This window comes from Bradyrhizobium sp. CCBAU 11386, from assembly GCF_028128955.1.
Classification (GTDB): Bacteria; Pseudomonadota; Alphaproteobacteria; order Rhizobiales; family Xanthobacteraceae; genus Bradyrhizobium.
In genome coordinates this window covers 222,754-435,477 of the sequence record NZ_LBKA01000261.1, presented here as the reverse complement: position 1 = coordinate 435,477, position 212,724 = coordinate 222,754, and the positions used below count along the sequence as shown (strand labels likewise).

The 212,724-nt window shown below is 62.9% G+C and carries 187 protein-coding genes and 8 pseudogenes (1 of these 195 only partly in view); 117 read left to right on the top strand and 78 right to left on the bottom strand.

Features of this window, described 5'->3' with window-relative positions:
* Positions 1-146: 146 nt before the first annotated feature.
* From XI09_RS45625 to XI09_RS45600, 6 genes are all read right to left on the bottom strand, one after another.
* Positions 147-653 (bottom strand): peptidoglycan-binding domain-containing protein, encoded by a 507-nt coding sequence (locus tag XI09_RS45625; protein ID WP_271572798.1) that lies wholly within the window; start codon positions 651-653, stop codon positions 147-149.
* Between the two features lie 264 nt (positions 654-917).
* Entirely contained in the window at positions 918-1,262 is a 345-nt protein-coding gene (locus XI09_RS45620) for a hypothetical protein (protein ID WP_271572797.1), read from the bottom strand.
* A 340-nt stretch (positions 1,263-1,602) separates the two neighbouring features.
* Entirely contained in the window at positions 1,603-2,316 is a 714-nt protein-coding gene (locus tag XI09_RS45615) for an ABC transporter ATP-binding protein (protein ID WP_271572796.1), read from the bottom strand.
* A complete protein-coding gene (locus XI09_RS45610; RefSeq protein WP_271572795.1) occupies positions 2,313-4,082 on the bottom strand; it encodes a branched-chain amino acid ABC transporter ATP-binding protein/permease in 1,770 nt (589 codons plus the stop codon). Before XI09_RS45610 ends, XI09_RS45615 begins: the two co-directional genes overlap by 4 nt.
* Positions 4,079-5,122, bottom strand: coding sequence for a branched-chain amino acid ABC transporter permease (locus tag XI09_RS45605; protein ID WP_271572794.1), 1,044 nt, complete (start codon positions 5,120-5,122; stop codon positions 4,079-4,081). Before XI09_RS45605 ends, XI09_RS45610 begins: the two co-directional genes overlap by 4 nt.
* Positions 5,123-5,164: 42 nt before the next feature.
* On the bottom strand, positions 5,165-6,313 hold the full coding sequence (locus XI09_RS45600; RefSeq protein ID WP_271572793.1) for an ABC transporter substrate-binding protein: 1,149 nt from the start codon (positions 6,311-6,313) through the stop codon (positions 5,165-5,167).
* Between the two features lie 631 nt (positions 6,314-6,944).
* Between XI09_RS45600 and XI09_RS45595 the strand changes: the two genes are divergently transcribed.
* Genes XI09_RS45595 through XI09_RS45565 form a run of 7 tightly spaced genes read left to right on the top strand, consistent with a single transcriptional unit; the run spans position 6,945 to position 14,334 of the window.
* Positions 6,945-7,736, top strand: coding sequence for an aspartate/glutamate racemase family protein (locus tag XI09_RS45595; RefSeq protein WP_271572792.1), 792 nt, complete (start codon positions 6,945-6,947; stop codon positions 7,734-7,736).
* Positions 7,737-7,757: 21 nt separating this feature from the next.
* A complete protein-coding gene (locus XI09_RS45590; protein WP_038965977.1) occupies positions 7,758-8,186 on the top strand; it encodes an organic hydroperoxide resistance protein in 429 nt (142 codons plus the stop codon).
* A gap of 25 nt (positions 8,187-8,211) precedes the next feature.
* Positions 8,212-9,390 (top strand): thiolase family protein, encoded by a 1,179-nt coding sequence (locus XI09_RS45585; protein ID WP_271572791.1) that lies wholly within the window; start codon positions 8,212-8,214, stop codon positions 9,388-9,390.
* The gene (locus XI09_RS45580; RefSeq protein ID WP_271572790.1) at positions 9,387-10,628 is read left to right on the top strand and encodes an SDR family NAD(P)-dependent oxidoreductase; all 1,242 of its coding nucleotides are present in this window, start codon (positions 9,387-9,389) and stop codon (positions 10,626-10,628) included. The genes XI09_RS45585 and XI09_RS45580 overlap by 4 nt, the downstream gene beginning before the upstream one ends.
* A 34-nt stretch (positions 10,629-10,662) precedes the next feature.
* Entirely contained in the window at positions 10,663-11,445 is a 783-nt protein-coding gene (locus XI09_RS45575; RefSeq protein ID WP_271572789.1) for a cyclase family protein, read from the top strand.
* 57 nt (positions 11,446-11,502) lie between these two features.
* Positions 11,503-12,660: an ABC transporter substrate-binding protein gene (locus tag XI09_RS45570; RefSeq protein ID WP_271572788.1), complete on the top strand. Its 1,158-nt coding sequence runs from the start codon at positions 11,503-11,505 to the stop codon at positions 12,658-12,660.
* 15 nt (positions 12,661-12,675) lie between these two features.
* Positions 12,676-14,334, top strand: a complete 1,659-nt coding sequence (locus XI09_RS45565; RefSeq protein WP_271572787.1) for an ATP-dependent acyl-CoA ligase — start codon at positions 12,676-12,678, stop codon at positions 14,332-14,334.
* A 13-nt stretch (positions 14,335-14,347) separates the two neighbouring features.
* Here the strand turns inward: XI09_RS45565 and XI09_RS45560 are convergent, their stop codons facing one another.
* Positions 14,348-14,854: a MarR family winged helix-turn-helix transcriptional regulator gene (locus XI09_RS45560; protein ID WP_271572786.1), complete on the bottom strand. Its 507-nt coding sequence runs from the start codon at positions 14,852-14,854 to the stop codon at positions 14,348-14,350.
* Positions 14,855-15,147: 293 nt separating this feature from the next.
* Between XI09_RS45560 and XI09_RS45555 the strand changes: the two genes are divergently transcribed.
* The 21 genes and pseudogenes from XI09_RS45555 (at position 15,148) to XI09_RS45450 (ending at position 33,935) form a co-directional block, all read left to right on the top strand.
* Positions 15,148-17,466: a bifunctional salicylyl-CoA 5-hydroxylase/oxidoreductase gene (locus tag XI09_RS45555; protein WP_271572785.1), complete on the top strand. Its 2,319-nt coding sequence runs from the start codon at positions 15,148-15,150 to the stop codon at positions 17,464-17,466.
* Positions 17,467-17,482: 16 nt separating this feature from the next.
* Positions 17,483-18,658 carry an acyl-CoA dehydrogenase family protein gene (locus XI09_RS45550; RefSeq protein ID WP_271572784.1) on the top strand — a complete coding sequence of 392 codons (1,176 nt, stop codon included), beginning with the start codon at positions 17,483-17,485 and terminating at the stop codon, positions 18,656-18,658.
* 18 nt (positions 18,659-18,676) lie between these two features.
* Positions 18,677-19,117 (top strand): RidA family protein, encoded by a 441-nt coding sequence (locus XI09_RS45545; RefSeq protein ID WP_271572783.1) that lies wholly within the window; start codon positions 18,677-18,679, stop codon positions 19,115-19,117.
* A 32-nt stretch (positions 19,118-19,149) separates the two neighbouring features.
* Positions 19,150-19,495: pseudogene (locus XI09_RS45540) on the top strand (DUF2950 family protein); the annotation flags it as partial.
* Between the two features lie 216 nt (positions 19,496-19,711).
* Positions 19,712-19,924, top strand: coding sequence for a hypothetical protein (locus XI09_RS45530; protein ID WP_271572782.1), 213 nt, complete (start codon positions 19,712-19,714; stop codon positions 19,922-19,924).
* 403 nt (positions 19,925-20,327) lie between these two features.
* Positions 20,328-20,573, top strand: coding sequence for a Flp family type IVb pilin (locus tag XI09_RS45525; RefSeq protein ID WP_333939218.1), 246 nt, complete (start codon positions 20,328-20,330; stop codon positions 20,571-20,573).
* A 55-nt stretch (positions 20,574-20,628) separates the two neighbouring features.
* Positions 20,629-20,844 (top strand): Flp family type IVb pilin, encoded by a 216-nt coding sequence (locus XI09_RS45520; protein WP_333939217.1) that lies wholly within the window; start codon positions 20,629-20,631, stop codon positions 20,842-20,844.
* A 62-nt stretch (positions 20,845-20,906) separates the two neighbouring features.
* Positions 20,907-21,413 carry an A24 family peptidase gene (locus XI09_RS45515; RefSeq protein WP_271572781.1) on the top strand — a complete coding sequence of 169 codons (507 nt, stop codon included), beginning with the start codon at positions 20,907-20,909 and terminating at the stop codon, positions 21,411-21,413.
* Between the two features lie 31 nt (positions 21,414-21,444).
* Positions 21,445-22,368, top strand: coding sequence for a Flp pilus assembly protein CpaB (gene cpaB, locus XI09_RS45510; RefSeq protein ID WP_271572780.1), 924 nt, complete (start codon positions 21,445-21,447; stop codon positions 22,366-22,368).
* On the top strand, positions 22,368-23,561 hold the full coding sequence (locus tag XI09_RS45505; RefSeq protein WP_271572779.1) for an AAA family ATPase: 1,194 nt from the start codon (positions 22,368-22,370) through the stop codon (positions 23,559-23,561). Before cpaB ends, XI09_RS45505 begins: the two co-directional genes overlap by 1 nt.
* Entirely contained in the window at positions 23,558-24,994 is a 1,437-nt protein-coding gene (locus tag XI09_RS45500) for a CpaF family protein (RefSeq protein ID WP_271572778.1), read from the top strand. Before XI09_RS45505 ends, XI09_RS45500 begins: the two co-directional genes overlap by 4 nt.
* Positions 24,991-25,923, top strand: a complete 933-nt coding sequence (locus XI09_RS45495) for a type II secretion system F family protein (protein WP_271572777.1) — start codon at positions 24,991-24,993, stop codon at positions 25,921-25,923. The genes XI09_RS45500 and XI09_RS45495 overlap by 4 nt, the downstream gene beginning before the upstream one ends.
* A complete protein-coding gene (locus XI09_RS45490) occupies positions 25,920-26,828 on the top strand; it encodes a type II secretion system F family protein (RefSeq protein ID WP_271572776.1) in 909 nt (302 codons plus the stop codon). The genes XI09_RS45495 and XI09_RS45490 overlap by 4 nt, the downstream gene beginning before the upstream one ends.
* A gap of 4 nt (positions 26,829-26,832) precedes the next feature.
* Complete coding sequence (locus XI09_RS45485; RefSeq protein ID WP_271572775.1) at positions 26,833-27,477, top strand: methyltransferase family protein; 645 nt, start codon at positions 26,833-26,835, stop codon at positions 27,475-27,477.
* A gap of 79 nt (positions 27,478-27,556) precedes the next feature.
* Positions 27,557-28,879: a TadE/TadG family type IV pilus assembly protein gene (locus XI09_RS45480; RefSeq protein WP_271572774.1), complete on the top strand. Its 1,323-nt coding sequence runs from the start codon at positions 27,557-27,559 to the stop codon at positions 28,877-28,879.
* A 9-nt stretch (positions 28,880-28,888) separates the two neighbouring features.
* Positions 28,889-29,320 carry a TadE/TadG family type IV pilus assembly protein gene (locus XI09_RS45475; RefSeq protein ID WP_271572773.1) on the top strand — a complete coding sequence of 144 codons (432 nt, stop codon included), beginning with the start codon at positions 28,889-28,891 and terminating at the stop codon, positions 29,318-29,320.
* Complete coding sequence (locus tag XI09_RS45470) at positions 29,301-29,738, top strand: TadE/TadG family type IV pilus assembly protein (protein WP_271572772.1); 438 nt, start codon at positions 29,301-29,303, stop codon at positions 29,736-29,738. The genes XI09_RS45475 and XI09_RS45470 overlap by 20 nt, the downstream gene beginning before the upstream one ends.
* A gap of 66 nt (positions 29,739-29,804) precedes the next feature.
* Positions 29,805-30,833 carry a phosphatase PAP2 family protein gene (locus XI09_RS45465; RefSeq protein ID WP_271572771.1) on the top strand — a complete coding sequence of 343 codons (1,029 nt, stop codon included), beginning with the start codon at positions 29,805-29,807 and terminating at the stop codon, positions 30,831-30,833.
* 472 nt (positions 30,834-31,305) lie between these two features.
* Positions 31,306-32,871, top strand: coding sequence for a type II and III secretion system protein family protein (locus tag XI09_RS45460; protein ID WP_442869671.1), 1,566 nt, complete (start codon positions 31,306-31,308; stop codon positions 32,869-32,871).
* Positions 32,872-32,880: 9 nt separating this feature from the next.
* A complete protein-coding gene (locus XI09_RS45455; protein ID WP_271572770.1) occupies positions 32,881-33,267 on the top strand; it encodes a hypothetical protein in 387 nt (128 codons plus the stop codon).
* A gap of 218 nt (positions 33,268-33,485) precedes the next feature.
* Positions 33,486-33,935: a tetratricopeptide repeat protein gene (locus XI09_RS45450; RefSeq protein WP_244550087.1), complete on the top strand. Its 450-nt coding sequence runs from the start codon at positions 33,486-33,488 to the stop codon at positions 33,933-33,935.
* A gap of 116 nt (positions 33,936-34,051) precedes the next feature.
* Here XI09_RS45450 and XI09_RS45445 read toward each other — a convergent pair whose 3' ends face one another.
* Positions 34,052-34,549: a hypothetical protein gene (locus tag XI09_RS45445; protein ID WP_271572769.1), complete on the bottom strand. Its 498-nt coding sequence runs from the start codon at positions 34,547-34,549 to the stop codon at positions 34,052-34,054.
* A 1,199-nt stretch (positions 34,550-35,748) separates the two neighbouring features.
* Complete coding sequence (locus tag XI09_RS45440) at positions 35,749-35,892, bottom strand: DUF5989 family protein (RefSeq protein WP_271572819.1); 144 nt, start codon at positions 35,890-35,892, stop codon at positions 35,749-35,751.
* Between the two features lie 520 nt (positions 35,893-36,412).
* On the opposite strand from XI09_RS45440, the gene XI09_RS45435 reads away from it, so the two are divergent.
* A complete protein-coding gene (locus XI09_RS45435; RefSeq protein WP_271572768.1) occupies positions 36,413-37,627 on the top strand; it encodes a hypothetical protein in 1,215 nt (404 codons plus the stop codon).
* Between the two features lie 51 nt (positions 37,628-37,678).
* On the opposite strand, the gene XI09_RS45430 is transcribed toward XI09_RS45435, so the two are convergent.
* The 4 genes from XI09_RS45430 to XI09_RS45415 form a co-directional block, all read right to left on the bottom strand.
* Entirely contained in the window at positions 37,679-37,885 is a 207-nt protein-coding gene (locus XI09_RS45430; RefSeq protein WP_271572767.1) for a hypothetical protein, read from the bottom strand.
* 268 nt (positions 37,886-38,153) lie between these two features.
* Positions 38,154-39,383, bottom strand: a complete 1,230-nt coding sequence (locus tag XI09_RS45425; protein WP_442869668.1) for a pyridoxal phosphate-dependent aminotransferase — start codon at positions 39,381-39,383, stop codon at positions 38,154-38,156.
* A 12-nt stretch (positions 39,384-39,395) separates the two neighbouring features.
* Positions 39,396-40,952: an L-piperidine-6-carboxylate dehydrogenase gene (amaB, locus tag XI09_RS45420; RefSeq protein ID WP_271572765.1), complete on the bottom strand. Its 1,557-nt coding sequence runs from the start codon at positions 40,950-40,952 to the stop codon at positions 39,396-39,398.
* A 259-nt stretch (positions 40,953-41,211) separates the two neighbouring features.
* Positions 41,212-42,144, bottom strand: a complete 933-nt coding sequence (locus XI09_RS45415; protein ID WP_442869667.1) for a LysR family transcriptional regulator — start codon at positions 42,142-42,144, stop codon at positions 41,212-41,214.
* A 170-nt stretch (positions 42,145-42,314) separates the two neighbouring features.
* On the opposite strand from XI09_RS45415, the gene XI09_RS45410 reads away from it, so the two are divergent.
* From XI09_RS45410 to XI09_RS45375, 9 genes and pseudogenes are all read left to right on the top strand, one after another.
* Positions 42,315-43,598 carry an NAD(P)/FAD-dependent oxidoreductase gene (locus tag XI09_RS45410; protein WP_271572764.1) on the top strand — a complete coding sequence of 428 codons (1,284 nt, stop codon included), beginning with the start codon at positions 42,315-42,317 and terminating at the stop codon, positions 43,596-43,598.
* A gap of 139 nt (positions 43,599-43,737) precedes the next feature.
* Positions 43,738-44,499 (top strand): ABC transporter ATP-binding protein, encoded by a 762-nt coding sequence (locus tag XI09_RS45405; protein ID WP_271572763.1) that lies wholly within the window; start codon positions 43,738-43,740, stop codon positions 44,497-44,499.
* Positions 44,492-45,193: an ABC transporter ATP-binding protein gene (locus XI09_RS45400; protein WP_271572762.1), complete on the top strand. Its 702-nt coding sequence runs from the start codon at positions 44,492-44,494 to the stop codon at positions 45,191-45,193. The genes XI09_RS45405 and XI09_RS45400 overlap by 8 nt, the downstream gene beginning before the upstream one ends.
* 8 nt (positions 45,194-45,201) lie before the next feature.
* Positions 45,202-46,077 (top strand): annotated as a pseudogene (locus XI09_RS45870) (branched-chain amino acid ABC transporter permease); the annotation flags it as partial.
* Between the two features lie 60 nt (positions 46,078-46,137).
* On the top strand, positions 46,138-47,115 hold the full coding sequence (locus tag XI09_RS45865) for a branched-chain amino acid ABC transporter permease (protein ID WP_333939220.1): 978 nt from the start codon (positions 46,138-46,140) through the stop codon (positions 47,113-47,115).
* Positions 47,116-47,213: 98 nt separating this feature from the next.
* Positions 47,214-48,443, top strand: a complete 1,230-nt coding sequence (locus tag XI09_RS45390) for an ABC transporter substrate-binding protein (protein WP_271572760.1) — start codon at positions 47,214-47,216, stop codon at positions 48,441-48,443.
* 63 nt (positions 48,444-48,506) lie between these two features.
* Positions 48,507-49,169, top strand: coding sequence for a helix-turn-helix domain-containing protein (locus tag XI09_RS45385; RefSeq protein ID WP_271572759.1), 663 nt, complete (start codon positions 48,507-48,509; stop codon positions 49,167-49,169).
* 19 nt (positions 49,170-49,188) lie between these two features.
* Positions 49,189-50,172: an ornithine cyclodeaminase family protein gene (locus tag XI09_RS45380; RefSeq protein ID WP_333939215.1), complete on the top strand. Its 984-nt coding sequence runs from the start codon at positions 49,189-49,191 to the stop codon at positions 50,170-50,172.
* The gene (locus tag XI09_RS45375; protein ID WP_271572758.1) at positions 50,172-53,492 is read left to right on the top strand and encodes a molybdopterin-dependent oxidoreductase; all 3,321 of its coding nucleotides are present in this window, start codon (positions 50,172-50,174) and stop codon (positions 53,490-53,492) included. The genes XI09_RS45380 and XI09_RS45375 overlap by 1 nt, the downstream gene beginning before the upstream one ends.
* 309 nt (positions 53,493-53,801) lie before the next feature.
* Here the strand turns inward: XI09_RS45375 and XI09_RS45370 are convergent, their stop codons facing one another.
* The 7 genes and pseudogenes from XI09_RS45370 to XI09_RS45340 form a co-directional block, all read right to left on the bottom strand.
* Positions 53,802-54,923 (bottom strand): M24 family metallopeptidase, encoded by a 1,122-nt coding sequence (locus XI09_RS45370; RefSeq protein WP_271572757.1) that lies wholly within the window; start codon positions 54,921-54,923, stop codon positions 53,802-53,804.
* A gap of 21 nt (positions 54,924-54,944) precedes the next feature.
* A complete protein-coding gene (locus XI09_RS45365) occupies positions 54,945-56,159 on the bottom strand; it encodes a M20 family metallopeptidase (RefSeq protein WP_271572756.1) in 1,215 nt (404 codons plus the stop codon).
* Positions 56,160-56,176: 17 nt separating this feature from the next.
* Positions 56,177-57,750: pseudogene (locus XI09_RS45360) on the bottom strand (ATP-binding cassette domain-containing protein).
* Entirely contained in the window at positions 57,747-58,577 is an 831-nt protein-coding gene (locus XI09_RS45355; RefSeq protein WP_271572755.1) for an ABC transporter permease, read from the bottom strand. Before XI09_RS45355 ends, XI09_RS45360 begins: the two are co-directional and overlap by 4 nt.
* The gene (locus tag XI09_RS45350; RefSeq protein ID WP_271572754.1) at positions 58,570-59,517 is read right to left on the bottom strand and encodes an ABC transporter permease; all 948 of its coding nucleotides are present in this window, start codon (positions 59,515-59,517) and stop codon (positions 58,570-58,572) included. Before XI09_RS45350 ends, XI09_RS45355 begins: the two co-directional genes overlap by 8 nt.
* Before the next feature lie 14 nt (positions 59,518-59,531).
* Positions 59,532-61,079: pseudogene (locus XI09_RS45345) on the bottom strand (ABC transporter substrate-binding protein).
* 18 nt (positions 61,080-61,097) lie between these two features.
* A pseudogene (locus XI09_RS45340) lies at positions 61,098-62,413 on the bottom strand (M20 family metallopeptidase).
* A 77-nt stretch (positions 62,414-62,490) separates the two neighbouring features.
* On the opposite strand from XI09_RS45340, the gene XI09_RS45335 reads away from it, so the two are divergent.
* A complete protein-coding gene (locus tag XI09_RS45335; RefSeq protein ID WP_271572753.1) occupies positions 62,491-63,252 on the top strand; it encodes a GntR family transcriptional regulator in 762 nt (253 codons plus the stop codon).
* 36 nt (positions 63,253-63,288) lie between these two features.
* On the opposite strand, the gene XI09_RS45330 is transcribed toward XI09_RS45335, so the two are convergent.
* Positions 63,289-64,059 (bottom strand): IclR family transcriptional regulator, encoded by a 771-nt coding sequence (locus tag XI09_RS45330; RefSeq protein WP_271572752.1) that lies wholly within the window; start codon positions 64,057-64,059, stop codon positions 63,289-63,291.
* Between the two features lie 198 nt (positions 64,060-64,257).
* Between XI09_RS45330 and XI09_RS45325 the strand changes: the two genes are divergently transcribed.
* From XI09_RS45325 to XI09_RS45300, 6 genes are all read left to right on the top strand, one after another.
* A complete protein-coding gene (locus XI09_RS45325; protein WP_271572751.1) occupies positions 64,258-65,088 on the top strand; it encodes a transporter substrate-binding domain-containing protein in 831 nt (276 codons plus the stop codon).
* Between the two features lie 17 nt (positions 65,089-65,105).
* Positions 65,106-65,822, top strand: a complete 717-nt coding sequence (locus XI09_RS45320) for an amino acid ABC transporter permease (protein WP_271572750.1) — start codon at positions 65,106-65,108, stop codon at positions 65,820-65,822.
* Positions 65,819-66,637 carry an amino acid ABC transporter permease gene (locus XI09_RS45315; RefSeq protein WP_271572749.1) on the top strand — a complete coding sequence of 273 codons (819 nt, stop codon included), beginning with the start codon at positions 65,819-65,821 and terminating at the stop codon, positions 66,635-66,637. The genes XI09_RS45320 and XI09_RS45315 overlap by 4 nt, the downstream gene beginning before the upstream one ends.
* Complete coding sequence (locus tag XI09_RS45310; protein ID WP_271572748.1) at positions 66,634-67,380, top strand: amino acid ABC transporter ATP-binding protein; 747 nt, start codon at positions 66,634-66,636, stop codon at positions 67,378-67,380. Before XI09_RS45315 ends, XI09_RS45310 begins: the two co-directional genes overlap by 4 nt.
* Positions 67,381-67,500: 120 nt before the next feature.
* Positions 67,501-68,817: an NAD(P)/FAD-dependent oxidoreductase gene (locus tag XI09_RS45305; protein ID WP_271572747.1), complete on the top strand. Its 1,317-nt coding sequence runs from the start codon at positions 67,501-67,503 to the stop codon at positions 68,815-68,817.
* A gap of 137 nt (positions 68,818-68,954) precedes the next feature.
* Positions 68,955-70,271 carry an NAD(P)/FAD-dependent oxidoreductase gene (locus XI09_RS45300; RefSeq protein ID WP_271572746.1) on the top strand — a complete coding sequence of 439 codons (1,317 nt, stop codon included), beginning with the start codon at positions 68,955-68,957 and terminating at the stop codon, positions 70,269-70,271.
* Positions 70,272-71,492: 1,221 nt separating this feature from the next.
* Here the strand turns inward: XI09_RS45300 and XI09_RS45295 are convergent.
* A complete protein-coding gene (locus tag XI09_RS45295; protein WP_271572745.1) occupies positions 71,493-72,428 on the bottom strand; it encodes a hypothetical protein in 936 nt (311 codons plus the stop codon).
* Positions 72,429-73,050: 622 nt separating this feature from the next.
* Here XI09_RS45295 and XI09_RS45290 point away from each other — a divergent pair.
* Positions 73,051-73,953 (top strand): hypothetical protein, encoded by a 903-nt coding sequence (locus XI09_RS45290; protein WP_271572744.1) that lies wholly within the window; start codon positions 73,051-73,053, stop codon positions 73,951-73,953.
* A gap of 145 nt (positions 73,954-74,098) precedes the next feature.
* Here XI09_RS45290 and XI09_RS45285 read toward each other — a convergent pair whose 3' ends face one another.
* Together XI09_RS45285 and XI09_RS45280 are read right to left on the bottom strand one after the other, a co-directional pair.
* On the bottom strand, positions 74,099-75,097 hold the full coding sequence (locus tag XI09_RS45285; protein ID WP_271572743.1) for a hypothetical protein: 999 nt from the start codon (positions 75,095-75,097) through the stop codon (positions 74,099-74,101).
* A gap of 210 nt (positions 75,098-75,307) precedes the next feature.
* Entirely contained in the window at positions 75,308-76,186 is an 879-nt protein-coding gene (locus XI09_RS45280; RefSeq protein ID WP_271572742.1) for a hypothetical protein, read from the bottom strand.
* A 131-nt stretch (positions 76,187-76,317) separates the two neighbouring features.
* On the opposite strand from XI09_RS45280, the gene XI09_RS45275 reads away from it, so the two are divergent.
* Positions 76,318-77,013, top strand: coding sequence for a hypothetical protein (locus tag XI09_RS45275; protein ID WP_271572741.1), 696 nt, complete (start codon positions 76,318-76,320; stop codon positions 77,011-77,013).
* 89 nt (positions 77,014-77,102) lie between these two features.
* On the opposite strand, the gene XI09_RS45270 is transcribed toward XI09_RS45275, so the two are convergent.
* The 9 genes from XI09_RS45270 to XI09_RS45230 form a co-directional block, all read right to left on the bottom strand.
* A complete protein-coding gene (locus tag XI09_RS45270) occupies positions 77,103-78,689 on the bottom strand; it encodes a class I SAM-dependent methyltransferase (protein ID WP_271572740.1) in 1,587 nt (528 codons plus the stop codon).
* Positions 78,690-78,694: 5 nt separating this feature from the next.
* Positions 78,695-81,334 (bottom strand): type VI secretion system ATPase TssH, encoded by a 2,640-nt coding sequence (tssH, locus tag XI09_RS45265; RefSeq protein ID WP_271572739.1) that lies wholly within the window; start codon positions 81,332-81,334, stop codon positions 78,695-78,697.
* Between the two features lie 97 nt (positions 81,335-81,431).
* Positions 81,432-82,496, bottom strand: a complete 1,065-nt coding sequence (gene tssG / locus XI09_RS45260; protein ID WP_271572738.1) for a type VI secretion system baseplate subunit TssG — start codon at positions 82,494-82,496, stop codon at positions 81,432-81,434.
* A complete protein-coding gene (tssF, locus tag XI09_RS45255) occupies positions 82,460-84,427 on the bottom strand; it encodes a type VI secretion system baseplate subunit TssF (RefSeq protein WP_271572737.1) in 1,968 nt (655 codons plus the stop codon). The genes tssG and tssF overlap by 37 nt, the downstream gene beginning before the upstream one ends.
* Position 84,428: 1 nt before the next feature.
* The gene (tssE, locus tag XI09_RS45250) at positions 84,429-84,977 is read right to left on the bottom strand and encodes a type VI secretion system baseplate subunit TssE (protein ID WP_135172897.1); all 549 of its coding nucleotides are present in this window, start codon (positions 84,975-84,977) and stop codon (positions 84,429-84,431) included.
* 188 nt (positions 84,978-85,165) lie between these two features.
* Positions 85,166-85,651, bottom strand: coding sequence for an Hcp family type VI secretion system effector (locus XI09_RS45245; protein WP_271572736.1), 486 nt, complete (start codon positions 85,649-85,651; stop codon positions 85,166-85,168).
* A 50-nt stretch (positions 85,652-85,701) separates the two neighbouring features.
* Entirely contained in the window at positions 85,702-87,204 is a 1,503-nt protein-coding gene (gene tssC, locus XI09_RS45240) for a type VI secretion system contractile sheath large subunit (protein WP_271572735.1), read from the bottom strand.
* A 16-nt stretch (positions 87,205-87,220) separates the two neighbouring features.
* On the bottom strand, positions 87,221-87,748 hold the full coding sequence (tssB, locus tag XI09_RS45235; protein WP_271572816.1) for a type VI secretion system contractile sheath small subunit: 528 nt from the start codon (positions 87,746-87,748) through the stop codon (positions 87,221-87,223).
* A gap of 123 nt (positions 87,749-87,871) precedes the next feature.
* Positions 87,872-89,185: a type VI secretion system protein TssA gene (locus XI09_RS45230; protein WP_271572734.1), complete on the bottom strand. Its 1,314-nt coding sequence runs from the start codon at positions 89,183-89,185 to the stop codon at positions 87,872-87,874.
* A gap of 332 nt (positions 89,186-89,517) precedes the next feature.
* On the opposite strand from XI09_RS45230, the gene XI09_RS45225 reads away from it, so the two are divergent.
* Genes XI09_RS45225 through XI09_RS45185 form a run of 9 tightly spaced genes read left to right on the top strand, consistent with a single transcriptional unit; the run spans position 89,518 to position 103,122 of the window.
* Positions 89,518-91,386 (top strand): type VI secretion system Vgr family protein, encoded by a 1,869-nt coding sequence (locus XI09_RS45225; protein WP_271572733.1) that lies wholly within the window; start codon positions 89,518-89,520, stop codon positions 91,384-91,386.
* A 5-nt stretch (positions 91,387-91,391) separates the two neighbouring features.
* Positions 91,392-91,955 (top strand): DUF6931 family protein, encoded by a 564-nt coding sequence (locus XI09_RS45220; RefSeq protein ID WP_271572732.1) that lies wholly within the window; start codon positions 91,392-91,394, stop codon positions 91,953-91,955.
* 12 nt (positions 91,956-91,967) lie between these two features.
* Positions 91,968-93,347, top strand: coding sequence for a type VI secretion system-associated FHA domain protein TagH (tagH, locus tag XI09_RS45215; protein WP_271572731.1), 1,380 nt, complete (start codon positions 91,968-91,970; stop codon positions 93,345-93,347).
* Positions 93,348-93,395: 48 nt separating this feature from the next.
* Positions 93,396-94,733 carry a type VI secretion system baseplate subunit TssK gene (gene tssK / locus XI09_RS45210; RefSeq protein WP_271572730.1) on the top strand — a complete coding sequence of 446 codons (1,338 nt, stop codon included), beginning with the start codon at positions 93,396-93,398 and terminating at the stop codon, positions 94,731-94,733.
* Positions 94,730-96,256, top strand: a complete 1,527-nt coding sequence (gene tssL / locus XI09_RS45205) for a type VI secretion system protein TssL, long form (protein WP_333939213.1) — start codon at positions 94,730-94,732, stop codon at positions 96,254-96,256. Before tssK ends, tssL begins: the two co-directional genes overlap by 4 nt.
* 43 nt (positions 96,257-96,299) lie before the next feature.
* Entirely contained in the window at positions 96,300-99,836 is a 3,537-nt protein-coding gene (gene tssM, locus XI09_RS45200; RefSeq protein ID WP_271572728.1) for a type VI secretion system membrane subunit TssM, read from the top strand.
* Complete coding sequence (gene tagF, locus XI09_RS45195; RefSeq protein WP_271572727.1) at positions 99,833-100,534, top strand: type VI secretion system-associated protein TagF; 702 nt, start codon at positions 99,833-99,835, stop codon at positions 100,532-100,534. The genes tssM and tagF overlap by 4 nt, the downstream gene beginning before the upstream one ends.
* Before the next feature lie 6 nt (positions 100,535-100,540).
* The gene (locus XI09_RS45190) at positions 100,541-101,317 is read left to right on the top strand and encodes a PP2C family protein-serine/threonine phosphatase (RefSeq protein WP_271572726.1); all 777 of its coding nucleotides are present in this window, start codon (positions 100,541-100,543) and stop codon (positions 101,315-101,317) included.
* On the top strand, positions 101,314-103,122 hold the full coding sequence (locus XI09_RS45185) for a serine/threonine-protein kinase (protein ID WP_271572725.1): 1,809 nt from the start codon (positions 101,314-101,316) through the stop codon (positions 103,120-103,122). Before XI09_RS45190 ends, XI09_RS45185 begins: the two co-directional genes overlap by 4 nt.
* Positions 103,123-103,131: 9 nt before the next feature.
* Here the strand turns inward: XI09_RS45185 and XI09_RS45180 are convergent, their stop codons facing one another.
* Positions 103,132-104,115 carry a DUF4424 domain-containing protein gene (locus XI09_RS45180; protein WP_271572815.1) on the bottom strand — a complete coding sequence of 328 codons (984 nt, stop codon included), beginning with the start codon at positions 104,113-104,115 and terminating at the stop codon, positions 103,132-103,134.
* A gap of 98 nt (positions 104,116-104,213) precedes the next feature.
* The gene (locus tag XI09_RS45175; RefSeq protein ID WP_271572724.1) at positions 104,214-104,495 is read right to left on the bottom strand and encodes a hypothetical protein; all 282 of its coding nucleotides are present in this window, start codon (positions 104,493-104,495) and stop codon (positions 104,214-104,216) included.
* 159 nt (positions 104,496-104,654) lie between these two features.
* On the opposite strand from XI09_RS45175, the gene XI09_RS45170 reads away from it, so the two are divergent.
* The 3 genes from XI09_RS45170 (at position 104,655) to XI09_RS45160 (ending at position 108,882) form a co-directional block, all read left to right on the top strand.
* A complete protein-coding gene (locus tag XI09_RS45170; protein ID WP_271572723.1) occupies positions 104,655-106,376 on the top strand; it encodes a hypothetical protein in 1,722 nt (573 codons plus the stop codon).
* Between the two features lie 39 nt (positions 106,377-106,415).
* On the top strand, positions 106,416-108,215 hold the full coding sequence (locus XI09_RS45165; RefSeq protein ID WP_271572722.1) for a caspase family protein: 1,800 nt from the start codon (positions 106,416-106,418) through the stop codon (positions 108,213-108,215).
* A 109-nt stretch (positions 108,216-108,324) separates the two neighbouring features.
* On the top strand, positions 108,325-108,882 hold the full coding sequence (locus XI09_RS45160) for a DUF4384 domain-containing protein (RefSeq protein ID WP_271572721.1): 558 nt from the start codon (positions 108,325-108,327) through the stop codon (positions 108,880-108,882).
* A gap of 27 nt (positions 108,883-108,909) precedes the next feature.
* Here the strand turns inward: XI09_RS45160 and XI09_RS45155 are convergent, their stop codons facing one another.
* Positions 108,910-109,899 carry a hypothetical protein gene (locus tag XI09_RS45155; protein WP_271572720.1) on the bottom strand — a complete coding sequence of 330 codons (990 nt, stop codon included), beginning with the start codon at positions 109,897-109,899 and terminating at the stop codon, positions 108,910-108,912.
* 139 nt (positions 109,900-110,038) lie between these two features.
* Positions 110,039-111,826, bottom strand: a complete 1,788-nt coding sequence (locus tag XI09_RS45150; RefSeq protein WP_442869670.1) for a caspase family protein — start codon at positions 111,824-111,826, stop codon at positions 110,039-110,041.
* 1,051 nt (positions 111,827-112,877) lie between these two features.
* Between XI09_RS45150 and XI09_RS45145 the strand changes: the two genes are divergently transcribed.
* Complete coding sequence (locus tag XI09_RS45145; RefSeq protein WP_271572718.1) at positions 112,878-113,438, top strand: hypothetical protein; 561 nt, start codon at positions 112,878-112,880, stop codon at positions 113,436-113,438.
* A 904-nt stretch (positions 113,439-114,342) separates the two neighbouring features.
* Positions 114,343-115,302, top strand: coding sequence for a hypothetical protein (locus XI09_RS45140; RefSeq protein ID WP_271572717.1), 960 nt, complete (start codon positions 114,343-114,345; stop codon positions 115,300-115,302).
* 509 nt (positions 115,303-115,811) lie between these two features.
* On the opposite strand, the gene XI09_RS45135 is transcribed toward XI09_RS45140, so the two are convergent.
* From XI09_RS45135 to XI09_RS45125, 3 genes are all read right to left on the bottom strand, one after another.
* Positions 115,812-116,672, bottom strand: a complete 861-nt coding sequence (locus XI09_RS45135; RefSeq protein ID WP_271572716.1) for a carbohydrate ABC transporter permease — start codon at positions 116,670-116,672, stop codon at positions 115,812-115,814.
* A gap of 102 nt (positions 116,673-116,774) precedes the next feature.
* Complete coding sequence (locus XI09_RS45130; protein WP_271572715.1) at positions 116,775-117,893, bottom strand: carbohydrate ABC transporter permease; 1,119 nt, start codon at positions 117,891-117,893, stop codon at positions 116,775-116,777.
* A gap of 98 nt (positions 117,894-117,991) precedes the next feature.
* Complete coding sequence (locus tag XI09_RS45125) at positions 117,992-119,617, bottom strand: extracellular solute-binding protein (RefSeq protein ID WP_271572714.1); 1,626 nt, start codon at positions 119,615-119,617, stop codon at positions 117,992-117,994.
* A gap of 6 nt (positions 119,618-119,623) precedes the next feature.
* On the opposite strand from XI09_RS45125, the gene XI09_RS45120 reads away from it, so the two are divergent.
* A complete protein-coding gene (locus tag XI09_RS45120) occupies positions 119,624-119,809 on the top strand; it encodes a hypothetical protein (RefSeq protein ID WP_271572713.1) in 186 nt (61 codons plus the stop codon).
* Positions 119,810-119,995: 186 nt separating this feature from the next.
* Here XI09_RS45120 and XI09_RS45115 read toward each other — a convergent pair whose 3' ends face one another.
* Positions 119,996-120,448, bottom strand: a complete 453-nt coding sequence (locus tag XI09_RS45115) for an RbsD/FucU family protein (protein ID WP_271572712.1) — start codon at positions 120,446-120,448, stop codon at positions 119,996-119,998.
* A 66-nt stretch (positions 120,449-120,514) separates the two neighbouring features.
* On the opposite strand from XI09_RS45115, the pseudogene XI09_RS45110 reads away from it, so the two are divergent.
* Positions 120,515-121,128 (top strand): annotated as a pseudogene (locus tag XI09_RS45110) (Gfo/Idh/MocA family protein); the annotation flags it as partial.
* A gap of 33 nt (positions 121,129-121,161) precedes the next feature.
* Here the strand turns inward: XI09_RS45110 and edd are convergent.
* From edd to XI09_RS45090, 4 genes are all read right to left on the bottom strand, one after another.
* On the bottom strand, positions 121,162-122,991 hold the full coding sequence (gene edd / locus XI09_RS45105) for a phosphogluconate dehydratase (protein WP_271572711.1): 1,830 nt from the start codon (positions 122,989-122,991) through the stop codon (positions 121,162-121,164).
* A gap of 49 nt (positions 122,992-123,040) precedes the next feature.
* Positions 123,041-124,519, bottom strand: a complete 1,479-nt coding sequence (gene zwf, locus XI09_RS45100) for a glucose-6-phosphate dehydrogenase (protein WP_271572814.1) — start codon at positions 124,517-124,519, stop codon at positions 123,041-123,043.
* Between the two features lie 50 nt (positions 124,520-124,569).
* A complete protein-coding gene (locus XI09_RS45095; RefSeq protein WP_271572710.1) occupies positions 124,570-125,529 on the bottom strand; it encodes a carbohydrate kinase family protein in 960 nt (319 codons plus the stop codon).
* A gap of 118 nt (positions 125,530-125,647) precedes the next feature.
* The gene (locus tag XI09_RS45090) at positions 125,648-126,883 is read right to left on the bottom strand and encodes an ROK family transcriptional regulator (protein WP_271572709.1); all 1,236 of its coding nucleotides are present in this window, start codon (positions 126,881-126,883) and stop codon (positions 125,648-125,650) included.
* A 222-nt stretch (positions 126,884-127,105) separates the two neighbouring features.
* Between XI09_RS45090 and XI09_RS45085 the strand changes: the two genes are divergently transcribed.
* The 15 genes from XI09_RS45085 to dhaK all read left to right on the top strand — a co-directional run bounded on the left by XI09_RS45085 (position 127,106) and on the right by dhaK (position 141,389).
* Positions 127,106-128,125, top strand: a complete 1,020-nt coding sequence (locus tag XI09_RS45085) for a sugar ABC transporter substrate-binding protein (protein ID WP_271572708.1) — start codon at positions 127,106-127,108, stop codon at positions 128,123-128,125.
* A gap of 118 nt (positions 128,126-128,243) precedes the next feature.
* Positions 128,244-129,326 carry an ABC transporter permease gene (locus tag XI09_RS45080; RefSeq protein ID WP_271572707.1) on the top strand — a complete coding sequence of 361 codons (1,083 nt, stop codon included), beginning with the start codon at positions 128,244-128,246 and terminating at the stop codon, positions 129,324-129,326.
* On the top strand, positions 129,302-130,120 hold the full coding sequence (locus XI09_RS45075; RefSeq protein WP_442869666.1) for an ATP-binding cassette domain-containing protein: 819 nt from the start codon (positions 129,302-129,304) through the stop codon (positions 130,118-130,120). The genes XI09_RS45080 and XI09_RS45075 overlap by 25 nt, the downstream gene beginning before the upstream one ends.
* A 1,152-nt stretch (positions 130,121-131,272) precedes the next feature.
* Complete coding sequence (locus tag XI09_RS45070; protein WP_271572705.1) at positions 131,273-132,631, top strand: ABC transporter substrate-binding protein; 1,359 nt, start codon at positions 131,273-131,275, stop codon at positions 132,629-132,631.
* Positions 132,632-132,751: 120 nt separating this feature from the next.
* Complete coding sequence (locus XI09_RS45065; protein WP_271555587.1) at positions 132,752-133,675, top strand: carbohydrate ABC transporter permease; 924 nt, start codon at positions 132,752-132,754, stop codon at positions 133,673-133,675.
* Positions 133,672-134,649 carry a carbohydrate ABC transporter permease gene (locus XI09_RS45060; protein ID WP_271572704.1) on the top strand — a complete coding sequence of 326 codons (978 nt, stop codon included), beginning with the start codon at positions 133,672-133,674 and terminating at the stop codon, positions 134,647-134,649. Before XI09_RS45065 ends, XI09_RS45060 begins: the two co-directional genes overlap by 4 nt.
* Positions 134,646-134,846, top strand: a complete 201-nt coding sequence (locus tag XI09_RS45055; protein WP_271572703.1) for a hypothetical protein — start codon at positions 134,646-134,648, stop codon at positions 134,844-134,846. The genes XI09_RS45060 and XI09_RS45055 overlap by 4 nt, the downstream gene beginning before the upstream one ends.
* A 10-nt stretch (positions 134,847-134,856) precedes the next feature.
* Positions 134,857-135,954 carry an ABC transporter ATP-binding protein gene (locus XI09_RS45050; protein ID WP_271572702.1) on the top strand — a complete coding sequence of 366 codons (1,098 nt, stop codon included), beginning with the start codon at positions 134,857-134,859 and terminating at the stop codon, positions 135,952-135,954.
* The gene (locus tag XI09_RS45045) at positions 135,947-136,975 is read left to right on the top strand and encodes an ABC transporter ATP-binding protein (protein WP_271572701.1); all 1,029 of its coding nucleotides are present in this window, start codon (positions 135,947-135,949) and stop codon (positions 136,973-136,975) included. Before XI09_RS45050 ends, XI09_RS45045 begins: the two co-directional genes overlap by 8 nt.
* A gap of 12 nt (positions 136,976-136,987) precedes the next feature.
* The gene (gene dhaL / locus XI09_RS45040; protein ID WP_271555513.1) at positions 136,988-137,611 is read left to right on the top strand and encodes a dihydroxyacetone kinase subunit DhaL; all 624 of its coding nucleotides are present in this window, start codon (positions 136,988-136,990) and stop codon (positions 137,609-137,611) included.
* Entirely contained in the window at positions 137,608-138,000 is a 393-nt protein-coding gene (gene dhaM, locus XI09_RS45035; RefSeq protein WP_271572700.1) for a dihydroxyacetone kinase phosphoryl donor subunit DhaM, read from the top strand. Before dhaL ends, dhaM begins: the two co-directional genes overlap by 4 nt.
* 31 nt (positions 138,001-138,031) lie before the next feature.
* The gene (locus tag XI09_RS45030; RefSeq protein WP_442869665.1) at positions 138,032-138,331 is read left to right on the top strand and encodes an HPr family phosphocarrier protein; all 300 of its coding nucleotides are present in this window, start codon (positions 138,032-138,034) and stop codon (positions 138,329-138,331) included.
* A 4-nt stretch (positions 138,332-138,335) separates the two neighbouring features.
* Positions 138,336-139,955: a phosphoenolpyruvate--protein phosphotransferase gene (gene ptsP, locus XI09_RS45025; protein ID WP_271572698.1), complete on the top strand. Its 1,620-nt coding sequence runs from the start codon at positions 138,336-138,338 to the stop codon at positions 139,953-139,955.
* Positions 139,942-140,370, top strand: coding sequence for a hypothetical protein (locus XI09_RS45020; protein ID WP_442869664.1), 429 nt, complete (start codon positions 139,942-139,944; stop codon positions 140,368-140,370). Before ptsP ends, XI09_RS45020 begins: the two co-directional genes overlap by 14 nt.
* A gap of 35 nt (positions 140,371-140,405) precedes the next feature.
* The gene (gene dhaK / locus XI09_RS45015; protein ID WP_271572696.1) at positions 140,406-141,389 is read left to right on the top strand and encodes a dihydroxyacetone kinase subunit DhaK; all 984 of its coding nucleotides are present in this window, start codon (positions 140,406-140,408) and stop codon (positions 141,387-141,389) included.
* A gap of 741 nt (positions 141,390-142,130) precedes the next feature.
* Here the strand turns inward: dhaK and XI09_RS45010 are convergent.
* Together XI09_RS45010 and XI09_RS45005 are read right to left on the bottom strand one after the other, a co-directional pair.
* On the bottom strand, positions 142,131-142,412 hold the full coding sequence (locus XI09_RS45010; RefSeq protein ID WP_271572695.1) for a helix-turn-helix domain-containing protein: 282 nt from the start codon (positions 142,410-142,412) through the stop codon (positions 142,131-142,133).
* Positions 142,409-142,699 (bottom strand): annotated as a pseudogene (locus tag XI09_RS45005) (type II toxin-antitoxin system RelE/ParE family toxin); the annotation flags it as partial. The pseudogene XI09_RS45005 and the gene XI09_RS45010, both read right to left, overlap by 4 nt.
* Positions 142,700-142,917: 218 nt before the next feature.
* Here XI09_RS45005 and XI09_RS45000 point away from each other — a divergent pair.
* Both XI09_RS45000 and dusA read left to right on the top strand, forming a co-directional pair.
* On the top strand, positions 142,918-145,359 hold the full coding sequence (locus XI09_RS45000) for a TOTE conflict system archaeo-eukaryotic primase domain-containing protein (protein WP_271572694.1): 2,442 nt from the start codon (positions 142,918-142,920) through the stop codon (positions 145,357-145,359).
* A gap of 299 nt (positions 145,360-145,658) precedes the next feature.
* The gene (dusA, locus tag XI09_RS44995; RefSeq protein ID WP_271572693.1) at positions 145,659-146,648 is read left to right on the top strand and encodes a tRNA dihydrouridine(20/20a) synthase DusA; all 990 of its coding nucleotides are present in this window, start codon (positions 145,659-145,661) and stop codon (positions 146,646-146,648) included.
* A gap of 57 nt (positions 146,649-146,705) precedes the next feature.
* On the opposite strand, the gene XI09_RS44990 is transcribed toward dusA, so the two are convergent.
* From XI09_RS44990 to XI09_RS44965, 6 genes are all read right to left on the bottom strand, one after another.
* Positions 146,706-147,374: an outer membrane protein gene (locus XI09_RS44990; RefSeq protein WP_271572692.1), complete on the bottom strand. Its 669-nt coding sequence runs from the start codon at positions 147,372-147,374 to the stop codon at positions 146,706-146,708.
* A 221-nt stretch (positions 147,375-147,595) separates the two neighbouring features.
* The gene (locus XI09_RS44985; RefSeq protein WP_092183437.1) at positions 147,596-148,150 is read right to left on the bottom strand and encodes a TIGR02281 family clan AA aspartic protease; all 555 of its coding nucleotides are present in this window, start codon (positions 148,148-148,150) and stop codon (positions 147,596-147,598) included.
* A 28-nt stretch (positions 148,151-148,178) separates the two neighbouring features.
* Positions 148,179-148,382, bottom strand: a complete 204-nt coding sequence (locus XI09_RS44980; RefSeq protein WP_271572691.1) for a DUF1289 domain-containing protein — start codon at positions 148,380-148,382, stop codon at positions 148,179-148,181.
* A gap of 44 nt (positions 148,383-148,426) precedes the next feature.
* Positions 148,427-150,022 carry a sensor histidine kinase gene (locus XI09_RS44975; RefSeq protein ID WP_271572690.1) on the bottom strand — a complete coding sequence of 532 codons (1,596 nt, stop codon included), beginning with the start codon at positions 150,020-150,022 and terminating at the stop codon, positions 148,427-148,429.
* A 137-nt stretch (positions 150,023-150,159) separates the two neighbouring features.
* Positions 150,160-151,437 (bottom strand): sodium:proton antiporter NhaD, encoded by a 1,278-nt coding sequence (nhaD, locus tag XI09_RS44970; protein ID WP_271572689.1) that lies wholly within the window; start codon positions 151,435-151,437, stop codon positions 150,160-150,162.
* Positions 151,438-151,450: 13 nt separating this feature from the next.
* Positions 151,451-152,323 carry an NAD(P)-dependent oxidoreductase gene (locus tag XI09_RS44965; protein ID WP_025576427.1) on the bottom strand — a complete coding sequence of 291 codons (873 nt, stop codon included), beginning with the start codon at positions 152,321-152,323 and terminating at the stop codon, positions 151,451-151,453.
* A 200-nt stretch (positions 152,324-152,523) separates the two neighbouring features.
* Here XI09_RS44965 and XI09_RS44960 point away from each other — a divergent pair, with 200 nt between their 5' ends.
* The 7 genes from XI09_RS44960 (at position 152,524) to XI09_RS44930 (ending at position 159,817) form a co-directional block, all read left to right on the top strand.
* Positions 152,524-152,961 (top strand): VOC family protein, encoded by a 438-nt coding sequence (locus tag XI09_RS44960; protein WP_271572688.1) that lies wholly within the window; start codon positions 152,524-152,526, stop codon positions 152,959-152,961.
* A gap of 55 nt (positions 152,962-153,016) precedes the next feature.
* On the top strand, positions 153,017-154,153 hold the full coding sequence (locus XI09_RS44955) for an Mrp/NBP35 family ATP-binding protein (RefSeq protein ID WP_271572687.1): 1,137 nt from the start codon (positions 153,017-153,019) through the stop codon (positions 154,151-154,153).
* A gap of 203 nt (positions 154,154-154,356) precedes the next feature.
* Positions 154,357-155,448, top strand: coding sequence for a TRAP transporter substrate-binding protein (locus XI09_RS44950; protein ID WP_271572686.1), 1,092 nt, complete (start codon positions 154,357-154,359; stop codon positions 155,446-155,448).
* A gap of 484 nt (positions 155,449-155,932) precedes the next feature.
* Complete coding sequence (locus XI09_RS44945; RefSeq protein WP_271572685.1) at positions 155,933-156,262, top strand: YunG family protein; 330 nt, start codon at positions 155,933-155,935, stop codon at positions 156,260-156,262.
* Between the two features lie 278 nt (positions 156,263-156,540).
* Positions 156,541-157,215, top strand: a complete 675-nt coding sequence (locus tag XI09_RS44940) for a response regulator transcription factor (RefSeq protein ID WP_027544547.1) — start codon at positions 156,541-156,543, stop codon at positions 157,213-157,215.
* 1 nt (position 157,216) lies between these two features.
* On the top strand, positions 157,217-158,578 hold the full coding sequence (locus XI09_RS44935) for a sensor histidine kinase (protein WP_271572684.1): 1,362 nt from the start codon (positions 157,217-157,219) through the stop codon (positions 158,576-158,578).
* A 150-nt stretch (positions 158,579-158,728) separates the two neighbouring features.
* Positions 158,729-159,817 carry a TRAP transporter substrate-binding protein gene (locus tag XI09_RS44930; protein WP_271572683.1) on the top strand — a complete coding sequence of 363 codons (1,089 nt, stop codon included), beginning with the start codon at positions 158,729-158,731 and terminating at the stop codon, positions 159,815-159,817.
* Positions 159,818-159,904: 87 nt separating this feature from the next.
* Here the strand turns inward: XI09_RS44930 and XI09_RS44925 are convergent, their stop codons facing one another.
* The 5 genes from XI09_RS44925 to XI09_RS44905 form a co-directional block, all read right to left on the bottom strand.
* Positions 159,905-161,560: a TRAP transporter large permease gene (locus XI09_RS44925; RefSeq protein ID WP_271572682.1), complete on the bottom strand. Its 1,656-nt coding sequence runs from the start codon at positions 161,558-161,560 to the stop codon at positions 159,905-159,907.
* 27 nt (positions 161,561-161,587) lie between these two features.
* Positions 161,588-162,169 (bottom strand): TRAP transporter small permease subunit, encoded by a 582-nt coding sequence (locus XI09_RS44920; protein ID WP_271572681.1) that lies wholly within the window; start codon positions 162,167-162,169, stop codon positions 161,588-161,590.
* 171 nt (positions 162,170-162,340) lie between these two features.
* Complete coding sequence (gene moaA / locus XI09_RS44915; protein ID WP_271572680.1) at positions 162,341-163,375, bottom strand: GTP 3',8-cyclase MoaA; 1,035 nt, start codon at positions 163,373-163,375, stop codon at positions 162,341-162,343.
* Positions 163,376-163,484: 109 nt separating this feature from the next.
* Positions 163,485-163,970 carry a hypothetical protein gene (locus XI09_RS44910; RefSeq protein ID WP_271572679.1) on the bottom strand — a complete coding sequence of 162 codons (486 nt, stop codon included), beginning with the start codon at positions 163,968-163,970 and terminating at the stop codon, positions 163,485-163,487.
* A 138-nt stretch (positions 163,971-164,108) separates the two neighbouring features.
* Positions 164,109-164,801, bottom strand: a complete 693-nt coding sequence (locus tag XI09_RS44905; protein ID WP_271572813.1) for an HAD family hydrolase — start codon at positions 164,799-164,801, stop codon at positions 164,109-164,111.
* A gap of 155 nt (positions 164,802-164,956) precedes the next feature.
* Here XI09_RS44905 and rpiA point away from each other — a divergent pair, with 155 nt between their 5' ends.
* The 4 genes from rpiA (at position 164,957) to XI09_RS44885 (ending at position 168,290) form a co-directional block, all read left to right on the top strand.
* Positions 164,957-165,682: a ribose-5-phosphate isomerase RpiA gene (rpiA, locus tag XI09_RS44900; protein ID WP_271572812.1), complete on the top strand. Its 726-nt coding sequence runs from the start codon at positions 164,957-164,959 to the stop codon at positions 165,680-165,682.
* Between the two features lie 2 nt (positions 165,683-165,684).
* Positions 165,685-166,203, top strand: coding sequence for a DUF2059 domain-containing protein (locus XI09_RS44895; RefSeq protein ID WP_271572678.1), 519 nt, complete (start codon positions 165,685-165,687; stop codon positions 166,201-166,203).
* 33 nt (positions 166,204-166,236) lie between these two features.
* Positions 166,237-167,625: a glutathione-disulfide reductase gene (gor, locus tag XI09_RS44890; RefSeq protein ID WP_271572677.1), complete on the top strand. Its 1,389-nt coding sequence runs from the start codon at positions 166,237-166,239 to the stop codon at positions 167,623-167,625.
* A gap of 215 nt (positions 167,626-167,840) precedes the next feature.
* Positions 167,841-168,290 carry a hypothetical protein gene (locus XI09_RS44885; RefSeq protein ID WP_271572676.1) on the top strand — a complete coding sequence of 150 codons (450 nt, stop codon included), beginning with the start codon at positions 167,841-167,843 and terminating at the stop codon, positions 168,288-168,290.
* Positions 168,291-168,423: 133 nt separating this feature from the next.
* Here XI09_RS44885 and XI09_RS44880 read toward each other — a convergent pair whose 3' ends face one another.
* Positions 168,424-169,563, bottom strand: a complete 1,140-nt coding sequence (locus XI09_RS44880; RefSeq protein WP_271572675.1) for a hypothetical protein — start codon at positions 169,561-169,563, stop codon at positions 168,424-168,426.
* Between the two features lie 402 nt (positions 169,564-169,965).
* On the opposite strand from XI09_RS44880, the gene XI09_RS44875 reads away from it, so the two are divergent.
* A complete protein-coding gene (locus tag XI09_RS44875; RefSeq protein WP_038966238.1) occupies positions 169,966-170,169 on the top strand; it encodes a hypothetical protein in 204 nt (67 codons plus the stop codon).
* Here the strand turns inward: XI09_RS44875 and XI09_RS44870 are convergent.
* From XI09_RS44870 to XI09_RS44855, 4 genes and pseudogenes are all read right to left on the bottom strand, one after another.
* Positions 170,154-170,339 (bottom strand): hypothetical protein, encoded by a 186-nt coding sequence (locus XI09_RS44870; RefSeq protein ID WP_271572674.1) that lies wholly within the window; start codon positions 170,337-170,339, stop codon positions 170,154-170,156. The genes XI09_RS44875 and XI09_RS44870 overlap by 16 nt on opposite strands.
* An 87-nt stretch (positions 170,340-170,426) precedes the next feature.
* Positions 170,427-171,656 (bottom strand): carboxylate-amine ligase, encoded by a 1,230-nt coding sequence (locus XI09_RS44865; protein WP_271572673.1) that lies wholly within the window; start codon positions 171,654-171,656, stop codon positions 170,427-170,429.
* A 20-nt stretch (positions 171,657-171,676) separates the two neighbouring features.
* Positions 171,677-172,502, bottom strand: a pseudogene (locus tag XI09_RS44860) (class II glutamine amidotransferase).
* A 133-nt stretch (positions 172,503-172,635) separates the two neighbouring features.
* Positions 172,636-174,396, bottom strand: a complete 1,761-nt coding sequence (locus tag XI09_RS44855) for an MOSC and FAD-binding oxidoreductase domain-containing protein (RefSeq protein WP_271572672.1) — start codon at positions 174,394-174,396, stop codon at positions 172,636-172,638.
* 187 nt (positions 174,397-174,583) lie between these two features.
* On the opposite strand from XI09_RS44855, the gene XI09_RS44850 reads away from it, so the two are divergent.
* The 5 genes from XI09_RS44850 to XI09_RS44830 all read left to right on the top strand — a co-directional run bounded on the left by XI09_RS44850 (position 174,584) and on the right by XI09_RS44830 (position 177,620).
* Positions 174,584-174,964, top strand: coding sequence for a nuclear transport factor 2 family protein (locus XI09_RS44850; RefSeq protein ID WP_271572671.1), 381 nt, complete (start codon positions 174,584-174,586; stop codon positions 174,962-174,964).
* Positions 174,965-175,542: 578 nt separating this feature from the next.
* Complete coding sequence (locus XI09_RS44845) at positions 175,543-176,004, top strand: tellurite resistance TerB family protein (RefSeq protein ID WP_271572670.1); 462 nt, start codon at positions 175,543-175,545, stop codon at positions 176,002-176,004.
* A 2-nt stretch (positions 176,005-176,006) separates the two neighbouring features.
* Positions 176,007-176,369 (top strand): hypothetical protein, encoded by a 363-nt coding sequence (locus XI09_RS44840; RefSeq protein WP_271572669.1) that lies wholly within the window; start codon positions 176,007-176,009, stop codon positions 176,367-176,369.
* On the top strand, positions 176,366-177,004 hold the full coding sequence (locus XI09_RS44835) for a TerC family protein (protein ID WP_271572668.1): 639 nt from the start codon (positions 176,366-176,368) through the stop codon (positions 177,002-177,004). The genes XI09_RS44840 and XI09_RS44835 overlap by 4 nt, the downstream gene beginning before the upstream one ends.
* 34 nt (positions 177,005-177,038) lie before the next feature.
* Positions 177,039-177,620 (top strand): TIGR00645 family protein, encoded by a 582-nt coding sequence (locus XI09_RS44830; RefSeq protein WP_271572667.1) that lies wholly within the window; start codon positions 177,039-177,041, stop codon positions 177,618-177,620.
* Positions 177,621-177,651: 31 nt separating this feature from the next.
* On the opposite strand, the gene XI09_RS44825 is transcribed toward XI09_RS44830, so the two are convergent.
* Together XI09_RS44825 and XI09_RS44820 are read right to left on the bottom strand one after the other, a co-directional pair.
* Complete coding sequence (locus XI09_RS44825) at positions 177,652-178,620, bottom strand: AraC family transcriptional regulator (RefSeq protein WP_271572666.1); 969 nt, start codon at positions 178,618-178,620, stop codon at positions 177,652-177,654.
* Between the two features lie 173 nt (positions 178,621-178,793).
* Complete coding sequence (locus XI09_RS44820; RefSeq protein ID WP_271572665.1) at positions 178,794-179,732, bottom strand: LysR family transcriptional regulator; 939 nt, start codon at positions 179,730-179,732, stop codon at positions 178,794-178,796.
* Positions 179,733-179,894: 162 nt separating this feature from the next.
* Here XI09_RS44820 and XI09_RS44815 point away from each other — a divergent pair, with 162 nt between their 5' ends.
* Both XI09_RS44815 and XI09_RS44810 read left to right on the top strand, forming a co-directional pair.
* Complete coding sequence (locus tag XI09_RS44815) at positions 179,895-180,473, top strand: hypothetical protein (RefSeq protein ID WP_271572664.1); 579 nt, start codon at positions 179,895-179,897, stop codon at positions 180,471-180,473.
* Positions 180,474-180,635: 162 nt separating this feature from the next.
* The gene (locus XI09_RS44810) at positions 180,636-181,013 is read left to right on the top strand and encodes a hypothetical protein (protein WP_271572663.1); all 378 of its coding nucleotides are present in this window, start codon (positions 180,636-180,638) and stop codon (positions 181,011-181,013) included.
* Positions 181,014-181,019: 6 nt separating this feature from the next.
* On the opposite strand, the gene XI09_RS44805 is transcribed toward XI09_RS44810, so the two are convergent.
* Positions 181,020-181,394: a winged helix-turn-helix domain-containing protein gene (locus XI09_RS44805; protein ID WP_271572662.1), complete on the bottom strand. Its 375-nt coding sequence runs from the start codon at positions 181,392-181,394 to the stop codon at positions 181,020-181,022.
* Positions 181,395-181,470: 76 nt separating this feature from the next.
* On the bottom strand, positions 181,471-182,553 hold the full coding sequence (locus XI09_RS44800; protein ID WP_271572661.1) for a substrate-binding domain-containing protein: 1,083 nt from the start codon (positions 182,551-182,553) through the stop codon (positions 181,471-181,473).
* Between the two features lie 114 nt (positions 182,554-182,667).
* Here XI09_RS44800 and XI09_RS44795 point away from each other — a divergent pair, with 114 nt between their 5' ends.
* Both XI09_RS44795 and XI09_RS44790 read left to right on the top strand, forming a co-directional pair.
* Positions 182,668-184,152, top strand: coding sequence for an aldehyde dehydrogenase family protein (locus tag XI09_RS44795; RefSeq protein WP_271572811.1), 1,485 nt, complete (start codon positions 182,668-182,670; stop codon positions 184,150-184,152).
* A 187-nt stretch (positions 184,153-184,339) separates the two neighbouring features.
* On the top strand, positions 184,340-184,603 hold the full coding sequence (locus XI09_RS44790) for a hypothetical protein (RefSeq protein WP_271572660.1): 264 nt from the start codon (positions 184,340-184,342) through the stop codon (positions 184,601-184,603).
* Positions 184,604-184,811: 208 nt separating this feature from the next.
* On the opposite strand, the gene XI09_RS44785 is transcribed toward XI09_RS44790, so the two are convergent.
* Entirely contained in the window at positions 184,812-185,708 is an 897-nt protein-coding gene (locus XI09_RS44785; protein WP_271572659.1) for an alpha/beta hydrolase family protein, read from the bottom strand.
* 181 nt (positions 185,709-185,889) lie between these two features.
* Between XI09_RS44785 and XI09_RS44780 the strand changes: the two genes are divergently transcribed.
* The 3 genes from XI09_RS44780 to XI09_RS44770 all read left to right on the top strand — a co-directional run bounded on the left by XI09_RS44780 (position 185,890) and on the right by XI09_RS44770 (position 189,608).
* Positions 185,890-187,278: a class II 3-deoxy-7-phosphoheptulonate synthase gene (locus XI09_RS44780; RefSeq protein ID WP_271572658.1), complete on the top strand. Its 1,389-nt coding sequence runs from the start codon at positions 185,890-185,892 to the stop codon at positions 187,276-187,278.
* A 4-nt stretch (positions 187,279-187,282) separates the two neighbouring features.
* A complete protein-coding gene (locus XI09_RS44775; RefSeq protein ID WP_271572657.1) occupies positions 187,283-187,636 on the top strand; it encodes a diacylglycerol kinase in 354 nt (117 codons plus the stop codon).
* Positions 187,637-187,850: 214 nt separating this feature from the next.
* Positions 187,851-189,608 carry an NAD+ synthase gene (locus XI09_RS44770; protein ID WP_271572656.1) on the top strand — a complete coding sequence of 586 codons (1,758 nt, stop codon included), beginning with the start codon at positions 187,851-187,853 and terminating at the stop codon, positions 189,606-189,608.
* A gap of 26 nt (positions 189,609-189,634) precedes the next feature.
* On the opposite strand, the gene XI09_RS44765 is transcribed toward XI09_RS44770, so the two are convergent.
* The 5 genes from XI09_RS44765 to XI09_RS44745 form a co-directional block, all read right to left on the bottom strand.
* Entirely contained in the window at positions 189,635-190,027 is a 393-nt protein-coding gene (locus XI09_RS44765) for a cytochrome C oxidase subunit IV family protein (RefSeq protein ID WP_271572655.1), read from the bottom strand.
* Positions 190,028-190,036: 9 nt separating this feature from the next.
* A complete protein-coding gene (locus XI09_RS44760) occupies positions 190,037-190,759 on the bottom strand; it encodes a heme-copper oxidase subunit III family protein (protein ID WP_271572654.1) in 723 nt (240 codons plus the stop codon).
* Positions 190,760-190,773: 14 nt separating this feature from the next.
* A complete protein-coding gene (locus tag XI09_RS44755) occupies positions 190,774-191,478 on the bottom strand; it encodes a cytochrome c oxidase subunit 3 (protein WP_271572653.1) in 705 nt (234 codons plus the stop codon).
* Positions 191,475-193,253 carry a cbb3-type cytochrome c oxidase subunit I gene (locus XI09_RS44750; protein WP_271572652.1) on the bottom strand — a complete coding sequence of 593 codons (1,779 nt, stop codon included), beginning with the start codon at positions 193,251-193,253 and terminating at the stop codon, positions 191,475-191,477. The genes XI09_RS44755 and XI09_RS44750 overlap by 4 nt, the downstream gene beginning before the upstream one ends.
* Positions 193,254-193,331: 78 nt before the next feature.
* Positions 193,332-194,165, bottom strand: coding sequence for a cytochrome c oxidase subunit II (locus XI09_RS44745; RefSeq protein WP_271572651.1), 834 nt, complete (start codon positions 194,163-194,165; stop codon positions 193,332-193,334).
* 555 nt (positions 194,166-194,720) lie between these two features.
* Between XI09_RS44745 and XI09_RS44740 the strand changes: the two genes are divergently transcribed.
* Positions 194,721-195,629, top strand: a complete 909-nt coding sequence (locus XI09_RS44740) for a DUF2189 domain-containing protein (protein ID WP_271572650.1) — start codon at positions 194,721-194,723, stop codon at positions 195,627-195,629.
* A gap of 48 nt (positions 195,630-195,677) precedes the next feature.
* On the opposite strand, the gene XI09_RS44735 is transcribed toward XI09_RS44740, so the two are convergent.
* Together XI09_RS44735 and XI09_RS44730 are read right to left on the bottom strand one after the other, a co-directional pair.
* The gene (locus XI09_RS44735) at positions 195,678-196,871 is read right to left on the bottom strand and encodes a DUF2865 domain-containing protein (protein ID WP_271572649.1); all 1,194 of its coding nucleotides are present in this window, start codon (positions 196,869-196,871) and stop codon (positions 195,678-195,680) included.
* 131 nt (positions 196,872-197,002) lie between these two features.
* Positions 197,003-197,308: a hypothetical protein gene (locus XI09_RS44730; protein WP_271572648.1), complete on the bottom strand. Its 306-nt coding sequence runs from the start codon at positions 197,306-197,308 to the stop codon at positions 197,003-197,005.
* 290 nt (positions 197,309-197,598) lie between these two features.
* On the opposite strand from XI09_RS44730, the gene cysS reads away from it, so the two are divergent.
* From cysS to XI09_RS44710, 4 genes are all read left to right on the top strand, one after another.
* The gene (gene cysS, locus XI09_RS44725) at positions 197,599-198,981 is read left to right on the top strand and encodes a cysteine--tRNA ligase (protein WP_271572647.1); all 1,383 of its coding nucleotides are present in this window, start codon (positions 197,599-197,601) and stop codon (positions 198,979-198,981) included.
* A gap of 115 nt (positions 198,982-199,096) precedes the next feature.
* Entirely contained in the window at positions 199,097-199,588 is a 492-nt protein-coding gene (locus XI09_RS44720) for a GNAT family N-acetyltransferase (protein WP_271572646.1), read from the top strand.
* On the top strand, positions 199,585-201,183 hold the full coding sequence (cimA, locus tag XI09_RS44715) for a citramalate synthase (RefSeq protein WP_271572645.1): 1,599 nt from the start codon (positions 199,585-199,587) through the stop codon (positions 201,181-201,183). The genes XI09_RS44720 and cimA overlap by 4 nt, the downstream gene beginning before the upstream one ends.
* Before the next feature lie 116 nt (positions 201,184-201,299).
* Positions 201,300-201,677, top strand: a complete 378-nt coding sequence (locus tag XI09_RS44710; protein WP_271572644.1) for a VOC family protein — start codon at positions 201,300-201,302, stop codon at positions 201,675-201,677.
* 4 nt (positions 201,678-201,681) lie between these two features.
* On the opposite strand, the gene XI09_RS44705 is transcribed toward XI09_RS44710, so the two are convergent.
* Positions 201,682-202,287, bottom strand: a complete 606-nt coding sequence (locus XI09_RS44705) for a TIGR00730 family Rossman fold protein (RefSeq protein ID WP_177234062.1) — start codon at positions 202,285-202,287, stop codon at positions 201,682-201,684.
* 200 nt (positions 202,288-202,487) lie between these two features.
* On the opposite strand from XI09_RS44705, the gene XI09_RS44700 reads away from it, so the two are divergent.
* The 4 genes from XI09_RS44700 (at position 202,488) to XI09_RS44685 (ending at position 207,135) form a co-directional block, all read left to right on the top strand.
* Positions 202,488-204,443: an ABCB family ABC transporter ATP-binding protein/permease gene (locus XI09_RS44700; protein ID WP_271572643.1), complete on the top strand. Its 1,956-nt coding sequence runs from the start codon at positions 202,488-202,490 to the stop codon at positions 204,441-204,443.
* A gap of 77 nt (positions 204,444-204,520) precedes the next feature.
* Entirely contained in the window at positions 204,521-205,225 is a 705-nt protein-coding gene (locus tag XI09_RS44695; protein ID WP_257784524.1) for a phosphatidylserine decarboxylase, read from the top strand.
* A gap of 87 nt (positions 205,226-205,312) precedes the next feature.
* Entirely contained in the window at positions 205,313-206,194 is an 882-nt protein-coding gene (locus XI09_RS44690; protein WP_271572642.1) for a CDP-alcohol phosphatidyltransferase family protein, read from the top strand.
* A gap of 221 nt (positions 206,195-206,415) precedes the next feature.
* A complete protein-coding gene (locus XI09_RS44685) occupies positions 206,416-207,135 on the top strand; it encodes an RraA family protein (protein ID WP_271572641.1) in 720 nt (239 codons plus the stop codon).
* A 233-nt stretch (positions 207,136-207,368) separates the two neighbouring features.
* Here XI09_RS44685 and XI09_RS44680 read toward each other — a convergent pair whose 3' ends face one another.
* Both XI09_RS44680 and XI09_RS44675 read right to left on the bottom strand, forming a co-directional pair.
* The gene (locus tag XI09_RS44680) at positions 207,369-207,557 is read right to left on the bottom strand and encodes a hypothetical protein (RefSeq protein WP_271572640.1); all 189 of its coding nucleotides are present in this window, start codon (positions 207,555-207,557) and stop codon (positions 207,369-207,371) included.
* Between the two features lie 401 nt (positions 207,558-207,958).
* Positions 207,959-208,252, bottom strand: coding sequence for a hypothetical protein (locus XI09_RS44675; protein ID WP_271572639.1), 294 nt, complete (start codon positions 208,250-208,252; stop codon positions 207,959-207,961).
* 101 nt (positions 208,253-208,353) lie between these two features.
* On the opposite strand from XI09_RS44675, the gene XI09_RS44670 reads away from it, so the two are divergent.
* The 4 genes from XI09_RS44670 to XI09_RS44655 form a co-directional block, all read left to right on the top strand.
* Entirely contained in the window at positions 208,354-209,178 is an 825-nt protein-coding gene (locus tag XI09_RS44670) for an SDR family NAD(P)-dependent oxidoreductase (RefSeq protein WP_271572638.1), read from the top strand.
* A gap of 213 nt (positions 209,179-209,391) precedes the next feature.
* On the top strand, positions 209,392-210,165 hold the full coding sequence (locus XI09_RS44665) for a motility protein A (protein ID WP_018645542.1): 774 nt from the start codon (positions 209,392-209,394) through the stop codon (positions 210,163-210,165).
* Between the two features lie 24 nt (positions 210,166-210,189).
* The gene (locus tag XI09_RS44660) at positions 210,190-211,020 is read left to right on the top strand and encodes an OmpA/MotB family protein (RefSeq protein WP_092183321.1); all 831 of its coding nucleotides are present in this window, start codon (positions 210,190-210,192) and stop codon (positions 211,018-211,020) included.
* 203 nt (positions 211,021-211,223) lie between these two features.
* Positions 211,224-212,724, top strand: partial view of a potassium transporter Kup gene (locus XI09_RS44655; protein WP_271572637.1) — the 5' portion only. The gene runs 398 nt beyond the window's last position; only the first 1,501 of its 1,899 coding nucleotides appear in the window; the start codon lies at positions 211,224-211,226; its stop codon lies beyond the right edge, outside the window.

The window sequence follows — 212,724 nt, the reverse complement described above, 5'->3', positions numbered from 1 at the left end:
AAGTGGAGTGCGTGAAATCAACATTCCTTGGATCAGCGTAGATGAATGGTCCAAAAGCAAGTCAGAGTTCGGCATAGCCAAACCTTACGCATCGTCCTCAAATTCAGATTGGTCGGCGGAGCTAACGTACCGCGCCGCCTTCTGGGTCACCTGCGTCCGAACAGTCCCCCCACCACGCCGCCAATCAGTCCACCGGGACCGCCTCCACTGTGCTGATGGTGAGCACCCGTGCGACGACGGGCCGAACGATCGTCATCGGATTTGTCGCTGCCGCTGAAGCCGGCATGCGCCGCCGAGGAGGACTCGGCCAGTAACGCCTGATGCTGCAGCGGGTCTAGGAAGCCAGTCCTGGGATAGCCGCGTGCCGCCTGCCAGCGCGTGATGACGGCGCGGGTCGACCCGTCGAACCGTCCGTTGACCTTGATGTCGAAACCGAGACCGGTCAGCCGGCGCTGTACGTCGCGACGCTTTCCCTTGTTGAGGCCGATCTGATCTTCGGTTTGCTGAGTTGCCTCACCGGTAACGATCGCCGGATCGACGGATGCGATCAGCTCGCGGTCGGTCGTGCTCGGACCGGCTGCGGCAGCATTTGCACCGACGAGAATTCCCAAGAAAAGTCCCAAGACTGATAATGCGAGGATGAAGACACGCAATGGCATATCCTTCGCTGATCTTGAGTCTCGCAATGATTTCGCGTTGAACACCTGTATCGGTTCAAATGCACCGCTGTGACATTCGAATTTCGGGTGGTGTCTAAATCAAAGGTCAACTCCGGGTTCCGTCGCTGGCAACTGTTACAGGGGGCACTTGTTCCTTCGCGGGCGTCGATTGTTGCACGGCGTTGCGCTGGGACTGCCCGACAAGAAGGACAGGGACGCGATCGTCGGATGGACGGGCCGTTCAGGTCTTGACGTAGGTCAGGGTTTCGTACCCGGCTCGGTCGCGGCCTTCGAAGCAAGGGCAGACTCGCGGACGAACGTTGCAATGCTCGTCCCCCAGACGAGCGCCATGCCGAGCAGCACCCATTTGAAATCCGAATGGATCATGAAGTTGACGGCGGCCATCAACCCAATCGAAAGCCCGCCAGCAACCCCGGCACCGACCGCAGCCACGGGGTGATGGCCGCGGAAGGACGTCGCGACCAAGGTGAGCGCGAGCGCTCCCGTAGCCGCCACGTAGCCACCCATGACGCGAAAGACGTGGGTCAGCCATGACGTCAGTCTGGGCCCGACCGACTGCAATTCGGCCGGGGTGAGGCTCATGTACCGGATGTCCTCCGGCAGCAATGGAGGGGGAGGAACAGGAAGTAGATGCCGACACCGACCAACAGAATGCCGGAGACCGCCAGGAGCATCGAGGATAGACGCCAGCGGTCCCGCGTGTCGCGCATCGTTGCCCCCGGATCAGCACGGCGCCCGCCCAGCCAACGACCAGGGCGAGCGCGGCGATGATGGCATCATGCCACTGTTTTGCCCGACGGATCAAGCCGATTTCGTAAAATCCGTAATTGACGACGATTAAGCCATTGATATCGCTGTCACCGGCTACTGTGCATGGGGTTGTTTTTCGACTTTTTTGTTTTGCGGCCTGCAAGGGCCGGTCCTAGTGCCCGCCGAGATAGGCCGTGATCAGCCGGGGATCATGGATGAGATCCTTGGCGGGGCCTGACTGCACCACCTCGCCGGTCTCGAGCACGTAGCCGTAGTCGGCCGTCTCCAGTGCGGCACGGGCGTTCTGCTCGACCAGCAGGATCGACACGCCGAGGTCGCGCAGCGACGCGATGGTGCGGAAGATCTCGCGCACGATCAGCGGCGCGAGGCCGAGGCTGGGTTCGTCCAGCATCAGAAGCTTCGGCTTGGCCATCAGCGCGCGGCCGAGCGCGAGCATCTGGCGCTCGCCGCCGGAGAGTGTGCCGGCGGCTTGGCGCTGCCGCTCCTTCAGCCGGGGGAAGCGATCATAGACCTCGTCCAGCGTCTTCTGGACGCCCGAGCGGTCGCGCAGGCTGTAGGAGCCGAGGAGCAGGTTGTCGGCGACCGACATGTCGGAGAACAGCTCGCGCTTTTCCGGGACGAGGCACAGCCGGCGCTCGACGCGGTCCTCGACGGACATCTTGCCGATCTCGTTGCCCTGAAACACCAGGCGGCCGCGCGATGCGAGGAGCCCGATGGCGGCCATCAGCAGCGTGGTCTTGCCGGCGCCGTTGGGGCCGATGACGGTGACGATCTGCCCTTCCTCGACCGACAGCGAGACGTTGCGGACTGCTTCGACATTGTCGTAGCAGACGGTCACGCCGGTCATCGAAAACATCTCGCTCACGCGACGCCTCCAAGATAGGCCTCTTGAACCCGCTCGTCGCTGCGGATCGCCGCTGGAGCGCCTTCGCAGAGCTTTGAGCCGAAATCGAGCACGACGATGCGGTCGACCAGCGACATCACGAATTCCATGTCGTGCTCGACGATCAGGATGGTCAGGTGGTCCGACCGCAGCGAGCGGAGCAGCTCCGCAAGCCGGAGCTTCTCCTGGCGGCGAAGGCCGGCCGCCGGCTCGTCCAGCACCAGTAGCGCCGGGTCCGCGGCGAGCGCACGGGCGATCTCCAGGATGCGCTGATTGCCGAGCGGCAGATTGCCTGCGAGCTCGAACGGTTTCTCGCCGAGCCCGACGCGCTCGAGCTGCATCATGGCCTCGTGCCGCGCGCTGGCCTCCTCGCGCTGGTTGAGGCGGAAGGCGCTGGCGAACAGGCCGGTGCTCGTGCGGGCATAGGTGCCGAGCATGACGTTTTCGAGCAGGCTCATGCGCGGCCGCAGCTTCACATGCTGGAAGGTCCGCGCGATCCCGGCCTTGGCGATGCGGGATTGCGCGTCGCGCGTGATGGGGCGTCCCGCAAAGACGATCTCGCCCTTATTGACCCGGAGCGCGCCGGTCAGGCAGTTGAACATCGTGCTCTTACCGGCGCCGTTCGGACCGATGACGGCAAGGATCTCGCCGGACCGCACCTCGAAGCTGACATTGTTGACGGCGACGAGGCCGCCGAACCGCCGCTCGGCCCCATCGACCTTCAGAAGCAGTTCGCCGGGAGTGGGCTGCGCGCGGCGGGGCAGGGGCGGTGCCGGGAGTGGCCGTTCGCGCTGGACCTTCGGCAGAAAGCGCGCAACGAACGGCACGATGCCCTGCCGCGCCCATTGCAGGAACAGGATGAACAATGCGGAGAAGGCGACGATCTCGAGCTGCCCGGAGGCGCCCTTGGCGATCAGCGGCAGATAATCCTGCACGCTGTTCTTGAGCAGGGTGACGACGGCGGCGCCCACGACGCCGCCGAGAAGGCTGCCGGCACCGCCGACCATCGACATCATCAGATATTCGATGCCCATGCCGGCATCGAACGGGCCAGGGCTGATGAAGCGGCTCATATGGGCGTAGAGCCAGCCGGAGAGCGAGGCCAGGAAGGCCGCGATCACGAAGGTCACGAGCTTGATCTGGAAGGCGTTGATGCCGAGGCTCTCGACCAGCGTGTTGCCGCCGCGGAGCGCGCGCATGGCGCGGCCGAGCCGGGAGTCCAGCAAATTATATCCGAGCAGCAGGACGGCAGCGACGATGCCCCAGATCAGGAAATAGATCTGCGCGCTCGAGACCAGCGCGATCGATCCGATGCTGATCGGCGGGATCGACGAGATGCCGTTGAAGCGGCCAAGCCCGTCGACATTGCCGAACAGGAAGCCGATCGCGAGGCCCCATGCGACGGTCGAGAGCGAGAGGAAATGGCCCTGAAGCCGCAAAGTGACGACGCCGAGGATGGACGCGACGGAGCAGGTCAGCGCCACGCCGAACAGGAGGCCGAGCCACGGGGAGTACCCGTTCAGCGCGGAGACCCAGGCCGTTGCATAGGCCGCGACGCCGACGAACGCGGCCTGTCCGAACGACACGATGCCGCCGACGCCGGTGAGCAGGGCAAGGCCAATGGCGACCAGCGAATAGATGCCGATGTAGTTCATCAGCGTGATGCTGAACGGACTGAGCACGAAGGGGGCTACCGCCAGACACGCCAGCGCCGCCATTGCCGCAAGCTGAATTTGGAAGCGCGTCATTCCTCGATCTCCTCCTCGGAATGCAGCGAGGCGAGCGATCGCCAGATCAGGATCGGGATCAGAAGCGAGAACACGATGACGTCCTTCAGCGCGCTGCTCTCGAAGGATGCGAAGCTCTCGAGGATGCCGACGCCGACGGCCCCGATCGCCGCGCCGGGATAGCTGGTCATGCCGCCGACGATGGCGCCGACGAAGGCCTTGAGGCCGATCAGGAAGCCGGAATCGTAGAACACGGTGTTGACCGGCGCGATCAGGATGCCCGATACGCCGGCCATCAGCGAGCCCAGCAGGTAGGCGATCGTGCCGGCGCGGGCGGGCCGTATTCCCATCAGGCGGGAGCCGGTCCGGTTCACGGCGGTGGCGCGCAGCGATTTTCCGACCAGCGTGAAGTCGAAGAAGAGAAAGAGCAGACCGCTGAAGACGAGCGCCGCGATCACGATCAGCATGGTCTGGCCCGAGACCAGCACGCCGGCTAACTCGGTCGACAACGACGTCAGCGGTTCGGTTCTGACGCCTTCAGGCCCGAAGAACAGCAGCCCCAGGCCGACCAGCGCGAAATGCAGCGCGACCGAGACCGTCAGGAGCAACAGCACCGTTCCGTCCGCGATGGGGCGGAAGACGATCCGATCCAGCAGCGGGGCGATCGGCGTGATCAGCATCAAGGCAAGCACGAGCCTGACGGCGAGCGGAGGATCGGCGCGCATCGTCAGCCAGGCGAGGCCAACCACGGCCACCGGAAGCGCGAGGTAGAAGAAGAGCGCGCGCGGCAGGAGGCGGGTCTCGCCGGCGCGTACCAGCGAGATGATCTCGATCATGGTCGCAAGGCAGGCCAGGATGACCACCAGCGCCCCCGTGCCCGGAAAGCGCTTCGCATCGAGGGCCGCCAGCGTCAGCGCGGTGAACGCGGCGATGTCGCCAAAGGGAATGAAGATGACCCGGGTCACCGTGAAGATGAGGACGGTCCCGATCGCCACCAGCGCATAGACTGCGCCGGTGGCGATCCCGTCGATCGCAAGAATGGCTGCGATGTCACTCGTCATTGAGACGTCGTTCCCCCGTTCTGACTGTCTGCCGCCTTCTGACTACGGCGCGTACTTCCAGGCGCCTCCGGTCAGGCGCACCACGACGAGCGAGCGCTCGTCGACGCCGGTCACCGCACCGGGCCTGAAGTTGTAGACGGCATGCACGCCCGCCAGCTCCTTGGTGCTGAGGACCGCGTCCCGCAGCGCCGCGCGGAATTCCGCCGTTCCGGGCTTGGCGGTCTTGAGCGCGCGCTCTGCGGCGTTAGCGAAGATCAGCCAGGCGTCGAAGGAGTAGGCGGAGAAGCCGTCCGTGGTCGGGATGTTATGGGTCTTCTGGTAGACGCTGCGGAAATCCAGCGCGATCTTCTTGGCAAAGTGCTCCTCGGGAAGCTGCTCGGCGACGATCACGGGACCTGCGGAGACCTGAATGCCGTCGGCCGCCTTGCCGCCGACGTTGACGAAGTCCGGATTGACCAGCGCGACGGTACCGTAGGTGTTTCCCTTGAAGCCGCGTTCGGCGAGGCTGAGCAGAGGCAGCGCGCCTTGGGTGCCCGAGCCGCCGTCCAGTACGGCGTCCGGCCGCGCCGCCATCACCTTGAGGATCTGCGCGGTCACCGAGGTGTCGGTGCGAGCGTAGCGCTCGTTGCTCTGGAGTTTGATGCCATCGGTCGTCTCGGCCGCCTTGGCGCCGTTGTAGACGAGGTCGCCCCAGGCATCGGAGAAGCCGATATAGCCGATGTTCTTCATGCCATCGCGCTTCATGCGATCGGCGATGATCTTGACGAGCAGCGAAGCCGGCTGCGGCACCGAGACCACCCACTGCTCCGGCGTATCAGGCAACTTGGCGATCGGCGAGACCGCGATCATCGGCACCTTCAGCTCGCTCGCCACCGCCGCCATGGCGATGGTCGAGGGGGCCGTCGCGGTACCGATCAGGAGGTCCACCTTCTCTTCCTCCACCAGTTTGCGCGCATTACGGGTCGCGGCCGACGGGTCGGAGCCGTCGTCGAGCTGGATCAGGCGAATGGTCTCGCCGCTGATGGTCTTCTTGTATTCATAGGCGGCGTTGATGCCGCGCCCATAGGGGATTCCGATCGACGAGCCGTTGCCGCTGAGCGAGGTGACGAAGCCGATCGTGATGTCGGCCTGCGCAGCCGGGGCTGCCAAGACGCCGGCGACAAGTGCAAGTAGGCTCAGAATCTTGCGCATTTGCGTTCTCCTCCGTTGATGCTGGATAGGAATGCTTTGATGCCGCCGCGCGGGGAGCCCGAACGACGAACGAACCGATTGAAAGCATTGCTGCAGCGCCAAATCCCGGGCGCGGCCGAAGAGAGTTTGCTCGGGCGGGCGTCAGCAGCCATGGCCCCGGTTGCCGTTCGAACAACGAGCCCATCGGCGAATGCGGGCGGTCCTTTTCTGAAGCAATGAAAGATCGTTGGCCCTGCCGCGGTGCGCGACCGGCGGTGCTGCTGCTGCCGGCTGTTCGAGCACGGCGACTGTCCACACGATCGAGTCTCTCAAAATCGGTGCCCTGCAACATCATTGTCATGGCCACCGGTCCATGACCGGCGAGGAATTACTTAAAGCCTAAAGTATTATCGGTGGGGCCGTCAACACGTGTCACGGTGCTGTCAGAAAAAAATGTCGTTGCATACAATTTCGCCAGAGCGCGGCGCTTCTTTGCCGTTCGACCGGACGAAAAGGCCCTGCCTGCCTTGCCGTGACGGTGCCCGTCGTCGGCGCCGCGGCGCGCATTTGACGCGTGAATTAGTTTATGATTGAAATATATTCATCGGCAGCCGACGACCGATCCTCCGATCACCGCTTGAGGAGAAGGACGATGCGCATCTTCTGGCAGAGCTTCGTTGATGCGAGCGTGAACGCGCCCTACATGGCGCGGCTGTCGGAGTACCTCAACAACATCGCTGCATCCGGAACGACGGTTCATGTCGAGGGCATTTCGCCGCCGGACCGGGAGTTCGGACGGCTTGCGGAATTGCGCTGCGCCGTCCAGGCGATCGACAACGGCATCGCGGCCGAGGAGGGCGGGTTCGACGCCTTCGTCATGGGGCATTTCCAGGATCCCGGACTCTACGAGCTGCGCTCGGCGCTCGACATTCCCGTGATCGGGACCGGCGAGGCGACGTTGCTGGCGGCCTCGCAGCTCGGCCGGCGATTAGGCCTTGTGACGCTCGATCCCGTCTTCGAGGTCTGGCACTACGAGCAGGCCGAGCGTTACGGTCTCGGCGATCGCGTGGTCCACGTGACCGGCCTTGGCTGCAAGCCGGCGGATTTCGCCGATGCGTTCGCTGGAGATCAGGCCGCGCAAGCCCGCATGATCGAGGATTTTGTTGCCTCCGCGCGCCCGCTGCTCGAGCGCGGCGCCGACGTCGTGATCCCCGCCGGTGTGCTGCCGGGCCTCCTGATCGGCAGGGAGCATGGCCTGAAGATCGGCCACGCGCCCGTGGTCAACTGCGCGGCGGTGGCCCTGAAGAGTGCCGAGATGTGGGTGCAGCTCCGGAAGCTCAATGGCACCGAGCCCAGCCGCGGGCCGAGCTTCAAGCGGGCCAGCGCCCAGGCGCGCGACGATTTCCGCGCGCTGCTCGCCCGCAACAGCGGCCAGTCGCGGTGAACTAGCCTTGGAGAACAAGCCATGATGACTCCCGAAAAGATCCTGTACGAGACCGAGGTGACGGCGACCGGAGGTCGGGATGGCAAGGCGGCCAGCACTGACGATCGGCTGTCGGTCTTGCTGTCCGTGCCGAAATCGCTGGGCGGCCCCGGCGGCGAGGGCACCAATCCCGAGCAGCTCTTTGCGGCCGGCTACGCCGCGTGCTTTCTCGGTGCGGTCAAACTCGTCGCGCGCACCCGGAAGGTTGCGCCATCCGCCGAGCCCTCGGTGACCGCGAAGGTTGCGATGGGGCCGGTCCCCGTCGGATATGCGCTCGCCGTTGAACTGAAAGTCAACTTGCCGGGTGTCGAGAAATCTGTGGCCGAAGAGGTCGTCGCCGGCGCGCACGAGCGTTGCCCCTATTCGAACGCAACCCGCGGCAATATTGCCGTGAAACTGACGGTGGTCTGAGGCGGATGAACGAGGCGGGCGGTCGGTGACCAATTCCTTACGCACACCGTACGACGGCGTCGTGATTGCGGCTCCCGTCACGATTCCCTATGTGCGCTACTCCATCGAAAGCGCACAGTGGTGGATCGGCCGTGCGCTCAGCGCGCTCGTCGCGCAGGTCGGCATCAAGGCCTCCGACATCGACGGTCTGTGCGTCTCCAGCTTCACCATGGGGACTGACAGCGGGATCGGATTGACGCAGCACTTCGGGCTCTGCGTGCGATGGCTGGATACGATCCCGCTCGGTGGCGCCAGCGCCATCGCCGCCTTGCGAAAGGCGGCGCGCGCGGTTCAGGCTCGTGACGCCGACATCGTCGCGTGCGTGGCGGGTGACACCAACCACGTCGATTCCTTCCGGCTGACGCTGGAGAACTTCTCGCGCTTCAACCAGGATGCCGTCTATCCCTATGGCGCGGGCGGCGCCAATGCGAGCTTCGCGCTGATCGCGCGCAACTATATGCGCACCTTCGGCGTCACGCGGGAGGATGTCGGCAGGATCGCGGTCGCCCAGCGCGCCAATGCGCTGCGCAATCCGCACGCATTGATGAAGGCACCGTTGACGCTCGAACAGTATCTCGCGGCCCGGCCGATCTCCGATCCGATCCACCTGTTCGACTGCGTGATGCCCTGCGCCGGCGCGGAAGCGTTCCTCGTCATGCGCGAAGATACTGCGGCGTCGCTCGAGCTGCCTGCGGCGCGGCTGCTGTCGACAATCGAGCGGCACAACGCCTTCGCCGACGATCCGATGCAGGTACGCGGCGGCTGGGCGATGGACATCGGCGAGCTCTATGAGATGGCCGGCGTGAAGCCTGACGATCTCGATATCGTGCAGACCTACGACGATTATCCGGTCATCACGATGATGCAGTTCGAGGATCTCGGCTTCTGCAAGAAGGGGGAGGGTGCCGAGTTCGTGCGCCAGCACGATCTCACCATCGATGGCGACTTTCCGCATAACACGTCGGGCGGACAACTCTCGGCCGGGCAGGCCGGCGCGGCCGGCGCCTATCTCGGTCTCGTCGAAGGGCTGCGGCAGGTCCTGGGGACTGCAGGCCCCACCCAGGTCAGGAATGCGAACCTCGCCCTGGCCTCGGGGTTCGGTATGATCAATTACGACCGCGGTCTCGCCTCGGGCGCCGCGATCTTTGCAGGGCCGTCGCGATGACAGAGCCGATCAAGCCGCCCCGGCGCAAGAACCCGCTGCTGCGGACGCGGCTGCCAGCCTCGCCGCCGCGACCGCGCAGCAGAACGTCGCATGGGTTCACGCGGGCAGCCGCCGAAGGCCGCTTCATGCTGCAGCGGTGTGATGCCTGCGGTGCCTTCGCCTATCCCGCGCGGGAGGCTTGTCCGACTTGCCTGTCGGCCAGCCTCGCGTTCGCCGATGCGCCACGACGAGGCGTCCTTCTCGCGGATACGACGGCACGCGTGCCGAGCGACGTCTATTTCCGCGAACGGGCGCCCTGGCGCATCGGCCTCGTCAAGATGGACTGCGGCCCGACGATCGTCGCACATCTCCATGCCGACGCCGCGGAAGGCGCGCCCGTCCGCATGTCGTTTCAACTCGACAAGAGCGGTCAGGCGGTGGCCTTTGCCCATCCCGAGGGGGAGACTCCCAACATGGCAGACGACAAGCAGTGGCGGGAAATGACGGCCGATCCGAAATTCCGGCGCGTGCTCGTGACCAACGGCCGCAGCGTGATCGGCCAGGAAGCCGTCGCTGCATTGAAGGCGGCAGGCGCCAAGACGGTCTTCGTCGGTGTTGCCGAACCATGGCGGCCTTTCGCTGGCGAGAAGCTGCTGCGCGGTCAGGACGGGATCGAAATCGTTACGCTTGATGCAGCCGACGAAAAATCCGCGGCTGATCTCGCCGCCGACATCGGCGGCAAGGTCGATATCCTCGTCAACACGACGGAATATGTGCGGCCGGGCGGCCTGCTCGACCGCAGGGGCACGAGCATCGCGCGCGACGAGATCGACCAGGCCTATCTCGGCTTCATCAACCTCGCGCAGGCCTTTGGCCCTGCCATGCGGATGCGGGGGGCCGATGGCATCAATAACAGCGCCGCGTGGGTCAACATTCTCTCGGTCTATGCGCTGGCGAACTGGCCTGCCTTTGGTGCCTACTCGGCCTCGCAAGCGGCGTGTCTGTCGCTCTCGCACTGCCTTCGTGCCGAGCTCAGACCCGGTGGCGTCAAGGTGATGAATCTGTTCACCGGGCCTGTCGACACCGAATGGTTCCAGACCGTGCCGCCGCCGAAGGTCGCGCCGCGCGCCGTCGCGCAGGCGATCGTATCGGGGCTGAGAGGCGGGCTCGAGGAGATGTATGTCGGAGATGTCGCCGAAGAGATCCGGCAACGTCTCGCGGCCAATCCGAAAGCGCTCGAACGCGAGCTCGACAGGTGACATCGAGATTTCAACCAAGCCGGAGGACGTGACGATGCAAAGCAACAATCTCCTGGAGCTGGCGGGTGCGATTTCTTCCGGCGCGGTGCGCGTCGTCGATCTGACCTTCACGCTCAGTCCGGACTTTCCGGTCATCGTGCTACCGCCGGAGTTCGGCCAGGCGGCGCCGGTCCGCATCCAGGAAATCTCGCGATACGACGGTCGCGGTCCGGCCTGGTACTGGAACAATGTCACGTTCGGCGAACACACCGGCACGCATTTCGATGCGCCGATTCACTGGTTCACCGGCAAGAACCTGCCGAACAATGCCGTCGACACGATGCCGGCCAAGGACATGATCGCGCCGGCCTGCGTCATCGACTGCTCCGCGCAGGCGGCGCAGGATCCCGATTTCCTGCTGACCATCCCGCTTGTCGAAGCCTGGGAAGCCAAGCACGGCCGGATCCCCGAGCGGAACTGGGTGTTGCTCAGGACCGACTGGTCGAAGAAGGGCTGGCGCGACTACTCCAATCTCAGGGATGACGGCGCGCACACGCCGGGCCCGAACCCTGATGTCATGAAGTGGCTGGTGGAGGAGCGCGGCGTTATCGGGTTTGGCACCGAGACCATCGGCACGGACGCGGGGCAGGCCGGGCATTTCGAGCCGCCTTATCCCGCGCATCACTTCCTCCACGGCGCGGGCCGCTACGGTCTGCAATGCCTGTGCAACCTGGATCGGCTTCCGGCCACCGGGGCCGTCATCGTGGCTTCGCCACTGAAGATCCAGAACGGCTCCGGCAGTCCGCTTCGCGTCATCGCGCTGGTTTCGTCGAACTGAACCGAATCCATGGCGCTTGCCAATCGGAACAAGACATTCTTACGAAGGACAGGTGCCATGAACTTGATCAAGAGCCTGCTGGCCTCCACTGCGTTGCTTCTTGCCGTACCGCACATTGCGCAAGCCGATATCCTCGTCGGCTTCGTCACCGGTCTCAGCGGGCCGGTATCCTCGATCGGCATTCCGAACGCGAAGGGGATCGCGGCGGGAGAGGCCTATGTCGGCGAGATCGGCGGGGAGAAAGTCCGCGTCATCCAACTCGACGACGCGTCCGATGCCACCGCCTCGGCGCGCAACGCGCGCAAGCTTGTCGAGCAGGAGAAGGTCGATATCCTGATCGGAACGTCGGGCGCGCCGCAAACCCTGGCGATGGCGACCGCCGCGATCGAGATGAAAGTGCCGATGATCGCAGTCTCCCCGATCGCATCCGTTCCGGACGGCGAGGGCGGACCCTGGGTCGTGCAGACGCCGCAGCCAATGCCGCTTCTGGTCCGGGGCATCGTCGACCACATGAAGGCGCACGGATTGAAGACGGTTGCCTTCATCGGGTTCTCGGATGCGCTCGGCGACCTCTTGTATGATTCGCTGTCACAGAGCGCCAAGGCGGCGGACATCAAGGTCATCGCCAACGAGCGCTACGCCAGGTCCGATTCGTCGGTGACCGCACAGGTGCTGCGCGCGCTTGCGGCGCGTCCCGATGCCATCATGCTGGGTGGCACCGGAACGCCGGGCGCGCTGCCCGCCATTGCCTTGTCCGAGCGCGGGTACAACGGACCGCTCTACGGTAACAATGGAATGATCAGCGCCGACTTCCTGCGCCTCGCCGGCAAGACCGCCAATGGCATCATCTGCCCGACCGGGCCGGTGATCGCGGCTGAACAGCTTCCGGCGGGCAATCCGATTCAGAAGGTCGCCTTGGCCTACCGGGCGGCCTATGAGAAGGCGAACGGCGAGATGCCGACCGACTCGTTCTCCTCCTACTCCTTCGATGGCTGGGTGGTCCTTGTCGATGCCGCCAAGCGTGCGATGGCGACCGGTGCCAAGCCCGGCTCGCCGGAATTCCGCAGCGCGCTGCGCCAGGCGTTGTTCGCCACCAAGGAGGTCGTGGGGACGCAAGCGGTCTACACCTATACGTCAGCGGATCGGCATGGCGTCGACGATCGCTCGCGCATCCTGGTCCAGATCGAGGACGGCAAATACAAGCTGTTGCCCTGAGGCGGAAGCACGATCGTGACGGAAAACGAGGCGCCGGCGAACGCCGGCGCAGCGGCTGGACAGGAGAACGCGACGCCGGCCTGGGCGCGCGCGGTGACGTCGTTTCGACCGTCGGAGCGGATCCTTTCCACCATCCTCACGCGGCAGGCAGAACGCTATGGCGATCGCGTCCTGCTGGTCGCGGGTGAGACGCGCTGGACCTTTGCGCAGACCGCGGCGATCGCCGCCGCGTCGGCCCAGGCGCTCGTCGATGCGGGGATCAAGCCGGGCGATCGGGTTGCGCTGATGTGCTCGAACCGTCCGGAGTTTCTGCAGGTCTATCTCGGCTGTGCGTGGCTCGGGGCCATCGCAGTCCCGATCAATACAGCGCTCCGCGGCTTCCAGCTCTCCCACATCTTCCGCAACTCGCGTCCCGCGCTCCTTGTCGTCGAGGCTCAGTTCGTGGTCGCGATCGAGAGTGTCGAGGTGGGTGTCGAGCTGCCGCCTCGGACCTGGATCGTCGGAGCTGCCGGCGGGGCGGTCGATGCCGGGCTTTCCGCGTTACCATTGCCGGCGCTCGGAGCCGCGGCCCCGGCGAGTGCCGTGCGTCCCGGCGACACCGTTGCGATCCTCTACACATCGGGCACCACGGGGCCTGCAAAGGGTGTGTGTTGTCCGCAGGCGCAACTGTTCTGGTGGGGCATCTATTCGGCGCGGGCGCTCGGCATCCGCGAGGGCGATGTGCTGTTCACGACACTGCCGCTGTTCCACACCAACGCGCTGAATGCGTTCTATCAGGCGCTCCTGAACGGATGCACCTACGTGCTGGAGCCGAAATTCTCCGCCACCGGCTTCTGGGCCGCCGCGCGACGGCACAATGCGACGGTCGGCTATCTGCTCGGCGCGATGGCGTCGATGCTGCTGGCGCAGCCGAAGAATGCGAACGATTCGACGCATCGTCTTCGCGTCGCGCTTGGCGGCGGCGTGCCGCCGCAAATCCACGGTCCGTTCCTGGAGCGGTTTGGCGTGCCGCTGGTCGACGGCTACGGATCGACCGAGACCAATTTCGTGTTTGCAGGCACGATCCCATCCGATCGGCCGGGGACGATGGGCTATCTCGCCGACGGGATCGAGGCGCGGATCGTCGACGAGAATGATTCGGCGCTTCCTGACGGACAGGCCGGGGAGCTCGTGCTTCGCGCAAAAGAGCCCTTTGCTTTCGCCACCGGCTATTTCGGCATGCCGGAGAAGACGGTCGAGGCGTGGCGAAATCTGTGGTTCCACTCGGGCGATCGGGTCGTCCGGGATGCTGACGGTCAACATCGCTTCATCGACCGCATGAAGGATTCGATCCGCAGGCGTGGCGAGAACGTATCCTCCTGGGAGGTCGAGCAGACCATCCAGTCCCATCCCGCGGTCGCCGCTTGCGCGATCTACCCGCTGCCGTCGGAGTTGGGAGAGGACGAGGTTGCGGCTGCGATCCTGCTGGAACCTGGCCAATCGCTGGCGCCTGTCGACATCGTCAGGCATTGCGAAGGGCAGATCGCCTATTTCGCCATCCCGCGTTATGTGCGCTTTCTGAGCCAGATGCCGTTGACTGAGAACGGCAAGATCAAGAAGGGCGTGCTGCGCGAGGCGGGCGTCACCACGGACACATGGGATCGCGAGGCGGCCGGAGTGAGGTTGCGACGCTAACCGTCGCGTCCGCTCAGGGTTTTTGCAGCGCGTCCTTGACGGCGCCCTTGAGGTCGTCGAGCTCGCCGATCAATCCGTCGAACCGGTCCGCCGGGAAATCGGCCAGCAGCTCGGCGAGCCACGCGCCGTGGCTCTTGGCCATTCGCCTGAAGGTCTTGCGGCCTTCGACCGTCATGCAGACGATCTGCACGCGGCGGTCGAGCTTCGACGCCGTGCGGGTGATGTATCCATCCGCGACCAGGCGGTCCACGATCGGCGTGAGGTTCCCGGCCGAGACCATCAGGCGCTTGGGCAGCTCTCCCAGCACAAGCCCGCTCGGTTCGCGGTCGAGCTGGGCGAGAACATCGAAGCGGGGCATCGTGAAATCGAACTCTTCGCGAAAGCGGCGCCGCAGCTCGCCCTCGATCAGGGTCGTGCAGGCGAGTAGCCGGAGCCAAACTCGCGTTTGAGCCCTGTACTCGGCTTCCTGATCCGCCCCATTCCTCGCTGAAACAGGCGTCGACTCCTTCGCGAGTGCCAATCGAATCTCCCGGGCTTCGTGGCCTGATGAAAGCTGGCGCAGCTCTCGTGGACACCAGCAAGATAGTTCGTGCCAAAAGTAAATTCAAGGCTGAGCCCGGGTGCCTGGGAATCGGCTCTGCCGTGGGTCCACTTTGCATTGTATCTCAAGATTGCCGCTGTGGCGCCGGGCGCGTCGCCCAGGCTCCATGCAGAACCCACCTTGACAAGGCCCGTGCCGACAAAATACTTTATGCTTAAAATAATTCGAGCGAGAGCTCAGGCCCACGGCGCGGTGCGCGAAAGCGAGGGATCATGCGCATAGTCTGTATCGGCGGCGGCCCGGCGGGTCTCTATCTGGGCCTGCTGATGAAGCGCCGGCATCCGGAGCACGTCATCACGGTCGTCGAGCGCAACAAGCCCTACGATACGTTCGGCTGGGGGGTCGTGTTCTCCGATGCCATGATGTCCGCGATGCGCCTTGCCGACCCCGAGAGCGCGACCGAGATCGAGGACGCCTTCAATCACTGGGACGATATCGAGCTCGTCTTCAAGGGCACGCGCCAGCGCACGACCGGCCATGGCTTCATCGGTATCGGGCGCAAACATCTGCTCAACATTCTTCAGAGGCGCTGCGAGGCGCTGGGTGTCGAGCTCGTCTTCGAGCGCGACGTCGAGTCCGATCTCGAATTTCCCGACGCCGACCTGATCGTCGCCTGCGACGGCGTCAATTCCAGAATCCGCGCCCGCTATGCCGAGCAATTCCAGCCCGACATGGTGATCCGGCCGAACCGCTACATCTGGCTCGGCACCAAGAAGGCGTTCGACGCCTTCACGTTCGATTTTCAGAGGACCGAGCACGGCTGGTTCCAGGCGCACATCTACAAGTTTGACGCGGAGACTTCGACCTTCATCGTCGAGACCACGGAAGAAGCCTACAACGCCCACGGGCTTGGCGAGCTCGATCAGCAGGCCTCGATCGATTTCTGCGAAAAGATCTTCGCCGAGACGCTCGATGGCGCGAAGCTCCTGACCAACGCCCGTCATCTGCGCGGTTCGGCCTGGCTCAATTTCAGCCGCCTGATCTGCGGCAAATGGAGCGTGTTCAACGGCAAGTCTCATGTCGTGCTGATGGGAGATGCCGCGCACACCGCGCATTTCGCGATCGGGTCGGGTACCAAGCTCGCGCTCGACGACGCCATCGAGCTCGCCAACCAGTTCGATCGCCATGGTCACGATCGCGCCGGCATCGAAACCGTGCTGGAGGCGTATGAGGAGGTGCGCCGCGTCGACGTCGCGCGCATCCAGAACGCGGCGCGCAACGCCATGGAATGGTTCGAGGTGGTCGGCCGGCGCTATGCCGATACGCTCGAGCCGCCGCAATTCTTCTATTCGATGCTGACGCGCTCCCAGCGCATCAGCCACGAAAACCTTCGTCTGCGCGACCGCACCTGGCTGGAAGGGTTTGAGCGCTGGTTCGCCGCGCGCTCGGGCATCGCCGTGAAGGACGGCGAGCGGGGGCCGCCGCCGATGCTGACACCGCACCGCGTGCGCGGCCTTTCGCTCGCGAACCGCATCATGGTGTCGCCGATGGCGATGTATTCGGCTGAGGACGGGCTCATCAACGACTTCCACATCGCCCATCTCGGCGCGCGTGCCATGGGTGGCGCTGCGCTGATCTTTGCCGAGATGACCTGCGTTTCGCCGGATGCGCGGATCACGCCGGGTTGCCTCGGGCTCTGGAACGATGCGCAAGCCGAGCAATGGCGCCGCCTGGTCGAGCTCGTCCACGGCGTCGGGCATGCCAAGGTCGGGATTCAGCTCGGCCATGCCGGGCGCAAGGGCGCGACCAGAGTGCCCTGGGAAGGGATCGATCAACCCCTTGAATCCGGTGAATGGCCTCTGATCTCCGCGTCGGCCTTGCCGTATCTGCCCCACAGCCAGTTGCCGCGGGCGATGGACCGCAGCGACATGGACCGCGTGCGCGACGATTTCGTCGCGGCGACACATCGTGCGGCGGCGGCCGGCGTCGAGTGGCTCGAACTCCATTGCGCGCACGGCTATCTGCTGTCGAGCTTCCTATCGCCGCTGACCAACCGGCGCACGGACGAATACGGCGGCAGCCACGAGAACCGCGCGCGCTTTCCGCTGGAGGTGTTCAAGGCGATGCGCGCGGTGTGGCCGTCCGATCGGCCGATGTCGGTGCGTCTGTCCTGCCATGACTGGACCGAAGGCGGCAACATTCCAGCCGATGCGGCGATCTTCGCCGCGATGTTCAAGGAGACGGGGGCGGACGTGATCGATTGTTCGTCGGGGCAGGTCTGGAAGGAGGAACGGCCGGTCTATGGACGCCTGTTCCAGACGCCGTTCGCCGACCTGATCCGCAACGAGGTCGGCATCGAGACCATTGCGGTCGGCGCGATCTCCGAGGCCGATCACGCCAACTCGATCCTCGCGGCCGGCCGCGCCGACCTCTGCGCCATTGCGCGGCCGCATCTGGCCGACCCGGCCTGGACGCTGCACGAAGCCGCCCGCATCGGCATCACGTCGGTCAGTTGGCCGAAGCAGTATCTGTCCGCCAAGGGGCAATACGAAAGCAATCTGGCGCGCGCCGCGGCAGCTAGCGCGCAGTGAGCGGAGGAGGGATCAGATGAGCGTCGTGGCAAAGGTCATCAAGCGTGACTGGGTGGACTGGCCGTTCTTCGAACCGCGCCATCACACGATCGGCGAGCGGCTCGACCGCTTCGTGCAGTCGGGGGCGCTCGACACAATCGATCACAGTGTCGACGGCGCCTGCCGCAAGCTGGTGCGCGCGATGGGCGAGGTGGGCCTGCTCGATTGCGCGGTCGCGGCGCCCGACGGCGATGCGACGACGATCGAGTCCCGCTCGATCTGCCTGTCGCGCGAGTCGCTCGCCTATGCCGACGGCCTCGCCGATTTCGCCTTCGCCATGCAGGGGCTCGGCTCCGGCGCGATCGCGCTCGGCGGTTCGGCCGAGCTGCGCAAGGCCGTGCTGCCGAAGGTTCGCTCCGGCGAATGGCTTGCGGCCTTCGCGCTGTCCGAGAAGGAGGCGGGATCGGACGTCGCGGCGATGTCCTGCACGGCGCGCGCCGACGGCAACGACTACGTCATCGACGGCGAGAAGACCTGGATCTCCAACGGCGGCATTGCCGACGTCTACACGCTGTTCGCGCGAACCGGCGAGGCGCCGGGCGCCCGCGGCATCTCGGCCTTCGTCGTCTTTCCCGATGATCCCGGCTTCGGCATCGCCGAGCGCATCGACGTCATCGCGCCGCATCCGCTGGCGACGTTGCGCTTTGCCAATTGCCGGATCCCGGCGAGCCGTCGCCTCGGCGCGCCGGGCGGCGGGTTCAAGCTGGCGATGCAGACGCTGGACATTTTTCGCGCATCGGTCGCGGCCGCCGGCCTCGGCTTCGCCCGGCGGGCGCTCGACGAGGCGCTGTCGCACGCGCGCAGCCGGCGCATGTTCGGCGCGACGCTGGGAGATCTCCAATTGACCCAGGCTGCGCTCGGCGACATGGCGACCGACACCGATGCCGCCGCGCTCCTGACCTATCGCGCAGCCTGGCGCCGCGATGTCCAGAAGCTTCCGACGACGCGCGAAGCTGCCATGGCGAAGCTGACGGCGACCGAGACCGCACAGCGCGTCATCGATCGCGCGGTCCAGATGTTCGGCGGACGCGGCGTGCGCAAGGGTGAGGTGGTCGAAAGCCTCTACCGCGAAATCCGGGCGTTGCGCATCTACGAGGGCGCGACCGAGGTCCAGAAACTGATTGTGGCGCGTGATTTACTGAAATCGCGCTGAGACGATAGAGAGAAGCCGATGAGTGTGACGAGACAGCCGGGCGCAGCGGCGCCCGACACGGCGAATGGTTTGCAGGTCCTCCAGCCCGGTGGCTGGCCGCAGCCAAAGGGATATGCGAACGGCATGATGGCCGACGGGCGCCTCGTCGTGACCGGCGGCGTCGTTGGCTGGGACGTTTCAGGCCGGTTTGGCGAAGGATTTGTTGCGCAGGTCCGCCAGGCGCTCGAAAACATCGTCGCGATCCTGGCCGAAGGCGGCGCGAGGCCGGATCATCTGGTTCGTCTGACCTGGTATGTCGTGGACATGGACGAATACGTCTCCAATCTCAAGGCGCTCGGCAAAGCCTATCGCGAGGTGATCGGCACCCACTATCCGAGCATGGCGCTCGTTCAGGTCGTGCGTCTTGTCGAACCGGCAGCGCGCGTCGAGATTGAAGCGACGGCTGTCGTTCCGCGCTGAAGGAGTGCTCGTTCGACGTGGGCCCGGCGATGCGCCGGCAGCTTGACGCGATCCAGACTGCGCTCGCCTATGTCGATGCGCAGAATGAATATGCCGACAAGGATCGTGGTGAGGGCGTGGGCGTCTACGCGCAACGCTTCGTCAGCAGCCCGGGCAAGAAGGATCGCCTGTTCTGGCGCGACGAAAGCGACCCGAGCCCACTCGGTGCACTGGCGGCGAACGCCTCAGCCGAAGGCTATAAGGCCCGAAGCATAGGGCCGAGCCCGTATCATGGATACAATTTCCGTATCCTGAAGGGGGCAGGGGTCGGATGCGCCCGGCGGTGCTCTCAACTACGTCGTCAAGGGCAAGATGATCGGTGGTTTCGCCCTGATCGCGTCGTGCTGCAAGGTCCCAAGGCGGGCTTGGAATTCGCCGCCAATCTCAGCACAATCGCGATTTCGATGAGGTGAGGCGGTTCTGAAATGGTGTTTCGCCACTCCTGCGCAAAACCGGATCACATTTCGCGAAATGGCGCGATCGGACTTGCGAGCGTCTCTGGGACCAGTCAGGATAAGCGAGCTACGGTAAGCAATTCCAAACCGGAAGACGCTGATGCGAACACTCTTTCCATTCTGTGTCGCCCTGGCCTGTTTCTCGGCAGCGATGACCCTGAGCTCGTCCAGCGCGAACGCGGTGTTCTGGCGCGGCCTGACCGCACCAACGAACATTGACTACCACGGCTACACCATCATCAAGGAGCCTCCGCCAAGCCCCTGCCAGTGGATACGGGTCAACGGTTATTACGTCCGCCAATGCGTGCGCTAGCTGCTGTCCGTGCTTCATGTGAAGTGCCGGCGATTGGTCATCTCGATGTTGTCCGCTATCCAAGGTCGAGAATGGCCGGATTCGGCCGATCGATAGAATAGAGCGCACCGACAGTGGCGGCTGAATAGCGCCCTCAGTCCGCGATCGCATCCAACCCCTCGACGCTTTTCTCTGCGGTCGACAACGCTGTGCATCGTCAGGCCCACGATGGCTGAGCGCTCGGGAAGCGCCAGCGTGTTGTCGCGCGTCGACCGAACGCCGGCCGCTCAGCGAAATGGTTAATCGAGCGAGGAGTACCCCCTTTTTTCCGCATCACCACTCCATGGAGCACGAGAAACCTTCAGGCCGGACACTATAACTGGACTTGGTTGGTGGCAGGAGTTTTTCGCCAACGAACGTTGCGATGTCTTTCACCTTAATAGAAGGGGTTTCTCCTATGCTGCGTTATTACATCAAGACCACGGAAGCGTTGAAGCGTCTGCGCAAGGACCAGGACGGCGTCGTGTCGTTCGAATACCTCATCGTCGCGGCTTGCATTATCGCCGTCGTGTCCATTGCCTTCGGTAAGGGTGGCGCTCTTCAGACGGCGCTGACCACCGCCATCGGCGCGATCAGCACGGCTCTCACGACCGCCGTCGCAGCCGGTTAATCCCCTGAGGGGGCACCGGGTTGTGCCTCCACTCTGAAAGAAGGGATTTTCACCCATGTTGTTGGAGCATTGCATCAAGACCGCGGAAGCGCTGAAGCGTCTGCGGGCGGACCGCGACGGTGTGGTGTCGTTCGAATACCTCATCGTTGCGGCCTGCATCATCGCCGTGGTTTCCATTGTCTTCGGCAGTGGTGGAGCTCTTCAGACGGCGCTGACCACCGCCATCGGTGCGATCAGCACGGCTATCACCACGGCGGTCGCGGCTGGCTAATTCCCAAGGGGGGCACTCGATCGTGCCCCCCTTCAACGTTTTGATTTGTAGGCGTGCATTCCATGAACTGGATCGTTCCCACAGTCGCGTTTCTGGAAATCCTGTTGTTGCTCTATGTCGCAACGATCGACGTGGCGACACGATTGATCAGCAATGAGATCTGCGTGGCGCTGGCGGTTCTCGGGATCGCCGGTCAGCTGGCCAGCCCGATGCAAGTTGCGGAATCACTGATCGTCGCTGCGATCCTGTTTCTGCTGCTGTTTGCCATCTACGCGCGGGGCTGGATGGGTGGCGGCGATGTCAAGTTGCTGGTGGCCCTGGCAATTGGACTTCCGTTGCCGAGCGTCATCCAGTTGTTGAGCGTTACCGCGCTGGCCGGCGGTGTTCTCGCCCTGATGCATCTGATGATGCGTCTCCTGCCATATCCCGCCCTGGCGCCCGCCGGATCGTCGCTCGTGCGCCGCATCTATGCGGTTGAGCGTTGGCGCCATTTGCGACATGCGCCGCTTCCTTACGGTGTTGCCATCGCGAGCGGCGGTATCTGGGTCATTTTCAGCAAAGGATTCTGAGATGTCATCCGCTCTGCGAGTTTCGATCATCATGGTGTTCCTGCTCGCAACCGCCGCGTTCGGGCTGATTGCGTACGACATGAACCAGCCAAAACAGATTCCGGTGGCTGTTGTGGAGCAGGCGCCCCCGGCGGTGCCTCCGACTGTCGGCTATTTTGTAGCGGCACGTCCGCTATCGAAAGGCACGTTGGCCCGCGAGGAAGATTTCGTGGTGCGCTCGGTGTCGCCGGATCGCGTGCCGGCAGGAGCGATCCTTGAGTCCGCCGACACCAAGATCGGACTTCCCGGCTCTCTGGTTCGCAAGTTCGTCGACACCGGCAGTCCGGTCACTTTGCAGGACATATTGCGTCCCCGGGATCGAGGTTTCCTCGCCAGCGTTCTGGCGCCGGATAGCCGTGCTATCAGCATCAAGGTCGACGAGGAATCCGGCGTCGCGGGCCTGATCAGGCCGGGCGACTATGTCGATGTCCAGTTGACCCAGCTGTTCGACAAGGCCGAACCCGCGCGTCGCGCCCTGAGCGAGACCGTCCTGCGCAATGTACGGGTCATCGCGATTGACCAGGAGATTGCGCAAGGCGGGCGAGCCACCGGCGCGGTGGCCGGCAAGCTTGCGCAAACCGTATCGCTGGAGCTCACGGCAGAGCAGGTCAAGAAGATCGCAGTTGCAAAGCAGCTCGGAACGCTCTCGCTGGCCGTGCGTGCAGCAGTCGAGCAGTGGGATAGGGCGGACACTGGCGCGATGTCCAGTTGCGATGTGTCGCCGGAGCTTGCCCGCCAGGATGCGATTGCCGGCCAGACCACGTCGGTGGCGATCCATTCCGGCGGTGAGGTCAAGAAATACGCGGTCAGGAAGCAGGACGTCGACATCGACATGGCCGGCTGTGGGTCGCCGGCAGTCGCCCGGCCGACTGCAACGACGATCGGGTACGCGGGTCAGTTGCCGGAGAAACGTTGATGAACATTGCCATTGCCAGTCCGCCTGAAGCTGCATCTGTCGTCACGCGCGACCGGATCGTCTGCTTTGTAAATGACGAAGATAGTGCCGTCGCTTTGCGCAAGGGCCTCGAAGGAAGCAACTTGTCGATCAGGCGCGGCACGATCCGCCATGCCATACGGATGCTCGAGACCGACACCAACCTATCCGCGTTGGTGACCGACATCAGCGGCGTCGATGACCCGTTCACCGAGCTGGAGAGGCTGGCCGGCGTCTGTCCGCCCGATGTCCGGGTGGCTCTGATCGGCGAGAGCAGGGAGATCACCTTCTACCGCGAGCTCATGGAGACCGGCTTGACGGAGTATCTCCCGAGGCCGCTCACACGGGACATGGTGCTGGATCAACTGCGCCCGAAGCTGCTCGGCGACGTGGCGCCTGCTCAAGCCGATCGTGGCGGACATGTGATCTCGATCTGCGGGGCGCAGGGCGGCGCCGGAGCAACCAGCATCGCCATCAACCTCGCGCTGCAACTGGCCGAGACCACCAAGGCCAAGGTCGCGCTGCTCGACCTGCATCTGCAAGGCGGCGAGACGGCGGTGATGCTGGGTGTTCAGCCTGGCCCTGGGCTGCGCATCGCTCTGGAAAACCCGATGCGGGCGGACACGTTGTTCCTCGAACGCGCGGCAATCGAGGTCAACGAGCGGGTTTGTCTGATCTCCGCCGATGAGGAGCTGGATGCGCAGCTGGACATCACCGAGGCGGGAGTAAGGCACGTGCTGGGTCTGCTCCGCCAACGCTTCAACTACATCGTTGTCGATATGCCGGTCCCGTTCCCGCCATCGATCCATCCGGTGATCACTCAGTCGCGTCACGTGCTGGTGCTGCTGGAAGCCGAGGTAACCGGACTGCGCAATGCCCATGCGCTGCGCACCGCCGTCACCAACATCGCCGGCAAGGATCGGGTCTTTACCCTGCTCAACCGCGCCGATCGTGCCGGGGGGCTTCCGAGGGCGACGATTGTCAAGGCTCTGGGGGCAGAGCCCGACATGGTGGTTCCCGATCTCGGGAAGGGGATGACCCAGGCGGTCAATCTTGGAATTCCGGCGCTGAAGCACGTGTCGGGACTGCGACGCCACCTCGCCCCGATTGTCCGCGAGATCACCGGCGTCGGCGCCGAGCGAAAGGGACGTCTGCGGAGGCTGCTCGGGCTATGAAGAAATTTGGTCGGCGTGTAGACGACACGACAGCTCGTTTGCCTTCACTCATGCCAGGCCCGAGCGCACCTGCGCCGAGCCCGCCCGCGTCTCCGCCGCCCTTGCCGGCATCTGCGCCGAGCCTGGCAACGACAAGCGCACCTGCGTCGACGCCAAGGCGGGACGAAGCTTCTGCACACCCTCTCATGTCGGCCTCGCTACGCGAACGGGTCATCGCGGAAATCGAGCCGTCGGCGGCCGCAACGGTTTCGCGCGATGTGCTTCGGCGGCAGATCGAGGAAATCATCCACGGAATCGCCAACGAGGAACGCCTCGAACTGTCGGGTCGCGAGCAGCTTCTGCTGGCGGACGAAATCGCGGATGATATGACCGGCTATGGGCCGCTCCGTCCGCTTCTGCTGGATCAATCGATCAACGATATCATGATCAACGGACCCAGTAACGTCTATGTCGAGCGCAGCGGCAAGCTGGAGCGGGTCGCGGTGCGATTTCGCGACAATGATCACATCACATCGGTGGCGCAGAAAATTGCCGCGCAGGTCGGCCGGCGCGTCGACGAATCCAGTCCGATGGTGGACTGCCGCTTGCCGGACGGCAGCCGGGTCAACATCATCCTTCCGCCGCTGGCGATCCACAGCCCCTGCATTTCGATCCGGAAGTTTCCGAGCCGCCGTCTGAATATCGCCGGAATGGTCGAAAACGGATCCATGACCGCGTCGATCGGGCAAGTGCTGGAGATTGCCGCTCGGTCCCGGCTCAACGTTCTGGTCTCGGGCGGTACCGGTTCGGGCAAGACGACGCTGTTGAACGCGATGAGCCAGTTCATCGATCACAGCGAGCGCGTCGTGACAATCGAGGATGCGGCAGAGTTGCAGCTTCAACAGCCGCACGTGATCAGCCTGGAGACGCGCCCGCCCAGCCTCGAAGGCACGGGGCAGGTGACCCAACGCGATCTGCTATGGAACGCGCTGCGGATGCGTCCTGACCGGATCGTCGTCGGCGAGGTGCGCGGCGCCGAAGCGTTCGACATGCTGCAAGCGATGAACACCGGTCATGATGGCTCGATCTCCACGGTGCATGCCAACAGCGCCAGAGACGCCCTGACCCGCATCGAAAACATGGTGCAGATGGGGCAGGTCAACCTGCCGTCCCGGGCGATCCGGTCTCAGATCGTCGCGGCGCTGGACATCATCGTCCAGGTCGAGCGCATGCGGGATGGCCAGCGTCGCATCATCCAAATCAGCGAGGTGATCGGCCTCGAAGGCGACGTGATCACGACCAATGACATCGCCGCCTTCGAATACAAGGACGAGGATGTGCACGGGAGGATATCGGGCATCTACAAGTCCACCCACGCAGTCCCGAAATTCCAGAGCCGTCTGGTCTATTACGGGCTTGATCGAGCCTGGGCTGAGGCGATGAGGCAGATATGATATCGCCGTTCGTGATCGTCACCGTTCTGGCGCTCCTGATGGGCGCGGCATGCGCGTCGCTGTGGCTTGACGCCCGGCAAAGGCGCTTCGATCGCCAGCTCGCGATCGCTCTGCCGGCCGCGCATTCGGCCAGCCTGCCCTCTATTCGTCGGTCGCAGGCGGGATCAAAGAGGCAGTTTCTCCAGCGCTTCGTCAATTACAACCCTGAGATAACTTACGATTGGCACCCGGCCTATGTCGTGGTTGCCGGTGTCGCCGCCGCAGCGGCAGTCTTCTATGGCAACACGCTGCTGGATTTTCCTATCCTCTACGTGTCGATCGCAGCTGCAATTGCGGCCATCATGGTCGTACGCGGTCTGTTCGGATGGCAGCGACGAAGCTTTGCCAATCAACTGTTCCGGCAATTGCCTGACACGGTCCAGCTGGTGACAAGCACGGTCAGATCCGGGCTGCCTGTCACCGAGGCATTTCGCACCGTGGCTCGGGAGATGCCGCAACCAACGGCCGGGCAGTTTGCAATCGTATGCAGCGAGGTGAGTCTGGGGAGGCCTCCGGAGGAAGCCGTGGAAGCCATCTATCGGCGAACGCAAGTCGCAGAGTATGGGATGTTCGCAGTCACACTTGCTGTCCAGATGAGATCGGGCGGTGGTCTGGCCGAAACCTTGCAGACCCTGGGCGAGACCGTGAATCAGCGCGTTGCGCTGGCGGCTCGCGCGAAAGCGCTGGCTGCCGAGGTGATCTTTTCCTCACGCGCACTTGCGGGCGCCCCCTTGGTCATCGGCGGGATACTGTACTGGATCAATCCGGAATCCGTTGATCTGCTGTTCTACGATCCCACCGGAAACAAGATGCTGGCTTACGCGGTGGTCTCAGTGATTGTCGGGCACTTCGTGATCCGCTGGATGATCAGAAGGGAGACAACGCTATGACCTCTAGTCTCAGTGTGGTCGCCCTCGCCATAGCAGCCGCAACTGCGGCCGCCCTGTTGATCATCCGTGAAGTACACATTCGTGCGTTGGAAACCCGGGTGTCGAATGCGGTGATCGGCCTTCCTGCCCAGTCGGCACATTTCCACGACGTGTCCGGTTGGCTTTCATCGCTCGGCAAGCGGTATCGACGCTTCTACGCCGAGGAAAATCTGGATCAGCTGCGCGCGATCCTTCAGTCGGCGGGTTTCAATCACCATCGCGCCTTGCCGATCTGGATCGGTGTCAAAACAGTCAGCATGTTGCTGCTGCCGGTCGTTGCCGGTTGCGCTGCACAGCTTCTTGGGAGGTCGCTGAATGACGTGCTGACGCTCACCCTCGTCGCAGCGGTGGTCGGAATTATGGGGCCGCGGCTTATTCTGTCGGTGCTGCGACGGCGATTCGACGCTGCCGTTCGGCTCGGCACGCCGGACATGATCGATCTGCTGATCGTGTGCAGCGAAGCGGGCATGGGCCTCGAGAGCGGGCTCGGGCGTGTGGCAGAAGAATTGAGCCAGACCAATCCAGCCATGTCCCGGGTCTTGCTCGGCCTTCTTGACGATCTCCGGATCTTGCCCAATCGCAGCGACGCATTCGAGAAACTGGGAGCGACGTCAGATGGCCTGCGTCGCTTCGGCACCATGGTCAGCCAAAGCCTCCAGTACGGAACGCCGTTGAGCAAGGCCCTGCGTACCATCGCCGAAGACCTCCGGCGCGAGCGCATTACCAAGCTGGAAGAAAGAGCACACAAGCTGGGCGCCAAGCTGACGGTCCCGATGGTGTTGTTCATGCTCCCGGCCATGTTCGTCATCATGGGTGGAAGTCCGTTGCTGCACCTTATCCGTACGTTCTCCAACCTCGGTAAGTAAGCCGATGAGCACCGTTACCGTCTCGAAGAGCGCGTCTTACGACTGGATGCAGCTGTTTGGCGGCATGTGGTTCATGTTGCTGGCAGTGTGCATCGCCGTCAAAATCGCAGGTTCGCTTGACGATCCCTGGCCGTCGCTACTGTCGCGTTGTTGCCTTTTCAGCTTCTATACGCTGCTGGCGCTGTTGATCATGACCAGGTCGCCGGCACGGGCGCAAGCGGATGGCTTGTTGCCCAGAATAGCTGCATTCGCCGGCACCTATCTGCCATGGACTATCGGCTTTTTCGGCAAGACCGACGAAGCGCTGCCCAACCTGGCGTCCACGGCCTGCGTGCTGGTCGGCATGATCATGATGCTTGTCACCATTCGACATCTCGGCGGGGCATTCAGCCTGGTGCCGCAGGCGCGCTCAGTGGTGCAGACCGGCCCGTACCGATGGATCAAGCACCCGCTCTATCTTGCGGAAGAGGTCGCGGTGCTGGGTGTCGTGCTGCAATACCTGACGCCGGTCACGGTGGTCGTGTTCGTGCTGCATATCGCCATCCAAGTCTGCCGCATTGTCTACGAGGAAGACCTGCTTCGGCGCAACTGCCCTGAGTACTCCAGTTACGAAGCATCGCGCTGGCGATTGATTCCTTATGTTTGGTGAGCATCGAACTGTCGAGGTGGTTACCATGGTACGGTCGTTACTGGCGAGGGCGACAAGGTTCGTGCCCGTTCGGGAGTTCTTGCGCGACAGGCGCGGCGTAACCGCCTTCATGTTCACGGCGTCCGCTGTCGGGTTCATGGGTATGGCCGGCTTCGGAATGGAGATCAGCACCTGGTACCTTGAGCGGCGGCACGGACAAAACACTGCCGATGCCGCGGCCGTTGCCGGCGTCTTGCAGCTTGTCCAGAGCGGCACCGACTTTTCCGGCGCGCAAACGGCAGGGCGCAATGTCGCGACAGATAACGGATATACATCAGGATCGAGTAACGCGACTGTCACGATCCAGCCGGGCACCTGGAGCGGCGGGAGCTTCGGCGCCGACGCGAGCGGAACCTGTTCGTCATCGTGCAATGCCGTCCAGGCAACCATCGTTCGGGCAGTCCCGCGGAGCTTCACCGCCCTTCTCATGGGAAAGGGCCCGACGAACGTCACCGAGGTGGCGGTTGCCGCGCTGACAACGCCTTCAATGGCATGTTCCTTGGCCTTGGGCGGGGGACTTAGCTTCAGCGGCAGCGCCGCAGTCACCACAACGACTTGCACCTTGTCCTCGAACATGACGGGCCCGCAGTCGATTACATTCAACGGCGCCGGCGCCAACAAGACACAGGCGAACGCGATTTTGGTTGGCTCGGGCGGTTGCACCCAATCCGGCAGCGGTAGCCCATGCACTCAGCCCGGCAATATGATGTATCAGCCGCCCACAACCGACCCGTATAAGGCGTTGCAAACGGATCCTTCCGCGATTCCCTCCGCAGTCAACGCCACGAACTGCAAGAGCTCGGCGACGGCGACCTCTCCGTATGTCATCTCGACTGGTGTGTTCTGCGTAGGAGCAGACCTGAAGGTCAGTACTGGCAACACGGTGAACCTAACCTCCGGAACCTACTTCTTTTACAATTCATCCATCAGCACGTCGGGCGGGTCGCTGACCTGCACTGGATGCACCATCATTTTTACCGGAAGTGCAGCCAACAAGCTCGGCCAGCTGAGCATCAATGGCGGCACCATTAACATGACTGCTGCGAAGACCGCGGCCTACGCGGACACGAATTATAACGGCATACTTTTCTATATGGACGCCCAATATTCGGAACACAGCAACGCCTGCGGCAGTGCGCCGGTCTCAATCCAGGGCAGCTCGACGGTGACGTTGAACGGGGGAATGTACTTCCCCAATGCCAGCGTCTGTATGACCGGCAACACGTTCTCCGGTACGGAGAGCTGTCTCTCGCTCGTCGGCTGGTCGATCACCTACACCGGCAATACCACGGAAAATCTGACGGGGTGCAGCACGACCGGGACCCAGACCGCCAAGAACAATACTGTAGCCCTGGTGCAGTAGGGACAAGCCATGATCTACCGCAGGTTTCTCCGGGATCGGCGTGGCACCGCTGCTATCGAGTTCATATTGATTGCCATGGTGTTGTTTACGCTGCTGCTTGCCGTGGCCGGCTTTGGCAACGTCGCGCAACGGCAAATCGCCATACAAACGGCAGTCAGAGCTGGTGGAGAATACGCCCGGTTCTTTCCGACCGATACGAGCGGAATTCAAACTGCCGTCACCAATGCTCTGCCCTCGGGGTGGAGCTTGAGCGGAACACCTGCTGTAACCTGCTCCTGCAACGGCGCGGCGACAAGCTGCAGCGCGATTGCGACGGGCACCAAATGCGATTTCCCATTCCTGGTCAATATCTCGGCCAGTATGTCTGCCATCAGCGTCGTCACTCCGCTCTGGTCGCAATCATTCAACAACAGTGCAAGCTATGAAGTCCGCATCCAGTAGAGGCCTTGACAGGTCGGGCGCCGTCGCCTTCGAGCTCGTGCTCGTCTTCATGACGTTCTTTACGATCTTCCTCGCAGTCTGCGATCTGGCACGGTTCTGGGTCACGACGAATTCAGTCCGCACGCTGGCGAGTGAGCTGGTGCGACAAACCCTGATCTACTGCGCCGACCAAGACCAAACAACCACGTGCGCACTGCCGTCGACCGGCACGCATAGTATCGCCACCGCGGAGGCGACCGTGCCGTTCCTGTTTACGAGCGGTTTTGCCGCGACGCCGTCGGCTTCGCGATCCCCGATCAATACCACCACCGGGGCGATGGGGATCACTGCGAGCGCGAGCTACAATTTCAGCTTCATGCTGCCCGTGTGGCGAGGAATGATAACCCAGGTCTCTCAGAGTACCCAACTTGGCTACTGAGCGAGATCAACGCGCCGAGCGCGTCCACCTCAGATCCGTTTTGGAACACTCCCGGGCATCAAGCCGATGAACATTCGACCAGCTCTTGGCGATGGCGATCGCGGTCACGACGATGCCGGATCCGACGCCATGACAAATGCCGCGAGAGCGGTATCGCTGACAGTCGAGCCGGCTCAGGATCTGGGCCGCGTCGCGGTCTTGCAATGGCCCCTGGCCTGGGCAGTGGTTTGCGTTCTGATTGCTGTCGATGTCGTGTGGGCCTCGCAGATTGGACTCACCATCGGTGGCGCCGAAATCAAGGTCGGCCTGATCGGCGCCTTGCTCGCGATGTCCGTGGCCTATCGTCACCGCAATCGCGGTCGAGCGAACATGCTGGAGGCGCTTGCGTGGTTCTTCTCGTTCGTCGCCGCGGCGGCAGTGCTGTCTTACGTCGCTGCGAGTTGCGCATTGCCGCTCCAGGACGCGACGATGGAGTGGCTGGATCGCGCGATCGGCTTCGACTGGTCGGCCTGGCGCGATGCGCTGCTCGACCGGCCAACCGCATACCGTCTGCTGGTCGTGACCTACAACAGCCTGTTCTCGCAGTTCCTGCTTGTGGTCATCTACTTCTGCAAACGGGACATGGTCGCGCGCATTGAAGAGCTGATGCTGCTGATGGTCGCCACCCTGGTGCCGACCGTGCTGATCTCGGCGATCTGGCCGACGCTCGGCCCGTTTGCCGCGCTGGCCCCTAACGACAGCGGCTTTTTGCAGGACTTGCTGGAACTGCGGGCGGGTGGACCCTTGCATTTCAATCTGTTGGCGCTGAAGGGCATCATCCAGATGCCGTCCTACCACACGGCGCTGGCGGTGCTTTACACCTACGCCTTTCGCGGAACCGGGTTGATCGGATGGGTGGTCGCAGCGGTGAACATGGTCATGCTGCTCGCGATCCCGCCGGTTGGCGGCCATTATCTGGTCGATGTGCTCGCCGGCGGGGCGCTGGCATTCGGAGCGATCGTCGTCCTGCGCGCAGCCCGGCATGGCGTGAGCCGAATTCTGCTCGGCCCTTGGCGCGAGACGTCCATTATCAAGGTGCTGCGTCCAACTCACTGAGAATCAGGAGGCCCGGCATTGAACGCTCAGAGCTCCTCGACGGTTCCATTCCGATAGGGTTCCCATGTAAGCGGGAGCAGGTCCCGGACGTCGCGCCGGATTTGCCGAAAACCGATATGACGCTCGCCAGACGGAAGCCGGCCGTGATTCTACTGCCGGATAGTTCCGAGCATCGGGAGAAAGTGGTGCTCGCTGGCAACATTCGCAGGTTTTCTATGGCCTTGCAGCGCTGCGGCAAACGTCTTGTCTTGCGATGAGGCCGCAGGAGGGGTGTGATGTTAGAAATGCGAAATAACGATTTGTAATGGGATGACTTGTAAGCTCTCTGACGTGGTGCGCGGAGGGGAACTCCTAGGGGACGTCGAGTGCGTAGATTTGCGGGGGATTGCCGCGGGTCGCAGCAGGGGGAACTCGAATGGGTAGCGCTAGCATTTTGGGTAAAGGGGTAGCGAGGCTTCTCGCCGTCGGCGCGATGGGCCTTGGCGTGGCGCTCCCCTTCTTCGGGTCCAGTGACCGTGCGACGGCCGCAGACCGTCGGGGTTCCTCCGGCGGCGTCTTCGTCAGCGAAATGAACGACGTCCAGCGGGTCAGGGTGGTCGTCAACAAGTCGCGCACCTTCAAGGTCGATACCGCTTTTTCGACCATTGTCGCGGGCTCGCCTGACATCGTCGATGTGAAGTCGCTGAGCGACCACATGATCTATGTCCAGGGCAAGCAGACCGGCACCACCAACGTCATCCTGTTCGACAGCTCGATGAAGCAGATCGGGGTCCTCGATGTCGAGGTCGTGATCGATACCGGCAATTTGCAGCAGAACATCCGGACCGGCACCGGCATGCAGGGTGTTCGCGTCACCGCCTCCGAGGGCCAGGTGGTGCTCAGCGGAACCGCAGCCGACGCGGTTGCGGCCGAGCGGGCCATGGCAATCGCCACCAGCACCGTTGCGAAAGGCGGGACTGTCGTCAACGCGATGAGCGTCGCTGCGCCGCAGCAGGTGATGCTGGAGGTGCGTTTTCTTGAGGTCAACCGGGACGCCGGGCGTGACCTCGGCGTCAATCTCTATGCGGCGAATGCCAACGGCACCAACGTCGGTATTAGCGGGCTGGGCGGTGTGACGGCCGCCGGTCGAACACCGATCGGAGGGGTCAATGGCGCTGTCGGTTCTCCCCCGACGGGTAGCCTTCCGGTCCTCGGAACGATAGGGACGCTAGTCGGCACCGCAGGCGGCGTCGCTCCGGCCCCGTTCGGAAGCTTGTTGACCAGCCTCATCCGAACCAGCAATGGCGGCTCGGTGGACTTGTTGATTTCGGCGCTGGAAACCAAGGGATTGGCTCGCCGGCTGGCGGAACCAAACCTGACCACGCTTTCCGGCGATGCCGCACGCTTCCTGGCTGGCGGTGAATTTCCAGTTCCAATTCCGAACACGACGACGAACGGTTTTCCGACCGTCACCATCGATTACAAGAAGTTCGGTGTCGAGCTGGCCTTCGTCCCGACAGTTCTCTCCCGCGGCGTGATCAACCTTCGGGTCGAGCCGTCGGTCAGCGAGCTTGATTTCACCAATGCGGTGGTGATCCAGGGCACGTCCGTTCCTGCGCTGACTCGCCGCGACGCGCGCACCACGGTCGAATTGCGCGACGGCCAGAGCTTTGCCATCGCCGGCCTGCTCCAGACCCGTAACCGCCAGGACGTCTCGCAATTGCCATGGATCGGCTCGGTGCCGGTGCTTGGGACCTTGTTCAGCAGCAAGTCGTACCAGCAGCAGGAAACGGATCTGGTCATCATCGTGACGCCGCACCTGGTCGCGCCGGCGGTGCCCGGTCAGCAACTGGCGTCTCCGCTCGACTCCCGCCTTCCGGCCAATGACGTCGATTTCTTCCTCAATGGCCAGATGGAAGTCCGCAAGCGCTACGACGACTACGTCAATTCCGGCGGCGACGTGAAGGGCCCGTACGGCCACATCATCGCTCCTGAACTCAGGACGCCCGTTCCGCCACCGGCCGCCGCCAACCAGCCGGTCGTGAAGACCCTCAACTAGGAGCGAGAGATGACCATAAGGTATCTGGTTCTGTTCGCGCCTTTCCTGCTTGGGGGATGTTACGGTCTCGCCGGTCATGATGAGATGGATCGCTACGTGCAGCGGTCCGACACCATCACGATGAGCGCCGGCAATGCCAAAGAGGTCAACGCCGTCACCCACACGATCAATCCCTGGCCGCGATACGTCGGTGACCGCAGGATCGCGTACGACGCTCGGCGCGTTGGCGCCGCCGTGACCCGCTACGGTGCCACGAAGCGGCCAGTGGATCAGCTTCCCGACATCGGCGACGCGACGAAAGCAATGGGCCAGCCGCCTCCCACCACCACCCAGCAGATTATTACCACCGACCAGACCATCAACCAGACGATTAACGGAAATGCAGTGGGCAAGTAACAGTGTCTCAGCCTCGAAGCTGGAGCGCGCTGACTTGTGACTATCCGATAGCAGGTCTTGCAACCTGTTGTTGGCAGGCGATTGAGTGATGATACTTCAAGGAGCCCGCTGAGCGGGCAGGGGCAAGGGTTATGCGACGCATCTTCTTAGTGCTGACCTGTTGCTGGTTGGGGACGACCCTTGCGGCGTGTGACTACACAACGAGGGAGGCCGCAATCGTGGCCCCCGTGGATCCGCCGGGCGGGGACCCCGTGCAGGAGCCGACCGACGTCAAATATTACCCGTCGGACGAGCCGGTGCGGCTGGGACTGGAGCATTTCAACCGCGGCAGCTACGGGCTATCCCAGCGCTACTTCAAGGACGCTGTCGAGAAATCACCGAAGGACCTGACGGCCTGGATTGGGCTTGCGGCAAGCTATGACCGCCTGCGTCGTTTTGACCTGGCTGATCAGGCCTATGCCCAGGCGATTCGGCTGGGGGGCGAGACCGTCCAAATCCTGAATGATCAGGGTTATTCGTACATGCTGCGCGGCAATCTGAGTGCGGCGCGACGGAAGTTTGAGAAGGCTTATTCGCTCGATCCAGGTAATCCGGTTATCGCTAATAACCTTGAGCTTCTCAATGGTAGCCGTCGGTTCATCGAAAGGCCGCCGAATAATCAGCCATAGGTGGAATAACTACGAGCAAAGAGCTGACGCTTGTCGGATATGCACGCTGACGTGCGTTGGAAGGCATGCCTTGCGCCGGGTATGAGGCAGTTGCTTGTGGCATGAGCCGCCTCTCATTAATTGGGCCCGATCACAACATCGGCGTGACGGCTGCCGATGCGGGTAATGACGATGACGCCGTTGCGGATGGTAAATCTCGCGCCGAGTAGTTTGCGGACCTTCTCCGTGATCGGAGAAGGGAACGGGATTGTTTCTCCCGTGACGGGATCGCCGACCTTGATCGACTCAGTCGCGGAGCCCGCAACTGGGGCGGGCTTGATATAGTCGCGGATCAGCTGAATCTCTTCGCGCGATAGGACGAGAACAGCCTGGTCGGGGCGATTCTCGGCCGGCGGCTTGGGCGCTTCGGTGCCTGGCTTGTCACGTGCCTCATTGGCGCTTGCGATCTGATCGAGCCTGGCTAAGCGTAGCTTGAGCGCGATGATTTCGCGTTGCAGTGTGGCGATCTCCGCTTTGAGCGCCGTGGCCTGCATCAAGACAATGGTCGCGCAAATGCAACTCACGATGACGAGAACGCTCAGTAACGCGAGCAGCCAGCGCTCGATGTTTCCCATCGACCCTCCGGTTGCCTCGGGGAGTTGATCGCGCTGGAGGTGCCCGCGCCAGATGCGGCGTCCACGCTGTATCCAATTCGCAATTGCTGTCACACGTCCGGACTCCTCCTGCCCGGAACCGAAGTGTGCGGACGACAAGGCAGGGGCCCCCTGGGGCGGGTGAATTATGGGCGCGCTGTTGCCTTGATCGGTGCGTGGCTGCGGCTCTCGGTCCTCGGCGACGTGATCGTCCCCCGGGGGATGAGCGGCGGCGCGCGGATGAGTGCGGGACGGATCATCCTCCATCTGGTGATTAAGCCGGCCCGTATCCGTTCTCGATGGAACCATCTATCAACTTCAGCGGTTGTTCCGCCCGGAGCATCAGATGAGGCGGTTGTTTTGCACGCTGCGCGTTTGCGGGCCGACGCCGCCGGATTTGCAAATCATTCCAGCAGGGACGTGGACGTAAACCGTGCCGATAAGCGAGCCCTATGTCAATTGAGGAAAAGGGCAGCAGCATCGATCGGGATATCCGCAGATGGTCTCAGTCGCGCCGGCCCTGGGCGCGGGGCCGCGCACGACGGTTCATCCTGACGGTTCATCCTGACGGTTCATCCTGACGGTTCATCCTACAGACGCCAGACGTCACCTCATAGAAGGCAGCGGCAAATGCGACGCCCAGCGAGTCGATCGAGGCCTCGTAATAACTGTGATTGTCAAAAGCCAACCCGGACGAGGCCTCATCTTGAGGTTTGATCCGAGATTGGAAGAATCGGTCTCTGGTTCCGTTTCGCATTCGCGAACCCGTGAGGAGACTTCATTCGCCCCGCGAAGACGAAACAAATGACATCGGATTGAAACCACTTTCCAGTAACCTCGAAGTCAGGGAAACACATTGCCGCACTACTGTTTGCGTTCTTTCTAACTCGGAGAGCCAGCAATGGGGTCTCACCAAAATCTAGTCGCGCCAGTCATCATTCTGTGCTGCTCGGCTTTGAGCATCGCCACTCTTGTGATGGTCGGAGCGTGGTGAATCCTTGGCCACACATTCATGCGTGAAGAATTCACATCTCTTGCTTTTTTGGCGGTTACTCTCGTGGGCGTCGCTCTGCTCGGCTCCGGTCTGCTCGCACTGGTAATCGTGGGGTAGAGCGCGGCCCTCGACCAGCGCCGCGGCACTGTCGTGATAGAACGCCGAAATGCCGAGGATGCGCGTCGGTTCAGAACAGCGTGTAGATGAACGGTGCGACCACGGAGCCCTTCGTCAGTACGGTAAGGCCGCCGAATACCACCATCATGATCGGCATCAGCCAGAAGTTCTTCCGCACCCGCATGAAGCGCCAGAGTTCGACCAGAAAATCCATCATCAGAACTGGTCTATCATCGTTTCCGGCGCTGGCCCCGGCGTGCGCGCAATCCAATAGCTGTCGGCGTCGGGCTCGCTTCAACCGCAAGAGGTCTCTGCTGCGCAGCAGCAAGCCGAATTTCGTCCAGAGACGGTTTAGCGGATGCAACAAGGCCTGCTCCAGGCGATGACGAGAAGCAGCCCTGCGGCGGACAGAGTCCATGGCCACAGCCGCCCGTGATGCCAGCCGTTCAGGAGGCTTAAGAAAGCGAGCGCACCAGCCGTCACCAAGCCGAAACTCCGATTCAAACCGGATTCGGTGCCTCGTCGCGGACGAAACTTTCGTGGATTGCTTGCGGCATCGTAGCTGGTCAAGCCTCCATGGATAATCCAAGCTGCCCTATCAGCTGTCTGGGACCGGGGCGCTGCCCGTTTGCTCGCTCCCTTTGAACATCAGGAATCTATTGATCGAAAGCAATCACAGTTCCAAAGTTGATGCATCTATTGAGTCACTTGGAGTTCATTTGGGAGATTTTACGATGAAGTCATGGTTTCGCCTCCTCGGACAGGGGGCGTTGCTCTTCATCACCTGGGGCGCGATTTTCGAGATCGGGCTGCGGCTGCAACAGTATTTTGGGCCCCTGTTCGATTTGGAGATGGCGAGTGTCAATCTGAACTGGGAATCCAACGTCCTGAACCATAAGCCGGCTCCGGAAAGCCAGAACCTCTGCATTTACGGCGACCTGACTGGCTTCAGCTACCAGAGGCGCTATGACGAGAACGGTGTCAGGGTAATCGACGACAAGGCTCTACTTGAGGGGTGTCGGAAGCCGCTTTCGGTCTTGTTTCTCGGCGATTCCTTCATGGAAGGTTATGACGACGAGAACACGCTCCCGTATCACGTTGCAAAATACATCAAGAAGGAACGCGGGGTTTGTCTGAAGACGCACAATGCTGGATATACGTCCTATTCTCCCGCGATCTTCGTGCCCCAGGCGAAGAAGCTGCTGCCTATTGTGCATCCCGATTACATCGTTGTGGACGTGGACGAGACTGATCTCTACGACGACTTCGCACGATATCGTAAGTTGATTGTCCGCAACGAGCGCGGACAGAATGTTGGCGTCAAGGCTTCACCCATCGGACACGAATGCAGCGTCGGTCTGATGGAGGCGCGCGAGTATCCACTGTATCTGATGCGGTTCGCGGCGAAAATTTGGCTCTCCTTCGTACATATGCCGGCGGTGATCAAGAAGAACCGACCGGATGACCTCGCTCTCTTTGGCTATTCGCAGGACCACGGCGCCGATCTCGAGCGGAGATATGCAGAACCGCTCTCGACTTTCCAGCAGAACCTGCATGAGCTGGCTGACATCCTGAAGGATTACACCGGGGACGGGAGCCGGGTGCTCTTCATCTTTCATCCTCATCTTGAGCACTTGAAGCCCGACGCTGAAGGGCACGTCTGGAACGATCTCGTCAGCTCTGCTGTCGAGAAGATGTGCATCGACAATGGCTTTCTTTTCTTCAATGCCACCGAGCCGTTGAAGCGGCGGTTCGGATCGCGGCCCGAGGAGTTCTATTGGCCGGGCGATATGCATTTTAGCTTTGAGGGGTTGGAAGAATATTCCAATGCAGTCGCAGCTTTCATGGCCTCGGATATGTTCAAGCGAAGGACGAGTGCGCTTGATAATGGCGACCAATCTCAGACCGGAACAGGGCTCGGCGTACGCTCTGCGGACCAACTGGAATGAAAAGTCCCGGCTCGAAATTCTCAGAGCGATCCGTAGCGAGCGCATGGGATCTCAGGCCTGCAAGTGCGAGCCGGCCTTCACGTGATGTTGACGCGTTGGACCATTCGCGCTGACGACGAATGTAGCATCCCGTTGTTTCATCACGCTTGATCGGCATGGCCCTTTCTTGCCTGCCACCAATTTCATTTCAATTGAACATGAGGCGCGTTCAGGCGAATGATATTCGCGCTCCGCTTGGATGATCAGCAGGAGGTGCATCTTCGCAGGTTATCCGAAATGGCTGAGGCGTAACATATTGAAATATAAAGACTATCTATTTTTCTGTCGCGCCCATGATGGATTGGACTGAGAGTTCAAGAATTTCAATTGGTTAGAGTGTGGCGTGTGCACGATGTGTGCACCGAGAGGTCAAAGATAATCTAGCGACAACCAACGTGCGCTCGCGCGCCATTTCGAAGCAGCGCCACCGCGTGCCTGAGAATCCCGCAGGTATCTATCTTCGAATGCTTCTCATTGATCCGTTGTCCTAGAGTAGTTGTGCGGATGCCGTCGCGATGCGCCGACAGGCCTCTTCGAGTTCTGCAGTCGATGTTGCGTAGGAGATGCGGAAATACGGTGCGAGGCCAAATGCCGAACCGGGAACTACTGCGACGCCGACGGCCCGCAGCAGATATTCCGCGAAGGCCATATCGGTCGCGATGATACCGCCGTCGGGAGCCTTCTTGCCGATCAAGCCTGCGCAACTGGCGAAGGTGTAGAACGCGCCCTCGGGCACGCGGCAGGTGATGCCTTCGATCCCGTTCAACGCGGAGACGACGAGATCGCGGCGCGCCTGGAACGACCTGCAGTGATCTCGCACGATGTCCTGCGGCCCGTTGAGGGCTTCAACGGCCGCGGCCTGGCTGATAGACGATGGACAGGACGTCGACTGGCTCTGCACGACGGCCATGGCGCGAATCAGCGCGCGTGGCCCGCCGGCGTAGCCAATGCGCCAGCCGGTCATCGCATAAGCCTTTGAAACACCGTTGACCGTCAGAATGCGGTTACGAAGTCGCGGTTCGATCGCAGCCGGCGTGACAAAGCGGAAATCGTCGTAGACGATATGCTCATAGATGTCGTCAACGATCGGCCAGACATGCTGATGTCTCAGCAGCACGTCGAGAATTGGCCGATAGTCGGCCTCGGCATAAGCGGCTCCGGTGGGATTCGATGGCGAATTCAACATCACCCAGCGCGTGCGCGGCGTGATCGCCGCTTCGAGATCGCCTGCGGTGAGCCGGAAGCCGTTGGCTTCCGAACATGGCACTAGAACCGGCTTGCCGCCTGCAATGAGGACGATGTCGGCGTAGCTCACCCAAAATGGCGTTGGGATGATGACCTCGTCGCCCGGATCGAGACTGGCCATCATTGCATTATAGAGGATCTGCTTCGCGCCGCTTGAAACGGTGATCTCGTCTTGGGCGAACTCAACGCCATTGTCGCGCCGGAACTTGGCGCGGATGGCGGATTTGAGCTCGGGCGTTCCGTCCAGCGCGGTGTATTTGGTCGAGCCTGCGAGCATGGCACGCGCAGCCGCGTCCTTGATGTGAGCGGGCGTGTCGAAGTCGGGCTCCCCGGTGCCGAGGATGATGATATCCTTACCCTCGCGCTTCAGATCGGTGGCGAGGCCGGTGATCTTCAGGATTTCCGACACCCCGATCAACGAAAGGCGGGACGCCGGCCGGAAATGCGATGATGTCTGCCGCGGCGCGTTCACGGCGACTTCCATTCAATCGACATCGAACTTGACGCCCTGGGCGAGCGGCAGCGTGCGGCCATAATTGACCGTGTTGGTGGCGCGGCGCATGTAGGCCTTCCAGGCATCCGAGCCGGATTCACGTCCGCCGCCGGTTTCCTTCTCGCCGCCGAATGCGCCGCCGATCTCGGCGCCCGAAGGGCCGATGTTCACGTTGGCGATGCCGCAATCGGAGCCGCGCGCCGACAAGAAGGCTTCGGCTTCGCGCAGGTCGTTGGTGAAAATCGACGATGACAGGCCCTGCGGGACGGCATTGTGCAATTCAATCACGGCATCGAAGTCGCGGTACTTGATGACATACAGGATCGGCGCAAAGGTCTCGCGCTCGACTGAGCCGGTCTGTCCGCCGATCTCGACCAGCGCAGGGCGGACGTAGAAAGCCGCGTCGGCGCCGGCTACGGCGACGCGCTCGCCGCCGACGATGGCAGCACCCGAGGCCTTGGCTTCGTCGAGTGCACGCTGCATCGCTTCATAGGCGAGGCCGTCGATGAGAGGGCCGACCAGATTGCCGGTCAGGGGATTGCCGACCGATACGGACTGATAGACCTTCTTCAGACGCGGCACGAAGCTTTCATAGACGCTCTCGTGAACGAACAGGCGTCGCAGCGTGGTGCAGCGCTGGCCTGCCGTGCCCATGGCCGCAAAGGCAACGCCGCGCAGCGTCAGGTCGAGATCGGCCGTCGGCGTTACGATCGCCGCGTTGTTGCCGCCGAGCTCCAGAATGGCGCGGGCGAAGCGTTGCGCGAGCTTCGGAGCGACGGCGCGTCCCATGGCGGTCGAACCGGTTGCCGAGACCACGGGGACCCTGGTGTTGTTGACGAGGGCCTCACCGATCTCGCGCCCTCCCACCAGCACGGCGGACAGTCCGTCGGGGGCCGATCCGCCTTCGGCTTTGAAGCGCCTCAGGGCGCGTCCGAACAGCGCGTCGGTCGCTAAGGCGGTGAGGGGCGTTTTTTCCGACGGTTTCCAGACGATGCTGTTGCCGCAGACCAGCGCCAGCGCGGCATTCCACGACCAGACCGCGACCGGGAAATTGAACGCCGAGATGATGCCGGTGACACCGAGCGGATGCCAGGTCTCCGCCATACGGTGCTCGTGGCGCTCGGTGGCGATCGTCAAGCCGTAGAGCTGTCGGGAAAGCCCCACGGCGTAATCGCAGATGTCGATCATCTCCTGGACTTCGCCAAGGCCTTCGGACTCGATCTTGCCAGCCTCGATAGAAACCAGCCTTCCGAGCGCACGCTTGTTGCTGCGCAGCTCTTCGCCAAGCAGCCGGACCAGTTCGCCGCGCTTGGGAGCAGGGACCAGACGCCATTGGAGAAAGGCCGCGTGAGCCTTTTCGATGGCAGCGGTCGCACCGTTGGCATCGACCTGCCTGACCTGCGCCACGGTTTCGCCGCTGATCGGGGTTTTCGCGACCAGCGTGCCACCGGTGTAGCTGGCGGGCTCGACTCCGAGCTCAACCAGAAGCGCGTCGACCTCGGCCTTGAGCGAGGGGTTTTTGGCATGAGCGGATTGTTTGTCTGACATGAGGGACTCTTTCCGAGGGCTCGCGTTGATTTCAGAGGAGGCGGCTGTCAGCGATTGTCTTGAGAGAAGTCATGATCGTTCTCCGGCAGCGCGGGCCTTGAAGGCGATCGCCCACCTCATAGAGAGGACAATGGCCCGGCATTTTCAAACGATAGAAGTTCAATAAGTCATTCCGGTGCTGAATGACCAGGGGGCGAAATCCAAAATCGCTCGGAGGTGAGTGCAAGCCAGTAGGCCTGACCCTGTCAGGCGGGGACCTTCAGCGGTCTGGCGCCGTTTCCAGAAGAAGCCATTCCCGGAATGCAACAAGTGGTGGATGAGACGCCCGGTCGGTCGGCCACACCAGATAGTAGGCCTCGGCGCTTTTCATCGGCAGGTCGAGGGCGCGCACCAGCTTGCCGGTGCTCAGCTCCTCCTCGATGAGAAATTCGGGAAGCAGCGCTACGCCCAGCCCGGAAATTGCCGCCTGCGATGCGGTGGCAAACTGGTCCAGCAGCATGCCATGGACGGCATGGGCATCCACGCCGTGCAGCGTCAGCCATTGTTCCCACGCGTCCGGCCGCGTCGTCAGGTGCAGCAGTGGGGCCTTCCGAAGGTCGCTTGCGCGCTCGAAACCATATTGACTTCGCAGCTCGGCGCTGCAGGCGGGGATGACGGTCTCCGACCGCAGTAACGCCAATTCACCCCCTTGCCATTCCGGGCGCCCGAAATGGATCGCGGCGTCGACGGGCTCCAGCCTGAAGTCGAAGCTCGACAACCGCGTGACCAGATTGATGGTGATGCCGGGGTTGCCCGCGAGGAATTTGGGCAGCCGCGGCGCCAGCCATCGTGTGCCAAAGGTTGGAAGGATTGCGAGAGTCAGAGTGCCGCCGAACGGATTAGCGCGCAGATTGAGCGAGGCCGTGCTGATCTTGCGCAGCGCATCGCGTATCTCGCGGGCATAGGCGTCGCCACCCACAGTCAGGCGGATGGTCTGCCGCTCCCGATGAAACAGCTCGACCTCGAGCTGTTCCTCCAGAGCCTTGACCTGGCGGCTCACCGCGCTCTGTGTCAGCGACAGCTCCTTGGCCGCGGCTGTGATGCTCCCGGTCCGCGCCGCCGCTTCAAAGGCGGCCAGCAGGGGCAGTGAAGGTAAGAAGCGGCGGGGGCCTTGCACATCATTCTCCGGCCGAATGAGGTCTTGACCAAACATGACTTGGCTCGGCGCAACTGGCAACGCTAGATTACCGTCCGGACCCGCAGTCCAGCTATTCGGCTCCCCTGCAACGGTCGGCATCTCACTTGCCGAATTGGAATGAATCAGTCAACGCGCCTCGGACAACTCGACCCTGTAGGCGGAAACAGACGAGGACGTCGGAGCCGATGCTAGACAACGCCAGATCCCACGGTCTTTGGGAGTTGACCGCGCCTCCGGCCCCGGAAACGAGCGGACTGAACGGATCGATCAGGGTCGACACGGCCATCGTCGGCGGCGGATATACCGGTCTGTCGGCTGCGCTCCATCTTGCCGAGGCAGGCGCCAATGTTGCGCTGCTCGAGGCGGTGGAGATCGGCTTTGGCGGGGCCGGCCGAAACGTCGGCCTGGTCAATGCCGGCATGTGGGTGATGCCGGACGTCCTTGGCGATGTGCTCGGTGGCGATTACGGCGAGCGTCTGCTCGAATTGCTGGGCGACGCCCCGAAATTGGTGTTCGATCTGATCGAGCGTCACCGCATCGAATGCGAGCTGGAGCGTGCCGGCACGCTCCATTGCGCCGTCGGACCCAAAGGGTTGAAGGAACTGGAGCAGCGCGTGGCGCAATGGAGCCGTCGCGGTGCGCCGGTCGAGTTGCTGAACGCGAGGGAGACCGAAGCGAAGGTCGGATCGTCCGCCTACACCGGATCGTTGCTGGATCGGCGCGCAGGCACGATCCAGCCCCTGGCCTATGCGCGGGGCCTTGCCCGCAGCGCCGTGAATGCCGGCGCGAAGATGTTCACCCACAGCGCGGTCACCTCGGCCGAGCAGATTGATGGGAAATGGAAGCTGCACACTGCGGGCGGCCACGTCATCGCCGATCGCGTCATCGTGGCGACCGATGCCTATGCGACGGGGCCCTGGTCCGAAGTTACAACGGAGCAGATCCATCTGCCTTATTTCAACTTTGCCACCGAGCCGCTGTCCGACGATGTTCGCGCATCCATTCTTCCCGAACGGCAAGGCGCCTGGGACACCAATGAGGTGCTGAGTTCGTTTCGCTTCGATCGCGCCGGCCGCCTCGTGTTCGGAAGTTGCGGCGCGCTCCGAGGGACGGGTGCTGCGGTTCATCGATCCTGGGCCCAACGGGCGCTCAAGAAGCTTTTCCCGCAAATCGGTGGCGTCAGGTTCGAAGCGGAGTGGTACGGCCTGATCGGAATGACCGAGGATCACCTGCCGCGCTTCCACAAGCTCGCCGAAAACGTGTTCGGTTTCAGCGGCTACAACGGGCGCGGCATTGCGCCCGGTACGACGTTCGGGCGTTTGCTCGCCCTCTACGCGCTCGGACAACTCGACGAGAAGGACCTGCCGCTTCCGGCATCGACGCCGATCAAGCCCAATTTCCGGAGCGCGAGGACGGCGCTGTACGAGGTCGGGGCGCAGTTCGTCCATCTGATCGAGGCGCGGCTGTAGACCCGAAATTCAGAAATGCGGCAAAATGATCCTATAGGAAATAAGTTGACGATAGGAAACTTTTGATCAAGGATGGACCCGCGGTCTGGTCCAAACCCGTCTCTCCAAGCTGCGATCCAGACGTCAGCAGGACAAAGGCATGACGGACGGCGCCGTTTACGCTCTGGAGACTCGCGGCCTGAGCCGCGAGTTCGGCGGCTTCTTCGCCGTCAACGGTGTCAACTTCCGCCTTGCCCGCAACAGCATGCACGCCGTGATCGGCCCCAACGGGGCCGGCAAGACCACCCTGTTCAACCTTCTGACGAAATTCCTTCCGCCTTCGGCCGGCACGATCCTGCACGATGGCCAGGACGTCACCCGCCTCAGCATGCCCGCGATGGCCAGGCGCAGCGTGGTGCGTTCCTTCCAGATCTCGGCAGTCTTCGCCGGACTGACCGTCCGCGAGAATATCGAGCTCGCGTTGCTGCGCGAGCATAGTCTCGCCTGGAATCTGCTCGGCCGGATTTCGCATCATCGTCGCGTGCTGGAGCGCGCCGACGCGTTGCTTGAGCGCTTCGGCCTGTCCGACTACGCCGGGACGATGGCGGGCAGTCTCTCCTATGGCCGCAAGCGCTTGCTCGAACTGGCGACGACGCTCGCTCTGGAGCCCAGCGTGCTGCTGCTCGATGAGCCAATGGCGGGGCTCGGTCATGAAGATATCGGGCGGGTGACGCAATTGATCCGCGAGGCCGGCAAGGGTCGTACGGTCTTGCTGGTCGAGCACAACATGAATGTGGTCGCCGAGCTTGCCGACACCATCACCGTGATGGTGCGCGGCGAAGTGCTGGCGCAAGGAAGCTATGCCGAAGTGTCCTCGCGCGCCGACGTGATGGCTGCCTATACGGGGCAGGCGCATGCGTGAGAGCCTCGCGGTCTGCAATCTCCAGGCCTGGTATGGCGAGTCCAAAGTCCTGCACGGGATGGATTTCAGCGTCCGCGCCGGCGAAGTGGTGACGTTGCTCGGCCGCAATGGTGCCGGGAAGACCACGACATTGAAGACGATCATGGGGCTGCTGGACAAGCGCTCGGGCTCGATCGCGCTCGACGGTGACGAACTCATCGGTGCCGCGCCTTACGACGTCGCGCGCAAGGGCATCGCCTTCTGTCCGGAGGAGCGTGGCATCTTCGCGAGCCTGAGCGTGCGCGAAAACCTGCTGCTGCCGCCGAAAATCGCCGCCGGCGGCATGACAGTCGCGCAGATCCTCACGCTGTTTCCCAATCTGAAGGAGCGTCTCGACAGCCAGGGCACCAAGCTGTCCGGCGGCGAGCAGCAGATGCTGGCGCTCGGGCGCATTCTGCACACCGGCGCGCGCATCCTGCTGCTCGACGAGCCGACCGAGGGGCTCGCTCCCGTGATCATCCGCCAGATCGGCCGGACGATCACCGAACTGAAGGCGCTCGGCTTCACCATCCTGCTGGTCGAACAGAATGTCGGCTTTGCCGCCGGCCTTGCCGACCGCCACTACATCGTGGAGCTCGGCCGCGTCGTCGAGGAAATTCCGGGCGCGGCGTTCGAAGGCAGATCGGGCGCGCTCAAGAGCTATCTCGGACTTTAAAGGGCATCATGACCACGATCCTCGGCGTCCCTTCCGCAGTCCTCTATGGCCAGCTCCTGCTCGGGCTGATCAACGGCGCCTTCTACGCCATGCTGAGCCTCGGGCTGGCGGTGATCTTCGGCATGATGAATATCGTGAACTTCGCGCATGGCGCGCAGTACATGATGGGCGCCATGGGCGCGTGGCTGCTGCTCAATTATCTCGGCGTCGGCTATTGGTGGGCGCTGATCCTGGCGCCGCTCATCGTCGGCGCGATCAGCATCGTGATCGAGGTGTTGCTGCTGCGGCGCCTTTACAAGCTCGATCATCTCTACGGCATGCTGCTCACCTTCGGTCTCGCGCTGATGGTGCAGGGCGCGTTCAGCAACTGGTTCGGATCCTCCGGCCAGCCTTATTCGATTCCACAAGCGCTGACGGGAGGCCGCAATCTCGGCTTCATGTTCCTGCCGAACTACCGGGCCTGGGTGATCGTAGCCTCTGTCGTGATCTGCCTCGGCACCTGGTACGTCATCGAGCGCACCAAGCTTGGCGCCTATCTGCGTGCCGCGACCGAAAACCCGATGCTGGTACAGGCGTTCGGAATCCGCGTCCCGCGCATGATCACGCTGACCTACGGCGCCGGTGTCGGGCTCGCCGCGCTGGCGGGCGTGCTGGCCGCGCCGGTTTACCAGGTTAGTCCGCTGATGGGCGCTGATCTCTTGATCGTCGTCTTTGCTGTGGTGGTGATCGGCGGCATGGGCTCGATCATGGGCGCGATCGTGACCGGCTTTCTCGTCGGCATCATCGAGGGCCTGATGAAGGCCTTCTATCCCGAAGCCTCGACGACGGTTGTCTTTGTCGTGATGGCGGTGGTGCTGCTGATCCGTCCAGCGGGGTTGTTCGGCTCGAAGCTCGAGGCGGCGCAGGGCCAACCGCAGTCCGGCCTGTCGGCGACCGCGCCGTCGATGCGTACGCAGACGCTGATCTTCCTGGCACTCGCCTGCTGCCTCGCGGCCGCGCCACTCGTCGTCTATCCCGGCTTCATGATGAAGGCGATGATTTTCGCGCTGTTCGCCTGCGCCTTCAACCTGGTGGCCGGATACGGGCGGCTCGTCTCCTTCGGCCACTCGATGTTCCTGGGCTCGGCCGGCTACGTCTGCGGCCATGCCGCCAAGATCTGGGGGCTATCTCCCGAGCTTGCGATCCTGGCCGGGACTGCAACGGCGGCCATGCTCGGCCTCGTCACCGGCTGGCTCGCTATTCGTCGCAGCGGCATCTACTTCGCGATGGTGACGCTTGCGTTCGCGCAGATGGTCTATTTCGTGGCGCTCCAGGCGCGTTTTACCGGCGGCGAAGACGGGTTGCAGGCCGTTCCACGTGGCACGCTGTTCGGCCTCATCGACCTTTCGCAGCCGGCAAATCTCTATGGCTTCGTGCTGGTGATATTCCTCGGCGGCTTTTTCCTGATCATGCGGCTGGTGGGGTCGCCGTTCGGGCGCGTGTTGAAGGCGATCAGCGATCATGACGTGCGTGCCCAGTCGCTCGGCTTTGAAACCAATCGTTACAAGCTCGTCGCCTTTGTGCTCTCGGCGGCCCTGGCGGGGCTTGCAGGTTCGACCAAGGCGATCGTCAGCCAACTCGCCAGCCTCACCGACGTGCACTGGTCGATGTCGGGCGAAGTGCTGCTGATGACGTTTCTCGGTGGCGTCGGCACGCTCTACGGCCCGCTCGTCGGCGCCTTCATCGTCGTCGCGATGCAGAACTATCTGGCGGCATTCGGGCAATGGGTCACCGTCATTCACGGCCTGATCTTCGTGCTCTGCGTGCTTGCCTTCCGGCGCGGCATCGTCGGCGAATTGATTGAGCTCTGGCATCGCCTGCGCCGGACACCGGCAGCGGCGCCCGCCGCGCTCCGCGAGGTGGCGGTCGCGCCACAGGAGTGAGCTGAGACATTTTGAACAAAGCTTCGCCATCCGGCGGAGCAGGACAGGACCGGGCCAAACCCGCTCGGAAGAGCGGATCTGATAACAGGGAATAGATCATGCAACAGACGTCTTCCAAACTCCTGCGCGGGATCGCGGCCGCGCTTTGCCTCGGTTCGGTCGCCGTCGGCGGTCAGGCCACGGCCCAGGTCAGCGACGATGTGGTCAAGATCGGCGTGCTGACCGACATGTCCGGCCAGTATTCCGATCTGAACGGGCCGGGCTCACTGCTGGCGGCGCAGATGGCGGCAGCGGACTTCGGCGGCAAGGTTCTCGGCAAGCCCATCGAGATCGTCGGCGCCGATCATCAGCAGAAGGCCGACATCGGCGTCGGCATCGCCCGGCGCTGGATCGAGAACGAGAAAGTCGATGCGATCTCGGACGTCACCAACAGTGCGATTGCGCTCGCGGTTCAGCAGTTGACGCGCGACACCAACCGTGTCGCGCTGTTCTCGTCGCCGGGCACCACGGATCTGACCGGCAAGCAGTGCTCGCCGACCGGCTTTCAGTGGGTCTACGACAACTATTCCAACGCGGTCGGACCGATGAAGGCCCTGATCGACAAGGGCAACGACACCTTCTTCATCATTACCGCCGACTTCGCGTTCGGGCATTCGCTCGAGAAGATCGCGAGTGAGGCGATCAAGGCGAATGGCGGCAAGGTTCTGGGCGCCGTCCGCCATCCCTTCGGCGCGAACGATCTCTCGGCGTTCCTGCTGCCGGCGCAGGCGTCGAAAGCCAAGGTCATTGTTCTCGCCACCGCCGGCAAGGACATGACGACGGCGATCAAGCAGGCCAATGAGTTCGGTATCATCGCGGGCGGCCAGGCCATCTCCGCGCCGGTCGTGTTCATCACCGACGTCCACGCGATCGGCTTGTCGACCGCTCAGGGAATCTCGTTCATCGAGGGCTTCTATTGGGACCAGAACGACGAGACACGCGCTTTCGCCAAGCGCTTCTTCGAGGTGCGTAAGGCCATGCCGACCGCGCCGCAGGCCGGCGTCTATTCCTCGATCCGGCACTATCTCAAGGCGATCCAGGCCGCCGGCACCGATGAAGCCAAGGCCGTGGCTGCCAAGATGCGCGAGCTGCCTGTGGACGACTTCTTCGCCAAGGGCGGCAAGGTGCGCGAGGACGGCCGCATGGTCCACGACATGCTGCTGGTCCAGGTCAAGAAACCTTCCGAATCGAAGCAGCCATGGGACTATTATAATGTCGTGGCGACGGTCCCTGGGGAGCAGGCCTTTCAATCTCTTGCCCAGAGTGAATGCCCGCTCGTAAAGAAGTGAGGCAAGGCCCGGCGGTTTCGCGCCGCCGGGCTTCACATACGCAATAAAAGGGAGAGAGCCGCAATGAAGAAGACTGCGACGCGACCGTCGCTGAGGGAGACCGCGGCCGCCGAGATCGTGCCAGCGCGTTTCTCGGCCGACGTCGCGCCGGCCGAGACAAGCGACGATCTCGGTCAGCGGCTGAAGCGCGTACGGATCGACAAGGGTTGGACCTTGAAAGAGGTGAGCGAGCGCACGGGGGTCGCGCGCTCGACCCTATCGAAGATCGAGAACGGCCAGATGTCGCCGACGTATGACGTGCTCCAGAAGATCACGCGTGGGGTCGATCTTGACATCGTCGAGCTGTTCGACCAGCGCCGCCAGAGCGCGCCCTTTGGCCGCCGCAGCGTTACCCGAAACGGCGAGGGCAAGCCGCACCCGACCGATACTTACGACTACGAAGTGCTGGCGACCGACCTTTCGCAAAAACACATCCTGCCGTTCAAGGCGCGGATCAGGGCGCGCAGCCTGGACGATTTCCCCGGCTGGGTGCGTCACGAGGGCGAGGAGTTCTTGTGCGTTCTGTCCGGTACAGTCCGGGTGTTCACGGAATTCTATGCTCCCGTCACGCTCGAGGTAGGCGACAGCACCTATTTCGACAGCAAGATGGGCCATGCCATCGTGTCGTTGAGCAAGGAGGATGCCGAAGTCATCTGGATTTGCACCGGCATCAGCGCACTTTCATGATTGGGACGGGATGATATCGATGCTGCGCAGTTACTCCGCTGCCGACGTCCATGCCGCGCTTGCCTTTCCCAAGCTGATCGAAGCATTGCGCGAGGCCTTCAGGCGCGACGGCGAGCCGATGCCGTTGCGGCAGGCCTACGAGGTCGGCGTCGACGGCGCGCCCGCCAGTCTCCTGACGATGCCGGCCTGGGTTCGCGGCGAGTCGCTCGGCGTCAAGCTCGTCACGGTGTTTCCGCAGAATGCCGAGCGCGGTCTCGGAGCGGTGTCGTCGCTCTATTTCCTGCTTGATGGCCAGACCGGCCAGCCGCGCGCCATGATCGACGGCGAGGCCCTGACCAACCGGCGCACTGCGGCCGCCTCGGCGCTGGCATCCGACTATCTGTCGCGCGCCGACAGCCGCACACTGCTTGTCGTCGGAACCGGCCATCTCGCACCTCACCTTGTCGCAGCCCACTGCGCCATACGTCCGATCGAGAAGGTGCTGGTCTGGGGACGCAATCCTCAGCGCGCGCTAGCCCTAGCCGATACGCTTGTCCGGCAGGGCGTCAACGCAGCCAGTGCGGCCGACCTTGCCGAGGCCTTGCCGCAGGCTGACATCATCACCTGCGCCACGACGTCGACCGAGCCTTTGGTCAAAGGGGCACTGCTGCGGCCGGGAACCCACGTCGACCTCGTCGGTGCGTTCAGGCCGCAGATGCGCGAAAGCGACGATGACGCCGTTTTGCGCAGCCGCGTCTTCGTCGACACCTATGCCGGAGCACTCGCCGAGGCGGGAGACCTGCTGCAACCCATCGCCGCCGGAAGCTGGAGCGCCGACAGGATCTGCGGCGATCTCCATGAACTGACAAATGGCACGAAACCGGGTCGCCTTGACCGCAACGAGATCACCCTGTTCAAATCGGTCGGCGCGGCGATCGAGGATCTCACGGCCGCGAGTCTGCTGGCCAATCCGAGTTCCCTCGTGCGGTCTCCCGAGCGAGGGCGCGCGACAACGAAGGCCTGATGATGTCCAAGCAGGAAAAGCCTGGCTTCTGCACGTTGTGCCGCTCTCGCTGCGGCACGCTCAACGTGGTCGAGAATGACAGGCTGGTCGCTGTGCAGCCGAATCCGGCCCATCCGACCGGCAAGGCGTTGTGCCCAAAGGGCAGGGCCGCTCCGGAGATCGCGCACTCGGCCCGGCGCCTGAAGACGCCATTGCGACGCACCGCGCCGAAGGGCGCCACCGATCCGGGCTTCGTGCCGATATCTTGGGACGAGGCACTGAGCGAGATCGCCGAACGGCTCGGGCGCTACCGGGAAGAGACCGGGCCGGAATCGGTCGCGTTCGCGGTGACCTCCGGCTCTTCGTCCTCGACATCAGACAGCCTGGACTGGATCCAGCGCTTCGTCCGCGGCTTCGGCAGTCCGAACAACTGTTTCTCCACCGAGATCTGCAACTGGCACAAGGACCACGCCCACGCCTTCACCTTTGGCTGTGGCCTGCCGACAGCAGACTATCGGAACTCTGAACTGATCCTGCTCTGGGGCCACAACCCCGCCAATGTCTGGCTTGCGCAAGCGGAGGCGATCAGCGCCGCGCGGGCGAAGGGCGCCAGGCTCGCCGTGATCGACCCGCGCCGGACCGGTTCGGCGCGCGACGCCGATTTGTGGCTGCGCATCCGCCCCGGCACCGACGCGGCGCTGGCGCTCGGCCTCGCGCGCTGGCTCATCGTCAACCGCGCCTATGACGCCGACTTCGTGCGGCACTGGACCAACGCTGCCTTCCTGGTTCGCAACAGCGATGGCTGTTTTCTGCGCGCCGGCGAGATCGGACTGCCAAGTGATGGCTTCCTGGTCTGGGATGAGGCGGCGGGCCGCGCGGTGCTCGCCGAGGACGGGCTCGCTGTGGCTCCGCTCGAAGGAAGCTTCGAAATCATCGGTCCCGAAGGCCCCGTCGCCTGCCGTACCAGTTTCGATCACTATGTCGCGGCGGCCGAGCCTTACGATCCTGCGACGGTCGAGCGCATCACCGGCATTCCGGCGGCGCAGGTCGAGCAACTCGCGGCTATGATCTCGGCTGCGGCATCGGTTTGCTATCACGGCTGGACCGGGCTCGGACAGCATACAAATGCCTCACAGACCGAACGCGCCGTCGCAACGCTCTATGCACTGACCGGCTGCTTCGATGCGCCGGGCGGCAATGTCCGGATGCCCAGCCTTCCGGTGCCCTCGTTGCATTCCATCGCGATGATCCCGCCGGAGACGAGAGCGCGCACGCTCGGCCTCTCGGAGCGCCCGCTCGGTCCGCCAACCGACGGCTGGATCACCTCCAGCGATTTCTACGACGCGGCCCTGACCGGCAGGCCTTACCGTGTGCGCGCGCTGTTCGCGTTCGGCTCCAATCTTCTCGTGTCGCATCCAGCGCCAGAGCGAGGACGGGAGGCGCTGAAGGCGCTCGACTTCCAGGTCCATTGCGATCTGTTCCTGAACCCGACCGCCGAGATGGCCGACATCGTGCTGCCGGTCTCGAGCCCCTGGGAACACGAGGCGCTGCGCCTGGGCTTCGAGATTTCGCCCGAGGCGCAGGAACTGGTGCAACTGCGCCCGCAGATGATTCCGCGGCAGGGTGAGGCCCGTTCGGATATGTGGATCGTGTTCCAACTCGCCAAACGGCTCGGCATGGGCGAGCTGTTCTTCGACGGCGATGTCGAGAAGGGCTTTGAGCATCTGCTCGCGCCGCTCGGACTCGACCTCGAAGCGCTACGGGCCAGGCCGGAGGGCATTCGCGTGCCGCTCAAGCATCTCCATCGCAAATATGAGACGACCGGCTTCGCCACGCAGACCGGCAAGGCCGAGCTCTATTCGGAACTGCTGCATCGCCATGGCTATCCCGCGGTACCGCTCTTCATCGAACCAGCCGAGCGTCGTGACGAGGCGTTTCCGCTGACGCTGTTCTCCGCCAATAGCGGCTATTTCTGCCATAGCCAGCATCGGGGCATCAATGCGCTGCGTCGCAAGCGCGTGGAGCCGACGGCCGAGATTCATCCTGAACTCGCCCGCCGCAGGCGTATCCAGGAAGGTGACTGGATGCGCGTGAGCAGCCGCATCGGCACGATCCGGATGCGGGCCACCTTTAATGATGCGCTCGCGCAGGATGTGGTGGCGAGCGATTATGGCTGGTGGCAGCCGGCGCCGGATCTTGGCCTTCCGGGCTATCGCCCGGACGAGACACAGCCTGTCGGCGCGAGCTTCAACGCCATCATCGCCGAAGATGGCCGCGATCCCCTGAGCGGCGCGCTGGCGCTGCGCTCTTTTGCCTGCGATGTCGCACCTGAGGTGAGTACGTCCTGGCAGGGCTGGCGGTCATTCGCCGTCGCGGAGCGTCGCGAGGAATGTTCCGATGTGATCGGGCTGACATTGCGGCCCGTTGACGATGGCTCACTTCCCGCTTTCCGGCCGGGCCAGTATGTCAGCGTCCGGATGGGCGAGGTGATCCGATCTTATTCGCTCACCGGAGCCGCGGTCGCGTCACCCGAGGCCTACGACATCGGCGTCAGACACATCGAGGGCGGGCGGGTCTCGACGGCGATCAGGCATGCGCTCGCGCCCGGTGATGTTGTCGAATTACAGTCACCGAAAGGCGGCTTCGTCCTGCCGCTGCGCAACGAATTTCCGGTCGTTCTGATCGCCGGCGGCATCGGCATCACACCATTCCTGTCCTATCTCGAAACGCTGGAGGGAACTACTGACGAACCGCGTGTGACGCTGCACTATGGCTGCCGGGATAGTCAGAGCCGTCCGTTCCAGCATCGGCTTGAAGCGCTGCGGCAGAGGCTTCCGAACCTGACCCTGGTCACATATTTGAGCCAGCCACGAAGCGGCGACCGCTTTGACAGGCAGGGCCGGTTCACCGTGTCGGATATCGATCCGGAATTGTTGCACAAGCGTGCGCGCTTCTACATGTGCGCATCCGATGCGATGATGGAAGAGGTGAGCGCGGGTCTCCAGGCGCGTGGCGTGCCTGCATTCGAGATCTTCAGGGAACGTTTCCGTTCGCCCGCGCAATCCGCGCTCGACGGCCTCGTGCCGCGCCGGATTCATTTCGCCCGCTCTGGCCGAACACTGACATGGTCGCCGCAGGTGCCGCTGATTAGCATCCTTGCGACGGCAGAAGGCGCCGGGCTTGCACTTCCGAGTGGTTGCCGTGTCGGACAATGCGAAAGCTGTGCCGTGCCAATAAAGACCGGCGAGGTTCGTCATTTCGTCGATTGCGCGGATCTGGATGGGGGGCATTGCCTGACATGCCAGGCCGTCCCACTTTCCGATCTTATCATCGACGCATAGCGGGGGTAGCGGAAGCTGGGTCCACTAGACTAGCGATCAGTCGCCTCTTGCGCGCGTAACAATACGCGATGTCGTCCGCTCTTCGGCAAAGCGGACGTTGATGCGGGGCGTTAGATTTGGCTGCCTCCCGCTGGCTGGACCTAGCTCAAACTTCCCTATGATGGATTGGAGCGAGAGTTCAAGTGTTTCAATCGGTTGAAGGGCGGCGTGCGCACGACGTGTGCACCGGGAGATCAAGAAAAATCTCGTCACAGCCAAGGTGAGCAGGCCTTCTGAGGTGGGTAGGTGCCGCCCCAGGTCGTGCGTTGCTCAGACCTGAAACACCTGCCGCGGCGAGCGCGTCAGACACTCATGCCCGGTCGCGGTGACGAGCACTGTCTCGCTGATCGCGAGGCCGTCGGCGGAGACGTACATGTGGAACACCATGCCTTCCTCCAGCGTCCAATGGGCCGTGGGCAGGAAGATGTGCGAGAAGTCGCTGGTGCGCGGGGTATGGAGCGGATAGCAGCCAAGCGAATAGCCGGTGATGTTCGGGTAGTCGGGCCGTAGTCCGTCGGCGACCATGGCCTTTCGCGCCACAGCGTCAACGTCGGCGGCGTTGGCTCCAGGCTTGATCGCTTCGAACTGCCGGTCCTGGATATCGATAAGCCGCCGGGCGAGATGCGAACGGTGCGGCTCGATTTCGTCGATCACCGCCGAGCGCATCAGCCGGGCGCTATAGCCGTCAATATAGGGCAACAGCTCCATATGCAGGACGTCGCCCTTGACCAGCGGCTGGTTGGTCAGTCCGCCATGCAGAAAGGCGTTGCCGACACCTGCGGTAATGATCCCCGCGCGTGCGGCGTCCGCGCCTTCCTGCATGAACACTTGATAGACGGCCGCGGCCGCGTCGCGGGCCGACCTGCCGGCGCCGGCAGCCTTGAGCGCGGCTGCGATACCGAGATCACCGATTTCGCTGGCGCGCCTGAGTACGGCGATCTCTCTTGCGCTTTTCCTGGTGCGTAGCGTGGCCATGACGCCGGAGAAGCCCACGAACCTTGCGCTCGGCAGTCGGGCTGTGAGCTGTTTGAAGCGGCGGAGCGGCATGCAATAGGAGTCTTCGTCAAGGCCGATCCGTCCTTGAGCGCAGCCCAGGCGGGCGATCGTGTCGGCGAGCACCTGGATCGGGTCTTCCCAGTCGGCGAAGGCGACGGAGCGTGAAAGCCAAGAGTTCTCGGTGAACGGGCCGAGGTCGACAGCGCGCAGGATCATGATCGGTTCGCCGTCGCGCGGCAGGAGGCATGCCCGGTACATGTTCTCAGATATCGAGAAGCCGGTGAGGTAGGCCTGAAACTCGGTCTGGTCGATGATCAGGACATCGAGTTCGCACGCCGCCATCTGTTGGCGCACGCGCTTAACGCGCGCCTCATATTCGTCGATCGGAAACAACATTGGAATTCACCTTCGGCATTCTCAGGCACAGATATCCAGAATGGCCAGCATGTAGATGCGGATCATGTCGATGAAGTCGACGATATCGACCCGCTCGTCGGGCATTGTGTTGTAGCGGCCGCCGGGGCCACAGACGATGCCTTCCATTCCGCCGAAATAGTGCAGATGGCCGGCATCGGTCCCGTAGAAGCAGCTCGGGGCGACGGCGCCCGTCGGCTGCTCTTCTCCGCGTACCGCGCGATACGCGCGATTGATGGCCTCGACGATCGGGCTGGTGCGCGCCACCTCGAACGGCGGCATGGTCGGCACGCCGGAGCGGTCCTCCGACATGACCTCGGCCTTGAGGCCGGGAAACCGTGCTTCGAGCGCGTCGAGCTCGCGACGCATGTCGGCCAGCGCGCCGGCCTCGGTCTGGCCCGGTGCGTAGCGGCCCGAGCCCTTGATCCGCACGAAATCCGCGACCTGGGGAGTGCGCCATTCGTGCAGCTCGCGGCCGAGCGCGCCGTGGACGACGCCGACATGGACGCGATTGATCCGCTCATGCTCCGGCGAGAGGGCGCCCGAGAATTTCATCGCATTGAGGCGCGGAATGAGATCGCACGCCGCCGTGATCGCATCGATCGCCTCTTCGCGCTTGGACAGATGACGGGTATTGCCTGTCAACTCGATAATGAACATGAAGGCCGCGGCATGCATCGTCATGGCCTTCAGATCGGTCGGCTCGGAGTTGATGAAATAGTCGGCGCGAAGTCCCTGCTCGACCAGTGAGTAGGTGCCGACGCCGCCTTGCAGCTCGCCCACCACGTAGGAGAGGATGACGTCACCCCTGAGTTTGACGCCGGCGTCGATCAGCGTCTTGACCGCGCAGAAGTAGGCGGCATCGCCGGCCTTCATGTTGGAAACGCCGATGCCGTAGATGAAGTCGTCGTCGACCTTGCCTGCCCAGGGATCGACGGTCCAGCCCTCGGTCACCGGGTTGGTGTCGAGATGGCCGTTGAACATCAGGCTCTTGCCGCCGCCCGCACCCTTCCAGCGCCCGACGGCGTTGACCCGGCCCTCCTTGCCGAAGGGCGTGAGCTCGGTCTCGATGCCGATCTCTCGCATACGGCCTGCCATGAAGGCTGCGAGCTGCTTCTCGCCGTCCGATTTGGAGTAGCTCTTGTGCTGCACCATGCGTGACAGGAGATCGAGGGCGGCGGGCACATCGATCCGGGCGAGAAGTGTGTCGTGATCCATAGGGGAAGTCCTTGTCGTCAGCCGACCGGTACGGGGGAGGCGGCCATCAGTTCGCGGGTATAGGGATGAACGTGGTCTGCGTCGAAATCCTCGACCGGCAATAGGTCGACCATCTCGCCTCGGCGCATCACGGCGATGCGGTGGGCGATTTGACGGATGAGGTTGAGATCGTGGGTGATGAAGAGAAAGGCGGTTCCAGTCTCCTCACGCAGCGTCAGCAGCAATTCGATGATCTGGGCCTGCACAGAGACGTCCAGCGGCGCGGTGATCTCGTCGCAGATCACGAGTTTCGGCCGCGCAGCGAAGGCACGCGCGATGGCGATGCGCTGCTTCTCGCCGCCTGAAAGCTGATGCGGCCAGCGGTTGGCGTAGGATTGGGGCAGGCGCACCTGGTCGAGCAGACGGGGAATATCTGCAAGATGGCCGCCGTAGAGCTTGAGAGGACGTGACAGGATCTCGTCGATCCTGTGACGCGGATTGAGCGACGAATCCGGATGCTGGAAAATGATCTGCACGTCGCGGCGGTAAGCGGCGTTCATGTCGCGCATGCCGTGGATCTCGTGCTCGTCGAAGGAGATTGTGCCTGAGAAGCGCGCAAGCCCGGTAAGGGCGCGCGCCATCGAAGACTTGCCAGAGCCGGACTCGCCGACGAGACCGAGGATCTCGCCGCCACGAACCTCAAGCCCGATTTTTTTCGTGGCCGGGGCGGCGCGTCGCGGAACAGCCCGCCGCTGCCATATTGGACTTCGATCTCGGAGGCCGCCAGAAGGACCTGGTCGCGTGGCTTGTCATGGACAAGACGACGTTCCGGTCTAGGCACGGCGTCCACAAGTGCGCGCGTGTTGGCGTGGCGCGGCGCGCGGAAGATCTCAGCCGCCGGCGCCTGCTCGACCAGGCGGCCGCGCTCCAGAACCGCGACCCGGTCGGCGACGCGCGTCACAAGTGCAAGATCGTGGGAAATATAGAGCGCGGCAACGCCCGTCTCCCGGCGTAGTCGCGCGAACAGCTCGAGGATGCGCGCGCCAGTGACGACGTCGAGTGCGGTGGTCGGCTCGTCGAAGAGAATGACGTCGGGTCGGCAGCCAAAGGCGGTGGCAATGACGACGCGCTGTTTTTCTCCGCCGGAGATTTCATGTGGATAGCGCCGCATGATTGCAGTAGGATTGTTGAGGTCGACGTGACCGAGCAGATCGATGGCAAGCGTGTCAGCGTCGCCCGGTTTGAGACCGCGATGCCGTATCAACGCTTCCGTGATTTGCGTTCCGATGGTGAGCGTCGGATTGAGCGATGTCGAAGGATCCTGAAACACCATCCCGAGCCGGCGTCCCCGGATTTCGGTCAGCTCGCGCGGGCCCGGGCGCTGAAGGTCGATATTGCCGAGCTGCAGCGAGCCTGCGACTTCGCGAGCGTTGTCGGGTAGATGGCGCATCAATGCCCAGGCGAGCGAGCTCTTGCCGGAGCCGGATTCCCCGACGAGACCCAGCACCTCGCCCGGCGCGATCTGCAGCGAGATGTCGTGCAGCACCCGCACCGGTCCGGCGGTCGTGATGTAATCGAGCGTGTAGTTCTGGATCGAAAGTGCGGAGGTCATCGCTCGTCCTTCGGATCGAGGGCGTCGCGAAGACCATCTCCGACCAGGTTGAAGGCAATGGCGGTAAGTGCGATCGCGGCCGAAGGCGCGATCAATCCCCATGGTGCCTTTTGCATGTATTGGCGCGCGTCTGCCACCATGAGCCCCCATTCGGATGCGGGCGGCTGGGCGCCGACGCCGAGAAAGCTCAGCGTTGCGAACAGCATGACGGCGAAGGACACGCGGATGGTGGATTCGATCACGATCGGCGCCATGACGTTCGGCAACATCTCGCGGAAGATGATCCAGGGCGCTCCCTCGCCACGCGCGATGGCGGCCTTGACGTAGTCCTGATTGCGCACGTTGAGCGCGGCCGAGCGGGTCACCCGCGCCATGCCCGGTGCAAAAGCCACCGCGATGGCAATGACAGCGTTGCTGGTGCCGTTGCCGAGTGTGCTGACCAGCAACAGGGCCATCAGAAGACCCGGGATCGCCATCACGGCATCGTTGGTGCGCATAATCGCTTCGTCGGTGCGTCCGCCGAGATAGGCAGAGCCGACGCCGATAATCGCGCCGGCTGCGCTGCCGACGCAGGTCGCGATCAGAGCCATCGGCACGGTCGAACGCGCGCCGACCATCAGCCGGCTCATGATATCGCGGCCGAATTGATCAGCGCCAAGCCAGTTCTGCCAGCCGGGCGCGCGGAACCTACCGAGGAAATCGATCTTCTCCGGTGCATAGGGCGCCAATGCCGGCCCGAACAGGCAAGCGACGGCGACGAACGCCAGCAGCACGACGCCGACGAAACCCTGCGGTTTCCGCATGAGGCGAGTGAACAGCTCAGTCATAGCGGATCCGCCGGTCGAGAAACGCATAGGCCATGTCGGCGAGGGTGTTGGTGACGGCATAGGTCGCGGCCATGATCAACGCGCCCGCCTGGATCGACGGCAGGTCGCGCGTGGTGATGGCGACCATCAGGGCTCGTCCGATGCCGGGAATGGCGAAGATCTCCTCGATCACGATGATGCCGCCGAGCAGGTAGCCGACGTCGAGCGCGATGATGGTGACGACCGGCAACAGCGCGTTGCGCAGGGCGTGGCGAAACAGCACGGTGCGTTCCGGCAGGCCCTTCAAGCGCGCGGCGCGGATATAGTCCGATTTCAACACGTCGAGCGTCTCGGAGCGCATCATGCGCATGACGTGCGCGACGAGGATTACCGAGACAGTGAGCACCGGCAGCGCCAGATGACGGATGCCACCGCCGAAATCCTCCAGTGGAGAGACGTAGCCGGTCGCCGGCAGCCAATGCAATGTATCGGCCAGCAGAAGGGCAAGCAGCGTCGCGGTGACGAATTCCGGCAGCGAGATCCCGAGATAGGCAATGAGGCTGACGCCGGTGTCGGTGAGCCTGCCTTGCCGCAGCGCCGCGACCACGCCGAGCGGCACGGCAACGGCCAGCGTGACCAGGATGGCCGACACGGCAAGCAACAGCGAGCGCGACAGCGCCGCCAGCATTTCCGGGCCGACCGGCTGGCTCGTGCGCATCGAGATGCCGAAGTCGCCGGTGAACACGTGACCGGCCCAGCGCCCATATTGCAGCCAGGCCGGATCGCCGAGCCCGAGCCTTGCCCTAAGCGCGGCCAGCATTTCCGGCGTCGCATTCTCACCGAGCAGCGACTGGGCTGCATCCGCCGGCAGGATCTGCGTGATGGCGAACACCAGCATCGAGACCACGACGACGGTGTAGACCATCAGCATCAGACGGCGCGCAAACCAGGTGAGCGACACCCAACTCTCCGGTGTCAGGCGCGCTTCGGCGCACCGGCGCCGAGCGAGACCATGTCGAGGCGGAACACCGAGCCGCGCGGATGCAGCGTATAACCTTCGACATAGGACCGTTGTGCCGCAAGAAGGTCGAAGAACGCCGAGATGACCGTGGGTACTTCCGTGTTCATCATCTCCTGTGCCTTGGCGTAGAGCGCCGTGCGCTTCGCTTCGTCGGTCTCGACGCGCGCAGCATTGATGACTGTGTCGAACTCGCTGCTGTTCCAGCGAGTTTCGTTCCAGGTCGCGTTGGAGGTGTAGAGCAGGTTGAAGATCGCATCTGCGGTCGGCTGCATATTGTAGAAGCCGACGTAGAAATTGCCCTTCTTCCAGACCTGGTCGAGATAGGTCGCGTGCGGCATCGTCTGCACGTTGATACGGAAGCCGGCTGCAGCGGCCATCTCGCGAACCGCGACACCGAGCTAAGTGCGGGTGGCTGGTCGGTCGGACGCGATCAGCGTCAGATCGATGCCGTTGGGATAACCGGCGTCGGCCAAAAGCTGTTTCGCCTTGGCGACATCGGGCTTCTTCAGCGGAATATTCTTGTAGAAGTGGTAGGCCGAGCTCAATGGCGTGTCGTTGCCCGGCGTTCCGTAGCCGCCGGCGACGAAACCGACGGTCGCCTCGCGGTCGACGGCCAGTGCCAGGGCCTGGCGCACCCGGACGTCGTTGAACGGCTTCTGGTCGCATCCGAGGTTGATATTGAGGAATTGGCCGGAGGGTGTTCGCAGCGCCTTGACACCGCCGGCCTTCACGAGCCGCTCGTACTCGCCTGGTGTGGTCGTCAAAAGCAGGTCGATCTCGCCGGAGATCATCGCTGACGCTTCGGCGGTGCGGTCCGGATAGACAAGTAGTTCGATGCGGTCGAGGTAGGGCCGCGTCGGATCATAATAAGCGGGGTTACGTTCGACGACGATCCGGCGATCGGGCTCGTAGGATGCCAGCTTGAATGGGCCGGTGCCGTTGGCGGTGGTCGAAAGGCTCGCGAGGTCGGACGCGACGACCTTCGCCGGAACGATACGCGCGTTGAGATAGGTCAGGGCCACCGGCAGGTCAGCGTAGGCGCCAGACAGCGTGAACTTGACGGTCAACGGATCGACCGCCGCGACTTCCTTGATTGGACCGACATTGGTTCTGCCGGGGGAGGCGGTCTTCGGATCGAGGATGGCATTGATGGTGGCGACGGCATCCTCGGAGGTGAGTGGTGAACCGTCGTGGAACGTCACTCCTGGGCGCAGCTTGAAGATCCACTCCGTGCTTGTCTCATTCGGCTCCCAGGAGATCGCGAGGTCCGGCTCGACGGTCATGTCCGGCTTCAGCCGGGTGAGGTTGGAGTAGAGCAGTTCGGTGACGAGATATTCCGGGTTCACGCGCGCCAGCATCGGATGGATGACCGATGCTGCCTGGTCGACCGACATCCGGAGCAGGCCGCCGCGCTTCGGGGCTTCGGCGAAGGCGATCCTGGGCAGACCGGCGAGGCCGATCGCGGTTCCCGCAAGGAAAAGACGGCGACTGATGGACAGCATGGATGGGTGCTCCTTGAGTTAGCGGGCGGCGAGTGTTTCGGGAGACAGATCGGGATGGAATTCGGCGGACAGATAGGCAAGGACCGATTTCGCCAACGCGACGATGTCGGCGCGCGTGGTGAATTCGCCGGGTGCGTGAATGCAGCTTTCCGGCCGGCCGAGGCCGGTCAGCAGGATCTCCTGCATTCCGGTCTGTTGCACCCAGCCGAAATCAGAACAGCTCGTCGCACCCCATTTGGCGAAATCGTCCGGCGCGTATCCGAACCCGGCCGACAGCGCCTCTGCCAGCGCGGCCAGTGCGGGCCTGTCGGATCGGACGTCGGCATCAGGTGGCCAGTGAGAACCACGTCGACGGCGGCTCCGGGGGCGGCCGCAAAGACGGCGTTCTCGATTTCGGCACGCGCGGCCTGAAAGTCTTCCTCCGGCGCATAGCGCCGACAGACGAGAACTTCAAAGAGCGATGGAATCTGGCCGCCGCATTGGCCGCCATGGGCTGCGGAAATATCAAGCTGGGCGGCGAGCGGATGCGTCGCATGCGGCGGCGCAGGCAGGGGTGACGTCCGCGCGGCGATTGTCGGTTTCAATGCTGCGAGCGCATTGAGGATCGGCAGTGCGGCCTCGATGGCGTTGGCGGCGTCTCCTGCGCTCGCGGCCTCGCTCGCATGACGCGTTCTGCCGCGGACGCGCACCAGAAGCGTGAAGAGGCCAAAGCAGCCGGCCCAGATGCGCGGCGCCGCGGCACCATTGAAATTGAGAATGTGGCCTTCGAGCAAACCTTGCTCCGCCAGATAGCGCACGCCGGGATACAGTCCACCTTCCTCGTCGGTGCAAAGCAGCAGCATCGGGTCGTAGCCGAGTGGAAGGCCGATCGTGTCGGCGGCGCGCAGCGCGAGTAGCACGGCCGCGATGGTGCCCTTCATGTCGGCGGCGCCGAGGCCAATCAGGCGATCGCCGTCGCGCGTCAACTGGAACGGATTGGAGGTCCACCCGGGCGCTGCCGGTACGGTGTCGACATGAAAATACAGCCCGAGCACCGGCTTGTCCGAGCGGCGGCGTGCGATGAGATTGGTTCTGCGCCCTTGCGCCGTGCCACCCGCCACGCGCCACAAATGTTCGGGGACGTCGACGCGTTGGCAGTCCAGGCCGAGCGCTGCGACAGCGCTCTCCATCAAGTCGGCAAACGCTTCGTATCCCGCGCCGGGCGGGAAAGTGGTGTCGATTGCCACCATCCGCGCAAGATCGTCGATCGCACGCTCGGCTGTGCGCTCGATCTCGGCGAAACCGTCGGTCAGCGTCGGGCTGGCCTGTCCTGGGCCTGGTGGTGGAGAAACCATTTGCGGCGGCTCATTTCTATATTCTATAAAGAAATAGGCGAAGCCGATTGCTGTCAATTCCAAAGAATGAGGCAGGCGTGACCGGTAAACAGGCAAAAGCAGCGACGAGCGGCCCATCGAGCCTGCCGGTTCCGTTGTACGAGCACGTCAAGCGGCAGATCGCCGAGGCGATCCTGGTGGGCGAACTGTCTCCGGGCACGGTGCTTCCCGGTGAAGTTGCGCTTGCCGCGCGATATGGCGTTGCGGTCGGCACCATCCGCCGGGCGCTCGCGGATTTGACCGCCGACGGCATGCTGGTGCGCCGGCGCAAGACCGGGACGGTCGTGACCGGCCGCGCACCGCAACACAGTCTGCGCTTCTTCTTCCAGTATTTCCGACTTCACGGCGAAGACGGCAGCCTCCAGCGTTCCGTGCCCGAAGTCTTGTCCGTGGTGCTGCGGCCGGCAGACGCAGATGAGGCGGCGCTCTTCACGGAAGCCGTTGGTGAGCCGCTGTTCTGTCTTCACCGCATCCGACGTGTTGGCCGCGTGCCGGTGATGCATTCGCGAATACGGCTCGTTGCGCGCCGCGTGCCTGATTTCCCGCGCAAGGCGGCGAGCGTGCCTGCGCTGCTCTATCTCCATCTGCTCGACGCCTACGGCATTCGCATTGCGGCGGTACGCGAGAAGCTCCTGGCAGAGCTCGCCGACAAGGAGGATCGGCGTCTACTTGCGCTAGCTTCGCCGAACGCCGTTCTGGTGATCCGCGAGGAGGCGTACGATCAAGCCGGTGCGCTTGCGCTCCTGAGCGAGCACCGCGCCACGACGGCGCATCATCACTACGTGAACGAGATCCGCTAACCTGTTGCGAGCCGTGCCGCGCGCCCGTGACGCTTCCTACTGACCGACGATCACGTCGATTTCCTCCTTCAGGAGGGCGCCGTAATGTTCGAGGACGCCTGGCCTCAGCTTCGCGCAGAGGAACGTGAAGCTAAGGGCGGCGCCCGGCTTTTCGCCCGGCGTCATGATCGGCAATCCGACGCCGGCAATGCCGGGAATGAGTTCGCCCACATCCACCGCGTAACCGCGGTGGCGAGTGTCGGCGATCAGCTGCCGAACCTTGTCCTCGGTGAGATTGCGATAGGACGCGTAGCGCCCGAGGTTGGCGCGGATGATGTAGTCCTGTTCGTCCTCATCGAGGAAGGAGAGCATCGCGATCGAGCCGGGGCCTACGCCGAGGGGCACGAAGCCGCCGATCGATCCTGTCAGGGTCGGCACGATGCATTCACCGTCGCGCCGGTCGAGACAGACGGAATCGTGGTTGAAGCGTGCCATCAGGTGGGTCGTGTCGCCGGTGCGGCGCCTGAGCCGGGACAGCGCGACCTCGCAGCGGCTGATGATGCCGGGGCCGCGAGCAGCGCGGACGCCATAGATCGCCATGCGTGCACCCAGCCTGTAACGCCGTTTTTTGTCGTCGCGGGCAAGCAGCTTGTGACCGACCAGCGTGTTGAGGATGCGGTGGCAGGTGGCGGTGTTGAGCCCGGAGCGGGCCGCCAGGTGCTTGAGCGATAGGCCCTCGACGCCGCCATCGGCGACGAGATCCAGCAGGATGACGGCCCGGTCGAGCAACTGGGCTCCACCGGACGGCGGTTGGACGATCGCCGGCATAGAATCTCACATTATGAAAAAAGAGCTCTCCGCAACTTGTACATTGAGAAAGTTGCGTCTCCAATGATGAAAATTAGGTCGCTCGAGAGGGGTGCATATTTTTTGAGCGACCTGATTTCTGCATTCGCAAAAAGCTGATGGCTGACGCGGCGCTGTGGCAACAGCGCTGGAAGGCCGTGATTTATCCAGAGGAACAGGATGACAGGCTTCAAAACGATGATGGGCGTTCCCGCCCTTGCGCTCGCTGCCTTCTTTGTTGGTAGCGCCGCCGTGGCGGGCACGCTTGAGAACGTCAAGGCACGCGGCAAGCTCGTCGTCGGCGTGAAGAATGACTACGTGCCCTATGGCTATCTGAATGACAAGGGCGACGTCGTCGGCTTCGAGGTCTCGCTTGCCAAGTACGTTGCCAAGGAGCTCCTTGGCTCCGAGGATAAGATCGAACTCGTGCCTGTCGTCGCTTCCAATCGCATCGAATTCCTGACCGCCGGCCGCATCGATGCGATCTTCGCCACGCTCGGCGTCACGGCCGAGCGCGCCAAGGTCATCGACTTCACGACAGAATACGTTTTGGCTGCCGGCCCGTCTGTGTTGGCGGCCAAGGAAGCGACGATCTCCAAGTGGGACGAGCTGAAGGGCAAGTCGGTTTGCGGCATCCAGGGCTCCTACTACAACAAGAAGATGACCGAGGAGTTCGGCATCAATCTCGTGGCCTTCAAGACCCAGCCGGAAGCCTATCGCGCGCTGAAGGACAATCGTTGCATCGGCTTCGTCTTTGACGACATGACGCTTCAGCAGAAGCTCAAGGAGCCCGATTGGGCGAGCTACAAGATCGCGGTGGCACCCTATGAATTCCAGCCGATGGCGGGCGGCCTCCGCAAGGGAGACACCGAATTCCACGAAGCCGTCGACAAGGCCATCGGGAAGGCCGAGGCCGAAGGCAAGCTGATCGCGTGGGAGACCGAGTTCGGCATGCCGCACTCCGACTACATTGCGGCGCGGGCGAAGGCAGCGGCTGCGAAGAAGAACTGACGGACACGGAGCGGCCTTTGTTCGGTCTCGATTATTCCTGGCTCGCGGATCCTGCGTACCAGCAATGGCTGCTGACCGGTCTCGTCAACACGCTGAAGCTGGCGGCGCTCTCATCGAGTGCCGCCATCCTCATTGGCATGCTGGGGGCTCTCGGGCTCACGCTGCGTATTTTCTGGCTCGATGCCCTGATCGAGCTGTTCGTGGAGGTGTTCCGCAACACGCCGCCGCTGTTGCAGATGCTGTTTGCCTATTTCACCCTCTCAACCCTCGGCCTCAGAGTGACCGATCCGTCGACGGGATTATCGGTTCCGCTTCTCAGTGCCTTTGCCTGTGCTGCGACTTCGCTCAGTCTCTTCGGCGGGGCGCTGGCGATCGAAGCCTTCCGCTCGGGCATCGAAACCATGCCGCGGTCGATCATCGATGCGGCGCGGTCACTGGGGTACGGCCGCTGGGCCCGCTTCTGGCGCATCGAGGCGCCGATCGCCACCCGCATCTGCCTGCCGGGACTGACGAACATCCTGACCAACCTCTTCAAGACGACGTCGCAGGCATCCGTCATCACCGTGCCGGAACTGATGTACTACGCGGGACAGATCTACAATGACACGTTTCGCACGCTGGAGGTCATGATTCTGGTCCTCCTCATATACGTGGTGCTGGTGTCCATTCTCACCTTTGCAATGGCGAGGCTCGAAGCCTTGATGGCCTTCCCAGGCTACGGGAGGGGACATTGATCGCTGGCTCCATGCTCTCCTATGAGGGAAAGAAGCGCGCCGTTCTGCTGCTGATCGCCTTGGGCGTCGTCGTCTGGATCGGGGTCGATGCCGCGGCGGGCGGCTCGGCGCACTGGAGCCGCGTGCTGGTGCGGCTTCCTCTGCTTCTCACCGGCTCGGCATCCGGCTGGCCGATCACGGGCGGCTTTATCCTCAATATCATTCTCTCGCTCGCCTCCATGGCACTGGCGACGGTGCTCGGCACGATCATGGGTCTTGCGACGCTCGCCAGGTTCGGACCGGTCCGAGTGCCGTCCTTTCTGCTGATGAATTTCCTGCGCAATTCGCCGTGGCTTGTTCTGCTTTTTGCAACGCTCTATTTCCTGCCGTTCGAGATGCACGTCTTCGGCACGACCATTCCGTTCCCGCCATTCGTGAAGGCCGTGATTGGCCTTGCGTTGCCGACGGCGGCGAATTTCTCCGAGGTGATCCGGGGCGCCGTTCAGTCCATTCACAGCGGCCAGTGGGAAGCGGCGCGTTCGCTCGGCTATACGGCTGGGCAGATCTATCGCCACGTGATCGTGCCACAGGCGCTGCGGCGCATGATCCCGGGCTGGATGAATCTCTACGCGCTGCTGATGATCGCGACAGCGCTCGCCACGGTTACCGGAATCCAGGACGTGCTGACGATTCTGAACACTTTGCTGGCCATGGAGAACGAGCGGGTGATCGTCTACTTCTATCTGACCATCCTCTTCCTGTTCATCGCCTACTGCTATCCGATCGCTGCCGTCGCGCGTCGGTGGGAGCGTGCCGTGAAGGGAGAAAGCCTGTGAACCGCATCGACGCGCTGATCGAGCTCGATAACGTCTGCAAGTCCTTCGGTAACGTCCCAGTTCTCAAGGGCATCTCGATGTTCGTGCAGAAGGGCGAGGCAGTCTGCATTATCGGACCTTCAGGGTCGGGAAAGTCCACCGTTCTGCGCTGCATCAATGGCCTGATTCCCGTGGACGACGGCTTTGTCCGGGTCGGCGCACACCGTGTGCATGAAATGAGGTCGGAAAAGCAGATGCGGGCGCTGCGCCATCAGGTGGCGATGGTGTTCCAGCAGTACAATCTCTTTCCGCACCGCACGGCACTGGAAAACATCATGATGGCGCCGATCCAGGTGCTCGGACACGATCGCGCCGAAGTCGAGGAGCGAGCCCGTAAGCTCCTGAAGAAGGTGCGGCTCTCGGAGAAGGCGGACAGCTATCCGGGGCAGCTTTCCGGCGGCCAGCAGCAGCGCGTGGCAATCGCCCGCGCGCTCGCGATGCAGCCGGAAGTGATCCTGTTCGACGAGGTGACGGCTGCGCTCGATCCCGAAACGGTGAAGGACGTGCTCTTCGCGATCCGCGAACTGGTGGAGGAGGGCCTCACCTGCATTCTCGTGACTCACGAGATGAAGTTCGCCCGGGAAGTCTCGCAACGCGTTTGTTTCACCGATCATGGTCTGATCGTGGAGAGCGCGCCTCCTGCAGAACTCTTCGACAATCCGCGAGACCCGCGCACTCGCGAATTCCTCGGTCAGGTTCTCTGATCGCATCATCGGGCCGGACAAGTGTCGTCCGGCCCGGTGCCGCCGACTTGTCGGGATTGGTCATGCGCTATGCAGCCATCCCACGTGCAATGAAAGGTGAGCCGGAAGGCCCAATGTATCATGCCTCGTTTTGACGACATCTACGCCAAGGACTTCAAGGAGGTGCCCTACTGGTGGGAGGCCGCCGAACCGGAGACCGATCTCGATCCGCTGCCGCAGCGAGCCGACGTCGTGATCATTGGCTCGGGCTATGCCGGGCTGAATGCAGCGACCCACCTGGCGCGAGCCGGGCGCTCCGTCGTCGTCATCGACGGTGACCGGATCGGGGAGGGAGCCTCGACGCGTTCTGGCGGCATGGTGTCGAGTGGCCAGAAGCTGGTGGTCGGCGGCGCGATCAAGGGGATCGATCCGGCGCTCTTCTCGCGCCTGATCGGCGAGAGCAACGAGAGCTTCGATTATCTGAAGATGCTGGTCGAGACGGAGAAGCTGGATGCGGGTCTTGCGCTCACCGGCCGCTTTTTCGGCGCCCACGCCGCGGGCGATTACGAAACCCTGAAGCGGCATGGCACGCTCCTGGCGGAAAAGACGGGTGTGACGGTGCATTTCCTCGACCCCGCGCATCAGCGGGTGGCGATCGGTTCGGACTACTATCATGGCGGCATGGTGATCGATGAATATGGCGGTTTGCATCCGGGCAAGTATCACAAGGCGCTGCGTGACCGGGCGCGCGCCGCTGGCGTCATGCTGCGCTCGCACGCACGTGCAGGTGTCGTACAGGATGGTGCGAGCGGAGAGAAAGTCGTGCCGACCGCTCGTGGCAGCATTCGGGCTGCCCACGTCGTCGCAACCACAAACGGCTACACCGCCGCCGATGCGACACCGAGCCTCGCCAGTCGCATCGTGCCGGTCAAGAGCTATCAGATTGCCACCGCGCCGCTGCCGGCCGATCTCTTGGCCGAGCTCATTCCGCAGGCCCGCATGGTGTCCGACACGCGCCGTGATTTGATCTACGCCAGGCCGTCGCCTGACGGGACGCGGCTTCTGTTCGGTTCACGCCCGGGCATCTTCGACATGCCCGACAAGCTTGCCGCGAAGCGACTTTATGCGCGCATGCTGGCCGTTTGGCCGCAGCTTGCAGGCGTGAAGATCACTCATGCCTGGAGCGGGCGCGTGGCCATGACCGTCGACAAGATCGCCCATCTCGGCGCCCGCGACGGCGCGGATTTCGCGGCTGGTTGCAACGGCAACGGCGTCGCGCTGATGACCTTTCTCGGCTACCAGACAGCGCGCAAAATTCTCGGCGAGCAGAACATGCCTTCGGCCTTCGACCGCGAGACATTCACGGCCGTGCCCTTCTATTCGGGCAAGCCGTGGTTCGTGCCGCTCTTTGCCGGCTGGTATCGCCTTCGCGATTTCCTCGACCGTCCGGAACGTTGAAATGGAACAGTCCGCCAGTCCCGCCCGCCTGGAAGAGGAAGCGCTCGGCACGCGCTTCATTCCGGATGACCGTTTCCGGGCAGCAAGGCGCCTCTGATCCGTATCGGCATTCCATTGCTTGTTTCCAGGGGGACGACATGTCCAGAATCATTCCCGATCTTGTTGTGGCGCCGCAGGAATTGCCTGCGGAGGTGGATGTCGTCGTCATCGGCGGCGGCATCATCGGTGTGTCGACGGCCCTTTCGCTGGTTGAGCGCGGCGTTAGCGTTGCCTTGTGCGAGAAGGGGTTGATCGGGGCGGAGCAGTCGGCGCGAAACTGGGGCTGGGTACGCCAGATGGGACGCGACCCGGCCGAATTGCCGCTCGCCATTGAAAGTCTTCGGATCTGGCGCGGCATGAACGACCGCATCGGGGGCGAAACAGGCTTTCGGCAGGCCGGCATCGCCTATCTCTGCGACACGGATGCCGACGTTGCAGTGTATGAGGAGTGGTTGAAGCACGCCGCGCCGCTCGGTCTCGATTCCCGTTTGGTAAGGGGCGAGGCGCTGAAGAAGCTCATGCCGGGTATGGCGAAGCCGTTTCGCGCCGCGCTGCATACGCCGAGCGATGGCAAGGCCGAGCCGCTCATTGCGACTTCGGCGATTGCGCGAGGAGCGGCCGCCAAGGGCGCGCATATCCTCACCAATTGTGCGGTCCGTTCCATCGAGCGATCGGCGGGCCGGGTCAGCGGCTGCGTGACCGAGCGCGGTGAGATCCGCTGTTCGTCCGTGGTTCTGGCGGGAGGAGTCTGGTCGCGCCTCTTCGCCGGCAATCTGGGCATCGATCTTCCCGTCCTGAAGATCCTTGGCAGCGTCGTCCGCCTGTCCTCGGTCGACGGCGTTCCGAATTTTGCCGTCGGTGCAGGCAACTTCGCTTTCCGTCGCCGCCTGGACGGCGGCTTTACCGTCGCCCAACGCAACGCCAACATCGCCCCGATCACGCCGGACAGCTTCCGCTTGTTCTGCGACTATACGCCGACGCTGATCAAGAGCTGGAATGAACTGACGCTTCGCATCGGCGGCCAGTTCTTTCGTGAGTTGTCGATGGCTCGACGCTGGAATAGTGACGAGGTTACGCCTTTCGAACAGGTCCGCATTCTCGATCCAGATCCGTCGCCGCGATTCGTTCAGGGCGGCGTGAGCCATCTGCGCGAGGCCTTCCCAGCGTTCGGCGACGCAAAGATCATGAAGATGTGGGCTGGTCTCATGGACGTTACGCCCGATGCTGTACCGGTGATCGCGCCGGTCAGCTCCGTTCCGGGCTTCTATCTCGCAACAGGTTTCTCCGGTCACGGTTTCGGTCTTGGCCCTGGTGCGGGCGCGCTGATGGCTGATCTGGTGATCGGATCGACACCCTGTGTCGATCCTGCCCCCTTCCGGATGGAGCGCTTCAAGCGCCTGAAGAGAGCCGCCTGATTTTCCGCACCCATGCCAAACAAGATCAAGCCGGCCGACTATCTCGCCAGGGTCCCGCCCGGCGCATCCGCGGTAGCACGATGCGCAGTAGGTCCGCCTTCGAACCGAGCACAGAACAGACAGGCAGGATGTCGCCGCAGGAAGCGCGTCGCTCCAACTAAAGGAAGACCCGGAGGCAATCCCAGAGCCGGGAACAGCGTCGTCAACAGGGTGCATGAAGCGCTGACGAGATGGCTTGATAAGCCTGTTCGACCAGCCAGCTGTTGGATCGTCACGTTTTTCCGCTTCCGTCCCACGGTGATAACAGCGAGCCGGCTGCATGACATCAGGACTTCGCCTCAATCTTCAACGGGAAAATTCCGTCGTTTCCCGTTGCATTGGGTCAATGAATTCTCTAAGTCGTTGATATGGAGTATAAATTCTCCGTCGCCCCCATGATGGATTGGATCGATAGTGGAAGAGTTTCAATTGGTTAGATGGCTGCGTGTGCATGACGTGTGCACCTGGAGATCAAGAAAAATCTAGGCTCCGCCAATTGAAGCGATCGCACTGGGCATTCGATCGCATCCGAACGTTGACCGCGCAGAGAGCTATGAGAGTCTTTGCAAGCTCGAAGCCATGAGTTGATGTGCCAAGGGCAGCGTCGCCTGTGAACGATTTCGGACGCTAACGGCCGAACACGCCGTGTTCCTGGCGTTCCTGCAGGCCAACGCTCCTGGTCGAACTCGGGGGACTTTCCGTCAGCGCGGCTGGAGCCATGCTCAAAATGCCGAAATGCTGCGAAGCGCATCCGCTTCGTGCGCTGGATCGACATGGACCGCATCAACCGCTCCAACACCAGGCCGGGCGCCGCGCCGTCGTCGAGGGCCTGAAAGCGCGATGCGCGCTTCGGCATCTCTTCCAAAGATCTGTCGAGCGAGCTCCATGCGTCTATGACGCAGACCTCAGGAGGTCGGGCAATAAAGGACGCCAATCCACTTACCGCATCTGCCGCTCCTGTGACAATGAATCCTGCCTCGTCGGCAAACAAGGCTTGGCAAGCAGCTATGATGATGGGATGATTGTCGACGATCAGTACTCGCATCTGAGCTCCGTGCAGCGATATTGGTGGCCTAGACGATGTTGCAGTAATGGGCATCGCAGGCTGACATGACCGACGGATTACGACCGCGGGGCTCGCGCGGCCTCAACGTGCTAAAGGGATGCCGAGAATGATTGCTCTCACCATGCGTTGAAGTTGGTGACGAGTTGCTTATCCAAGGACAAGCTTTCCATGCCACTGGAAAGCAAAATACCGCTTCGGTTATGGTGTCCACTCCCGGGCATGTTTCGTTTGTGGTGCAAGAAGTGCCCGATCTCGTGCGCCATTACACCAATGAACGCTTCGCCAAGATCGAACACGGGTGGATTACCTTGGTCAACAACCACGAATACCTGCTCATCAGGCAGATACTCCCCAGCCGCCTCAGTATCCATTGCATCATAATCACCGACGAGAAAGCAGGTGAGATCGGCGCCGCGCCTCTTCAATGGTACGATATCCTTTCGAAAAACATCCCGCGAGATTTTTGGACCTAAGGCTTTCTGGACCGTAATCCATTTGGCATCGACCAGCGTGAAAAAGATGTTCGTCTGAGCCCCGAAGACCCAGTTCAGCCTGGTGAGGAACCAGGGCACGTCATCCGGCGTCCATTTCGTGGCGTTGATGACTTTGCCTGACTGATCGAGGTGCTTGAGGAATCTGAACGCGATCGTGAAGTCTTTGCGCTGCAGAATGGCGACCTCCAACTTGATGGCCGTGGTGCCGCGCGCGGCTTTGAGTTCCGGAATACCGACACCTTTGGCAACGACCTTGAGGCCGCGCGCACTGCCATCCAGTCGCGCGGTGCCATACAGCCCAGTACGCAGGCGCAGCAATTGATCATCGCGCTCCTGGCTTTCTTGCTTACCATAGCGACTGTTGATGTATTCCTGAGCGACGCGTTCGACTTGCTCGAAGCGCACATCCTCAACCTGTAACCGGTCGCGATCATACGATAGGTGAACGTCCTTGCTGTCGCGCAGGCAGACCAAGTTGAAGCCTCCCCGAGGAACGATCATGAAGCTTTGCGCCGCGTACACACCAGAATCCTGCAGGAACTGAGCGAAGCTTGCCATAGCTTTCCCAAACCTTAAGTCACGATAGTGTCGCGCCCGGACCACCGCGCCGGGGATAACCATCCGTGATCATTGCTCGCCGGTTGAGCCAGCAACATACTGGAAATTAGCCATGCGGGGCAATGTGCTGGCGTCGATTTTGCGGTCTTGACTTCGTTTGCGGCTGCGAGGGCGAGCGAGTTGTACGTCGAGTGGAGGCTATTCTGACAGCGGCTGTCGCTAGCTATTCACGCCTTATGGCGGTGACGGGCGCGGCGCGCTAGCGACGCAGAAAACCGTCTGCCAAGACGTCGTAGACGCAACGATTGCGAGCCACGGCGGGCGCATCATGAAGACCACCGATGACGAGTTGCGGTTCATTAGGTATACTGGCGATGTGTGCCGCCTGCTCTTCGACGGAACCATGCCTGGCGTTAACGACACAAGGAAACGCAGCAACACAACTGCCGATTTTCATCGGGGAGCATCATACGCTCCCGGTTGGATGCGGGCCGCACGTGAAGGAGATCCTGGCAAATCTTCCCGACTACACCGACCGAAGTCCAGTTAGGAGTAACCTGCCGTTTCTTTTGCCGGAGCCTAGCCGGACGACTATTGCCCAACCACGCAAGGAAGGTAGGTCATGCCACTGACCGAAGGCGACGTCCTGGACACACTCAGTGACTCGGTTGCGCTTGGCATCGAGTTTTACGTCGACAAGATCCATATCAAGGGCGAATACTTGACGACAGTTCGCGATCACATTCGTGCCGGTAATATATTGGTGAAGGGCGGCACTCAGGATCTCGCCTTCTACGATCAGGCCACGGATATTCTGTTGACGCAGAAGAAGTCGCCTCCCGCAAATGATAGCGATCGGGCGCTGCTCCTGCATGAATGCGTCCACGCCATGATCGACGTCTATGATCCTGACGGCACTGTTACGCGCCACATGGGCGAACTGGCGGCCTACCTCACTCAAACGACATATAGCGTTCGCAGGAATCCGTCGTCTAACCGCAACGGCACCGCCCCCTGGGACAAATTCTGGGGCGACCTCTACGCCACGGTGCGCGCCAACAAGCTCGACACCAGCGCGGGCAACGGCGTCCGGATCCCGTCGGCGACGCTCGAAAATCTGCGCCGGCAACTCGCTGCGCTGCCTTTCGTGAACTATGGAAAGTTCGCTAAAGAGGCGACCGGCGTATCGGATGGGCTGATCCGCAGGAACTTATTTCTGTCGAGCGATGAACCCGTGTCCATGCGATCATCGAGCGTTTCCCACGAAGCTTATGTTGATCCGAGCGATGACTATTTGATACGCACCCTGATGGAGGCCTACGCGAGCACCGATGTTAGAGGTTATGGCAGCCGCCTGCGCCGGCTACGTCGTGATTTTCTCTATTGCTCGCTGTCTCGCGCCCATGAGCTCCGGAAGAGGTTCTCGGTGCGGAAGCGTGGAGACCGGCTCTCCGAACTGTTTCACGATCGCCTGTCGCATGGCGGCCGCGCAATTCTTCTCCGTGTGCTTGCGCTGCGAAGCTGACCAGCACGCTGGACAAGTCGGAAAAATGCTCTCGAGAGGAAGAAAAATGCTCTCGAGAGGAAGAATGCGCTATCGCACCGCGTCGAATTCTCGGCGTGTTGGTGCATCATTAAGTAGACTCCCGACCACTCCTTTGCAGCGGATTCTAGTCCAGGTGCCTTGCGCGCAGATCTTGAAGGTCCTTTTTCAATGCCACCAGATCCAGCCCGCGAGGAAAAGTGAGGCGTCCAGAGCGGATCACGAGCCGGACATACGGATACCGTTCTTCGGCAAGCATCGGAGAACTGATCTTGTACTTGTGCCAATCTTCGACGATGTGTGCCTGTTGTTCGACGTTGTATGAGTCCCAGCTATCCCCGGGCGTGTAGTCGTAGCCGGCACCGACCGTCTGCGCCCAGAAAGAGCGCGCCATTGTCCAGTTTGAATCGTTGAACGCCTGCCACACGTGGGTCATTTCGTGCACGAAGAGGTCGCAAATGCGACCGAAGTCGTCGCACAAGAGGCCGAAGGTGGGGCTAGGCGATGCCAGACTACTGAACGCGACATTGCCAAGATTGATGGCATACCGCATGCTCGGCACCATGGGATTGCTTCCTCTAAAGAACGGTCCATCGTTCGTCCACGGTCTTCCGCCTGCTCCCAGGCCATTGGTAATCGCGATTGTCTCCCACGGCGGCAACGTCGGGCCAAAGACGTTGCGCGCGAAATCCCGTTCGCTGACGTCCAGCACGCGTGCGAAGTCGGGTCGGCTTCCTTCACATTCGGGCGGGGTCGGAGCCGCTGGGGTGGGCGCAACCGGTGGCGTGGGCGCTATCGGCGGGGGAGGCGGCGTACCTGGCGGCAGATAGATGAATCCCCCTCGCCATCCACCTTTCCCGCCGGTCGTACCGGAAGAAAACGCAAAATTCTGGCGGTCGGGCGACATCGCGCGGCAGCCTACATACTCGGCCAGGTACCAGTTCACCTGCCGTGTGGCTTGTTGGAAATCGCGCTGTTTGACGAGCTTGATGCCCGGAAAATTGAACTCGATGAGGTCCCAGGGGTCGATGCCGATCCGCTTGGCGAGGGATATCCAGGTCTCGCCTGCCGTCACCGCATGCCGGATTCCTGCTGGCGGTACATAGCTTTCGACGACAGGCTTCAAGGGCCTTTCCTGGTTCGGCAATGTGAGACCTCCCCTGCTGGTTCCTTCGGAACTACGCGTTCTCGCCACCCATATCCTGGTCGCCGCTACCTCGAGGCGGTTCGATAGTTCCATTCATTCGGGCCACGAACTGGCAGTGGCAAATCGAGGAGCCTCATTCGTAGCTTGGAGGCGTAGACACGGAGCAATGTCGAACGAGCAATGCCCGCTTTAGCGCCTGCCTTTTGGCTTCGATCCGAGCAGATCATGCGTCCCGCTGATGCTCACCGTTCCCGAGCACTCGAAGCCGCCGAAAATTCCGCAGGAGCCGGTGACCGTAACGCGCAAGTCCTTGCGCTGGTACATGTCGACCGAAATGCCCACGCGCGAAAAGTCGTTCGCGCTGTTCGGCAGGATCAGATCGATGTGCTCTGCGGCCCATTGCGGTATATGCTTGTTGCTCTTCCAGAACAGCTCATTGCCGGCGTGATGCACGAAGTTCGGCCCGACCGTAAGGGCCCCGTCCACGCCCTCGAACACGAAGCCTGTTTCGTCGATGTGCACGTTCACCCGATCAGGTGCTACTGCGAAATGCAGCGAGGTGATGTCTTGGGGCTGCGGGTCTTTGCCGAATTGCGAGCTGTAGGCATCGCTCCATTGTCCGCGGTCGCGTCCGAGCCCGAAGCCGTGCCGGCCCGGGAGATCCCGCGTTGAGAGTGGCTTGTCGGACAGCTTTGGGCGCCAGATCTCCCGAAACCCCTTGCCGATCGTTGCCGCCATCGACAGATCGAGGGCCCAATGCGACGCCTTCTCCGGGCTTTGCCCTTCGGCGAATGCGTCGAATCCGTCCGTCGTCTTGGCAATGCGCAGCTTCTTGATCAGCTCTTCCCAGTCCTTGGGCAGGAAGGTGACGCCGTCGAGCGTGGTCGTCGCGGCAGCGACACCATACTTCTCGAGTTGGTGTCGGATGTAGGGCTTCTCGTCATAAAGGCGCACATCCGGGTTGGGGCCGGCAAAATAATTCTTCAAATCGATCTGCGGCCGCAGCATGGTCAGTCGTGCCGCGATCTTCCGGTAAGTGTCGGTCGTCGTCGGATCGGTCGTCGTCATGGGGCGCCCTCCGAGGTAATCCTTGCCTCAGATTGGTCTCGCCCGAACGGGTTCGGGTTCAATGCCGGCTCGTTCCATGAAGCTGGCGCCCGGCCCAGGTCATTCGAATTCATGTCGCGCCAGCGCAGTGTTTGAACCTGCCGATCGGAAACGGCGACCACCATCCGTGGGGTAGTGTGAACAGCGAGGACGATCAAATGTCACTGCGGAGCAGGGTATTGGACGTACTCAATGGCCCGGCGGTTGCACGCATGCGCTTCCGGTTTCCGATCCGCGGCAGCCACGTGACGATTGCGCCGCAAACGTTTCATCACGTTGCCCGGGCGATCCGGTTGGGGCAGGTCACCGTCGCGGCTCCGACCGATCTCGCAGCGGGTGTTGCTGCGCAATATAACGATGTCGCGCGAACCCGAGCCGACGGCACAGCGGTGGCCGCCAATACGCTGGAGGTGGTGTCGGCGACGGGGCGGCTGGATGAGGCCTATATCGTCCACGAGAGCCTGCATGCGGCATACGATCTGTTGCGCACCGGCCTTGATGCCAATGCGGAAGAGGCGTCTGCCTACGTCTGCACGGCGCTCTATTGCCGCATGACAGGCCTGCCCCGCCCTCGCTGGGCCAACGGGCCGATCTACGCCAATGCCGCAGAGGTCGCCCGAACGCTCCTGTCCCAGTATCAGAAGGGCGATCCCGGGATTCCCTGGGTCGGCGAGCATGAATGGAAGATGCTGCGCGCAGGTGTTGGCTTTGATCCGGTCTATACGAGCGGACCAGGCGGTATTCTCACGGGATGGCTCCTCGGCCAGCAATATACCCACGACGGCTAGAGTGCCAGGGGCCGCATCCGTTTCAGGAAATGGCAGGAGCTTCCAACTCCTGCCGTTCATCGCCAACGGAGCCGATGCACTTGAGCGCGTCACGCGACCAGCAGGCCCAGCTTGCCGACCATCGCAAGCGAGCGTTGAACGCTTTCTCGCGTTGACAGCAACAACGGCTCGGCAGGCTTCCCGGCACTATCCTTCTGGTCTACCTGGATGGTCGGGCCGAATCTTTCGGTCATTTCGGCCGTGATTTGATCGATGGTCCGCGCACCGTCGAGCAATTGCAGGAAATCCCTGGTCCGGTCGTCCTCCAACTGTACCGTCTGGTGGAGGAGGTTGGTGACGAGCGGACCTGTTTGCGCTTGTCTTCGTGCGAGCAGGCTCGCCTGCGGATGCTCGGTAGCTTCCTTCAACAGAAATGGGCGCGAGAGCAGGAACGAAACCTCGCCGCTGCAAGCCAGGATGAACATTGCCTCCGTCAGCACTTTTTCGTCATCATCCGCGTGTCGGCCGCCCAGCAGCGCGCGGGCGCCATCGAGCAGCTCGCCAAATGATAATGCTCGCGGCCAGGCCCGGCCGAGACATAGATACGCAGCCTTCAAGACCGGATTGGTTACCGTGACCCTGCTGCCGTCCTGATTCTCGAATTCTACCGTGGAATCGTCAGTCACGCAGGCGTCGGGATGGACCGGGTTGGTCGTGCTCAGCAAATGGAACCTGGTGACGAAATCGAGGTCGATCTGGCGGGATAGCGCAATGCTGTCGTGGCAGAGCAAGGTGCGCCGAAAGCCGTTGCCGTCGATGAAGTCCTGATATTGATCGCGCGCCATGAACTCGCTTTCCGGGAAGCGCTGCAGCGTTGCGCGAACCTCCTCGGAATAGCCGGCAAGATAGCGTCGTGAGAAATCGGCGTCGCCCAGATATTGCAGGCCATGGCGGTTTGCGTCTTCGGCGACCTCATGCAGCAGAAATGCCTCGGCACCATCATCGAGATCGTCGTGAAATAAAAGTTCGTCGGGGGACTTGAGGACGCGGTTGTACTGGTCGCGCATAACTGCGCCGTGCACCGAGTTGGCCTTCGAGCCCTCGCTCAGGAACTTCAAGATCGCGCGGGCCTGTCCTACCTTCTCCTTCATGTCGGTGAGGCGGCGGGTGTGATACCGCATCATGTCGCGGACCATGTCGCGAAGATGCGAGAACGGGTGCGCATTGTAGCTGACGTAGCAGACCCCGCGCGGAGCCAGGTTCTGCTTGAAGATCATCATCATCCTCTCGCGCACCGCAAGCGGCACCCAGGAATACACACCGTGTGCGATGATGTAGTCGAACTGCCCGAAGCTCGCGTCGACGTTCATGATGTCGCAATGGAGGAGCTTGATATTGCTCAGGCCCAATGTGGCGATATTTCGCTGGCCGCGCTCGATCGTCACGCCGCTCAGGTCGACACCGACGAATTCGCTGTTTGGATATTGAAAGGCCATCGGCAACAGGTTGCCGCCAACGCCGCAGCCAAGCTCGAGCACCCGGCAACGCTCGACCGGAGCCGCCTGCATGCCGTAGACGGCAGCAATGGTAGCGAGATGGTTCGGATGAGTGAGCCCGTAGACGTGGCCAGGGTAGTAGACCTCGTCGTATGGCGTGGGACCGGTGCTCGGGTGGCGATGCTCGGTTTGAATGTTCATCGTCCTCAATTCCACGAATATGCGAACTTGTCGTTCTCGATCGAGACCCGCGCTTGCTTGACTTCTTCTTTGGCAAGCGACTTGCTGAGGAATTCGCGCGACAGCTCCGGGAGCAGGGTGTTGGTGATGATGTTGTCAATCATTCGCCCGCCGGAGTCCGGGTCGTTGCAACGTGACACAATATGCTCCACGACGGCGTCATCGTAGCTGAAGGCCGCGTTATGGTTGTCACGGAGGCGTCGTCCGATCCGGTCGAGCTGCAACCGAGCGATCCCGGCGAGCATTTCGTCGGATAGCGGGAAGTACGGTATCGAGACGATGCGTCCGAGCAGCGCTGCAGGAAACGCCTTCAGCAATTCCGGCCTCAGCATCTTGGCGAGCTCTTCCGGCTCGCTGCGATACTTTGGATCTCGCGAGAGGCCCATGATCAGATCGGTGCCGACGTTGGTGGTCAGGATGATCAACGTGTTCTTGAAGTCGATCCGCCGCCCGTTGCCGTCCTCCATGGTTCCCTTGTCGAACACCTGAAAGAAGATCTCGTGGACGTCGGGATGAGCTTTCTCCACCTCGTCGAGCAGAATGACGCTATAGGGCTTGCGCCGGACAGCCTCGGTGAGGCGTCCACCTTCTCCATAGCCCACATAACCGGGAGGCGCTCCCTTCAAGGTCGAGACGGTGTGCGCCTCCTGGAACTCCGACATGTTAATCGTGATCATGTTCTGCTCGCCACCGTAAAGAGTCTCGGCAAGCGCCAGGGCGGTTTCGGTCTTGCCCACTCCGGACGGACCAGCCAGCATGAACACGCCGATCGGTTTCGACGGGTTGTCAAGCTTGGCGCGGCTGGTCTCAATTCGCTTGGCGATCATCGTCAGCCCATGGGACTGGCCGACGACGCGGCGGTTGAGGATCTCCGGTAGCTTCAGCACGGTTTCGATCTCGTCGCGCATCATCCGGCCGACCGGGATGCCAGTCCAATCAGAGACAACGGACGCCACCGACTGCTGGTCCACATGGGCATAGACCATCCGCTTTTCCGGATTGATGCTCTCAAGTGTGTCGAACTTGGCGCGCAGCTCCGCGCGGCTGACAGCCGGATCTTCGCCTTCCTTGGGCTCTGACAGGATCTCCCGAATGCTCCGGATGTCCTTGACGAGCTCCTGCTCTGTGGCCCAATCGGATTCGAGGTTTGTCAGCTTGTCCTTCAGCGCCGCGATGTCGTTGTCGATCGCCGTGATGCGGTCGCTCTCCTCAATCCCAAGATCGCCGTCGCTGACGAGCGCTGATCGCTCAGCTTCACGAGCGGCAATCGCAACGCGTGCATCCTCGATCAGGGCCGGCGTCGCGCTCTGGCTGATGGCCACGCGTGCCGAGGCGGTGTCAAGCAGGCTGACCGCCTTGTCCGGCAACTGCCGTGAAGGAATGTAGCGGTGGGACAGGTTGACCGCTGCGACGATCGCTGCATCCGAGATGCGAACGCCGTGGTGCTTTTCCATCGGACCGAGAAGTCCGCGCAGCATGATACAGCAGGTCTCCACGTCCGGTTCATCGATCTGGATCGGCTGGAAGCGTCGTGTGAGCGCGGGATCTTTCTCGATATACTGGCGATATTCTGCCCACGTGGTGGCGGCGATCGTGCGCAGCGTGCCACGGGCGAGGGGAGGTTTCAGGAGATTGGCCGCATCACCGGTGCCGGCCGCGCCGCCGGCGCCGATCAGTGTGTGGGCTTCATCGATGAACAGGATGATGGGGGTGGGTGAGCTCTGGACCTCGTCGATCACCGACCTCAAGCGCTGCTCAAACTCACCCTTCATGGAGGCACCAGCCTGCATTAGGCCGATGTCGAGCGCACAAAGCCTTACACCGCGGAGCGGCGGCGGCACGTCGCCGACGGCGATACGCTGCGCGAAGCCCTCAACAACTGCGGTCTTGCCGACGCCAGCTTCGCCGGTGAGGATTGGATTGTTCTGCCGCCGACGCATCAACACGTCGATCAGTTGGCGGATTTCTTCGTCCCGGCCAAGGATCGGATCCATCTCGCCCGATTTGGCCTTGGCGGTGAGATCCTGGGAGAACCGGTCGAGCGGCGTCGTCCCCTTGGGACCCGCGTGGTCCGCGCCTTCAGTGCCGGCGCCGACCAGGCCCGAACCGTCCATCGGCCGCATGGTCTCCTCGTCGGAGCCGGCCCAGACGACGCGGCGCTCCGCAGCCAGTGCGTCGACGTTGACCTTGGCAAATTCCTGCGAGAGGTTGTTCAGCGTGCGACGAATATCGTTCGATTTCAGGCCCGCCACGAGCAGATGACCGGTGCGGATCTGGGTCTCGCCGAAGAAGAGCGTGGCATAATGCCAGCCCCGATCGAGCAGATCGATGACCGAATTGGCGACACCCGGCATGTCGGTTTCGTTCTTACGAAAACCGTTGATCACGCCGGCAAGGTCCGACAACAAGCGCGCCCGGTCGAGCTTGTAGTGATCGACCGAGAGGCTGAGATCGTTGCGCTCCTGCTGCAGGATATGAAACAGCCAGTGCGCAAGCTCGACGTTGCGATTGCCGGCGCTCTTTGCGTGGCGCAGGGCCTGTATGAAGGCATCATAGCCGGCCCGGTTCAGCTTGCCCGTTACAGCTTCAATGCTGATGTCGGTCACGGCGGCTCCTCCTGCTCAATTTCTCCGCGGATGCTTGCCATCATGCGGAAATCGCTTCAAATTCCATAGCATTAGGCGATCAGCGCGGTGGATAGGTTCAAATCGCCGCGGCATTGGCTGCGGCGCTCCGGCGGGCTCTCAATCGCTCACCGAGCTGAAAGCGGGCATCGCGGCGATATTCTTCCGTTGAAGTCCAGTTCGGCGAGACCCAGGTGGTCCATCCAAGTCGTCCACTCTGTCCCAGCCTGACCGGTACGACCTCTCCCGCAGGAATGGCGAGCTCCACCTCCCATTCCAATTCGTCGCCAACATAGAAGAAAACAGCGTCGGCCAACGGTTCCGACAGGTTGGGCGTTTCCGTCGGCAGGAACTGCTCGTACTGGGCAAAAGTTTTGACAAACACTCGAACTCTGATCTTGTCCTCGACGCTGAACACACGCGAGCCGAGAAGGGCGTCCTGGCCGAGCTTCGCATGCGTTCCGCCGAGCCGGCTGCAGTGACTTGGGTCGAACGAGAGCCAGGTGCCGACGAATTCGTCGATCTCGACCTTGACGTCGAACAGTCCTTGCAGGAACCGCGTCAACCGTGATGCACACTTCGCCCTGGGCGCTACCAGTCCAGCGAAGCTGAGCTTCGCCATGTCCGGAACCGCATCGCGATCGGCGAAAACATCGGAGCCCAAGCCGGCGAAGGAGCCGACATAGGCAATGAAGCGATCGTCCGCCGGGCGGTCATGCTGCGCGATCGGGCGCGCGTCGGCCCAGGCACGAAAGAAGAGTTGCAGGAAGCGTCCGTTGAGGAGGTCGAGAAAGCGGGGGAAGGCGTCATCCCGCATCAGCCACCAGCTGAGGCTTTCATCGGTGGTGGCAAGGGGCAGGGCGCCCTGCGGGCCCAGGAGGCCGAGAAATTTGACGAGTATCCTGAGCCGGCCACTCTGGTCGTCCACCGCCGCGAGGTTCGAGGCGGGGAACTCCAGATAAGGCACCTGGCCGAGGTCGATATATTCGTCGCGACGCGCGGCACTGTCGCCGATCCGCGGTCGATCCGGGTTGGCACGCTCGAACTGGCGTAACGTATGGAAGAAATCGAAGCGCCAGGGCTCGGCCTTCATCTGGTCGATCAGCGTCATAGCGGTCTCCGCGTGCCCATGCGCGGTGGCCACCGCATGATCTCGCCGCGCTCCGGCGTCGAGATGACCGTCTGAGTGAAGGTGTTGAAGCCCGAATAGTCGGCGAAGAAGCGTTCCAGCACTGCCCCGAGCAAAAACACGCCGCTGCCCTCAAATGCCTTCTCGTCGAGCGTAACGGTAATCTCCAGGCCCCGTGCTGCACCGCTACCCGTGCGCTCGCGCACGCGACGCACGACAGGTCGGCTTTCTATGCTGCGCACGCCGCGAATCTTGCGCTCCGTGGCGTCGTCGAACTGATCGGCGAACAAGGACAGCATCTCGCGCAGCGCTCCGGCGTTCTTGCCGCCACCGCGTTCGACGAGGCCAAGATAGTTGAGGCTGAGCATATTGATCAGCCGCCAGCTGACAATCCCACTGTTGGCGATTTCGCTGCGGCTGCGCAGTTGGGCGACCACCGGCTCGCGTGGTGGCGTGGGACCAGCGACGCACATCAGATCAAGGGAGGTATCGTCAAGCAGACGAAAGTCGGCGCCGCCTTGGCCGACCGGTAGGTGCTCGGTGAGATGGCGATTGGAGCAGAGAGCCCGGACGCTCAGTTCGGCGACGGAGCCTTGGCCGCTCAATTCACCGGGCTCGAGCAGTGAGAGGAACATGTCCGTTCCGGTGTAGTCGGAGGATGAACCGTATGTCTTCTCTTCCACTGTGCGGCGCCGAGGTAAGCGGCGGACGGTAAAATAAAGCCCGTCGACCGATCCGCCGGTTCGGTCGACGGCGGCCGAATATAGCGGGCGCACGGGCCGTTTATCCTTCTCTGCCGGCAGGTGCGCGTAGACCTCGAGCACCCGGTGCGGTTCGTATTCCAGATAGCGGCTGCGATCTGGCACCACATGGTACTCGTAAGTATTCGACTTGACAGGAATGCGATCGCTCGTCTTCTCGAACAGATTGATCGCCGGTGCAGTATAGAGCCTGAAGGTCTCGGGGCGCACCGAGGCGGCCAGCCGCGAATTGTGTTCATCGAAAGCGAAGACAATATCGATCGATTTGCTGCGCAGTCGCGACATCACGCTGCGTAGTCCCGTCAGGTTTATGCCGAGGAACTTGCGTGGAAACATGAAATAGTCTCGCAGCAGCTCCGAGCCGCGAAAGATCCGATTGTCGTTAGGAAACAGAGACTCGTTTTCGTCGAAGCCAATTTGCTGCACGCAATCATGGGGCGCACGAGTCACCACCGGATCGCCGAAGTCGTCGAGATGCCGGAAGTAGACTCCTTTGCAATTCGAGATCAATTGCTCGTAGAGCGCGATGGCGTCGGATTCCGCGCCTGAGAGGTAGATCGGAAGTTCGCTCACGCGGCAGCCTGCGAACCAGGTTTCCGGCTTGGCTCGGGCCTCTGCGTCCGGTAGTTCCTCGTCGAGCCGGGCTGCGGTACGATGGGTCAGCGACAGCTTCAGCCCCGCGATGACGTCGCCACCGACCGGGATCCCGAGCGCCTGCAGAGTGCCCGCTGTCGGGAAATACTCTGCGCTGGTGACGTCGAACGGCCAGAGCACGATGTCGCGGCAAAGTCGAAATCGGCAGGAAAGACTTCGTTCTCTCTCGCGGTAGGTCGCGTCGAAATAGGCGCCGCGTACAATCTTCTTGCCGTCGCGCAGCGCCGGGTCGGCGTAGGGTGGCCGTGCCGTGACGAGCATCGCCGACGGTGTGGGCGCAAGATAGTTCGGTACCAGCTGCTCAAACAGGTTTGCAGTGAACTCCGGGAATTCGTGCTTGAGCTTGAGCTGAACGCGGGCGGCAAGAAACGCGGCGCCTTCCAACAGTCCAGTGATCATCGGGTCCGAGCGGTCCCGGATGAGGCCGCCGAGGCGCTCTGCGATACCAGGATATTCTTCGGCGAAATCTCCCGCCTGCTCGTACAGCAATGACAGTTCACGATTGTAGAAATCGAGGAATTCGCGATTCATGCTAAAGTCGATTGATTTGGATATCGCCGCTGTCGAGGTCGACGTCGGCGACAAATTCCACGGGGACGTTGAGCGGTTCAGCCTTGAGGTCGGCGTGAACGATGAAGCGCAGCTTCAGCTGCTCAGGACCGACCGAGCCGTCGCGACGGACCCGGATCGTCTTGCGATCGAGTCTTGGCTCGTACGTCGTCAGAGTCTCGCGCAGGGCGTCGGTGAGTTCGTCGTCCGTGACCTCGTCGATCGAACGGTGGGCGATATCGGGGAAGCCGTAGTTCAGGATCGAGGTTCGAACGCTATCCCGCCCGCTCAGATCCAAGGTCGATTCCAGAGCAATGGTATTGAGGAGCGTTTCAAGGTCATGGGAGACCTCCCGCCGCAACAACGTTTCCGAGATCGGAAAGCGGCCTGCGCTGCGCCGCCCGGCAATGATCCGCTCACCGAACTCATCGCGCAGATTGAGCTTCTTGCGCGCATCGCGTGCTTCATGAGCCGAGCGAAAGGCCAGCATCAATGGAGGAGAAAGCCGGTCCCTCTTTGGAGCAATAGTCATTTACGGTCCCCAAGATGGCTGCCCGACTCGCTATTCTATTCCGCGGCGCATCAGCTGGTCTCCAAGATGATGTCGCCTCGACAGGCGGTCGGGCCCACAATCGGGTCCGCCGAGACGTGCGACCGCAATTGCGTCGCCTGGCGCCGGTTCGCGCTAATCGCAACCGGCGCCAAGTGAGGGGCCGACGATCAGGCCCATTCCTTGTTGGCGGGAACGTCCCAACCAAACACCGGCGCAGCTCCAGCGCCGCCTTTGTCCGTCTGGGTCTTGTAGGTCATCTTGACCTTCGCGAAGTTCAGGCTGACGTTTTCGGTGAGGCGATCTTCGCCGTGCGATCCGCCGGTCGATACACTGGTGACCAAAATGTGCTTCATCTCGATCTTGAGATACTCCAGCGGATTTTCACCCGCCTTGCGGACGGTGAGGATCGCCGTATCAATATGCTTGCCGTTCGCGCAGACCTTGAAAAGCTCCGGCGTGGCCTTGTCAACGAAGTGCGTAAAGTGGAGATCCTGGACGCTGACCTTGCCGGCGCCGCCGCCCGAACCGCTGTGGAAAGTGCCTGACTGGCTCTCGCCGAAAGACCAGCTCAAAATATCGATTTCGTCCTTGTGCTTGTCGTCCAGCGACTCGCCCTTGATCGGATCGAGTTTCAAGAAGATGTCGACAGCCATGGCGTAGTCCTCTCAAATTTCTGCGTGGTTACGGTTGCGATGTTGCGGCGTCAGGAACCGGGGCCGGGTAGGCGTGAAACCAGGCTGAGGCCGACGTCCATCGCCTCCAACTGAAAGTGTGGACGAAGAAAGAAGCGCGCGTTGTAATATCCCGGATTCTCCTCGTTTGCGATGACTTCAACCTTCGCAGCGGCCAGTGGCTTGCGCGCTTTCTGAGCTTCTGACGAGAGGGCTGGGTTGGCATCAACGTATTCGTTGATCCAGGTTTGCAGCCAGATCGTCAGCTCATCCTTCTCCTTCATGGATCCGATCTTGTCGCGAACCATGCACTTCAGATAGTGGGCAAAGCGGGACACTGCGAACATGTAAGGTAGTCGTGACGACAAGTTGTCGGATGCGGTGGCATCCACGCCCTTTTCGCCGAAGTACTTCTTCGGCTTGTAGAGTGACTGGGCGCCGATGAAGGCGGCCTTGTCGGTGTTCTTGCGATGGATCAGCGGGATGAGGCCCGCCTTTGCAAGTTCGTGCTCGCGGCGATCACTGATGGCGATCTCGGTCGGGCATTTCAGGTCGACGCCGCCGTCATCGGTCGGGAATGTGTGCGTCGGCAGGTTGATGACTTCGCCACCGGACTGCACGCCGCGGATGCGCGTGCACCAGCCAAATTCCTTGAAGGCGCGGTTGATGTTGACCGCCATTGCGTAGGCGGCGTTGATCCAGCCGTACTTGTCGCCGGTGTGTCCGTCCGTCTCCTCTTCGAAGGCGAACGCTTCCACGGGCTCCGATTTCGCGCCGTAGGGGAGGCGGCCGAGCGCGCGGGGCATGCACAGGCCGAGATAGCGCGAGTCGTCCTGATCGCGCAGCCCCTTCCATGCGGCATATTCCGGCGTGTCGAACACCTTACCGATGTCGCGAGGGTTGGACAGCTCGGTCCAAGAGTCCATTCCCATCAGCGTCGGCTCGGCGCCGCTGAAGAAGGGAGCGTGCGCGGCGCCGGCGATCTTGCTGAGATCGCGGAGCAACTGTACGTCGGTTGGGAGGTGGCTGAAATAGTAGTCACCGATCAGGCAGCCGAACGGCTCGCCGCCCAGCTGGCCGAATTCATACTCGTAGATCTGCTTGAACAGGGGACTCTGGTCCCAGCGCGCATCGGGGTAAAGCCGCAGATTCCGATACAACTCGTTCTTGGAGACGTTCATCACCCGGATCTTGAGGTTGGCGTCGGTCTCGGAATTGAAGACGAGGTAGTGGAGGCCGCGCCAAGCACTTTCGATTGCCTGGAACTCAGGTGTGTGAAGAATCTCGTTCATTTGCGCGGTCAGCTTCTGGTCGATCCGCGCGATCATCTCCTCGATGGTGTCGAGGACGTCCGACTTGATGACGCTCGTGTCCTTCAACGCCTCTTGAACGAGCGTGGATACCGCGTTTTCGACTTCGGTCGCTGCACGTTCAGTGCGCGGTTTGAAGCTTTGCTTCAGCAGAGTGGCAAACTCGTCAGCTTCGACGGTCTTGACCTGGGTGGTGCTCTCTTTGTGAACAGCTTCTTTTGCCATGGTCCCCATTCCTTCCTTAGCTCTCGGTGCCAGGTTCGGTCGACTGGCTTGTCGCGCGTTCCCGAAGCGCCGCCATCAGTTGAGGATCGGCGAGAAGTTTTTTGAGCTGGTCCTCGGCGGCCACCTTGCCATCCATGTAGCGCAGCAGGTTGGCGAGTTGTTCGCGCGCCTCGAGCAGCTTGGCAGTAGCCGGCACCTGGCGGGCGACGGCCACCGGCGTGAAGTCTGCCATCTTGTTGAAGCGCAGGTTGACCGAGATCTGTTCGTCGGATCCATCGCTGAGGCGATTGGCGACGCGCGCGGTCACGCCGGGCTGGATTGCCGCCATGCGGTTGTCGAAATTGTCCATGTCGAACTCAAGGAACTTGCGTTCCTCGACCTTCGTCTTCTCGACGCCGGGGTTGTTGCCGGATAGGTCAGAGAGGACGCCCATGACGAACGGCAATTCGATCAGCCGCTCGGCGTCATAGGGATCTTCGTAGGTGATGTGCACGCGTGGTGCGCGGTTTCGCCGAATGAATTTTTGACCGCTGTCCGTAGCCATGGTTCCCTCTCTACGAAATCGCTTTGGAATCCGATTTGCGCAACGCAGGCTGATAAGGTGCTTCAACTTGCGGTCGGCAAAGCTTCCTTATGTCCAGTTAGTCCCCGCGGGCGAAAGGCCGGTTCAATGCGATTTGTCGATTGTCTTCAGCGCGCCCTCGGGCAGGACATCATTCAAAAGGCTGAGGAAGTCTCGTTGTGCAAGATCGCGCGCGCGATCGACTAAAAACGGGATCGGGCTGGACGGCTCCGCGGCTCGGAAAAACGACGCCACCTTCGCCAGCAGGCCCAAGGCCTGCGACCTATTTTCTACTGAAAAAACAATATCTTGAGCGCCGACCTCGTTCGTGGATGAGTGCGAGGTGGCAAGCTCCGCCATCCGTTCGATCGGCAGGTCGAAGACCTTGTCGCGCCCGATGTTGATCGCAGCGCTCTCCACGTGGGAGGGCACCAGCATCCGCATCACCTCGATGAACGATTTGCCAACCATCTCCTGCGCCTGACGCACCAGCAACAGCGCCGGGTTGGATGGTTCCATTCGAGAAAAATAGTCGGCTGCCGCGGCAAGCGCTGCGGAGGCCTGCGCCGACGAGGCCAGCGCGCCGGTCGTGTCCAGCGGCGCTTGCGCTTCGACGGAAGCGGCATCTTCCGCAGGTGCGGCGATCGCGGCCGGATCTCGCGCCGTGACAAGACCCGAAAGCCAGGCGGCCATGCCGTTTACCAGGCCGGAGAGCCTGTCCAGGCTGATGGGGTGCCCCGAGTTCAACTTTTCGTGCCAGGTCGCCTTGATCCCTGCGATTTCAGCGGCGACCGCGGAGCACCGCGCGCTGGCGGTCTTGAGAGTGTCGAGGTCCGTCTCGCTGACGATGCGCTCGATGGTCGCGAGATCGGGTCCGTCGACGTCGGCGTCACCGGCGGGAATTTCGCCCTTGGCAATCTGGTAGGCACGGTAGTTGAGGCTGCCGTGCCTGCGGTTCTCGATCAGCGGAAGGAACTGGAGCGGGTTGATCACGGTCGGAAACACGTCGATCGCTTCGACCGTGACGGCGCGTAGCGCATAGTCGCCGTCCTCGCCCCTCGGATGCACCGCCTCCCACTGCTCGCGTAGCAGCAAGTTGGTCGCCTTCAGGCAGCTGAGAAAGCCGTCGAGATCGCGGTTGAGGATGGAAAACTTCGCCAGCAGCATGTTCAGGCGCAGATCGCGGGTGCGCGCCAGAAGGGGCTGCGCGGCGGCAAACTGGCCGGCAAAATCGACCGTCTTCGGATCGAAACGTCCGCGCTCTCCGTTGGCGTTGACGACCTCGAAGAACGACATCGGCAGTAGGGATTCCGCACTTGCGAAGAAGTTGAGATATTGGACGTCTCCGATGGCGTCGAGATCCGGCCCGCAGGGATCGTCGGCGGCGACGGGCTGTGTCAGCGAGACGACATCGAGCATGTGAGGAGCGTCCTCTGCTGGACCATGGCCCTCTGCCGAACCAGCGACATCTGGTGGATCACGCAAGAGGATCGTGATCCGACTGCCTTATGGGTCAGAGGCTTGCTGGTCCCGGTTCATTCCCGACGATCATGACAGTTTCGCGTGAACCGGCAAGCTCTTGGAGCCGACTACTTGGAGGCAGGACTGGTTCTTTGGACGGGTGCTGCGGCGCGTCAGAAGGTCCGGCCCGGGCGGACTTGCCGGCACTGACAGTGGCGGCGAGGATTTCCGTGGTTCTTGCATGACGCCTGATCTGCTCTTGGCAGCCGACGAGGGAGTTTAACGCCCACATGGGCCAGCTTACCCAGGATACTCGCCTCTGCGAACTGAAGACGCCTCTCGGCAAGGACGTCCTGGTTTTCGTCGGATTCGAGGGCTCGGAAGGTCTCAGCGAACTGTTCGAATATCGTATCGAGTGTCTCAGCGAGGATGCCGACCTCGACTTCGACCGTGCGATCGGTCAGCAGTGCACGCTGACCATAAAGTTGCATGAAAAGGAGCGTGAGTTCTGCGGCATTCTTACGGAGGCTCAATGGCTCGGGGTGAAGAACGACTATTTCAGCTACCGGATCGTACTGAGGCCTTGGTTATGGCTGTTGTCGCGTACCACCGATTGCCGGATCTTTCAGGACAAGAAGGCGCCCGACATCATCAAGGAGGTCTTCAACGAACGCGGCTTCACCGATTATGAATCCAAGCTGACCGAAGAGGGCTCCTGTCCGAAGCTCGAATATTGTGTTCAGTACCGCGAGACCGATCTGAATTTTGTTTGCCGGCTAATGGAGCAGCAAGGCATCTACTACTTCTTCAAGCATGAGGGCGGCAAGCATACGCTGGTGTTGGCGGACTCCAAATCGTCGCACAGCCCGATCAACGGTCTTGCCACGATTCCCTACATCCCGCTGACGGGTGCCGACCGGCGAGCCGAGCAGCATATCTATGAATGGGTTTCGGAGCGCCGGTTTCGCACTGGGAAGATCGAGCTCAACGACTACAACTACCAGAAGCCCAACGCGCAGATGATCAGCGACGCCAAGGGCTCGGAGCATTACACCAGGTCGGAGATGGAGTTTTACGACTATCCCGGCAAGTTCAAGGAGAAATCCGACGGCGAGCGCTACGCGAAGATCCAGCTCCAGGCCGAGCAGGCGATGGATCGGCGGCGCCGCGGCAACGGCGACGCCGTCAACCTGTTCCCCGGCGGGCTGACGAAGCTCGAGAGGCACTCCAAGGACTCGCAGAACGTTGAATATCTCGTGGTGCGAGCCACGCACTCGTTCTCGATCGAATCCTACCGCACAGGCGGTCCCAGCGACGCCGGGCAGCATGTCTATTTCGGCAGCTACGAGTTACTGCCGAGTGATCGGCCATTTCGAGCGCCGATGATGACGCCGAAGCCAAGGATCAACGGCGTCCAGACGGCCAAGGTCGTGACCAAAGATGACAATTCGAGCGAGGAAATCGACGTCGAGTCGCTAGGCGAAATCTATGTCCGCTTTTTCTGGGATCGGAAGAAGAAGCGGTCGTGCCGGTTGCGCGTGGCCCAGGTCTGGTCTGGCAAGCGCTGGGGCGGTCAGATCATTCCGCGCGTCGGACAGGAAGTGGTTGTCGAATTCCTGGAAGGGGATCCGGACCGGCCCCTGGTGATCGGCACTGTATATAACGACGAATACAAGGTGCCCTACGATCTGCCGTCGAAGAAGACGATTGCGGGATTGAAGTCGGACTCCACCAAAGGTGGCGGCGGCTACAACGAGTGGAACTTCGAGGATAAGAAGGGATCCGAGAAGATCTCGGTGCATGCCGAGAAGGACCACGACGTGACGGTCCGTGACACCGAGACTCGGACCATCGGCGAAGCTGCATTCGGCGGTGACACCCGCAAGACCACGCTCAAGAACGGCAATGACAAGCTCGATATCGAATTGGGTGGTCAGCACATCACGCTGGCCATGGACCAGTCGGTCAATGCAGGCATCAGCATCACCCTCATGGCCAATGCCAACATCACCCTGCAGGTTGGTCCCAGCCAGATTATCCTGACCCCGGCGGGTATAATCATCAACGCGCCGACCATCTCCATGACGGCGCAGGCCGCCATGGCGCTTGCAGCCGGTGGTCCGCTTGTCGCCCACGGCACTCCAACCCTTGTCGGCTAACGGTCATGGGTCAGGTTCGGTTCGGCACGGTTCAGGATCTGTTTCAAGCCTATCCCATAGCGCGCTATGATGTCGGCAAGGCCGACGCCGATAAGCCTTCGCTGGATTTCCTTCAGGAGGCCGCCGACGCGCGGAACTGGCACCAGGCCGTATCTTTCTGCGCCTATCTGCTGCCAAGGCGTGTGGCCGTTGCCTGGGGATGTCGCTCGTTGCGGCGGATGTTCGACCATTTCGACGCCGACGATAGCAGGTCGCTGAACTTCGTGGAGACCTGGGTTCGGCAACCGGACGAGCAATCCCGGAACAAGGCGCTGGCCGTCGGCAATGCCAACGATCCCGAGCAGCCGGCGACATGGCTGGCGCTGGCGGCCGGCTGGTCCGGCGGAAGCGTGGTTCCCGCGGAATTTGCGCCCGTGGAAGCCAAGCCAGATCAGACCGCACGGGCGGTGCGTGCAGCGCTGCTGATTGGCCTCTGCCGGCTCCCCCGTGACTCCCGGGACCAGATAATGACGTCATGCCTGGAGGATGGTATTCAATTGGCACGCGGCGACCCGCGCCCTCCGCGCTAACGAGACGATGTGATGGTGCTTCGCTTTAATATCGAGAACGAACCGAACCTTCCGGACGGCGGACCTGTGTCGTTTACGGTCACCGGCAGGCGCTCGGTCGATATTGGCCGGGATCGTCACCTCGACTGGACGCTGCCGGATCCGGCGCGGACGATTTCCGGAAAGCACTGCGAAGTGCACTTTCGCGACGGCGGCTATTGGCTGCACGACGTCTCGACCAACGGCACCTTTCTCAATGGTGCCGACCAGCGCATGCGGGGGCCGCACCGCTTGCGCGACGGCGACCGACTGACGATCGGCCACTACATCATCGGAGTTTCGCTGGAGGATGAGGCTGGCGGGCGCAGCCCAAACCATGAGGCGCAACTCCACGAACCCTCGATCCAGCAGCATGCCGATTACGGAGAGCTTTGGACGGCCGATCGTGACGTTCCGCCGCCGATCGATCCGCACCTGTTGAAGAAGCCACGCGAGGCTGCGCGGCCCGTTAATCCGGGGTTCCTGGATTGGGCGGCGAGCGTCCCGGCGCCGGGTGTAGACCCATTTCGACCGTCATCGCCGACGTCTCCGTACCAACCGTCCGTGCAGGACGACGACATGAACTGGGCAGCGGGTCCGGTCACCGCGCCGAAACCGCAAGTCGAGCGCCCCCCAGTCAAGCCGACCCCACGCCGGCCGTCGGTGTGGATCGATGATGAACCAGCCGGTGCACAGCCGCCAGCATCGCCATCACACCAAAAGGTTGCGACGCCGCGCCAGACGCAAGCAGCAGGCGAGGGGCCTGTCACGGCCAAGCCAGTCGGCGGTACCGAGTTCGCGCGACTGGTGGCGCGCGCTGCAGGATTGCCGGACAATTTCTTTGCCAACAAGTCCGACGCCGAACTCGCTGAACAGCTTGGCATCATCTTGCGTATGACCGTGGATAATCTCATGGCGCTGCTGCAAGCGCGAACCCAAGCCAAACAGCTGACCCGCAGCACCAGCCAGACCACCGTCCAAGCCCTCGAAAATAATCCGCTGAAATTCTCGCCGACCGCGGAAGAGGCGATGCGCATTCTCTTTGGGCCGCCGACGCGTAGCTACCTCGACGCACAGCGCGCCTTTGCACAGGGCTTCAGTGATCTCAAATCACATCAGTTGAAGACCTACATGGCGATGCAGCACGCTGTCCATGAGCTGATTGCGGGCATAGATCCGACGCTGATGGCGCGCGAGCTCGAGCTTCAGCGTGGCGCAAGCTCCTGGCTCGGCACGAACAAGGGCAAACTCTGGGACGAGTTCTTGACGCGCTGGAAGGCGCATCTTGGCCGCGACAACAGCGCGCCGATCGAAACCTTTATGTTGCACTTCTCGGACTATTACGACCGCGGCGACAAGCCCGGTTCAAAGTAAGCTATCGGCGACCATGCGGTCGCCGACAATTTCTAAGTGGATGTAGGAATGTCTTGGTACAGCAAGGTTTTCTGGTCGGAAGGTCTGTTTCTGCGGCCGCATCATCTGCAGCAGAACGACCGCTACATCGAACACTTGCTGGAAAAGCGCGTTCGCTACACGACACCATACCCCTGGGGCTTTGCCCAGCTAGAGATCGATAAGGATCTTACCGAACAAAGCAAGTTCGCGGTGCGCAATGCGTCCGGCGTCATGCCGGACGGTACGCCGTTCGATATCCCTGCGGACAGCCCAATTCCCGAAGCGATCGATGTGCCGGAGACGGCCGCAGGCCAGATCGTCTGGCTGATGATGCCTGTCGCGGCACCAAACACCCGCGAGGTCGACGAGGACCGCACCGACAGCGCCAGTCGTTATATTCGTACTTCGGAAACCTTCATTGACTCGACCTCGGCGCTACGCATCGAGGAAGAGATCGACATCGCTTATCCGCGCTTGTCGTTCGAACTGCGCAAGACCAGCAAGCCCGGATACATGGGCCTCGGCATCGCGCGCATTCTGGAAGTGCGCGACAAGAACATCCTGTTCGACGACAAGTTCGTGCCGCCGATGCTGGTCTGCGCCGCGCATCCGATCATCGATGGTTGGCTCAACCGCATCATCGGCTGGGTTGAGACCAAACTCGACGAGCTGGCGCGTTACGCGGTCGATCCGTCATCCGGCGGTGGGTTGCAGAGCGTCGACTATCTGGTCCTGCAAGTGCTGAACCGTACCGTTCCCGTGCTGACTCATTTCCAACGCTCCGGCTGCGTGCACCCCGAGCGCCTGTACGAGGAATTGCTGAGGTTCGCGGGTGAACTTGCGACTTTTTCCACGGCGGAACGGCGGGCGCGCGACTATCCGGCGTACGATCACGACGATCTCGAGAACGTCTTCACACCATTGGTGAGCGACATCCAGGACTTCTTGAGCGCGCGGCTGGGCCGGCGGGCGATCCGTCTGGAGATCATCGAGCGCGCGCAGAATGCGTTCGTATCGCCGATCCGCGATCGAGCGCTATTCCGAAATGCGACCCTGGTGCTGGAGGTTGCCGCACGGCGGCCACTCGTGGAGATCCAGAACGATTTCCCGCACCTGTTCAAGGTCGGGCCGAACACCAAGATGAACGAGATCGTGCACGCAAACTTGCCGGGCCTGACCTTGGTGCATTTGCCGACGCCGCCGCCGCATATCCGGGCCATCACGGATCACGTCTATTTCTATCTCGACCGCAAGTCGCCGCTGTGGCCCGAGTTCAGCACGGCGGCCTCGATCGGAATGCACTTCTCCGGCGACTGGCCGGAGCTTGAGCTGTACCTTTGGGCTATCCTGGAAGAGAGGCCATGAGCGACAGGGACAAGCCGGTTAATCCTTTCGGTCGGGGCGAACGGACGATCATCCGTCCCAACCCCGGCGGGAAGTTGCCGCCGACGCCGACCTCTCAGCCTCCGCCGGGTGAGGGGCCTGCAGCACGTCCGGCCTATTCGCCATCACCCGTACCTTCTCCCGGCGCGCCAGCGCCACCATCATCCTTTTCGCCCGTTCCACAGGGCTCGAACTACGCCTCCGCGCCGGCCAGCCATCCAACCGAGGAATGGATCTCGACACCCGCGCAAGGCCAGGTGCCGCAACCCATGTTGCCGCCAGGGCCGCCGTTGCGCGTCGACGATCTCGTCGCGCCAAATGCCAATCCAGTGATGCGCGCTGCGGGCCCGTTGCTGCAGCTGCTTGGTCGGTTGCGGGTGGCGCTCATGCGCGCGTCATTCGCGAGCCTGATGGAGCAGGTCGCAGACGCTATCAAATTCTTTGAGAAGGATATCCGTTCAGCGGGCATTTCCGAGCATCAGGCCAACACAGCGAAATACATCCTGTGCGCCACTGCCGACGATATCGTGCAGCACATCCCAACCGAGGAGCGTCACGTCTGGACGCAATATTCGATGCTGAGCCGGTTCTTCGGCGAGCGTGTCGGCGGCGTCCGTTTCTTTGAGATCCTCGACCATTTGAAGGTTGATCCACTGGTCAACTATCCGGTCCTCGAACTTCAGCACGCCTGCCTTGCGCTTGGTTTTCAGGGCATTCACCGGACGTCAGGGGGCGGACTTGCGAACCTGCAGCTGATCCAGCGCAACCTCTATGAATTGCTGCGCCGGGTCCGGCCGAAGACGATGAGCGACCTGTCGCCCAACTGGCGCGGGCAGGCGCTGGCGGGGCGCCGGCAGCGTCTGCGCGTTCCGGTCTGGCTCGTGGCGGCCGTCGTCGCCGCGCTGCTGACCGGGTCCTATTTCGTCCTGCGGACGCTCCTCGCTGGCCGGGCAGAGAATGCTGCCGAGGTGGCGCTCGCGCTCCATCCGGCCGGCCCGATCGAGCTCAAGCGTCAGGTCGTTGCACCACCGCCGCCGCCTCCGCCTCCGCCGCCACCGGATCGCATCACCCAGTTGCAGCGCATCCGCAACGCGCTCGCGAAGGAGAACACCGCCTGTGCCATGACGGCGGACCAGACCCCCAGCTTCATCGTGATCAGGGTCTGCGACCTGGCCTTGTTTGCATCGGGCCAGGCGACCATCCTGGACGGCTTCAAGCCGATCGCACTCCGCGTTGCAGCAACCCTCGACAAGGAGCCGGGACGGATCCGGGTCGTCGGCCATACCGACAGTTCGCCGATCCGCACAGTCCGCTTCCCGACAAATTTCGAATTGTCGGTCGAGCGCGCCAAGGCGGTTGCCGCGGCACTGAAGCCTGGCTTGGCCGATGGTTCGCGCGTCGACGTCGAGGGCAAAGGAGCAGATGCGCCGATCGCCAGCAACACGACACCCGAGGGACGCGCCAAGAACCGGCGCGTCGAGATCTTTATCGAGCGCAGCGAATAGGCAGATACCGCCGGGTCAGGTGGTTTGCGACAGGTACGGTTAGATGCTTGCCAAGGACATTCTCCGCATCGTTCTCTACGGAGTCGGGCTCAGCTCGCTCGGAGCGGTGATCTATTTCGCCGGTCCCTTCATTGCGTTCGGCGATTGGCGGCCGCTGGAGAACCATATCGTCCGGCAGATCGCTATTCTGCTGCTCACCACGATCGTGGCAGGCATCGTTGGCCTCAATCTGTTCAAGCGGCGCAAGGGTGCCAAGGAGATTGCCGATGGCATCGCTGGTGCGGACCAGCCCGTCAGCGATGAACCGGTGCTCAAGGAGCGCATGAAGGATGCGCTCGCGACGCTGAAGACCGCCAGCGGCAACAAATCGGGCTTTCTCTACGATCTGCCGTGGTACGTCATCATCGGTCCGCCCGGCGCCGGCAAGACCACGGCGCTGGTCAATTCCGGGCTCAAATTTCCGCTCGCGCGCGGGGCGACGCCCGCGGCGATCGCGGGGGTCGGCGGTACCCGCTACTGCGATTGGTGGTTTACCGAGGAGGCGGTGCTGATCGATACCGCCGGCCGCTACACCACTCAGGACTCCAATAGCAAGGCCGACAAGGACAGCTGGCTGGCGTTCCTGGACATCCTGAAGAAAAGCCGATCACGCCAGCCGATCAACGGCGTCCTTGTCGCCATCAGTATCGAAGACATTCTAACGCTGCCGAAGCAGGAGCTCGCACTTCACGCCGATGCCATCAGGATGCGCCTGCTCGAGCTGCATCAGAGGCTCAAGGTCAGCTTCCCGGTCTACGCGCTATTTACCAAAGCCGATCTCGTTGCCGGCTTCACCGAGTATTTCGCCTATCTCGGGGATGCCGGCCGCCGCCAGGTCTGGGGTGCCACGTTCCAGACCGCCGACAAGACCCAGAATCTGGTGGGGCAGATCCCGGTCGAGTTCGACCGTCTGCTGGAGCGCCTGAGCGAGGAGACGCTCGACCGTCTGCAGGACGAGCCGACGCCCCAGCACCGCGTGCAATTGTTCGGCTTTCCGGCACAGATGGCGCGGCTCAAGCCCCAGATCCACGATTTCCTCAACCTGATCTTCGAGCCGACGCGCTATCACGTGAACGCGAACCTGCGCGGTTTCTACTTTACCTCGGGTACGCAGCAGGGCACGCCGATCGACCAATTGATCGGGTCGCTGGCACGTACGTTCGGCGCTGAGGAGGTCGGTTCCGGATCCTATTCGGGCACGGGCAAGAGCTTTTTCCTCGCCGATCTGATTTCCAAAGTCATCATCGGCGAAGCCGACTGGGTCTCGACCGACCGTGCCGCGGTGCGCCGCGCGCTGATCCTGAAAACCGCGGCCCTGTCATTGATCGGCCTGGTCTCGATCGGACTGATCGCAGCCTGGCTGACGAGCTACAAGCGGAACTCCGATTTGATTGAGCAAAGCCTGCAGGCCGATAGCGAGTATGCAGCCGCCGGCGCACCACTTATCAAACAGACGCTGATTGCTGATCATGATCTAGACAAGGTGCTGCCGCTACTCTACCGGCTGCGCAACGCCCCGGCGGGCTACGGATCGCGCGGCGAGTCGGTGCCTCTGTCGGCTCGCTACGGGCTCAGCCAGCACGCCCGGCTGCTGTCGCCCTCGAAGGCGGCCTATCATACGGCGCTTGAGCGCATGTTCCGACCGCGCCTGCTGTACCGCCTGGAGGAGCAGCTCAATGCGCGAATAAACGAACCTGCCTTCGTTTACGAGGCGCTCAAGGTCTATCTGATGGTCGGCGGCCTGCAGTCGCCAGACCGTGAGCTGATCCGCTCCTGGATGCAACGTGACTGGGCGGACAACCTCTATCCTGGCGCCACCAACGCGGAAGGGCGGCGTCTGCTCGACGAGAACCTCGTGGCAATGTTCGACCTCGAGACCGAACAGCAGCCGCTGGTCGAACTCGACGGCCGGTTGATCAAGCAGGCCCAGAGCTCCTTGGCGCGCCTGAGCGTGTCGCAACGTGCCTACGAGTTTCTGAAATCGGAGGCTCGCGCATCGACCGCTGGCGACTGGATCGCCAGCCGTCACGGCGGACCCGACATGGGTGTTGTGTTCGAAACCACGACGGGGCGTCCTTTGGACGCCGTGCGGGTACCTGAGTTCTTCACGTATAACGGCTTCCAACAGAAGTTCGTTGCCCGGCTGTCCGGATTGTCTGAGCGGATGAAGCGGGAGCGATGGGTTTTGGGGGATGCCGGCCAGCAGTCGGCCATCGACCAGCAGTACGACAATCTGGCCGGCGATCTGCTCAGCATCTATTCCAACGATTTCGTGACGACCTGGCGAACGGCGCTCGGGAGCCTGCGCCTGAAGAAGCTGCTCGCCGACAAGCCGAAATATGAGGTGCTGCGGGCGCTTTCGGCGCCGACCTCGCCGATGCGGCAAATTCTGGAATCGGTGCGCGACGAGACGGTGCTAACCAAGGAACGGGCGAAGCCGGCGAGCGCTTCGGCGCCAGCTGCCGCACCGGCGCCAGCACTCTTCACGAATGCCCAGGATGGACCGCCTGGCGCGATGATCGAGGCGCAGTTCAAACCTTACCACGCGGCGCTCGAAGGCGAGAGCACCCGCCGGCCGATCGACTCGACCGTCGCGAACCTGAACGACATCGCGCAGAACCTGACGCTGATCATCGAGAATCCCCAACTGACCGCACAGGCCACAGCTGCGCTTCAGACCCAGGTCGCAGCGCTCCGCAACAATGCCTCGCGCATGCCGCCACCATTCTCCGACATGCTGCGAGCAGCAGCCGCGGAGTTCGAAGGCAGCATTGCGGCTTCAACCGCCGGGCAAATCCTTCAAACGTTGCGCGATCAGGTCACGCCGGTCTGCCAACAGACCGTGACCAACCGCTACCCGTTTATCCGCAGCAGCAGCCAGGAAGTCCCGCTGGCGGATTTTGCCAAATTGTTCAGTCCGAACGGCGTTATGGACAAGTTCTTCACCCAGTACCTGGCACCTTATGCCGACACGTCGCGATCGGACTGGGCTTGGCGAAAGGAGAGCCCCGTTGGTCGGTCGTTCTCGCCGGATACGCTCAAACAATTCCAAAATGCGGCCTATATCCGCGACGCCTTCTTCCAGACCGGCGGCGGTGTGCCGGCGGTATCGTTCGCGATCCGGCCGCCTGGGGCAGCCGGGCCAGGCGTGACCGTCAAGACCGAGATCGGCGGCACCACAATTACAAGCCCAACCACACCTGGTCCAGCGACCTCATCCTTGTTCGGCGGTCCGCAACCTACGCCACCGCCACAGCCACAGAGCAACTCGCCAACGACCGTCCTATGGCCGGGCCCCGCGCCGCGAACGGCAATTTCAGTCAGCAACGACACCGGCCCGCCATCCGTGCTTGAGCGCATTGGTCCCTGGTCGTTGTTTCGGATGCTGGAGGCGGGCTCGTTAGTGGTGAAAGCGGAAACGGCCAGCGCGACTTTCATCGTCGCCGGGCGCGAGCTCAACTATCAAATTTCGACTGGATCGTTGCGCAACCCGCTGAACCTGTCAGTGCTGCGTGAGTTTCGTTGCCCGACCGGGATATGACCATGCGTTGCGGGTTATTCGGCAAAATCGGCGCAAAGCGCGATTTCATCGCGATCGCAACCCCGCGCAGCTTCCTGGAAGCCTGGGAGCCGTGGGTACAGGCTGCGCTGTCAGCAAGTCGCCACCAGCTTGGCCCAGGATGGCAGCAGGCCTTTCTGACCGCGCCGGTCTGGCGGTTTTGGCTCGGTGCCGCAATCTGCGGAACGACGGTGGCGGGGGCGATTATGCCCTCGCTCGACGGGGTGGGGCGATACTATCCCTTGACCCTGCATGCGGTGACCGGCGAGGCCGTCTCGTTGCCGCCGCCGAGCATTGATCCGCAGGACGAATGGTTCGGGCAAGTGGAGGCGTTCCTGCTTTCGACCCTGGACCGGGCCGCAACCTTCGAGCAGATCTCCGATGCATTGGATCGGCTTGCGGTGCCACGACTGCAGGAGACCATCGCCAGCGGTCCGCCGATCACGTCGCTTGGTACCGCGGCAATGGGGAGTGCTTCGGCGGTCGACGCCTTCGCGGGGGCGTTTGCAGCACTTTGCGCCGCCAACCCACAGGTCTACGCCGCGGCTAGCTTCTGGTGGACCGCCGGAGGGGAAGGCTTTCCGCCAATGGCGCTGAGTTGCCGCGGATTACCAGATCCGTTTCACTACATTACGCTGCTGACCGGTGATCCCGGCCTCGCAGCATCCGGGAATGGATGACGCACGATGGTGCATACTCCATCCTTGTTCGATGTTGGTAGCGTTACCCATGCCGGAAGGGTGCGGGAGCGGAACGAGGATTCATGTTTGGTACGAACCGACGTTGGCCTGTGGGCCGTCGCCGACGGTATGGGTGGTCACGAGGCCGGCGATCTCGCCAGTCGCATTGTAGTGCAGTCGCTTGACGCGATCGGCACGCCAGAATCAGCCGCAGACCTGCTGGCGGAATGCGAGGAGCGGCTATTCAGCGCAAACCAGCAGATACTGGCGCTTAGTCATGAACGACAGGGTGCCACCGTCGGGACTACAGCGGCGGTTCTGCTCGTTCGCGATAGCTACTATGCCTGCATATGGGCGGGTGACAGCCGGGTTTACCTGATCAGTCGCGGCGCAATTAGCCAAGTGTCGCATGATCACAGCGAACTGGAGGAACTGATCGCCGAAGGTGCGCTGTCGCGCGAAGACGTGAATGATTGGCCGAGCAATGCCATTACTCGCGCCGTCGGTGTCGCCGATGATCCGGAATTTGAGGTGGTATCAGGCCCGGCCGAGCCGGAGGATATCTTCGTGATCTGCAGCGATGGCCTGACCAGGCACGTGCAGGACGACGAAATCCTGCAGCACGCGGCTACGCGACGCGCCCAGGCAGCTTGCGATGACATGCTCGCGCTGGCTCTTGATCGTGGCGGGCTTGACAACGTAACGATTGTGATCGTGCGACTGCTGACGCCACGATCTCAGGAGGCGACAAGATCTCCGCTTAATCGGGAGCCGCAACCATGACCCCGAACGATCCGTTCCGACCGCCCTATCACGGCGTGCCCCCCGGCACCCGTCTCAACGGTATCTACGAGATCGAAGCGGTGATCGGCGCGGGCGGCATGGGTGAGGTCTACAAATGCCGAGAGATCCAGACTGGATCGCCTGTTGCCGTGAAAATGCTATTGCCCGACATGGTCGATAACGAGGCGGCGCTCGCGCTGTTCCGTCGAGAGGCCGCGGCACTCCACAATCTTCCGCATGACGCGATCGTTCGCTACTTCCTGTTTACGGTGGAGCCGGTGCTGCAGCGACCGTATCTCGCGATGGAGTTCGTGAATGGCCGCTCCCTCTCGAACATGCTCGACGATGGACCGTTGACTTTCGAGGCGCTGATCAAGCTGATGCTACGCGTCGCATCGGGACTGGAGGCTGCCCATGAGCACGGCATCATCCATCGCGACGTTTCTCCGGACAACATCATTGTTCCGCTCGACGACGTCAGGCGGGCTAAGATCATCGACTTCGGCATAGCCCGGTCGACCCAGATGGGTGACAAGACCATCATCGGCTCGGGCTTCGCTGGCAAGGACAACTACGCATCGCCGGAACAGGTAGGGTTGTACGGCAATGACGTGACTGCGAAATCCGATGTCTACAGCCTCGGTCTTGTGCTGTTTCACGCGCTGACCGGGCAGAAGCTCGACATGGGCGGCAGCCAGTTTCAACTGGTGGAGAAGCGCCGGCGTGTGCCCGATCTCGGTGCGGTGGATATGCGCATCCGGCCTTTGCTGGAGCGGATGCTGCAGCCTGATCCGGCATTGCGCCCGACCATGGGAGAGGTCGCCAGCTGGAAGCCGACCGGTTTGGTGCAGACGCCGGCTGCGCCGTTATATGGCTTCGATCCGCTGCGGCGGCCGGAAGGCGCGGCGCCGGTGCCGCAGGACAAGATGCCGTCGACCGCGCGGAGTCCGCGCGGCCGCTGGCTGAGGGCGGGCGTGGCGGCTCTGTTACTGCTGGTCGGCGGTGGTGGATATGCCTTCTACAAGCTGGTCTGGTCAGCGCCCGGCACCGCGGTCTTGCCGCCACCTCCAAAACTCGCTGGAACAATGGCGCCGCCGAAGGTCGAGCCCGCTGGACCACAGCCCGGGCGCCAAGAGCCGGAGAAGTTGTCCGCGCAGCCGACGGCGACGCCGTCTCCGGCACTCGATGGGGCGGGGCGAGCTGAGCGCATCCGCAAATACGTGGCCCAATATTCTGGCGGTGACTGCTTCTTTGTCTTGCCGATTGCCGTGAGCCCAAATGCCGCTGTCATCGAAGGGTTCGGTGCCTCGACCGCCCCATTCGACACCTTCGACAAAGCGTTTCGGCGTGAGCAGGGTTTCGAGGCTTCGATCGGCGTCAGGCAAGTGACCCAGGCGCAATGCCCAGCCGTCAAGTTCTTGAGTCAGGTCGGGAGCGATCAGGCGCGAATGCCACGCATCACCCTGTCAGCGACAGAGCTGAAGGGTGGTGAAGCCCTCAATGGGACCATTGAGAACTTTGCCAACCGCGTGGTCGAGCTGCTCATGGTGTCGGATCGCGGCGAAGTCCAGAGCCTGTCTTATCTTCTGAAGCCGGGCATCGACTCGCTTTCGTTTACGCTCCCGACAGCGCGCGCGAGCGGTCCGCAATTGCTGTTGGTCGTGGCGGTTCCGCAGGTTCTGGACTCATTGCGCCAGCCGCGACCGATAGCTGCCGATACGTTCTTCCTCCAGGCGCTGAGCGAGGCTCAGCGCAACAAGGTGACTATCATCGCGGCCGCGCGCTACGTGCTACTCACCAATTGACCGGCGCGCTCAGAATGTTCCGATCACCAGGATTTTCAGGTCGGCATCCGGCTTGAAGTCATTTGCCGTATATTCAAGCGTGTTTCCGGCAGCAGCCGATGCCTTGAGCCGCCCAGGACAGAAGCTCACCAAGCGGTCGTTGCCGCCTGGGTCGATAGTCAGCTTGAACGACCGGATCGGCCCGGCCCAATTCGCGCCGGTCTTGAGCACGTATGATATGCGCCTCTCCTGCAGGTTCGCGCTGTTGGTCTGGTTACTGCCCGCGCGCTTGTCGAGCTCGGCGAGGAACGTATCCTGGACGCAGTATTCTTTCCGGTAACGGGCGACTTGCTGACCCAGTGCGCTGCTGCGGCGTAGGCTCGGGCGCAGGATGGTGTCAGGACTGGAGCCGACGCTCGGCCGGTACTGGTGTTCGACCGTGACGGTGCGCATGGGCGGAAACACCTGCTGGCGCACAGCCGAGGTCTTGATAACCCAACCTGGCGCATACTGCTGGCGACCGTTGTCGCTCATTCCGGCAGGCATCATAAGTCCGTCGTCCACGAGCCGGGTCCGAGTCGCCGCGGGCAGGTCGCTCATCCGGATCTCGCGGCCACCAATCGGCAGCAGCGGCAGCTTGAGTTCGCGGAGCAGGGCACTGACATCCCTGTTGCCAACCATGGCGCGCTGATCGACGGTCAGCGGCGCCGGGCTGCCGTCGACCCTGGTCTCGAAGTCGACGAAGTTGATCGGATCATTTGAAGGCAGTGCAATGTTCTCAGCCTCCGACAGGTCGATGTCGGGCAGCGGAAAGGCAACAGTAAGCGTGACCGGCTTGGCAGTGACGTTGGCGAATTGGTAGCGAACACTGATTCTGTCGAGCCCGATACTAAGGTTCTCGCTCTCCATGGCGACGTCATTGGTGCGTACGAACTGGAGCCCGCCGATCGACAATTCCGCAGCCGAGTCGTTGGCGCGTGCCGGCCAGCCCGTCGCAACCAGCAGCGCGACCATCAAGGCCCGTATCCGGAACGACGGTCGGGTGCAGGCTCCGTTCGGCAAGCTAGTCTCCATGCGGCGTCGCAACATATACTGGTTCCATCCGATGCGGGTCAATCGATCGGCTGATAAAGATCGCCCCACTCGGACTTCCAGACCCCGTCTGGATCGCACACAACCAGCGCCAGCTTTACGTCGTTTGCCAGCCGGATCGCGCCGCGAAAAGCATCCTGAGCCGGCAATTGCGCGCTGATCTGGTCGGTGGTCAGCCGTCCCCGGCTCGCGGCGGCCGGCAGCACGATTGATCCGGAGGCGCCGTCATCGTCGCGTTTCAGGAGCAGCGTGATCGCGTCGGGCTGAACTTCGCTCACCTTCTCAAATCTATTCCGGGCCATGTTTTGCACCGCAAGCTGAAGAAAGTTCGGACTATCACCGTCAAGTGATAGAATTGAACGTGATTGAGATTGCTCACCACTAATTGACGCGCCGCATTAACGGCATCTCGGATTAGTCGATCCGACGCGGCGATCGGTTCGGGGTACATTGAGGCGAACATGCTTCGTCCAAATCGTTGGATCTGGGTCTTCATCGTTGGCGCTGGCATTTTCGGAACCAAGGCGCATGCCGACGATACTGTCGTCCGCAGCTTTGCCAGCGGTTTGGCTGCTTCCATGGTCGGCATCGTTCCGGCCAGCGAGGACGTGGAACTCGCGGGACCACAAGCACTCAGCGCCGACGGGCAGGGCAACCTGTTTGTGCTCGATCAGGTCAACGGTCGCATCCTGCAGTTTGACCCGAAACAGCCGAACTCAGATCCTGACGTCCTCAAGATGCCGAAGGACCTCCAGCCGACCGATCTCGTGGTCCACAACGACGACATCATGGTTTGGGACGGCGGCGTACGGACGCTGAAGGCGGCGCCAGGGCAGTCTACGCGCGGTATCGGTGGCGACGTGATCCAGCTTGAGGAGGTCTCGAGCCGTGGCGCGGACGATCAGGTCGCCGTCTCCGCTTTCGCCCAGATGGGATCGCAGGCGCCCGGCAGCGCGGCCGACTTGCTCGACCAGAATACCCGCGCGGCTATCGTCAACACGACGCGGCAGCCCGACCGGCAATATGTGGCTTCTCGAAGTAAGGGCTCGGTGATCGCCGATATCATTCCGGACAAGGGCAATGCCAGCGTAAGGGTCGAGATCCAGACCATGGTCACCAACGAGACGATCGGCCAGCTCGGCCTGCGGGTGCGCAACCAGCTCGGCACGGTGGAGTTTCTCGAGATCGACAACAGCGACCGTTTCTACGTCCTGGCTGAGGACGTTCCGCCATCGGGAAAGAATGCTTCCACGTTCGTGGCACGCTATGCAGCGAACGGCCGTCTCGAGGGAATCTATGAGCTGCCTTTGGAAAATACGCCGCTGACCCGGCGGTTCGTCACGGTTTCGGGCGATGGCGATGTCTATTTCCTCCGGACCAAGTCGGACGGAATTGAAGTGGTTGGCGTCGGCTTCCGGCCGTTGACCAACGCTTCCATTATCGACGTGCGGCCGTCGCGAACGGCAGCCGCGCCAGCACCGCAATCCGGCGTCAAATTCGACGCGTCGGCTGCTGTGAGACCTTCCAATCGCCAGCAGGCTATCGAGACCGCGTTTGCGTTCGAGGGCATCCAGTGGAAGCTGACGCAGGCCAACTACGGCAGCGATCCCGACAGCCAATGCAGCGGCTTCAGCCGTATTCGGCGGCCGTGGTATCTGCAGGGCAAAGTGAACCAGGAGGTGCGCGGCGTACCTTATTGCTGGGGCTGCCACGGATCGCTCGCGAACTTCCGTCAGCGGATCGAGAGCGGAACGCTGGCTGGCAATGTGTGCACTCGCAATTCGCCACGGCCGGATGTTGCTGGCGTCGACTGTTCGGCATTCGTCAGCGCCGCGTGGGGGCTCTCCGTCCACTACACGACTGCCGCTATTCCTGCGATCGCAGCCCCGGTGGCAAATCCCTGGGACCTGAGGCCCGGCGATGCGCTGAACAAGCCGGGCTCGCACGTGATGTTGTTCCTGCGGTTCACGCCCGATCGCAAGGTTGAGGTGATGGAATCCTCGACCGGTGGCTGCAACGGCCGCGTCTGCCGCAACGTCTACCCGTTGGCGAGCCTGCTTTCGCGTGGCTACGTTCCGGTCCGCTTTCGGGCGTTCGCGGATGACCAGGCGACAGTTTCAGCGAGCGCCTATCAAGAGGCCGAACCGCAGGCGGGCCGCAAGACGGCAAGCAAAAGGCGCTGAACCCGGTGTGTCGCTGGCGCTACAGAATGGATAGGAAGGATGTCGAGGTGGATCACGATGCGGATGCCCAGGGAACTTGATTGCGGGATCAAGCGGCTATGCGCCACCATCGGGCTCGCTGCGTTGATCGGGCTGATATCCCCGCACGCGCATGCGGCAGGAGGATTGTCGATCAGCAATCCGGACGGGGCGGCGGTGCGCGCGCTCGTGATCGGGATCGATGACTATCAGCACGTGCGGAAATTGAAGGGCGCGGTCGCCGACGCCACTGACATCGTGACCAGCTTGAAGAGCATGGGGGTTGGCGACGTCGTCGTACTGACTAACGCACAGGCCGACAGGGCAAGCGTCTTGCGCGAGATCAGTTCACTGGTGGAGCGGACCAAGAGCAACGACCTCATCTTTCTGTCGATCGCAGGTCATGGAACCCAGGAGCCGGAGCGCGTCAAGGGCTCGGAGCCGGACGGGATGGAAAACGTGTTCCTGCTGCCAGGCTTTGAAACCACGCCAACCGGGTCCGTTGAACGTGTTCTGGGCAGTGAGTTCAACCATTTCATCCGGCAGTTCGAGCTTCGCGGAGCGAAGGTAATCTTCGTGGCTGATACCTGCCACGGCGGCGGTATGGTGCGCGATATCGATCCGCGTGCCGCTGAGATGAGCTTCCGGCAGGTCCCGCGTTACACGTTGCTGGTCGACGAACTGAAGCCGGTGTCGGACAGCAACGATCCGAAGTCAGGACTCGATCTTGACCACACGGCGTTCCTGGCTGCGGTGGACCGCTACACCAAGGCGCCGGAAGTCCGCATCCCTGGCATCGATGGCCTGCGCGGGGCTCTCAGCTATGCGGTCGCGCGGGCGGTGGAGGGGAGCGCGGACATCAATCACGATGGGAAGGTGACGCTCAAGGAGCTCTTCAGCAATGTTCGACAGGTGGTCTATCAGCTCTCGGACCAGCGCCAGAACATCGTGACCATATCATCGCCGCCTCAGACGCCGGATACCGACATCGCCTTCGAATTGACGCGCGGTGTCGTGCTGATTCAGGGGCCGGCCGCGAGAGCGGCCTCCGGTCCGGCCGGATCCGGGGCGCCCGTCAAGGGACAAGCGCCCGCGCCGCCGGCTGTCACGGCCAAGGCACCAAACATTCCCACCCTTGCCGCGGCGGCGACCAAGGAACTTCCGACCGGCGACGCGCCGGCCCCCCTCCGTCTCGCTGCGCCAATCCGGCTGGCGGCGCTCGACGGCAAGACGAACTATTTTGCGAGCGTGGCGCCAAAGGATGTTCCCGTGCAGGCTGTTCAACCGACGGACAATCCCGACCTGATCTGGGATCCCGTGTCGCACGACGTGATCGCGTGGGGCGACGTGGTCGCCTACGGGATCGACGTCGCCAGCCTGCCGACGGTAGTCGACCGGACAGCGGCAATTCGTGAACTGAAGCGCATTGCGACCCGGTCGCCGCAGATCATGCGCATCTGGCCGGACGATCGCCAACAGCGTGCTGGCCAGACTGTCGAAGTTGATCTGTCTGATGTGGGGTCAAGAGCGGTGTTGCTGTTCAATGTGTCTGGCGATGGCACCATCCAATTGTTGTATCCGGTGGGTTCCGATGCGGCACTGGCCCGATCGGCGAGTTTGCGCCTACCGCTTAGGGTCGGCGAGCCGTTCGGTGCGGAACAGATCGTTGCGGTGACCTCGCAGCATCGCATGGTCGATCTTGAGACAGTCCTGATGCAGCTCAACCGGCGCCGCGCTTCGGGGCAGGTAATCAAGAGCCTCGAGCGGTACTTGCCTGCGGACGCGCGGATCGCCTCGATCGGCTTCTTCAGTGCTCCCTGACTTTTAGGGAGAGCAGGCCATGCCGTCATCGCAGCCGATCCGCCGGGAGCGACCATGGCTCGCATTCCTGCTGCTGCTGGCGGGTAGCGGAGCTTCGTCCGCAGCACCGTTGCCGTCGGCGTCGCTGAATGTCGGCACGACGTATGCACCCTGGCTTTGGCCCGTACAAGCGGCGCGCAGGCAGGCCAATACCGCGAGTGTGTCCCTTCAGATCCTGCCGGGTCAGACCGTCAACCTCGGCGGCAAGATCACGTTCGGCGTCACCGTGAGGAAGCCGGGATATCTCATTCTCGTCGACGTCGACGCGGAAGGGCGGATGTCCCAGATCTTTCCGACTCCCGAGCTATTGGCGCAGTCGGACGGACGCGACATCAATCTCATCAAGCCCGGCGTCGAATTTGTCGTTCCAACCCCGGCGGCTCGGCAGCGTGGTTTTGAATATGTCGTCTCACCGCCGACCGGGTCAGCAGTGATGATCGCCATCCTGAGCGAGCGGCGGGTGCAGTTGCTCGATTTGCCGGACTTGCCGCGCAAGCTACAAGATCAGGCCGAAGCGTTGAGCTATCTAACGGCCTGGACCAGTGAGCTGCGCGTGCCGGACAACGGCAGCGGAAAGCTGGTGACGAATAATTGGTCGTTCGACGTCAAATCCTATTCCATCAAGTGAGCCCGGCAAGGCCAAGGCCTGTGAAGGCTAAAGCTTGCTCAGCCGACTGAAGAAGCCGCCCCGGGCGATCATGTAATGAATGTCCTTTGGAAAGGGAAAAGCGCTGCGAACGTTGGAAATCGCGCCCTGAAGGAATTCCCCGTGCTGTGGCGCCGGCTTGTGGTGCAGACGCGGCTGGTCAGCGACCTGCGGTATCATGAAGCGATCCACGTAAGCCGGGTCCAGATCGTTGACCCTGACCATCTGGCCAAATGCCGGGAACAGGTCGTAATGACCGACCCTTACGCTAAGGTTCTTGAGAGCAGGGCGTTGTGGCTGCGCTTGATTGCCATCGGCCGTCGCCAGCCCGCGCCCGATCAGGTCCAGCTTCACCGATTGCGGGAGAGTTGATGGACCATACACGATCTCAAGCGCGCGGCCGCTCTGTCCAGACAACCACTGATACCAGAAGGTCGCATCGTCGGGCCGCGCATTGGCACCGTAGAGGCAGTCAAATCCCCAACAAGCCGTCAGCTTGCCCTGATACTTTCCAAGGCTCCCGACGAGATTGCGCATGCCGTTACCACCGCCGGAGTGGCATGCGATGATGAGCTTGCCGATCTGGAGCTGAGGAATGGACGTCGAGGAGAGACCCAGGAACCTGGCAAGAGCTCCAAGGATCTCCTCGAGATAGCGTTCGCCCCAGTTCGCGGTTGCCAGGTCAGACACGCTGTAGTTTCCGGCAAAGGTGTCGCCAACGGCATATTCGTAGCCCAGGAACGGCGCGATAAGCACCACGTCCTTGCCGGAATCCCGGACCTGTTCGCGCAGCCGCGCTGGATCGTTGTGGAACAGAAATTCATGGTTTTTGACGTAGAAACCGTGAAGCCAGATCACGACATCGAACTTGGTGGCGGCTGTTGGGTGCTTTGGCGGAAGATAAACCGCCGTCGGCTTCATGCCGGGCGCCTGCCGCTTCGTGAAGAGCGTCACCCCTGGAAAGGCGTTGGCGTCCTTCTGCTCGAGCTCACACGCCACCACGCAGGTCGCTCCGCTTCGGCCAAGTCAGACACAAGGTCGTCGACCGAGCCGAGGTTAGGCTCGGCGGCTCGGTGCACTCAAGATAATCCGGCGTCCCGATAGCTTCCTGACGACGCCGGCGTGGCGTCTCGCCGCGCTAGTTGCAGACCTCGGCATTGGCATTGGCGTAGGGGCCACCTCCGCCGCGATATTCGAGATGGCAGCCGCGCTTGACGGGGCGGCACAAGAGGTCATTGCAGTAGATCTGTCCCCCCGCGCCTGATGCGCTGCGCCTGGCACCATCCGCCTGCGGCTTCGGGCTCGCCTGTCGCGGCGGAACGTCCGCTGTGGGCTGCCGACTCTGGCGGGCCGAACGATCCGCGCGCGACGGACGGTCATCCGTATTGCTCTTGGCAACCGGCTTCTTCCCGCGCTGCTTCTCGCATTCATTGTCGTCGTTGAGGAACGAGCCCTCGGCACAGGTGATTTTGCTGCACTGGTCGCCGTCGGGCCTGTAGCCGCGATCGCAGATCAGCGGGCAGACCCGCGATGGCCTAAGTTTGATCGCGTCAAGAGCATCCAGACTTGCAAGCTTGACGTCCAGTTTGGTGCCTGCGTGCCGGTTGAAGAGAGCCAACGAGCGCTGTGAGGCCGCATTCCATTGGCCATCGACGGGGCCGGCGAAGCAGCCGACGCGGCTCAATTCGCCTTGTACGGACTTGGCGATATCGGCTCTTGCGATATCGGTCTGGCGCGGCTCGTCGCTCAGTGCCGCAAGCTTGGGCGTCTTGCTGTCCTCACCGGGCGCAGCGGCCGTAGGGTTATCCGCGACCGTACTCTCAACGGCCGGCTTATTCCCGGAGAGTGCAGCGACGATTGTAGATTCGGATGCAGTCCGTTTCCGTTCCGCCTCGGTGGCCTGCTCCTGCGCCGCTTGCTTCGTCCTCTCGGCGGCAATCCGGGCCTCTTCCGCAGCCTTCAGATCCGCGGCCGCCTTCTCCTGTTCGGCACGCTGGGCGCCCTGGGACATCAGGCGAGCTTGTTGCTGCTCGGCCTGCTGCGCTTTCGCTGTCGCCGCGACGCGTGCGTCCTCGGCCTCGAGCTGATTAAGCTGCAGCTTGGCCAGATTTGAGTAGTATCCGTCCGGATGCTGGGTCAGGAACGCGTTCAGAGCGGGCTTGTTGCGGAGCTGCAAGGCCAATTCGTAATCGCGACGAATTTCCGACTGGGGGTTGGCTGCTTGTATGGGCTCCTCGGCCTTGGCAGCCGGAACAAGTGCAACGTCTTCGCCGCCCAGCGAGCCGTAGACATAGGGCTCCTGTCGGTTGCCCGTGGCTTGCAAGACATCGTCGCGGACGAAGCCGAAAGCCCTGCGCAAGTCGAGCCCCGGCTTTGCAATATACTTCACGAGAGCCGTCGCGTACGGACTATTCTTGCTGTTGCCATCGAGTGCGGTTAGTCCGGCTTTCGCGGCAAACGCGATCAGTGTGTTGGAGACGGCAGGTTCGACCCTGGCCAGCCCGCGGCTGATTGATCGCGAGGCAACCGTACGCTTCATTGAGTCGGCAAACGGATTGTTGCGGCACGCGTCGACGATCACAACGCGCAGCTGCCTCGCAGGCTCGATCGCCAGCAGGACACGGTCGAGCGAGAACGCTTCGTCATAGATATCCGTGTCACGCTCGAGTCTGGCGTCTGTCGGGATCAGATAGTTCGTCCCGTCGATCTCGATACCGTGGCCAGCATAGTACACCAAGGCAATGTCGGCATTGCGGGCCTGATCGGCGAATTCTCTCAGGGCCCGCCGCATGTCGGTCGCGGCGAGGTTGAGCCTTGAGTCAACCACATCGAAACCTGCGCCCTTCAAGGTCGCGGCGATGGCCGCAGCGTCATTGGCCGGGTTTGGAAGCAGTGGGGCGTTTTGATAGCTGGAATTGCCGACCACCAAAGCCACGCGCTTTGTCGCCCAGGCTGGCTGAGAGGCCAGGAACAGCGAAGCGGCGAGAAGAAGACAAACTCGGAGGTGCCTGTACAATCTCATGGCGAACACCCAACCTATGCCCGTAGAATGGTAACGTCGCGAGGACGGCCGCGTAAGAAATAATTCCTGAATTCGTACTGGCGGCTGCCTATCTGCATACAGTACCGATCTCGGGCCCGATCCATTCCTATGTGTTGTTTTGAAATGCGGAGGCGTTCAAAAGATGCGGAGGATTATTGCGGCCGGGCGTTGTGCGCCGATTCATGTGGATGATGGGCGCCCGCCAATGTCGCGCGGTCGTGTGACCTCTGTATAAGATGTTGATGTAAAACAGTTATTGTACTCTTGCTGGCCTGCTCGCGGCAGCGCACCAGAAGGCTCTGGCGTGGTTCAAACGAAAGTTCCGCTGACGGCGATCGAGGGGACGTGAAGTCCAAGGACGGGCTCGCGGATCGACCGTCTCGGTCGCAGCTTGCATTCAGGTCAACAGCGAGGAGCGAGGCCGTCAGTTCGGCTTCGGGCAGTGATGGACTTTGCGAAGAATTCGCGTCCATCGAGCTATGGCTTGGCGGCCACGATGCCGTAGAAGTTCTCCAGGAGCTGTTCCTCCGTGAGAGAGGACGTTCTTGTGGCCCTTGTACTCTTCATCTCCCCAGGTGAAGACCGTCATTTTCAAGTTCCCGCCGGACAGGACGATCCAATGACGAGCTTGAGCCACATCGAGCCCGACGTCGCCTGATCCGACGCGTCGAGCAAACTGGGCGTCGATAAGCAAACAGACGCGATAGCCCGCGGCAACTAGCCGGCTCGCCCTGTCTATACTGCCGGTGCCCGACGGTGAAACACGAGATCGGCGTCTTCTTGGAAGTCGGTGTAGCCGGCGCGGTGAATCTCCATCGGGGTCATGTCCCCCGGACATTGCTCCTTCGGTAGAGTCGAAATGAAACCAGTCCTCCGAATTGCGGAGGACAGCGCGCGGAGATACAATCGCAAATTCCGAACTTCAGAGAAACTAATGCCTATTCCCTTGAGGATTTACATCACGCCATTTGCCGAGAGAGGGGTCGTTGAGCCCAGGCAATGGAGCAGCGACACGGCCAAGAAGGCGCTCGACGTGGTCAATACGATCTGGTCAAAGGCCAAGATCGCGTTCGTGATCAGCGATTGCTTGATGGAGAAGCCGCTCGACATGGCAAAGAGCGCACGCAGCAATGATCAGCGATTGCTGGGTGTTCTTACCTCCCGGCACGATCCGGACAATGCCGTCCACATCTACCTCGTCAATTCGATTGAAAATCTGTCCGCCGGCGGAAGCTCATACCCCAATAGCGAACCCGAGCCGGCAAGCTTCGTCCAGTGGTATGGCAATGACCACGCCAATGGACGCGCCTGGGCTCACGAGCTTGGTCATCTGATGAGCCTTGATCACGTCGAGATCGATTATTCCAATGAGAAGCAGGCGGCGCAGCGCGTCAAGAACCTCATGACGATAGGATTGAGCGCCGGCTCCGACTTGACTGGCCAGCAGATAGATGCAGCCAAGGGCTCAAAGCTGGTCAAGCGATTTGGCGGATAAGTCGTCGGCCGACCGCAGAAGTCGTCGCCTCCGTCGTCCTGCAGATCGCGCGTCCGCGCGAAACGGTCCGAACGTCCTCTGCGCGAGGCGATCTCCACTGAATTCAGCCAAACGATTGCATTGTGGCAATCGACGTAGTCGTGTGCTCCCGGCCCGACGTCGAGGCGGGCGGACTTACGGCAAGTTCCGTCTCCCCAGGCCTCGTAGGCGGAGCCCTTGGCGAGCCCCTTGTCGGAAATCGAAAAGCAATTGAATGACTGCGTTTCGCGCATGGCAGCGACAGCCTTAGTGAGAGTAGATCGAGGAAACGACGCCAGGTTCCTGTTCGCGAGAACCTCGTCGCTCCAGTTCAGACGTTTAGCGCGAGAGTCCATGATTGCGATCACGGAACTGGTGACCACTTCGCCTGCTTTGCAAAGCCATCCGCAATTGACACGCAATGACCCCAAATCACCAACGAGCACACCAAGTGCTTCCGCGATATTGCGCTGCGGTTGCTGGACGACGCCTACCGTTTCGCTCTGTTTTTGATGGGGATCAGGCAGACGCAGAGCAAGCCGGCAAAAGTACTATCTAGATGCGCTGCCGTTTTGACAGCGGTTGGGTAGGGGCTTCCAAGTCTAGGGAAATTCCGCGAAGTCGTCGTGCTGTACGAGTTCCACGGCCTGTCCTCCAACCGCGACCCCTCCTAGGTCGTCGCTGCTCCGATCGCGACAATGATGTCGCGTTGCACAGCGCACACTGCTTCGGCGCCAGATCGAATTGGGAAGAAGATCACAACCTTCGTTGTAGCTGCCGATTTCATGAACTTCTCTTCTCTTGCCCGCACTAAAAACAAGGCGGTCCTGCGCCGTCCGGCCGATCGCCGACGAGTAGCTATCTGTTTACTGCAGGTCGAAGAGACATGTTTCACAAAACTGGTCCGGGCAGGGTTGACGTCGATCTGGATTTTTCAGGAGTGGGGGTTCTGCACGCGCGGCTCTGGAATTTCGATTTCGATGACTTTGCCGGCTACCAGTTTCGGGGCTTGAAGAAAGAGCATTCCGAATTTCTGAAGAGCAAAGTGGCCCCCCTACTCGAGGACGATGCCGGTCAGATCTGGATGACGGGCTCCGCGAGCCGGATCGGTGCGGCCGATTGGAATATGACGACGTCGGCCAACCGCGTGATTACGGTCGCGCGGTCTCTGTCCGGGATGGGCATCCACCCGGAGCAAATGCAGACGCACGCCATCGGCAATACGCAGACGGCAAATCACAGGCTGGACGAAGACAACGATAGATCAGTGGTCCTTTGGGTGCTGCCGAAGGTCTATTTCGAACCGATCATAAAGCCAGACTTGCCGCGACCCGTTCCGCCGAAGCCAAAAGTCAGTCGAAATTTCAAGATAGCCATGCTGCTTGAGGTCGACGGTTCGATCTCGTTCGCCGCGAGAGCGGCCATCAAGCGCATCGTGAAGGGCAGGGCTGGAGCCGGGATTGCGTTTGCCAGCGCCTTGTTCTCCATATGGGACACGGAAAACAATCTGAAGTGCACCTACGTCTATGCGGCGGTCGGCCTGGGCTTTGGCTTAAGCCTTCCGAAGACCGGCGGTAGATCGGGTACCCTGCATGGCCCCTGGAATTCGTTTACGACTGAAAAGCCAATCTCCTGTTCGCAGTTCGGCAAGTCGATGCGCTTTACGACTATCGGCATAGGAGATGTGAGCAAGAACTGGATCCTGTTGGAAACGCCCAAGGGGGTGAAGGACGTCTACTTGAGCATCACCACCGGCACGACCATAGGCGGCGGCGCGTCGACATACCCAGCCCATCTGAGCGCTTTCGTCCCGCTGGAGAGACCAAAGCCGTTTGGCGGGCCATGAGCATGCCGAGGCCGACAAAGCCCGCATGCTGCGGTTCATGTCCCGAGCTAGCTTTTGTTGGCTGGACCTAGTTCAAACTTCCCCATGATGGATTGGACTGAGAGTTCAAAGTTTTCAACCGCTTAGAAAGTAACGTGTGCACGACGTGTGCACCGGGAGATCAAGAAAAATCTCGTCACAGTCAGTGTGAGCTGGCGTTTTGGAGCAAGGGGGCCGCCTTCAGTTGGCGGCGCTCGACCAGAATTCGGAGGGAAGGGATGACGGCGGGGGCCGGTGGGCCCCTTCTCCGGTGTACGGCACACATTCGCGGAACTCAGCTGATCCAACTTAGAACGAACAGACTTTATAGCGTGGGTCAGTGGCGTTCCTTCGGTACCAAAACCAAGAATGTCCGCCAAACTACGATCTTCTGCGACTTCCTGCGCGGTAACCGCGTTCCTGTAGCACCCAGCCGTTCTTATCGCCCCGATCGAGTTCGCAACGCGATTAGGCCCTGACTTGGCCTCCGGCTACTTTCCGGCTCCCGTAGTCAAGCCGCTGACGATGTAGCGCTCGAGGAAAATGCCGACCAGGACGAGCGGTGCGATCGCCGCCGTAGACAGCGCCGCCATCGACCACCAATTGATGCCCTGCGAGCCAGTCTGGCTCGCCACCATAACGGGGAGTGTCTTCGCGTCGGTGCTCGTCAACAGCGCCGCGAAGAAATATTCGTTCCAGCACAGCACCAGCGAGAGGATGAATGCGGCGATCATTCCGGGAACAGCGAGCGGCAGAATGATCCGCAGGAAGGCGCCCCAGATCGACAGGCCGTCCACGAAGGCAGCTTCGTCGAGCTCGATCGGAATCGCATTGAACTGATCGCGCATGATCCAGATGACGATTGGCAGCACGGTCAGCGTGTAGAGCAAGACAAGGCCAAGTCGCGTGTCGAGTAGGGCCAATGCCTTGTAGAGGACGAGGAACGGCAGCGCAAGCACGACCGGCGGCAGGATCAACTGGGACATGAAGAAGAACAGGATGTCATCGTTGCGCATCCAGGCGAACTTGTAGCGGAAGCGGCTCAGGCCGTAGGCCGCCAGAGATCCGAGGATCAGTGCAAGCAGGGATGCACCGACCGACGTGATGATGCTGTTGACGAAGCGATTCACGAATTCGGAGCGGGCCGTCGAGGTCCCGAATAGTGTATCTGGCGACAGGCCGAGCGAGCGCCATCCCTTCCAGTCCGGCTGAAAATCGACCCAGGGAACCAGGTGGGCTTGCGTCACATCGACTGCCGATTTGAACGACGTCGTGACGGTCCAATAGATTGGGAACAGGCAGATGAACGTCCAGAACAGGAGTGCAGCGTAGACCAGCATGCGGCTCAGCATCCGCTTTGCTCTGGGGGGCGCCGGATGCCTCCGGATGGGCTTTGATGCCAGGATCGATCGCGCCAAATTGAGCAACTCCGTTTGGAAGTGACTTCCCGCCCCCTAGACGACCTTCTGCGTCCAGCGCTTGGACAGGCGCTGCAGGACGGTCAGGATCACGATGATCATAAGCAGGTAAACCATAGCGAGCGCGGTGCCGTATCCGACATTCGAGCGGTCGCGGTAGACGCGGTAGATGAAGCTCGACACCGTGTCGGTTGCCCCTCCCGGGCCTCCCGCGGTGACGTTGATCACGATATCGGCGAGCTTGAGCTTGAAAATGATGCGGATGATCAGGACGGTGATGCTGACCGGTAGCATGATCGGGAATGTGACGTGCCAGAATGATTGCCAGCCATTCGCGCCGTCGACTTTAGCCGCCTCCTGCACCTCCTTCGGCATCGCCTGGAGGCCTGCGAGCAGGATGATCATGATGAAGGGGATCGACACCCATGCGTCCATCGCCTGGATACTGAAGCGCGCCATCCACGGCGAGGCGAAGAACGCTGGATTTTCCCATCCGAGATAGCGCGCCAGCGTCGCCGCAGGTCCGAAACGATACTCTAAAAGCGACTTGCCGATCATCCAGCTCACCGCGACAGGGCTGAGCATCATGGGCAGCAGGAAGACCACGCGGAAGAATTTTCGCGCCCGGATTTCGGCGCTGAGCAGGAGCGCCAGCCCGAACGCGATCGCGTATTCGCCGAGCACCGCGACGGCGTAAAAGACCATGTTGCCGAGCGCATTCCAGTAATAGGTGTCGTTCAGCATGCCCCTGACATTGTCGAAGCCGCTGAAGCGCGGGCCTTCGATCGAGCTCAGATTCCAGTCGAGCGAGGCGATATAGATCCCGAAGACCGTCGGGAAGATCACGACGGCGACGGTGAAGAACACCGCCGGCAGCAGGAACAGCGCGCGCTGGCCACGCTCGCCACGGGTCAGAACTTGTCCGACGCCAAATGCAACGGCCCAGACGAGATAGGCGATGAGGATCGGTCGCCAATCGGAAAATCCGGCGGTCATCATGCCGGTCGTGTGCAAGACCTGAATGAGGAGGACAAGCAGGAAGCCGAGCGACGCCGCCAGGACAAGCGCGCGGCCGGCGACCTTCCTGCTGCCGGGTGCGCGCTTAGTCGCTGGCTGGTGGTGCAGGTCGTCGCTCACGGGTACGGAATTCTGCATCGAGATGAGCCGCATTCTGTGCCGGTTCTGTCGCCGGGCAAGTTTTCGGCTGGCGCCGGAGGCGCCAGCCGAGGCTGGATGGCTTCGCGCAAGCGCCGCTACACGCCGAGAGAGGCCTTGTAGAGCCCGATCTGCCGCTCGCGACCGATCTGGTCGGTCAGTTTCTCCCAGGCGGCGGCGATGTTGTTCGCGCCTGTCTGCGCGTCAACCTTGCCGGCGAAGATCTTGGTGAGCTCGTCTTCCGCGATGCTGTAGTACTGGAAGATGCCGGGGATGCGCGGCTCCACGGCGCGGTTTGGATGATTGTAGGAGGCGAGCTGCGAGTTCAGGTAGGAGGTGATGTATTTGCGGTCGTAGCCCGCCGCCACCCATTCGTCGTACTGGAAGTGGCTGGTGCGGTGAGCCTGGAAGCCCGAAGGATACATCACCATCCAGAGCGACAGGTCCTTGCCGCCGAGATGCGCGGCCGCGCTCCACGCCGCCTTGTGCTTCTTCTCGTCGCCATTAACGCGGGCCATCACATAGACGCCCCAGCCGAGATAGGCGCAGTTCGGCGCATGGTTCGGACCGCTCGCAAGCTTGTCCCATTGCCCGGTCTTGGAATTGTAGACATCGTCCGAGCCCGGCAGGATGTCGAAGCCGACAACATCACCGATGACGGAGGTGTCGCTCGCCTTCGCGACCTGGCCGATGTCGCCCCACCAGGGGATCATCGAGCCGATGCCGGCTAGGAATTGCTGGAAGCCGGTCGTGTTCGGATCGGCGTTGAGCTGGTCGGCCGGCTCGAACGGCAGCGCGTCGATCACGTCCTGGATGGCGCGGACCCAGGCCGGATTGTTAATGCGCGGCTTCATCGTGTCGATGTCGAACAGCCAGGCCTTGTCGTCGGGATGCTTGGCATAGGCCGAGGCGCGGCTGCCGAGGAAATAGAAGCCGAACCCGCCCCAGGGCTTTGGCGCGTCGAGATAGCCGAACGCGTTTTGGTTCTTGATCTTCTTGCCCTTTAGGAATTTCGTCACTGCCTGCACCTGCTGCCAGGTCTTTGGCACGCCCCATTCGGTCGAATTGCCCGCATCTTTCCAGGCCTTGGCGAGGGCTGCGTCGGAGAAGACGTCGGTGCGGTAGTTGAAGTTGTGGCAGTCGCCGTCGATGGTGACGCGATAAGTCTTGCCGTTCCAGGTTCCGACCGGCGGCTTCAGGTAATCGACATAATCGTCAACATCGATCTGCTTCTTGACCCAGTCCGGCATCTCCGAGGCCAGTCCCTTGCCACAGACGTCGCCCTCGAACGGCGCGCCCATCTCCAGAATGTCGAAGTCGACCGTGCCGGTCGCGATCGCCTGCTGCAAGCGCGGGTTGTAGTCCGCCTGCGCGAGATCGATCCAGGAGATTTTTGCACCCGTATAGGCCTCCCATGGCTTGAGGAAGCCGCGGAAGAGGAGGTTGTGCAGGTTCTGATTGTTGAGCCCCATGAAGGAGAGCTCAACGCCCTTGAACTCGCCTTCCTTGATGCTCGCCTTGGTCGGGCCGAGGCAGAGCTCACCGACTTTCTGCCAGTCGGCATCCGTCGGCGCACCTTTGCCGACGCCCGGGATTTGGGTGATCTGCGCGCGCAGATTGGCTTGCGCAAGCGCGAGCTCCGAGAACGTGCCGAGCGCGCCGCTCGTGCCCAACGCTGCGGCGCTTGCCGCACCTTTCAGCACAGTGCGCCGGTTCGGCTGCATTGCGGTATGCCGATCATGATCTTGCTGTTTCACCGCGATACCCTCCCTTTTGACTTTCTTGATGTGAAGTCTGAAGCGCCGGAGCACATCGAGGCCGTTGCGCTCGCGGACTTCGGTGTCGTCGTGATGGGGTCACACAAGCCGCGTCGAGTATGCAACGGCGCATTCCAAAGTCAACGAAAGCAAGCTTGAAGCCGTGTACGATGCCGACGTGAACGACGAAGACAGCGGTCGATGATGCCGCGCTGCAAAATGGATCATCAGGCGAGACGACGTGCAGCGTTCGATCTCGGCAAGCGTGAATCGACCAGTCCCGGACAGCGACATCGTCCGGGTGTCATAATTTTGTCGGACGTGTCGCGCAGCGCCGGCGCTCACTCAGGCGTCGGGCGGAATGACGCCCTTCTTGAAGATAAAACAGCCGTAGAAGCGCCGTTCGCCGGTCTGAATCACGCAATAGGATTTCTTTGCGAGTTCATAGAAGGCAAATCGCTCGACCGATTCCATAGGAAACGAGCGTCCTTCCGCTGCATCGATTGCGGCCTGCACTTCGCGCTGCACCTCGGGAATTTCGCCGGGCTGGCCGACGATCTCCATGCGTGACGCCGGCTTGTCGACAAAACTGTCGAGCGGCAGCACCGACATGATCGCGCGCGCGGCGCGTCCGGCGCTGACATTGTCGATGCGCAACAGCCGGCCCAGGACGGTCTGGCGGGCCACGGAGTCGGCGGGGAAATTGGTGTCGCAGAGGACGAGATCGTCGCCGTGCCCCATGGACCGCAGGGCATAGAGTACATCTGCATTGAGAAGAGGGTCGATCGATTTCAGCATGCAGCCTCCCTTGACGCGATCAGAGCTTCTTGGATTGATTGGACTATCCGACGTCGCGGCACCGGCGTCCATATGGTCCAGGCTGAATATCTCCAGGATTGGCTGACCGAGCGATTGGAGGCAAGCAGCCACAAACAGGCGGCGTGGCGCACGGATCCGGTCCGGTCCGGTCCGGCGCCGGCGGGTGCATCGGCGACATCGGCACCCACGCCTACAATCTCGCCTGCTTCGTCACAGGGCTCGAGTTCGACGAATTGCTCGCACAACGGTCGACTTTCGTCGAGGGGCGGCGCCTCGATGACGATGTCCAGATCCTCCTCCGGTGGAAAGGCGGCGCCAAGGGCATGCTGTGGTAGAGTCAGGTCGCCGTCGGCAATGAGAACGGCCTAACGTTGCGCGTCTACGGCGGCAAAGGTGGCCTCGAATGGGCACAGGAGAATCCGAACCAGCTCTGGTTCACGCCCTACGGTCGACCGAAGCACCCGTGTCCCCTTTACCTTGAAGGTTTCGCGACCATCTACGCTGAAGCAGCGCGCGCCATCCACGCGGCGGAGGCCGACGAAAAGCCAGATCCTGAGGTGATCTTCCCATCTGTTGAGGATGGCCTAGCAGGCGTGAAGTTCATCGATGCTGCTGTGAAGTCCGCGACAAGCAAAGGTGCCTGGGTTCGGATGACGTAACTGCCGACGCGCCACGCTCACCGCTCTTTGCATTTACCCCGCAAAAACGCTTGCGCCGCTATCTGCGCAACTGACGCGTTCGCGGAAGAAGCCGAAGAGTTCGCGGCCAATCCCTACATGGGCCGTGGAGAGATCGGCTTGCGCGCAGGCTCGCGCGGCCCACTCGCTCGGGTCGACGAGCACGTCAAGCCGACCGGTGACGGCGTCAAGCCGAATGACGTCGCCATCGCGAATTCGTGCAATCCCACCGCCGTCAGCTGCTTCAGGAGTGACGTGAATGGCCGCGGGAACCTTACCGGAGGCGCCCGAAAGCCGCCCATCTGTGACAAGCGCGACTTTGAACCCGCGATCCTGAAGCACGCCAAGTAGCGGCATCAGCTTGTGCAGCTCCGGCATGCCGTTCGCCTTCGGACCCTGGAAGCGTACCACCGCGACCACATCACCCGCGAGCTCACCCGCGGCGAAGGTGCGTTGTAGGTCCTCCTGGGAATGGAAGACGCGAGCCGGCGCTTCGATCACATGGCGCTGCGGTACGACCGCAGATGTCTTGACGACCGCGCGCCCGAGATTGCCCGTCAGGACCTGAAGGCCGCCGGCCGTTTGGAACGGGTCTGCAGTGCCGCGAAGCACGGCAGAATCGCCGGTTTCAGCCGGTCCGTCGCGCCAGGTCAGCTTGCCCTCGGCATCGAGCAGCGGCTCCTGCAAGTACGCATCGAGCCCGTCGCCGCAAACAGTCAGGACGTCGCGGTGCAGGAGCCCCGCAGCAAGCAATTCGCGGATCAAGAAGCTCATTCCGCCGGCGGCATGAAAATGGTTCACGTCTGCTGAGCCGTTGGGATAGATCCGCGCGATCAGCGGCGTCACCTGCGCGAGGTCGGCGAAGTCGTCCCAGGTCAGGGTGACGCCGGCCGCCGCGGCCATGGCAACCAGATGCAGCGTCAGATTGGTCGAGCCACCGGTGGCGTGCAGGCCCACTATGCCGTTGACGAATGCGCGCTCGTCGAGCACGCGGCCAATCGGGATGTATTGATTGCCGAGCGAGGTGATGTCCAATGCTCGCTCGGTCGCCGCGACGGTCAGCGCATCGCGCAAAGGTGTGTTCGGGTTCACGAATGATGCGCCCGGAAGCTGCAGGCCCATGATCTCCATCAGCATCTGGTTGGTATTGGCGGTCCCGTAAAAGGTACAGGTCCCCGCGCCATGGTAGGCCTTCGCCTCCGCTTCCAACAAAGCCTCGCGACCGAGCTTTCCTTCCGCGTAAGCCTGCCGGATTTTCGCTTTCGCGTCGTTGGCAAGGCCCGAAGTCATCGGGCCGGATGGCATGAAGACCGCAGGCAAATGCCCGAACGAGAGCGCGCCGATGACGAGACCTGGCACGATCTTGTCGCATATGCCGAGAAACACCGCGGCGTCGAAGGTCTGATGCGACAGCGCGACCGCGGTGGACAAGGCGATGACCTCGCGCGAGAACAGCGAGAGCTCCATTCCAGCTTCGCCTTGCGTGATGCCGTCGCACATCGCCGGAACGCCACCCGCGACCTGGGCAACACCACCGGCTGCGCGCGCGCTCTGGCGGATGAGTTCAGGGAAACGCTCGTAGGGCTGGTGGGCCGAGAGCATGTCGTTGTAGGCGGTGACAATTCCGAGGCTGGGGACGCGGCCGTCCTGCATCAGCTGCTTGTCGCGGCCGCCGCATGCCGCGAAGGCGTGAGCCTGGTTGGCGCATCCCAGTCGCCGTCGCACTGGCGTGCTCGCCGCGTTCGCAATGCGGTCGAGATAGCGTGCTCGGCTGTCGTGACTGCGTCGAGCGATGCGATCAGTTACTTCGGCGACCCGCGCATTGATCCTTGCTTCGATGGTCATACAAGCCTCCTGTTTGCGGACGGAGCATCGGCGATGCGCTGCTCCGTGGTCACGGACCGTCCTCCATCCATGTCCGGCCGTCGCGTTCGATCAGTGCGACGGCAGCGGAGGGGCCCCAGCTGCCGGCGACGTAGGGACGCGGGAGATCATTCGTCTGGCTCCATGCCTGACGGATCGGATCGATCCAGCGCCATGCCGCTTCCACTTCGTCCCGTCGCATGAACAAGGTGGCATTTCCGCGGACAACATCCATCAAGAGCCGCTCGTAAGCGTCGGGCACCGAGACGTCGAATGCTTCCGCAAAGCTCATGTCGAGGGGGACATACTGCAACCGCATGCCGCCCGATCCAGGCTCCTTGATCATCAGCCAGAGCTTGATTCCCTCGTCCGGCTGCAGGCGGATCACGAGCCGCGTCTGCAAAGCCTTTCCGCAATCCGAATTGAAGATCGAATGCGGAACTTTCCTGAATGTCACGACGATCTCGGAACTGCGCTGCTGCAATCGCTTTCCTGTGCGCAGGTAAAAGGGGACGCCGGTCCAGCGCCAGTTCGCAACGGCGGCCTTGAGCGCGACGAAGGTTTCGGTCGAGCTCTGGCGGTTGTCGATCTCTTCCACATAGCCCGGGACCGCAATGCCGCTGCATGCGCCGGCGCGGTATTGACCAGGCACGGTCAGGAATGCCGCGTTTGTCTCATCGATGCGCTCGAGCGATTTCAGGATCTTGAGCTTCTCGTCGCGTACGGCGTCGGCTTCGAGCGAATGTGGTGGCTCCATCGCCACCAGACAGAGCAGTTGCAGAAGGTGATTCTGAACCATGTCGCGCAGGGCGCCGGACTTGTCGTAGTACGTGCCACGTTCCTCTACGCCGATGGATTCGGCGACCGTAATCTGCACATGGTCGATGTGGGCGGCATTCCACAGCGGTTCGAACAATGCGTTGGCGAACCGTAGCGCCATCAAATTCTGCACCGTCTCCTTACCGAGATAGTGATCGATCCGGTAGACGCGTTCCTCCGGAAAAATCATGCCGACGGTCTGATTGAGCCGGATTGCGGTTTCGAGATCCTTGCCGATCGGCTTCTCGATAACGATGCGGGAATCACCTTTTGAAAGACCGTAGTGCCCGAGCCTTTCGCAGATCGGTCCGAATAGATGCGGGGCCGTCGCCAGATAATGGACCTGAACGCGGTCGGCGTAGGCCGACAGGGCGGCTGCGAGTTCGGTCCAACCGTTCTCGCCTTCTGCATCGGCAGCCATGTAGGAGATGCGGGCAAGGAAGCGATCGAGTTCGGGTCCCGTCGTTTCCGATGCGGGCACATGTTTCACGATTGACGCGCGCATCAGAGCGAGGAAATCATCCCGCGACATTGCGCCGCGCGCGACGCCGAGAATGGCCGCTTCATCCGGCAGCTGGCCCGCAAAATCGCGCCGAAAAAGTGCCGGCAACAGCTTGCGACGCGCGAGATCGCCCGTCGCGCCGAAAACCGTCAGGACGAAGGGAGCCACCGGGATGACGCGGCTGGTCAGACCGGAGCCTTGCTCAATTCGATCCCTGCCGATGTGCCGCATTGCGTCCGTCACTCTGTCAAGCATGGCTGCGTGCTCCCATCGATATCGGCGGTGGTCGGCAGGTCGGCGCCATCGCGTGAAACCGTGATGGCGGCGGCGGCCATCCCGTAAGTGAGCAATTCGCGGATTGCCGCCTGGTCGAGCGCCGCGATGGCGTCGGGATGGAGCCGCTCGGTTTTGGCAAGCTGCGCAAGCAGCGCGGCGTGGAATGTGTCGCCGGCGCCCACGGTGTCGCGCACGACCACTGAGCGACCGGGGACCGATACGCTTCCAGTGGCGGAAAAGGCGGTTGCCCCCTTCGCTCCCTCGGTCACCACTACCAGCCGCGCGCCGCACTTTTGCCAGTAGGCGGCCGCATCGGCAATTGAGAAACGACCACCCCACGCAAGGCGAACGTCCTCGTCACTCGCCTTGATCATTGTAGCCGTCCGGTAGAAGCGTTCCGTGGCGACCACCCAGCTTTTCATATCGCCGACGACGGTCGAACGGACGTTCGGATCAACGCTGATGACGCGACGCCCGTGTTCGCGTTGGGCGAGCGCGGCAAACGTGGTGCCGACCGGCTCGACGGCCATGGAATAGGAGCCGAAGGTCAAAGCCTGGATGTCGGCGGGCAACGCGCTGGGCAGATGAGCGAGCGGGAGCGAGCGATCTGCTGCACCTTCGCCATGGAAAGTGTAGTTCGGCTGGCCGTCATCGGCGGTCGCCACGATCGAAATAGGCGAGGGCCGATCGCTGCGCACAAGAAAACGACCATCCACACCTTCGCGAGCGAGGCGGTCCGCTAGGAACGCGCCGAAATGATCGCGCGAGATGCCACTCAGGAAGGCCGTTCGAACACCGAGGCGAGCAAGGCCAACAGCGACATTGAATGGAGACCCACCGGCAACGGCATGGGTCGACATCTCCGGCCCGCCGGGCACCTTCACAAACAGATCGATCAGGGCTTCGCCACAGACAAGAATCACGATGCGTCACCCTGGTTCATCACGATAAGCCTCTGGGCGGTTCGGCACTTGCGGGAAACGGGATCCGCGCCAGGCACGTTGCTGCGCTCGAAGCGGAGAGCCATGTCGTTGACCATGCTCAATCCTTGAAGAGGACGTCGTAATCGCGAGCGAACGCCGCGAGCAACGGCAAGGCCGCGCCGCCGATTGCGCGTGCATCACGCCCGATTGAGCCTTCCACCACCGCAGCGTCGGTGAGGCCCTGTCGGTCCATGCGGGCCCAATGTTCGTTTGTGCGCTCGACGAGACGGCGGCGCACCTCGACCGGAAAGGCCCCGTCGATGACGACGGCTTCAAAGTCGATCACGGCGAGTAATGCAGCGACTGCCTGCGCCAGGGCCTCCGCTGCTGCAGTAATCCACGCTTCGAGCGGATCCGCAAAACTCGACCAATCATCGGGTGAGAGCCAGATGTCGGTGCCGCGTTGACCGGCTGCGATCACTCGGCGCTCCAACTGATAGATGGAGGCGGTGCGGATCAACTGCTGAAGGCTTGTCTCACCGTTTTCCTCCCGTCGCATGATCGGCATGGACCCGAGCGCGCCGGCATTGCCGCTGCGACCCGGGAACAGGCTGCCATTCAGAACAATGCCGCCGCCGATGAAGGCGCCGATGTAGAAGTAGGCGAAATCCCGGTACGCCGCGCCGGCAGCGAAGGTGAGTTCGGCCGCACATGCCGAAGTCGCGTCGTTGCAGACGCGGACCGGCCAAGGGGCGAAGCGGCGCGACAGTTCAGCGGCAACGTTGAAGTCACGCCACTTGTCGAGCGCGCCGGGTGGTGTCTGCAGATCGGCTTCCCAGTTCCACAACTCAAATGGCATTGCGACGCCAATGCCGCTGATCCTGCGATGCTGAGCTTCAGGCAATTCGGCGACAAGACCCGGCATCTCGCGTTCCGCAAATGCCATGATCTCTTCGGGCGCAGGGAAGGAATAGATCATGCGTCGCCTGGCGCGGATGCCGGCGGTGAAGTCCATCAACACCAGATCGGAACTGCGCCGGCCGATCATGAGCCCGAGACCGAAAGCGCCGTCCGGATTGAGCGAATAGGGGACGGAGGGTTGGCCGATGCGGCCTCGCTGCGGTTCGCCCGCAAGTAGCAGCCCGTCGGCTTCCAGCCGATTGATGATCACGGTCGTGGTTTGAGTCGAAAGGCCGGTGAGGCGTGCGATCTCGACCTTGCCGAGACTGCGATGGCGCCGAATAAGGGAAAGGATCAGGCGCTCGTTGTACAGTCTCACGCCGGTCTGGGTGGTGCCGCGGCTGTCGCCGGGCAAAGCCACCGTAGCGCCCGCAAGCGGTGCTGTTTCTTCCATCCTCGGCTCCACCGAACTCCGGGAATCTGTCGTCGCGACAGTTCTATTGGCCCATTCCCGGGCAGTCAGGACGCTACAATGGACGCAGTCGAGAGCGAGTGTCAATTAATAAATCGGGATGATTTATTTATTGACAAGGCCGTTTGCAGTTCTTTAGGATCGGCAGCTACACGCGGTCGAAACCGCACAGGCCAACAAAAACGTCCGACGGGGAGGGAATAGATGCGTCATTCACTTGGACTATTCACAGCGTTCGCGCTTGCTCTGGGCACCACCAGCAGTTTCGCTGCCGACAGACCGATTGTGGGTCTCATCACCAAGACCAACACCAATCCGTTCTTCGTGAAGATGAAGGCCGGCGCCGACGAGGCAGCGAAGACGAATGATGTCGAGTTGCGCTCGTTTGCCGGAAAGGTCGACGGCGATAACGAGAGCCAGGTGGCGGCCATTGAGAACCTGATCGCCGCCGGTGCCAAAGGCATCCTGATCACACCGAACGACTCCCGCGCCATCGTTCCGGCTGTCGAGAAGGCGCGGGCCGCCGGCATTTTGGTCATTGCCCTTGATACCCCGCTCGATCCGGCGAGTGCGGCGGATGCGACGTTTGCAACGGACAATTTCCTGGCCGGTCAATTGATCGGCCAATGGGCCGCCAAGACGCTGGGGGCCAAGGCGGCATCGGCGAAGATTGCGCTGCTCGACCTCAACGTGAACCAGATCTCGGTCGATGTCGCCCGCGACCAGGGCTTTCTGAAAGGCTTTGGCATTGACCTCGGCAACCCCGCCAAGATCGGCGACGAGAAGGATGCGCGCATCGTCGGTCATGATGTGACGCTCGGCAGCGAGGAGGGCGGCCGCAAGGCGATGGAGAATTTGCTCCAGAAGGATCCCGGCATCTCGCTCGTCTACACCATCAACGAGCCTGCGGCGGCGGGAGCCTATGAGGCCCTGCGCTCGGTCGGGCGCGACAAGGACGTGCTGATCGTTTCCGTCGACGGCGGTTGCCCCGGCGTGCGCAACGTGAAGGACGGCGTCATCGGCGCCACCTCCATGCAGTTCCCGCTGCTGATGGCGGCGAAAGGTGTTGAAGCAGTGAAGGCCTTCGCTTCTGGCGGCGGCAAGCCGAAGGCCTCGCCGGGCCTGGACTTCGTCAACACCGGTGTCGAACTCGTTACCGACAAGCCGGCCGGCGAGATGCCGTCGATCGACAGCGCCGCCGCCTTGAAGAAGTGCTGGGGCTGATCCCGCTCTTGACTTGTAGCCGATGGCAAGGACTGGCGCCCGCGATCCGGGCGCCAGATAACGCCGGCGAAGCTCGCCCGAGATTGGCAGGTCACCACATGCAACGAGGAAAACGGCCATGACTGATATCGGCAGTAGCCGCCCCGCTGCCCAGGCCTTCGAGCTTGTGCTCGACAAGGGCGAGAGCCGCGTGGCCGAATTCGAAGTCCGTGCAAGATCGCCGCTGCAGAAGCTTCAGCACTTCCTGCACGCCAATCCGACGGCCGTGCCGGCAATTGTGCTCCTGCTCAGCGTTGCGGCGTTCGGCTTCACCGTCGGCTCGCGTTTTCTGTCGATGTTCAACCTGTCGCTGATCATCCAGCAGGTCACGATCATCGGCGTGATCGGGGCGGCGCAGACGTTGATCGTGATCACCGCCGGCATTGATTTGTCGGTTGGGGCCATCATGGTGCTGTGCTCCGTTATCATGGGCAAGCTCGCGGTCACGATGGGACTGCCGGCTCCGATCGCGTTCGTTGTCGGTGTCGCCGCAGGCGCCGGCTGCGGCGTGCTCAACGGTGCACTCGTGACCCGGCTCAAGCTGCCGCCGTTCATCGTAACGCTTGGGACGTGGTCGATCTTTTTCGCTCTCAACCTTTGGTATTCGGCGTCCGAGACCATCCGTTCGCAGGAGGTCGCGAAAATCGCCCCGTTGCTCCAGGCACTGGGAACGTCGGTGAACATCCTTGGCGCCCGTTTCACCTACGGCTCCTTCTTCATGCTCGGACTCGTGGCATTGATCTGGTTCGTGCTGAATCGTACAGCCTTCGGGCGCCATCTCTATGCGGTGGGCGACGATCCCGATGCGGCGCGGCTTGCCGGCATCCGAACCGACCGCATCCTCTTCAGCGTCTATGTGATCGCCGGCGTGATTTGCGCGCTCGGTGCGTGGGCGTTGATCGGGCGCATTGGTTCGATCAGCCCGCAGGCCGGCCAGACGGCCAATTTGGACAGCATCACGGCGGTGGTCGTCGGTGGTGCCAGCCTGTTCGGCGGGCGTGGTTCGATTGTCGGCACGCTGATCGGCGCCCTCATCGTCGGGGTATTTCGTAATGGGCTGGCGCTGTCCGATGTCGACGTGCTCTGGCAGGAATTCGCTGTCGGCTGGCTGATCATCATCGCGGTGGCCCTCGATCAATGGATTCGCAAGGTGTCGGCATGAGCGCAGGACCGAACGTTCCCGGGGTAACACCGCTCCTTCAGGCGCGCGGCTTGAACAAGCGCTATGGCCGCGTGACGGCGCTCGATCACGCCGACTTCGATCTCTATCCGGGTGAAATCCTGGCCGTGATCGGAGATAATGGCGCCGGAAAATCATCGCTGATCCGCGCGCTCTCGGGCGCACTCGTTCCTGACGCCGGCGAGATCAAGCTGGCCGGCATGCCAGTCGCGTTCCGCTCGCCGCTCGACGCTCAGGCGGCCGGCATCGAGACGGTCTATCAAACGCTTGCACTGTCTCCGAGCTTGTCGATCGCCGACAACATGTTTCTCGGCCGCGAATTGCGCCGGTCGGGTCCGCTCGGCACGATCTGCCGCATGCTCGATCGCAAGGCCATGCAGCGCATCGCGCGCGAGAAGCTCACCGAGCTTGGCCTCATGACCGTGCAGAGCATCAACCAGCGCGTCGAGACCTTGTCGGGCGGTCAACGCCAGGGCGTGGCGGTGGCAAGGGCCGCGGCATTCGGCTCGCGCGTCGTCATCATGGACGAACCGACCGCGGCGCTCGGGGTCAAGGAATCACGCCGGGTGCTGGAACTGATCCTCGATGTGCGACGGCGAGGTGTTTCGGTCGTCCTCATCAGCCACAACATGCCGCACGTGTTCGAGATCGCCGATCGCATCCATATCCATCGGCTCGGTCGGCGGCTCACAGTGATCGATCCCAAGGCCTATACGATGTCGGATGCGGTCGCCTTCATGACCGGCGCGCGGCCACCGATCGAAGTCGCGGCGTGACGGCAATCTGCTTCGACATGTACCTTTATGGGTGGGCGCTGCGGTCTTGAAGCGCCACGCGATCCGAAAGCGCAACGATCCGGTCCGCGAGAACAAAGGCGCGATGCCGCCACATGCCGATCGGTCGTGGTCGAGCTCGCACCAATGGGGATAATCGATTCCTTCCGTCCGAACGCGTTAGGCAGACCGAACGTCGCCTTGAGGATCGCGACTTTGACGAAGTTGTCGTCAACCAACTCTAGGCCGGGTGTTAATTGCCGGACTTAGCTCAAACTTCCCCATAATGGATTGGAGCGAGAGTGCAACTTTTTCAATCGGTTAGAAGGCGGCGTGTGCACGACGTGTGCACCGGGAGATCAAGAAAAATCTAGCAATGGCAAAGCTGCGCGGTAGGTCTGCGTCGTGATGTGGGCGTCGGGGGCTCAACGCGGTCGAATCGACGAGAGCAGTGCATTCACCAGCGACCGAGAGGCCAATCTCGTTTGTTGGTATGACGGGCGAGCCAGCCGGTGTCGCCGGTGGATAGGGGCTGCTGTTTCAGCGTAAGGGTAAGGAAAGCTGGTGTCGGGGTTCGAGGCGCCCCCGCTACTAAGCCCTCGAGCTTCTACGCCAGCCTAAGATTCCGTTCGCAAGATGGTCACGCGCTGTCGAGGCGAGTGTTCGTTTTCGGTCAAGGATCATTCGCTCCCGGCGACTGCTCGGTCCAGCCGTCCCACCTTGGTTCTTTCGCGGGCCAGTCTTAATCAAATTCGCACGGCGCGCCGCTCTCGCTCGCCGTAGCGCATTTAAACGTTCAGTAAAACAAAAATAGTAAACATACTTGTCGAGCTAAGCTTCTGCTCTCCGGTCAAAGGATGGCGCGCGATCTGTTGCATTGCGGTATATTTTCCAGCGATCGTGAATCTTTTCGGTGTCCTCCAGAAATCGGCTTGACGATCTCGCGCGTTTAGTAATACGTTTAGTATTATAAACGACTAAACATCACGCATCGAGTAGATGTGTGGGAGGAGCCCAACCCTTCCGGACCGCTTCCGGAAACGGCCTGTCTCGTTCCTTACCCATCGCTCCTCAAACTCGGTTTCAGGGTCTTGGCGCCGCTCCGGCGGGGCGCGCGCTGAGCGTTCAGATGCTTCAACGAGAGAGGAAACGGATATGCGAAGATCTAAATGGCTAGGCAGCTCAGCGGCGACCGCGGTGCTCGGGGTCGTGCTGCTGGGGGCACTTGGTACAAGCGAAGCCGCAGCACAGAACAAGCAGCTCACACTGTGCTGGGCGGCATGGGATCCGGCCAACGCGCTGGTCGAGCTCGGCAAGGACTTCACCAAGCAATCCGGCATCGAGATGAAGTACGAGTTCGTCCCATGGACGAGCTATGCCGATCGCTTCCTCAACGAACTCAATTCCCACGGCAAGCTCTGCGACCTGATCATCGGCGACAGCCAGTGGATCGGCGGAGCCGCCGAGAACAAGTGGTACGTCAAGCTCAACGATTTCTTCGACAAGGAGAAGATTTCGATGGACGACTTCGTCCCGGCGACGGTCGTGGGCTATTCGCAGTGGCCGAAGAACTCGCCGAACTATTGGGCGTTGCCGGCCATGGCCGATGCTGTGGGCTGGACCTACCGCAAGGATTGGTTCTCCCGGCCTGAAATTCAGTCCGCGTTCAAGGCCAAGTACGGCCGCGACCTGGCGCCGCCGAAAACCTACGATGAGTTGAAGCAGATCGCGGAGTTCTTCCAGGGCCGCGAGATCGACGGCAAGAAAGTCTATGGCGCCTACATCTTCACCGAGCGCGGCTCGGAGGGCATCACCATGGGCGTGACCAACGTGCTCTATAACTACGGCTTCAGCTACGACAATCCAAAGAAGCCGTACCAGATGCAGGGCGTCGTCAATTCATCCGACGCGGCCAAGGGGCTCGAGTTCTACAAGGAACTCTACAAGTGCTGCACCGCGCCGGGCATGACCAACGCCTACATGCAGGAGGGGCTCGATGCCTTCAAGTCCGGCCAGGTGGCGATGCAGATGAACTGGTTCGCCTTCTTCCCCGGCCTCTACAAGGATCCGAATGTCGGCGGTGACAAGATCGGATTCTTCGTCAATCCGGCCGGCGCGAACGGGCACTTCACCCAGCTTGGTGGACAGGGCATCTCCGTGGTGGCGACCTCCGACCGCAAGGACGACGCGCTCGCCTACATCAAATGGTTCGCGCAGCCCTCTGTGCAGCAAAAATGGTGGCAGCTCGGCGGCTACTCGGCCCTGAAGGCGGTGGTCGATGCGCCCGACTTCCCGAAGAGCGCGGCGTTCGCGCCGCAATTCCTGGAGTCGATGGGAATCGTGAAGGACTTCTGGGCCGAGCCGTCCTACGCGCAACTGCTACTCGACATGCAGAAGCGGGTGCACGACTACGTCGTCGCCGACAAGGGCACCGCGCAGCAGGCGCTCGATCTCCTGGTCAAGGATTGGACCAAGGTCTTCAAGGAGCAGGGCAAGCAGGTCGCGTCGCAATAGACACGGCACTCGCATCAACTGAACCGGTTTCCCCGGGGTGCATCCCGGGGAAACCGAACCAGCCAGCCGATGGACCAGATGACGACGATCCTTCAACCTGATGATGCTACGATTGCCGGCATGAGCGAGCCCGCCAAATCTCGCGCCACGCGGCGAGTCCGCGGCCTGTCGGACCGCACCATTGCGTGGCTGTTCGTTGCGCCGACGATCGCGCTGTTGCTGGCGATCAACATCTTTCCGCTGGTATGGATGATCCGGCTGTCCTTCACCAGCCTCAACCTCAGCATGTCCTATCTGCCGCTGCGGTTCGTCGGGCTCGACAATTTCACCGACATCCTCACCGACGAGGACGTCTGGTTCCGGCTCCAGACCACCGCGCAATTCGTGATCTGGTCGGTGGCACTACAGGTGGTCATCGGGTATGGCCTGGCGCTGTTGATCAACCGCCAGTTTCGCGGTCACAGCTTCTGGACCACGATCATCCTGCTGCCGATGATGTTGTCGCCGGCGGTGGTCGGCAACTTCTGGACGCTGCTGCTGCAGCCGCAGATCGGGCCGTTCAACTACGTGATCAGCCTGTTCACGGGGGTGCCGCCGAGCTCGTTCAGCATGACCGGGCAGGTCTCGCTCGCGCCCTGGACCATCGTGCTGGTCGACACCTGGATGTGGGCGCCTTACGTCATGCTGATCTGCCTCGCCGGGCTTCGCTCCATTCCCGACTACATCTATGAGGCGGCCGAAGTCGATCGCGCCTCGCCCTGGCGGCAATTCTGGTCGATCACGCTGCCGATGACGGTGCCGTTCCTGATGCTCGCCGTGCTGTTCCGCGCGATCGAGAACTTCAAGATGTTCGACATGGTCAACCTCCTGACGTCGGGAGGCCCGGGATCGACCACCGAGCTCGTGTCGATCACGCTGAAGCGCGCGGCATTCGAGAAATGGCGCACCGGCTATTCCTCTGCGCTCGCCATCATCCTGTTCGTGACCGTGTTCGGTGCCGCCAACATCTACGTCAAAGCGCTCAACAAGGTGAAGCAACGATGACCGCTGTACTCGCCAAATCCGTCCTGGCCAAGTCCACCGCTCATTCCGTCGTCGAAGCCTCGCCGCGTTCGAAGGCCGTGGCCGGTGGCCTCGTCATTCTCTATGCCGTGATCACGATCCTGCCGCTACTCTGGATCGTCGCTACCGCATTCAAGTCGCAGAGCGACGCCATCGCCTATCCGCCCAAGGTGCTCTTCGAGCCGACCCTCGAAGGCTATGTGAACCTTTTCACCGTGCGCACCCGCCAGACGCCGGACTTCATCGCCAAGCTGCCGCCGCCGGAGACGTGGTACGACAAGCTCGTGCGCCAGCGGGACATGGTCATTGCCGGACCGTCGAAGGTCGTGCCGCGCTTCGTGAACTCGCTGATCATCGGGTTCGGCTCGACGTTCCTGGCCGTGTTTCTGGGCACGCTCGCGGCCTACGCGTTTTCGCGCTTTCGCATTCCCCTGGCTGACGACCTCCTGTTCTTCATCCTCTCGACGCGGATGATGCCGCCGGTCGCGGTCGCGATCCCGATCTATCTGATGTACCGCCAGCTCAATCTGACCGACACCAGGCTCGGAATGATCCTGCTCTACACCGCCGTGAACGTCTCGCTCGCGGTCTGGCTGCTCAAGGGGTTCATCGACGAGATCCCGCGCGAGTATGAGGAGGCCGCTCTCGTCGACGGCTACACGCGACTCCAGGCCCTGCGCAAGGTGGTATTGCCGCAGGCTGTCACGGGAATTGCGGCAACCGCGATCTTCTGCCTGATCTTCTCGTGGAACGAATACGCCTTCGCGGTTCTCCTGACGAGCGGCGAAGCGCAGACCATGCCGCCATTCATCCCCTTCATCATCGGCGAGGGCGGGCAGGATTGGCCGGCGGTGGCTGCCGCGACCACACTATTCGTCGTCCCGATCGTCCTGTTCACCGTGTTGTTGCGCAAACACCTGTTGCGCGGCATCACATTCGGAGCTGTGCGCAAATGAGCGGTCCTGCGGTTGCCAAGGGCGGAGTGTCTCGCTGGTTCCGTCGCGGGCCTTGGGAGGCCGGCGCGATGACCCTGATCGGAGGCGGCATCATCATGCTGGTGCAGCCCTGGACGATTGATCTGTACAGCTATTCCTTCGTGACGATCCTCATCGGCACGGTCGGCTACGTCATCGTGAGCCATTTTCCGGAATAGGGCGGTCAACATGGCACAAATTCGCGTCGAAAACCTGCGCAAGTCGTTCGATCAGTTCACGGCCGTGCAAGGTTCGAACTTCACGATCGACGACGGCACCTTTTTCGCGATGCTCGGGCCCTCCGGCTGTGGTAAGACGACCACGCTGCGCATGATTGCGGGCCTAGAGCTGCCGACCGAGGGCAAGATCCTGCTCGACGGCGAGGACGTGACGTTCCGCCGTGCCGCGGCCCGCGACATCGCCTTCGTCTTCCAGCTTTTCGCGCTCTATCCGCACATGAATGTTGCCGACAATATCGGCTTTCCCCTGAAGTGCCAGGGCATGGGCCGGCGCGCGGTCCGCGAGCGCGTGCAGGAGACGGCGCGGCTCCTGCGGATCGAGCATCTCCTGTCGAGCAAGACGTCAAAGCTGTCGGGTGGCGACCGCCAGCGCGTGGCGCTGGGGCGCGCTATGGTCCGGCGGCCCAAGGCCTTCCTGATGGACGAGCCGCTTGGGGCGCTCGACGCCGAGTTTCGGCATCTGATGTGCGGCGAGCTTCGCGACCTCCATGATCGCATTGGTGCAACTACGGTCTACGTGACGCATGACCAGCTCGAGGCGATGTCGATGGCGGACCGGATTGCCGTCATGAACAAGGGGCGCGTCGAACAGATCGGCTCGCCGCAGGAGATCTATGACCAGCCCGCGAGCATGTTCGTGGCCGATTTCATCGGCTCGCCGTCGATGAACTTCTTGCGCTTTGAGGGCGGCCTACGATCCGGAGATCGGGCCATCGCCATCCATGATGCCAGCATCGCGGTCCCGGAGATCCGCGAGGATCGCTCCGTTGCCCTGCTGGCGCTCGGGATACGCCCGGAGCATATCCGTTTCGCCGATGCAGCACCCGTCCGCGGCGAGGTGTTCGGCGCAGAATATCTCGGCACGACGCAGATCGTCACGGTCGACACGGCACATGGACGCGTCGCGGCCCGGCTGCCCTCCAGCGCGTCGGTGCGGGTCGGCGAGACGGTCGGTCTCGAATTCCACTCCGAACGACTGGCGCTGTTCGATGTCGGCAGCGGCCTTGCGATCCGGACCGCCAATGAGGGGAGCGCGCGCCATGGCTGACGTCATCCTGCGCAACATCAGCAAGCGGTTTGGCGCGGTCGAGGCGGTTCGCGAGCTTTCGCTGGCGGTGAATGACGGGGAATTCCTAGTCCTGCTCGGACCGAGTGGCGCTGGCAAGACCACGACGCTGCGGCTGATCACCGGGCTCGAGACTCCCGACGCCGGCTCAGTCATGATCGACGGCCGCGACGTCACGCATGATCCGCCGGGATCTCGCGATATCGCCTTCGTCTTCCAGCAGTACTCGTTGTATCCGCATCTCACGGTCTATGACAACCTGGCGTTCCCGCTGCGCTCGCCCGCGCGGCGCGTGCCGGAGCCCGTCATCCGCAAGCGCGTTGAACAGACGGCGGAGCTGTTGCATATCGCAAACAAGCTGAACAATCGTGCCACCCGCCTGTCCGGTGGTGAGATGCAGCGGGTCGCCATCGGCCGCGCACTGGTCCGCGATCCTTCGATCTACCTGATGGACGAGCCGCTCTCGTCGCTGGATGCGAAGCTCCGTTCGGAGCTGCGTCTGGAGCTCAAGCGGATCCAGCTCGAGCTTGGCGCGACTATCCTTTACGTGACCCACGACCAGGTCGAGGCTATGACCATGGCCTCCCGGATCGGCGTGATCAGGGATGGCCAACTCCTTCAGCTCGGCACGCCGCGGGAGATCTACGAAAGCCCCTCCAGCTCCTATGTCGCCTCGCGTCTCGGCACGCCACAGATCAATTTCCTTCCGGCACGTCTCTTGTCCGACGTGTCGGTGCCGCCGGAAACGGAGACCGTCGGCATCCGTACCGAGCATCTGAAGGTCGGTGCGCGCAATGGCGGACGGATGGTCGGCCGCGTCCACCGGGTCGAGCACCTCGGCGAACAGAATCACGTTCATCTGGACTACAAGGGCGAAATGCTGGTGACGCTTGCGGATCCGCATCAGCAGCCGCTAGAGGCGGGTCAGGAGGTCGAATTGCACCTGGTACGTCCGCTCTGTTTCGATCGCGCGGGGCGACGCATCCCCGCGATGATTCACTAGAGGATCAAGTCGATGTCGCTGCAACCCGGGACGTTCAAGTCGTTGATCAAGGTGGCCGCAGAGCAGGTCATCGCCAGTGCGCCGGAGCTGACGAGCCTGGATCAGGCGATCGGCGATGGTGACCACGGAATCAACATGAAGCGCGGATTCGAAGCGGTTCTGGGCAAGCTCGATGTAATCTCCGCGCAACCGCTCGACGAGGCGCTGAAGATGATCGGCAAGACCCTGGTGATGACTGTCGGCGGCGCGTCCGGGCCGCTTTACGGGAGCTTCTTCCTCGCCGCCGGCGAAGCGCTCTCGCACGACAAACACTTGCCGGACGACCTCGCGGACGTTTTCGGCAGCGGTGTGAACGCAGTCAGCGCGCGTGGCCGCTCGCAGGCCGGCGAGAAGACGATGCTCGACGTGCTTGTTCCCGTCCTGGAGACGCTGAAGACGGCGGCCGGCCAGCCGGATCTGATCGCGCGCGTCCGGACCACCGCTGCCGAGGCGGTCGAGCGGACCGCGCCGATGCAGGCCACCAAGGGGCGGGCGTCGTTCCTTGGATCGCGCAGCATCGGACACGTCGATCCCGGCGCCCGCTCGAGTTGCGTTCTCGTGCAGGCGGTCTGCGCGAGCCTGGAGGGACAACAATGACCGACACTGTGGGTATCGTGATCGTCTCGCATTCGAAGGACATCGCCAAGGGCACCGCCGACATGGTGCGGCAGATGGTCGGCAGCGAGGTCAAGGTGGCTTTTTGCGGCGGCAATCCCGACGGCGGATTGGGCACCAGCGTCTCCCTGATCATCGACGCCATTAATGATGCCTGGTCTGCCAAGGGCGTCGCAATCCTCGTCGACCTCGGCGGAGCCGAAACCAACAGCGAAATGGCGGTTGAGATGCTGGAGCCCGGGCGGCGCGATCTCGTTGTCGTATGCAACGCGCCGATCGTCGAGGGCGCCGTGATGGCGGCAACCGAGGCCGCTGGCGGCAGCTCGCTGGCCCAGGTGAAAGCCGTGGCCGAGGAACTCTCTGCCGACTGACGCGTCGGCGAAGCGATGATGAAAGATGAGCATGCTGGACAAAGCGGACGGACAGATTTTCACCGGAAATGTGCGGCTGGTGCACGCGGTTGGCATGCACGCGCGCCCCGCGGTCAAGCTGACCAAGCTCGCCAAGAAGTTCCAGGCCCAGATTTCCGTGCGGGTCGCAGGCGCGGCCGAGTGGATCAATGCCAAGAGCGTGGTCAAGATCATGGCGATGCGTGCGGCCCACGGCAGCACGATCGAGATCAAGGCGTCCGGCAGTGACGCGGAAGCCGCCGTTGCGGCGCTGGTCGACCTGATCGCAACCGATTTTCCGGACGGGGCTTAGCAGCATGCAGGGTGGCGCGACAGGACTGGCCTACCGCGGCAGAACCGCCTCGATCGGCTTTGCCCATGGTCCGTTCGTCCGGGTCGACGCCGATACGAACGGCGAGCGTGTCGCGGGCAACCTGGCTGAAGAAGCGCTTGCCCTTCGCGCTGCAATTGACGCGGCAAGCGGGCAGATCGCGGATCTCGCCGGGATCGCCGGCGGCGAGGCTGCGCAGATTCTCGAATTCCAGGTCGCGCTGCTGGAGGATGAGGATTTCATCGAAGCGATCTTCGCATCGATCGGCGATGGCGATCCGGCGGATGTCGCATGGCGTTCGGCGCTCGACGCGCAGATCGCGGACTACAATTCGGCCGCGGACGAGTATCTGAAGGCGCGCTCCTCGGACCTCGCGGACCTGCGTGACCGCGTAATCAACATTCTGCGGGGCGGTGAGGGCCCGGCTCTGAAGATTCCGAGCGGTGCTGTCGTTTGCGCCGACGATCTGCCGCCCTCGCGATTCCTGGAGATCGACTGGTCCGGCGGCGGTGGGCTCGCACTCTTGCGCGGCAGTCCCACCAGCCACGTCGCGATGCTGGCGCGCGCGCGGGGCATCCCCATGGTCGTGCAGCTTGGCGCGATTCCCGATATCGGAGCCACCGCGCTGCTTGACGGCGAGGGCGCGACGCTCGAGCTCGATCCCAATGCGGAGCAGGTTCGCCTGTTCGAGAAGCGGCGCGAAAGCCATCGCAAGAGCAGGGCGTCCGCCCGTGCGATCCTGCGGCGGCCCACCGCATCATGGCGCGGCGAGCGGATCAAGCTGTTTATCAACATCCAGCGCGTCGACGATCTCGAGCATCCCGACGCGCAATATGCCGATGGGATCGGCCTGATGCGCACCGAGTTTCTGCTGACGGAGCGGGGCGGTTTGCCCGATGAGGAGACACAGTTTCAGGCTTACGATGCGGTGCTGCGTTGGGCCGACCGGCGCCCGGTCACCATTCGCACGTTTGACGCGGGCGGCGACAAGCCGGTCGCCGGCTTTACGCTGGAGGGCGAAGCCAATCCGTTCCTCGGAGTTCGGGGCTTGCGGCTTTGCCTGGCCCGGCCCGAGATCTTTGCCATTCAGCTCCGCGCGCTGGCACGGGTCGCCGTGCGCGGAAACCTCAAGGTTATGTTTCCGATGGTCACATCGGCGGACGAGCTCGAGGCGGGGCGGAAGCTGTTCGCCGATGCCGTGCAGCGCTTGCAGGCCGACGGCATTGCCGCGATGCTTCCCGAGCTGGGAATCATGGTCGAAGTCCCGGCGGCGGCCCTGGCTGTTACGAGCTTCAAGGCCGCCTTCTTCTCGATCGGCTCGAACGATCTCGCGCAATATGTCCTTGCCTGCGATCGTTCCAATGGAGCGCTCGCCCCCTTGATGGACCCGCTGCATCCGGCGGTGCTCGAATTGATTGCGCGGACCGCCGAGCATGGGCGGCGCGCCGCGATCAGCGTCAGCCTATGCGGTGACATGGCAAGCGATCCGCGCTGCCTTCCCGCATTGCTGAACTGCGGCTTGCGCGAGCTTTCGGTGAATGCGTCGGCGCTCGCGCAGATCAAGCAGACGATCGACCGGCTGAGCAGCGGAGGTGGCCTTGGCTGACACGGCGATCGATGAGCCGGCGGAAGCCGGCGCTGTTGCGGTTTACAAGCGCATCTTCAAGGAAGTGCTGGAGAGCCGCCCGTCGGGCATGCGGCTGCGTCTGGCGCACGCCATGGGGAAGAATCGCAGCTTCGTGAGCCAGATCAGCAATCCTGCCTATCCGGTGCCAATACCTGTGCAGCACCTCAATACGATCTTCGATGTCTGCCACTTCCCTTCGCAGGCGAAGGCCGCCTTTCTGCGCGCCTATGCACGCGCGCATCCGCGCCGGATCGGCCGGCTGACCGAAGGGCCGCACGAGCGGACGTTGACCCTGCATTTGCCGGATCTCGGCAGCGCCAAGCGGAACGCCGAACTCGATGCGCTGCTCCAGGAATTCGCGCGGCGCCTGATTGCCATCATGCAGGAAAAATAGACGTGAGGTGATGGGGAGGAAACGGGGAGGAGACAATGAAGAAGTTCATCAATTCGGTCGACGGCGTGCTCGCGGAGAGCCTCGACGGACTTGCGGCCGCGCATGCCGATCTCGTCGCGCTGGGGCCGGAACGGAAATTCGTGCGGCGCCGTGAGCTGAACGCGAGGAAGGTCGCGCTCGTGTCGGGCGGCGGGAGCGGGCACGAGCCGCTGCATGCAGGCTTCGTCGGCTATGGCATGCTCGACGCCGCCTGCCCGGGACAGGTCTTTACGTCGCCGACGCCGGACCAGATCGTCGAGGCTGCCCAGGCGGTCGCGGGTGAAGCCGGCGTGCTGTTCATCGTGAAGAACTATGCGGGCGACCGCATGAATTTCGAGATGGCGGCCGAGATCGCCGAAGGTCGCACCGCCACCATCGTGACCGACGACGACGTCGCAGTCGAGAGCTCGACCCACAGCATCGGGCGCCGCGGCGTGGCGGGCACGTTGATCGTCGAGAAGATCGTCGGCGCGGCGGCCGAGAAGGGCGCCGACCTCGAGGGCTGCGTTGCGCTCGGCGAGCGCGTCAACGCGCGCACGCGTTCGATGGGCGTGGCGCTGACGAGCTGCACGGTCCCGGCCGCGGGCACTCCGACCTTTTCGCTCGGCGAGGACGAGATGGAGATGGGGGTCGGCATTCACGGCGAACCGGGACGTCGCCGGGTCAAGCTGGAGCGGGCCGACGCGATCGCGGACGAGATGACGACGGCCATCGCGCAGGATCTCGAGGCGCGCGACGGGGCCGAGGCCCTCCTGCTTGTCAACGGATTTGGCGGCACGCCCACGATCGAGCTCTATCTGATGTACAACGCGGCGCGGCGGATGCTCGAAAAGCGCGGCTTGCGCATTGCTCGCTCGCTGGTCGGCAGTTTCGTCACCTCGCTGGACATGGCCGGGTGCTCGCTCACCGTGAGCCTGCTCGATAGCGAGAGCGCGGCGCTCTGGGACCATCCCGTGCGCACGGCCGCGTTGAAATGGTGACCGCGGCCGCGATCGGCCGCTGACTTTTTCCGATCGTGCCCCGGCGGACGATCGGCCGAGGCCACGCCTCACGTATGCACCGGAGTCTTCCGGTTCACCCTCCCTGAAACTTGCCGTGTCCCTCGGGCACGGCATTCTTTTACGTGCCGAGTAGAGAGCTATTTCCCGTCGGTCCCATGTCCCTCACGCTCTATTGAGGCATTTCCTGAATTGCGCTCACGTTGTGGCGCATGTGACGTACCCCTCGTAGCGTTGGATCAACGCTGATTTCCTTGCCAAAGCTGCTTCTTGGTTTCGGTTGAATGTGCGTCGCTCTTGGCGTTTTCTTTGTGTCGCTCGTGTTGCGGTGAGAATGGAGAGAGGAATGGCTCCAGCGACAAAGCGCCAATTTTCCGAGGCGACTGAGTGAACGCCGCCGTTCGTGTGCACTCGGGCTTTCGTGTGCACAATGTGTGCACCGAGAATGCAGATTGGGCATTTTGGATATGATTCTGGAAAGAAGCAAAATATATCAAAGGTGGGTCGCGCTGGATTTCCCAATCGGTCCAATCCGTTATGGGATTGGGTGGAGACAGAATAGATAAATGAAATGAATGACTTGCGCTGGAAATTTTCCGTCGCCCCTATGATGGACTGGAGCGACTGAGCGGGAAAAGCAAAGTACCATCAGCACTTAAGCGGGATCGAGGTCAGCCGTGCAGTACCAGATGCTGTACCACGCCGTCGGCAAGCAGCTTTTGATTATGCTGCGTCCGAGATGCGCATTTCAACGTGCAGGCCGGCAGCTCCGATCATATTGACCAAGGTATCGAGGCCAAACAATTCGATCTTGCCGCGCATGAGATCAGAGATACGCGGCTGCGTAACACCAAGCAGCTTGGCGGCCTCCGATTGGCTCAGCTCCGTTCGGGTGATATGATCCTTCAAAGCCATGATCAACGCTGAACGGAGCTTCATGTTCTCAGCCTGCGCAGGTGTATCCTCAATTGCGTCCCACACATTAGCGAAGCGTTTCTTGCTCATTGACTTAGCTCCTTTAACAAATCCCGGTAACGCTGTGCGGCTAAGTTCAAATCCGCTTTGCTCGTTTTCTGCGTCTTCTTTTGGAAACAATGCAGCACGTAAACGGCATCATCGAACTTCGCTACATACAGCACTCTGAATGCTCCTGCGGCATCGCGAATCCGAATTTTGCGGACGCCTCGGCCAACCGTATTCATGGGCTTCCAGTCGTCTGGCTCGCGCCCACGCTGGATTTGGTCAAGCTGATATCCCGCCTCGCGCCGAGCCGCTTGCGGAAAGCCACGTAAATCGTCGTGTGCGCTGCCGCGGAATTCTACGGGCTTCGGAACGGTCCTTAGGGGCTAATATACAAAATTTTGTATGTTATGGCAACTCCTTTCCGCCGGCGCCGGCTAGCCGGCCAAAGGCGATTAGCGATCCGTGAGTTAAATCGCTACATTCAAGTTTGTTGTTCTGATGCCTGCCAATCTCGATGTCACAGACGGATGCCAGAATTTCTGAACTCATGGCCTGGCTTACTTCGCTGCAGCGTGAGTGCGCAGAGATCGTAGCTGAGATCGACGCATTGCGATCGGTGCAGAATGAAAGGACTGCGGCTGTTAAGGTTCCTTCGGGAAGAGCCGGCGACCCCACGGACCGGCATTCGCCAATCGAAAAGAAGATTGCTCTATTCCGCCGGCTTTTCCGCGGCCGCTCAGATGTTTTCCCCATCCGGTGGGAGAATGGCACGATGGGGCGGAGCGGCTACGCACCCGCCTGTGCTAACGAATGGCGCCGTGGGATTTGCGAGAAGCCGAAAATCAAATGTTCGGCATGTCCAAATCAGGCATTCCTGCCCGTCGATGACGTGTCAATCGAACGTCATCTACGCGGGACCGACGCGAACGGCGCCCCATTCGTGATGGGCGTCTATCCGATGCTTGCGGACAACACCTGTTCGTTCCTGGCCGCGGATTTCGACGAAGGGGATTGGCAAAGGGATGCCTTTGCGTTTAGGGACGCCTGCGAGCGTCATGGAATACCTGTTGCCATTGAGCGGTCTCGATCAGGAAACGGTGCTCACGTCTGGATATTTTTCGACGAGCCGATCCCAGCGGCATTGGCGCGCCGTCTCGGCGCCTTCCTGATCACCGACGCGATGGAACACGTTCCAGATATCGGATTCGGATCCTACGATCGATTTTTCCCAAGTCAGGATTCAATGCCAACGGGTGGCTTCGGCAACTTGATTGCCTTGCCGCTTCAGGGGCTCGCGCGAAGGTGTGGCAACAGCGAGTTCATCGACGAGTCTTGTTCGCCATATCCGGATCAGTGGGCCTTCCTTTCGGCGATTGGGCCTATGCCGCGGGCAAAGGTGGAACGTCTGGTCGAGGAGGCAAGTGCATCTAGTAAAATTCTCGGCGTGCGTATTCCTCTCGTCGATGAAGACGAAGAACCGTGGCTTGCCACGCCGTCGCGTCGACAGATTGCGACCGCAATTAGTGCGCCACTGCCAAGTGCAATCACTCTTGTGCGGGCGGATCAGGTATACATTCCGCGTCACGCGCTGCCACCGCCTTTGATCGCGCGTCTTATTCGCCTCGCTGCATTCCAGAATCCCGAATTCTACGCCGCACAAGCGATGCGCCGCTCGACCTATGACAAGCCCCGGATCGTCTCTTGCGCGGAGTTGACTAACCATCACGTTGCGCTACCCCGCGGGTGTTTCGACGCTGCACTAGACTTGCTTGCGTCACTTGGAATTACAGTAACGATCGAAGATCGCCGCTTTTCCGGTGCGGCGATCCCACTTGCCTTCACCGGTGCATTACGCTCCGATCAGGAAATCGCGATCGCAGCCCTGCTGCCGCACGATACGGGCGTGCTCGCGGTAACGACGGCGTTCGGCAAGACGATCTTAGCCATCCGGATGATGGCAGAACGCGGCCGGAATACATTGGTGCTCGTTCATCGCCGTCAACTTATGGATCAATGGATCGAAAGGCTCACGGCGTTTTCAAATATGCCGCGTGACGCGATCGGCATAATCGGCGGCGGTCGTCGCAAACCGAAAGGTCAGGTTGACGTCGCCCTGATCCAGAGCCTGGTTCGCAAGGGAGAAGTCGATGATATCGTCGGCAACTATGGACATCTCGTGGTCGACGAATGCCACCATCTGTCGGCGGTGAGCTTTGAACTGGTCGCGCGCCGCAGCAAGGCGCGTTACATCCTTGGTCTGTCAGCAACGGTGACCCGAAAAGATGGGCATCACCCGATCATCGTTATGCAATGTGGTCCCGTCCGCTATCGCGTAGACGCGCGCTCTGAGGCAGCCAAACGCCCATTCGGTCACGTGGTGCAGATCAGGAATACCAGGTTCCAGCTTCAAGCCACATCGGACACCGTTTCTCCCTCCATCCAGGATGTTTTCAGGGAAATGGTCACCGATGAAGCACGTAATGATCTCATATTCGATGACGTCTTGCGCGCGCTGGAAGCGGGCCGTTCACCCGTCGTGATAACCGAGCGTACCGCCCATTTGGAGATCATCGCGAAGCGTCTCGAGCGTTTCGCAAGGCATGTCGTCGTATTGCGCGGTGGGCAAAGCGAGAAGCAGCGCCGCGACGTTGCCGCGCGACTCGCAGCAATTCCCCAGGCCGAAGAGCGTGTCATTGTCGCGACGGGACGTTACCTCGGCGAGGGCTTCGATGATTCTCGCCTCGATACCCTTTTTCTTACCATGCCGATTGCTTGGAAAGGCACGCTCGCCCAGTATGCCGGCCGGTTGCATCGTCTCAACGATGCTAAGCGCGAGGTGATCATTTGCGACTATGCCGACATGAGAGTGCCGGTTCTGGCCCGCATGGCTGCGAAACGCCAAGTTGGCTATCAGGCGATAGGCTACCAAGTATTGGATGCGCGTGATCTGTTTTCTGATCGGGCGGTTACGCCGAACGAACCCGCATAAGTTTCGAGCGGATCGCTGACCGATCAGGCGTCTGCATCACGGCAGTGCCATTCCCATTTCAAATTCGACGATCTGGCGCAGTTGGCATTGGCAAAACACCTTGTCGACCGGCCAGTATTGCGCGGGGATTTTGGTACTGCCGTGCAGTACCGGGCAAGGCTGAAATAAGCGAAAATAATCGAGTGGTCGGATCAAGCCGTTGAAAAGAAAGGAAAATGCTTTAGGTCTATGCCCTCGATTATTTGTCGGTCCAGAAATCGGTTGAACCGACTCAATCTGCGAAAGTCAATGAAAACAACATGTTAGACTATCGCTTCTCCGTCGCCCCCATGATGGATTGGACCGACCGGCATTGCCGGGTGTTCCACCGTCATCTCACGCGGCGGGCGCTGCTCTATACGGAGATGCTGACCACTGGCGCCGTCATCCATGGCGATCGGGAGCGGCTGCTCGGGTTCGATGCATCGGAGCACCCGGTGGCGCTTCAGCTTGGCGGCTCGGATCCGCGCGAACTTGCGCAGGCGGCGCGGATCGGCGAGGCGTTCGGCTATGACGAGATCAATCTCAACGTCGGTTGCCCGTCCGATCGCGTGAAGGATGGTCGCTTTGGCGCCTGTCTCATGGCGGAGCCGGAGCTGGTGGCGAGGTGCGTCGATGCGATGAAGCAGGCGGTCGGCGTTCCCGTCACGGTGAAATGCCGCATCGGGATCGACGACCAGGACCCTGAAGTGGCGCTCGATACGCTTGCGCGCGCGGTGGTCGCAGCGGGGTGCGATGCGCTGATCGTGCATGCCCGGAAAGCCTGGCTCAACGGCCTGTCACCGAAGGAGAACCGCGACATCCCGCCGCTCGACTACGAGCGCGTCTATCGGCTCAAGCGCGCGATGCCTGATGTGCCCGTCATCATCAATGGCGGCATCCCAGGCATCGACGAGGCGAAAGCGCATCTCGAACACGTCGATGGTGTGATGCTCGGCCGCGCCGCCTATCAGGATCCATGGCGGCTGCTCTCCGTCGATTCCGATATCTTCGGCGAGGCGGCGCCGCATGCGACGATGCAGGACGCGCTCGAAGCGATGATGCCTTATATCGAGGCGCAGCTCGCGCGCGGCACGCGCCTGCACGCCATCACACGGCATTTCGTCGGCGCCTTCCACGCCGTGCCCGGCGCGCGCGCCTTCCGCCGCCATCTTGCCGAGCTGGGGGTAAAGCCGGGCGCCGGTCTCGACGTGCTGCGCGATGCGATCGCGCGCGTCGGTGCGCGTGTGCCAGCGGAGGTGGCCGCCTAACTGCCGCCACGTGAAGAGCCGGATCGCAACATCCGGCTCTTCGTCGATCGATCGGTCTCAGCGGAACAGGTCGAAGTGATAGTTCACGCCGACGCGGAAGGTGTGGAATTTCGCGGCGTTCCAGTCCGGCAGGTCGTCGTGCTTGAACTCGGTGTAGAGATATTCGGCCTTGGCCGACCATTTCGGCAGGAACGCCCATTCGACGCCGCCGCCCGCCGTCCAGCCCATCTTCATCTTGTTGATCGGCCCGTCCTTCAATTCACCGGCGGCAAGGCCGGCGGTCCCGAAGAACAGAAGACGTGAATCCATCGTCGCGATGCCGGCGCGGGCGCGGCCGGTCATGTACCAGGGCAGGCTAACTGCGGCGCTGTTGAGCGCGTCGTGGTTCTTGATGTCTCCGCCTTCGAAGTCGTTCTCGATGCCGACCACGAACATCGGCGAGAGCTGATAGTTGTAGCCGATCTGCACGCCGCCGACGGCGCCCTTGACCTTGCCGCCGCTCGTGCCGACGAGATTGTTGAAGGCGTCGTCGCCGCTCTCGGCATAGCCGGCATTGAAGCCCGCATAGAGACCCGTCCACGAATACACCGGCTGCGGTGCCGTATAGGCGGAGGCCGGCGCTGCGTGGCGCGGCGACAGGTCGGCAGCGCTGGCGCTGCCTGCGGCGAACGCAGCGGCAAAGGGCAGGGCGCGCATCGTGCGGCGTAAGGCGGATCTTGCAGTCATGATTTTCAATCTCCCACTTGCCGCGTCCCTCTGGGAGCAGCGCCTGTGTCCAACCCGATCCGGGAATGCGGTCGTTATAAACCGACTAGACGGTTTGTAAATAGCGCGAATGCCACACCGGAGGCGCTTTCGCGGCGCGCCGACTGAAGTCGTGGCCTGGATGGGTCACAGCCCGCGCGATCGAGCCTGTCGGCAGGCGGGCGGCGGCTTGCGTGGGCGGTCTAGTCGACCGCCATCCGCGAGCGGCGGGGGCTGCTCTGGAGCTCCGGATAGCCGGTGAGCATCAGCTTGTCGGCGCGCACGCCCCAGCTCTCCAGGCGGTCGAGGAAGCTCATGCCGAGCAGATTGGTCTTCATCTGCCCGCGCTGCACGACGAGGGCCGGCACCGATTTCTCGACGAGGTGGCCGACGGCAAGGCGGTCGAGCGTTAGCCGGGCCGCCTTGGTATGGCCGCCCGCAGTCTCCAGGTCGACGTCGTATTCGAGCATCTCGAGCGGCAGCCCGATCGCCTTTGCTGTTTCCCAGGTCAGCACCACGGAGGTCGCACCGGTGTCGATCACCATCGGTGCGGCGACGCCGTTGATCTTCGCGCGCAGCGCGAATTCGCCGCCCTGTCCGCGGTGGATCTGCACGGCGGGGGCCGGCGCGACGGTCTGGGCGCGGAAGATGTGCGAGACCTTGTTGCTCGCGCGCGCGATCTGATCGGGATCGCCATAGGCGACGACGGCACCTGCGGTGCCGGCGAGCATGACGAGAACGAGCAGGAAGCGGATCATCGCGCACCTCCATATGCGCGCGGGCCGGTCAGGCGCGTTTCTGCGATCCCGCGATCGGCGCAAGTCCGGCCTCCGCCATGCGCGCCGGCAGCAGCGCCATGACCGAGAGCCGTTCCGCGCTGTCCATGGCGTGCCAGCGCGCGATCTCCGGCAAGGTGCGGCCGCAGCCGAAGCACAGCTTGGTCTTGGGATCGATCATGCAGACGGCGACGCACGGCGTTTCTTTGCTCATTCGGGTATAGTGAGGGATCGTCGGGCATTTCTGCAAGCATATCGTTAAGAGCCCGTGCCTGCGCTCATGATTGGCTTGTGGCGCGGCCGGCGCTTCTCGTCAGGCACGACGGAGCCCTCCGGCTGGAGCGGCGGAGAATCATCAGACAGCGGCGCCAGCGCGCTCATCACGCGCTCCGGCGGGAAGGTGACGATCACCTCGGTGCCGATGCGCAGTTTCGATTTCAGCGTGAACGTGCCGCCATGCAGGTCGATCAGGTTCTTGGCGATGGGCAGGCCAAGGCCCGCGCCCTGTTCGGCCGATTTGATCGAGTTGGAACCCTGGCCGAAGGAAGCGAGCACGACCGGAATCTCGTCCTCGGGGATGCCTGAGCCGGTATCCTTCACCGAGAGATATTGTCCGCCCGAAGCGGTCCAGCCCGCCTTGAGCCAAATCTCGCCGCCTTGCGGCGTGAACTTGATCGAGTTGGAGAGCAGATTGAGCACGACCTGGCGGATCGCGCGCTCGTCGGCCCAGAGCCGCGGCATGGCCTGCTCGAACACCTCGTGGATGGTGATGCCGCGGCTCGATGCGCGCAGCTTCATCAGATGGTGGCAATCCGCGACGATGCCGACCAGCGACACGGCTTCCTCGTTCAGCTCGTAGCGGCCCGCCTCGATCCGCGACAGGTCGAGAATCTCGTTGATGAGATTGAGCAGGTGCACGCCGGAATTGTGGATGTCGGCCGAGTACTCCTTGTAGACCGGCACCGCGTGCGCGCCAAAGATCTCGCTCTTCATGACCTCGGAGAAGCCGAGGATGGCGTTCAGCGGCGTGCGCAGCTCGTGGCTCATCTGCGCGAGGAAGCGCGACTTGGCGACATTGGCGGATTCGGCGCGGTGGCGCGCTTCGTCCGAGATCGCCTTGGCCTGCTCGAGCTCGCCGATCAGCGCGTCCTTCTCGGCGCGCGCCTCGAGCGTGGCGAAGGTCGAGGAATGCAGCCGATGCGCCAGCAGCACGAAATAGCCTTCGGCGCCGAGCGCGAGCGCGGCCAGGATGTAATTGTCCAGCGAGCCGGTCACCGCAAAGCTCAACGCCATGGCGACTGCGACCGGTGCGGTGGCGGCAAGGGCGGCGATCGGCAGATTGGCGGCGAGCATGCTCGATACTGCGATCACCAGCAGCATCAGGAACATCATCAGCGTTTCCGTGACCATGTCGAGCACGGGATGGATCAGGATCGCCATCCAGCACAGGCCATAGAGCAGGTCGAGCACGACGAAGCGCGTCCGCCAGGCGCGCGTCGCGGTGGGTGTGGCGGGCTCGGTCAGGAAGCGCCGGCAGCTGCGGATCATCGCGCCGTGGATGCAGAGCATGCCGGCGGTCCAGGCCGCGGCAGGGATCGGCTGCATCCACAGTCCGAACAGCACGCCGGTCGCGACTACCAGCAGCATCACGACATAGGAGGCCGACAGCCGCGTCTGGGCATATTGGCGCAGCATCTCGGCGTCGAAGGCCGGCCGGGTTCCACTGGTCGACGTTAACTTATCGCGCGCCTCGCGCACCCGCTGCGCCGCAGCCCTTCGGCTGCTCGCCGATGGAGCGCTTACCGGCTCGGCCGGAAGCTGCACAACCTCAGGCTTTTCAGCGGGGTTACTCATCAAGCAACACGATTCCTGCCCACGCCGGACGCGGGCCTTCTGCATTGTCTATCTCTGGCAAGAAATCCTTAAGAGCTGACTTAAGGAGCTAAAGAATTACGTTAACCGGGCGTTAATCTGGATCCGGCCTGAACGGCTCAATGCAGCGCCGCGTGCTGCGCGATGTACACCACCGCACCGGCCAGATAGCCGGCGAGCGCGGGGCCGGCGATGCGGCGGGCGTACCAGAGGAACTCGATGCGCTCGAGCCCCATCGCGGCAACGCCGGCGGCAGAGCCGATGATCAGGATCGAGCCGCCGGTTCCGGCGCAATAGGCGATGAACTCCCAGATGAAGCTGTCCGGCGGATAATGCGCGAGGTCGTACATGCCCATGGTCGCGGCGACCAGCGGCACGTTGTCGATGATGGCGCTGAGCAGGCCGAGCGCGACGACGATGACGTCCTGGCGGCCGAGCGTGGCATCGAGCCATTTGGCCAGCATCGAGAGCAAGCCGGCGTGATCGAGGCAGGCGACCGCGAGCAGGATGCCGACGAAGAACACGATCGAGCTCATGTCGATCCGTGCCAGCGCATGCACCAGCGTGAGGGGTTGGCGTACATGCTCGTCCTTGTGGCGGTGCACGATCTCGCCGACCAGCCAGAGCACGCCGAGCCCGAACAGGATGCCCATGAAGGGCGCCAGATGCGTAACCGCCTTGAACGCGGGCACCGCGATCAGGGTGCCGAGCCCGAGATAGAACATCAGGTTGCGCTCGAACCGGTTGACGACCAGCAGCCCGGTGTCCTTCGACGGCGGCGCGATGGTCTTGCCCTTGAGCGAAAAACTGACGAACACGAGCGGGACGAGCAGATTGAGAATCGAGGGCAGGAACACTGCGCCCATGATCTTGACCGGCGAGATCTGTCCGCCGATCCACAGCATGGTCGTGGTGACGTCGCCGATCACGGTCCACGCGCCGCCCGCATTGGCGGCGATAACGATGAGAGAGGCGAACAGCAGGCGGTCGTCGCGGCGGGCGATCAGCTTCTGGATCAGCGAGATCATGACGATGGTGGTCGTCAGATTGTCCAGGATCGCGCTCAGGAAGAACGTGACGAAGCCGATCAGCCAGATCAGCGCCACCTGGTTCGTGGTGCGGATCAGCGAGGTGATGACCTCGAAGCCGTCATGGGCGTCGATCACCTCGACGATGGTCATGGCGCCGATCAGGAAGAACACGATCTGCGCGGTGGAGCCGACGGACTCGTCGAGCTGGCGGCCGACCAGGGCGTGGTCGCCCGTCGCGATCGCGTAGACACTCCAGAGCAGGCCCGCACCGAGCAGTGCGGAGGCGCTCTTGTTGACCCCGATCGGGTGCTCGAGCGCGATCGCCGCATAGGCGAGGATGAAGATGGCGGCGATCGCGATCAGCAAGGCAGCAGCGGTGTCAGCGTTGCAGGCGCGCGAGCAGGCTGGACGTATCCCAGCGTTTGCCGCCCATCTTCTCGACTTCGGCGTAGAACTGGTCGACCAGCGCGGTCACCGGCAGGGTGGCGCCGTTGCGGCGGGCTTCGGCCAGCGAAATCGATAGGTCCTTGCGCATCCATTCGACCGCGAAGCCGAAATCGTACTTGCCCTCGTTCATGGTCTTGTAGCGGTTCTCCATCTGCCACGACTGCGCCGCCCCCTTGGAGATGGTCTCGATCACTGCGGCGACGTCGAGGCCACTCTTCTTGGCGAAGTGAATACCCTCGGAGAGGCCCTGCACGAGGCCGGCGATACAGATCTGGTTGACCATCTTGGTCAGCTGGCCGGAGCCGGCGGGCCCGAGCAGTTTGCACATCCGCGCATAGGCGCCTGTGATCACCGGCTCAGCGCCGGCATAGGCGTCCTCGGCGCCGCCGCACATCACCGTCAGCACGCCGTTCTCGGCGCCGGCCTGGCCGCCGGAGACCGGCGCGTCGACGAACTTGAAGCCGGCCTTGGTGGCGGCCGCGTCGAGCTCGCGCGCAACTTCGGCGGAGGCGGTAGTGTGGTCGACGAAGGTCGCGCCCTTCTTCATGCCGGCGAAGGCGCCATCGGGGCCGATCGTGACCGCGCGCAGGTCATTGTCGTTGCCGACGCAGCACATCACGAAATCCTGGCCTTCGGCGGCGGCCTTCGGGGTCGCCGCGGTCTTGCCGCCGAACTTGTCCGCCCATTCCTTCGCCTTGGCCGCGGTGCGGTTGTAGACGGTGACCTCGTGGCCCCCTTTTTTCACGAGGTGTCCGGCCATGGGGAAGCCCATGACGCCGAGACCGAGGAAAGCGACTTTAGCCATGTGTGGTACCTTGTCCGTAGTTTGGGTTTTACGGTTCTTGCCGGGCGAGGGGCGCCAAATCGGCGTCCTGGAACTTCCGCCGCGAGGGCGGGTCGGAGGCGCACCATAAACCGTTAGGCCGGGAGGGCAACGGCTTCGTTTGGCGGCCCCCTGTGCTAGGATGGCGGGACTTAAGGACTTCAAAAAAAGGGAGCGAAAGCATGGGCGGCGTGAGCGTTGGCGTCCTCGATCATTTCAACATCCGGACCCGGAATCTGGCCGAGACGGTCCGCTTCTACGAGGACGTGCTGGGCCTGGAAAACGGGGCCCGGCCGAATTTCGCCTTCCCGGGCGCCTGGATGTACAGCGAGGGCAGGCCGGTGGTGCACCTCGTCGATATTTCTCCGACCTCGGAGCCACAAAAGCCGGATTCCGGCGTTGTTCACCACGTCGCCTTCGTCAGCCGCGGTTTTGACGGCATGAAGCAGCGACTGACGTCCAAAGGGATGAAATTCGACTCCCGCCAGGTGCCCGGCGGCGACCTCTGGCAGATCTTCGTGCACGACCCCAACGGGGTGATGATCGAGCTGAACTACGAGGCGGCCAGGGAGCAGGGGGCGGCGCCCGCCGAGATGGCTGACGATATCGGCAGGCAGTAGCCTTTTGGGCGTTTCCGCTCTAATGGGGCACATCTTGGACTCATGGAGATGCGCTTTGAGCGTGACGCAGCAACAGGTTCTCGACAGCCTCGCCCGGATCAAATCGCCGCGCGGGGTCGCGCTCGCCAATGCCAATGTGCTGAGCGCGATCAGCGCCTCTGACGGCAAGGTGTTCTTCTCGATCAATGTCGATGCCGCGGAGGCGCGGGCCTGGGAGTCCGTTCGGGTCGAGGCCGAGGCCGCGGTGCGCGCCATTCCCGGCGTCACCACCGTGATGGTGGCGCTGACCGCCGAGCGCAAGCCGGGCTCTGCACCACCTCCGCCGCCCACGCCAAGCCGCGGCGCGCCCGGCGTGCAGCCGGTCCATGCCCACAAGCCGCCGCAGGGCGGTCAATCGCCGATGGCGCGGCAATCGGAGATTCCGGGCGTCGCTGCGGTGATAGCGGTCGCCTCCGGCAAGGGCGGCGTCGGCAAGTCGACCACCGCACTCAATCTGGCGCTGGGCCTGCGCGACCTCGGCCTCAAGGTCGGGCTTCTGGATGCCGACATCTACGGCCCCTCGGTGCCGCGGCTGACGGGCCTGCACGACAAGCCGGAGCTCAACGACGAGCGCAAGATGATTCCGCTCCGGCGCTTCGGCCTCGCGATCATGTCGATCGGCTTCCTGGTGGAGGAAGAGACCGCGATGATCTGGCGCGGTCCGATGGTGATGTCGGCGGTGACGCAGATGCTGCGCGACGTCGCATGGGGCCAGCTCGACGTGCTCGTCGTCGACATGCCGCCGGGCACCGGCGATGCCCAGCTCACGCTGGCGCAGAACGTGCCGCTGAAGGGCGCCGTGATCGTCTCGACCCCACAGGACCTGTCGCTGATCGACGCGCGGCGGGGGCTTGCGATGTTCCGGAAGGTCAACGTGCCCGTGCTCGGCATCGTCGAGAACATGAGCTACTTCCAGTGCCCGCATTGCGGCACGAAATCCGACATCTTCGGCCATGGCGGGGCGCGCCACGAGGCCGAGAAGCTCGGAGTCCCGTTCCTGGGCGAGATCCCCCTGCACATGGCGATTCGCGCCACCTCGGACGCCGGCAATCCCGTCGTCGACAGCGAGCCGGACGGCCCCCATGCGGCGATCTACCGCGCCATCGCGGGCCAGGTCCGGGACCAGCTCAAGGGCGTCATCGCGGCGGCCTGAGCGAGACGAAGCCAATCCATTGGGGACATGCGACTTTCGTAGAGCCCCGTCATGCCAATGTCGCGTTCCGCAGGCGGAGCTTCCGTGTTAAACGCCCACGGCAGTCAAGCCCCTTCGGTTCGACGCGGGCCAAACGCGTCGCCGGAATGAGCGGCGGCAAAGAGGAAGTTCGGGGAAACGCCCCAGCAAGGAGAGACCTGAAGATGAAGCGTCGTGATTTCCTGAAAGTGTCGGCAGCAGGCGCGGCGGCGACCGCCGCGGTGGCCTCGCCGGCGATCGCGCAATCCTCGCCCGAGATCAAGTGGCGCCTGACCTCGAGCTTCCCGAAGTCGCTCGATACGATCTATGGCGGTGCCGAGCAGATGGCGAAGTACGTGGCCGAAATGACCGACAACAAGTTCCAGATCCAGGTCTTTCAGGCGGGTGAAATCGTCCCCGGTCTCCAGGCGCTCGATGCGACCCAAAAGGGCACCGTCGAAATGTGCCACACGGTGTCGTACTACTATGTCGGCAAGGATCCGACCTTCGCGATCTTCGCCTCGGTGCCTTTCGGCCTCAATGCGCGCCAGCAGAATTCCTGGCTCTACCAGGGCGGCGGCAACGAGCTGGCCAACGAGTTCTTCAAGAAGTCGAACGTGATCGGCTTCCCCTGCGGCAACACCGGCACCCAGATGGGCGGCTGGTTCCGCAAGGAGATCAAGACCGTTGCCGATCTCTCGGGTCTGAAGATGCGTATCGGCGGCATCGCCGGCCAGGTGCTCCAGAAAGTCGGCGTCGTGCCGCAGCAACTCGCCGGCGGCGATATCTACCCGTCGCTGGAAAAGGGCACGATCGACGCCGCTGAATGGGTCGGCCCGTACGATGACGAAAAGCTCGGCTTCGCCAAGGTCGCCAAGTATTACTATTATCCCGGTTTCTGGGAGGGCGGTCCGACCGTTCACGCCTTCGCCAACATCGACAAGTGGAACGAGCTGCCGAAGAGCTACCAGGCGATCCTCACCAACGCGACCGTCAATACCAACACCTGGATGGCCGCACGCTACGACATGTTGAACCCGACTGCCCTGAAGCGTCTGGTGGCCGGCGGCACGCAGCTGCGTCCCTTCACCAACGAGGTGCTGGAAGCCTGCCTCAAGGCGACCAACGAGCTGTGGGGTGAGATCTCGGCCAAGAACGCCGACTTCAAGAAGTCGATCGACGCCATGCAGGCCTACCGCTCCGACCAATATCTGTGGTGGCAGGTCGCCGAATACACCTACGACAGCTTCATGATCCGCTCGCGCACCCGCGGCTGATCTTTCGAGCAAGTCGCAAGACGACAAAGCCCGGCCTCCAGAACAGGCCGGGTTTTTTCTTTGCTGCGGGTGCATCCGAAGGTGCCGAAACAAAAAATGTCGAAAACAACCCCATGCACAGTAGAAATGAGGTGAGGGCACGTTGTGCTGTGGATGCGGCTAATAGTCTGACACGTTGGAGCAAATCAGCGGGACAGAGCAATCACGGCGCAGCCGGTGCCGACGCGGCGATTTGCCAGGCGGCGACCGGAACGACATCGTCATTTCGCGCGCATCTGTTCCGACACCGTCATTGCGAGCGCAGCGAAGCAATCCAGAATCTTTCCGCGGAGGGACTCTGGATTGCTTCGCTGCGCTCGCAATGACGAGCGGATGGAGCTGGGCTCAACCGCGAAGCCGTTTGACTCGTCGGGCAAAACAGTGGCAGAAAGCGATCATCGCATAATCCGAAATTGGCGCATGGCGCCGATCGTTGGGAGTGACGATGAGCTTTGATCCGGATGACGTTCAACGCGCGCTACGCAAGGCATGGTCGTTGTCGACCGCCAGCCAATGGACGGCGGACAATCCAGCGGCGGGCCAATGCAACGTCACGTCGCTGCTGATCCACGAACTCTTAGGCGGCGACTTGCTGAAGACGCCTCTGCCGGCCGGCGACCACTTCTACAATCGGATCGGCGGCAAGAGGTACGACTTCACGGCGAGCCAGTTCGATCAGCCGATCGCTTACATGGACGTGCTTACAGGTCGGGTGGACGCAGAGCTGGGAGCAACAGACGACGAATTGGCTGAGCTCAGAGCTTGTCGTCGCTGATCGTTGGATCAATGACGTCCTCTATGGGGCAGAATCTGACCCCTTACCCAGGAGCGTCGCACGCTTCCGACTTGTGGCCAGAAGCGGCAATGCCTTGTCACGCTCCAACAGCCGATATTCGCGGCGAGGACACGCCCTGATCGCCTGACACGAACCTGACGCCCTAAGCGGCCGGCCGGTCAGGTGTTTTTTTCACTGGCTGAAGCCAGACGAATGGTAGAAGAGAGCAAGGATGCGGCGCGAGCCGTGTTGTGACCTGAGTATCCTGCGGAAATGCGATGCGTCTTCTGATCGTCGAGGACAATGCCGAGCTGTCGCGGCTGGTTGCCAGCGGGCTGTCGGCGGCCGGCTACGAGAGCGACATCGTGAGCAGCGCGGCCGAGGCGCGCGAGGCGGTCGGCAGCGTCAGTTATGCCGCGATGATCCTCGACCTCGGCCTTCCCGACGGCGACGGCCTGTCGGTGCTGCGCGAGCTGCGCCGGCAGATGGAGCCGCTGCCGGTCCTGGTGCTGACCGCGCGCGGCGGCTTGCAGGACCGCGTCAACGGCCTGCGCAGCGGCGCCGACGACTATCTCGCAAAGCCGTTCGCGATGGAGGAACTGGTGGCGCGGCTGGAGGCGATCCTGCGCCGGCCGGGCCAATTGCTCGGCCGCTCGCTGCGCCTCGCCAACCTCGTCTACGACACCGAGAGCCGCCAGATCTTCATCGACGACCAGCCGCGGATCATCTCGGCGCGCGAGGCCTCGGTGCTCGAGATCCTGCTGCGCCGGCAGGGGCGGGTGGTGCCGAAGAAGAACGTCGAGGACCACATCTTCGGCCTCGAAGGCGAAGTCGCCTCCAACGCCGTCGAGGTCTACGTCTCGCGGCTGCGCAAGCAGCTCAGCGAACACGGCGCCAAGGTCGTGATCCACACCATCCGCGGCGTCGGCTATCTCATGGCCGAGGAGAAATAGCGTGTCCGCCGCCCGGTCATTCACCAGGCCGACGTTCAAATCGCTGATCTCGCGCATCGTGTTCATGCACATCGTCGCGGTCGCGGTGGTTGCGATCTTCCTGCCGCTGGTGCTGTTCTGGCTGCTCAACTCCGAGGTCGACCAGCTGCATCGCGATGCCATGCGCGCCCAGGCCGAGGTGCTCGCTGAGCGCATCGTCGCGCAGCCGGACGGCTTGTTGACGTTCAATCTGCCCGACAGTCTCAGGGGCCTCTATTCGGACGCCTACGGCCGCTATCAGTACGACATTCGCGATGGCGAAGGCCGGCTGTTGTTCTCGTCGCACCGTCGCACCGGCGCTGCTGCGGCGGCGCCGCGTCTGGCCGAGACGATTTCCGGCGCGGGCGTCACCCGGATCATCGACGGCAAGACGGTGCGCATCCAGGTCGCCGAGGATCTGGCGCATCGCGACGTCATCATCGACGACATCATCTCGAACTTCTTCCGGCGGGTCGGGTGGATCACCATCCCGATCCTGCTGATCCTGCTCGCCACCGACATCATCATCTTTCGCCGTGCGGTCGCGCCGCTGTGGAAGGCCTCGGAGGAGGCCAGCAATATCGGCCCGGCGCGCACCGACATCCGCCTGCCGACGGAGCAGATCCCGCGCGAGATCATGCCGCTCGTCACCGCCGTCAACCAGGCGCTGGATCGGCTCGAGGACGGCTTTCGCGTGCAGCGCCAGTTCACCGCGGATGCCGCGCATCAATTGCGCACGCCGCTGACGATCCTGCGCACCCGGATCGAGACGCTCGGCGACGGCGCGGCAAGGCAGGCGCTGCATGCCGACATCGAAGGCATGAGCCGCATCGTCGCCCAGCTGCTGGAGATCGCCGAGCTCGACACGCTGGTGCTCGATCCCGGCGAGACCGCCGACCTGCGCGCCGTCTGCACCGAGGTGGTCGGCGCGATCGCGCCGTTCGCGCTCGCCCAGCACAAGGACATCGCACTCAAGGGCACCGATGCGCCGGTGATGGTCCACGGCAATTCCGAGATGCTCCAGCGCGCGATCTTCAACCTCGCCGAAAACGCCATCAAGTTCACTCCAAAGGATACGTCCGTCGATGTCGAGGTCGGTGACGACGGTGTGGTGCGCGTGCGCGATTGCGGCCCCGGCATCGCGGACGCCGAGCGCGAGCTGATCTTCCAGCGCTTCTGGCGGGCCGACCGCCAGCGCAGCGACGGCGCGGGCCTGGGCCTGTCGATCGTGCGCGGCGTGGCGGATGATCATGCCGCGACGGTTGCGGTGGAGAATCTTCCGGGCGGCGGCGCGGAGTTCACACTGCGGTTTCGGCTGGCGGACAGGACGTGCGCTGCCGTCTAAGCCTAAAGTCGTAGGATTGAAATGGCTGCAAGGCCCGCCATTTCGTGTTCCGCCCCCTGATCCGGATGGAAATCGGCGTCGCAATGTTCCATGCTGCGACCAAGCCTCGGCAAGAAGGCTCACAACTGCAGTCCATCAGGGTAGGAAATCATGAAGAGAAGAGACTTCATCAAAGTCACCGGACTTGGTGCGGCAGGCGCCGCGACATTCGCTGCGCCGGCGATCGCGCAGTCGATGCCCGAGATCAAGTGGCGCATGCCGACGAGCTGGCCGAAATCGCTCGACACGCTCTATGGCGGCGCCGAGATGATGGCCAAGATGGTCGCGGAAGCCACCGACAACAAATTCCAGATCCAGACCTTCGCTGGTGGTGAAATCGTACCGGGTCTTCAGGTGCTCGACGCCGTCCAGAATGGCACCTGCGAAATCGGCCACACGGCGTCGTATTACTATTTCGGCAAGGATCCGACCTTCACCTTCGGATCTGCCGTGCCATTCGGGCCCAACATGCGCATCAACCAAGCCTGGTACATGCTGGGCGGCGGCAGGGACATCCTCAACGAGTTCTACAAGAAGTACAACGTCGTCTCGCTGCTTGCCGGCAACACCGGCTGCCAGATGGGCGGCTGGTTCCGCAAGGAGGTGAAAACGCCTCAGGACTTCAGCGGGTTGAAATTCCGCATCGGCGGCTTCGCCGGAAAGGTGATGGCCAAGCTCGGCGCCGTGCCGCAGCAGATCGCCGGCGGCGACATCTATCCGGCGCTAGAGAAGGGCACCATCGACGCGGCGGAATGGGTCGGACCCTATGACGACGAGAAGCTCGGCTTCGTCAAGGTCGCGCCGCACTATTACTTCCCGGGCTGGTGGGAAGGCGGACCGATGCTGCTGGCCTTCGTCAACCAGGACAAGTGGAATGCGCTGCCGAAGTACTACCAGAGCGTTCTCGAGCAGGCGGGGCACTATGCCAACAACTGGATGATGGCGAAGTATGACCAGGCCAATCCGCCAGCGTTGCGGCGCTTGCTCGCTGCCGGCGCCAAGCTGCATCCGTTCTCACCTGAGGTCATGCAGGCCTGCTTCAAGGCAGCCAAGGAACTGCACACCGAAGTGTCGGCATCGAATGCCGACTTCAAGAAGGTGTACGAATCGCTGACGTCGTTCTCGAACAACGGCTACCAGTGGTTCCAGGTCGCCGAGGTCGGCTACGACAACTTCATGGCGCGCAACTCGCAGAGCTGAGCGAAACGCGCTTCATCGGGCAGGAGCCCGAAACAAAAAACCCGGAGCGCGAGCTCCGGGTTCTTTTTTCGCCGGGTGAGGCGACCGCTATTGCTTCGGCTGGCCGAAGTCGAGCGGCGGCAGGTCGATCTGCGGAATCTCGATCTTGATGCTGTTGGGATCGACGGTGGACTGCACGCCCTTGTAGTGCATCACCATCGACGGGAACATGATCACGAGCACGACCATGATGACCTGGATGACCACGAACGGCACCGCGCCCCAATAGATCTGTCCTGTCGTGACCGGATCCATCCTCTTGCCGGTGACACGATCGGTGTAGCGCTCCTTCGGCGCGACCGAGCGCAGGTAGAACAGCGCAAATCCGAACGGCGGGTGCATGAACGAGGTCTGCATGTTGACGCCGAGGATGACGCCGAACCAGATCAGGTCGATGCCGAGATGCTCGGCAGCCGGCCCGAGCAGCGGGATCACGATGAAGGCGAGCTCGAAGAAGTCGAGGAAGAACGCCAGCACGAAGACGAAGGCGTTGACGAAGAGCAGGAAGCCGATCTGGCCGCCGGGCAGGGAGGTCAGCAGGTGCTCGACCCAGACATGGCCGCTGACGCCGTAGAAGGTCAGCGAGAACACGCGCGCCCCGACCAGGATGAAGACGACGAACGCGGACAGTTTCGCCGTCGATTCGGTGGCCTGGCGGACCAGGTCCCAGGTCAGCCGCCGCTTCATGGCGCCGAGAATCAGGGCGCCGGCGGCGCCCATCGCGCCGCCTTCGGTGGGCGTCGCGATGCCGATGAAGATCGTGCCCAGCACCAGGAAGATCAGGAACAGCGGCGGCACCATGACGAAGGTGGTCTGTTGCGCCATCTTCGAGAGGAAGCGGAAGCCCGTCAGCTTGTCGATGACCCAGTTCGCGACGGCGACGAAGAACGCGAAGAGAATGCCGAAGAACATGCTGAGCACGACGAAGTCGGCGCCGTGGGTTTCCGAATTCCGCATCATGAACCAGCCGAAGACGCAGCTCGCCAGGAACAGGACGCCGAGCGAGGTCAGGCCGCGGCTGCCGCTCTCCTCGCGGAAGCCGATGGCTTCCTTCGGCAGGCCCGGAGCAGCCTTCGGGAAGATCAAGGTCACGAGGAACGCGTAACCTGCATAAAGACCTGCGAGCACGAGCCCCGGGATGAAGGCACCCTCGTACATGTCGCCGACCGACTTGCCGAGCTGGTCGGCCATCACGATCAGGACGAGCGAGGGCGGAATGATCTGTGCCAGCGTGCCGGAGGCCGCGATGATGCCGGTCGCCATGCGGCGGTCATAGCCGTAGCGCAGCATGATCGGCAGCGAGATCAGGCCCATCGAGATCACCGACGCCGCGACGACGCCGGTCGTCGCTGCAAGCAGTGCGCCGACGAACACCACCGCGTAGGCGAGGCCGCCGCGGATGGTGCCGAACAGCTGGCCGATCGTGTCGAGCAGATCCTCGGCCATGCCGGAACGCTCGAGCACCAGTCCCATGAAGGTGAAGAAGGGAATGGCGAGCAGCGTGTCGTTGTTCATGACCCCGTAGACGCGCTCCGGCAGGGCCTGAAGAAAGTCCGGGTGGAATTGCCCGAGTTCGACGCCGATGATGGCGAAGAAGAGGCCGACGGCCCCGAGCGAAAATGCCGCCGGATAGCCGAGCAGCAGCACGACGACGAGCGTCGCGAACATGATAGGCGCCATATTGGCGATAAGGAACGCGGTCATGACTTCCCCCTAAACCGTCGCCAACGGCTATTTCTTGTCGATCGCTTCGACGAGGTGCTCGACCTCTGCCTCCAGCGCGGAGACCTGCGATTCGTGAGGATCCGGCATCATTCCGCGCATGATCGCAATTCGCTTGATCAGCTCGGAGATGCCTTGAACGAGCAGGAGGGCGAAGCCGATCATGATCAGGGATTTGGCGGGCCATTGTGGCAGGCCGCCGGCGTTGCCCGACTGCTCGTTGATCTGCATCGAGCGCAGGAAGAATGGCACTCCGGTGACGATCATGACGACGGTCAGCGGAATGAGGAAGAACAGGTGACCGATCACATCGATCACGCTGCGGGCCGTCTTCGGCAGCATGTTGTTCACGATGTCGATCCGGATGTGCTCATTGTCGAGCAGCGTCCAGGACGAGCACAACAGGAACACGATGCTGAAAAGCACCCATTGCAGTTCGAGCCACGAATTCGAGGACGTGTCGAACGTCTTGCGGACGATCGCATTGATCGCCGAGATGATGACGGCGACCAGGATCAGCCACGCCAGACGCTTGCCCGTCCAGCGTGTGAACGCGTCAATTCCATGGCTCAGCTTTAGGAGCGCTTGCAACGATAGGTCCTCCCCCGATTTTGCCCCGGCCGTCTTGACTGCGCCGAGTGGCGCGTGGCTTGTCTCGCCGCGCAGGCATGAGGCAGCCGCACCAAATCAGCGAGCGTGCCGTCAGTCAATTGGAAGTTTGTTGATAGTTAAGGGGAATAAGCCCGCCCCGGACAGTCAATCCTAGCCGCCGGTGACGCTCATGTGCCTGGAGACGCTGGGACGGTTGTGGCGGCGGTCGATGATGAAATCGTGGCCCTTGGGCTTCAGCCCGATGGCGCGGTCGATCGCATCCGCAAGCAGCATATCGTCGTCCGACGCACGCAGAGGTTTGCGCAGATCGGAGGCATCCTCGTGGCCGAGGCAGGTGTGCAGCGTGCCGGTGCAGGTGATGCGCACCCGGTTGCAGGATTCGCAGAAATTATGGGTCATCGGCGTGATGAAGCCGAGCTTGCCCCCGGTCTCGGCAATGCTGACATAGCGCGCCGGGCCGCCGGTGCTTTCGGCGAGGTCCGTCAGCGTGAATTGCTGGGAAAGGCGCGCGCGCACCAGCGACAGCGGCAGATACTGGTCGATCCGTCCCGCGCCGATCTCGCCCATCGGCATGACCTCGATCAGCGTCAGGCCCATGTTCTTGCCGTGGGCCCAGCGCATCAGCGAAGGCAGCTCGTCCTCGTTGAGGTTCTTCAGCGCCACCGCGTTGATCTTCACGGCGAGTCCCGCAGCGCGCGCGGCCTCGATGCCTTCCAGCACCTTGTCGATCTCGCCCCAGCGGGTGATCTCGCGAAACTTCCTGGGATCGAGCGTGTCGAGCGAGACGTTGATGCGGCGGACGCCGCAATCGGCAAGCTCGCGGGCATACTTTGCCAGCTGCGTGCCGTTGGTGGTCAGCGTCAGCTCGCTCAGGGCGCCGCTGGACAGATGGCGCGACAGCGAGCGCACCAGCGTCATCACGTTGCGGCGGACCAGCGGCTCGCCGCCGGTGAGCCGCAGCTTCCTCACGCCCTTGGCGATGAAGGCCGAGCAGAGCCGGTCGAGCTCCTCCAGCGTCAACAGGTCCGCCTTGGGCAGGAATGTCATGTCTTCCGACATGCAGTAGAAGCAGCGCAGGTCGCAGCGGTCCGTGACCGAGACACGCAAATAGCTGATGGTTCGCCCGAACGGATCGGTCATGGCGCTCGACAGCGCTGCGCGGGGATTCGCGGAAGATCCGTTCATACCAAAATGCCTTGTCACTGACGGCGACGGGCGCACCTTTGCTCAACGGCGCTCTGGAAGCAATCTAAGCATCGCGGTGCCCGAGGACAATTGGGGGCGATAACGGAGGTCAGCGCTTGCCCGCGTTCGGATCGGGGAAGGGCGAGCCTGTGGCGACCGGTTCGGCTGCTGCGGGCGCGGCTGCGGCCGGTTTCGGCTTCTTCGGCCGGTGCGGTTTCCTCACCGGCTTGGGCGGGGCGGCCGGCTGGAGTTCTGCAAACACCGGATTCGGATCTGTGGTGACCGAGGCGGGCGTGGTGAGATCGCCGGGGTTCTTGATGATGTTCACCGGGATGCTCGCCGGCTGGTACTTGGGCAGTGCGAAAGCGACCGTGAACGGGGCATCGGGGGCGGGAACCGAGACCGAGCAGGGCGTCTTGCAGGCCGGACCGAGCGAGGTCTTGGCGTCAGCCCCCGGAGGGCTGGACTCGAGCTGGACCTGGACGGTCGGCGGCGCCGACTTGAACATGTCCCAGGACATCGAGGAGCAGCCACCAAGACTTGTTGCCCCCAGGAGGCTCGCTCCCGCTAACGCAATCGCGCTGACACGACGCATGACCATCCACTTCTACTGCGACGAACCGCCACATACCCCAGCATGACCTTAGGAGCGTCGTCCGGGGCAGGCAACCGGCGGGATGTGCATAGTTAATAGTTGGTTAACGCGGGGTATCTTGAGGATTTTACTGGAATTTCAGTGGCTTGCCGAGGCCCGTGCCGTCATCAGGCTGTGGGCTGCGGCCGGCAGGTCGCGCATGTGATGGATCAGCCGGTCCGGCTTCAGCTCGGCGATCGGCACGTCCGTATAGCCGAAGCTGACCCCGATCACGGGCACCCCGGCGCGCCGGGCCACGCCGACATCGGTTCCGGCATCGCCGACCATGATGCTGGCTCTGACCTCTCCGCCGGCGCGGGCCACCGTTTCCCGGAAAATGGCCGGATCCGGCTTCTGGACGCCAAAGGTGTCGGCGCCGCAGATCGCCGCGAAGCGGCGGCTGAGATCGAGCTGGTCCAGCAGGCGCTTGGACAGCCATTCCAGCTTGTTGGTGCAGACGGCCAGGCGATGGCCTTGCGCCGCAAAATGGTCGAGCGCGGTCTCCAGCCCCTCGAAAGGCCGGGATTCGACCGCGATATGCTCGGCGTAATAGGCGATAAAATCCGCCGTCATCCGGTCCATGTCCGAAGGCGTGACGGTGCGGCCCTCGGCCTCCAGGCCCCGCTCGATCAGCTTGCGGGCGCCGGCGCCGATCATGTTGCGGGCCGACTGCATCGGCACGGGCGGCAGGCCTTCGCGGTCGAGCACGTAATTCAGCGCGGTGATCAGGTCGGGCGCCGTATCCACAAGCGTGCCGTCGAGATCGAAGACGATGGTGTGAGGGGAGGTCATGGTCCAAGCGCTATCGGTCCGGCCGTGCCGGCGCAAGGGGCGCTGCCATAAGATCAGCTTATAGGCCTGTTCCCGCGCGGAAAACGAGGCTACATAGGCCGCCGCAAGCGGCCACGATCGGCGGCGCATTCGTGACTTCAAAGGCGGGCGCAAACGTGAACATGGACCAGTTGAAACGGCAGGCGGCGGCGCGCGCTCTGGAAGAGGTGCGGGACGGCATGCAGCTCGGGCTCGGCACCGGCTCGACCGCCAAGCATTTCGTCGAGCTGCTCGGCGAGCGCGTGGCGGCCGGACTCAAGGTGATCGGCGTACCGACCTCCGAGGCGACGCGCCTCGATGCGGAGCGCTGCGGCGTGCCGCTGACCACGCTCGATGAGATCGACCATCTCGACATCACCATCGACGGTGCCGACGAGATCGATCCCGAGCTCAACCTGATCAAGGGCGGTGGCGGCGCGCTGCTGCGCGAGAAGATCGTGGCGGCCGCATCGGATCGCATGATCGTGATTGCCGACGACACCAAATGGGTGCCGACGCTCGGCCGCTTTCCGCTGCCGATCGAGGTCATCCCGTTCGGGCTCGGGGCGACGCGCCGGGCGATCGAGACGGCATTTGCCGGCTGCGGCGTTTCCGGGCAAATGGCGGTTCGCAAGGCCAAGGGCGGGGCGGAGGACAGCCACGTTTTCGTCACCGATGGCGGCCACTGGATCCTCGATGCCCAGCTCGGACGTATTGTCGATCCGGCCGGCCTCGCCAAGGCGTTGAGCGTGATCCCCGGTGTGGTCGAGCATGGGTTGTTCGTCGGCTTGGCCAGCTCGGCCGTTCTGGCGGGCGGCGAGGGAATTCGCGTGATTGAACGGCGAAAGCCGAAAGGAGACTAGGAATGAAGAGTGTGTTGAAATTCTTGCCGGCCGCGACCCTCGCTGTGGGACTGGCCCTCTCGGCTGTCCCGGCCATGGCGCAGCAGGCAGCCGCGCCCAAGGCCTCGCCCGCGGCGATCGCGTCGGCCAAGGAAATCCTGAGCATGAAGAACGCCACCGCGATGTACGCGAACGCGGTGCCCGGCATGGTCGAGAAGGTGAAGGCAACGCTGATCGGACAGAACCTCAACTACCAGAAGGACCTCAACGAGCTGGCGCCGGTCGTGGCGCAGCAGCTGGCCGGCCGCGAGAAGGAGATCGGCGAAGGCATGGCGCAGGCCTATGCCGCCCAGTTCAGCGAGCAGGAGCTCAAGGACCTCGTCACCTTCTACAAGTCGCCGCTGGGCAAGAAGCTGATCGAGGCCGAGCCGCGCGCCATCGACCAGAGCATGAGGGTCATGAATTCGTGGGCGCAGAGTTTCTCCGAAACCATTGCGAGCGCGTTTCGCGCCGAGATGAAGAAGCGCGGCAAGGAAATGTGACGAGGACGCGAGGCAGGAAGGTCGGAGTGAACAATGGCTGAATTCGACGTCGACCTCTTCGTCATCGGCGGCGGCTCGGGCGGCGTGCGCGCCGCCCGCATCGCGGCCGGCCACGGTGCCCGCGTCACGATCGCGGAAGAGTACCGCATGGGCGGCACCTGCGTGATCCGCGGCTGCGTGCCGAAGAAGCTGCTCGTGATCGGCTCGCATGTCCGCCACGAGATCGAGGACGCCGCCGGCTTCGGCTGGACCATCCCGTCCATGAGCTTCGACTGGGCGACGCTGATCGCCAACAAGGACAAGGAGATCGCGCGGCTGGAGGCGGCCTACACGACGAATGTCGAAAAGTCCGGCGCGCAGATCGTCAAGAGCCGTGCGGTGATCGAGGACGCCCACACCGTCCGCCTGCTCGAGAACGACAGGAAGGTGACGGCGAAGTACATTTTGATCGCCACCGGCGGCGCACCCAACCACGGCGCCTCGATCCCCGGCATCGAGCATGTGATCTCGTCCAACGAGGCGTTTCACCTCAAGAAGCTGCCGAAGCGGATCGTGATCCAGGGCGGCGGCTATATCGCGCTGGAATTCGCCGGCATCTTCGCGGGCTACGGCTCCGACGTCACCGTGATCTACCGCGGCGACAACATCTTGCGCGGCTTCGACGAGGATGTCCGCGCCCATGTCCGCAGCGAGATGGAGAAGCAGGGCATCACCATTCTCACCGGCTGCACGGTGGCGAGGGTCGATCGCCATGGCGAGGAATTCACCACGCACCTGTCGAACGGCTCGAGCGTTGCTTCCGACCAGGTGATGTTCGCGATCGGCCGCCATCCTGCCGTCGCCAATCTCGGCCTGGAGAAGGCCGGCGTCGCCATCAATCCGAAGAACGGCGGCATCGCGGTCGACCATTTCTCCAAGAGTTCGGTCGACAGCATCTATGCGATCGGCGACGTCACCCATCGCCACAATCTGACGCCGGTCGCGATCCGCGAGGGTCATGCGTTCGCCGACACGGTGTTCGGCAAGCGCGAGGTGAAGGTGGATCATTCCTCTATCCCGACTGCCGTGTTCTCGCAGCCGGAAGTCGGCACCGTCGGTCTGACCGAGACCGAAGCGCGCGCGCAGTTCAGCCACGTCGATATCTACAAGACGACGTTCCGTCCCATCAAGGCGACAATGTCTGGCCGCGACACCCGCGTGCTGATGAAGCTCGTCGTCGACGGCTCATCCGACCGCGTGCTCGGCTGCCACATCGTCGGTGACGCCGCCGCCGAGATCACCCAGGCGGTCGCGATCGCGGTGAAGATGAAGGCGACCAAGGCCGATTTCGACGCGACGATTGCGTTGCATCCGACCGCGGCCGAGGAGCTCGTCACCATGCGCACCCCGACCGCGCGCCACGTGCGTCAGGCGGCGGAGTAGGGGCGTTAGGCAGCCGCCGCGGGGCCGCCTTGATTCGTTGTCGATGCTTCGACGCGGGCCTAGCCTGCGGCGCCAATTGAGAAGCGGTTTCTCGGGGTCGCGCTCTGGCGAATGTCGGGTGAGACACCATATTCAGGATATCACTGGCACAGACACCACGGGCGTCAGTGACAGAGAGACGCTGCCGCGCTCCCGCCGCAAACAGGAGGCGCGCAATGAATGTCTTGCTTTATCCTCTGCATCTTTGCCGCAAGTTCGAACGCCGCTGGAGCGCGAAAGTGATTCAGGACGACGGCCAATCGCCGCCGTCGCAAGGGACGGACGGCTGTGCCGCCTGCGGGCGGCTCGTCATGGCTCCCGTGCACTCGACCTATTTGCCCGCCGGGAAACTCGTCAATCAGTGGCGGTGCCCGGTGTGCCGGAACGCCTGGCAGTCCTCTGCAGATCCCGCGAGCAGCACGGATCTCCAAGCGAGCCGGTCCGAGCAACTTCGCGAGAACGCCGGACATTGCCTGACCCTGGAAGGCACCGCTCCCGACGACACGGCGCGCCAGCAGTTCAGGCGCATGGGCGATGCCTGGCTCGCTCTCGCGGACACGCAGGATTGGCTCGACGGCGTGACGCCGCCGCTCCCACGACCTTCGCCGCAAGGCGCGCAGGCCTGATCCCTTCGACCCTCCTGATGTACCTCAAGGGCATTTGTCATGACTGAGACGCGCAACCGCTTGGGCTCAGGTCGATCATCGCGCTAGATGAGATCTCAACGGCCCGCTCCGGCGGGCCGTTTTTTTTTAGGCACTACGCGTACAGATATCCGACCGGCTTGCCTTCGGTGCGCAGGGGACGAATGTCCTTGTGCGTGATGATTTGACCGGCGAGGCCGTCGATCTCGTCGCGCTGCGTCGGGGTCCAGCTGCGAAGGTCGTTCATGCCTTTGAGCAGGCCGAGCCGGAGGACCTGGGTGTTCTCACCGACGCCGACGAGGCTGACCGAGCTCTTGCCGGCCGTCACCACGTCGCCGGCAGAGAGTTCAAATGTCTCGCCGGACTTGTTCTTGAATTCGGCCGTGCCGCGGATGACGCGATAGATCACGACCTCGCCCTTGGCAAACGAGGTGCCGTCCACCGCCGCCGACGTGCTCTTCGGCAGCAGCGACTGACCGGGCGGGTCGGTTGCGATGATGTGGCCGGTGACGAGATGTCCGCTCGGAATCTCGATGCCGATATCGCGCACATGGACCGGCATGGCCGATTTGACCGAACCATCGGTGAGCGGCTTGAACAGCGCATCCAGCGCCAGCGGGTCCTGAAGCCAGAAGCCCGCATCGGCGGGACGATCATGCAGAGGATGGCTCCAGGCCACACGTGGCGTCTCGGCCTCGTTGATCTGGCTCGGACCGACGATGGTCGGGTTCGGAAAGGTGGTCGGATCGGTGATGAAGGCTTCGAGGAATTTGCCCGAATAGCCCATCGAGATCGGATCGGGCACCACCGTCTGCGGCGTCTTCAAATTCTCTTCGGTCGACAGTCCCGACCAGGTGTAGAAGAGCTGGCGGTGCACGATCGCGCTTTGCAGCATCACAGCGCCCGGGCCGACACTGTAGAAGCGTCCGTCGTAATCGAAGGTGAACGCACCCGAGGTGACCAGCACGAGTTGAAAGCCGCCGGGCGGAAGATGAAGATGGAAATCGGTGGGGCCGGTATCCGGCAGGTAGATCGGAAGATTGGTCGCGACTTCGTGCAGCAGGAAGGTTTCGTTGTTGGCGTGAAAGCCCTCGTTGGCGCGATTGTAGAGTGCTTGCGGCCGGTAGGTCGCCTCAAACTTCGCATTCTTGTCGCGATCGATCGCGACGAAGTCCTGATCGTTCAGGCGAAGGGGCGTGCCATTCGGACGGGTGAGGCCGGTGAATTTGAGATCGCCCGCAGCATGCACGTTCATGGCATTCTCCGATCTGATCCGTTCGTCCCGCCCGCCCTGGTGGCGGGGGCGGGACTTGGGCCTGATGCTGCTTTGCGAATTTTGGGCCAGTTCGGTTGCGGAGCAGCAAACCGCCTCCGCGGCTCGGGACGGCGAGGCCGGGTAGCAGAAAATCCGGTGGTTCCGCCGAAGGTTAGACCGCAGGTTGCGCGGGACTGCCTGACCGTCCTGCCGAACCCCGCGGTCGCGCGAATGTGACGCAGATTGTCTAATTTGTCGGCAAGCCCTGACGGTTGCGTGCAGGGAATGGCTGTTCCCAAGGCGCAACCACGGAACGCATTCGGTTCGGCGGGATTAGGCGTCCTAGGTTGCCTTTTTGAACCGAGACAGCAGTTCTCGTCCGGCGCTAACCCGGGAGTTTCCATGCAAGACGGCTACGCAAGGCCGCAGGAGGCCGCCCGCTACATTGCGGAGATCTGCACCGAGCTGCGCGAGATCGCGCATACGGCCGGACTTTCATTCCTGGCTCACCTGCTCAGCATGGTGATCCTGCAAGCTGGAAGGCATTGCAGCACCGAGGGACAGGAATTCCGCAAGACGTCCGAAGCCGCTCATTCGAACGACTGAAGCGCGCTCCGCTCGGGCTTGCCGGAGGGGCTGTCCGCCCACTTCGCCATTTCCATCGTTCGTGCATCGACACCTTCGCACCAGAAGCAGCTTGATTCGGTAGCGCCCTTCTCGGACAGGATGGGCACCAGGCCGTGGCCGCAGCCGGCGCAACAGGTGATGTCGGTCATGCGTTTCTCCAAGACACGGTACAGGGCTCTGTACAAGACACGGCAAATTCCGGAATGCCGTTATCGTTCCCAAGGCTTGCGCGGAGGCTATGTCGGTGCAGAAGCGGTGCGTCCGACCGGAGCGCTCGTTCCTGATATCGTCGATGTAGCAATCCATTGTGACACGGCTGCGATGTCGTTGCCGCTTTCACGGTAGGCGCGAAGCTGGAATTCCGCCGAGCTGCCACGTTCCACGATGGTGCGGCAATGCTCGACCTCGGACGCGCAATTCAGCGCATCCGCGTCCTCGGCGATGCCGTCGATCAGGCGGGAGAGCAGCTCCGAGATGGTGACTGGCCCGTCCTTCGAGGCAAAGATGCAATCGGTGCCGTAGCGCTGGGCGCGCCATTTGTTCTCGACCGCGATCGCGCGCTCGACGACCGTGACCTCTTTCGACAGATGGGGCCGTCGATACAGACGCCGCGTCAGGCAGCGATAGAGCGAGGCAATGGCAACGGCGTCGTCGACGAAGGTGCAGGTGTCGGGCGCGCGAAGCTCGAGGGTCGGATGCTTCATGGAAGGGCGCATCGCCCACCAGATGTGACTCTCGTCAGGGATCACGCCGGAGCGCTGCAATGCGCCGACATACTCGTCGTAATCATGCCTGCTCTCGAACAGTTCTGGCAGGCCGGTGCGCGGCAGCTCGGAATACGCCGCCAGGCGGTAGCCCTTCAGGCCCGTCTTGTGCGAGTTCCAGAACGGGGAGGACGCCGACAGCGCGATGAACAGCGGCAGATGCGGCAGCATCGCCCGCATCACCGCCATGCGCTTCTCGGGATCGGGCAGCTGGACGTGCACATGCATGCCGCACATCATGTTGCGGTGGCCGATGCTGCGCAGATCCTCGATCATCTCCTCGTAGCGCGGCTTCGGGCTCGGCTGTGACATGCGCCAGACGGCGGTCGGATGCGTGCCGCAGGCCATGATCACGAAGCCGTACTGGGCGGCAACGTTCGCGACTTCGCGGCGGAGAAAGCGGAGCTCTTCGCGCGCGTCGTTGACGTCGACGTGAACGTTGGTGGCGACCTCGAGCTGGGATTGCAGCATCTCCCGCATGGCCTGGCCGCCGGTCGACCAGTTCGCCGACTCGAACAGCTCGTTGGGAGTCTGGATCGCGACCTCCAGGTTGCGCCGATCGGCGAGGAAGTATTCCTCCTCAATGCCGAATGAATATTCAGCGGCCTTGCCGCGACCGCTGGCCGAGCGAATGACGAGGTGCTGCTTGTCGTCGGAGGAATCGAGACGCAGCAATTTCAAAACGTCCGAAGTAAATGTCATCGTGCCACCCGGCGAAGGCATTACCTGCGGACAATAATCCTCCTGACGGGGGCGGGTTCCGCGTCGGACCCGCTGGAAATTGCAAGGTCGAACGGAACAATTTTCGCGCTTTCGGACGCGCGCGCGATCAGGGCGTGATTCGGCGGCACCTCCGTCCAGTCCGATTCCTTGTCGAACGGCTCGGACACGACAATGACCTGGCCGCCGGCCTCGCGGAAATAGAGCGTGTTGGCGGCATCGTTGACCGCAACGCGGAACGCATAGAGGTCCCTGCCATTGGCGATCGCGCTGGTGAAGCGCAGCCGCTCGCGAAGCTGGCCTTCGTTGACGAGACCGACGAGCGATTGCAGCACGGCTTGCGTTGCTCGAAGCGGGTCGTTGTCGAGGCCGGCGCCCATGATGGCGAGGAACACGGCTTCGGAGTCGGTCGTCCCCAATCGCGACGGATAATAGGCATCCGGAATCAGGGCCTCGACCTTGCGCCGCAGCCGGTTCCAGCTGCCGACGAATCCGTTGTGCATGAACATCCAGTGGCCGCAGACGAAGGGATGACAATTCTGCCGTCACCGCCGTGCCGGTGGCGGCGCGCACATGGGCGAAGAAGAGGTGCGAGCGCAGATGACGGCAGAGGTAGCGCAAGTTTTCATCCGACCAGGCGGGGCGCGTTTCACGGTAGAGGCCGGGCTCCGGATGCTCGCCATACCAGCCGAGCCCGAACCCGTCGCCATTCGAGCCCGCGGTGGACTGGAGCGAGCGGATGCTTTGCGCGATCAGCGAATGCTCGGGCTCGGTGACATAAGGTTCGAACGAGGTGGTCTCGCCCCGGTATGCGATCCAGCGGCACATGCAGGTTCCTGTCGGGCAGTGGATGTGTCGTGAGGTGCACCAACAAGCCTGACAGCAGGATGGTTCCCATCGCCCTACATGCGAATCAGGACGACGCCGCCGACCTCCATCTGCGGCAAATGTGCTGATGCCTTCACAGATCGATCACGACGTCGCCTCGCGGTCGCGAGCAGCAGATCAGGACATTGCCGTCCGCCGGCGGGTCGAGCGGATCCGGTCCGTAGCTGACCTCTCCGGCCACGAGCCCGCTCTCGCAGTTGTGGCAGACGCCCGTCCGGCACGACCAGCGCACGGGGACGTCGCAAGCTTCAGCGAGCTCGAGCAGGCTGGCATAGGATGGTCCCCAGCAGACATTGAGGCCGCTGCGCGCGAATGACACCATCGGGCCCGGGCCGGGGGCTCCGACCGGCACATGTGCGGGGGTCCGCGGCGATGCCGCGATGCCGGGCGTCAGCGATGGCCTGGCGCCGAACAGCTCGGTGTGGATGTAGTCCGGCGCGACGCCCGACGCAGCGAGGCCGGCCGTGAGATCGCTCATGAAAGCGGCCGGTCCGCACACATAGAAGTCGCCGTCGCGCGGCACGTCGAGCCGTTCGAGCAGGCGCTGATCCAGATGTCCGGCGCTGTCGAAATCCGCTCCCAGACGATCGGCCGGATCGGGTGCGCTGAAGCAGACGTGGCTGTGATGGTGAGCCAGCGCAGCCAACAGCCCGCGCGCCTCGGCGGCGAACGCATGTTCGCGGCCGTTGCGGGCGCCGTGCAGCCACCAGACGTCTCGCGTGGTCCCTTCCGCGGCGAGCGCGTGGAGCATGGCCAGCACCGGCGTCACGCCGATGCCGGCGCTGAGCAAGACGACGGGCCGCGCATCCTGCCGGAGCGTGAAGCTGCCACGTGGCGCACCGACCTCGACGAGGTCGCCCATGCGCAGCCCGTCGGCGACATAGAGGCTGGCCGCGCCATGCGCTTCCCGCTTGATGCTGATGCGATAGGACGCGGCATTGCAGCGGCTCGACAGCGAGTAGCTGCGCGTCATCGCTTGTGCCGCAGAAGGCCCGAGCCGCACGACGACGAATTGTCCGGGCTGGGCTGTGGCGACGGGCTCTCCGTCCGTGGGTTTGAGGATCAGCGACGTCACGTTGCCGCTTTCGGCGATCTTGCGCGAGACGCGAAACGGACGGAAGCCGCGCCACGCCGGAGGCGGGCTCGCCGCCGGGCCGAGCCCGGCGTTTCCTGCTGCGGTCTTGCTTGTGCGCTGCTGCTCGAGCAGCGCCGCGAAGGAACGATTCCAGCCGCGGCTTAGCGCCGGAATCTTCAGCGCGCGCTCCAGGCGGTCGCGCGGGTGAGGGGGCAGGTAAAGCAGCGCGTTGATCTCGAACACGCTCATGCTCTCAGGGCCGCTGGCGACCGGCGTGATCTCGTCGCCGGCCTCCACGTCGCCTTCCTCGATCACGCGGAAATAGAAGCCGGGCCGGCCGTGCCTGACGAGCAGCGCGGGCATATCAGGCTCGTCCATGCGAATGCCGAGCCGGTAGCAGGTGACGCGCGGCTGCGTCACCTCGAACAGGGCGGAGCCGATCCTGTAGCGGTCTCCGATGCACACGTTCGTGTCGGAGAGGCCTTCGACGGTGAAGTTCTCGCCGAATTGACCATGGACGAGGTTCGATCGCCCCAGATGTTCCTGCCAGTACCGATAGGACTCGTCCTGGTAGACGAAGACGGCGCGCTGTTCGCCGCCATGGCCTGCCGTATCGCCCTGGCCGTCGCCGTCGATATTGAGCCGGCGCACCCTGCGCGGGCCTTTGACGGGGGCCTTCCAGATACCGGTATGGACGGTCTTGCCTTGCCAGGCGACGTCGCGCGGCAGGCCGACATTGACGGAAAGCAGACGTGCCATGACGGTTTTTCCCGACCCAGAGTGCGCGACCCGATCCGACGGGTCGCCTGCACGCCAATCTGCATCCAAATCGAATTGTTAGCTCGCTAGCCGTTGTTAGACGTTGCGAGGGGAGCCTTGCCGCCGGAGTTCTGCATCATCAGATGAAGGCGGCAGGAGACGTTTTCATTCAGGATCGGAGACCGAGATGGATGATCGAGCCAGATTGGCGGCGCTCCAGCGCCATTGGGACGCTTCGGATGCGAACGATTTCGAGGCCGAGCACGACATCTATCGCGACGACGCCGTGCTCGACTATCCGCAGTCGGGCGAGCGCATCCATGGCCGCCGGAACATTCAGGAGAGCCGTTTCGTGCAGCCGAATAGCAAGCGCTTCACGGTCCGGCGGATCATCGGCGGCGGCGATCTCTGGGTGAGCGAGTTCGTGCTGACATATGACGGCGTGCCGTCCTACGTCGTGAGCATCATGGAATTCCGCGACGGACTGGTGGCGCACGAAACGCAATATTTCGGCGACCGGTTCGATCCGTCACCCTCGCGTGCGCATCTCGTCGAGCGGGTGGGGTAAACGGCGCGTTCCGTCATTGCGAGCGCAGCGAAGCAATCCAGAGTCTTTCCGCGGAGGGATTCTGGATTGCTTCGCTGCGCTCGCAATGACGACGTTGATGTAGTTGCGTGCCCAAACAAAGCTCTCGTGCCCCGGACGCAGCGCAGCGCTTCCCTGGCGATGCGGAGCATCGTCCAGTTCAGCGGTGCGCTGCAGAGCCGGGGCCCACGCAGCGGCGAATTCGCGGCTTCCTGGGTCCCGGCTCTGCGCCGCAACGCTGAAGGCGTTGCAGCGCGTCCGGGACACGAGATATGCAGCAAAACTGCTTAACCAAATCCGCCAACATGGAACCGATGCGGCGGCTGGTCGCAGTCTCCTCGCCTTGATTCCGACAGGCCCATCTTTATCTCTGAGCAGAACAAGAATCCGGGCCCCTCTGGCGAGGCCGCCGACGAATGTCGGCCAACCTCGTGATGTCGGATGACCTGTCCCGCGCGAATGCGATGGATCGGCCGATCGTCGGGCCTTCTCTGTTCCCTCCGACCCAATCGTCCCCATCGCAGCTCCGCGCGGCCATTTCGCAACGTTGAGGAGCATCGATGTCTGACGCCAAATACTCCAACCCGATCGAACTCGAGATTGCCGAACCGTCCAGCCTCAACGAGCAGGCTGCGGCGGCGTTGATCATCGCCGGCGCGCTTGTCGCGGTGGCGGACCGGCGCGTCTCGCCAGTCGAGCGCGATGAGGTGATCCGCTTCATCAGGGATCGCGGATTGGCGCCGCATATCGGCGACGACCGATTGTTCGCGATGTTCGACGAGCTGGCGGAACGTTTAGAGGAGCCGGACTTTGCCAATGTCGTGATCGACACGCTGCGGCCGGTCTCGAACATGCCGCTCTCGTCCCATCTGATGGAGCTGTCGGAGCGCGTTGCGGCCGCGGACGAGGACGTGCATCCCCATGAGGCGCAGGCGATCAAGCTGCTGCGGCTGCTGACGCTCGTATTGCCGCGCGCCAAGCAGGTCGGACCGGGTGCGGCAGGCACCCTCCCAAAGGAGTGAGCATGAGCGCGGCATCGGACGAGCGTACGACCGGAACCGGGGGCGCGGCCGGCCAGTTGGCCGGCGGTGATCCGCGCCTCGACAAGCTCGTCCATCGCCTGCCGCCGCGCATGGGCGACACCGTCACCTATCTGCTCAAGCCGTCCAGCCGCTGGGTGAGAATCCCCTCGGGCGCGCTGCTCGTCGTCGGCGGCGTGTTTTCCTTCCTGCCGGTGCTCGGCGTCTGGATGCTGCCGCTCGGCCTCGCGCTGCTTGCCGAGGACGTGCCGGCGCTGCGCTCCTCCCGGTCGAAGGTCTTCGACTGGATCGAACGCCGCAAGCCGCAATGGCTCGAACCGTCCGCACCGAAAAATGATCAATCATGACTGAGTTCATCACCGCCGACGCACTGTCGGCGCTGCTCCAGGTCGTCCTGATCGACCTCGTGCTCGCCGGCGACAACGCCGTCGTCATCGGCCTTGCCGCCGCCGGCCTGCCGTCCGGGCAGCGCCGACGCGCCATCGTCGTCGGCATCGTCGCCGCCACGGCCTTGCGCGTCGTCTTTGCCGGCATCGCGACCCAGCTCTTGCAGGTGATCGGCCTCCTGCTCGCCGGCGGCGTGCTGCTGCTCTGGGTGTGCTGGAAGATGTGGCGCGAATTGCGCGAGCAGGCCGCGCATCGCAGCGAGCTTGCGTTCAGCCATGGCGGCGGCGGAAGCGCGGCATCGGCGCCGCGAAAGACCTTCGGCCAGGCCGCCTTGCAGATCGTCGCCGCCGACGTCTCGATGTCGCTCGACAACGTGCTCGCGGTCGCGGGCGCGGCGCGCGAGCATCCCTACATCCTCGCCTTCGGCCTGCTGCTGTCGGTCGCGATGATGGGCGTTGCCGCCGATCTGCTCGGCCGCGTGCTCCAGAAGCAGCGCTGGATCGCCTATGTCGGCCTCGCCATCATCGTCTACGTCGCCTTCGAGATGATCTATCGCGGCTCGCTCGAGCTCGCGCCCGTCATCGCGAGTCTCTGAGGCGGCGTTTGCTGTCTGCAATCCGGAGTGATCAATGACGTCTGAACCCAAAGCAGCTTCGGCCGCGCTTCCGCCGCCGCAAATCGGCCCGTTCGCCCAGCTGATCTTTGGCTCGCGCTGGCTGCAAGTGCCGCTCTATGTCGGCCTCATCATCGCACAGGGCGTCTACGTGCTGCTGTTCCTCAAGGAGCTCTGGCACCTGGTCGCGCACTCCTTTGACGCCAGCGAGCAGCAGATCATGCTGGTCGTGCTCGGACTGATCGACGTCGTCATGATCTCGAACCTGCTGGTGATGGTGATCGTCGGCGGCTACGAGACCTTCGTCTCGCGGCTGAACCTGAGCGGCCATCCGGACGAGCCGGAATGGCTCAATCATGTCAATGCCAGCGTGCTCAAGATCAAGCTTGCGATGGCGATCATCGGCATCTCCTCGATCTCGCTGCTGCGGACCTTCATCGAGGCCGGAAATCTCGGCACCACGCGCAGCAACTTCACCGAGACCGGCGTGATGTGGCAGGTCTTGATCCACCTGACCTTCATCATCTCGGCGATCGGCATCGCCTGGGTCGATCGCCTCAGCGAGAGCGGTTACCGCAAGGAAGCGGGTCACGGCTGAGCGCGGCGCAGCGGGTTTGACCGGAGCTGCCTCAGAGGTGCGGGCTCTCGTCCGCAAAATCACGGGCCTGCGCCAGCGTCCCGGATGGCATCTCGCCGAACGTCGTCTTGTAGAGTTTCGAGAATTCGCCCATGTGCCAGAAACCGTTCGCGAGCGCCGCGGCCTTCACTGTCATTCCGTTACCTCCGGTGATGAGCTGCGCGCGGGTCGACCACAGCCGCTTCAGCCTGAGATAGTGATGCAGGCTGACGCCATGCACCGCCTGTGTCGCGCTCTGGAGCGTGCGGACGGAGACGCCGAGCGTATTTGCAAGGTCGCCACTGTAGAGCGGGATGCCGCCGGACAGCGTGGCCGCCTCGTCCAGCCGTGCGACCAGCTTGCGCTGCTTGTCGAGCGATCCGCGCCGGAGGTCCTGCGCGTCGAAGGGGGCAAGGGCGGCATCAAGGCCAGCGAGAAGCCTTTCCTGGATCGGCCGTTCGATGGCTTCGAATTGCCAGGGATCGTTGCAGCGCGAGGCCAGGCAGAACATGTCGAGAATGGCGGCGCGCACGCGCGCCATCGTGTCGACGTTGAGACGCGTGAATTCGAGCCCGGTCTCGTAGTCCGCCCAGCCGCGATGGCGCATGTCGGAGTTGAAGCGCAGCATCAAATAGGTGTTGGGGTGATGCTCGACCGCCTCGGTGGCGACCTTGCCGCGCACGACACCGATCATCGAGTTGTCGATCTCGCGCCCGTTGGCGGTGGAATGACAGGCGAGCGGGATGACGAGGCCGACGCCGTGGTCGGTGCCGACATTGGCCTGGAGGCGCCGGGCGAAGGTCCGCTGGAGCACGAACAAACCGTCCTGGAGCGGCAGGATGGCGCGGTGCAGCGAGAACTCGCGCGGCTCGAGCGGCGTGCTGATGCCGCCGCCCAGCACCTCGCTCGGACGAAAGGACCCGAAATCGCTGTAGCGCTCGATGCTCAGGACTCGCGACGGCTTGAGCCAACGTACCGGCATCTCGGGATCCCAGTGACCTCAGGCGTTCGGCGTATGCCGGCGCGTCCTCGACCTCGCGGGCGCGACATCGGCCGGAAATGTTGCCGGAGCAACCGTGCTTCAGGCAAGTCCGCAAGACCACGGGGCGCGTGATCGCCTCCACGCTGCGCCGGCTTGCCGGCGGCGCCGCGATGTCACGACGTCTGCGGATAGGCCGCGTTCTCGCGCCGCTCGCGCTCGCCGAGTTCGCGCACCAGCTCCTGGAGAAAGGACTCGGTGTAGGCGGGCAGGGTGCGCTCGGCGCGAACATAGATGCCGAGGTCGGACCAGACCGGGCTGCCGGCGTTGTCGAGCGGCAGGAAGACGAGCTGGCTGTCGCGCGACAGCCGGCCGATGCCGAGCTGGGTCTGGAAGGCGACGCCGACGCCGCGTGCGGCGAGCTCGCGCATCAGGTCGATCGAATTGGCCTGGATCGCCGGCTCCGGCGTCTCGGAGAGCTGTGCGATCAGCGGCTGGAGCAGATGATAGATCGACAGCTCCGGCAGCGCATTGATGACGGGGAAGGCGAGGCATTGCTCCAGCGTCACCGTCTTGCGGCGCGCCAGCGGATGCTCGCGCGACACCACCGCGCCGAGGCGAAACCGCTTCAAGGCGACCTGCCGCAAGTCAGGCGGATGGCGGAGCGCCATGGCGATGCCGATGTCGGCCTCGCCGCGGCTCAGGGCTTCGAGCACGTCCGACGATCCCTTCACCTCGGTGGTGAAGCTGACGCGGCGGGCGCGGCCGCGATGCGAGGCGATCAGGTCCGGCAGCACCGATTCCGTCAGCGACTCGATGCAGGCGATGCTGACGGTGCCGCGCCAGGTGCCCGACAGGGACGCGACGTCCGAGCGGAAGCGGTCGAGGTCCTGGAGCACGTTCATGACATGCCGGGCCAGCATCTCGCCGACCGTCGTCAGCGTCAGCCCGCGTGCATTGCGCTCGAACAGGGGTGATCCAACCTCTTGCTCGAGCTTGAGAATCTGGCGGCTGACCGCCGAGGAGGCGACGTTCAGGACGCGTGCCGCGGCCCGGATCGAGCCGGTGCGGCGGACGGCATGGAAGTACTGGATGGCCGGTGAGTGAAATCGCATAGGTCCCCCGGCACGGACTATAGCCGTTGCCGAAACGGCATCAACATGTACGAAATTCTCTGCTTTTCGAGAGCGCTGGTCCCCCCTAGGTTCGCCGCCGGCTCGGCCAGGTCCCAATGAGGGCCGCCGGGCCTGCGCAACGACGCGCCAGGGGATTTCGGGGTGAACGAGAACATTGCTTGCGAGCTGGAGCACGGGCCGGACACCCGTCTGGTCGATCGCCGCCGGGCGGCCGCCTATGTCGGCGTGACCGCTGGCCGTTTCGAGCAATTGGTGCGCGACAACGTCGTGCCGCCGCCGGTCATGGTGGACAACAAGCGGCGCTGGCCGATCGCATTGCTCGACGTCGCCAAGGACGCGGTGGTCGGCAGCATACCGTGCCTTCCTGAGGTCATGGCCGATGTCGCGACGGAGGCGCGCCCCTGCGAGCGCGACCCGGCGCCGGCCTCGCACGAACTGCCCGACCAGGCGTGGTTCGAGCAGCGTGCACGGTTCGTGCAGCGCGTCCGCCGCTCACTGCTCTCGGGCAACGAGATCCGTCTCCTGCGCGAGTTCAAGCTGCTCAAGCAGAACCAGATCAGCATGTTCGGCTACTACGGCAGTTTCGAAGCGCTGATGGTGCGCGGCTACATCGTCGAGATCGACCGCAAGCCGCCGTCGAGCCGTCCGCTGGTGACCTATCGCCTGACCGATCGCGGCGAGCAGGTGGTGTCGGCGCTGAAGGACGAGCCGGCGATCTGAGCGGCCGCGTCGCGCTGCCGGGACCGCGCCGACGTCCGAAGTCTATGCCGTTTGAAGCCCTTTGCGGCGGTTCGAGTTGTTCCAAAAGAAGCGGCTGGACCTGATCGCACATATCGCTATATCTTTCAGGATATAGCGGACTGCCGCGTTCCGGAGCTCTCGATGGAAATCAAAGTCAGATCGCTCACGACCTGCGAGGTTGCGGCCGATGGCGGTGCGATCTCGCTGGGCTTCGAGGACGTGACGGGCAATCCCGCCGCCGTCAGCGTCTCGCTCAACCAGGTCGGCGCCCTGATCATGACGCTTCCGGGATTGCTCGAGGCGGCACTGAAGGCCCGCTACGGCGACCAGAACCTGCGCTATGCCTATCCGCTGGCATCCTGGGTGCTGGAACAATCGACCGACACGACCCAGCGCATCATCACGCTTCAGACCGAGGACGGTTTCAAGGTCCGCTTCTCGATCCCGAAGGCCGAGCAGAGCCTGCTCGGCGAGGCCCTGACGCAGCCGATGCCGGAAATGTCCGGACGGCCGAACTAGCCGCGCTCAGGACTTGCGGGATCGGGCGATATCGCTCCTGAGCGCTTCCAGTTCCTTGTGCGCCGCGCGCGCGGCGTCGCGCTCGATCTTGCGGTAGCGGGCAACAAGTTTCTCACCGAACGGCGTGAGCATCGCGCCGCCGCCGTTCTTGCCGCCGGCCTGCGGCTCGACCACGGCATGTCTGCAGATGCGATTGATTTCGTCGACGAGATCCCAGGCGCGCTTGTACGACATGTCCATCGCGCGGCCGGCCGCCGAGATCGAGCCTTGCTCGCGGATCTGCTCCAGAAGCTCGATCTTGCCGGGTCCGATGCGGTCCTCGCTGTCGAGGTCGATGCGAAGGCTGAGCTGGGGAAGCGGTTTGGCGCTCGCGCGCGACATGTTCGGATCTCGAGGGACAATGGTGGCAGATTGCCACTCTTGCCTGCTGCGGACAAGGTGAGGGCGCCGTATCGCATCAGCGCACGGCGTGCATCTCCAGAAACGCCTTCACGCCGGTGACTGCGCCGGTGTCGGATGGGACGTAACCGGGCAGGCTGGCGACGGCGGCACGAAAATCGGCGCTGCGCATGATGTCGAGGATGCGCTGCATCGGCTCGGTGTCGAGGAAGGCGCGCTTGCAGACGAAGAAATAATCCTCGGTCACGATGCGAATGAAATCGAGGCCGAAATGCCGGGCGGCCGCCTCGACGCCGAAGCTCGCATCCGCCATGCCGCTCGCGACATAGGCGGCGACCGCGGCGTGGGTGAACTCGATCTGCTGCGCGCCGTTGATGCGGCTTTCGTCGATGCGGTGTGCGGCGAGCAACTGGTCGAACAGAAGGCGCGTGCCGGAATCATGGTCGCGGTTGACGAAGCGGATTTTTGGCCTGGTCAGGTCCTCGATCGTTTCGATGCCAAGCGGATTGCCGCGCGCGACCATCAGCCCCATCTCGCGCGTGACGAAGCTGATGATGCGGTCCTCGCGCGGATCGAGCCATTCGCGGGCGGCCTTGATGCCTTGCGCCCGCAGCGCGCCGTGCGGCAGATGCAGGCCGGAGAGATCGCAGGCGCCCTGCGCCAGCGAGACCAGCGAATGCTGGTTGCTGACATAGCGCAGGTCGACGCCGATGCCGGGCTCGCGGTCGAGGAATTCGCGCAGCTTTGCGACTGCAAAGCCGTGGCTGGCATGGACCCTGATGACGGAGGGGCGCTGTTCGAGGAACGGCTTGATCTCGCTTGCTAGCTCTTGCGCGAGGTTTTCGAGCTGTGGTCCCAGCCGGGCCTGCATGCGTTCGCCCGCCCATACCAGCCGCTCGCCGAATGGCGTGAGCCTGGAGCCCTTGCCGCGCTGGGTTTCGACCAGCGGCGTGCCGAAGAACTCCGACCATTGCTCGATCAGATTCCAGACGTGCCGGTAGGAGAGGTGCGCGTCGGCGGCTGCGCTCGTGATCTTCCCGGTCTTCCGGATTTCGTTGAGTACGCCGAGCATGACCACCGCCGTGCGCGGACTGCCCTCCTGGCGAAACCGCCAAACTGCCTCGATCTCGATCTGGAGCATGCGACAACCTTATGAAGTCGAGTTCATATATTGGGTGCGTCATAGGCACACCATATCATATTTACTACGGCAAATTCCGTCCTAATCTGGCATGCCAGAACAGGAGGAAATATGATGTCAGTTGCATATGACTTTGCGCATTCGCCGGCGACCGAGTTCATGGCCCGGCCGCAGCATCTGCTCATCGACGGCCGCCGCGTCCCCGCAAGCTCCGGCCGCAGCTTCAAATCCCTCAATCCCGCCACCGGGCAGGTCATCGCCACCGTCGCGGAAGGCGGCGGGGCCGATGTCGAGCATGCGGTGGCGGCCGCGCGCCGGGCGTTCGAGGGCCCGTGGCGCACGATGCGCGCCTCCGAGCGCGGCCAGATCCTGCTGCGCTGGGCCGATCTGCTCAAGGCAAACGCCGAAGAAATCATCGAGCTCGAGTCGATCGATGCCGGCAAGCCGATCTCCGCGACGCTGCGCCAGGACTTCCCGGCCGCCGTCGACACGCTGATCTACTACGCCGGGTGGGCCGACAAGATCAGCGGCGATGTCGTGCCCGTGCGTGACGATGCCCTGACCTACACCGTGCGCGAGCCGGTCGGCGTGGTCGCGGCGATCGTGCCGTGGAATTTCCCGCTGATGATCGGGATGTGGAAGCTGGCGCCGGCGCTGGCCTGCGGCTGCACGATCGTGATGAAGCCGGCCGAGCTGACCTCGCTGTCGGCGCTGCGCATCGCCGAGCTCGCGCTTCAGGCCGGCCTGCCGGCGGGCGTCTTCAACGTCGTCACGGGCCCCGGCCGCGTCGTCGGCGACGCGCTGGTCAATCACCCTGACGTCGACAAGGTCACCTTCACCGGCTCGCCGGGCGTGGGGCGTGGAATCATGAAAGGCGCGGCCGGCAACTTCAAGCGCGTCTCGCTCGAGCTCGGCGGCAAGTCGGCCAATGTCATCTTCGACGATGCCGATCTCGAAGCAGCCTCGAAAGCCGCGGCCTCCGGCATCTTCTTCAACGCCGGCCAGGTGTGCTCGGCCGGCTCCCGCGTGCTGGTGCAGGAGAGGGCCTATGACGAAGTCGTCGAGCGTCTTGCTGCACGCGCCAAGTCGCTGAAGATGGGCGATCCGCTCGACCGCAAGACCGCGCTCGGTCCAGTCATCTCCGAGAAGCAGATGAAGTCGATCCTCGACTATGTCGACATCGGCCGGCAGGAGGGGGCGAGCCTCGTCACCGGCGGGACGCGGGTCGGCGAGCGCGGCTACTTCATCAGCCCTGCGGTGTTCGCGAATGTCGAACACGAGATGCGGATCTCGCAGGAGGAAATCTTCGGCCCCGTCGTCAGCGTCATCAAGTTCAGAGATGAGGCCGATGCCTTGCGGATCGCCAACGGCACCGCCTACAGCCTCGCCGCCGGCGTCTGGAGCCGCGACATCGGCAAGCTCCAGCGTTTTGCCAAGCGGGCCCGCGCCGGCACGGTCTGGATGAACACCTATGGCTACACCGACGTGCGCCTGCCCTGGGGCGGCGAACGCGACTCCGGCCTCGGCCGCGAGCACGGCACCGCGGCGCTCGACAATTTCACCGAGCCGAAGGCGGTGTGGATGAACCTGGCCGTCTGATACCTCCCGAGCGGCCAAGCCTGGAGCCCGCCCGATCGTCCGGTCAGGCGGGCTCTCTTTTCGAGATCGATAAAATTGTCTGCATTCCGCTTAACGGCGGCAAACCCTGCGAACAAGAAGCACGGCGCCTTAAACCAGAGCTTTGGAACCGATGCGCATCCTGCCCGCAAAAGGGCAGGGCATCAGCATGTCAATTCTCAAGGAGATCGTCGCTGCGGTCGCGGGAGTCTACGCACTCCTGTTCGTCTGCGACGCATTGTTCGGGGTCGGCGAGGCGCGCTTCGACGACGCCTATTACAGCGCCAGCTTCTACGCGCCGCGGCCAAAGGAATTCCGCTTCGCCGGCGATACGCCGCCGGCGGTGCGCGTCAGCGATGCCTTCGCGCAGTTCGCGCCGGGCGAAGCCAAGCCGAACAGGCGCTACTCGTCGCTGACGACGATCATTCGCTAATTCGAACGGCTCACGCCGCCCCGCGCCGACGGTAGTCGTCAGGCACATCAATACGTCGTCCCGGCGAAGGCCGGGACCCATAACCACACGAAGCAGTTTGGCGAAGGCTCGTCGTCCGGTACTTCTGCCTCACACAATCGACAGATTCCGCGGTATGGGTCCGACCTTCGCCGGGACGACATCGAGGTTGTGGCGACCGTCGTCCTTCTCACTCGCCCTGGATCCATTCCGCCACGCCGCGCCACAGCGTGTCGCGGTGCTCGGGGCGGAAGAAGCCGAAATGGCCGATCGCCTTGGCGCCGACGTCGGACGGCTTCACCGTCAGCACCTCCGGCTTGATCGCCGTGAACCCGCCAGCGAGCAGCTCGACCGCGGGGCGCGTCGCCCAGGGATCGTCGGAGAAGCACAGCGCGCGCAGCTCGCCCTTGAATTTTGCAAAGTTCTCCAGCGCGGGCAGTTTTGAATCGAAGAGATAGCGCGGGCTCGAGACCCAGTCGGCCCATTGCAGGAACACGCCCTTGGGCAAATCCTCGCCAATGCCGGTCCAGCCCGGCGCGTAGCCGAGCGCGTGGGCGAGCGGCACGCCAATGAGGTTCATGAAGGCGAGGACGCGATATTTCTCCGGCGAGGTCATCAGCCGCCAGGTCGCCGCCTGCGAGGCGACGAACGCGGCGCGCGAGATGTCGGTGTTGTTCGCGATCAGCCCGAGCGCCTGGCCGCCGAAGGAGTGGCCGATATAGCCGAGCGGCAGGGTGTTGTAGCGCTCGCGCATCCAGCTCACCGCGGCGGTGACGTCGAGCGCGGCCCAGTCCGACATCGAGGCCTTGAAGCCGACCAGCGATTTCGGCCGGTTGTAGCCGACCATCGCCGGCAGCCGGGAGTCGCCGATGCCGCGGTAGTCGTAGGTCAGCACCGCGCAGCCGCGATGGGCGAGATAGGAGGCAAAGCCGCGATAGATCTTTCGCGGAACAGCGGTGGCCGAGTTGATCAGGACGGCATGGCGCTTGGTGGCGCGCGGCAGGAACAGGGTGCCGCTCAGCGCATACCCGTCGGTCGCCGGGAAGCTGATCTCGTCGATGAAAACGTCGTCGCGCGCCGCGTCCATGGGCAGCCGGTGTCCTGCCAGTTTCCTTGCCGCTCCCAAGCAAATGCGAATTTGGCTTTCCCTGCAAGGGTTTGCAGTGCGAAATGGATTTACAACTGGCGGTCCTTTGCCAGCCTGTGTATAAGGCGGCCCTCGCAACCCACAGATCAGGTTGTGCTTTTTGCTTCACGGAGAGATTGCGATGTCCGAGCGGTGGACGCCCGAGTCCTGGCGCAGCAAGCCGGTGCTACAGGTGCCCGATTATCCCGACGCCAAGGCTTTGGCCGACGTCGAGGCGCAGCTTGCGACCTTTCCGCCGCTGGTGTTCGCGGGCGAGGCGCGCAATCTGAAGAAGGCCTTGGCGCGCGTTGCGGCGGGCGAAGGCTTCCTGCTCCAGGGCGGCGACTGCGCCGAGAGCTTTGCCGAGCACGGCGCCAACAACATCCGCGACTTCTTCCGCGTGCTGCTCCAGATGGCGGTGGTGCTGACCTATGCCGGCGCCGTGCCGGTGGTGAAGGTCGGCCGCATCGCCGGCCAGTTCGCCAAGCCGCGCTCCTCGCCGACCGAAAAGATCAACGGCGTCGAGCTGCCGAGCTATCGCGGCGACATTGTCAACGACATCGCCTTCACCAAGGAAGCGCGCGTGCCGGATCCGCAGCGCCAGCTGATGGCCTATCGGCAGTCGGCTGCGACGCTGAACCTGCTGCGCGCGTTTGCGACCGGCGGCTTCGCCAATCTCGGCAGCGTGCATCAATGGATGCTCGGCTTCCTCAAGGACTCGCCGCAGTCCCGCCGCTACAAGGAGCTGGCCGACCGCATCTCGGATGCGCTCAACTTCATGCGCGCCTGCGGCCTTGATCTCGAGAGCCATCCGGAGCTGCGCGCCACCGACTTCTACACCAGCCACGAAGCGCTGCTGCTCGGCTACGAGCAGGCCATGACCCGCGTCGATTCCACCACCGGCGACTGGTACGCGACCTCAGGCCACATGATCTGGATCGGCGACCGCACCCGCCAGCTCGATCACGGCCATGTCGAATATTTCCGCGGCATCAAGAACCCGATCGGGTTGAAGTGCGGCCCGTCGCTGAAGCCCGACGAGTTGTTGAAGCTGATCGACGTGCTCAACCCCGACAACGAGCCGGGCCGGCTGACGCTGATCGGCCGCTTCGGCTCCGACAAGGTCGGCGAGCACCTGCCGAACATGATCCGCGCCGTGAAGCGCGAGGGCAGGGTGGTGGTCTGGTCGTGCGATCCCATGCACGGCAACACCATCACCTCGACGTCGGGCTACAAGACGCGGCCGTTCGACCGCATCCTGTCCGAGGTGAAGTCGTTCTTCGCGATCCATGGCGCCGAAGGCACCCATGCCGGCGGCGTGCATCTGGAGATGACCGGCCAGGACGTCACCGAATGCCTCGGCGGCGCCCGCGCGATCACGGACGAGGATCTCAACGACCGCTATCACACGGTCTGCGATCCCCGCCTCAACGCCGAGCAATCCATCGACATGGCTTTCCTGGTCGCCGAGCTGCTCAAGCAGGAGCGCGTCGGCAAGGCCAAGCCGATGCCGGTCGCCGCGGGGCTCTAAGACCTTGCTGCGGATCTGGAAGGCCACGATCAACTCCCGTAACGGTCTGGCCTTTGCACTTCGATCAGAGCAGGCCGTCCGCGAGGAGATCTTTGCGCTCCTGCTGTCGCTGCCGCTGGCCTGGTTCATCGGCGCGACCGCGGTGCGCGCGGTCGAGCTGGTCTGTGCTGTCGCGTTCGTGCTGGTGGTCGAGCTCCTCAACACCGCGGTGGAAAAGCTCGCCGACCGCCTCACGCTCGATCACGACAAGCAGATCGGGCAGGTCAAGGACATGGGCTCGGCGGCCGTCGGCGTCGCGCTGCTGATGGCCGGTGCGTTCTGGATCTTTGCCATCGTCGAGCGGTTGGGTTTCGTCTAGCTCGCGGAGAATGTTCATTGAGCACGGGTGTCCGAGGCTCCTTCACCTCTCCCCAACGGGGAGAGGTCGATTTGCGTCTCGCGATGCGCAGCATCGTCGAGCGCAAATCGGGTGAGGGGGCTCAGGTCCCACGAGAGATCGTAACCCCTCACCCGAATTGCATCTCCGATGCAATTCGACCTCTCCCTTCGGGAGAGGTGACAGCGAGCGCCTCATGACCGAACGTCTCAACGCATTTGCGGTCACGCTGGCCCAGCTCAACCCGACCATGGGCGACATCGAGGGCAATGCCGCCAAAGCGCGGGCGGCGCGCGTGCGGGCAGCCGCCGATGGCGCCGATCTCGTGCTGTTTCCGGAATTGTTCATCGCCGGCTATCCGCCGGAGGACCTGGTGCAGAAGCCGGCCTTCCAGGCCGCCTGCCGGGCTGCGATCGAAAGCCTCGCGCGTGAGACCGCCGACGGCGGGCCGGCGATGCTTGTCGGCACGCCCTGGGTCGAGGACGGCAGGCTCTACAATGTCTGCGCGCTGCTCGATGGCGGCTGTGTCGCTGGCTTGCGCTTCAAGTGCAATCTGCCGAATTACGGCGTTTTCGACGAGAAGCGGCTGTTTGCGCGCGGGCCCGCCGCGGGGCCGATGACCGTGCGCGGCGTGCGCATCGGCGTGCCGATCTGCGAGGACATCTGGCTGGAGGAGTCCGAGGATTACGAGAACGTGGTCGAGACGCTGGCCGAGACCGGCGCCGAGATCATCCTGGTGCCGAACGGCTCGCCCTATGCCCGCGACAAGAACGACGTGCGCCTGTCGGTCGCGGTCGCGCGCGTCACCGAGAGCGGCCTGCCGTTGGTCTATCTCAACCAGGTCTGCGGCCAGGACGAGCTGGTGTTCGACGGCGCCTCGTTCGCGCTCAACGGCGATCTCTCGCTCGCGGCCCAATTGCCGGCGTTCGAGGAAAGCGTCACCACGTTGCGCTTCACTCGTAACGGCGACGATTGGCGCTGCTCCGGGCCGATCGCCGCGCAGCCGGAAGGCGACCACGCCGACTACGCGGCCTGCGTGCTGGGCCTTCGCGACTACGTCGCCAAGAACGGCTTTCCCGGCGTGCTGCTCGGCATCTCCGGCGGCGTCGATTCCGCGCTGTGTGCGGCGATCGCGGTCGATGCGCTCGGCGCCGACCAGGTGCATGGCGTGATGCTGCCCTATCGCTACACTGCGGCAAGCTCGATCGCGGACGCCGGCGAGCTCGCGGGCCATCTCGGCATCCGCTACGAGGTCCTGCCGATCGCGGAAGCCGTGACCGGCTTCGAGACCATCCTCTCAGGCGTCTTCAAGAACCTGCCGCCAGATATCACCGAGGAAAACCTTCAGGCCCGCACCCGCGGCACGTTGCTGATGGCGATCTCCAACAAGACCGGGCTGATGGTGGTGACAACAGGCAACAAGTCGGAAATGTCGGTCGGCTACGCCACGCTCTATGGCGACATGAACGGCGGCTTCAACCCGATCAAGGACATCTACAAGACGCAGGTGTTCCGGTTGGCGGCGCTGCGTAACATCTGGAAGCCTGAAGGCGCGCTCGGGCCCGCGGGTGAGGTCATTCCGCCTGATATCATCACGCGTCCCCCGACGGCGGAGCTGCGCGAGAACCAGACCGACCAGGATTCATTGCCGCCTTACGAGGTGCTCGATGCCATCCTCGAACGCCTGGTCGAACGCGAGGAGCCGCTCGACCGGATCATCGCTGCCGGCTTCGACCGCGAGACGGTCACCCGCATCGACCATCTGCTCAACGTCGCCGAATACAAGCGCCGCCAGGCCGCGCCCGGCGTGAAGGTGACGGCCAGGAATTTCGGCCGCGACCGCCGCTATCCCATCACCAACCGCTTTCGCGACAGGGGCGAGCCGCTGGCGGCCCCGGACGAGACGCTGGTCTCGCGCGGGAGCAAGGCGTCGATCGACGCGTTCGAGGGGTGAGCTCCAGTCTTGAGCGACAGCGGGCCCTATGACGGGGTTGCGAAGAACAGCACCCGAAGCAAGTGCGTATATTCGGATTCGAGCACCATGATCGACACAAATACCAATACCGCGATCGGCGGCAGCAGGATGGCATAGGCCAAGGCCAGTCGCTCCCAGGCCATGTGCATGAAGACGGCGACGATCAGGCCGGCCTTCAACACCATGAACAGCAGGATCAGCGACCACCTCAGATAGCCATGTAGGCCAAAGTAGTCGACGAGGTAGGAGCACGTGCTGAGGACGAACAACCAGCCCCAGACCGCGAGGTAGAGCTTGATCGGGTGCTGTTGACCCTTGGCGTGAACGGCTCCTGTAACGACTGCGCCAGACGCAGGAGCGTGGAGCGTTCCTTCCATGTGTACCGCCGCGTTTGTCATGCGCCGACCTCACCAAAGGTAGAAGAATGCAAAGATGAACACCCACACGAGATCGACGAAGTGCCAGTACAGGCCCATGATTTCGACGATCTCGTAATACCCCTTCCGGCTCGTGAAAAAGCCACGCCTTTCGACGTCGAAGTCTCCCCGCCAGACCTTTCGCGCGATCGCGATCAGGAAAATCACGCCGATCGTCACGTGGGTGCCGTGGAAACCCGTGATCATGAAAAAGCTTGAGCCAAACTGCGCCGCGCCCCATGGATTGCCCCAGGGGCGAACGCCCTCCATGATCAACTTGGTCCATTCGAACGCCTGCATTCCGACGAATGTTGCACCAAATGCCGCCGTGACCAGCATCAGGATTGCGGTTCTCACGCGATCGCGGCGGTAGCCGAAATTGACCGCCATCGCCATTGTTCCGCTGCTGCTGATCAGGACGAAGGTCATGATGGCGATCAGGATCAGGGGGATGTGCTTGCCCCCGATATTGAGGGCGAAGACTTCGCTGGGATTCGGCCAGGGCACGGTCGTCGACATGCGCGCCGTCATGTAGGAGAGCAGGAAGCAACTGAAGATGAAGGTGTCGCTGAGGAGGAAGATCCACATCATGGCCTTGCCCCAGGACACGTTCTTGAAGGCGCGCTGATCGGACGCCCAGTCGGCGGCGATGCCACGCCAGCCCTCAAGCCGCGCAGTCGATTGGCCCGAATTTGTCAGCACGGTCTCAGCCATCTGGTCTCGCCTCCCTAGCTCAGCAATTGGCGGCAGATGTTGACGAAATCATCGGTCCAGCCCGTGAGAAGACCGAGCAGGACAAGCCAGACCAGCAGCAGGAAGTGCCAGTAGATGGCGCACAGTTCCACGCTCAATCGCATCTCGGCGATCTCGGCGCCACGCCACATCTTGGCTGAGGTTCGGCCCAAGGCCACCAGACCACCCGTCAGATGCAGCCCGTGCACCGCGGTCAGCAGGTAGAAGAAGGAATTCGCCGGATTCGACGCCACGAAATATCCGGCAGCCCCGAGCCGTTGCCAGGCCAGGAGCTGTCCGGCGAGGAAGATCACGGCAGATGCTCCGCCAGCGAGCAGACCGATCATGACGTTCTCGGTATCGTGTCGCCCAGCAGCCACATACGACCATTGCAGCGCGACACTGCTCAGGACCAGCACGCCCGTGTTGACCCACAGCAGCCGCGGTACTGGCGGCGGCCGCCAGTCCACCACGCTCATGCGCATCGAATAGGCGCTGATGAACAGGACGAATAATGCGCTCGCGACGGCGAGAAACACGCCAAGTCCGACCTTCGCTGCCGGCCAGGTCATGCTATCGCCGCCGGGGAAGTCACCGACCGCGCCTTCCTCCAGCCAGGGCTTGGCCGTCAGCCGCTGCTGCGACAGCCACCATCCGGCGATCACCGCAAGCACAGCCAGGAACAGGATGATGGCGCTCACGAAGCAGCTCCCTGAACGAGCTGCGTCGCGCGTGGTGGGTGGTTCTGCGGAATGAAGTCCTCCGCGGCGCCAGGCACACTGTAGTCATAGGCCCAGCGGTACACGACCGGGAGCTCCTTGCCCCAGTTGCCGTGCCCTGGGGGCGTCTCCGGTGTCTGCCACTCCAGCGTCGTCGCCCGCCACGGATTGCCGCCTGAGGCCTCACCTTTGAACAAGCTCCAGGCAAGATTGAACAGGAACACCATCTGGCTGAAGCCGACGGTCAAGGCCACCACGGAGATGAAGGCGTTCAGTGAATGGGCCGAGGGCGGGATGAACGCCGCATCCCCGAGTTCGAAATACCGGCGCGGAACCCCCAGCAGTCCAAGATAGTGCATGGGGAAGAAGATCAGGTAGGCGCCGAGGAAGGTGACCCAGAAGTGAAACTTGCCCAGGACCTCGTTCAGCATCCGCCCCGTGACCTTGGGGTACCAATGATAGATCGCGCCGAGCACGACCATGATCGGCGCCACGCCCATCACCATGTGGAAATGCGCGACCACGAACATGGTATCCGAGAGGGGCACGTCGACGACGACGTTGCCGAGGAAGAGGCCGGTGAGCCCGCCGTTCACGAAGGTGATGATGAAGCCGAGGGCGAACAGCATCGGCACCGTGAGATGAATGTCGCCGCGCCACAAGGTCAGCACCCAGTTATAGACCTTGATCGCGGTGGGGATTGCGATGATGAGCGTCGTGGTGGCGAAGAAGTACCCGAATTGCGGGAACATGCCGCTCACATACATGTGGTGCGCCCATACGATGAAGCTGAGCGCGCCGATGGCCACGATCGCCCAGACCATCATGCGGTAGCCAAAGATGTTCTTGCGCGCATGCGTGCTGATCAGATCGGAGACGATGCCGAAGGCGGGCAGGGCGACGATGTAGACCTCGGGGTGGCCAAAGAACCAGAACAGGTGCTGGAAGAGCAGCGGGCTGCCGCCGCCATATTTCGACAGCTGTCCCATCTCTATGAGGGAGGGCATGAAGAAGCTGGTTCCCAGCAGACGGTCGAGCAGCAGCATGACCGAGGCAACGAAGAGTGCAGGGAATGCCAGCAACGCCATGACGGTCGCCGTGAAAATGCCCCACACCGTCAGGGGCAGGCGCATCAACGTCATGCCGCGGGTGCGCGCCTGGAGCACCGTGACCACGTAATTCAGCCCGCCCATGGTGAAGCCGATGATGAACAGGATCAGGGACGACATCATGAGAATGATGCCCCAATCCTGCCCGGGCGTTCCGGAGAGGATGGCTTGCGGCGGGTATAGCGTCCAGCCGGCGCCGGTGGGGCCGCCAGGCACGAAGAATGTCGAGGCCAGCACCAGGACTGCGAGCAGGTAGATCCAGTAGCTCAGCATGTTCACATAGGGGAAGACCATGTCCCGGGCGCCGACCATCAGCGGGATCAGGTAGTTGCCGAAGCCGCCCAGGAACAATGCGGTGAGCAGATAGATCACCATGATCATGCCGTGCATGGTGATGAACTGGAGGTACTGGTTGGCATCGATGAAAGAGAAGGTGCCGGGGAATCCCAGTTGCAGCCGCATCAGCCACGACAGCACCAGGGCCACCAGCCCGATGGCCGAGGCCGTCAGCGAATACTGAATGGCGATCACCTTGGCGTCCTGGGAGAAGACATACCGTGTCCACCAGCTCCTTGGATGATAGAGCTCGACCTCGGGTACTTCGGCAGGCGGGATGCCTGCGACCCCTTCATATGGAATATCGACCATAGAAACCTCCTCGGTCGCTTCCGTCGGGGGTGAGGCGTTGGCCTCATGCACCCGATCTATCTTGGCAGCGGCAGCTTGCTACTTGCCACCGGATTGGTACGTCGCCTTCACGAGGGCTTTTGCCGGCGACAATTCGGCAAACGTCTTTTGTTGCTCCAGCCAAGCGTGATATTCACGCTCTTCGTCGATGATGACCTTGGCCCGCATCTGATAATGAGCAGCGCCACAAAGCTCCGCACATAGAACATCGAACGTTCCGGTTCGGATCGGCTTGATCCAGAAATAGGTCACCATGCCTGGAACCATGTCCATCTTGGCCCGGAATTCGGGCACGTAGAAATCGTGCAGGACATCAACCGAGCGGAGGAGAACCTTGACCGGCTTTCCCACTTGAAGGTGCAGGTCGCCGTTCTCGATCACGACGTCGTCCTGCGCGTGTGAGTCGTCGCGATTGAGCCCCATCGGATTGTCGGAAGCGATGTTGCGGACATCGGACGTGCCCAACTGCCCATCCTTGCCCGGAAGGCGGAAGCTCCATTGCCATTGCTGGCCCATGACCTCAACCTCGGTGGCATCCGCAGGCACCGTCACGAACTGGTGCCAGACCACGAGGCCAGGCGCCAGCATGGCCGCGACGCCGACGCCGGTTCCGACGCTCAGCCACCATTCGAGCCTTTTGTTTTCCGGATTGTAGTCAGCCCGTCTTCCCTCTTTGTGGTGAAAGCGGAAGACGCAATAAGCCATGAAGGCGATGACCGCGACGAAAACAAAGCCCGTGATCCAGAACGTGATGCTGATGGTGTGGTCGATATAGGCCCAGTTCGTGGCGATCGGCGTCCACCACCACGGGCTGTAGAGGTGAAACAGCACCGAGCCGATCGCGACCAGAAGCAGTATCAATGCGACAGCCATCCTGATCCATCCTTGCCATCGAAGGCTACGGATACGAATCCAGGGCGGAGCTCGCGTCTGTCGCGATGGCCGACTTTTTCTAAGCTGGCATATGCTTCTAAGCTGGCATATGCGCCATCGCCGCGCCTCTTGCCTCGCCCCTTCAACCGGTCGCGATATCAAGAGAAAATTCGCGACCGCCAATCTCACCGGGGGCGTCTACGCTTCTAAAATGATCTCCCGCGAACCCGGCGTCAATAGCATGTCGGCGCGCTTAGCCGGCGTGGGCGATCCATGTTGCCGTGCAAGCCGGCCATCGTCAGTCGCATTCCCGATGTGATGCATCGCACAAAATATGCGACGCACAATTTCACCCAGCCGGGAGCGCTGGTCATTCCACATCGCACGCGCTAAGCTCGGAGCGCAGGTCGCGACGGGTTTCGTCCGGCTAAGCTCCTTCCTCGTTGAGCCTGGAACTGCCGTACTCGGCTCGATCGCGTCTCCCGCACATAAGGGCGGATACGCGTGGCCGGAAAGCGCGCCGTCTCCGCCGCGACTTCAGAGGAGGGCGTGGCCATGGCCACTCTTTATTCCGACAAGATCGTCAAGCGGCACCTGTTCGGTGAGGCGGTCTCTTATCCCATTCGCAAGATCAGCTTGTTCGACTTGAGAGAGGTGCTGCGCCTGGGCTGGGAAGATTTCCAGGCGATGCCGAGTCACGCGATCGTCGTCTGCGTGATCTATCCTGTTCTCGGTCTCGTCCTGTTCAGGATGGTCCTCGGCTATTCGGTCCTGCCGCTGCTGTTTCCGCTGGCCGCGGGGTTTGCCTTGATCGGTCCCTTTGCCGCGATCGGCCTCTACGAACTCAGCCGTCGCCGTGAGCGCGGCGAGGAGGTCGATGCATGGGATGCGATCAAGGTGCTGCGCGCACCGTCCTTCGGCGCCATGCTCGAACTCGGCGTGCTCCTGCTTGTCCTGTTCGGGGTCTGGATCGGTGTCGCGAACGCGATCTATGTCACCATCTTCGGTCACGCGGCGGCTGCAAGCATTCCCGACTTCGCAACCCGCGTGCTGACCACGCCGGAAGGATGGTCGCTGATCATTGTCGGTTGCGGTGTCGGCTTCCTGTTTGCGGTCGCGGTCCTATGCGTCAGCGTCGTATCGTTTCCGTTGATGCTCGATCGGCATGCGACGGCGATCGATGCGATCCGTACATCGCTGCAGGCGGTGGCCGCCAATCCGGTCGCGATGGCGGGGTGGGGGCTGATCGTCGCGGCGCTGCTCGTGATCGGCTCGCTGCCGTTCTTCGTCGGTCTCGCTGTCGTCCTCCCGGTGCTCGGTCATGCTACCTGGCACCTTTATCGGAGAGTGGTCGAGCCGAATCCGAATCCACCGGACGAACCGCCGCCCCCGCCGAAGGGGAAGCGCTATGCCGCGGATTTCCCGGCCAATCTCTTCCCGTGGAGCCGCGAGGGCGAGCAGTAGCGGCGAGACCCGGTGGGCGGCCGGGCATGACGGTGGAGCAGAGCTGAGCTACTTCTGCTGCTGCGGCAGGAAGGTCGGGCCGACCGAGCGGATCGGCTTGTTTTCCGAACTCGTCGGAGCCGTGCCGGTATCCGCCGGCGGTGTCGTGGCCGGCGCGGTGGCTGTCGTCGGTGCCGGAGCCGCACCCTTCTTGCCATTGGCGGCAGGCGTGCCCTTGTTGAGCCGCTGCTGCTGCATCTTCTTGGCGCTCTCCTCGGTGACGATGATGTCGCCTTGCTGCTCGGCCGCGGCCTTGTCGTCGGCCGACTTCAACGCGTCGGCCCAGGTCTGTCCCGCCGCCTTGCAGGAGCAGGACGGGTTGAACTCGCTGCGGAATTTGAATGCGGTCGGCAGCGCCGTGTAGGGCTGGCCGCTGATGGAGACCGCGGAGTTCATGTCTTCGCCGGGATTGCGATGGGTGTAGAGCACGGCTTCCGCGGCCGGGCACAGCGCCTTGCAGGTCTTCTCGTCGTCCGGGAAGCGCGCCGGCACGGTGGCAAACGAGACCGGGAAATAGGCGCCGTCGCAGGTGCGCACGCATACGGTGCGGTAGGTGCCGGATTGCGGGCCGAGATCGGAGGGCGGCACGCTTTGCGGATTGTTGGGGTTGTTGCCGCCGAACAGGTTGCTCAGGAAGTTGCCGCCGCCCTGCGACTGCGCGGCGTTGGCATATTGCGGGCCGCAATTGTTCTGGGCGAGGGCCACCAGCACCGAGCGGCGCTGGCTGTCGCGTTCCGGGCTGAAGCCGCCGGGACCGCCGCCACGCAGGCGCTCAAGATTGCCGGTGATCTGGTCCAGATTGGCGCGCATCTGCTGGATCTGGGTGTTGACCGGGCTGCACTGCGCCGACTGGCCGTTGAACAGCGAGAAGAAGCCGGAGGAATCGCAGCCCATGCGCTTGGCCTGCATGGTGACGCGGTCGAGCTCGGCCTGCTGCTTGGCCTGGGAATCCTGATATCGGCGAATCTGGTCTTCGCGCGCGGGGTCACCGCCGCCACCACGATCGAGCGCGGCGAGCTGGCCTTCCAGTCGCACGCACATCGGATTGGGGCCGAGCCCGTTCTGGCCGGGCTGAGGCGGCGGACCGGGCGGGCCAGCCTGCGCGAAGGCGCCGTTGGCAAGCATGACGGTGCTCAGGAGCACGGTGCAGGCAAGGATCGAGCGGGCACGGGCGAGAGTCAAAAATTCAGGCATATCCGCCATTCTAGCGAGGTCACGGCCCAATGTGACATGAGGGGCCGAAGCGCGCCCTCCCATAGCCGCTTCCTGCGGCATCGTCACGTCGTTTCAGGGGGCCAAAGATTGGGCCTAAGGTCCGCCAGTTCCGAGCGAATTCAGCGCTGGCAGGTGATTGCGACATATTCGTCGCAATGGCCATGGGAGCAGTTTGCGCCGGTTTTGGGGACGGAGCCGGTAATTTCGTCGGGATCGACCCGGCGATAGGCCGAGGCCTGGGCAAAATCCCGTGACTGGCAATAGGTGCGCGCGACCTGCGCGCCGCATTTGTCGCCCTTGGCCAGGCACTGGTCGATGCCGTAGCCGTCCGCCTGGTTGGCGATGATGAAGACGCGGGTCTCGGCGACTGCGCCGGACGCTGCGACGATGGAGGCACAGGAAATGAGCGCAAACAGGGATCGCATGGGTAGCACCGGGGGCTGGGGGAACCGCCAGCTTCCGAATAAACTCAAAAGGTTAATGATGATGAACCATCATGGCGGGGCGGCCGTGCTTTGCGGAGATAGAACGGCATTTTCGCGGCTCTCTTGACGCGGGGCCGCCTCATAGCCCATATGTGGCCGCATGTACGGTCTCCTCGCCATTTGCGCCATTTGCCGCGAGATTACGAGCTAGCGATTCGCTGGCTGGAGCCGTCTTTTCTCAAAAACATTGAGAGCCTTGGACGCCCGGCCAACAGCCGACGGGTATCCATATGGAATTGCGCCTCTACGATACGCTGACCAGGGAAAAGCGGCCGTTCGTGCCGCTCGATGCGAACAACGTCCGCATGTATGTCTGCGGACCGACGGTCTATGACTTCGCCCATATCGGCAATGCCCGGCCGGTGATCGTGTTCGACGTGCTGTTTCGGCTGCTGCGCCATCTCTATGGCGAGGCGCACGTCAAATACGTCCGCAACATCACCGACGTCGACGACAAGATCAACGACCGCGCCGCGCGTGATTTTCCGGGCCTGCCGCTGAACGAGGCGATCCGCAAGGTCACCGAGCAGACGGGCAAGCAGTTTCACGCCGACGTCGATGCGCTCGGCGCGCTCAGGCCGAGCGTCGAACCGCGCGCGACCGAGCATATCGGCGAGATGCGTGAGATCATCGAACGGCTCGTCGCCGGCGGCTTTGCCTATGTCGCCGAGGACCACGTGCTGTTCTCGCCGCAGGCGATGAACGCGGCCAATTCCACCCTGCCGCAATATGGCGCGCTGTCCAATCGCTCGCTGGACGAGATGATCGCGGGGGCGCGCGTCGATGTCGCGCCCTACAAGCGGGACAACACCGACTTCGTGCTGTGGAAGCCGTCCAAGCCCGGCGAGCCGTCGTGGCCGTCGCCGGCCGGCATCGCTGCGCAGGGACGCCCGGGCTGGCACATCGAGTGCTCGGCGATGGCCTGGAAGCACCTCGGCGAGCACTTCGACATCCACGGTGGCGGTATCGATCTCGTGTTTCCGCATCACGAGAACGAGGTGGCGCAGACCTGCTGCGCCTTCCACCGGGAGCGCATGGCGAACTACTGGATGCACAACGGCTTCCTTCAGGTCGAAAGCGAGAAGATGTCGAAGAGCCTCGGCAACTTCATCACCATCCATGAGCTGCTGGCGGATTGGCCGGGCGAGGTGCTGCGCCTGAACATGCTGAAGACGCATTACCGCTCGCCGATCGACTGGACCATGAAATCGCTGGAGGAGAGCGCCAAGACGCTCGACGACTGGTATCGCGTTGCGGCCGACGTCGATCCCGGCCGGCCCGCCGCGTCCGTGGTCGAACCGCTGCTCGACGACCTCAACACCTCCCTGGCGATCGCGGCGCTGCATGGCCTGCGCAACAGCGACGTGAGCGCATTGGCGGGATCGCTGCGGCTGCTCGGCTTCCTCTCCGAGAGCGCCGCGCAGTGGGAAGATCGCAAGCAGCAGGCGAGCGGGGTCGATGCCGGGGAGGTCGAGCGCTTGATCTCGGAACGGACCGCAGCCCGTGGACGGAAAGACTTCAAAGAGTCCGACCGCATCCGCGATCAGCTCGCCGCGATGGGCGTTGCGATCAAGGACTCCAAGGAAGGGACGACCTGGGAGTTTTCGCGATGAAGCGGCCCGACACGCCTTTTCCGCGGCACTGGTTCTATTACATCGCGCTGAAGGTCCTGCTCCTCGCCGCCGCGGTGGCGCTGGCGCTCAAGCTCTATGGGATGTGGTGAAGACGATGGGACAGACTTTGCCAAAGCCGGGCTTGCGGCCCTTCCTGCCTGATGACGTGCCGGTGCTCGCCGCGATCTTCGCCGCGAGCATCGAGGAGCTGACCGGCGATGACTATAACGAGTCGCAGCAGCAGGCCTGGATGGAGGCGGCGGAAAGCGAAGAGTTCGGCAAGCGGCTCGCCGCCGACCTGACGCTGATCGCGACGCTGGAGGGCTCGCCCGTCGGCTTCGCCTCGCTGCAAGGGGCCGACCACATCCGCATGCTCTATGTGCATCCGGCAGTAAGCCGGCAGGGCATCGCGACCATGCTGGTCGACGCGCTGGAGAAGCTTGCCGGCGGCCGCGGCGCGAAAAGCCTGTCGGTCGATGCCAGCGACACCGCGCAGGGCTTCTTCGCCAAGCGCGGCTATGTCGCCATGCAGCGCAACAGCATCACCGTCAATGACGAGTGGCTCGCCAACACCACCATGAAGAAGACGCTCGGAGCATCGCAATGAGCAAGGAGCGCCTCTATCTGTTCGACACCACGCTGCGCGACGGCGCGCAGACCAATGGCGTCGATTTCACGCTGACCGACAAGCAGATCATCGCGGCGATGCTGGACGAGCTCGGCATCGACTATGTCGAGGGCGGCTATCCCGGCGCCAATCCAACCGATACTGAGTTCTTCGGCAGCAAGCCGAAGTTCAATCACGCGCGCTTCACCGCCTTCGGCATGACGCGCCGGGCCGGGCGCTCGGTCTCCAACGATCCCGGCGTCGCCGGTCTGCTCGAAGCCAAGGCCGATGCGATCTGCTTCGTGGCGAAGTCTTCCGCCTATCAGGTGCGCGTTGCGCTGGAGACGACTAGGGAAGAAAACCTCGCTTCGATCCGCGACAGCGTCGCGGCGGCGAAGGCGGCCGGCCGCGAGGTGATGCTCGACTGCGAGCATTTCTTCGACGGCTACAAGGAGGATTCCAGCTTCGCGCTCGCCTGCGCGAAAGCCGCCTACGAGGCCGGCGCGCGCTGGGTGGTGCTGTGCGACACCAATGGCGGCACCATGCCGAACGAGGTCGAGGCCATCGTCACCGAGGTGACCAGACACATCCCCGGCGCTCACGTCGGCATTCACGCCCATAACGACACCGAGCAGGCGGTGGCGAATTCGCTCGCCGCCGTGCGCGCCGGCGCGCGGCAGATCCAGGGCACGCTGAACGGTCTCGGCGAGCGCTGCGGCAATGCCAATCTCTGCTCGCTGATCCCGACCTTGAAGCTGAAGCAGGAGTTTGCCGACGCCTTCGAGATCAGTGTGACGCCGGAGAAGCTCGCGACTCTCGTCAAGGTGTCGCGCACGCTCGACGACATGCTCAACCGCGTGCCGAACCGGCATGCGGCCTATGTCGGCGAGAGCGCCTTCGTCACCAAGACCGGCATTCATGCCTCCGCCGTGCTGAAGGATCCGCAGACCTACGAGCACGTCCTGCCGGAACTGGTCGGCAATCACCGCAAGGTGCTGGTGTCAGACCAGGCCGGCCGCTCCAACGTCATCGCCGAGCTCGACCGCGCCGGCATCGCCTATGAAAAGAGCGATCCGAAGCTGACGCGTCTCGTCGAGGAGCTGAAGGAGCGCGAGGCGGCCGGCTACGCCTACGAATCCGCCAACGCCTCGTTCGATCTGCTGGCGCGCCGCACGCTCGGCAAGGTGCCGCATTATTTCGAGGTCGAGCAGTTCGACGTCAATGTCGAGCAGCGCTACAACGCGCTCGGCGAGCGCGTCACGGTGGCGCTCGCGGTCGTCAAGGTCGACGTCGCCGGCGAGCACCTGATCTCCGCGGCCGAGGGCAACGGCCCCGTCAACGCACTCGACGTCGCCTTGCGAAAAGACCTCGGCAAGTACCAGAAATACATCGAGGGCCTGAAGCTGATCGACTACCGCGTCCGCATCCTCAACGGCGGCACCGGCGCGGTCACGCGCGTGCTGATCGAGAGCGAGGACGAGAACGGCGACAGCTGGACCACGGTCGGCGTGTCCCCGAACATCATCGACGCCTCGTTCCAGGCGCTGATGGATTCGGTGATCTACAAGCTCGTGAAATCGGGCGCGCCGGCGTAAGCAAGATGTAGCCCGGATGAGCGAAGCGATATCCGGGACGGTATGCGCCGCACGGATAGACTTTCCCGGATGTCGCTTCGCTCATCCGGGCTACGGACAATGGGGGAGGGCAGCACATGATCGACCACATCTCCGTCGGCGTCAGCGATCTCGATCGCTCCGCAACATTCTACGAGGCGACGCTCGCCGCCCTCGGCCTCACGCGTCTCGTCACGCGGCCGCGGACGGTCGGCTTCGGCAAGACCTATCCTGAATTCTGGATCAACTTGCGCGAGGGCATGCCGCGTGTGCCGCCGGAGAGCGGCGTGCACATCTGCCTGCGGGCGAAGACGACGGCCGAGGTCGATGCGTTTCACGCCGCAGCGCTGTCCGCCGGCGGCGCATCCGACGGCGCGCCGGGCATCCGCCCGCACGATCGCGTGCGCTACTACGCGGCGTTCGTCGTCGATCCCGACGGCAACCGGATCGAGGCGGTGACGTTTCCTGCGGAGTAGGGCGTCAGAGCTTGCGCGCGACTTCCGGAGCGAGCTCTTTTTCCGCCTCGGCGAGCTTTGCCACGGCGGCCTTCAGCTTCGGCAGGATCTCCTCGACCCGATCGGCCTTGAGGATGTCGACCGAGAGGCCGGCGCGGATGAACTCGGTCTGGCGCATGTGCGACAGCAGCGAGAACAGCGGCTCCCAGAAATTGTCGATATTGGCGAGCAGCACGGGCTTGGCGTGACGGCCGAGCTGCTTCCAGGTCAACTGCTCGACCAGCTCCTCCAGCGTGCCGACACCGCCCGGCAGCGCCACGAAGGCGTCGGAGCGTTCGAACATCAGCCGCTTGCGCTCGTGCATGTCGGGGGTGACGATCATCTCCTGCACGCGCGTCAGCGCATTCTCGCGCATCCGCAGGAATTCGGGAATGATGCCGGTGACGGTGCCGCCGTTATCGAGGACGGAGGTTGCGACCGAGCCCATCAGGCCGAGCGAGCCGCCGCCATAGACCAGGCGGATGTTGTTCTCGGCGAGCGCCTTGCCGAACGCCTTGGCGCCTTCGGTGAAGCGGGGATTGGTTCCGGGGCCGGAGCCGCAATAGACACAGACGGTTTTGATCGTGCTCATTGGTGCCATGATGCATTGCAGCGAAGAGGCGTCAAGTCCAATCGGTGATTCGGACCTACCGGAAATCTACCGGTAAATGGCGACAAACAATCAAACATTCGCCATCTGGCGGGGTGCACTCGCCCCCGGAAGCTTCTATATGACGAGCGAAAATCGTTAATCGCAGCGCGCCCGCATCCGGCGGGCTTTCAGGCTTCTTGATGGACCAACCTCATTCGCCGCCCGGCGCCGACGTGCCAGATCCCGCCGGCGGGCCGCTCGAGCGGGCCACCCTGATGGGCACGCTGGCGCATCTGTGGCCCTATATCTGGCCGGGCGACCGCTTCGACCTGAAAATGCGCGTGGTCTGGTCGATGGTGCTGCTGCTCGCCGCCAAGCTGATCACGCTGACGGTGCCGTTCAGCTTCAAATGGGCGACCGACGCGCTGACCGGCGCCAACACCGCGCCGGTGCTGCCCGACAACTGGCACCTCTGGGTGATCGCCTCGCCATTGCTGCTGACGGCGAGTTACGGCGCGACGCGCATCCTGATGGCAGTGCTGACGCAGTGGCGCGACGGCCTCTTCGCGCGCGTCGCCATGCATGCGGTGCGCAAGCTCGCCACCATCACCTTCATTCACATGCACGAGCTGTCACTGCGCTTCCACCTCGAGCGCAAGACCGGCGGCCTGACGCGCGTGCTCGAGCGCGGCCGCGAGGGCATCGAGGTCATCGTGCGCATGGTGATCCTGCAGCTGATCCCGACCATCGTCGAGGTTTCGCTGCTGCTGGCGGTGCTGCTCTGGCAGTTCGACTGGCGCTACGTGGTGGCGACGCTGATCACGGTCGCGGTCTACATGTACTATACCTACATCGCGACCGAGTGGCGGATCGGCATCCGCCGCAAGATGAACGATTCCGACACCGAGGCGAACACCAAGGCGATCGACTCGCTGCTCAACTACGAGACCGTGAAATATTTCGGCGCCGAGGCGCGCGAGGCGCAGCGCTACGACCGCTCGGTCGCGCGCTACGAGGAGTCGAGCGTCCAGGCCTATACCTCGCTCGCGGTGCTCAACACCGGCCAGGCCGTGATCTTCACGCTGGGTCTGACCGCGACCATGCTGATGTGCGCGATCGGCGTGCGCAACGGCACCAACACGGTCGGCGATTTCGTGCTGGTGAACGCCATGATGATCCAGCTCTACCAGCCGCTGAACTTCATGGGCATGGTCTATCGCGAGATCAAGCAGGCGATCATCGACATCGAGAAGATGTTTGGCGTGCTGGGGCGCGAGGCCGAGATCAAGGACGGCCCCGACGCGCAGCCGCTGGTCATCTCCGCCGGCATCGTGCGTTTCGAGGACGTGCGCTTTGCCTATGAGCCGGCGCGTCCGATCCTGAAGGGCATCAGCTTCGAGGTGCCGGCCGGCAAGACGGTCGCGATCGTCGGCCCGTCCGGCGCCGGCAAGTCGACCATCTCGCGGCTGCTGTTCCGCCTCTACGACATCTCCGGCGGCAGGATCCTGATCGACGGCCAGGATATTCGCGAGGTTACGCAGGCGAGCTTGCGCGCGTCCATCGGCATGGTGCCGCAGGACACCGTGCTGTTCAACGACACCATCCGCTACAACATCCGCTACGGCCGCTGGGACGCCAGCGATGCCGAGGTCGAGGAGGCGGCACGCCTCGCGCAGATCGACAATTTCATCCGCATGGCGCCGAAGGGCTATGAGACTCAGGTCGGCGAGCGCGGCCTGAAACTGTCGGGTGGCGAGAAGCAGCGCGTCGCGATCGCGCGCACCGTCTTGAAGGCGCCGCCGATCCTGGTGCTGGACGAGGCGACCTCCGCGCTCGACACCCACACCGAGCACGAGATCCAGGGCGCCCTCGACCGCGTGGCGAAGAACCGCACCTCGCTGGTGATCGCGCACCGGCTTTCGACCATCGTCGGCGCCGACGAGATCATCGTGCTGGACCAGGGCCGCATCGCCGAGCGTGGCACTCACGCAAAGCTGCTCGCGCAGGGCGGCCTCTATGCCAGCATGTGGAACAGGCAGCGCGAGGCGGAGGCCGCGCGCGAGAAGCTGGCCAAGATGGCCGATACCAGCGAGGCGCCCAACCGGCAGCCGCCGCCGGTCGAGGACGTCCTGACGGCGCCTGCGGCCGCGGAGTGACCTTGTCTCCGGTCCCAACTCTGGCCTAAACAACTGTACCGCGCGGGACGACCTGCGCCATCAACCCTGAGCGGCAGATAGCGATGTCCATTCTCGATTCGATCCAGCGTCAGATCCCGCCGATCCACAAGGAGGGCTATCCCTTCATCGGCGGCTTTGCGCTGGCAAGCCTGATCCTGTTCTGGCTGTGGTCGCCTTTGGGGTGGATCGGCACCATCCTCACCGTATGGTGTGCGCTGTTCTTCCGCGACCCCGTGCGGGTGACGCCGGTGCGCGAGGGGCTGGTGGTGTCGCCGGCCGACGGCCGCGTCTCGATGATCACCATGGCGCTGCCGCCGGCCGAGCTCGGGCTCGGCGACCGGCCGCTGCCGCGCATCTCGGTGTTCATGAGCGTGTTCAACTGCCATGTGAACCGCAGCCCGATCGCGGGCAGGGTGGACCGCATCGCCTACCGGCCCGGCCTTTTCATCAATGCCGAGCTCGACAAGGCGAGCGAGGACAACGAGCGCAACTCGCTGGTGATCACGACGCCGACGGCGCGGATCGGCGTGGTCCAGATCGCAGGCCTGATCGCCAAGCGCATCGTCTGCTTCGTCAGGGAGGGCCAGGCGATCGGCGCCGGCGAGCGGTTCGGCCTGATCCGCTTCGGCTCGCGCCTCGACGTCTATCTGCCTGTCGGCACCAAGGCGCTGGTGTCGGAAGGGCAGACCGCGATCGCCGGCGAGACGATTTTGGCCGATCTTGCCGGCGACGACCCGAGCCGCGCCTACCGCGCCAATTAACCAATAAGTCGGTCCCTGGGGCCCTTCCGCCGCAATGGCGGAGGGGGACGCGGCTTGCTATACCTCGCCTCAAGGTGAGGACGAGCCATGACGCCCTATGATTTCAAAGACCCTGACGTTCGCCGCCGGCGGTTCCGCCCGATTCCGGTGCGGATGCTGGTGCCCAACGTCATCACGCTGCTGGCGATCTGCGCGGGCCTGACCTCGATCCGGCTGTCGATCGAGGGGCGGATGTCGCTCGCCGTTTACGCCATCGTGTTCGCAGCCGCGCTGGACGGCATCGACGGCCGCATCGCGCGCATGATCAAGGGCCAATCCAAGTTCGGGGCGGAGCTCGACAGCCTCGCCGACTTCGTCAATTTCGGTGTGGCGCCCGGATTGATGCTGTATTTCTGGCAGTTGCACGAGCTCGGCAATGCCGGCTGGATCGCCGCGATGGTGTTCGCGATCTCCGGCGGCCTGCGTCTTGCGCGCTTCAACGCCACGATGGACGATCCCAACAAGCCGGCCTTCGCCGCCAATTTCTTCACCGGCGTGCCGGCGCCGGCAGGCGCGATCACGGTGCTGCTGCCGATCTATGCGGCCTTCCTCGATCTCGGCCGCGCGCCCGCGGCGGTGACGGCGGCCTACACGCTCCTGATCGCCTTCCTGATGGTGTCGCGCCTGCCGGTGTTCTCCGGCAAGACCAAGCGCATGCGCGTGCCGCCGGAACTGGTGCTGCCGGCCTTCGTCGCGGTGATCGTCTTCATCGCTATCCTGATCGCCTATCCCTGGCACGTGCTGTCGATCGGCACGGTGCTGTATCTTCTCGCTTTGCCGCTCGGCTACAAATCCTATCGCGACCAGGCGCGCGCGATGGAGGCCGCCACGCCTGCGGGAGGCGAGATCTCGTCGCCGCCGTCGGCGCCGACGCTGGCGAACCTGTCGGAGCCGCCGCACGACGACGATCGGCCCGGACGGCTGCACTAAAGCGCGATGAGATTTGGCTGAACCGTCATCGCGCTTTAGCTCGTTGTTCAAGCATGATCTTTTCGGAAAACCGCTGCGCACTTTTCCGGATCATGCACTGAGCGGCCACACGCGGATATCTGCCATGAGGGCCCTTGAGTTGGGTTGAAGCCTGATCTCGGCTATATCGCCCTGTGCCGGCGGCATTACGTCAATCAGCCGCCAATCTGGGAGAGAACGCCGTGACTGATACCGTAACCGGGCCGCTGCCCGCTTCCGTCCTCGAAGCGCTGGGCCGCTACGATACCCCGACGATCTGCAACGCCATGGAGATCGTGGCGCCCGAGCGCCGGCTGATCGGTTACACCACCAAGCAACTGGTTTGTCCGTTCCCCGACCTGCCGCCGATCGTCGGCTATGCCCGCACGGTTGCGATCCGCTCGGTGCTGAAATCCTCGCTTGCACCCGAAGAGCAGTCGAAGCGCCGCATCGAATATTACGAATATGTCGGCACCGGCCACGGTCCGCGCATCTCGGTGATCCAGGACATCGACGGTCCCGACGTCGGCTACGGCGCGTTCTGGGGCGAGGTGCAGAGCAACGTGCACAAGGCGCTCGGCTGCCTCGGCGTCATCACCGATGGCTCGATCCGCGACATCCCGCAATGGGCCTCTGGCTTCCAGGCGCTGGCCGGCTCGATCGGCCCGTCGCATGCCTGGGTGCATGCGGAGAGTTTTGGCGGCGAAGTGCGCGTCGCCGGCATGACCGTGAAGTCCGACGACTTGATCCACGCCGATCAGCACGGCGCCATCGTGATTCCGCTCGACGTCGCCGCAAAGCTGCCGGAGGCCGCCGAGCTCTGCGGCCGCCGCGAGACGCCGATCCTGGAGATCGCCCGCAGCCCCGACTTCTCGCTGGAGAAGCTAAAGGCCGCGCTGAAGCGCTCGGCAGAGATCCACTAAGCTAGGGGAGAGGAGGCTCGCACTCCGCCGCAGTCGGGGCAGAGATGAACTCCGCTATGCCCTGATGGTGGGGCCATAACTGGCCTTGCGCCGGTCCGAGTCCGGCAAATAACACGCATCAAGTCGAGCGGGGGGGCTCCACGCTGGCCGCTTGGGCATCAGAGAATGACATCGGCGGAGATGCCGGCCTCGTGTGGCCGGCATTGAGCATGGCATTCCTGGGTTGAAGGCGACTAACCGGTGCGGCCAAAGTTGGCATACCCCATGATAACAACCGGGTACGCACCGCCCGAAACCGTGTCGAGTTGATCGTCCGGCAGCGCCTCACTCACGGTTGCAACCGGCGCCTTCGCCAGGGCGGGGTCGCCCGGTTTGACAGTCTCTTGATGTGCCGCGTTTGCCTCAGACGTCTTTTCGACCATTTGCAGCTCCTTTGAAGCCAGTTGGTTGCTGTGACGAAATATGTGCCGCCGCATTCGATAGGTCCGGGCTGGCGAGAGAAGGTTCAAGGCCGCGCCCGGGACGAGAGCATCCTTGCTTGCCGATCAGCTCGCAAGGCCATCACGTTTGAGTGAGGGATTTTACCTTGTCGTCGTCCAAACTCAAGCAAAGGTTGCGGTACGCCGGGTCCGGGAAGTCCGTTGATCTCACCGGCCACGGGCAATCGTGATCCCGCTCGACGTGGCCGCAAAGCTGTCCGAGGCCGCCGAGCTCTGCGGCTGCCGCGAGACGCCGATTCCGGAGATCGCCCGCAGCCCCGACTTCTCGCTGGAGCCGCGCTGAAGCGCTCGGCGGAGATCCACCAAGCGCGCAATTCAACGACCTAGGGCCGCGATGCCGGCCGCGGGCCGCCCTGTTCGGTCAGAAACAGGGCGGCCTGATCGGGCTCACCAAGCACTGCGGCGGCGCATCCAATCAGGGTGAAGCCGCCGGCAAGATCCCACACGGTGATGTCGTCCGCACTGTCGGGGCCTTGAACCAGGCGCGCTGCGATCACTGCGAAAGCGGCTTCGACAAAGAGCAGGACGCTGAACGCCGGCAGGACGAGCTCCGGCTCGAGCAGACGGAGCGCCAGCACCGCCGGCAACGCAGTGAGAAGACCGAACAGCGTCAACATTGCAAATCGGCTCCTGCGATGGAGCATGCCGTACCGGCCACAGAATACTGTATGATTCCCGGTCACGGATGTGGCCTAGGGCCGCAGTCGGAGGGCGCGCGATGAAGATGAATGGCAAGACGGTCCTGATCACGGGCTCGACCGACGGCGTCGGCCGCTACGTCGCGCGTCACCTGGCGGCCGAGGGCGCGAAGGTCCTGATCCATGGCCGCGATGCGGCGCGCGCAAAGACGCTGATCGACGAGATCGTGAAATCCGGTCATGCCGCGCCGATCTTCTACCAGGCGGACCTGTCGTCGATGTCGGGCACGCGCGCACTCGCGGAAGCCGTGAAACGTGATCACCAGCGCCTCGACGTCCTCGTCAGCAACGCCGGCATCGGCTCGCAGACTGACGGGCCGCAGCGTCAGGTCAGCGCCGATGGTCATGAGCTGCGCTTCGCCGTCAATTATCTCTCCGGCTTCCTCCTCGCCCATCTCTTGCTGCCGCTGCTGAAGGCCGCGGCGCCGTCGCGCATCGTCAGCGTCGCCTCGCTCGGCCAGCATCCGATCGACTTCGACGACGTCATGATCACCAAGGGCTATAGCGGCTCGCGCGCCTATGCGCAGAGCAAGCTCGCGCAGATCATGTTCACGATCGATTTCGCCGAGGAAGTGAAGGGCGTGGGTGTCACCGTGAACTCGCTGCATCCGGCGACCTACATGAACACCACCATGGTGCGGGCCGGCGGCATCACGCCGATCTCGACGGTGGAGCAGGGCGGTGCGGCGATCCTGCGCCTCGTCGAGGGTGACGACGTCGCCGGCAAAAGCGGATTGTTCTTCAACGGCATGAATGAGGCGCGCGCCAATCCGCAAGCCTACGATGCCGACGCACGCCAGCGTCTGCGCGCGCTCAGCCTGGAGTTGGTGGGCATCTCGTCCTAACCCCGCGCAAACATGGTTAGCGAAGCGTTGAGATTCCTGCCGGTGGCGGGCAAAGCCGGCTTTCTCCCGGCGCGCTCCGCCAGTCCGGCGCGCCGGCTCAACTTAACCTTTACGCGGCTTTAAGGGCGGCCCTCTAGGGTTTCCGATGCGGTTCGGGGTTGGGCCGCGCCAGCGGCCAGGACGGCCGTTGTTGCGTACGCGTTGGAGTCTCTCATGGATATCATGACCGGCGTTGGGCTCACGGCGGGCATCATCGTCATCACAGCGATGATCTTCATGGGCGGCGACCTTCACATGTTCATCTCCGAACATGCGATGATCATCATCTTCGGCGGCTCGATCTCCGCCACCATGATCCGCTTTCCGCTCAGCGCGCTCCTGCACGGCCTTCCGCTCGGCGCCAAGTTCGCCTTCACCATGAGCCGGCTGTCGGCCCACGACCTCGTCGACGAGCTCGCCCGCATCGCCGAGATCGCCCGCAAGCAGGGCCCGGTGGGTCTCGAAAAGGTCGAGACCGACGAGCCGTTCCTCGCCAAGGGCATCCGCTATGTCGCCGACGGCTACGATCTCGACTTCATCCGCGACAATCTCGAACGCGACCGCGACAACTTCCTGATGCACCTCGACGAGGGCAGCAAGATCTACCGCGCCATCGGCGACTGCGCCCCGGCCTTCGGCATGATCGGCACCCTGATCGGCATGGTGCAGATGTTCGCCAACATGACCGACCCCTCCAAGCTCGGCCCGTTCATGGCGACCGCGCTGCTCGCAACGCTCTACGGCGCGCTCGTCGCGAACCTGTTCTGTCTGCCGATCGCCGACAAGCTGCACGGCAAGCTGCTGGATGAAGAGACCAACCGCACCCTGATCATCGACGGCATCCTGATGATCCGCGACTCCAAGAGCCCGACGCTGGTGCGCGAAATGCTGCTGGCCTATCTGCCGGAGAAGCACCGCCACGCCGAAGGCGAGCCGGTGCCGGCGTAACGCCGCCCGCCGGGACAGACAGACATGGCCAAGAAGAAGCGCGGCGATGCTCACGGGGGCGGTCACGGCTGGTTCGTGACCTTCGCCGATTTGATGGGCCTGATGATGAGCTTCTTCGTGATGCTCGTCGCATTCTCGACGCAGGACGCCAACAAGCTGAAGATCGTCGCCGGCTCGATGCGCGACGCCTTCGGCGTGCAGAGCGAGGCGCGCTACGCCGGCATCGTCGAGTCCGACGGCCTGCCGACGCGCCCGCGGCTGAAGAACGTCGACCATATCCAGCCCGAGGATGCCTCCAACACGCCGACCCCGGACCAGGAGGATCGCGACCGCACGTCGGGGGCGAAGATCAAGGTCGACCGCAATTTCGCGCTCGCCGCGGCCTCGCTGCGGCAGGCCTTGCAGGACATGCCGGAACTGACCGAGATGTCCAAGCACATCATGTTCGAGGAGACCAAGCAGGGTCTCAATCTCGAAATCGTCGACCAGGACGGCCGCTCGATGTTCGCCGACGGCTCCAAGGTGCCCTATGACCGCACCCGCCGCCTGGTCGAGAAGCTGGCGATTCCGCTCAAGGCCACGCCGCTCCGCGTCTCCATCGCCGGCCACACCGCGGCCGGCTTCGTGCCGTCCCGCAGCGACTACGGTGCCTTCGATCTGTCGGCCGACCGCGCCAATGCGGTGCGGCAGATCCTCGAGCGCGAGGGCCTGCCGGCCTCGCACATCTTCGCCGTCTCCGGCAAGGCGGACACCCAGCCGCTGTTTCCGGACGATCCCTCGCTTGCCGCCAACCGGCGCGTGACCATCACCCTGATGCGCGAAGACCCGCCGCTGCCGCCGAATTTGAAGCCGTAGGGCATGATCCGGACCCGAAGGGCCGCGCAGGCGCACTTGCGCTACCATCTTACCTGAGGCATGTCGTCGCGCTGGCGATGAGCGTGGCCGCGCCGTCACAGCATTCGGCGCAGCGCCTGCTAAGGTGGGTGCCGATTGACAGGCGCGCCGGAAGCGTCAAAAGGCGCCGGATCAAATTCAGGGACGAAGCGTTTTCCATCTTCATGACGGCGAGCATCACACAGGCCGAGACCCAGGAAGGGCCGGTCACCTCAGGCTTTTGGGCGCTTACGCTCGGGAGCATCGGTGTCGTTTTCGGCGACATCGGCACCTCGCCGCTCTATGCATTCCACGAGGCAGTGCGGGGCGCGGCCCACGGTGAGCCGGTCACGCGGGTCATGGTGCTCGGCGTGCTCTCGCTGATCCTGTGGGCGCTGCTGATCGTCGTCACCGCTAAATACGTCCTGCTGCTCTTGCGCGCGGACAACAACGGGGAGGGCGGCACGCTCTCGCTGATGGCGCTCGGCCAGCGTGCGCTCGGGCGGCGAAGCTGGTTCCTGCTCGCGCTCGGCGTGGTCGGCGCCTCCATGTTCATTGGCGATTCCATGATCACGCCGGCGATCTCGGTGTTGTCGGCGGTCGAGGGTCTCAAGCTCGTGACCCCCGCGTTCGAGCACTATGTCGTGCCGCTCACCGTCCTCATCCTGGTGCTGCTGTTCGCGGTCCAGAGCAAGGGGACGGCGCTGGTGGCCTCGGCCTTCGGGCCGGTGATGGTGGTCTGGTTCACGTGTCTGGCGGTGATGGGCGCCGTCCACATCGCCGACGATCCGTCGGTGCTGGCCGCGATCAATCCCTATTACGCGCTGCAATTCCTGCTCTCGCACGGCACGATTGGCCTCGTGACGCTGGGCGCGGTGTTCCTGGCGGTGACCGGCGGCGAGGCGCTCTATGCCGATCTCGGCCATTTCGGCCGCAAGCCGATCCAGTCGGCCTGGATGTTCTTCGTGCTGCCCTCGCTCTTGATCAACTATTTCGGTCAGGGCGCGCTGGTGCTGTCCGATCCGAGCGCGATCGAGCATTCCTTCTACCGCATGGTGCCCGAGCATCTGGTGCTGCCGCTGGTCGGTCTTGCGACCGCGGCGACCGTGATCGCGAGCCAGGCGGTGATCACCGGCGCCTATTCGCTGGTCTATCAGGCCGTGCAGCTCGGCCTGCTGCCGCGCTTCGAGGTGCGCTACACCTCCGAAACCCATGCCGGTCAGATCTATCTGCCGCGCGTGAACCGGCTGCTGCTGATCGGCGTGATGCTGCTGGTGCTGTTGTTCCACACCCCCAGCAATCTGGCTTCGGCCTACGGCATCGCGGTTTCCACCACCATGGTCGCCGACGGCATCATGGGCTTCGTGGTGATCTGGAAATTGTGGAACTGGCGCGCGGCGACGGCTGCGGCGGTGATCGTGCCCTTCGTCGTCGTGGACATGAGCTTCTTCAGCGCCAATCTGCTCAAGCTGCTCGAAGGCGCCTGGGTGCCGCTGCTGTTCGGTGCGGCCATGGCAGGGACGATCTGGACCTGGCGCAAGGGGACCGGCATTCTGCTCCAGAAGACCCGCCGGATCGAGGTGCCGCTGGACGATCTGATCCGGAGCCTGGAGAAGCGGCCGCCGCACATCGTCAAGGGCACCGCGGTGTTCCTGACCAGCGATCCTTCCTTCGTGCCGACCGCGC

What these genes read in the sequence shown, in the direction of transcription:
- XI09_RS45000 (WP_271572694.1), top strand. Translation starts at nt 142,918, where the DNA reads ATGGCCTGGCTTACTTCGCTGCAGCGTGAGTGCGCAGAGATCGTAGCT.
- XI09_RS45030 (WP_442869665.1), top strand. Translation starts at nt 138,032, where the DNA reads ATGCTGGACAAAGCGGACGGACAGATTTTCACCGGAAATGTGCGGCTG.
- tagF (WP_271572727.1), top strand. Translation starts at nt 99,833, where the DNA reads ATGACCATGCGTTGCGGGTTATTCGGCAAAATCGGCGCAAAGCGCGAT.
- XI09_RS45375 (WP_271572758.1), top strand. Translation starts at nt 50,172, where the DNA reads ATGATGTCCAAGCAGGAAAAGCCTGGCTTCTGCACGTTGTGCCGCTCT.
- XI09_RS45135 (WP_271572716.1), bottom strand. Translation starts at nt 116,672, where the DNA reads ATGCTGAGCCGCATGCTGGTCTACGCTGCACTCCTGTTCTGGACGTTC.
- XI09_RS45085 (WP_271572708.1), top strand. Translation starts at nt 127,106, where the DNA reads ATGCGTCATTCACTTGGACTATTCACAGCGTTCGCGCTTGCTCTGGGC.
- ptsP (WP_271572698.1), top strand. Translation starts at nt 138,336, where the DNA reads ATGCAGGGTGGCGCGACAGGACTGGCCTACCGCGGCAGAACCGCCTCG.
- XI09_RS44875 (WP_038966238.1), top strand. Translation starts at nt 169,966, where the DNA reads ATGCAAGACGGCTACGCAAGGCCGCAGGAGGCCGCCCGCTACATTGCG.
- XI09_RS45305 (WP_271572747.1), top strand. Translation starts at nt 67,501, where the DNA reads ATGCCTCGTTTTGACGACATCTACGCCAAGGACTTCAAGGAGGTGCCC.
- XI09_RS45050 (WP_271572702.1), top strand. Translation starts at nt 134,857, where the DNA reads ATGGCACAAATTCGCGTCGAAAACCTGCGCAAGTCGTTCGATCAGTTC.
- XI09_RS44990 (WP_271572692.1), bottom strand. Translation starts at nt 147,374, where the DNA reads ATGACTGCAAGATCCGCCTTACGCCGCACGATGCGCGCCCTGCCCTTT.
- XI09_RS45120 (WP_271572713.1), top strand. Translation starts at nt 119,624, where the DNA reads ATGCCGATCATGATCTTGCTGTTTCACCGCGATACCCTCCCTTTTGAC.
- XI09_RS45485 (WP_271572775.1), top strand. Translation starts at nt 26,833, where the DNA reads ATGAGCACCGTTACCGTCTCGAAGAGCGCGTCTTACGACTGGATGCAG.
- XI09_RS44905 (WP_271572813.1), bottom strand. Translation starts at nt 164,801, where the DNA reads ATGACCTCCCCTCACACCATCGTCTTCGATCTCGACGGCACGCTTGTG.
- XI09_RS44965 (WP_025576427.1), bottom strand. Translation starts at nt 152,323, where the DNA reads ATGGCTAAAGTCGCTTTCCTCGGTCTCGGCGTCATGGGCTTCCCCATG.
- XI09_RS45530 (WP_271572782.1), top strand. Translation starts at nt 19,712, where the DNA reads ATGCGAACACTCTTTCCATTCTGTGTCGCCCTGGCCTGTTTCTCGGCA.
- tssE (WP_135172897.1), bottom strand. Translation starts at nt 84,977, where the DNA reads ATGACTATTGCTCCAAAGAGGGACCGGCTTTCTCCTCCATTGATGCTG.
- XI09_RS45570 (WP_271572788.1), top strand. Translation starts at nt 11,503, where the DNA reads ATGAACTTGATCAAGAGCCTGCTGGCCTCCACTGCGTTGCTTCTTGCC.
- XI09_RS45295 (WP_271572745.1), bottom strand. Translation starts at nt 72,428, where the DNA reads ATGGCAAGCTTCGCTCAGTTCCTGCAGGATTCTGGTGTGTACGCGGCG.
- XI09_RS44740 (WP_271572650.1), top strand. Translation starts at nt 194,721, where the DNA reads ATGGCCACTCTTTATTCCGACAAGATCGTCAAGCGGCACCTGTTCGGT.
- XI09_RS44885 (WP_271572676.1), top strand. Translation starts at nt 167,841, where the DNA reads ATGAATGTCTTGCTTTATCCTCTGCATCTTTGCCGCAAGTTCGAACGC.
- XI09_RS44680 (WP_271572640.1), bottom strand. Translation starts at nt 207,557, where the DNA reads ATGGTCGAAAAGACGTCTGAGGCAAACGCGGCACATCAAGAGACTGTC.
- XI09_RS45325 (WP_271572751.1), top strand. Translation starts at nt 64,258, where the DNA reads ATGACAGGCTTCAAAACGATGATGGGCGTTCCCGCCCTTGCGCTCGCT.
- XI09_RS45055 (WP_271572703.1), top strand. Translation starts at nt 134,646, where the DNA reads ATGAGCGGTCCTGCGGTTGCCAAGGGCGGAGTGTCTCGCTGGTTCCGT.
- XI09_RS44925 (WP_271572682.1), bottom strand. Translation starts at nt 161,560, where the DNA reads ATGACCGCGTTCCTTATCGCCAATATGGCGCCTATCATGTTCGCGACG.
- XI09_RS45460 (WP_442869671.1), top strand. Translation starts at nt 31,306, where the DNA reads ATGGGCCTTGGCGTGGCGCTCCCCTTCTTCGGGTCCAGTGACCGTGCG.
- XI09_RS45515 (WP_271572781.1), top strand. Translation starts at nt 20,907, where the DNA reads ATGAACTGGATCGTTCCCACAGTCGCGTTTCTGGAAATCCTGTTGTTG.
- XI09_RS44975 (WP_271572690.1), bottom strand. Translation starts at nt 150,022, where the DNA reads ATGAGTAACCCCGCTGAAAAGCCTGAGGTTGTGCAGCTTCCGGCCGAG.
- moaA (WP_271572680.1), bottom strand. Translation starts at nt 163,375, where the DNA reads ATGAACGGATCTTCCGCGAATCCCCGCGCAGCGCTGTCGAGCGCCATG.
- XI09_RS45065 (WP_271555587.1), top strand. Translation starts at nt 132,752, where the DNA reads ATGAGCGAGCCCGCCAAATCTCGCGCCACGCGGCGAGTCCGCGGCCTG.
- XI09_RS45390 (WP_271572760.1), top strand. Translation starts at nt 47,214, where the DNA reads ATGCAACAGACGTCTTCCAAACTCCTGCGCGGGATCGCGGCCGCGCTT.
- XI09_RS44705 (WP_177234062.1), bottom strand. Translation starts at nt 202,287, where the DNA reads ATGAGCACGATCAAAACCGTCTGTGTCTATTGCGGCTCCGGCCCCGGA.
- XI09_RS45115 (WP_271572712.1), bottom strand. Translation starts at nt 120,448, where the DNA reads ATGCTGAAATCGATCGACCCTCTTCTCAATGCAGATGTACTCTATGCC.
- XI09_RS45225 (WP_271572733.1), top strand. Translation starts at nt 89,518, where the DNA reads ATGGGCCAGCTTACCCAGGATACTCGCCTCTGCGAACTGAAGACGCCT.
- XI09_RS45230 (WP_271572734.1), bottom strand. Translation starts at nt 89,185, where the DNA reads ATGCTCGATGTCGTCTCGCTGACACAGCCCGTCGCCGCCGACGATCCC.
- tssK (WP_271572730.1), top strand. Translation starts at nt 93,396, where the DNA reads ATGTCTTGGTACAGCAAGGTTTTCTGGTCGGAAGGTCTGTTTCTGCGG.
- XI09_RS44700 (WP_271572643.1), top strand. Translation starts at nt 202,488, where the DNA reads ATGGACCAACCTCATTCGCCGCCCGGCGCCGACGTGCCAGATCCCGCC.
- XI09_RS45070 (WP_271572705.1), top strand. Translation starts at nt 131,273, where the DNA reads ATGCGAAGATCTAAATGGCTAGGCAGCTCAGCGGCGACCGCGGTGCTC.
- XI09_RS44660 (WP_092183321.1), top strand. Translation starts at nt 210,190, where the DNA reads ATGGCCAAGAAGAAGCGCGGCGATGCTCACGGGGGCGGTCACGGCTGG.
- XI09_RS44780 (WP_271572658.1), top strand. Translation starts at nt 185,890, where the DNA reads ATGTCCGAGCGGTGGACGCCCGAGTCCTGGCGCAGCAAGCCGGTGCTA.
- XI09_RS45130 (WP_271572715.1), bottom strand. Translation starts at nt 117,893, where the DNA reads ATGCAGAATTCCGTACCCGTGAGCGACGACCTGCACCACCAGCCAGCG.
- XI09_RS45495 (WP_271572777.1), top strand. Translation starts at nt 24,991, where the DNA reads ATGATATCGCCGTTCGTGATCGTCACCGTTCTGGCGCTCCTGATGGGC.
- XI09_RS45145 (WP_271572718.1), top strand. Translation starts at nt 112,878, where the DNA reads ATGCCTATTCCCTTGAGGATTTACATCACGCCATTTGCCGAGAGAGGG.
- XI09_RS44830 (WP_271572667.1), top strand. Translation starts at nt 177,039, where the DNA reads ATGACGTCTGAACCCAAAGCAGCTTCGGCCGCGCTTCCGCCGCCGCAA.
- gor (WP_271572677.1), top strand. Translation starts at nt 166,237, where the DNA reads ATGGCTGAATTCGACGTCGACCTCTTCGTCATCGGCGGCGGCTCGGGC.
- XI09_RS45270 (WP_271572740.1), bottom strand. Translation starts at nt 78,689, where the DNA reads ATGAACATTCAAACCGAGCATCGCCACCCGAGCACCGGTCCCACGCCA.
- XI09_RS45170 (WP_271572723.1), top strand. Translation starts at nt 104,655, where the DNA reads ATGCTTCGTCCAAATCGTTGGATCTGGGTCTTCATCGTTGGCGCTGGC.
- XI09_RS44770 (WP_271572656.1), top strand. Translation starts at nt 187,851, where the DNA reads ATGACCGAACGTCTCAACGCATTTGCGGTCACGCTGGCCCAGCTCAAC.
- XI09_RS45140 (WP_271572717.1), top strand. Translation starts at nt 114,343, where the DNA reads ATGTTTCACAAAACTGGTCCGGGCAGGGTTGACGTCGATCTGGATTTT.
- XI09_RS44670 (WP_271572638.1), top strand. Translation starts at nt 208,354, where the DNA reads ATGAAGATGAATGGCAAGACGGTCCTGATCACGGGCTCGACCGACGGC.
- XI09_RS45465 (WP_271572771.1), top strand. Translation starts at nt 29,805, where the DNA reads ATGAACATTCGACCAGCTCTTGGCGATGGCGATCGCGGTCACGACGAT.
- XI09_RS44810 (WP_271572663.1), top strand. Translation starts at nt 180,636, where the DNA reads ATGGAAATCAAAGTCAGATCGCTCACGACCTGCGAGGTTGCGGCCGAT.
- dusA (WP_271572693.1), top strand. Translation starts at nt 145,659, where the DNA reads ATGTTAGACTATCGCTTCTCCGTCGCCCCCATGATGGATTGGACCGAC.
- tssB (WP_271572816.1), bottom strand. Translation starts at nt 87,748, where the DNA reads ATGGCTACGGACAGCGGTCAAAAATTCATTCGGCGAAACCGCGCACCA.
- amaB (WP_271572765.1), bottom strand. Translation starts at nt 40,952, where the DNA reads ATGTCAGACAAACAATCCGCTCATGCCAAAAACCCCTCGCTCAAGGCC.
- XI09_RS44805 (WP_271572662.1), bottom strand. Translation starts at nt 181,394, where the DNA reads ATGTCGCGCGCGAGCGCCAAACCGCTTCCCCAGCTCAGCCTTCGCATC.
- XI09_RS44790 (WP_271572660.1), top strand. Translation starts at nt 184,340, where the DNA reads ATGTCAATTCTCAAGGAGATCGTCGCTGCGGTCGCGGGAGTCTACGCA.
- tssM (WP_271572728.1), top strand. Translation starts at nt 96,300, where the DNA reads ATGCTTGCCAAGGACATTCTCCGCATCGTTCTCTACGGAGTCGGGCTC.
- XI09_RS45185 (WP_271572725.1), top strand. Translation starts at nt 101,314, where the DNA reads ATGACCCCGAACGATCCGTTCCGACCGCCCTATCACGGCGTGCCCCCC.
- tagH (WP_271572731.1), top strand. Translation starts at nt 91,968, where the DNA reads ATGGTGCTTCGCTTTAATATCGAGAACGAACCGAACCTTCCGGACGGC.
- XI09_RS45520 (WP_333939217.1), top strand. Translation starts at nt 20,629, where the DNA reads ATGTTGTTGGAGCATTGCATCAAGACCGCGGAAGCGCTGAAGCGTCTG.
- XI09_RS45365 (WP_271572756.1), bottom strand. Translation starts at nt 56,159, where the DNA reads ATGGATCACGACACACTTCTCGCCCGGATCGATGTGCCCGCCGCCCTC.
- XI09_RS45165 (WP_271572722.1), top strand. Translation starts at nt 106,416, where the DNA reads ATGTCGAGGTGGATCACGATGCGGATGCCCAGGGAACTTGATTGCGGG.
- cpaB (WP_271572780.1), top strand. Translation starts at nt 21,445, where the DNA reads ATGGTGTTCCTGCTCGCAACCGCCGCGTTCGGGCTGATTGCGTACGAC.
- XI09_RS45125 (WP_271572714.1), bottom strand. Translation starts at nt 119,617, where the DNA reads ATGCAGCCGAACCGGCGCACTGTGCTGAAAGGTGCGGCAAGCGCCGCA.
- XI09_RS45475 (WP_271572773.1), top strand. Translation starts at nt 28,889, where the DNA reads ATGATCTACCGCAGGTTTCTCCGGGATCGGCGTGGCACCGCTGCTATC.
- XI09_RS44840 (WP_271572669.1), top strand. Translation starts at nt 176,007, where the DNA reads ATGAGCGCGGCATCGGACGAGCGTACGACCGGAACCGGGGGCGCGGCC.
- XI09_RS44960 (WP_271572688.1), top strand. Translation starts at nt 152,524, where the DNA reads ATGGGCGGCGTGAGCGTTGGCGTCCTCGATCATTTCAACATCCGGACC.
- XI09_RS45190 (WP_271572726.1), top strand. Translation starts at nt 100,541, where the DNA reads ATGGTGCATACTCCATCCTTGTTCGATGTTGGTAGCGTTACCCATGCC.
- XI09_RS44910 (WP_271572679.1), bottom strand. Translation starts at nt 163,970, where the DNA reads ATGCGTCGTGTCAGCGCGATTGCGTTAGCGGGAGCGAGCCTCCTGGGG.
- XI09_RS44895 (WP_271572678.1), top strand. Translation starts at nt 165,685, where the DNA reads ATGAAGAGTGTGTTGAAATTCTTGCCGGCCGCGACCCTCGCTGTGGGA.
- XI09_RS44985 (WP_092183437.1), bottom strand. Translation starts at nt 148,150, where the DNA reads ATGATCCGCTTCCTGCTCGTTCTCGTCATGCTCGCCGGCACCGCAGGT.
- XI09_RS45435 (WP_271572768.1), top strand. Translation starts at nt 36,413, where the DNA reads ATGAAGTCATGGTTTCGCCTCCTCGGACAGGGGGCGTTGCTCTTCATC.
- XI09_RS44930 (WP_271572683.1), top strand. Translation starts at nt 158,729, where the DNA reads ATGAAGAGAAGAGACTTCATCAAAGTCACCGGACTTGGTGCGGCAGGC.
- XI09_RS44730 (WP_271572648.1), bottom strand. Translation starts at nt 197,308, where the DNA reads ATGCGATCCCTGTTTGCGCTCATTTCCTGTGCCTCCATCGTCGCAGCG.
- dhaM (WP_271572700.1), top strand. Translation starts at nt 137,608, where the DNA reads ATGACCGACACTGTGGGTATCGTGATCGTCTCGCATTCGAAGGACATC.
- XI09_RS44765 (WP_271572655.1), bottom strand. Translation starts at nt 190,027, where the DNA reads ATGACAAACGCGGCGGTACACATGGAAGGAACGCTCCACGCTCCTGCG.
- XI09_RS45505 (WP_271572779.1), top strand. Translation starts at nt 22,368, where the DNA reads ATGAACATTGCCATTGCCAGTCCGCCTGAAGCTGCATCTGTCGTCACG.
- XI09_RS44675 (WP_271572639.1), bottom strand. Translation starts at nt 208,252, where the DNA reads ATGTTGACGCTGTTCGGTCTTCTCACTGCGTTGCCGGCGGTGCTGGCG.
- XI09_RS44835 (WP_271572668.1), top strand. Translation starts at nt 176,366, where the DNA reads ATGACTGAGTTCATCACCGCCGACGCACTGTCGGCGCTGCTCCAGGTC.
- edd (WP_271572711.1), bottom strand. Translation starts at nt 122,991, where the DNA reads ATGACCATCGAAGCAAGGATCAATGCGCGGGTCGCCGAAGTAACTGAT.
- XI09_RS45525 (WP_333939218.1), top strand. Translation starts at nt 20,328, where the DNA reads ATGTCTTTCACCTTAATAGAAGGGGTTTCTCCTATGCTGCGTTATTAC.
- XI09_RS44855 (WP_271572672.1), bottom strand. Translation starts at nt 174,396, where the DNA reads ATGGCACGTCTGCTTTCCGTCAATGTCGGCCTGCCGCGCGACGTCGCC.
- XI09_RS45060 (WP_271572704.1), top strand. Translation starts at nt 133,672, where the DNA reads ATGACCGCTGTACTCGCCAAATCCGTCCTGGCCAAGTCCACCGCTCAT.
- XI09_RS45355 (WP_271572755.1), bottom strand. Translation starts at nt 58,577, where the DNA reads ATGACTGAGCTGTTCACTCGCCTCATGCGGAAACCGCAGGGTTTCGTC.
- XI09_RS44865 (WP_271572673.1), bottom strand. Translation starts at nt 171,656, where the DNA reads ATGACATTTACTTCGGACGTTTTGAAATTGCTGCGTCTCGATTCCTCC.
- XI09_RS45595 (WP_271572792.1), top strand. Translation starts at nt 6,945, where the DNA reads ATGCGCATCTTCTGGCAGAGCTTCGTTGATGCGAGCGTGAACGCGCCC.
- XI09_RS45010 (WP_271572695.1), bottom strand. Translation starts at nt 142,412, where the DNA reads ATGAGCAAGAAACGCTTCGCTAATGTGTGGGACGCAATTGAGGATACA.
- XI09_RS45410 (WP_271572764.1), top strand. Translation starts at nt 42,315, where the DNA reads ATGCTAGACAACGCCAGATCCCACGGTCTTTGGGAGTTGACCGCGCCT.
- XI09_RS45490 (WP_271572776.1), top strand. Translation starts at nt 25,920, where the DNA reads ATGACCTCTAGTCTCAGTGTGGTCGCCCTCGCCATAGCAGCCGCAACT.
- XI09_RS44785 (WP_271572659.1), bottom strand. Translation starts at nt 185,708, where the DNA reads ATGGACGCGGCGCGCGACGACGTTTTCATCGACGAGATCAGCTTCCCG.
- dhaK (WP_271572696.1), top strand. Translation starts at nt 140,406, where the DNA reads ATGAAGAAGTTCATCAATTCGGTCGACGGCGTGCTCGCGGAGAGCCTC.
- XI09_RS45600 (WP_271572793.1), bottom strand. Translation starts at nt 6,313, where the DNA reads ATGCGCAAGATTCTGAGCCTACTTGCACTTGTCGCCGGCGTCTTGGCA.
- XI09_RS45470 (WP_271572772.1), top strand. Translation starts at nt 29,301, where the DNA reads ATGAAGTCCGCATCCAGTAGAGGCCTTGACAGGTCGGGCGCCGTCGCC.
- tssF (WP_271572737.1), bottom strand. Translation starts at nt 84,427, where the DNA reads ATGAATCGCGAATTCCTCGATTTCTACAATCGTGAACTGTCATTGCTG.
- XI09_RS45500 (WP_271572778.1), top strand. Translation starts at nt 23,558, where the DNA reads ATGAAGAAATTTGGTCGGCGTGTAGACGACACGACAGCTCGTTTGCCT.
- XI09_RS45555 (WP_271572785.1), top strand. Translation starts at nt 15,148, where the DNA reads ATGCGCATAGTCTGTATCGGCGGCGGCCCGGCGGGTCTCTATCTGGGC.
- XI09_RS44795 (WP_271572811.1), top strand. Translation starts at nt 182,668, where the DNA reads ATGTCAGTTGCATATGACTTTGCGCATTCGCCGGCGACCGAGTTCATG.
- XI09_RS45330 (WP_271572752.1), bottom strand. Translation starts at nt 64,059, where the DNA reads ATGCCGGCGATCGTCCAACCGCCGTCCGGTGGAGCCCAGTTGCTCGAC.
- XI09_RS44820 (WP_271572665.1), bottom strand. Translation starts at nt 179,732, where the DNA reads ATGCGATTTCACTCACCGGCCATCCAGTACTTCCATGCCGTCCGCCGC.
- XI09_RS44750 (WP_271572652.1), bottom strand. Translation starts at nt 193,253, where the DNA reads ATGGTCGATATTCCATATGAAGGGGTCGCAGGCATCCCGCCTGCCGAA.
- XI09_RS44735 (WP_271572649.1), bottom strand. Translation starts at nt 196,871, where the DNA reads ATGGCGGATATGCCTGAATTTTTGACTCTCGCCCGTGCCCGCTCGATC.
- XI09_RS44850 (WP_271572671.1), top strand. Translation starts at nt 174,584, where the DNA reads ATGGATGATCGAGCCAGATTGGCGGCGCTCCAGCGCCATTGGGACGCT.
- XI09_RS44665 (WP_018645542.1), top strand. Translation starts at nt 209,392, where the DNA reads ATGGATATCATGACCGGCGTTGGGCTCACGGCGGGCATCATCGTCATC.
- XI09_RS45610 (WP_271572795.1), bottom strand. Translation starts at nt 4,082, where the DNA reads ATGACGCGCTTCCAAATTCAGCTTGCGGCAATGGCGGCGCTGGCGTGT.
- XI09_RS44950 (WP_271572686.1), top strand. Translation starts at nt 154,357, where the DNA reads ATGAAGCGTCGTGATTTCCTGAAAGTGTCGGCAGCAGGCGCGGCGGCG.
- XI09_RS44710 (WP_271572644.1), top strand. Translation starts at nt 201,300, where the DNA reads ATGATCGACCACATCTCCGTCGGCGTCAGCGATCTCGATCGCTCCGCA.
- XI09_RS45575 (WP_271572789.1), top strand. Translation starts at nt 10,663, where the DNA reads ATGCAAAGCAACAATCTCCTGGAGCTGGCGGGTGCGATTTCTTCCGGC.
- XI09_RS45620 (WP_271572797.1), bottom strand. Translation starts at nt 1,262, where the DNA reads ATGAGCCTCACCCCGGCCGAATTGCAGTCGGTCGGGCCCAGACTGACG.
- XI09_RS45280 (WP_271572742.1), bottom strand. Translation starts at nt 76,186, where the DNA reads ATGACGACGACCGATCCGACGACGACCGACACTTACCGGAAGATCGCG.
- XI09_RS44800 (WP_271572661.1), bottom strand. Translation starts at nt 182,553, where the DNA reads ATGCTCCAGATCGAGATCGAGGCAGTTTGGCGGTTTCGCCAGGAGGGC.
- XI09_RS45175 (WP_271572724.1), bottom strand. Translation starts at nt 104,495, where the DNA reads ATGGCCCGGAATAGATTTGAGAAGGTGAGCGAAGTTCAGCCCGACGCG.
- XI09_RS45180 (WP_271572815.1), bottom strand. Translation starts at nt 104,115, where the DNA reads ATGGTCGCGCTGCTGGTTGCGACGGGCTGGCCGGCACGCGCCAACGAC.
- XI09_RS45445 (WP_271572769.1), bottom strand. Translation starts at nt 34,549, where the DNA reads ATGGGAAACATCGAGCGCTGGCTGCTCGCGTTACTGAGCGTTCTCGTC.
- tssL (WP_333939213.1), top strand. Translation starts at nt 94,730, where the DNA reads ATGAGCGACAGGGACAAGCCGGTTAATCCTTTCGGTCGGGGCGAACGG.
- XI09_RS45380 (WP_333939215.1), top strand. Translation starts at nt 49,189, where the DNA reads ATGCTGCGCAGTTACTCCGCTGCCGACGTCCATGCCGCGCTTGCCTTT.
- XI09_RS44760 (WP_271572654.1), bottom strand. Translation starts at nt 190,759, where the DNA reads ATGGCTGAGACCGTGCTGACAAATTCGGGCCAATCGACTGCGCGGCTT.
- XI09_RS45075 (WP_442869666.1), top strand. Translation starts at nt 129,302, where the DNA reads ATGGATTCGCAAGGTGTCGGCATGAGCGCAGGACCGAACGTTCCCGGG.
- XI09_RS45090 (WP_271572709.1), bottom strand. Translation starts at nt 126,883, where the DNA reads ATGGAAGAAACAGCACCGCTTGCGGGCGCTACGGTGGCTTTGCCCGGC.
- XI09_RS45605 (WP_271572794.1), bottom strand. Translation starts at nt 5,122, where the DNA reads ATGACGAGTGACATCGCAGCCATTCTTGCGATCGACGGGATCGCCACC.
- XI09_RS44940 (WP_027544547.1), top strand. Translation starts at nt 156,541, where the DNA reads ATGCGTCTTCTGATCGTCGAGGACAATGCCGAGCTGTCGCGGCTGGTT.
- XI09_RS45370 (WP_271572757.1), bottom strand. Translation starts at nt 54,923, where the DNA reads ATGTTGTTTCCGATCGACGAATATGAGGCGCGCGTTAAGCGCGTGCGC.
- XI09_RS45245 (WP_271572736.1), bottom strand. Translation starts at nt 85,651, where the DNA reads ATGGCTGTCGACATCTTCTTGAAACTCGATCCGATCAAGGGCGAGTCG.
- XI09_RS45550 (WP_271572784.1), top strand. Translation starts at nt 17,483, where the DNA reads ATGAGCGTCGTGGCAAAGGTCATCAAGCGTGACTGGGTGGACTGGCCG.
- cysS (WP_271572647.1), top strand. Translation starts at nt 197,599, where the DNA reads ATGGAATTGCGCCTCTACGATACGCTGACCAGGGAAAAGCGGCCGTTC.
- XI09_RS45440 (WP_271572819.1), bottom strand. Translation starts at nt 35,892, where the DNA reads ATGGATTTTCTGGTCGAACTCTGGCGCTTCATGCGGGTGCGGAAGAAC.
- XI09_RS44720 (WP_271572646.1), top strand. Translation starts at nt 199,097, where the DNA reads ATGGGACAGACTTTGCCAAAGCCGGGCTTGCGGCCCTTCCTGCCTGAT.
- XI09_RS45580 (WP_271572790.1), top strand. Translation starts at nt 9,387, where the DNA reads ATGACAGAGCCGATCAAGCCGCCCCGGCGCAAGAACCCGCTGCTGCGG.
- XI09_RS45455 (WP_271572770.1), top strand. Translation starts at nt 32,881, where the DNA reads ATGACCATAAGGTATCTGGTTCTGTTCGCGCCTTTCCTGCTTGGGGGA.
- XI09_RS45400 (WP_271572762.1), top strand. Translation starts at nt 44,492, where the DNA reads ATGCGTGAGAGCCTCGCGGTCTGCAATCTCCAGGCCTGGTATGGCGAG.
- cimA (WP_271572645.1), top strand. Translation starts at nt 199,585, where the DNA reads ATGAGCAAGGAGCGCCTCTATCTGTTCGACACCACGCTGCGCGACGGC.
- XI09_RS45405 (WP_271572763.1), top strand. Translation starts at nt 43,738, where the DNA reads ATGACGGACGGCGCCGTTTACGCTCTGGAGACTCGCGGCCTGAGCCGC.
- XI09_RS45415 (WP_442869667.1), bottom strand. Translation starts at nt 42,144, where the DNA reads ATGTTTGGTCAAGACCTCATTCGGCCGGAGAATGATGTGCAAGGCCCC.
- XI09_RS45430 (WP_271572767.1), bottom strand. Translation starts at nt 37,885, where the DNA reads ATGCACCTCCTGCTGATCATCCAAGCGGAGCGCGAATATCATTCGCCT.
- XI09_RS45385 (WP_271572759.1), top strand. Translation starts at nt 48,507, where the DNA reads ATGAAGAAGACTGCGACGCGACCGTCGCTGAGGGAGACCGCGGCCGCC.
- tssC (WP_271572735.1), bottom strand. Translation starts at nt 87,204, where the DNA reads ATGGCAAAAGAAGCTGTTCACAAAGAGAGCACCACCCAGGTCAAGACC.
- XI09_RS45220 (WP_271572732.1), top strand. Translation starts at nt 91,392, where the DNA reads ATGGGTCAGGTTCGGTTCGGCACGGTTCAGGATCTGTTTCAAGCCTAT.
- XI09_RS45590 (WP_038965977.1), top strand. Translation starts at nt 7,758, where the DNA reads ATGATGACTCCCGAAAAGATCCTGTACGAGACCGAGGTGACGGCGACC.
- XI09_RS44880 (WP_271572675.1), bottom strand. Translation starts at nt 169,563, where the DNA reads ATGAACGTGCATGCTGCGGGCGATCTCAAATTCACCGGCCTCACCCGT.
- XI09_RS44825 (WP_271572666.1), bottom strand. Translation starts at nt 178,620, where the DNA reads ATGCCGGTACGTTGGCTCAAGCCGTCGCGAGTCCTGAGCATCGAGCGC.
- dhaL (WP_271555513.1), top strand. Translation starts at nt 136,988, where the DNA reads ATGTCGCTGCAACCCGGGACGTTCAAGTCGTTGATCAAGGTGGCCGCA.
- XI09_RS44870 (WP_271572674.1), bottom strand. Translation starts at nt 170,339, where the DNA reads ATGACCGACATCACCTGTTGCGCCGGCTGCGGCCACGGCCTGGTGCCC.
- XI09_RS45300 (WP_271572746.1), top strand. Translation starts at nt 68,955, where the DNA reads ATGTCCAGAATCATTCCCGATCTTGTTGTGGCGCCGCAGGAATTGCCT.
- XI09_RS45865 (WP_333939220.1), top strand. Translation starts at nt 46,138, where the DNA reads ATGCGTACGCAGACGCTGATCTTCCTGGCACTCGCCTGCTGCCTCGCG.
- XI09_RS45045 (WP_271572701.1), top strand. Translation starts at nt 135,947, where the DNA reads ATGGCTGACGTCATCCTGCGCAACATCAGCAAGCGGTTTGGCGCGGTC.
- XI09_RS45545 (WP_271572783.1), top strand. Translation starts at nt 18,677, where the DNA reads ATGAGTGTGACGAGACAGCCGGGCGCAGCGGCGCCCGACACGGCGAAT.
- XI09_RS45080 (WP_271572707.1), top strand. Translation starts at nt 128,244, where the DNA reads ATGACTGATATCGGCAGTAGCCGCCCCGCTGCCCAGGCCTTCGAGCTT.
- XI09_RS44980 (WP_271572691.1), bottom strand. Translation starts at nt 148,382, where the DNA reads ATGAGCAAAGAAACGCCGTGCGTCGCCGTCTGCATGATCGATCCCAAG.
- XI09_RS45290 (WP_271572744.1), top strand. Translation starts at nt 73,051, where the DNA reads ATGCCACTGACCGAAGGCGACGTCCTGGACACACTCAGTGACTCGGTT.
- XI09_RS44945 (WP_271572685.1), top strand. Translation starts at nt 155,933, where the DNA reads ATGAGCTTTGATCCGGATGACGTTCAACGCGCGCTACGCAAGGCATGG.
- XI09_RS44845 (WP_271572670.1), top strand. Translation starts at nt 175,543, where the DNA reads ATGTCTGACGCCAAATACTCCAACCCGATCGAACTCGAGATTGCCGAA.
- XI09_RS44690 (WP_271572642.1), top strand. Translation starts at nt 205,313, where the DNA reads ATGACGCCCTATGATTTCAAAGACCCTGACGTTCGCCGCCGGCGGTTC.
- XI09_RS44745 (WP_271572651.1), bottom strand. Translation starts at nt 194,165, where the DNA reads ATGGCTGTCGCATTGATACTGCTTCTGGTCGCGATCGGCTCGGTGCTG.